We start from the raw sequence: 230,686 nt of genomic DNA, 5'->3' as shown, positions 1-230,686 counted from the left end.
ATACCGACAACGATGTCCTTCGCGGCAAGAGAGATGTTTTCCAAATCTGTTTGGCCCTGCTGCTTGTCATCCTCGACACCTTCAATCGCTTCGGTCATCGCTTCTTTTCCACCGGCGATGATTCCAACAACAAGGCCCGGGTCAGTTCCGAAAGTCGGAGGGCATTCGGAAGCATCGATGATTCCGAGACGTCCGGAAGTGCCAGCGCCGATATAAATCAGCCGGCCATCCTGTTTGAAGGCGGTGACAATCTCATCGACAACCTCTGAAATCATCGGAACCTGCCTTGCGATTACATTCGGAACGAGTGTGTCCTCCTGGTTGATTACGGTGATGATATCTTCTGTTGACATCTGGTCGATATTCATTGTTTTTAGATTTTGCTGTTCTGTATTAAGCTTAGCTATGTTCATGTCAATCCCTCACAATAAACTGAAATTTTTGGCCCGCTTTTACGTGCGAAAGCAGGGGAAGGTCTTGTTCGATTACTTTACCAATGCAATTAACTTTTTCATCCCTCGGGAGGTTATTTATGGTGATTTGCAATTCACCTGCATAGCGTCCATACAGGTGGTTGTCCATCGTTACTGTACCCCGCGTTCTTTCGAGTTGGTTTTCCGCAAAGAGGTGCTTGTCTCCTTTTAAAGCATAGGAACGAGATTCAACGGACCGAATGACATCGCGGGCGGGGTCCATCCGGTTTGTCAGCGGCCTGCCCAATAATTCGGGCTGCGGCCAATTCCTCGCTTCAATCCGAAGCGGTACGATTTTTTCTGCAAGGAACGCAAACAATTTCAATTCTTCATCAGATGCAGAATGATCGCCAATCAATATTTTATCGGTAAAACAGGAAAACATCAGCTCTGCGGCAGCGATGAGTGGCTTTTCCCCGCGGTGCTCCTCAAGCGTAGGAAGTCCGGCAAACACGGGGCCGCGCAAATCCTTGTCACCCGGAACAAAAGCCATCGTTGTAATGCCCATCGAGCGGAACATCTTGTTTCTTTCAATAAGGAAGGCCTTGTCCAAACCAGTTTCTGGCCGAGGGTAAAAGTTATGCCATGCTTCCACGTTTTCCGCTTTTAATCCCGCGCCAATCCATGACAAAAGCTCATCTTTTGTTACTGTACTAGCGTTAATCCCTATCTTCATTTTATGCGAAAGCTCAACGACCTGCCCTGCTGTAAAACCATAATCCGCTCTGATCCCCGCTAATCCCCAGTCCACGAGTTTATCGTATCGCTCCCATTCAAGACCCAGGTATTCTAATGAGCGAGGGGAAACATCGGCCATCAGCTCCATCTTATGCTTTATTGCCAGTTTTCCGAGCTCCTGTAAAAGCTCTTTATAATCAGCAGGATTATCTTCGGGAATATGCAGGGAGGTGAAAATAGACTTTAGTCCATAACCTGCTGCTTTTTCAATCCAAGCAGCATTTTGTTCCATCCTGCCTTTGTTTAAATAAACAGAAATGCCGAGCATGGCCAGCCCTCCAATAGCTTTGAATTTTTCGTAACGATCATTGCTATTCTAATAAACTCTCCATTATATTTTCTTGGTTCAAGCTCTCTTGTAGGATCAATTTTGATGAATTTTCTTCCGAATTTAACGAAAAACGCCTTGATAGAATAGAAGAAAGGAGGAAAGCAACTCTCCTCCTTTTTCGTTATTGGTATGGCTGCAGTACCCGTCGTTGCTGGACAGGGAACCAGAGCTATAAAATTAAATATCCTTAGCCATTTCATCCTTGAAGCCGAACGTCCATGTAAAGATGAATCCAAATACATAAGCGACTAATAGGCCAAGGAGATAAAGAACAATCTGGTTTGTATGGACAAGAAAAGCAAGTGGTATACCAGAAACTCCAATTGCAATTGTGGCGATTTTAAAGAATGCCTGGAAGGCTCCGCCGACTGCAGCGCCAAGACATGCTGTCACGAATGGACGGCCAAGCGGAAGGGTAACCCCGAAAATCAGCGGTTCGCCAATGCCAAGCATACCGACCGGAAGTCCGCCTTTAATTACTTTTTTCAATCGTTCGTTCTTTGTCTTGAAGTAAATCGCGAATGCCGCACCGACCTGACCGGCTCCACCCATTGCAAGGATCGGCAGTAGCGGGTCATCGCCAATTGTATTGATCAATTCCATATGCACTGGAGTCAATCCCTGATGCAATCCAGTAACAACAAGCGGAAGGAATGTTCCGGCAAGGATCAGACCTGCAAAAATGCCGCCCATATCGATGAGGCCAAGCAAGCCCTTTGTGATCAGGTCAGAAACAAGACCTCCGACAGGCTGAAGCACGAATAATGTAGCAATACCAGTAATCAATAATGATAGAGTAGGAGTAACGATAATATCCAATGAAGACGGAACGAATTTCCTGATGCGTTTTTCAAGCATTGCGATGAAAACAGCGGCAAGCATAACACCTATCAATCCGCCGCGTCCAGGTACTAATGCTTCACCAAATAGAGTTATGTTCGCAAGACCTGGATTGATGATCAGGATACCAGCGGCACCGCCCAGGGCAGGTGAGCCTCCGAATTCACGTGCGGTATTAATACCGACGAATACACCAAGATAACCGAAGATACCCCAGCCAATAAGGTTAAGAACCTGGACAATTGTTGATTCAGGGTCAGCACCGGAGCGGACGATAACGTTTGTGATTCCGGCAATCAAGCCTGATGCGACAATCGCAGGAATCAGCGGAATGAAGATACTTGCGATTCTTCTTAAGAATAATTTGAAAGGAGTTGCATTTTTCTTATTTAGATCATCCTTCGTGCGGCCAGCAAGCCCTTCAAAAGGATTTGGGTCGTCTTCGTCAACGACTCTGGAAGACATTCCGGTAATCTCAGAAACTTCATTCGCGACTTTGGTGACAATTCCAGGCCCGAGGATAATTTGCAATGTTTCTTCTTCAACGATACCGAGCACGCCATCAATTTTCTTGATCCCAGCTACATTCACTTTGCTGTAATCTGCCGGCTTGACGCGAAGGCGGGTCATGCACGAAGCAACATCAGCAATATTGCCCGCGCCGCCAAGCTGCTCAAGTATCTCTCTTGCCAGGCGTTCTTCATTACGCATGGTGTTTCCTCCTCAATTATTAAAATATAAAAATAGTACGAAAAATGAATTCGCTTACAATTTGATAATAACAAGGGCACGTATAGTTGTCTATACCTATTTTAATTATATTTACCAGCTGGTAATAGTATTAACTGAGTGGTTATACGAGGAAATAAAAGCCAGGACCCTATATAGCTGGATTCGAGGTGTTTTCGACTCCTTATATTTGGTTATTACTGAAAAAGTGCTAAAATAATAAGTATTGTGATCATGTGGGAATTTTACAAACCATTAAACGTTGTTATATAAGGAGGAACTTCTTTGGCAAAAGTCCGGACTAAAGACATCATCAAGAAATTTGACATGGAACTGGTGAGTGGAGAAGAAGGCATCAACAGGCCGATTACGACTACCGACATTTCAAGGCCAGGACTCGAAATTGCGGGTTATTTTGAATATTACCCAGCAGAACGCTTGCAGCTTCTGGGAAAAACAGAGCTCACATTCTTTGAAAAACTGGATTCTCGTGTCAGGGCATCACGGATGGAACAATTATGTACCGATATTACACCTGGCATCATTGTCACTCGGGACATGGAAGTGCCGGCCGAGCTGATTGAGGCAGCAGAACGGGAATCAGTGCCGGTTATGCGTTCGAAGCAAAAAACAACAAGGCTTTCCAGCCACTTGACAAACTATCTTGAAAGCAAGCTCGCTCCGACAACTGCTGTCCACGGGGTTTTAGTCGACATTTACGGGATCGGCGTCCTAATCACGGGAAAAAGCGGTGTCGGTAAAAGTGAAACCGCCCTTGAATTGGTGAAAAGGGGACACCGTCTTGTAGCTGATGATTGCGTCGAAATCCGCCAGGAAGACATTGGCACGCTTGTCGGGAATTCGCCTGATCTGATTGAGCATCTCCTGGAAATCCGCGGCGTTGGCATCATTAATGTGATGACGCTGTTCGGCGCTGGTGCAGTCCGTTCTCATAAACGGATTTCCCTGATCATCGACCTTGAGATTTGGGACCAGAAAAAGTCGTATGACAGACTTGGCCTCGATGAAGAGAAAATGAAAATCCTCGATACCGATGTAACGAAACTGACTGTTCCGGTCCGTCCAGGCCGAAACCTTGCAGTCATCATCGAGGTAGCCTCCATGAACTTCAGGCTGAAGCGCATGGGTGTGAATGCAGCAGAACAATTCACCAATAGGCTCTCAGACGTAATCGAAGAGGGAGAGCATGATGAAAATTAAGCTCTTGGAGCAAAAAAATAGTGTACTAATGGCAAGGGAACTTTGTTAATGGCTGTTTTCACATGGATTGTTGCTTTTCGGACGAAAACAGCCTTATTAATCAAACGTTTGATTAAAACAGACCAAAGTGTTGGTACATAAGATTTCTATACAGAAAAAGGGGAAATGACATGGAAAACAATATTCAGCCAATCGATCCGATTGCCTTTTCACTTGGGCCGATCCAGGTGCATTGGTATGGCGTCATCATTGGCGTTGGAATTGCGCTTGCCCTTTGGCTAGCAATGCGTGAAGGCGAAAGACGAGGCTTGCCAAAAGATATTTTTGCAGACTTGATGCTTTGGGCGATTCCAATTGCGATCATATCTGCAAGGCTCTACTATGTAATCTTTCAATGGGACTATTACAGCCAGTATCCTGCAGAGATTCCGCAGATATGGAATGGAGGGATTGCGATTCACGGCGCCTTGATCGGTGCGGTTGCCACGACATATTTCTTTACTCGCGCAAGAAACGTTTCTTTCTGGAAGCTTGCGGATATCGCAGCCCCCAGCTTGATTCTTGGCCAGGCCATCGGCCGCTGGGGAAACTTCATGAATCAGGAAGCGCACGGCGGGGAAGTAAGCAGAGCATTCTTAGAAAACCTGCACCTGCCAGAATTCATTATCAACCAAATGTACATTAACGGAACGTATTATCATCCGACATTTTTATATGAATCAATCTGGAACTTGCTCGGATTCATCCTGCTTATGTCATTGCGCAAGGTAAACCTTGGCCGCGGTGAAATTTTCCTAAGCTATGTCATCTGGTATTCAATCGGTCGTTTCTTTGTCGAAGGAATGCGCACAGACAGCTTGATGCTGACAGATACACTGCGAATCGCCCAGACTATTTCGATTGCGCTGGTCGCTGTGGCTATCGGATTATGGATTTACCGAAGAGTCAAGGGTTACTCCAAAGTAAGATATTTGGAAAAGGCAAACTAGAAGAATTTAGGGTTACTAAAAAAGTCCATATGTAAATAAATATCTAAAGAGAAAAAGGCTTATTAAATAGGGAGAGATGCTTCGATGGGTTCATCATTGAAAAGAGGGTTGATGGTAGGGTTGAAGACGACGTGGGCGCTAGGAAAAGTCATTTTTCCGGTAACCTTGATCGTTTCGATCCTTCAATATACTCCTGTCCTGCCGTGGGTGATTGAGCTGATCACACCGATGATGGCCTTGATCGGTCTGTCGGGCGATGCGGCAATTCCGCTTGTCATCGGGAATTTCCTTAATCTCTATGCTGCCATCGGAGCCATTTTGACACTCGATTTGACGGTAAAAGAAGTATTCATCATTGCGGTGATGCTGAGCTTTTCGCATAACATGCTCGTTGAATCAAGCGTTGCTGTCAAGGTTGGCGTCAAGCTATGGGTGATCGTCCTTGTCCGGCTTGGTCTTGCGTTCATTTCCGCTGTTGTGATCAACCTGGTTTGGAATGGCGGCGCCGAAATCGCCAAGTATGGGATGATTCCTGCTAAAAGTGAAACCGTATCAGGCTGGGGTCCAATCCTCCTTGAGAGCATTACAAAGGCAGGGATCGGCATTTTGCAGCTGGCAATTATCGTCATTCCGTTAATGGTGGCTGTTCAAATCATGAAGGATAAACAATGGCTTGCCGTGTTTTCAAGATGGATGGCGCCAATGACAAGAGCGCTTGGCATGAAGGAAAACACTTCAACCACACTGGCAGCCGGCCTGCTGATCGGGCTTGCCTATGGTGCTGGTGTCATGATCCAGGCGGTACAGGAAGACGGCGTCAGTAAAAAAGATGTGACGATCGCTTTCATTTTCCTTGTCGCCTGCCATGCCGTCGTCGAAGATACATTGATTTTCGTTCCGCTTGGCATTCCTGTGCTGCCGCTGCTATTGATCCGTCTTGGCGTGGCCATACTATTGACAGTAACTGTAGCATTCATCTGGAACCGCGCGGATCTCGCAAAAAGAAAGGAAGCAGTATATGAGCAATAAAATAGACACCGTCCTGTTCGATCTTGACGGGACATTGATTGATACAAATGAACTGATTATTTCATCCTTCCTCCATACGATGGAGCATTATTACCCTGGCCAATACAAGCGGGACGATGTCCTTCCGTTTTTAGGGCCTTCTCTCCAGGAAACATTCGAACCAATGAATCCTGAGGGCTATGAAGAAATGATTACAACATACCGTACTTACAATTTGGCAAATCACGATTTGCTTGTTAAGGGATTCGAAGGTGTGTACGAAACGGTAAGGACTCTCAAAGAAAATGGCTTCCACATGGGGATCGTCACGACGAAGCGCTCGGACGTTGTCCAGATGGGTATGAAGCTGACAGGACTTGATGAGTTTTTTGAAGTGGTCGTTGCTCTTGATCATGTCGAAAAGCCAAAACCGGATCCTGAGCCGTTATTAAAAGCGCTCGAAATGCTTGGCTCATCGCCAGACCGCGCGATCATGGTCGGCGATAACCACCATGACATCCTTGGCGGCAAGAACGCAGGCACGAAAACTGCAGGTGTCGCCTGGTCCATCAAGGGAAGAGAGCACCTCGAGGAATATAAGCCTGATTATATATTAGAAAAAATGGCTGATATCCTGCCGATTCTAGGAGTGTAAAATGAGAAGGACGACGCGTTATCGTGTTGAAGGCGCAAACTCACTCTGGCATGTTTATAAAACCGTTCCTTTTTGGAAGGTCGTCAAAAATTTTGCAGTGATCCAGATTGCTCGCTACACGCCATTTCTTGGAATGAAAAATTGGCTGTACCGCACATTTTTGCGGATGGAGGTCGGCGAGCAGACTTCATTCGCGCTGATGGTCATGCTCGACGTCATGTTTCCCGAAAAAATTTCCGTCGGCCGCAATACGGTGATCGGCTACAATACGACGATTCTGGCCCACGAGTATTTGATCAAGGAATACCGCCTCGGCGACGTTGAGATTGGCAGCGAGGTCATGATCGGCGCCAATTCAACGATTATGCCCGGCATCAAAATCGGCGATGGAGCGATCGTCTCCGCCGGAACACTTGTCCATAAGGATGTCCCGGAAGGAGCCTTCGTCGGCGGCAACCCGATGCGGGTGATCTATACGAAGGAAGAACTAGCCGAACGCTGGGCTGATGATGAAATTTATGGTACTCCAGTTAAATAGACAAAAGCGAAGCGGATGGATGTATTCCGCTTCGCTTTTTTTTATGAAATTCTTGCTCTCGCTATAAAATCCTGCAGTGGATTTCCATGTAATTGGAAAAAGTAGTGATTATAGCTTAAATCGTAGTGATTATCACGAAAAACGTAGTGATTTAGGCTCTAAACGTAGTGATTATCACGAAAAACGTAGTGATTTAGGCTCTAAACGTAGTGATTATCACGAAAAACGTAGTGATTTAGGCTCTAAACGTAGTGATTAGCACGAAAAACGTGGTGATTTTGGCTCCAAACGCAGTGATTATCACGAAAAACGTAGTGATCTTGGCTCTAAACGCAGTGAATATCAAAATAAACGTGGTGGTTCAAGCTCGAATCCTAGTGATTCTTGCTTAAAGTGCAGTCATTATTATCTATTCAGTAGTTTAGCCTGGCAGAATGCAAAAATGCAGCAGGGGTCTCCATTTTATTCCCCGTCAACGAACTTCCCATGCTCAGGCACCGCGATTCTCTCAAACTCCCGAACAAGTAAATCAAGATTCTTCTCTATTTCCTCACCTTCCATCGGCCTTCCGTGACCGGTAATGGCTCTTGCTGGATGGAGTGCATATAAGTCTTCAACCGATTTTCGCGCTGCTGGCCAATCTGGCGTCAAATAGCGCGGCGGACCGCTGATTTCTTTTTTCTGCATGACAACCTTATACAATGATTCCTGTTTGACCGTAACAAACGCATCCCCGGCTATCAACGTCCGGTCAGATTCCCGGAACAGCGACACATGGCCTGGTGTATGCCCGGGCGTGTGGACCCAGCGCCAGTCGTCCATCTCAGGAACAGTACCGTCATGTGGAAGAGCTTTGACTCTGCTGCCTAGCTTGATCGCTTCATTCGGATAAAGCTTTGACACCTTGGCGAGCAAGCCGCCATCTACCGTCGGATCTGGTTCAGGATAGTTTTTTACCCCTGATAGGTAAGGCATCTCGAGTTCGTGGGCATAGACATTTACTTTCCAGCGCTCAATCAGCTCCACCAGCGCGCCGACATGGTCGAAATGGCCATGGGTGAGGATGATTGCTTTTGGCGGGTTGTTAGCGCCGAAAAGCTTTTCAGCTTCCTGTAAAATTTTCTCCGCGGACCTGGGCATTCCAGCATCAATCAATACCCAATCACTCTGCTCGCCTGGCCTGCCATAGAAGCAGACATTGACAATCTGGATATTCAAATAATGCAGATCATCCGTTATGGCTTCCAAATCCCCGCTGTCAATCGAAGTAACGGGAATGATTTTGTCTTCCGCATTATTCTCCATTTTCATTCCTCCTTTTTTCTATTGAATATTTACCCCTCGTCCCTAAATGGAAACAGAAAAAAGCGAAACGGGAATCGGACACGTTTCGCTCTTTACGTATTGCTTTTATATATGGAAGTTTAAGCAAAACTTGCAATGAGTTCAAATTCCAAGATGAAAAATGAAGTTAAAGTTTCATTAAAAAGCGGCGATTAAAGCGGAAACAAACCTTTACTTATATGGAAATTCCGAGTAGCAGTATATCGTATTGTCCGCAAATTCGCTTTGTTCACGGAAGGAGCATGTCTTCAATCCGATTTTTTTAGCGGGAATCAAGTCTGTCTTCTGGTCGCCGACCGCCAAATCCAAACTATAACGGTCGTGAAGATATTGGTACGCGTGGATATCCGGCTTCAGTGAATAACCGTCGTCAGCGGGGCAGATGACTTCCTCGAAATAATTGCTGAGGTCCCAGTGATCGAGAAGTTCTTCCGTCGATCGTCGGTTTCTGTGTGTCACCAGAACATTTGCATCAGCGCTCGTAAGAACATCTTTTACAAATGGAAAAAGCGGTTTGCGTTCATTCGGCAATGTCCGTTCGATTTCCCTGAACTCCGTTACCTTGTGTTTATCGACACCATAAAAATCATAGGCAGTACCGTATTTTAAATGCGGCAGGACCTCTTCGTATCGCAAGTCTTTTTTGGCAATGATCGTGAATGCCTCCACCAATGTTGGCCATGAATCAAGAATCGTTCCATCCAAATCCCAGAGAATTTTCATGCGGGCAATCCCCCTTTATACTTGCACCCCATTTTAAACACCGCAATTTTAAAAATCAAACACCGCGATTATAAAAAAATCAAACATCGCGATTATAAAAAAATCAAACATGATGAGGTTATTGTTGACGGATACTAGAATGAAATGTAAACTACATATAACTTCATCTTGTTACCATATTAGCGAACTAAAGGATTTAGATTATTTTTAACCATTAAACTAAAACATTGCCCATTTGGGTAGAGATATAAATACACCAGCAACGAAGAGGGTGAAAGTGATGAGCAGATTGTTCATGTTTGAAAAGCCGCTTGGCATGAGGGATACACTTCCGGAATTGCACGAAGCGAAGGACAAGGTACGAAGCTCAATTGAAAAAGAAATGAAAAGTTGGGGTTTTCAATTCATTGAAACTCCGACGCTGGAATATTACGAAACCATCGGGAATGCTTCGGCAATCCTTGACCAGCAGCTATTCAAACTCCTGGATCAGCAAGGGCACACGCTCGTCCTGAGGCCTGATATGACTGCACCGATTGCCAGGGTGGCGGCGTCAAAGTTATTTAAGGACCAAGTACCATTAAGGCTTGCCTATTCGGCGAATGTTTTTCGTGCGCAGCAGCGTGAAGGCGGCAGGCCAGCGGAGTTTGAGCAGATTGGCGGCGAATGCATTGGTGATAATTCTGTCAGCGCAGATGGCGAAATGATTGCGTTGGCCATCTCCTCGCTGAAAAAAGCAGGACTCGAACAATTCCAGCTCTCGGTAGGTCATGTAGGATTCGTTAACGAACTGTTTGTCCAGATTCTTGGAAATGAAGAACGGGCAAGGGAATTAACAAAGTTTTTATATGAAAAAAATTATGTCGGCTATCGTGAGCACGTAAAATCATTGCCATTGTCCTCGATTGATTCACAGAGGCTGCTTGCATTCCTCGACCTCCGCGGCGGTCCTGAAGTGATTGGAAAAGCTTCTGAGCTTGTTGAGAACGGAAAAGGAAGGGCAGCACTGGATGAAATGAAACTTCTCTGGGATGTCATTGAAGATTTCGGCGCAAGCGACCGGATTAAATTCGACTTAACAATTGTCAGCCATATGAGCTACTATACAGGGATTTTATTTGAGGTATATGCAGGAATGGTGGGATTCCCAATCGGTAATGGGGGCCGCTATGACAAGCTGCTTGAGAAGTTCGGAAAATCGACTGGAGCGACCGGGTTCGCAATCAGGCTGGACCGCCTGCTTGAAAGCCTCGGCGACTTAGGGGAACCAGAACCGGTCACTTGTATTCTTTTCAGCCCTGAACGGAGAAAGGAAGCGTACCAGCTGGCGGCACAGCGTCGTAAGGACGGGGAACATGTCGTGTTGCAGGACATCAGTGCCGTTCGCAATCTTGATGCTTGTTCCGATACTTTCTCGGATGTTGTCTTCCTAGTCGGAAAAGCAGATAAGGAGGGAACTCGATGAGCGGCCAATTAACAATCGCAATGCCTAAAGGCAGGATTTTTAATGAAGCAGCGGACCTTCTCCGCCGGGCAGGATTCGATTTGCCTCCAGAATTCGATGATTCACGAAAATTGATTATCGATGTTGAAGAAGAAAAATTCCGCTTCATTTTGGCAAAGCCGATGGATGTCGCGACCTATGTTGAACACGGGGTCGCGGACCTTGGCATAGCAGGAAAAGACGTCCTACTTGAGGAAGAGCGGGACGTGTACGAGCTGCTTGATTTGAAAATCAGCGGCTGCTACCTGGCAGTTGCCGGTCTTCCGGATACAAAAATGAATGATGTCGCTCCGAAAATCGCGACGAAATATCCGAACATCGCAGCTGCCTATTTCCGGGAACAAGGTGAGCAGGTCGAAATCATCAAACTGAATGGCTCGATCGAGCTTGCACCGCTGATCGGTCTCGCCGACAGGATTGTCGATATCGTATCGACAGGAAGAACCCTAAAGGAAAACGGGCTTGTCGAGTACGAGACTATCACAACCGTGACTTCAAGGTTGATTGTCAACCCGGTCAGCTACCGGATCAAGGATGAGCGGATCAGCGAACTGATCAAAAGATTAAACGACGTGATCTGAGAGAAATGATTGTGAATCTGAAAGGATTTGATTCTCGATGGAAATTTTACAAATAGATGGTGGTGTCTCGCTGAAACGCTCGGTTGATGGCGGGACGGAGGAGCAGCGAAAGGCTGTGCAGGCGATTATCATGGAGGTCCGTAATAATGGTGATCAGGCTGTCAGGTCTTTTACGGAAAAATTTGATTCAGTGACGCTTGCCGATTTTCGTGTGGCTCAGCACGAAATTACCGAAGCTTATAAAATGGTGAGTGAAAACCTTGTTGAAATCATTACTGAAGCAGCCGCCAACATCCGCAAGTACCATGAAAAGCAGCTGCGGCCCTCATGGATGACGACGGAGGAAAATGGCACAATGCTTGGCCAGAAGGTGACACCGCTCGATTCTGTTGGTGTTTATGTGCCAGGCGGAACAGCTGCGTATCCATCTTCCGTTTTGATGAATGTCATTCCCGCAAAAACCGCTGGAGTCGATCGCATCGTTATGGTATCGCCTCCTGACCGTAACGGCAAGCTGCCGGCAGGAGTTCTTATTGCCGCTGATATTGCAGGGGTTAAAGAGATCTATAAAGTCGGCGGAGCCCAGGCGATCGCCGCTCTGGCATACGGCACCGAATCGATCAAGCCTGTTGATAAAATCACCGGTCCGGGAAATATCTATGTGGCTCTCGCGAAACGGGAAGTTTTCGGCGATGTGGCGATCGATATGATTGCCGGACCAAGCGAAATTGGCATACTTGCGGACGATACCGCCCGAGCCAACGAGATTGCCGCTGATCTGCTTTCCCAGGCGGAGCATGACCCGCGTGCCTGTGCGATTTTAGTGACAACATCACAAGCACTAGCTGAGGACGTACAAAATGAAGTGTATAAACAGCTCTCCCTATTGCCGAGAAAAGAAATCGCCTCTAAAGCAATCGAAGACTTTGGCGCTATTTATGTTGCCGCTGATATCGATGAAGCAATCGCAGCGATCAACCAGCTTGCGCCTGAGCATCTCGAAATCGTTACCGAAAACGCTATTGAATTGCTCGGTAAAATAAAGCACGCCGGCGCGATTTTTCTCGGGCGATACAGTTCTGAACCAGTGGGAGATTACTTTGCCGGTCCAAACCATGTCCTGCCGACAAATGGGACTGCTCGATTTTCAAGCCCACTGAGTGTCGAGGATTTCCAAAAGAAATCAAGCATCATTTTTTACAGCGAAAAAGCCATGAATGACAACGGTGCAAAAATCGCTGAGTTCGCAAGGCTAGAAGGACTTGAAGCCCATGCAAGAGCGGTAGAAACCAGGCTGAAATAAGGCCCATATTTTTGGAGGTAATAAGAATGGAACGAACCTCAACGGTGAATAGATATACGAATGAAACGAAGATCGATTTGACTTTTGGAGTCGATGGCGAAGGGCAAACTTCGCTTGAAACAGGTGTGCCTTTCCTGTCCCATATGCTTGATTTATTTGCGAAGCATGGACAGTTTGACCTTTCAGTCGATGCAAAAGGCGATATCGACGTGGACGGCCACCATACAACAGAAGACATCGGCATCTGCATTGGACAGGCGCTTCGAGAAGCACTTGGCGACAAGAAAGGGATCAAGCGCTACGGAAACGCTTTTGTGCCGATGGATGAAGCGCTGGCTCAGGTTGTCATCGATTTGAGCAACCGTCCACACCTCGAAATGCGTGCCGAATTCCCTGCCCAGCAGGTCGGCACTTTTGACGTCGAACTCATACATGAATTTCTATGGAAGCTGGCGCTTGAAGCAAGAATGAACCTCCACGTCATCGTCCATTACGGAAAAAATACTCATCATATGATCGAAGCAGTCTTTAAAGCACTCGGCCGCGCACTTGATGAAGCTACAACCATCGACCCGAGGGTTAAAGGAGTTCCTTCTACGAAGGGGATGCTGTAGAATAGGCAGCTGGTTTTAAAAGGAACCTGGTTTCCATAAGCAAGAACCAAACAAGAAAGGGAGTTTAACCATGATTGGCATCGTTGATTACGGCATGGGCAATCTATTCAGCGTCAGCAAAGCGCTGGAACGCCTGGATACGCCATACTTCATATCACAATATAAGGACGGATTAATGGAGGCAGATGCATTGCTCGTCCCTGGCGTGGGTTCATTCCGTGATGCGATGGAAGCGTTGATTCGCACTGGTCTGGCGGAAATGATCCGCGAGTTCGCAGCAACCGGCAAACCTGTCCTTGGGATCTGCCTCGGCATGCAGCTGTTATTTGAGGAGAGCACAGAGAATGGCAAGACCAAGGGGTTGAGCTTGCTGCCTGGAAAAGTCGAACGTTTCGCCGGCCAGACAGCTGATGGCAATGCCTATAAAGTTCCGCATATGGGCTGGAACAAGCTTCGCTTTACGGGAGAATCACCCTTGCTGGCTTCTCTTGAGGAAGACTATGTTTATTTCGTCCATTCTTATTATGTAAAAACGGCTGACGCAGATGTGCTGGTAGCAGTTGGAGACTACTATGACGTTGAAGTCCCTGCGATTGTCGGCAGAGGAAATATATTCGGCATGCAATTCCATCCGGAAAAAAGCAGCGAGATGGGGATGGGACTGTTGCGTAATTTCACGGAACTTGCGTCGGAAAGGAAGGCTAATCAATGAAATTTGTGATTTATCCAGCTATAGATATGCGCGGCGGAAAGTGTGTAAGGCTGCTGCAAGGCGATTACGATCAGGAAACGATATACGGCGACTCGCCCTTCGAAATGGCAAAAAAGTTCGCCAGTGAAGGTGCCGAATGGATTCATATGGTTGACCTGGACGGAGCAAGGGACGGTAAAAGAGTGAATGATGAATTTGTCATTAAAGCTGCACAGGAACTCGGAGTTAATGTGCAAATTGGCGGCGGCATCCGCAGTGAAGCAGATATCAACCACTATCTCGAAAATGGGGTCACTCGAGTCATCATCGGCAGCATCGCCGTATCCAATCCTGAGTTTGCAGAAGAGATGGTGAAGAAGTACGGAGCGAAAATTGCCATTGGTCTTGACGCGAAAAAAGGACTAGTTGCTACACACGGCTGGCTGAACACTTCAGAAGTAACGGCTGTCGAGCTTGGTAAAAGATTCGCCGAAGCTGGAGCGTCGACGTTTATTTTTACCGATATTGCTACTGATGGCACGCTTGCAGGACCAAACGTGGAAGCGACTCGACAGCTTGCGCTGGAAACGGGCAAAAACGTGATTGCTTCTGGAGGTGTCAGCTCGCTTGATGATTTGGAAGCTCTTAAACAGCTGCGAGTTGATGGAGTCAGCGGAGCGATTGTCGGCAAAGCGATTTACGAAGGGCGTTTTTCGGTAAAATCAGCATTGGAAACGGGGAATGCCTGATGTTAAGCAAACGAATCATTCCTTGCCTTGATGTAAAGGATGGCCGCGTCGTCAAGGGAGTCCAGTTTGTCCAGCTTCGCGATGCTGGGGATCCGGTTGAGCTTGCACGATTTTATGATGAGCAAGGTGCCGACGAACTCGTGTTTCTTGATATATCCGCCTCTGTTGAAGGCAGGAAAACGATGGTCGAGGTTGTAAAGGAAGTGGCCTCGGAGTTGGCAATCCCATTCACTGTCGGCGGCGGAATCAACACGCTTGAAGATATGAAAAGAATGCTGCGTTCCGGCGCTGACAAAGTATCATTGAATACCGCTGCGGTGAACGATCCGATGTTGATTGCAGAAGGATCTGCCTTTTTCGGCTCACAGTGTATCGTCGTAGCGATTGATGCAAAGTACGATTCCGAACTGGGATCATGGCGTGTTTACACACATGGAGGCCGCAAACCTGCCAATTTGGAAGTGATCGAATGGGCAAGGGAAGCAGTCAGGCTTGGAGCCGGCGAGATTTTGCTGACCAGCATGGACAGCGATGGCGAAAAGAAGGGCTTTGACCTGTCGCTGACAAGAGCTGTAAGCGAAGCGGTGACTGTTCCAGTTATTGCCTCAGGCGGCGCCGGAAATGCCGACCATTTTGCAGAAGCTTTTATAGAAGGAAAAGCAGATGCCGCACTCGCAGCATCCATCTTCCACTATCGTGAAACATCCGTAAAGGAAGTAAAATCCTATCTCCACGAAAAAGGAGTGACCGTAAGATGAATATTGAAGAATTGAAGTTCGATGCCAGTGGCCTGATTCCTGCAGTCGTCCAGGATGCCACTACACGGGAAGTATTGACTGTTGCATACATGAACAAAGAATCCCTCGGCAAGTCGCTGGAAACTCGTGAAACCTGGTTCTACAGCCGCTCACGCCAGGAACTCTGGCATAAAGGAGCTACAAGCGGAAACACGCAGAAAATCGTTGAAATCAAATACGACTGCGATGGCGACGCACTCGTCGTACTCGTTGAACCAGCCGGTCCTGCATGCCATACGGGTGCGGTCAGCTGCTTTTCGGAAAGCCTTGTGGATGATTCGGATTCCGCTTCAACATCTTTGAGAGATTTCGAAGTCGTGCTCGAGCTAGAAAAAACCATCCGCAAGCGTGAACAGGAAATGCCAGAAGGCGCCTACACTACGTACTTATTTGAAAAAGGCGTCGATAAAATCTTGAAAAAAGTCGGCGAAGAAGCAGCGGAAGTCATCATCGCCGCCAAAAACCGCGACTCAGAAGAACTCAAATGGGAAGCAGCCGATCTGCTGTACCACCTGATGGTCCTCCTGCAGGAGCAGAAGCTGCCTCTGAAGGAAGTACTAGGAGTATTGAATAAGAGGAAGAAACCCAGCGCTGGAGAATAAATTGCGCTGGGGTTTCTTTTTGTTCAAGGCTCTTTTCGGAAGACTTTGTTGCTTTTCCAAACAATTGGTTTTTCACGAGTTTTACTGCATTCGCTATCAGAAACCTTCTCGAAAAGAGCGCCAATTCAAAAAAATGCGGGATGTAAACTTGGTTCGAATATCAACAATCTATGCGAAAATAGCCTTATTCGAAAAAGTTTTTTGGTGGAGAGTAAATTCTATCTTTGGTCGAGCCGGTAGTGAGTAATTCAAGGGCTTGGAGAATACGATTTCCTGTATATACAGAGTTAATTAACAGGAAGCGGCGAAGTTGTTTGTTCGAAATCTGGAAGCCATATAGGAGGAAAAAGTCCTTAATTGCAGGAATGTGAGCCTCCTTGGAGACATGTCCGCAATGTTTACAAATCCAGGAACCGTGTATTCTATCCATATGAAATTTATTGCATTGAAGGCATTGAACTCCTTGAATCATATCTTCAAGTGGAAGATTCATCGAAGCTAGATCGGGGATAAAAGGTGTATGGCTATTCAACAGTAATTTAACGATTTTTTTAATTTCTTTTTTAGAAAGAGTTGGATTCTTATATTCTTCTTCAAGAGGTTTAATCCTGAATGCAATACTACTCGTTCTGCAAACTTTTTGACTAACCTCTTTATTATTAGTGGGGTTTTTTATAATTGCTTGTGAATTGCTCATTGCAACGAGGAATTTAATAGGTGGTAAGGTAAACTGATGGTTTTTAGAAAGAAAGGACTTAAGCTGTGAAGCTTGTATTTTTGTCTGGATAATTGGATCCGGAAAAGCTTCTTGGACTCCATTGAGAGTACGAATGAGTTGGTTGAATTCCGGATAAAACTCAAGTATTCCTGCATAGTTTTTGGATTCGATAATTAAGATGAAGGTTGAAGAAATCAAGAGGGTATCTATTTGAAAGTGTGTTCCATTATGAGGAATTCTTAAATCCTGGAGAATCATAAAATTGGAGTGGTCAATTTGGGACATGTAGTAATCGAGTGTAAATTCTCCTTTGTAACCGGCTCTTTTCCGCATGAGTTTTTCCTTAAACTCATCTTTTCTTGGATTATGAGGGGGAAAACGCCTGACAATTGCTTCTAACATCATAATTTCAATGGGGTATGAGCGTGTTTTAACAATCATAACTTCACTCCTATCATTTTTTTGAAATAAATTCGATATTTGTGGTGAAAATTCCTTCATTAAGGTTAAAAATAACACCCTTTATAAAGCTGGCAGAATTTATTTTGCGAAAAGTGACTGGAATCTTGCGAAATACATACTTAATTTTGCGAAAAATGGAAGGAATCTTGCGAAATTCCGAAAGAATTTTGCGAACTGGAAATTTCACTCGTTTTTTTCCAATTTTTATTGTCATGGATCCAAACCCATTTACCTGTTTTACAAGAATTCATCTCCAAAATGTAACTGGTATCCCCTCCTAAGTGAAGACAACAAATATCGCAATTTAAATCCTAAACATCTCCATACTGCCAAATCCACCTGAGTCACAAACCATACTCCATCTCCTGATCGACCCAATTTTATCCAGACTGCCCACTACATTTTAAAATCCACACCTTCTCGAAATCTCTGTCCGTATGTTATACTACATTAGTTAAAGCTGCTCCTTTAAGGCTATTGATTTCGGATGTTTGTAATCTCAGACGAATCGGGCACTTTTTGTTGTTAAATCAATTAGTTTTTCACTTTAAAATTATTGATTGATGCAACCAAGATATAAGGCATATGAATAGAGCCTTTTTTAAAAACACTTACGGAGGATCACATGGGAAAAGACTCTAAAGCAATGAAGCAAAAGGGACAATTGCTGTCATTCGTTCCTACTGGTGAATATTACTTCACCAAAGGGGTCAAGGCTTTCCATAGGCGGGATCTTAAGAAGGCTGAGAAGTACTTCCAGCGCGCGATGCAGCTTGAACCCGGCGAACCGATGATCGTTTGCCAGCTGGCAATCGTGCAGTCGGAGTTGGGGGAATACCAGCAGTCTAACCGTCTTTTGCACTTGATCCTCGAAGAACTTGATGAAAACATGGCGGAGAGCCATTATTTCTTAGCGAATAACTACGCTCATTTGGGCTTATTTAGAGATGCGTTCAGGCATGCGAACTTATACTTAGAATTGAATGAGGATGGGGAGTTTGCGGAAGATGCCAATGATCTCCTTGAACTGCTTACACTCGAAGCGGAAGAAATGGATGAGGACTATTATGAAGAGGATGACTTGATCATCAAGCAGGAGGAAGCTCGAAATCACCTTGAATCGGGTGAGTTTCCAAAAGCGATCGAGATTTTCCACGAGGTGATTGAAGAGTATCCAGAATACTGGTCGGCTTACAACAATCTTGCGCTTGCGTATTTTTACCTTGGGGAAACGGTCAAGGCACGCGACATCCTTAACGATGTATTGGAGCAGAATCCTGGCAACCTGCACGCATTGTGCAACGGGCTGGTTTTTGCCCATTACCAGAACCAGGAGGAGGAAGTCCAGAACCTCAAAGACTCTCTGGGAAAAATCCATCCGATCCACGTCGAGCACCAGTTCAAGCTGGGCGCTACTTTCGCCCTGGTTGGTGAATATGAACTTTCTTACCGATGGCTGAAAAAGCTGCAAAAATCAGGGTTCGAAGGCGATGGAGCTTTCTATTACTGGCTGGCGCATGCTTCCTATTTTATCGGCAAGGAAGATTCTGCAAGGGTTATTTGGAAAAAGGTTCTCGAATTCAGTCCTGAAAAAGAAGGAATGGAACCCTGGGCAGAAAATCCAGGCGGGAAGTTCGAATCACAAGTAGCCGCAATCTTGAACCAGCTCAACAGCGATTATCCGGAAGAAAGGCTATTTGCCTTATTCCTGACATCTGTTTCCACGAAAAAGAAGGAAATCCTTGCAGCTGAAAAGTCGACAGAGAAAATGACTGATATGGAAAAATCCTACCTCGCATATGTTTCTTCCGGGAAGCTGAACAGCAGTAAAGAGGAAGTAAAAGGTGCGCATGAAACAGCGAAGCTATTGTATGACCATCATCAGCCGATCGGGAAAAATGAAGCTGGTATCTATATTATGTGGTTTTCAGTATTTGAGCAGGCAGCAAAAGCTGGCTATGACTTTAAAAACAAGAAAGCATGGGCGGCCGCTGTTGATTATCTCTGGGATAAGCTAAGAAATATCAAGACATCAAAACAGGCAGTCGCAAATAAATACGGCTTGTCTGTCTCAACACTTGCCAAATATATTAATTTGGCAAATGAATTTCTTCAGGAAGAAGACAGCATTTAAAAGGGTAAACTGAGTCTGTTATGGCAGATAAGGTTTACCCTTTTCTTTTTAAGCCTGGAAGGGCAAAACCAATCCTTGAAAATAAATCAGTGAATCTTGTCAATTCCGTGAACAGCCGCTTTTGCTAAGCATATTTTTGGACTATATGCCTCTGGTTTTATAGGATATGGTTAGGCAGGAAATACTATTTTCGAATGAAAACAGAAAATAATGCGGATTATGATATTCAAAGGAGTTGTACACCATGTCAGAAGAGAAAATTTATGACGTCATTATTATCGGAGCGGGCCCGGCAGGCATGACGGCTGCTGTTTACACATCACGCGCGAACTTATCTACGCTGATGCTTGAACGCGGCGTTCCTGGCGGACAGATGGCTAACACGGAAGAAGTTGAAAACTATCCTGGATTTGACCACATTCTTGGGCCAGATCTTTCAACTAAAATGTTTGACCACGCGAAAAAATTCGGTGCGGAATATGCTTACGGTGACGTAAAAGAAGTCATCGACGGCAAAGAATATAAAACAATCAAAGCTGGCAGCAAGGAATATAAAGCACGCTCAATCATCATTTCTGCTGGAGCTGAGTATAAAAAGATCGGCGTGCCAGGCGAACAGGAATTGGGCGGCCGCGGTGTTTCTTACTGTGCCGTTTGTGATGGTGCATTCTTTAAAGGCAAAGAGCTTCTTGTTGTAGGCGGCGGTGATTCTGCGGTTGAAGAGGGCGTTTACTTAACTCGCTTTGCTTCAAAGGTAACAATCGTCCACCGACGCGACGAGCTTCGCGCGCAAAAAATCCTTCAGGATCGCGCATTCGCAAACGAGAAAATCGACTTCATCTGGAACCACACGGTTAAGCAAATCAATGATAAAGACGGCAAGGTTGGCAGCGTAACACTTGTTTCTACTAAAGACGGTGAAGAAATGGAGTTCCCGGCTGATGGTGTATTCATCTACATCGGCATGGTTCCGCTGACTAAGCCATTCGAAAGCCTTGGTATCACAAACAGCAACGGTTACATCGAAACGAACGAGCAGATGGAAACGAAAGTTCCCGGGATCTTCGCAGCCGGTGATATCCGTGAAAAAACGCTTCGCCAAATCGTTACGGCAACGGGCGATGGCAGTATCGCAGCGCAAAACGCCCAGCATTATGTTGAGGAATTAGTTGAGGAATTGAAAGCTAAAGCTTAATTGAATTCCGGCCCACACACCAGTGGGTCTTTTATTTAGGTTAAATATTCCTTAAAACTGGTAAAAACAGTTCATCTCGGCATAAATTAACAAAAAGTAATTAGATATTAACTCTTCTGTAACAGTAGTGAAACAATCATGGGGTATTATAGGAATAGAAATTGACCCCCTTTTAAAAATATAATCCTTTGACGGCACAGGTTATCCTGTGCTCTTTTTTTTACATAACAGTAATACAGGCTATTCCACAGGATTATAACACCCCCCTAGAGAACCCATAAAATTGACCAGTACAATAAAACCAATTTACAAAAATATCATTTTTGTATTCATTGTGGCGAATTTCTAAAAATAGTATAATGGAAAGAATAAAAGTTCGGCCATGCAAGCTTGGGCACCAATATAATTGCCTGGCAAGAACGCCTACCCGGTTAAAATACGTGGAGAGGTTCCTGGTAACTGGCTGCATTAGCTATCACGCATTTCAAGGATCCTTTTTAAGTAGGCGCTTATGCATATGTGAAGAGGTGGAATCAATGCAGCGCGTTACGAATTGTGTTTTGGTAAAAGATAATAAAATTTTGCTGCTGCAAAAGCCGCGCCGCAATTGGTGGGTGGCTCCCGGCGGAAAGATGGAACCAGGGGAAACCGTGAAGGATTCCTGTGTAAGGGAATTCCGTGAAGAAACAGGAATATACCTTAAGAACCCGCAAATCAAAGGGATTTTTACATTTGTCATTAAAGAAGATGAGCAAGTCGTGTCTGAGTGGATGATGTTTACCTTCTACGCAACTGAGGCAGATGGCATCAATCTTGATGAATCTGAAGAGGGAAGGATTTCCTGGCATGAGCTTGATGGCATCAAAGATCTTCCGATGGCTGCAGGGGATTATCATATCCTGGATTATATGGTCCATGGACAAGGCATTATCTATGGAGCGTTTACTTATACACCGGATTTCGAGTTGATCAAATACAGACTTGATCCAAGTTAAAAGCTTTTAAAAAAGGCTGTTTTCTTTTCTTGCTTCGATTTTCTTGTTTTACCAGAATGAGGATTAAGAATAAAAGCAACAAAGTTAACGAAAAGAGCCATAAATATCGACTTCACTTTCAGGGGGAAAGAGAAATGAGTTCAGGATCGACTACAGATACCCAATTGGTGATCATTACAGGGATGTCTGGCGCGGGTAAAACCGTCGCCATCCAGAGTTTTGAGGATCTAGGGTTTTTCTGCGTAGATAACCTTCCGCCTACATTGCTTCCTAAGTTTCTTGAACTAATGAAGGAATCAGGCACGAAAATGAATAAAGTGGCTCTTGGCATGGATTTGCGCGGCCGTGAGTTTTTTGACTCGCTTTTTAAAGCGCTTGATGAATTGGCTGAAACATCATGGGTTGCGCCACAGGTATTATTCCTCGATGCTGATGATTCAACGCTTGTGCGCCGATATAAAGAGACGAGGCGTTCCCATCCGCTTGCTCCGTCCGGATTGCCGCTGGAAGGAATCCAGCTCGAACGCGAGCTATTGGAAGAGCTGAAGGGCAGGGCCCAACTTATCTACAAAACAACGGACATGAAACCGAAGGAGCTAAGGGAGAAAATCCTCGAAGAGTTTTCGGTTAACAAGAAAACGATTTTTACTGTTAACGTGATGTCATTCGGGTTTAAGCATGGGATTCCAATCGATGCAGATTTAGTATTCGACGTCCGCTTTTTGCCAAACCCTCATTATATTGACCATATGCGCCCGAAAACGGGTCTTGATGAAGATGTATCGACATATGTTCTGAAATGGAACGAAACGACTAAGTTCTTGGAAAAAGTAACCGACCTGCTCAGCTTCATGCTTCCGCATTACAAGCGCGAAGGGAAAGCGCAGCTCGTCATTGCGATTGGCTGCACAGGCGGCCAGCACAGGTCTGTTGCCCTGGCAGAGCATATCGCCAAGTTTTTCGAGAAGGACTATCATACCCGCGTGACTCACCGGGATATTGATAAAAGGAAGGGACATACGACATGATGACAGAGGGACAGCCAAGAATCGTCATCATCGGGGGTGGAACCGGCCTGCCAGTCCTTCTTCGGGGATTGAAAAAGTACCCTGTTGATATCACTGCGATTGTGACGGTTGCCGATGATGGCGGAAGCTCCGGCCGGCTGAGGGAGGATATGCAAATACCTCCTCCTGGAGATATCCGGAATGTCCTGGCTGCACTGTCAGATGTGGAGCCATTGATCGAAGAGATGTTCCAGCACCGATTCAGAACATCCAATGAATTATCGGGGCATTCGCTCGGAAACCTGATTCTTGCGGCGATGACATCGATTACCGGAAACTTCGTCCATGCAATCCAGGAGATGAGCAAGGTCCTTAATGTTCGCGGGAAAGTACTGCCGGCAGCAAATCGGAGTGTCATGCTGAATGCCTTGATGGAAGATGACAGCATTGTGAGGGGGGAATCTAAAATCCCTTACTCTGGCAAGCGGATCAAAAGGGTATTCCTGAATCCTGAAGGAGTTAAACCATTGCCGGAAACGCTCCAGGCGATAAGGGAAGCGGATTTGATTGTCATTGGACCAGGAAGCTTATATACGAGCATCCTGCCGAATCTTTTAGTAAAAAGGCTTGGAAAAGAAGTGTGCAAGGCACAAGCACGCAAAGTATACATCTGCAACTTAATGACCCAGGCAGGGGAAACGCATGATTTTACTGCCAGTGACCATATAAAAGCAATCTATGACCATATGGATTGTGCTTTTATTGATACGATTCTTGTGAATAGCGAAACCATTCCGCCTGATGTAGAGCTTCGCTACAAAGAGGAGCTTGCCCAGCCAGTCCATTTTGATTTAGATATGCTGAATGTGCTAGGTGTCGAAGTGGTGCAAGAGGAAATCGCAGAGCTTGATGGCAATGTCATCAGGCATGATACAAAAAAAGTATCAGAAATTTTATATTCTATGATAATTGATGAAACCAAAAAGAGATATAACGCGTAAATATAGGATGCAAGCGTTTGTCTGCTTTTACACCAGGTTGATCTTTTAACCTATAAAACCAGAAATAGCGCCTGGCGAGAAGAAAAGTGCCGGTGCTGCAAAACCAGGGGGGTGAGAAGGTGTCGTTCGCTTCGGAAACTAAAAAGGAACTCACTAACATTGAAGTAAAGGGCTGCTGCGCCAAAGCGGAACTGTCCGCCCTGATCCGGATGAATGGTTCCCTTTCCTTCTCAAATCGCAAACTCATCGTAGACATACAGACTGAAAATGCCGCGATCGCACGGCGCATCTATACTTTGATTAAAAAAAGCTATCAAATCCAAGTAGAACTGCTCGTTCGGAAAAAGATGCGGCTGAAAAAGAATAATGTTTATATTGTCCGCTTGAAGGAATCAGCCAGAGAAATACTGGAGGATTTAAAGATTATAGGAGAAGGCTTTGAAATTATCCATGAAATTTCACCAGAGCTCATCAAAAAGAAATGTTGTAAGCGTTCTTATCTAAGAGGTGCATTTTTGGCAGGAGGTTCCGTGAACAACCCGGAAACATCCTCCTATCACTTAGAGATCGCCTCCATGTATCAGGAGCACAACGAGTCCTTGTGTGAATTGATGAATACCTTTGGATTGAACAGTAAAACGTTAGAGCGAAAAAAAGGGTTCATCACGTATTTGAAGGAAGCTGAAAAAATAACCGAGTTTTTAAACATTGTGGGCGGACATAATGCGCTTATGCGGTTCGAAGATATCCGAATCGTCAGGGATATGAGAAATTCGGTCAACCGACTTGTGAATTGTGAAACAGCAAACTTGAACAAGACGATTGGTGCCGCACTTCGCCAGGTCGAAAATATCCGTTTCATCCGTGATACAGTCGGCCTTCATATTTTACCGGATAAGCTGAGGGAAATCGCCCAGCTCCGCGTGGATTATCAGGATGTCACCCTAAAAGAGTTAGGCGAGATGGTGACAGGCGGCTCAATCAGTAAATCAGGAATAAATCACCGGCTGCGGAAGATAGATGAAATCGCAGAAAAACTGCGTGCCGGCCAGATCATGAATAAATAGAGGGTAAGAGGAGGAAAACAGAAATGGTAGAAAAACAGGTTGAAGTAAAATTGAAAACTGGTTTACAGGCTCGTCCCGCTGCTTTGTTCGTGCAAGAAGCAAACCGGTTCTCGTCCGACATTTTTCTTGAGAAGGACGGAAAAAAGGTAAATGCGAAGAGCATCATGGGATTAATGAGCCTTGCAGTAAGCGCAGGAGCATCAGTTAACCTGATCGCTGACGGCAATGACGAAGAAGAGGCATTGGAAAAGCTTTCTGAATATATCCAGAAAGAAAACTAAAAAATAAAACTCGCTCCTGAAATAGGGAGCGAGTTTTTTTGAAGATATAAGAAAGCATAAAATTTCACTTCGAGAAATGTCCAGCTCCAGCGCCTAGCCCCTCGAGTCGCTTCGGTCCGCCCAATGAAGTCAAAGAACGACTTCACCGGTCGGCCCTCCAGCGCTTGTCGGGGCTGACCAAGGCGCTTTCGCTTTTCTTAATTATTTATTTTTCTTTTCTTCAAGCACGTTGCGAGTGATGATCTGGTCAACAAGACCATATTCTTTCGCGCGTTCAGCTGTCATGAAATTATCGCGGTCAGTATCCTTAGCGATAACATCAAGCGGCTGGCCAGTGCGCTCCGAAAGGATTGTATTCAGCTTATCACGAAGGAATAGAATGCGCTTAGCAGCGATTTCGATTTCCGTCGCCTGTCCTTGAGCACCGCCTAGTGGCTGGTGGATCATGACTTCACTGTTAGGAAGCGCGAAACGCTTTCCCTTCGTACCCGCAGCAAGCAGGAATGCACCCATTGATGCAGCCATCCCAATACAGATTGTCTGGACATCTGGCCTGATGAACTGCATTGTATCGTAGATAGCCATACCGGCAGTGATGCTGCCGCCTGGGCTGTTGATATAGATGGATATGTCTTTTTCAGGGTTTTCTGCTTCCAGGAATAATAGCTGGGCTACGATTGAATTGGAAACATGGTCATCAATCCCGCTTCCTAGCATAATGATGCGATCCTTTAAAAGGCGGGAATAAATGTCATATGCCCGTTCGCCACGATTCGTTTGTTCAATAACTGTAGGAATCAAGTTCATGTGTGTTTTCCTCCTTTAACTTAAAGATCATTCATTGCCCATGTAGGCAGTAAGCAAGCTGGCATTAAATGGTTCGTTTGCCAGAATGGCTATGTATTTTTATGATACACGCATGGTCAATAAAGGTCAAACGAATCGCTTACAAAGCCTTCAGAAACTGTTCGACAATTATTTTTCTTATATACGACCAATCTACTGTACCGTATCCATCTTACCCAAGATTGTAATTTTTAAACAATTAGGAGAGGTTCACTTATTAAGGAAATATTCCTGATGAATGCCTGATGAACTAGCTTGCTTCCCGCTCCTCCCCAAAATCATTCTTGCAATGACGTTGAACATACCTTATAATAGGTAAGCGTAACGCTAATTAACGTTGGCGGAATGCCAATCAAATATGCCCTCGTGGTGCAACGGATAGCACGTAAGATTCCGGTTCTTGAGATGTGGGTTCGATTCCTGCCGAGGGCGCTAAAACATTGATAAATAAGGGTTTTTTGAGTATTCAAGGATTAACTGTCCGAGTTTTGTCCGAGTACTTCGAAAAACCCTTATTTTATTTCATTTTATTTTCTCAAGCCAGGTGCTCATAAATTTATTTACTTTTTCGTTGCTGAGCTGTTCAGAGCGTTTGGACATGTGGCCATATGTGTTTAGTAAAATTGATTTATCGGTGTCTCCCAGGCGCGCTCCAATATAATTTATATCAGCAATCCCTGACTCCCATAAAATTGTTTCATGGGTATGCCTGAACATGTGAGGGGTAACATGCATTAATTCATGACGTCTGCATAGGGTCCTGAGCATATCGGCGTAATTTGGCATCTTAATCAGTTCGCCTAGCGGATTAATAAATAAAAATTCAGGTCGGTTCCTTAATTTCATTACCCATTCAGATCGAATGCGAGTCCATTCTCGTAACTTATCTAGTGTGAAATCATCTAACCCTATAATCCTCTCTCCACTTTCTCCGGTTTTAGTCGTCGGTTTAACAACATATTTGTCTTTTTCTCTGACTAACGTCTTGTCGATATTTAAGCTTTTTTTATCTAAGTCGATGTCAGACAACCCTAAAGCGCAAATCTCCCCTATACGGGCTCCTGTGGCCACTAAAAGATGAGTGATATACAGATAGTGAGGATATAGCATTCCCCAGTCTTCCTGGGCATGCTGGATAAGTATTAAGTAATCCTCCATCTCCAGGAACTTTTTTTTGATTTTGGTTCTCTCTATTTTAGGGTAATTCACCCGAGAAGCAGGATTTTTGTGCATGAGGTCCAAATCCATTGCTTCTTTAAATGCTTCACTGATCGTGGCGTTCATGCGCTGGGTGGTACTCTTGGCATAATCCTTTGCAATTTCATTGATGAATTTTTGATAAGTAGGCCGAGCAATCTCGTTAAGATCCATATATCCGATTCTGTCAGTCAGCATTTTGATGTGTTTTTTAATATTGTTTTCGGTACCGTGAGTAGTTGTTCCTTTTTTGTAAGTTTCAAACCACCAATCCAGATAATCGGAAAGAGTTTGATTAGCGGATCCAGGATCAAACCCACGTTTGATTTTCCGTTCCATCTCTGCGGCTGCATGCTTAGCCTCAGTTTTCGTAGTGAAACCACTGGCGACTGCCTCTTTCTTGTCTCCAGTACGCCTGTCTACATAATGAACACGATATTGCCATGAGTTCCCTCTCTTCCTGAAGCTGGCCATTAGATCATCTCCTTATAGTTTTTTTCAGCTACCAATGTAGAACTATTGATACGATTCCAGTACAAATTCAAGCGATACTCGGCGAATTCCAAGGTCACAAAGAATGTATTGGAAATGAAATAGATTGCTTGTTTTGTATTCTCCGGGAGTTGTAGACGTAAAAGCATAAAAGTTGGGACGCAGAAATGATAAGCAAATAGGTTTGCTTGAAATTCTTGAAGTTCAAGAAAAGATTTAGGCATTACTAATTGATTACCAGCATGTCTTTCAGCATGGCATAATTCATGGGCGAATTCTTGCCATTGTTCTTGTGGACTAATTCGTTCATCAATTATTATTTCGGTTTCGTAAAATCGGCTGGAAATATTCCTATAGGTAACAGAATATCCAAGACGATAGGCGATAGAATGTAAGTCAATTTGATGAGGATGAAAAATTCCTAGATTGATATAAAAATTTTCAATCCAATCCTCAAGCAATGTTGTGTTATAGTTCATTAGATCCTCCACAAAGGGAATGTATGTTCGTGTTTTACTTTGAAAGAAAAGCCCACTTGGGCTTCCTAAATTACTTTTAATTGATCTACCCAATTATTTCGATTAGACCAAGCTAATATTTCAACATTGTAATTTTTTAGTGAGCTTGCAAATTTATCAGCAATTGGAACATTGAAGTCGTTAGCCACAACAATAAAGTCAGCTTTTGGTCGTACCTCCTGGACATCTATAAAAGAAAAAAGAGGACTAGTATAATTCTCAGCAGAGGGAGTGTTAACAGCTTTTATTAACTTTTCCCTTTTCTTTTTTGAGTGAGGTATGACAAAATCAAATGTTTGTTGATTTCCCGTTTTACCGATAAATCCCATATCAGGTGAAAAGAAAACATTATTGTCTTCGAAAAACTTGGATATTTCTTCTGAAAAAATACTAGCTACTGTATTTTTAGATGTCAACAGCATATCGGTAACCCTGGTTAAACACTGTAGTAAATTATGTTGCTTTTTAGGGTAATCTTCCAAGGTTTCAAAGGTAACATAAAGTTCTTCAGTGTGACTATCAAAACTAACTCCAAAAACTTTAAGAGTAGTATTAAAGAACTGTTTTCTTTTTTTTGCACTAGTGACATCTACTCCTAATATTGAGAGTTCGCCAATAATGTGCCCATCATCTGTTAACTTGTACTTTCCATTCTTTTCTTTTGTGAAGAACAGTTGTATAAAATCATGATGCATATCGACAAAAGGGGTGGTAATCTCAATAAAGTCATTGTAATCCTCTAATCTGAGTTGCTTGCTATTCCATTTATCGTATAATGTTTTTAAATCATTTATCATTGAGATCACCACCTCTTTTAAATAAGTTCTATTTGATACTCATATTGTATATCTTCAATATTCCCCACATTACAAAATTTTAAAAAAGTCTTTAGTATCTCAACTAAATCTTCTAGTTGAGTCTTTGTTAAATATATATTAGCATATTCATTATTTAATGGGTATGCAATGGAGTCTCCATACTCAGGGTGAGCTATGTGTAAATGAGGACATGGAATTACTTCACCAGAAAAAGGAAAGTCACCTTCAGGATTTGGATGATCCGGTCCCAGAATATCTAATCTTAATAAAGAATAATCCTTATTGCTCTTGCTACGCAGTTGAAGAGTGAACTTTGGCTTTTTCCTTCCTTTACGATTCACATCTACAATAAATTGATACTCACTACTCTTTAAGTCTAATTTTTCATAGAAGCCTTTTTCAGGCAAATGAAAGGTTGGAGTTTCGTGCACTATTCTTTTTAAACAATTAATTAATTCGGTTATTAATTTTATTTCCAAATAGATCACGCCCATCTTAATTGCATATTTAGTAAGATATCATTACTATTTAACGTCGATGTTCCACATAGCCTTTGTGTCCGTTGCAAAGTCGGTGTAATACACCTCGTATGGTCCTTTACCGGATACTCCATATGCACCACGGCCGGTAATGTTTTTACCCGGTTGTAATGTCTCCGTTAAGTAATCTATTGGATAAGATTCCATTTTTGTTCCTTCAGAATCATAAATTTCAAGTTCATAAGCATCAAAGAAGAGCTCTTCTTGAGTAGCATTTTGTACTGCTAGATCCAATATTAGAACTTTTTCAGGTTGTTTTTCTTCAAATTCATTGCGTTCGTCAGTATAACTTGCACCTGTAATTGTAATAACGGTGCCCGCAATATCCACTTTATCCCCAACCTTAAATGTCCCTAAATCCTGACCTTCTGCTTCACCCGATTCACCGAAATCAACTGGTTCGGTAATTTCAGCAATTTTAAACCCAGTCAAATCTGTAAAAATAATTTTTGGTTCATCCTTTTTATAATAAGCAGAGTGCTTATATATTTCTCTAATTAACGCATCTAGGATAGGAGCAGTCATGCTGTTTTCAAGAGTGTCGCCATCGGAGTTATTCAACTTAATTTCAATTGTGTTATCATCGGTAATTTCAGCCTTATTAATCATTATTTGTCCAGACTCATCAGGCTTTTCCATTTCAGCTAACCAATTTTTAAATTGCTTTTTTGATAGATTAATTTTTTTCCAGTCTTCAGCAGTAATCTCCTCAAAATCTTTTCCTTCAAATGCTTCTAATCCTGTGCCTTCATCTTTTTCAGAAGCAGAATTTGCTTCTTTTTTAGGCTCATCTACTTTACTTGCAGATTCTTCAGAACCACATGCTCCAAGAAATAAACTAAGCGAAATAACTGCAGTTCCTAATAATAACTTCTTTTTCATATTTAGGACCCCTTTTATAAAATTATGTATTTATGGGCAATAAACCCATTAGTTCCCGAAAGAAAAACACGCAAGGCGTGCTAATTCTTTTTATCGCGCTCTTTAATAAATTCCCAGAACCTAATTAACTCAGCGATCTTTTCATCTGGAGCATCCATCAAATCTTTAAAGAACATTTGCTTTTGTGGATCCAAGATTTCCTTCCACATTTCATCACTAGAGCCTTGCTGGTCTTCTCCAGTTAATAAGAAGTCAATTGTAACTTCATAGAAATCAGAAAGTTTTTTTAGAGAGTCGTAATCAGGTTGGCGATTCCCGTTTTCGTAATGACCGTACGCTTGACGGGTAATTCCTAAAAACTTCGCTATATCTTCTTGTTTTTTCTTCCTACTGAGTCTTAATTTCTTTAATCTATCAGCCAGCATAATAATACCCCTTAATTTGTATATACCTTAATTATACAGCAACATATAGTTGCGTAAATGTGAGTAAACAAAATGTTGCTTTTATTATTGACAGAAACAAAATGTTGCGTATAATTATGAATATAAAGCAACGAAATGTTTCTTTAGGAGGTGTTACTTTGAGAGCATGGTTATCAAATGCAAGAAAAGAACTTGAGTTGACCCAACAAGAAGTAGCTGATAAAGCTAAGATTAAACGCCAGTATTATGGCATGATTGAAAATGGCGATAGAACACCTAGTGTATCAACAGCTAAAAAAGTCTCCCAAGTTCTAGAAATCGATTGGACACTTTTTTTTGAAGATAAAGGCAACAAATCGTTACCTAAAAGCAGCTAGGCTAGTGGAGGCTAGACATGAGTCCAAAACAAAAAGAACACATCGTCAATGAAATTATCTCACTTCTATCAGAGAAAAACATCCTATGCAGATACCCCGACAATCATCATAGATGTTCAGCTGGAACTCGGGGAAAGTACCTGGAACAAGTCATCAAAATCAATTAGGGGGTGTCAACTTTGCTAAGTGTTCATATCGATCAGGATGATATTGAACAAAAATTCCATGAAGAACTCCGTAAGCACTTGGATGAAATTCAGAACCGTACGGTTTTTTGGGATATGAAAGAACTTTGCCGGCAAACCTGCATGAGCGAGCCATTTGTTAAGGAACAATTCTTCTTCGATCAGCGATTTCCAAAGTTTCGAGTAGGGCGAAAGTGGGTGTTTCCTGCTAAAGAAACAGAACAATTCCTAGTCACATGGTTAAAAGAGCAACCAACCACTTATATTAAATAGCTTATCAGCTTAAAAAGTCACATTCCTAGTAAGTGTTAGGTACAAAGGGAGGAAGAGATTATGGCCATTGGGGAGAAGCTGGCCAATGCGAGAAAAAGACAGGGGTACTCACAAGAAGAACTATCATTGGACCTTCCAATATCGCGGGAGAGCTTAGCAAAGTATGAGACAGGATCCAGGAGGGTGCCCAATGATATGCGCCGTCCGATCGCGGAAGCACTGGATGATGTGGAATTTTATTTTAACACCTGGCAGGATGCCGCCGGAGAAGTAGCCATTCCATATTTCAATGGAGATTATGTGGATCAGCATCCTGCAAGCATGGTGTTCCTAGTCAAGACCGAGACGGTTGAAGCACTTCAACAACTAGACATGGTTTCCTGGGCGAAGCCAATACATACAAGAACAGATGCTGAAAGAGAAGACATGAAGCGGGTTCTAGGAGAGTTACTGGATGCAGCTGCAAGCATAATCAACCTGGTCGGGGTGCTTTGCCGCGAATACGGATTCTCAATGAAGGATGTTTTTAAGGCCTGGAAGCTTAGCTTGAAGGTCAGAAAATTAAATAAATAGATTGGAGGGATAACAAGTGATTGATTTTGAAGATTTGGATTTAAAGGATGTCCTTGAAAGTGTCAGGGAAGAATTAAACCTTTTATATACAAAACATGAATGGCTGCATGGAATGATGCGTGAGTTTTATGACAGTAAAGATTTCGAGTCGGAAACGGCTATATATTTGCGAAGAAAAATAGTTGACTTAAATGTTCGTATCGATGCTCTCCGGCCTGTACGAGACTATCTGGCAAACATGATTGAAGGAATTCCTTTTCAAGTGAACAGGAGAGTTGGTCGATACATGGTTCACTTTGGACTGACCGAAGAGCAGGCCAAATTATTAGTGGACACATATAGGGAACACAGGAAGTCAATGAGTCCAGAAGATAAAAACAATCGCAAATACTTACTAGCTGCTGCCACTAATGTGGAATGGGTCGAAGAAGAGAAATGTCTGCATGTTCATTTTGTGGACGAATGGTGGCATTACAGTACGGATGGGGCCTGGTATTGAAGGAATTGAAAATAAATCTAAGAGGTGGAAATCGATAAAACAAAGATTATATTTATTGACCGTCCAAAGAGAAATGTTGAAAAACTCTATGAGGAACCACCGTAAATCATTGTCCGGAATGGGGCAGAAACTGTTTGATGTCGTCTTTATAAAAGTCGAAGGGATGAACAGGACAGTGGAGCTCGATGGCATGGAGATGATCTACATCTCACAGTCTCTTAATTCCTACGCAAAAAAATTGAGTAACGCGGGTAAAATCGCAGATTCACACCATTATAGAATGCTTGCTATGGAGATTGAGCAGATTCGTATCTGGTTCCAGCAGACAAACGGTCCAAAGGTCCACATAAAAAAGCAAGCAGCAAGTGCTCCTACACTCACTGCTTGAATATATGTTCAAGAAATCCACATCCACTATATCACTATAAACCTTTCTACGGCAAGAATCTTCAATTCTTGCCGTAATGGCCAGGAGTGCATCTAACTGACCCCTTTAGATGTTCCCCCTTTACAAATCTCCTGGTCATTACGGTGCGCGTTGAAAAAGAGAGGAGGGAAGATATGAATCGCACTGAAAAGCGAAGGATAAGACAAAAGATACACAATCTATTAGATACTGAATGCAAAGGTTGTGAGTTCAATGGCAAAAACCAAAACAGAATTTGCAACACTCAATGTCCAGTTGGCGCAAAAATGAGATCCTTGTCTGGGGTTCTTTTCCAAAACACTGAAAAGCAGCCTTCAATGTTTAACGAATCATTAGTGCTTGAGGGGTATACCAGAAAACCCTGGACTTTTGAAGAAGACTTTTATCTGCTGAATCACTTTCATCTTGTTTCATGTGAGCACCTTTCAAAAAAATTCGACCGTACCTCAGTTGCTGTGAAGCACAGATATAACACGCTCATTAGGAAACAGAAAAAAGAAGCAGCACGTTAAATTTTATTCAGAAGGAGGACAACTTATGCTATTTGAAGTTGATTTCGCAATCAAGATAAACAACTGCTTCCAAACTGTTCATAAGGCTTTCATTGATGCTGAAAGTGTTTCGGATTGTATGTATCAGGCTGAGGAAGAAATAGAACAGCTGCCTGTAAACAAAAGTAATCAAATTCATATTTTCATAGAGGCATGACGCCTTGTTAACTTCAAAGACAACCAAGGTATTGCTCCCCAGATGGCTGTTAGATCAGCAATCAGATTTATCGGAGCAAAATTTTTTAGCCGTAGTACGGAATTATTTAACTCATTATCCAGATTATCGGTTGGAACATGTCAGAAATGACTTCGCCGTATGTTCAGTTTTAGTAGAAACCAAAACAAAAAAGAGGAGGAGGAAGGCTTGAGCAAACTTTTATTGGATGACAAACCCATCATTGTGCTGCCTTCTCTTGCAGAAAAAGTAGGACTGAATGAAGCTATATTCTTGCAGCAACTGAATTATTGGCTACAAGAAAGCAAGCATAGCTATGAAGAGAAGAAGTGGGTCTATAACACCCAAGAAGATTGGCAAGAGCAGTTTCCTTTCTGGTCCATAAGCACGATCAGGAGAACCATTTCTAAATTGGAAAGTATCGGATTATTGATTAGTGGGAATTTCAACAAAAAGAAGTTTGATAGGACCAAATGGTTCACAATTAACTACAAAAAATTGGAGGGGTTGAGCAAACCATCTGTTCAAAATGAACAAATGCATAACGACGCGGTTGTTGAAGATGAAGATTCGCAAGGTGACGCTTTTGTTCAAAATGGAGAAATGCATAATGACGCATCTGTTCAAAATGAGCAAACCATCTGTTCAAAATGGACAGACCATGTGTTCAATTTGAACAGACCTATACCAGAGATTACTTCAGAGAGTACTTCAGAGATTTTAAAAGAAGTTGAAGAAGAAGAAGAAGAAGAAGAAGAAGAAGAACCTGCACAAGAGCCAAAGGAAAATCCGTTTCGCTTTTTTGAGGAAAATGGCTTTGGCATGATTGGAGGCTATATGTCTCAAAAAATAGCAAACTGGTGTGATGACCTTTCAGATGATGTTGTTTTGGAAGCCTTAAAGCTTGCTGTCGAGAACGGATCTAAAAAATGGAACTATGTTGAAAGCATCCTAAGGTCATGGGCCGAAAAGAAGGTTAAAACAGTGGAGGATGCCAAGGCTCTTCAAAAGGCATTCAGGGATCAAATGTCAAGGCGAAGAGATAGGTCAAATAGTGGCAGGAAGCCTGTGAGGAAGGAACAACCCCCTGAATGGTTTGCAGCTCATCTGCAACAATCAGCTGCCAAACAACCTGAACCAGAACAACTAGAAGACTTTGATTATGAAGAAGAGAAAAAGGCTCTGGAACAAGAATTAAAAAAATTTAAAAAGTGAGGGATTTAGATGGGCGTCCTACTTGAAGCAGTGCAAAAGAGGAGAATGTTTCTTGAGTATCAACTTTGGAAATCTGGCGTGAATAAAGAAAACCTTAATCAACTGCCTTTATCCGAACTGGAGCGTCTATACATAAGCCATAGATGCAAGCAAACGAGGAGTGTCTAGTCATCATGATTACTTTAGTTCACATTTACGAATGTGGTGGATGTGTTGTCACTTTTTCAGTCGAGCAAGCCTTTGAAGAACAGCATCTGATTCAATGTCCGGTATGCTGCCAAGACGCTTTATTACGGGATGTCGGTGAAGGAGAGATTGTCAGAAAAGGGGAGTAGGAGTATGCCCGGATTATACAGTCAGTGTTCAAATTGTGGCACCACTTATACTGTCCAAGCGCAGCAGGTTCTTTTTTGCACTGGATCTTGTGAAAGGCAGCATGATTTATTTAAAAATCAAAAAGAATGGAGCGCTAATGAAGATAGAAAACTGCAAACTATGTCGCTGTTTCGGTTAAACACAGAGTGTCTTTCTGGTAATAAGGCAGCATTAGAAGAATGGGAGCAACGGTGGAAAGAAAAGTTCCCGAAAATAAAAAAACTGCCAGACGGGCGGTCTGGCAATCAAAAGATATCGACACCTTAATTATACCATAGGGCAGGGGTGTCAGAATGCAAAAAAGATTAACAGAAATAGAAATCAATAATCAAGATATGTCCATCAATCAACATATAGAACCAGGAAAGGTGATTGTCCTTGTTCTTGATGGCAACAAAGGAAAGGCCTTCAAATGTGAGGCGGTCTTACACGGTCTAACCATTGTTGAAACAACAAGCGGTAAATCTAAAAGAGTTAGATTTGAGGAAAGTGTACTCTGCTAAAAAATCAACCAAATGATTTATACCCCCATAATAGATTAATAAACCGTACCAAAGGAATAACTCCTTTGGTACATAAATCTAAAAGAGGAGGGGGTAGTGTGATGGAAAAGGTTAAGTCAAAATTAAAAGCTGAAATGACATGCAACAAAAATAAAATCCATATTTTCAAGTAGTGGGGAATTTCCTTCTGCAGCATATGAAAATCAACCAAATGGTCATTGGGGTTAATGAACATTTCGATGAAACACTTAATTGATGTTATGGTTTCTTCTTTTCTTTTAAAGACACTAGTACAAAAACAGCAATACCAGAAAATAGAGTAGCAAATATAATACTCATTACAAACCATACAGTATTAATAATATGATCGTACATCCAGTTAAACATAAGCCCAACTCAATGGAATAGGGCAAGGCCTCTGCGAGTGTGTGAACCTTGCCCCTAAGATCCATTAATCCGTTCTAGGGGGACGAATTAATATGTCTTTATATGTAGAATGCCCGTTTTAAGTGATTTCAAAATTTTATTTTTGTCTTTGAAGAAATTTTAAAATCAATTGATCTAACTTTTTACTGCATTTTAATGTTTCAGGATCTGTTAATCCTTTTGAATTACCGAGGTAAATCATTTTATTTCGTAAAAGCTGAATCTTATGAAATAAAAGTTTTGAATCAAAGTCTGGATTATTCATACTAAAGAGTTTCGCTCCTAGTCTTAGAAATTTTATTTATAACCATGTTTCATATCGCCAAAAAAATAGGTTGATAAACCAGTTCGACAATAGCTGTCAAAATAAGACAAAGTTATTTAAATAGAGAAGAAATTGAACAAAAAGCGGAGGAATATATAAATGAAAAAACTATTTAAGAAAACCCGAAAAAAAGGTACTGGTATCAAGAAGTTAGGTAAAAAAACTGAATCGTTTCTTAAAGTTCAAACTAAAGGTTTCCATAAAGGTTGGTAAGCACTAGCAAATTAATCATAATTACCCTATAATGGACTTATGAGTAACTGAATAAGTCCGAGATCGGGAATAGAACGTGAGGGCACTGATTAATTTGCATTCAACAATGCTATTAATTGGTGCCCTCTTTTTATTTAAAGGAGGGGAAACAAGTGAGTCAACTACAGAAAATTTTCGATTATGAACAACATCAAGTGAGGACAATAATTAAGGACAATGAGGTTTGGTTTGTAGCAAAAGATGTGTGTGATGTGTTAGAAATCGCCAATCCTTCGGATGCACTAAAAAGGTTAGATGAAGATGAACGGGCTAGATTTAATCTAGGTCGTCAAGGTGAAGCTAATATTGTTAATGAGCCAGGCCTTTACTCTTTAGTAATGGGAAGCAAAAAAACCGAAGCCAAACAATTTAAACGCTGGGTGACTCATGAGGTCCTTCCTTTAATCAGAAAGACTGGTGGTTATGTGTCGAATGAAGATATGTTCATTAAAACGTATCTTCCTCATACTGACCAGCAAACACAGCTAATGTTTAGAGCAACCCTTGAAACGGTAAGGAAGCAAAATGAAAGCATAACGATTATGCAGCCAAAGGCTGATTATTTCGATGCATTGGTGGATAGGAACTTGCTTACAAACTTTAGAGATACAGCAAAGGAGCTTGAAATTGGCCAGAGGACATTCATTAATTGGTTGCTGGAAAAAGGGTTCATTTACAGGGACCAGATAGGCAAATTAAAGCCTTATGGCAAGTATGTTCCTGAATTGTTTAAGCTTAAAGAATTTGAACGGAACGGAAAAGCAGGTATCCAACCATTGATTACGCCAAAAGGGAAGGAAACATTCAGGTTATTGATGCAAAAATCAGCTTAATAATGTCCGAGATCGAGAATAAAGCGTGAGGGCACTGATTAACTAGAGTATTTCTCTAGTTTAATCGGTGTCCTCTTTTTTCATAAGGAGGGTTATATGTGAGAACCATTCAGGGTGAGCTTACTAAATGGGCAAGCAAGAATAAGGTGCCTTTAAAGAAACAAAGAGATAAAAAGGTCAAAGCTAAGCCGATGGTTATGACAACGAGAGAAGTCCAGGAATTAATGGGCATTTATAAGCCCACTTATCGTCGCTCAAAAGGTGGAGCCATTAGACAAAAATAAAAAAGATTGGGGTAGAGAAAATGGGAAATCTTTCAGATTTTAACTTACCGTCCATTGATCGAAACGCCACCAGGAAGGCTGTTGAATCAGCACTAGAGAAATACAGGATACTTTTGCTAAGACAATTCGATAACCAACCCCAAATTACACAGACGTATTCGATAATTCCACCATCTAATACAAATAAGTTTCATTCATCAACAGAAGATGCTGCCATTAAGAATGCTGATTTGGAAAGAGAGATGCAGCAATACCTTAATCGAATGATACATGCAGTTAATCGACTTACTCATTGGGAAAGAGCAATCATCATCAAAAGGTACATGGATGTTGAGGATGTTTTTGATTACGAAATCTACAATGATATTGGGATGAGTGAGCGAAAATATTACCGGGTAAAGGCACGGGCATTTTATAAGCTGGCATTTCTACTTAAGATTGAAGTCTATGAAGAACAGGGTGTGACAGCATGAACTTTGTACAGCCAATTAGAGATCCTGAGATCATAGGTGAAATAAAAAAGCACTTAAGGGAGGAAAGTGAACGGAACTATATGTTGTTTGTCACCGGCATTAACTCAGGTCTGCGAATTTCAGATATTCTTCCTTTGAAGGTGAAGGATGCAAAGAAAAGTCATTTTAGCCTAAGGGAAACCAAGACTGGGAAGCAGAAACGTATTCAGATAACCCCGGCTTTAAGGAGAGAGCTTAAACACTACCTGGAAGGCAAGGATGACGAGGAATACCTATTTAAGAGCAGGGAAGGTCGGAATAAGCCGATTGGCAGAAGTATGGCCTACAAGATATTAAGGAAGGCAGCTGAGCATTTCGGACTCGAGGAGATAGGCACACATACACTAAGAAAAACCTTCGGTTATCATTTCTACAATCAAACCAAAGACGTGGCCATGCTGCAGGAAATCTTCAACCATAGTTCACCACAGATTACATTGCGTTATATTGGTGTCAACCAGGATAGTATGGATAGAGCCATGAATAAATTTAAAATATAAACCCTATGTTAATGACAATATTGATTAAAGGTTTTAAATTTTTTTGTAAAATAATGAAAAAAAGGCTGGAGAAACCGATATATAATAAAGCTATAAAAAAGTTATAGTGGAGTACAAAGTAACGTTATATAAATTTTATTGATAAAATACATAAGAAAAAGAGGGATTCGCGTATGGATAAAATACAACTTTTGGAGGTTATATCTGTCTCTAAGCAGCAAATTAAAAGTTTAGCTAAGATACGTAAGGAGTATAGGGAATATCATATACCAAATTATAATGTGGCAAAATTACCGTTAATAGTAAAGTTGATTTTAGGCTATTTCTTGTTTACTTTAGTAGCCACCCCAATACCATTTTTGGCTGCTTTAGGTGGATACTTCGTGATTGTAGTTTTTGGTTTGATTGCTATATTTGCAACAATCTATTTATATATTACTTTAGAAGAAAAAATTAACCTATATCAAATTAAGAAGAAAACAATAAAGCATGCCGATAGAATTAAAGAAATTATTGAGGAAGAAAAGAGTCTTATGGAATTCCTAGAAAGTTTAAATTTACCTTTGGATTATTGCTATCCAAGTGCAGTAGGACAGTTTGAAAGCTACTTACTCAACCAACGGGCAGACTCATTGAAGGAATGCATAAACTTATATGAGCAAGAAAAGCAACACCAAAATCAAATCAATGAGTTGCGAACAATTCAGCAAATACAAGAATTGACCCTAGAGGAAGCAAGAACCGCTAAGAATATTGCTATTTTTAGCTTATTTGCAAGACGCTAAAAACATATTAAGAGCTCCTTTTTAAAAAGGGAGCTTTTTTAGTTTCGTTGGTATGGCTTAAGGAAGTAAAAGTTTGTGTTGATTAGAATCAATACATGAAAAAAAGGAATAAAAAGCACAATTAGGATTTAATTCTTTGAATAGAGATTTAATAAATTTCCTATAAAAAGAGGACTTTTTAGTAAGTCCTCTTTTTCATAATTCTATTGATTATAAAGCTCTTTGTAAGCAATTAATTTTAATGCGGTAATTTCCTCATCCGTCAATTTATCTTGAAATTCTTGTAAAATTTCTTCCTTTGAAATGCTACCTTCTTCAACCCTTGATTGTATAGCTTGAAGTTCGGTTATTCCTACGTTTTGTACTAAAACTTTAATTGCTTCTTCTTTAGTTGTAAATGGTAAAGTACTCTGATTAATTGATTTAGTATTTTCTAAGAGAGCTTTTAGTTCCGGGTCACTTTCAATTGTTTGTTTAATGTTCTCTATTTCTCCGCTATTCACCAATTCCGATGAAACAACATCCATTAACTTTTCTGAAGCCAAATTCGTTCCGATATAATAAACGCCATAAAATAATGCGCATGAGATAATGATTGCTATAATTACTACTCTGATGATTCTCATATACTTCTCTCCATGTTCGTATGTAATTTAATAAAATTGAGGACTACATGGTAAGTATAACATTACAATTGTTCACTAACACTCAGGGCTTTTGAAATTTATAAGCGAGTGAGCTTTTAATCTTAACTTGGCTTCTTGATAGATCCCATACCTTCTAATATTATCTTGGCATCAGCATTTATATATGCAGAAATGTCACTCCTTAAAAACAACTGGGAGTTATCCCTCACCAAGACCTTTAATCCTCTTAAATCAAACTTAGAAGCATACGAATTTGTAGCGTTGATTATTGACATGTCCTTTCTTGTAAGAGGTTGAACCCCTTCTTGCTGCCTATCTGAAATGAATTCAAGCAGAGCTCTTGCATTGCTGTTCAGCTTGTTTTTATTTTCATTTAGAACAGTCAAATTTTCTTCCAGGTATACTCGCGCAGTACCAAAATCAAGATCCTCAACATATTTGTTAATCGTGGCTGTAAGTTCTTTCAGATTCACTAATTACATCTCCTTATATGGTTGCAATTTCATAAACCTACTATCGGTTGTTCCGCATAAAAGTTTTAATGCGTTACGGTTACACATAAAAAATAAATGTGTAATTCATTTCCAGTAAGTTATACAATGATATATATACCAAGGCTTCCAGACTTTAGGTGAATTCAACAAAATATAAGATATGAGTAATTAAAAGTGAAAAGTAAAGTTCAATGTATTATACTTATGACAATAATGTACCGGAGGTATGTTTTTTGCAAAGCATAAAAAATCGGGTTCTAAAGCTTAGAAGACTGGATGAGTATAGAACTAGAAAAGTTTTAAAATATAGAAGGTTTTTCCGGGAAGAAAAAAGAAGAAATAGGAAGGCCAAAATTCGATTAATTAAAGCTGAAAATGGTAAGAATTGGAATGAAAAAGCTTTTTTTTCTTTTCTTAAAAGTACAAAATTTGTAGAGAATGACAAGACAAGATTAAAATACATAGATAATAAAGTTCTTGTTTCTGTACCACCAGTATTTTCTTTGATGAAGAATCCCGAAGAAGTTCTGAGGGTATATCACTTACTGTATCAACTTTCATCAAAAAAGGACCTGAAAGGTATTTATTTTGACCACTCTAATTGCATAGAATTAGATATTGGTGCTTCGACTATAATGGATGTTTTAGTGATGAACTTAGACAACTTATTTAAAAGAAGGCGAAATAGAGGTCTGGATTATAGTGGGATACTTCCTGCTGATAATTCAATTAAAGTACTTCTTTTTGTAAGTGGTTTGTTGAATCACTTGAATGTAGATCCAGAGATAAAGCAAAAAATTAAAGAATCCATTAAAGTTGAACTTTTAGAACTTATTAATGGAGGGAAACATACTAATACTTATAGGGTATCAAATGCAGAAACATCTGCTACAACTAGTACCAAAATAACAGAGTATTTTAACAACTGTCTAAATACTCAAGGTATCGAGTTAACCACAGATGGACTAATACTTATCTCAAGTATAGTTGCCGAAGTAATTGACAATTGTAGAATCCATTCTGGAGAATTCAAACAGTGGTTTACACTCGGGCACTATATTATTAAACCAGGTGAAGAACATGGAGAATGTAATTTAGTAATATTTAATTTCGGTCAAACTATTTATGAGGGATTAAAACGCCATATGGACAATATTCCTGAAGATTCCACAGACTCGATTAGTTTAGATTTGAAAAATTCTTTGTATAAACTAACTAGCTTGCATTCAAAAAAGAAATTTTTTGGACCAAGTTGGAATGAAGAAGTATTATGGACACTTTACGCATTACAGGATGGAGTAAGTAGGTTTAGAACCGATAAAACTTCAGACAGGGGAACTGGTACAGTTGAATTCATAAATGCCTTTCAACAGATAGGCGACACTATTCATGGAAAACAATCTGAAATGTGTTTGATTTCAGGCAATGCTATGATCAACTTTACAAATAAATACAGAATATCTGACGTTATTAAAGATGGGGAACCTAGACAAATCATTGCATTTAATAAAGAGAACGATTTGAACTTACCACCTGATAAGAATAATGTAAGATTACTTAAAAACTATTTTCCCGGCACTATTCTCAATATCAAATTTTATATTGACGGTGAATTTATTTCTCAAAAATTAGAGGGGGTGCAAGATGTTGACAATTAAAATGGAAAACCACAGAGTTAAAAATTCAAAAGTATATTCAGGCAGAGAAGAAGGCTATGAATTAAGAGAAAAATTAAATTTAGAAGCTATTGATAAAACAAAAGAACCAATCTTATTTGAATTTCCAGTTGATACACTCTCGCTAACTCCTTCATTTTTCTTAGGTTTATTTGGGGCGAGTATAAGGAAATTAGGGGCAGCAGAATTCAGGCAAGTTTATCACTTTAGAGGGACAGATGTTATAAATAGATCAATTGAAAATGGAATCATAAGAGCGTTAAAACGTTCAAACCCATTAGGATAATAATGAACACAATTATTTCATTAATTTTTCTGTTTTTCCTAAGTGTTATTTTTTTCATTAATATGATTTTTTCAGACGGACGTGAAATATTAAGTTTCATGAGTAATGGCTTTAATGAGGGAAATGCAAGGACTATAAACAGTATAATTACATCATTTACAAGTCTCGCTACTGCTTTAATTGCCCTAATAAATTTAGCAGTGGTGGTGTTAATTTTTAGAAAAAATAAAAAAGATGATAATGAGGAGAAAGAAAAAAAGAAGTTTTCCTTTTGGTACCAAGACATTATAATTAAAAATTATATACCAAAAGTAGAAACCTTTTATAAGGAAATTGATAAACTGGCAAAAGAAATATTGAAGGATCCTGCTGAAAAGCAAGAGCTATTATTAAAAATCAGTGAGCAATTTACAGATTTCAATTTGGAATTTGTGGAACTCATAAAGATTTTGAACGAAGATTTTGCAAGTTATTTGTCAAATCACTTAGAGGGTTTAGAAGATTATCTGCATGAAACTTTGGGAGCAAATAATGTTCTCGGTTTTTCTCATACTGAAATTGTTGATAACAAAAGAATGCTTATTATTTCTCTATTCAATTTTGATAAACACAATTATGACTTTAGTAATTCTTAATTTAATAAAATGGCAGACAATAGGCAGAAAAATGAACGAAGATTTTATTTTAAAGATGTTATTATGATATTGGGTTAAAGGATTTATTAAGCTTCTTTCAATTGAGAGGAGCTTTTTTTGTTCCTTACTTAATTAAAATAATCTACTTTTGTTTCCGAATAGATCAATTGTAATAAAGAACAGCGCACATACCATAGAGTTCTTCAATTTACCCGTAAAACTTGAATCCAATCGACTACTTGAGTGTATTGAGACGGCTTGCCTGCCTGAGATGGGAAAGTTTTTCGCAGGAACTAATTGATTGGCACAGATAAAGGAAAAAACAAGTTCTTAAGAGGGTGGAAAACTTTTAATAGTTACTATTAAAAAGCAGCCTTACGAGGGTACTTTTGGATTTTTATGCAGGAAAATATCTCCTTTTGTCGAAATCAGTAGATGAAGGGAGGGCTGAAATATGAAAAAGTTTAGAGTTACATTCCATTTCGGCAAAGAGAATACAGTATCTTTTTTTACTGAAGGAGAGAATAAGGAAAGTATTTTAGAATCAGTTAAATATGAAGAAAAAGGTTTTGACTTTAATCAAAACAGCGCTTTATTTAGAGTTAATCTGGCTAATGTTAACTATGTTTCAGTTGTTGAAATCAAAAAAAGATAAAGGCGAAGCATCCTTTTAAGGATGCTTTTTATATAGGATTCCCACTCAACTACCCGAGGGGTCAAAAGAAAGAAAAAGAAAATATAAATGAAATAGACTTTCAAATGTATTAAACTATCGAAAAAAAGGGGTTAACGGAGTACATGAATTTGCAAAACATATTTAAAATCCTAAATTCCAAAAAAATTAATAAGAAAAAAACTATTATTAATAAAAAAGATAACGAGATTAAGTTAGAGAAAATTAGAAAATATAAGGAGCAACTTAATCCACCATTTCCAGTAGGTAAAAGTATAGTGTATACAAAATTTGGTGAACCTGTTCTATTAATAAAACCTGAAGATTTAAGTGAGGATCTTTTAATATATAGAATGTATATAAACGATGATAAGTCGTTTATTTGTTTTCAAATAAACCTTATCGTCGATAATGAAGTTCTTCAGATAGCTGACATACAAGTCTTAGATAAAAAGCATTTTAGAAAGGGATATGGAACCTTGTTGTTGGAAGAGGCAATAAAACTTGCAAAGTATCGTGGCCTAAATAAAGTAACCGGCTGGATGGCATACGATAATCAAGAACATCATGAAAGGCAACTTGCTTTTTATAAAAATAATGGTTTTACAATTTTAGAGGATAATTTACATTTTGAAATGCTAATAAACTAATATACAAACGACGAAAAATTAATAATAAGTAATTCACCGTTTTTAAAAGTCCTTTGAAACAATAAAACAATTGTTTAAAAGAAAGAGCAACCTTTGGAGGGTGCTTTTTTAAGTTGTATGAAAGAGCGAATGGAGCTGTGAGAGGAAGAAGAAGGAGATAGTTTCTGAAGATGCCAAGTAAACCATTAAAACCATGTAACAAAATGGGGTGTCCAAAGTTAACAAGAGATCGATATTGTGATGACCATAAACAATAAAATATAGTTACGATTTAAACCGAGGCAAGTATTACGAAAGAGGATACGGACACCAGTGGAGGAAGGCGAGAGTGGGTTTCCTAGCACAAAATCTTTTCTGTGTTAGGTGTGGAGATATTGCAACAGTAGTGGACCATATCAAACCACATAAAGGGGATATGATTCTGTTTTGGAATGTTCATAACTGGCAAAGTCTATGTGCCAGTTGTCACTCAAGTAAGACTGTGAAGGAAGATGGTGGATTCGGAAGATAAAATAGCCAGGGTAGGGGGGATCTTAAAAGTTTGGGTAAATTTCCTATGTACCGCCCCCCAGGTTTCTGCAGAAAAAATTCCCCACTGAAAATTTTGGAAAGGAGGTAAACGGATGGCAGGAAAGAGGCAGCCGGTTGAATTGTTATTGTTGAAAGGAAAAAAACACTTAACAAAGAAAGAAATTGCAGAAAGGAAGGCTACCGAAGTTAAAGCGCCAGCTGATAAAGTAAGGGCTCCGGCTTACCTTCCGAAAGATTTGAAAAGGGAATTTAAAAAAATAGCAGACGAGCTTGTGAGGATTGAGATTATGACAAATCTTGATGTAGACGCATTAGCTCGTTTTTTATTTGCTAAAAAAATGTATCTAGAAGTTACGGAATCACTTATGGAAATTTGTCCTACGGAGGAAGTTGAATATGTAAAGAAGGACCAACAAGGAAATGTAATTGAAGAAGGTTTAAAAACAGTTTCAAACGCTTCTTACTCCGACCTTCTTATCAACCAGGACAAGTTGTTTAAACAGTGCCGATCTGCAGCAAGTGATTTGGGATTAACTATTTCCTCACGGGTGAGACTAATCATTCCAAAGCAAGAGGAAAAGCCTCCACAAAATGAGGCTGAAAAGCGGTTCGGTGATCGTGTATGAACCTGGGCGAAAGGGTCCTCAACTATGTAAATGATATATTGGATGGTACGATTCCAGCCGGTCAAAAACATATTTGGGCCTGCCAGAGATTCTTAAATGATTTAGAGCACACTCAAGAGGATGATTGCTGGTTTTATTTTGATATTGAGCAACTATACGATTTTTACGAGTGGGCTAAACAATTCAAGCACTTTAAAGGAGTGCTGGCTGGACAGTATATTGAACTAACAGATTTTCAGTTATTCGTTGCGGCCAATATCTTCGGCTTCCTCCATAAGAAGACACATAAAAGACGGTTCTTAAGAGCGTTTATTGAGCTGGCGAGAAAGAACGCGAAATCTCAATTTTTAGCCATTGTTGCTTCATATATCACCTTTCTTTCTGATCAGTTGGAAGAATGTTATATAGCAGGTTGGAACCGACAACAATCCAGTCTGGTATACAACGATATTGTTAAGCAACTCAGTGCATGTGACATGCTGCATGGCAAATACAAAGAAGCTTACGGGAAAATCACTCATTTTAGAAGCGGATCCATTATAGTCCCACTCTCAAAAGAGGCGAAAAAAACAGGTGAAGGTACGAACCCGAGCTTAGGGATTGTTGATGAATATAAGGACCATGAAACTTCCGAGATTCACGATGTAATTGATTCTGGTATGGGTGCCAGGGAAAACACGCTCATGTTCATCATTACTACAGCTGGGACCAATTTGAATGGCCCTTGCTTTAAAGAATATAAATATTGCTCTCAGGTGCTAGATCCTGAAAATCCAGTTGAAAACGATGAGTATTTTATCATTATTTGTGAACTTGATAAAGATGACGACATAAAAGACGAAAAAAACTGGATTAAAGCAAACCCAATCGTTGCGACTTATGAAGCTGGCATCAAGAAACTTCGTAGTGATTTGAAGCTTGCAGTAGATAATCCAGAAAAGATGCGTACATTTTTAACCAAAAGGATGAACATATGGGTGGACCAAAAAGAAAATGGTTATATGGATATGACCAGATGGAATGCTTGTGGCAGGGATCTTGATTGGGAAGAGTTACGCGGTTGCGAAGTTGTTGTAGGAATTGACTTATCAGCTAAGATTGACTTAACTAGCGTAAATTTTGAAGCTAAGAAAGATAAAAAATATCTAATTAAGAATCATAGTTTTATGCCTGAAGAGACAATAGCGTTACGGGCCAAAACAGACCGTGCTCATTACCAATTATGGGCAAAGGATGGATGGATTACACCAACCCCAGGCGCAGTTGTGGATTATAGTTTTATCAAGCGGTACATCAAGGATAAGGAAGAAAAATACGGTTTAATTATTAAAGAGATTCCAGCGGATCCTTGGAATGCGACTCAATTCACGCAAGATATGGAGAGCGAAGGATATACTGTGGTCGAAATGAGGCAGGGTATAAAAACATTGGGTGAAGCAACGAAAGATTTCCGTGAGCAAGTTTATCAAGGAAATGTGGTGCATGACAATAGCCCAGTACTGGCATTTGCGATGGCAAACGCTGTGACAAAAAGTGATTCGAACGACAACATTATGCTAGATAAATCAAAATCAACAGAACGCATTGACCCGGCAGCTGCCACGATAAACTCCCATGCCAGGGCTATGCATGGTGACTTTAAGCCAGATATCAATGAACTAACTGATGATTACCTAACAATGATGGGATGGTGAGAGATTTTGGCTAAATTACTAAAAAGAAATATAGCTGTATTATTGAAAAGTCTTTTGACCACTTGGTTGGAAGATTTTTTTATATTCTTAGGAATTGCAATTGTTTTATTTACAACATATCAGATGTTCGGGGTGAATATCGGAAACTATTCACTTGGTTTCGTTTTAATGGTTCTGGGTTTTGTACTAGCTAAAAAGTGATTGAACTGGGGTGAAGGGAGGTGACTATGTGATTTTTAAAAACTTGCTAAACTCCGGATTTAAAAACCAGACTGTTGATTTGAAAAGTCCAACTCTATTGAAATGGCTAGGAATTGATCCAGATACTCCGAAGGATAAGCTTTCTGAAGCTACTTATTTTGCATGTATGAAAATCCTTGCTGAAAGTATTGGGAAATTACCTTTGAAAATGTACCAAACAACGGAAAAAGGAATTGTGAAAAGTGATAAAAGTGACCTTTATCAGGTCTTTAAATTACGTCCAAATCCTTATATGACATCCACCGTTTTTTGGTCAACAGTCGAAATGAATAGAAATCATCATGGCAATGCATTTGTATGGCAGCGATTCGATGGCCCAAAACTAAAAGATTTATGGATTATGCCTAGCGAGGATGTATCCGTCATTATTGATGACGCTGGTATTTTGGCGACTAAAGATAAGATGTGGTACAAATACCAGGACAAACAATCCAAGAAAACCTATATTTTCGGAAATGAAGAGGTTTTACATTTTAAAACTTCCATTACTTTCAATGGCATTACAGGAATGGCAGTAAAGGATATCCTAAAGAGTACGGTCGAAGGAAGCCTTGAAAGTCAAAAGTTCATGAACAATCTTTATAAGACGGGACTGACAGGAAAGGCCGTACTTGAATACACCGGCGATTTAGATAAGGATGCCAAGGACCGTTTAGTTAAGGGATTCGAGGATTTTGCTAATGGTTCAAAGAATGCTGGAAAGATTATTCCGGTTCCATTAGGGATGAAGTTGGTACCTTTAGACATAAAGCTGACAGACAGCCAATTTTTTGAGCTTAAAAAATATACAGCCTTGCAGATCGCAGCTGCCTTTGGAATTAAGCCGAATCAAATCAATGATTACGAAAAGTCGAGTTATGCGAGCGCTGAAGCGCAGAACCTTTCTTTTTACGTTGATACGTTGTTATATCCATTAAAGCAATATGAAGAGGAAATTACGTTTAAAAGTTTAAGTAGCCAGCTGATAAATGCAGGCTACTTTTTTAAATTCAATGTAAATGTAATTTTACGTGCAGATATCAAGAGTCAAATTGAAGCCTTGTCTAAAGGGGTAAACAATGCGATTTACACTCCAAATGAAGCTAGAGGTTATCTTGACCTACCAGCTGAAGAAGGTGGAGATATTCTGATGACAAACGGAAACTACATTCCAATTAACCTAGTTGGAACGCAATACCAGAAAGGAGGTGACAGCTAGTGCCGTTTTGGGAATTTATTAAGAACCAAGCTACAGCCGATAATCCGGAAAGCGTGGAACTGAGGATTGAAGGCGATATCATCGATGACGGTGATTTATGGATCTATGAGTGGTTCGGTGAACCTGCCACTGCTCCCAATGCATTTAAGGAAGAGTTGAAGGAATTCTCTGGCCAAGATTTAACGGTGTGGATTGACAGCTACGGAGGAAGCGTCTTTGCTGGCGCAAGTATTTACAATGCCCTGAAAGAGCATAAAGGGAAGGTCATTGTTAAAGTAGACAGCAAAGCAATGAGTGCTGCTTCAGTGATTGCAATGGCTGGGGATGAGATACATATGTCTCCTGTCGCCGTCATGATGATTCACAACCCTCTTATTGGGACATATGGAGATATGCACGAATTACGAAGGGTGGCAGACATTCTTGATACGATTAAGGATTCCATTATCAATGCTTATGTTACCAAGACTGGTAAGACGCCAGAGGAGATTTCCTCCATGATGGATGATGAAACTTGGATGTCTGCGAATGTAGCAGTGAAAAATGGATTCGCGGATAGCGTTTTATACCAGGATGAGCCCTTTGATGTCCAAAACATGAAGGGTATTTCCTTTAACCGACTGGAAGTGTTGAATAGCGCAAATCAATCTATCGAGGATGCTATTAAACTCTTTGATAAACCAAATCCAGTCAATGAAAATCTAGAAACGAAAAAAGAAATGCTGCTTATGGAATTAGAATTGATCTAATTCTTTTTTTATACCTAAAAACGAAGGAGTGTTCACTCAATGAACAAAGAATTACGCGAAATGTTGGAGAAAATCAGCAATAAGAAAGCAGAAGCAAAACGCCTTCTTGCTGAAAATAAAATCGAAGAAGCAAAAGCAGCACGTGACGAAGCGCAGGAGCTGCAGAATAAATTTGATATCGCCAAAGATCTATATGACGATGAGAAAACCAACGCTCAGAACCTGGCTCCGGTACCGTTTGTGACCAACGATGCGCCTACTTACAAGGATGTGTTCATGAAGGCAATTCGTGGGTACAATCTTTCTGGAGAGGAAAGGGATTTACTCGCAGCAAATTACGTACGGCCTGAAAATAAACTATCATCTGCGAGTGGTCCAGATGGTGGTTATGTAATCCCTGAAGATATCACGACAGACATCAATGAACTAAAGAAAACAGTGGATAACCTGGAACAATACGTAACAGTCGAGCCGGTTACAACTGACAAGGGTGCACGCACCCTGGAAAAGCGAGCTGACTCAACGCCGTTCACATTGCTATCAGAATACGGCAATCCTAATACAATGTCTGAAATGGATTCTCCTCAATTTGACCGTCTTTCTTATGAAATTGAGGACTATGCAGGCTTCCTTCCTGTACCAAATAATCTACTGAATGACAGTGACCAAGCATTGGAAGCTTATTTGAAAAAGTGGATCGCAAAGAAATCAAAAGCTACTCGTAACAGCTTGATTCTTGCAGCATTAAACACGTTAGTAAAGACTACAATTTCAGGAAATCTTGTTGACGGAATCAAAAAAATCCTAAACGTCACCCTTGATCCAGCATTCTCAGTTGGCGGTAAAATCTATACAAACCAAGACGGATTCAACAAGCTGGATACTCTGAAAACTTCTGATGGCAAGTATCTTCTAGAGGATGATATCACTAGCCCTTCAGGTAAAGCGATTTCTGGTCGCCAGGTGGTAGTCCTGTCTAACAAAACCATTGCTACAGTGGAGGACGGAGCGGCTGGAACAGCTATGGCACCATTCATTGTTGGTGACTTGAAAGAAGCAGTTGTTCTTTGGGATCGTGAACAACTATTAATCGATATGACCAAGGAAGGCGGCAATGCTTGGAGGTCAAATACTACTGAATTCCGTGCTATCGAGCGTGAAGACGTGACACTTTGGGATGATGAAGCTGTCGTGTATGCTCAATTCGATATCACGCCAGTGGCGTAAGGGGTGATAGTTGGTGAAAGGTACAGTAATTCAGAGGTTTCGCGATAAGGAATCTAATAAGGCGTTTGAAGTCGGAGCAACTTACGAGCATCAAAACAAAGAAAGATTCGCTGAGTTGAGCCGGAATGGATTTATTACAGTGGATGAGAACCAGGATTCAGACTCGAATCAGGATTCTCTTTTAAATGGAAATGCGCAAGATGTGATTGCTGCTTTGACAAATGACATTGACCCTGAAAAACTCCAGGCATTCCTAGAGGAAGAATCGAAGGGCAAAGACCGAAAGACAGTAAAAGAGCATATTGAGGCTCTTTTGGCTAAAGAGTAGGAAAGCAAGGAGAGGCTGCTAGTTAGCCTCTCCTTTTATGATTTTTATGAAAGGGGTTTGGTTATGCCTCTTAAATCCAACGCATTAACTTCCCTTGCTGCTGCAAAAGCTTACTTAAAGGCACAGGGTGACATTGATAATACTACCATCGAAGAGTTAATCAATGCCTCCTCTTCTGCCATAGAAAATTATTGCAAGCGGAAGTTTAAAGAACAGGCTTACCTGGAAGAAGAATACGATGGGACTGGTAAGAATCATATCTTGCTAGATCAATATCCAGTGAAGTCCATAGAGTCAGTTTCAATAGATGGGACTCTATTATCTACTGGACAGTACAAGGTGAAGAAAAGAAATGGCGTTCTTCTCAACAATGGCGGAATTTGGCCAAGAGGAGAAATTAATGTAACAGTTTCCTATACTGCTGGATATGTGGAGATTCCTGCAGACCTTGAACTTGCATGTAAACATCTGGTGAAGTCGTATTTTAGTACTGATATCGCAAATTTCTCAACTACTTTCCAAGAAGGTTTTGTATTTAGGCCGGAAGCTTTACCGGCTCAGGTTAAAGTATTGCTTGCACCTTATAAGAAGGTGATGTAATGGCACAGGAAATCAATGCAAGGGTTGAAATCAGTCATGAACTGAAACGTTTAATCGATCATAACAATGAAATTGCTCCTAAAGCCATCAAATCAGGTATGAAACTGATTACCAGGAACGTGCCTAAGCAGGTAAGGAAAAAAGTACGCTCCCTCGGATTGATTAAAACAGGAAGACTGGTTAAATCCATTCGAGGAAAAACAGGAAAAGATAAGTCTGTCATTGGATCGCAGCACTTTGTTGGTCATATTCTTGAAGGTGGAGCGAAATCACACGTAATTAAAGCAAAAAAAGGGAAGTATTTAAGAATTCCCATTGGCGGAAGATCACTATTTGTTAGACAAGTTCGTCACCCTGGTCATAAAGCATACAAGTTTCTTGAGGGTACAGTTGAACAGATGCAATCCTCTGGTGAAATCCAGAGTCTATTCTCACAAGGTGTGCAGCAAGCAATTGAGGAGTTGTCTTCAGGATGACAGATTTAAATATTATGGCCACAAAAATAAAGGATATTATCGTTACTGTGGAAGGAATCGCAGCTGCATATGATCATGAACCACAAAGCATGACTCAGTTACCTGCAGCTACACTGTATTTCGATGGATTTTCACAGTCGGATTCAGCGACAAGACGAAAATCAGTAAATTGGCGTTGGGTCATCAGGCTATATATCCCCTTGAATTCCAGTGATGTTACAAAGCCACAAATGGACATTCGGTATCTGCTTGTTAATACCATAAAACAATTACGTACGGATCCTTCTTTAGGAGGTTCCTGCTTATATCATACAGTTTCAGATGGGGATGTATTTGTAAATTTAGATCAACCAACTGCAATGATGCTCGCTGAGCTCTCATTGCTCGCAACTACGGAAGAAGATTTTTAAGGAGTGATTCCTTACATGGCGAATAATAAGAAAATCATATATATCGGGAACGAAGAACGGATTTTTCCGGGATTCGGTCAATTCAAGCCTGGTGATGAAGTGGAGCATGACGAAACACTTTTATCTACCGGGCTTTTTCGTGTGAAAAAACAAAAAGAAAAGAAAGATGGTGACGAATAATGCCATTTGGTGCTTTAGCACATATCGGGTTAGGTAAGGAAGTAACGTATGGAACACCTGTAGCGGCTGCGGACTATTTAAGGTTCGCCTCTGAGGGTTTGAATGAGGAAATTGAACAGGTCATTTCTGAAAACATCAGCGGAGTCGTGGATGAAGGAGCTTCCTATGAAGGAATGCGCAATATTTCAGGGGATATTTCATTTGATGTCTATCCAAATGTAGTTGGACATATGCTGAGAGCTGCTTTTGGTGCACCCGTTTCGACTGAAGTGGTTGCTGGCGTTTATCAGCATGTTTTCACACCTGTCCAAGCGAATTTCTCTAATGTCTGCGCTTTGCCTCCTTATACTTTAGAGGTTCACAGGGATATGGAACAAGCCTTTCAATACTCAGGAGCCGTGGTCAACGATCTCACATTCAGTTTCGGAACTGACAATAAACTGATGCAGGGATCTGCAGCAATCATCGCCAAAGCTTTGGCCCTAATTGCCAAAACAGCACCAAGTTTTGAAGCGACTAATCCATTTAGGTGGTTTCAAGCATCGGTGACTTTAGATGGAACACTGAATAAAGACATTTCCACAGTCGAATTCGGCATTCAAAACAACTTGGAGGGACGGGCTTCCCTGGATGGAACCAAGGTCATTTCTCGGGTCCTTCGCAATGGATTCCGAACTTTCCCGGTCAAATTCTCTTTAGATTTAAAAGATATGGCAGAGTACAACAAATTCCGTGCGCAAAATGAAGTTCCATTAAAAATCGAACTTACTGGCGATGTAATTAGTGGGACTAACAATTATAAAATGACCATCGATGTTCCTAAATTTAGGTTTTCTGCATTCCCAATCAACGTGGACGGCGCAGGGGCGATTGCTACTCAAGTAGACGGGTCTGCAAAGTATGATCCAGCTGCGTTACATGCAATGAAAATAACTTTGATCAACAGTACGGCTTCGTATTAAGGAGGAGTTTTAATTGGCTATGTTTTCAAAGGATAAACCGACAAAAAGAATTGAATTGGAGGGCGGTTGGGTAGATTTGCAACACCTATCCAAAGGTGTTAAAGACCAGATAGCAAGCAGATTGTCTGCTTCACTTGAAGGAATAGATCCTAAAGAACTACAGAATTTAGACAAGAACAGCAATGAGATGCCAACTGGCATGATCGGTATGGTTGGAAAAGTACAGCAAGTTGAATACTACAAACTTTCCAAAGCAATCAAGGCCTGGAGTGCTCAAGAAGTTGTGACTGAAGAAACGGTCCAGGGTCTTGATGAGGAAATCTTCAATAAAATTTCCGAAGAAATCAACAAAATGAATGAACTATCAAAAGAAGAAGTAAAAAACTAGAAGTCGCCGTTTCCCGATCGATGGGGAACGGCGACTTTTCTAATGATTATCTAAAAATATTTTTGATGTGCAAGGAGTTTCATTGTTTGCCCTATGAGGGCGGATATTTAGACCAACCAGCAATTTATGTTCAAGCTTTCGAAATCATCCAGCAAATGATTAATAAATACCAAGCAAATCGAAAGGAGGGCAAACATGGCAGGTAAAAATACGGTAGAGATTATCCTCTCTGCAAGAGACCAGGCAAGCAAAGCTGTAAAGGTAGCAATGGGTTCTGTTCAATCTTCTGCATCAGCTGCAATGTCAACTATCAAAAATGGCGCTATGGTCGCAACGGCTGCCATGGTCACATTAACTGGTGCCATCAGTAAAGTCGGCGTTGGCTACAATGCCATGATGGAGCAATCAGCCATTGCATGGGAAACGATTTTAGGTAGCCAGGAAGAAGCAAAGAAAACGCTAAAAGAACTGGAAATCATGGGTGCCAAAACTCCTTTCGAATTTGAAGGATTAGACAAGGCTGCCAAGCTATTAAACATGGCAGGCTATGAAGGTGACAATCTATTTAAGACTCTGACTGCAGTAGGTGATGCCGTTTCTGCAATCGGTGGAGGGCAGGATGAGTTGCAGGGCGTTTCCATGGCCATTTTCCAGATGGCATCGAAGGGGAAAATTTCAGCTGAAGAAATGAACCAGTTGGCAGAACGCGGTATCCCTGCATGGAAGATTATCGCAGAAGCCCAGGGCAAAAGCGTTCAGGAACTGATGAAGATGTCTCAGGATGGGAAACTATTTGCTGAACAGGTACTACCTCAATTGACTGAGGGTCTTGGGAGAAGATTTGGTGGAGCCATGGAGAAACAATCCCAAACGTTCAACGGGATGCTGTCCACTATAAAAGACAATCTGAAAATGATTTCTGCTGAGATGTCGAAGGACCTTTTCGAAAAATTGAAAAGTAGCATGCAAGGTGCTATTCCATTATTAAATGGATACATGGAGCTGATCAAAGGTGACTCCATTCAGTTCATTGAAATCATCACCAAGGCGTTCGGACAGGAACAAGGACTGAAAATAATTAAATTCTTTCTGGGTGCAAGGGATGCAATTCAGCAGTTCAAAGGTTATGTGGATCTAGCAAAGGAAACCATTAACGGAATGTTTAATGCTTTCTCAGGAAATGAAGGGGCAGCCGTTTCCATACTTCATAGAGTTGGGCTATCGTCTGAACAGGTTCAATTGGTCCTGTCAGCTGTTGAAATAGTTAAGACCTATATCACTGGATTACTGGCTTACTGGAAGATGGTTTTCTCAGGATGGATGGCAGCTGCAATTGCATTATGGAACTTCTTGCTTCCTTTAATAATCCCGGCACTGACAGCGGTGGTATCTTTTGTTAAGGAAAAACTAGATTTAATTAAACAATTTTGGGACGAGAATGGAGCCCAAATAGTCCTAGCTGCGAAAAATGCCTTTAAATTTTTGCTCAATATCATAAAGTTCATCATGCCAGCAGTACTTTTTATCGTTCAAATGGTATGGGAAAACATCAAAGGAGTAATAGACGGGGCCCTAAACATCATTATCGGATTAATCAAGATTTTCGCTGGTATTTTCACAGGCGATTTTTCAAAAATGTGGGAAGGAATTAAGCAACTCTTTTTTGGCGCAGTGGAATTCCTTTGGAATCTCATTAACTTGATGATGTTAGGAAGAATCCTCGGCGGAATCAAAGCCTTTATTACAAAAGGGGTTTCATCGTTTGCAGGCTTCTGGTCTAAAACGGTGGAAATTTTTAAAAACCTCGACGTTCATGTGGTTAATATCGTTAATGGATTCGTAGAGCGTGTAGTGGGATTCCTTAAAGGTTTGTATACACAAGGAGCACAAATCTTCGGAACCCTTCGAACCTTCGGTGTATCAATTTTCCAAGCTTTAGGTTCTGCCATCCGTACAGTAGTTAGTACACTTGTTCAAATTGTCATCGGACGATTCCAAAGCATGTACACCGGAGCGAAATTCGCATTCCAAGGATTGTTCAATGCAGCAAAGAGTATCTTTAGCAGCATCGGGAATGCCATAACCAATCCGATTAAAACAGCGAAGGACTTGATCCTTGGTTTTATCGGAAAGATTAAAAGCGCCTTTGCCAATATGGGCACGAAAATCCCGTTGCCACACTTTGCGGTTAGTAACTTTTCACTTAATCCAAAGGATTGGGTGAAAAATGGGCTCCCTAAACTATCAGTCGATTGGTATGACACAGGAGGTATCTTCTATGGACCTCAAATCATTGGTGTTGGTGAGAAACGCCCTGAATTCGTGGGTGCCCTTGACGACCTTAAGGACATCGTAAGAAGTGTTATCCGGGAGGAACAGCCAAGGCAGGAAACGGCTAGTGGACAAGTTCCGAAATATGCGATTATCAACATCGATGGCAAGCCATTTATGATGGCAGTTATGGATATATTCATAGATGAATATGAAAGAAGAATAGAAAGCAAGTTGGCGTTCTAGGAGGTAAGGACTTGTTAAAATTTAATGGACAGGACTTCAGTGGTCTGATAACGGTAACGAAGATAGAGGGAAGGGGACCATTCACTCAGGAAGTAAATCGTTTCTCCGTCTATGGTCGACCTGGATCTTATTATCAGGACCGTAGAACGCCAGAACGCCCTATAAAAGTCAGATTTGAATTGACTGGCAATTCCCTCTCAGATATAAGAAAAAAAGTAGACCAATTAAATCAATATCTGGATGTTAATGAACCAAAATCTATTGTCTTTTCCGATGAACCCGACAAAGAATATTTCGGGATGCCAGAGGGGCAACAAGACTGGGATGAATATATCTTCATAGGAAAAGGAGCAATCACTTTCCTATGCCCTGATCCTTTCAAATACGGACCATTACAATTCATCCAACCAGTCACAGATGCAACTGCACTGATAGTTTTAAACAACGAAGGTGCAGTTGGTGCTCCACCTAATATTAAGGTGACTTTGAAACAGTCCACCACTTATTTAGATATTATTGGGGACAAGGATTATATGAGGATTGGACGGCCAATGGATATTGATAAGGCTGCTGTGGCAGAAAAAGAAGCGATCCTGCATGATACGATGTCTACTCTAACAGGATGGGGAGATGCAGCCAATACGGACATCGATGGCGGGGAAGTAGTTGGAACGATGGCCAGTGATGGTGCAAAATTCTACGCTTCATCATTCGGAACTGGATCCAGCTGGCACGGACCGGCTAAAATTAAATCCCTTGGCCAAGAACTTACAGATTTTGAGGTCTCTTTACAGCCTATCCTGGATAATGATGACCTTTCAAAGATTGGGCGTATTGAGCTATATTTGCTCGATGTCAATAAAAACGCTGTAGGTAAATTGGCTATCAAAGACATTTCGAAAGGTCAAGGCGGTAACATCGTTGAAATTAGGATTGGAGATAGCGTAGTTAGCACTTTCTTAATAAACGAATATGGAACCAACTGGGATACTTGGCACAATTTTAACGGCTTGCTGCAACTGACGAAGAAAGGCAATAAATGGACTGCATATGTCTGCAAATTCATTGATGGACAAGCTGATCAGAGGACAGCCAGAAAACTAGTGGAATGGATAGACCTTGAGAATCAATTCACTCGAAAAGTAGCGCATGTCGTTGTCCATATTGGTGCCAACGGAACATCTATTCCTTCTCAAATGAGTATTCAAGATTTAAAGATTGATAAGATAAACCTGCTGACAGAAAGTCAGATCCCGTACATTGGTACAAGTGGAGACGTATTTGAATTTGATATGAAAACAGAGAAAATCCTAAAAAATGGAGATTTCTTTTATCGGAAAGATTTTGGAGCTCGCTTCTTTTACCTTAAACCAGGAGATAATCCTTTAGTGTTTAGCCCTCCTGAAGTAATTGGAAAGATTGAAGCAGAATGGAGGCCTCCGTATCGATGATTCATATACTGCACCATCAAACAGATAAAATTACCGGGTGGATCAGTATAGTCAAAGATGATAGCCACCAAAATTCCATAAAAAATGAAGAAGTATACAAATTTAAATTACTGGTTAACGAAAGCGGAGCTTCAGAAATAGCAGCGCGTTCTAGAATATTGATTCCTGATGAAGAGGCTGATTATCGAGAATTTGTGGTCTCCTATATAAACGAAACTACTTTTTCGATGGAAAAAGAGGTCGAAGCAAAAGGATCATTCGTCGATATTCGTAAAGCGAAAATCATTTCACCTCAAGTTCTTGATGCACAGACAATACAAACAGCTGCAGGACTGGTACTCAGTGACCAAGAATGGCAGGTAGGAATCGTCGATTACAGTGGCATTCGAAAGTGGACCATAGATCGACATCTTGACGCGTATGAAGCACTTAAGGCAATTGCTTCGCTGTTTGAGTGTGAAATAAGATTTAGGGTGACTGTGGACGGTGACCAGGTAACTGGACGCTATGTCGATTTCATCAAGAAACAAGGATTGAATCGTGGTAAGGAAATTGTGTTCGGCAAAGACTTAATCGGTATCAATCGAAAAGTTTACTCTGATCGTATTGTAACAGCATTACATTGTTTGGGGCCTGAAAGGCAAGATGGAACCAGGCTTGAGGTTGTCGTAACCGATGATGCAGCATTCCAGAACTGGAATCTTAAAGGAAAGCATTTGATTGAGTTGTATGAACCTGAATCAACAGATCAGGACATGACACTCGAGCGGCTAACTCAGTTAGGCGAGACAGAGCTGAAGAAACGAATTGCAGCTGCCATTGAATACGAAGTGGAAGCTGCAAGTCTTGAACACATCTTTGGATATGAGCATGAGATAACCAGGCTAGGAGATACAGTCAAAATTAAAGATGAGCATTTCAACCCTCCGATGTATTTAGAATCGAGGGTTATTTTTGTTGACCGTTCTATCTTCAATAAAGCGAAGAAGACCTTTAAGCTAGGTGAAGTGATCGAGTACAAAAAAGAAGATGTCATGAAGACCTGGAGGGAGCTGCAGGCCCTTTATGCGACAAAGGTAATAAAGTCACCTACTGCGCCACCAGGAAAGCCGAATATCATCTGGATCAAGACAGGTGGTTCTTCAGAAGTAGCACACAGCTGGGATGTTGGCTTACAACAATGGGTTCCGTTAAGCGGCAGCTATACATGGGTTATGTATGCCGATGATGCGAATGGACTGAAGATAAGTGCAGACCCTACAGGTAAATGTTATATTGGGCTTTCATATAACCAGACTGAGGAAACTCCTTCAATGGATCCTGCAGATTATACTTGGTCTCTATTCCAAGGACCTCAGGGTGTTCAAGGTCCTACTGGTGAGAATGGGCAACCAACGTACACCTGGATTAAATACGCAGATGATATTAATGGTACCAACATGTCGGATAGCCCCACAGGGAAAAAATATATTGGTTTGGCTCATAACAAAACGACAGCTGCAGAGAGCAATAATGTTGCAGATTATTCCTGGGCTCTTTTTCAAGGGCCCAAGGGCGAAAAGGGAGACCAGGGTGCACAGGGTCCTCAGGGATTGCAGGGGATTCAGGGCCAAAAAGGCGACCAGGGAATACAGGGACCAGTAGGGGCAGATGGTACATCATCTTACACTCACATAGCCTATGCGAACAGCGCTGATGGTTCCAGTGGCTTTTCTGTCAGTGATTCAACTAACAAACTCTATATAGGAATTTATGTAGATAGTAATCCAAATGACTCCACGAATCCCTCAGCTTATAATTGGACGTTGATAAAGGGTGCCGATGGTGCTCAAGGGCTACCGGGGCCAAAGGGAGATAACGGCTTAACACCTTATTTTCATACAGCCTGGGCGACGAACTCAACTGGGACAACTGGTTTTTCTACCACAGATTCAACCGGTCGAACATATATAGGTACCTACACAGATTATACGTCAGCAGATTCAACCGACCCTTCAAAATACTCCTGGCAACTGGTCATGGGTCCCAAAGGAGACACAGGCGCTACTGGACCAGTAGGACCTCAGGGGCCTCAAGGACCACAAGGACAAACAGGAAGCCAAGGACCAAAAGGAGATTCTGGACCAAGAGGGCCAGAGGCAGATGAAGCAATGCTTTTCGGTATAAATTCTTCTTTCTATGATTGGTCAGGAACCTATCCGGACGGTTATGCCTTAGGAGCGGGAAGTGCTCCAACAAAGGTGGCTTCTGATAATAAAGCTAATGGGAACGCTGTACAATATGTTGTTCCAGCTAATTCCAACACGTACATCTATAAATCTGTAACAAATGTAGGGTACAGCCAATATCTGACGTTGGAAGTCACCTTCAAACTTACAGCAGGAACCATAGACGGTGCTGGTGTTTTGATAAGAATGGAAGGGACAACCGATGTAGATACCATGATAAGATTTGCAGATTATGTTTCGAATCCTGTGTTGAATAAATGGTACACGATTACTGAGGTAATTAAACTTCCATCTGCAGCTATACCAGCTGGTTACACCGGTTTTACGATTTGGCCCATGGGTGGATGGACTGGATTGGGAGCAATTACATCTAAGACCATCCAGTTTGATTCTGTAAAGGTGCGAGCTGCCACAGATGCAGAACAGTATGGATTCGAAAATGGGTTATTGGTAAACGGTTGGGTTGCGAATGGCACAACGGAAATCGATGGAGGGAAAATCAAAGCTGATTCAGTTACATCTAGAGAGATCCTTGTGATGTACCTTTCAGCACTTTCAGCGAACCTCGGGTCGATAACTGCCGGTGATATCACAGGGGTCACCATGAATCTTGGTAACGGGAAATTTATTGTTGATGTGAATGGGAATGTCACGTTCAAAGGAGTATTATCTGGGGCCACAGGCTTATTCTCAGGGAAACTCTCAGTGACATCTACCAGTAATGGAACTGTTACCATTGAAAATGGGTTAATCCAATCCGTTAAAGACTCATGGATCACGAATGTTTATGCGGGTTTCCTAGAAGCAAAAATCGGAACTAGTAATACAGCAAAAGTCAATGGCAATGGCTTGTTTGTGGAAGGCTCTGGAGGAGATGGGGTCAGTGTTTATACCGGAAACTGGAATGGAGAGATACACGGAAACATTTGGGCTGACAGATTCTTAATGCTTTCAGCATATGGGGCTGAGAAAGCCCGAGTTATTGGAACAGGAATCAGTATTTCAGGAGCTAACAACGTTACAACTGCCGATCGTGGATGGATTGCACCAACCCTGTTGAATGGAATGGCGAACTACGGAAGCATTTATATGACTGCTGGTTACTATAAAGATGCTATGGGTTTTGTACATCTACGCGGGTTCTTAACAGGGGGTGCCGATGGAAAGACATTATTCACCTTACCAGTTGGGTATAGACCCTCACTCAGGCAGTTATTTTCATGCTGGTCCAATAACTCTGCCGGAAACGGCAGGATTGATGTCGACACTAGTGGAAATGTCATTGCAGTATCAGCAGGTAACTGGCTGGCGTTGGATGGCATTTACTTCTTAGGGGGGTGATTCGAATGATGATTCAGGTCAATAAAATTAATGAGGATGGTTACATCTTGGAACCAGTTGTGGTGAATGAAATGGATGTTCTCCAAGCTGATCTCATTTCACTCCCTGTCCCAGATGGTCTTTATATCCCTAAGTGGCAAAACAGGGCATGGGTTGAAGGAGCTACTGAAGAATATAAGTTTTCGGTGGACAACCCCAAGAAAGAACCGTCAGAATTAGAGACACTAAGGAAAGTGAATGCGGAATTAAAATCAAGACTGGAATCAACTGAGTTAGCAGTTGTCACATTAATGGACTTTATGTAAAAGGAGAAAGGAATGACTAATAATATGTATCAATTTGTCCTCAATATGTGGGTGTTTGGCAAGGTAACGGAAACTCAGGTTAATAGTTATGCAGCAAAAGGATTTATCACCGAGCAGGAAGCACAGCAGATATTAGCAACGCCACAGGAAGCCCAATAGGCTTTTTTATTTTGGCCAATAGAGATAATCGTTAGGGGGGAAGTGAGCATTGGAGGAGAATAGCGTGGATATTTGGAAACAGACCATACAAAAAGACATCGAAGAGATGAAAGGCGACATCCGACGACTCCAGGATAAAACACTTCTGCAGGATCAGACCATTCAGGGTATAAAGGATGCTCTGAAGGAAATCAAAGATGACACCAAATGGTTAAAACGCACGATAACTACTGCGCTTATCACTGCCACAATTGTTGCGGTTGTGGGTGGATCGATAACAATCGTTTTTGAAGTTTTTAAAGGATAAGGAGGAAAAGAAAATGTACGAACAACCGAAAACTTGGAAAGACTGGGCCATCCTATTATCAGGGTGGCTTTCATTATTTGCATTGGGATTAAAGGGGATCTTTAACGTGGATATTACTCCGTTTGCCGGTGACATCGCTGATTTTATTATCATGAGTATTTTTATAGCGGTCAATGCCTGGACTGTGTGGAAGAACACATATGTGAGTAAGAAGGCGCAGCTGCAGAAGAAGGCGCTTATAGCACAAGGAAAAATGAAGAAATAAAGCTGTCCTCTCGGGCAGCTTTTAATTTTGAAAGGAGTGAAATGTTATGGCTATTCCAGTGAAGCAAAACCTTGTACTTGTATCAAAGTATCATATTAAATGCCCTAATAGCATGACGCCTACCAGCATCACGGTCCACAACACTTACAACGATGCTAGTGCGGAAGCAGAAATTAATTATATGATCAGCAACGATAAAGAGGTGTCCTTCCACATAGCGGTTGATGGTGAAGAAGCTATTCTTGGCATTCCACTAAATCGGAATGCCTGGGCAGCAGGAGACGGTGGGAAAGGTCCCGGAAACCGATCATCTATCCATATCGAGATTTGTTACAGCAAGTCTGGCGGGCCTCGATACAGAGCTGCAGAATCCAAGACAATAAAACTAATCGCTCAGATGCTGAAAGAAAGAGGATGGGGAGTTGAGCGAGTCAAAAAGCATCAGGATTGGAGCGGTAAGTATTGTCCCCATAGAATTTTAAGCGAAGGAAGATGGGGGGACTTTAGAGCAGCTGTCGCTAAAGAGTTGGCTCGTTTGAACCAACCTGCTACCAAACCTGCAGCAAAGCCAGTAACAAAACCAAAGGAGGAAGAGGATATGTTAGAAAAAGCAGTAGTCATTAATGGATTCGAAGATTTCCCTGCAGCGGAGAGGCTGGCGATAAAGTTGGGGGCACCGATTTATCTACGGTCTGTAGCAAAAGGAAAGAAAGTGGCCAAGGAGCTTTATGTAGTTGGTGGATCCAAGGAGGGGATTGTTGCGGATAAAGTCACGCTTCTCTCTGGTCCTGACAGGTTTGCTACTGCCCAGGCGGTTGGAGGATTTTTGAAAAAATGAAGGACCTTGTTCTTCCCTGTCGAAATATAGATTTTGGCAGGGGGGAGGTGATAACAATGAAAATCCGATACATTTTTAAAGACGGAAGGTACTTTGAACAAGAGTTACCAAATGACGAAAAAACAGTAAGTGAACTATTTGGTCTAATTGTACGTGGAAAAAATAACAATGCTGAAATTAAAACAGACTCAGAAACTCTAAAATATGAGAAAGTAAATTCAGTCGAATTGATTTTCAGTTAAAAAGGTAGCCAGCTAATAGCATAATGCTTTAGCTGGTTTTTTAATAGAGGTGATTAATATGAGAATTGGGAATATAACCATCGACGAACATGGTAACATTGTATTTGCAGGAGAACTACAAAGCAAATAAAAATCAAGCCCTTCTCATTCGAGAGGGGCTTGATCATATTTATTCAATAATAAAAATTACAGTTTTATAATAACATATAACTTGCGCATTAAAAGTGTTATAATCATATTTACATCAAGATATATGCATTTGAAAATATCGCATATTGAAAGGGTATGTATAAAATGGGTGACAGGTTGATTTTAAATTTTGATGAGTCTGGTAATCTAGGAAAAAAAGGTAGATATTTTACTATTGCTTGCATTGAGATGCCTTATACAAAGCCATTGACTAATGTTATGAAAAAAGCAGTTTTAAAAACGAAGCAAAATTTTTCTGATTTTCAAAACATAGATGAAATTAAAGCAAGCGATTCTAACCCAATAATCAAAGATTATTTTCTTAGGAAAATCGCTTCTAAGGATTTAACTATCAGATATATTGTTGCCGACCTTCATCACGTAAAACCAAAATTACTTGAGGATGAGAACCTGCTTTATAATTTTATGCTTAAATTCATTATAGAACCCGTTGCAATGAAAAAAGGTCTTAAACACCTAGTGATTAACTTGGATAAGAGAACCATTAAAGTAGAATCAACAAACTCCTTTGAAAATTACATAAAAATTAGATTGAATTATGATTTGAATCTGGACCTCGATATAGAAGTTAATTATATTGAATCTCAAAATTCATACCCAATTCAGGCAGCAGATTTTGTAGCAAATGCTATTAATTCTAAATATGAATACGGTCATTGCTACAATTATGATTTAATTTCAGATAAAATTGTTCAAAAAGAACAATTTCCTCGGAGATTTTTCGGTCAACAAAAAGTGGTTAGTTTTTAAGTAACTTTTTTGTTTGCAAGTGAAAACAAATAATGTTAATATTAACTCATCAAATACGGCGCAAGTAAACCCTTTAAAATCGTGTGAAAATATCTTACACATAAACTGCCTGTGTGGTAGTCGATTTATTGGTTTTGCGCCATGTCACCCAAATTTTTAAAATTGACCAGGTATATTTGGCCTTTTTTTGAGCATATATAATAGCAAGATAGAGTAAGCCCTATAAAACGTGTGACAACTCTAACACATAAGCGGTCTGTATTGGCAGCCGTTTTATAGGCATCTATCATAAGAAAAAACCTTTCTCTCTTGAGAAGGTTTTTTTTATTTATTTTTAGCAGCAGGAGGTTTACGGCTGGTTTAAATGCAACAATATTGTGAACGACAAGGAAAAGTCCTTTCGTGTATTGAATTTTGATTACAAGGAGGGAATTAACTTGGGAAGAAGAGTACTGGAGAAGGTGCAGCCGATCTGCGTAGTCTGCCGGCAACCAATGCGAAAAGATGAAATGGTACAGGTGGATAAATTGTTTGATCATTTCACGCATTTTCATTGCTACGGTTTAAACAAGCTGGATATCAAAGAAGTTGGCAAGTTCGGTGAGATTGTCAAGGCAAACAAGAAATACAAAAAGTTATACCTGATTCAATAAAAAGAAGCCTCACTCAGAGTGGGGCTTATATCAGTTTGTTGACTTCCTCAGATTGCTCCCATGCCTTGAAGAATAATTTTGGCATCAGCGTTCAGATATGCTGGTGTATCTTTTCTTAATAGTAGGTTCGGATTATCCTTAACGAGCATCTTGATTCCTCTAACATCGAATTTATGGGCGTATGTATTTATTGCATTAATGATTGCCATATCCTTTTTTGTCAATGGTTGTCCACCTTCAGCTTGCAATTCCAGAAGGAAATCCAATAACTCTCTTGCATTCTTATTTAACATATTTTTATGATTATTTAAGATTTCAATATTTTCTTCAATATAAACCCTAGCGGTAGCAAATTCCATTTCTTCTACATATCTGTTAATCTTTGCTGTCAGTGCATCTAAGCTCAATCTATCCATCTCCTTGTTGTGGCTTCACTGATATATCGGAGTAAAAACATTTAATTTAAGGCTTTATAATTAGAAGCCACCTCAAAGAGTGGGTTATTCCACTTCTTCAGGATCTATACCATAGAAATCTGTTAACTTTTTTAATGTGGATTGACGGTGTTTTCCCTTGTCATTTTCAATTTGGCCTAGAGTCCTAGTCGTCATATGTAACCTTTCGCAAACTTCTTCTTGAGACATGTTTCTTTTAAATCTTTCGAGTCTTACCCGAGTGCCTAAGCTTTCGTTATTCATCTGTTAACCTCCCGATAGTATACAGAAGATTATATCACTGCAAAAAAAAAAATTAACCCATCTCATTCGAGAGGGGCTTTTTGAATTAATATCATTATAAAAAACGGCTATTAGAATACGGGCCTATCGTAAACATCCCAATCAATCCTATAAATGCCCCAATTGTGTAGGCTCCATTTCTCTTGAGTAGAATTTGGGTTACTAAGCCAGGTAACATAATCCATAATAATATTGGAACTAAAACTGAATTCATCACAGGTATAAAAACCTCAAAAAACTTGTCAAAAATAACTTCGTAAGATCCTAACATGTTATTACCTCCAAGGTAACTTAAGTTGTGATATGTAAAAAGTTCGATGTTCTAATAAATATCTTCTTATTCAATCGGGAAGGGATTTCCGTTCTGTAATTCGTAAAAATCGATTAACCTTTTGATGGTCTTTCCATTGACGCTTTTATCGTTTTCAATCCTACTAAGTGTTTTTATATTCATTTGAAGTGCTTCACAAACTTGTTCCTGGGTTAGGTTTCTTTTAAACCTTTCCATTCTCAATATCTCTCCTAAACTTTCAGGGTGCATATTAAAACTACAACTCCTTTCCATTTGTCTAAAGTTATTTCTTAATTTATATCGGATTGATCATCCATAACTTTTAAATCAAAAAAAGAAGCCCTAATCATCAAGATGGGCTTTTAACAGTTTAATGACTTTCACGGTTATATCCTCTTTTCCATCCACAATGACAGAAAGTAATCCTTCAACATCCATTTCCTTTTTTATCTCTTGGATACAGTCAATAGCAACTCGCTCTGGAGTTCTTCCTCTCTTATTAAATGACCCACTACGTTGTACTCTTATACCTCGAGATATAAATGTAATTGCTAAAACAATATTCATTGTGATCACCCTAAACTTCATTTTCCCAAGCGCTTAGGAATTTACATATCCCAAAAGTCACTCATTTTAGCTTCTGGATCAACTTTCCTGATGGCTCCTAATATTTTTTTCATAATATCTTGTCTCGGTATGTATTCCGGGTTGTTGCACACTTTTGTCAATGTGTTTTTACTGATCTTCGCTTCCCTTCCCAAATCCTGTTGGTTAAGACCTTTAGTGTCAAGCCATTTCCCCAATTTACTTCTAGGCTTCCCTACTCCCCACATGTAGTTTCACTCCTTTAATTATATATTCCAACTAGTGTCTCTATTTCCTTCATAAAAATGGAGTTTTACCATAGTTCCCAAAAACTCACGCCTTAATAAAATACAAATGGGAATAGAGGACAAGCGGTATCAAATATCCTTTACTAACGACGTCATAAGACGTCAAAGAAGGAGGCTATGGCATGAGAGGAACAGAACATGATAAACAAGAGAGATTGGTTCAAAACTCGAAAGACGAATCTGATATGGAATGGATCCTTGCATGCCCACTAATTTTGTTGATTGCGGCTGTATTTATATTTGAGGGAGGGACGTCATATGTATATACCCACTGTACGTTATGCAGATTGTTATCAACAGTATGTGGATAAGTTGTTCCAATCCACACACCTGGACAGGAATCAAATCATCAGGGCAGCGTTATTCACAGCTGCACACTCGGAGGAATTCTTAAAGTTGATGCGCGATAATCAAATAGCTGACGTCTCTCTGCCCTCCCCTTTATGGCAGCTGGATCAGATGGAACTAGGAGGGAGCAGGAACCGAAAACAACAGGAGAGAGGAAGGACGTCAATAATCATGATGACCGAGAGAGAAAAATTGTGATTAATAGCCGAGCTTCTACACCTGAATCAAGAGTTGCCCGAATCGAAAGACGTCAGTCATAGATCCAGGGACCAGATGGGAAGGTTCAAGAAAGAATCCAGACGTCAGGAGGCATCCATATACGAATCGGTTAGAAGAATTAAATTGAAGAAGGTGAAGGGAAGCTATGGGACATACGTCGTGAAAAAGAGGATTTTGTCAGAAGAGGATATGGCATGCATGTACGGAATAATCGTTGTGGTTATGCTTGCTATTGTTTTTTAAAATGTCCGTTTTTTGACCGACTGTTTGTTTAATTTAATTTTGTCTTATTATCGAAGTGAGGTGAAAAGTAAATGAAAATATACCTTGGTTGTTATCATTTTTTTCTATTATATAGACTTAGATTGTGGGTTCGATTCCTGCCGAGGGCGCTGCCAAAACCTCTTGTCTGATTTCAGGCGAGGGGTTTTCTTTTTTGTCCTTAGGTTAAAAGTCCTGATGCCAAATTCTTTCCATACACCAAACCCTATTTATCATGTAAAATGGGTGCAGGGGTGATTTGGATGGATCTTAAAGCTGGATTGTGGCAAAAGCAGACGTTAAAATTGGCGATGACTCAAGAGCTTTCCCAGGCGATTGCACTTTTGCAATACTCTGCCCAGGAGCTTGCTGCATTTCTTGAAGCTAAATCAATGGAAAATCCCCTGATTCAAGTGGACTATAAGAATATCAAAAATTTCGATACGAACATGGACCGCACGAAAAAGACGCAGAAGCGGACATTTGAGCGCGACCAGAAAAACTTAATTGAACAGATTGGTTCGAATGAGAGTGAGACTCTTGAAGACCATCTACTCTCACAATTGAACTTATTAACTGTCACACCTAACGAGAAACAAATTTTACATGCATTGATTGAAAGCATAGATGAAAACGGTTACCTGGATAACGGCCGTGTTGATGTCGCTAGGAGGTTTAATCTGACTGACGAGATGGTTGAATCCGCAATTTCAAAGCTTCACGGCCTGGACCCTGCGGGAATCGCTGCCAGGAACCTGCAGGAATGTTTGATTCTCCAGCTGGAGCGGACGCGCACTACGCCCGAAATTGATCTTTCAATAAAAATCATCTCCGAGCATTTCCTCCTTTTTGCCGAAAAAAAGTGGAAAGCGCTGGCGAAAATAATGGACATCGACATTAAAGACATCCAAAAAGTATTCGATTATGTCCAGCAGCTAAATCCAAAGCCAGGTGCTGCTTTCCAGCGGGAAAAGCCAGCGTACATCGTTCCCGATGTCGTAGTAAGGCGCGAGGGTGATGAGCTTTCGGTAAGCGTGTTTGATGCGCTCATTCCAAAGATTTCTTTTAATGAAGGCTATTACCGGGAGCTTTCAGGTCATAAGGACCCAGATGTGAATAAATTCCTACAGGAAAAGCAGGGAGATTACCAGTGGATCCAGCGCAGCCTCATGCAGCGGAAGGAAACGCTGCTAAAAGTATCGATGAAAATCATTGAAAAGCAGCCGGATTTTTTCATGAAAGGACCTGCTCATTTAAATCCGATGACCATGAGGGAAGTAGCTGAGGAGCTTGATATCCATGAATCAACGGTAAGCCGGACCGTCCGGGAAAAATATATGCAGACACCTGCAGGGACTTATGAGCTGAAATCATTTTTTACAAGTGCTTTGCAGACAACTGAGAATGATCAGGCGTCTTCGCAGAAAGTAAAAGCGGCGATTGAGCTCTTTATAAAAGAAGAGAATAAACAAAAACCGATTTCAGACCAGGATATAGTCGAAATGCTAAAAAACCGGGAGGGAATGGTTGTATCCCGCAGAACGGTGGCGAAATATCGTGACCAGCTCGGCATACCGTCGTCATCAAAGCGAAAACGGTTTGACGAATGAATGGCACTCGCCGAAGTTAGAAATATAATCATTTTTTAGGAATGAATCATTTTCTATAGCCCATATTGGTGAAACTACGGTTTGAAACCAGCTAAAAAAGGAGTTTCATTATGAAAACAGTCACACTCTACTCACGCCCGCGCTGCCATTTATGCGAAACAGCCAGAGAGATACTCAAGGAACTGCAGCAGCAATGGAATTTTTCAATAGAAGAAATCAACATCGACCTGGATGATGATCTGGTTGAAAAGTATGGGATCATGATTCCGGTCGTGGAACTGGACGGGGAAGAGCTTCAATACGGGATTATTAACAAAAAGTTCATAAGTGAAGCGTTTTCAAGAAAAAACCTTGAGTTTATCAGTTGAATAAGGTTTTCACTCCTGTTAGAATGAAATCTGTAGCAGGGGTGATTTTTTTTACCGCAGGTGGGACATAATATGTCTTGGCGGGACATTTTATGACCAACAAGTAAAAAGGAGAATATCATTATGCACAAACCGCTCATTGATATTCAAAAAAGAATATTGCCCGATTTAATGCAAGTTATGCAAAAACGATACCTCATCCTGCAGTACATAAACGTGATGCAGCCTGTAGGCAGGAGAAACCTTTCCGTTAGCTTGAACCTGACAGAACGGGTTTTGCGTTCAGAGGTTGAATTTTTGAAGGACCAGAATCTGATCTCGATGTCCGTTCAGGGAATGACCCTGACTGAAGAGGGAAAAGATATACTGGAAAGTCTTGATAGTGTAATGCGCGATATAATGGGTATAAATTCTTTAGAACGCCAACTAAAGGAGCGCATGGGCATCAGGAAAGTAATCGTTGTCCCTGGCGACAGCGACCGATCGCCATGGGTTAAAAGTGAGCTGGGGCGTGCGACAGCCATTTGCATGAAAGATCTTCTCCAAAGCAACAATATAATTGCTGTGACTGGAGGATCGACAATGGCGGCTGTGGCGGATATGCTGACGCCCGACTTTGGCGAGAAGGATTTGCTGTTTGTACCGGCACGGGGCGGAATTGGTGAAGACGTCAAGAATCAGGCAAACACGATTTGCGCAATCATGGCGGACAACACGAAATCGCGCCATCGCGTTTTTTATGTACCCGACCAGGTCAGCAGCGAGATTTACGAATCCTTCATTAAGGAGCCGCTGATTTACGAAGTATGGAATTTAGTGAAATCAGCTAGCATGGTTTTACATGGTATTGGAGACGCTATTACAATGGCGGAACGTCGTAATACCAGCCCTGAGGATTTACAGAAAATCCTCGATGGAAATGCAGTTGGCGAGGCTTTCGGCTATTATTTTAACGAAGGCGGGGAAATCGTCCACAAAGTGCTGACGATTGGACTTCAGTTGAACGATCTCGCGAATATTGGCGATGTCATTGCGGTTGCCGGCGGCGAATCAAAGGCAAAGGCGATCAGAGCCTATATGAAACAGGCCCCTTCCTCAACCATCCTGATCACAGATGAGGGAGCCGCCAAAACATTGTTACAAGGGTAACACCTTTATATAAACAACATTCTTTAAGGAATCAAAGGAGGAAATACTCATGGCAGTAAAAGTTGGTATTAACGGATTTGGACGTATTGGACGCGTAGTTTTCCGCGCAGCATTGAACAACCCTAACGTAGAAGTAGTGGCAGTTAACGATTTAACGGATGCAAACATGCTTGCTCATCTTTTAAAATATGACACTGTACACGGTACTTTAAATAAAGAAATTACAGTTGACGGCGACTATCTTGTAGTTGACGGCCACAAAGTAAAAGTTCTTGCTGAAAGAGATCCAGCTCAACTTGGCTGGGGCGACCTAGGCGTAGAAGTAGTTGTAGAATCTACTGGACGTTTCACTAAGCGCGCAGACGCAGCGAAACACCTTGAAGCAGGCGCTAAGAAAGTTATCATTTCTGCTCCAGCATCTGACGAAGATATCACAATCGTTATGGGTGTTAACGACGACAAGTACGATGCAGCTAACCACCATGTAATCTCTAATGCATCTTGTACGACAAACTGCTTGGCTCCATTTGCAAAAGTATTGAACGACAACTTCGGCATCAAGCGCGGTATGATGACAACTGTTCACTCATACACAAATGACCAGCAAATTCTTGACCTTCCGCACAAAGACTACCGTCGTGCACGCGCAGCTGCGGAAAACATCATTCCTACAACTACTGGTGCTGCAAAAGCAGTTTCTCTAGTATTGCCTGAGCTTAAAGGCAAATTGAATGGTGGAGCTATGCGTGTTCCAACTCCAAACGTATCATTGGTTGACCTTGTTGCTGAGCTTGACAAAGATGTAACTGTTGAAGAAATCAACGCTGCATTCAAGAAAGCTTCTGAAGGCGAACTTAAAGGAATCCTTGGCTACAGCGAAGAGCCGCTTGTATCAAGCGACTACAACGGCAACGCTTACTCTTCTACAATCGATGCACTTTCAACAATGGTTATGGAAGGCAGCATGGTAAAAGTAATTTCTTGGTATGACAACGAGTCTGGTTACTCTAACCGTGTAGTTGACCTTGTAGATTTCATCGCTAAAAAAGGTCTGTAAGCTATCATTGGATAAACTATCCATTAACGACTATAATGTAGTGGAATGAAAAAAGGGGAGCGGGGAAAAGTCCCTCTCCTCTTTTTCTGCTTAAACGCGCATTAGCGCGATTTTAAAGGAGGTCTCTAGCCTTGAATAAAAAGACAGTTAAAGATGTGGATGTAAAAGGAAAACGAGTTTTTTGCCGCGTTGATTTTAACGTGCCGATGAAGGATGGACAAGTAACGGACGATACAAGGATCCGTGCTGCACTTCCAACAATCCAGTATCTAGTTGAGCAGGGAGCGAAAGTCCTTCTTGCAAGCCACCTTGGCCGTCCAAAAGGGCAGGCTGTTGAGGATTTGCGTTTAACTCCGGTAGCAAAGCGTTTGTCTGAGCTGCTTGGCAAGGATGTAAAGAAAACAGATGAAGCTCATGGCGATTCTGTGAAATCTGAAATCGACAGCATGAACGAGGGCGATGTCCTGCTTCTTGAGAATGTCCGCTTCTATCCTGGCGAAGAGAAGAATGATCCTGAACTTGCAAAGGCATTTGCAGAGCTTGCAGATGTATATGTAAACGATGCTTTTGGAGCTGCACACCGTGCACATGCTTCAACAGAAGGCATCGCAAAGTACATTCCAGCTGTATCAGGCTTCCTGATGGAAAAAGAACTTGAGGTCCTTGGAAAAGCTTTATCAAACCCTGAACGTCCGTTTACAGCAATTATTGGCGGCGCGAAGGTTAAGGACAAGATTGGTGTCATAGACAACCTATTAGAAAAAGTAGACAACCTGATTATCGGCGGCGGACTTGCTTATACATTCATAAAGGCACAGGGCCACGAAGTAGGCAAATCTCTTTTAGAAGAAGATAAAATTGAATTGGCTAAGACGTTCATGGAAAAAGCAAAGGCAAAGGGCGTTAACTTCTATATGCCAGTTGATGCAATCGTTGCTGATGATTTTTCTGCTGATGCAAATACAAAGGTCGTTGCGATTGAAGAAATTCCTGCAGACTGGGAAGCTCTTGATATCGGACCTAAAACAGCTGAAACATACCGCGAAGTGATTCAAAAGTCTAAATTGGTCATCTGGAATGGACCAATGGGCGTATTTGAAATCGACAAATTCGCTGAAGGAACAAAAGCTGTAGCACAAGCGTTAGCCGATGCAAGCGATACATATTCTGTCATCGGCGGAGGAGACTCTGCAGCAGCTGTTGAAAAGTTCAACCTGGCTGACAAAATGAGCCACATCTCAACGGGCGGCGGAGCTTCCCTTGAATTCATGGAAGGCAAAGAGCTTCCAGGCGTTGTAGCATTGAACGATAAATAAGCTTTGATTCAATAAGTTAATAGTAGCGGCAGCTGGAGGGTGCGGATCCTGCGAGCTGCTGCACTACTGATTTTTTAAAAACAACAGCCCAACATCCAGTGGGGAATTATAAAAAGCTTTTACACATGTATATTAAGCTTAAATGAACCAATACTGCATAAACAAAGCAGGAAACTCGAAAGGAAGTGTCAGCATGCGAAAACCTATTATTGCTGGTAACTGGAAAATGCATAAAACGCTGCCTGAAGCTAAGAAATTCATTGAAGAAGTAACCGGCCTTGTCCCTTCAAAGGATAAAGTCGAATCCGTTGTTTGCGCTCCGGCATTGTTCCTTGGACAATTGGTTGAGCTAACAAAGGAATCCGACCTTGAAATCGGGGCACAAAATATGCATTTTGAAGAAAACGGTGCTTTTACAGGCGAAATCAGCCCGGCTGCACTAGAAGAAATCGGTGCAAAATATGTTGTCATCGGACACTCTGAACGCCGTGAGATGTTCAATGAAACGGATGAAACGGTAAACAAAAAGACTTTGTCAGCATTTAAATACAATTTGACTCCAATTGTTTGCTGTGGTGAAACACTGGAGCAGCGTGAAAATGGCGAAACAAATGAATTTGTTGGCGGACAGATCAAAGCAGCGCTTAACGGTCTTTCTGATGAGCAGGTTAAGCAAACTGTCATCGCTTACGAGCCAATCTGGGCGATTGGAACAGGCAAATCTTCTACTGCTGAAGATGCAAACGAAACTTGCGCGCATATCCGCAAGGTCATCGCAGAGCAATTCTCACAGGAAGTGGCTGAAGCAGTCCGCATTCAATATGGCGGAAGCGTAAAGCCAGGAAACATCCAGGAATATATGTCCCAGCCTGATATCGACGGCGCATTAGTCGGCGGAGCAAGCTTAGAGACGGATTCCTTCTTGCAATTATTGGAGGCAGGTACTCATGAGTAAACAGTCACCAACAGCTTTAATCATTCTGGACGGCTTCGCACTTCGCGGCGAACGGATGGGAAATGCCGTTGCCCAAGCTAAGAAGCCAAATTTCGACCGTTACTGGAACAACTTTCCGCATGCACAGCTGATCGCAAGCGGTGAAGCGGTTGGCCTGCCAGAGGGCCAAATGGGAAACTCTGAGGTTGGCCACTTGAACATTGGTGCCGGCCGAATCGTTTACCAGAGTCTTACACGCGTGAACATTTCAATTCGTGAAGGCGAATTTGAAAAGAACGAAACCTTCCTTGCGGCGATCAAGCATGCGAAGGAAAAGGGTACAGCGCTGCATTTGATGGGCTTGCTTTCCGACGGTGGCGTGCACAGCCATATTGAGCATATGTTTGCTCTTTTAAAGCTTGCTGCAGACGAAGGCCTTGAAAAGGTGTATGTACACGGATTCCTTGATGGCCGTGATGTTGGCCCGCAAACAGGACCAGGATATATTAAACAAACATTAGAAAAAATGAGTGAAATCGGAGTCGGTGAATTTGCGACGATTTCTGGGCGATACTATTCTATGGACCGCGACAAGCGCTGGGAGCGAGTGGAGAAATCCTACCGTTCAATGGTGTACGGTGATGGACCTACGTATTCAAACCCAATGGAACTGATCGAAGATAACTACAACAATGGAATCTTTGATGAATTCGTTGTCCCATCTGTCCTTGTTCAGCCAGATGGTTCACCAGTTGCGACAGTCAAGAACGACGATGCTGTCATTTTTTACAACTTCCGTCCAGACCGTGCAATCCAGATTTCCAACACTTTTACAAATAAAGACTTCCGTTCATTTGAACGTGGCGAAACTCACCCTGAGAACCTGCACTTTGTTTGTTTAACGCATTTCAGCGAAACGGTTGATGGCTTTGTTGCATTTGAACCGTCAAACCTGGATAATACGGTTGGTGAAGTAATTTCACAGGCTGGCATGACACAGCTGCGCATCGCTGAAACGGAAAAGTATCCACACGTAACGTTCTTCATGAGCGGCGGCCGTGAAAGTGAGTTTCCAGGAGAAACGAGATTATTGATCAACTCTCCGAAGGTTGCAACCTATGATTTGCAGCCGGAAATGAGCGCTTATGAACTGACGGACGCACTGGTAAAAGAAATCGAAGCAGATAAGTTCGATGCCATTCTTTTAAACTTTGCAAATCCGGACATGGTTGGACACTCAGGTATGCTTGAGCCAACAATCAAAGCGGTTGAAACAGTTGATGAATGCCTTGGCCGTATCGTTGACCTGATCGTTTCAAAGGGTGGTACAGCAATCATCACCGCTGACCACGGCAATGCTGATGAAGTTGTTACCCTTGAAGGTTCACCAATGACAGCACATACGACAAACCCGGTGCCTGTTATTGTAACGAAGCCCGGTGTTGAACTCCGTGAAGGGGGAAAGCTTGGCGACCTTGCACCAACAATGCTTGAACTTTTAGGTCTTGAAAAGCCAGCAGAAATGACTGGAACATCTTTGGTTAAAAAATAACTTTAAAAATAAGGAGAGATTACTATGCCATTCATTACAGACGTATACGCACGCGAAGTATTAGATTCCCGCGGTAACCCAACAGTTGAGGTAGAAGTTTTCACAGAATCAGGCGCGTTCGGACGCGCACTAGTTCCAAGCGGTGCTTCAACTGGTGAATACGAAGCAGTTGAACTTCGTGACGGCGACAAAGGCCGCTACCTTGGAAAAGGTGTTTTAAAAGCAGTTGAAAACGTGAACGAAATCATCGCACCATTCTTGGTAGGCGAAGAGTTCAACGTTCTTGACCAAAATGGGATCGACATGGCTCTAATCGAATTAGATGGAACTGAAAACAAAGGCAAGCTCGGCGCTAACGCAATCCTTGGCGTTTCCATGGCTGTTGCACACGCTGCTGCAGACTACCTTGACCTACCTTTATACCAATACCTTGGCGGATTCAACTCCAAGCAGCTTCCAGTTCCAATGATGAACATCGTTAACGGTGGCGAGCACGCTGACAACAACGTGGACATCCAGGAATTCATGGTTATGCCTGTTGGAGCAGAAAACTTCCGTGAAGCACTTCGCATGGGAACTGAAATCTTCCACAGCTTGAAAGCAGTTTTAAAAGAAAAAGGCTTGAACACAGCTGTAGGTGACGAAGGTGGATTCGCTCCAAACCTAGGTTCAAACGAAGAAGCTCTTCAAACAATTGTTACAGCAATCGAAAAAGCAGGCTACAAGCCAGGCGAGCAAGTAATGCTGGCTATGGATGCTGCATCTTCTGAGTTCTACAACAAAGAAGACGGCAAGTACCACCTTTCTGGTGAAGGCGTAGTGAAAACTTCTGCTGAAATGGTTGACTGGTACGAAGAAATGGCTTCTAAATACCCAATCATCTCAATCGAAGACGGTTTGGATGAAAACGACTGGGAAGGCCACAAGCTATTGACTGAGCGCCTTGGCGGAAAAGTTCAGCTTGTTGGAGATGACCTGTTCGTTACGAACACGAAGAAGCTTGCTCAAGGTATCGAGCAAGGCGTTGGCAACTCAATCCTGATCAAAGTTAACCAAATCGGTACTTTGACAGAAACTTTCGACGCAATCGAAATGGCGCAGCGCGCAGGCTACACAGCTGTAATCTCTCACCGTTCTGGTGAAACAGAAGATTCAACAATCGCTGACATCGCAGTTGCAACAAACGCTGGCCAGATCAAAACTGGTGCACCATCACGTACAGACCGCGTAGCGAAATACAACCAGCTTCTTCGCATCGAAGACCAGCTTGGCGAAACAGCTCGCTTCAACGGAATCAAATCTTTCTACAACCTTAAGAAGTAATTTAATGGGTGTTCGCTCCAGTAGCGACATTAACCCCGTATAACAAAACGCCGGTGGCATGACGATGCTGCCGGTGTTTTTTGTTGTTCGCTCGATAATTTTGGGTAGAGGAATCTCCTAAGAACTTGAATAAACTTATCAAATTATGAAGCTGAAAGTGATTTCTTAGACATTTCCGGAGGAGCATCAGGTCAAATGTCTAAGAAAGGTGATTTAATGAATATTTCCGGAGGAGCATCAGGTCAAAATGTCTAAGAAAGGTGATTTAATGGACATTTCCGGAGGAGCATCAGGTCAAAATGTCTAAGAAAGGTGATTTAATGGACATTTCCGGAGGAGCATCAGGTCAAAATGTCTAAGAAAGGTGATTTAATGGACATTCCCGGGGGTGTATCGGGTCAAAGTGTCTAAGAAAGGTGAATTTATGGACATTCTGAAAAAATGAGCTATTTAATATGAGAGCTTGTCCTTTAAAATAGACAAAAAGGTAAAACGATGTGGGCAAAAAAAGAGGCAAATCCAAAATTCTTCCCGTCATCTAAAACAAGTACACGTAAAACACACCCCCGCTCTTAAATGGTAAAAATAGGCATCCCTCAATACATGAAATAAACTTGCTCATAATCCATAATACTATAGCTAAACTCACCTAAGATGGGAGCTGGTTTAATATGAAAAAGTTCCTGCTTGTTACAATCTTGATTTTCTTTTCACTACCATCATTCGTTTCGGGGATTGTGATAGCCACAGCTGATCAAAAACCTGCCGAGACAGGTTCATCGACTAAAAAGTCCAAGAAAAAAGAACCATCCTCAATCAAACGAGCAAAATATGAAAAAACGGGGCATGTGTTCTGGGATATCCCCGTGGAGGAGAAGCTTGTAGCTTTTACCTTTGATGATGGCCCGGATCCTACATTTACCCCGCAAATCCTGGATGCATTAAAGAAATATGATGCCAAGGCTACATTTTTCGTGATTGGCGAAGAGGCAGAAAGATACCCGGATATCATAAAAAGGCAGGCGAAAGAAGGGCATGAAATCGGTAATCACACCTATCGGCATCATTTCCGTGATGGCTACTCACCTGCTATGCTGAAAAAAGAACTCGAGAAAAATGCTGAGGTAATTAAAGGCTACACTGGTCTCACACCATCCCTTTTCCGGCCGATTGCCGGCTATTATGATAAGGAAATTGTGGATACCGCCATCGAGGGCGGCTACAATGTGATCCTCTGGTCATGGCACCAGGAAACAAGGGATTGGAGCAGACCGGGCGCCGCAAAAATCACCAAAAATGTAATCTCCGACACACGTCCGGGAGATGTCATCATTTTTCATGATGCAGGGGGAGATCGGTCACAAACGGTTAAGGCAGTAGAGGATATACTCGAGATTTTATATAAAAACGGCTATAAATGCACAACGGTTTCGGATATGCTCTACAGGTCAAATTCGATCCTGCCGGCTCCGTTACGCTAAATACAGGTAAAACTCATAGAAAGACTTAAGAGAAACACAATTTGTGTTTCTTTTAATTTGATTATTAAATTCGTAACTATTCGGACAAGTATTGTTTAGTTCCTGAAAATGTGATAAATTTAAAATACTGTTAAGCAGTTTTATCGGGAGGTACGTCATGCATACATTTTTAACTATTCTTTTAGTGATCGTGAGCCTGGGACTTATCTTAGTTGTCCTTCTTCAGTCAGGAAAGAGTGCTGGTCTTTCAGGTGCGATTTCCGGCGGCGCTGAGCAATTGTTCGGTAAGCAAAAGGCACGAGGTCTTGATCTTGTCCTTCACCGCGTCACTGTTGTTCTTTCTGTTTTATTCTTTGTTCTGACTATGGCCGTTACTTATTTCAAGCTATAATACACACAATGACCCGGCTTCAATAGAGGCCGGGTTTTGTTGTGTTTATGGAGCAGCAAAACATCACATATTTCTATAAATTATGGGTATTTACATATATAAAGGGCTTTTAATTGGAATGTTAACAGCAGGTTTGTTAAAACTAAGGAAGATATTTAATTCATTTTTGATTAGTAATATAGAGGGAGTAGGAAAATGAGAAAGTTAGTACCAAGACCTTTTACATTTAAAGCTGGAAAAAGAGCAGTATTGCTGCTGCATGGATTTACTGGTAATTCTGCAGATGTCAGGATGCTGGGCCGATTTTTAGAAGGGAAGGGATACACATCACATGCCCCGATTTTCAAAGGACATGGTGTGCCGCCTGAAGAGCTGATACATACTGGTCCAGAAGACTGGTGGCAGGACGCGCTGACTGGCTATGAGTACCTCAAAAGTGAAGGCTACGAGGAAATTGCTGTTGCTGGACTGTCGCTTGGAGGTGTCCTTTCACTAAAACTCGGGTATACAATGCCATTAAAGGGAATTGTCCCAATGTGCGCCCCGATGCACCTTAAGACAGAAGAATTGATGTACCGCGGCGTTCTGGAATATGCGAAGGAATACAAGAAGATGGAAGGCAAGACTGAGGAACAGATTGAAGCTGAAGTTAAGGACCTTGAGAAAAAATCGATGGCTACCTTAAAGGATCTTCAGGAGCTGATAAAAGAGGTTAGAGGCAGTATCGACCTGATTTACACTCCAACCTTCGTTGTCCAGGCACGCAATGATATTATTATTGATCCGGATAGTGCAAATATAATTTTTGACAACATCGAAGCCGAACATAAAAAACTCAAGTGGTATGAGGAATCCGGGCATGTCATCACGCTTGATAAAGAACGTGACCAGCTGCATGAGGATGTTTATGCGTTTCTAGAATCATTAAATTGGAAAGAATAATAAGATAGAACTCTAAACAGGAATATCTTCGTATTGGATGTTGCTTTCTGTATATCCGTATTCAGCAGGGCATCGAGATCTTTTCGAGGAAGTTTCTGAACCAGGATGAAAGAAAAACCGTAAAAATCCGGTAGCTGATTTTTACTTACAGTCGAGTGAAAGCACATTAGTTTACGAAAAGAGCGTTAATAAAGGAGGGATTTTATATGGAAGAAAATATTAAAAGCCATATAGACAGGCTTTTACATTATATGAAGGATGAGGCTTATAAGCCGCTTACCGTCCAGGAGCTTGAGAGTGCTTTTGGAATCCAGGATTCATCGACATTCAAGGATTTTGTAAAGGCGCTTGTTGTCATGGAGGAAAAGGGGCTTGTCGTCAGGACACGCAGCGACAGGTACGGACTTCCTGAGAAGATGAATCTAGTTCGAGGCCGTTTGAGTGCCCATGCGAAAGGGTTCGCTTTTGTAATCACGGAGGAGCCTGGCATGGATGATATTTTCATCCCGCCGAATGAAACGAACAATGCCATGAACGGGGATACCGTTTTAGTGCGTGTTTCTTCGGATAGCTCCGGCCAGCGCCGTGAAGGTACTGTCGTGCGCATTTTGGAGCGAGGCGTTTCACAAATCGTCGGTACTTATACCGAGAGCAAGCATTTCGGGTTTGTGCTGCCGGATGATAAGAAGTTTGCGAGTGATATTTTCATTCCGAAAGAAGCAGGAATGGGTGCAGTTGAAGGACATAAGGTCGTTGTGAAATTGACTGCCTATCCCGAAGGGCGCAAGAGTGCCGAGGGTGAGGTCGTTGCAATCCTTGGCCATAAAAATGACCCGGGAGTAGACATTCTTTCGGTTATCCATAAGCAGGGATTGCCGACTGAGTTCCCTACAGAAGTACTTCAGCAGGCAATTGAAGCACCTGACCAAATCAATGAGAGCGAGATTGCCAATCGCCGTGACCTTCGTAACGAGGTAATTGTTACGATTGACGGCGCTGATGCAAAGGACCTTGATGACGCTGTCCAGGTGACAAGGCTTGAGAACGGCAACTATAAGCTTGGAGTCCATATTGCCGATGTTACTTATTATGTAACCGAGGATTCACCGATTGACCGCGAAGCAGAGGACCGTGCGACGAGTGTGTACTTGGTTGACAGGGTTATCCCGATGATTCCTCATCGTCTATCAAACGGGATTTGCTCGTTGAATCCGAAGGTAGACCGCCTGACCCTGTCATGTAATATGGAAATCTCTCCTGATGGCCAGGTCGTTAACCATGAAATCTATCAGAGTGTCATCAAAACAACGGAGCGGATGACGTATTTTGATGTGAATAGAATTCTAGTCGATAAAGACGAAGAAACGCGTTCCCGCTATGAATCCCTTGTTCCGATGTTTGAAATGATGGAAGAACTTGCGGCCATCCTTCGCAAAAAGCGAATGGAAAGAGGAGCAATCGATTTTGATTTCAAGGAATCTAAGGTTCTTGTCGATGAAGAAGGTCATCCTACAGATGTTGTCCTAAGGGAAAGATCTGTTGCTGAAAAGCTGATTGAGGAATTCATGCTAGCAGCGAACGAAACAATTGCAGAGCATTTTCACTGGCTTGATGTTCCCTTCATCTACCGTATCCACGAGGATCCGAAAGAGGATAAGCTAAGGAAATTCTTTGATTTCATCACAAACTTTGGCTATCTAGTCAGAGGTTCGGCGAATGGCGTACACCCACGGGCACTCCAGGAAATCATCGAGGAAGTCCAAGGGAAGCCGGAGGAAATGGTTGTTTCAACTGTGATGCTCCGTTCGATGCAGCAGGCAAAATATTATCCGGAAAGTCTGGGCCATTTCGGGTTATCAACTGAATTCTACACCCACTTCACATCGCCGATCCGCCGTTACCCGGATTTGATTGTCCACCGATTGATCAGGACTTATTTAATCGAAGGCAAACTGGATCAGGCCACAAAGGAAAAATGGAACGCGATGCTTCCGGATATCGCTGAACATTCATCCAACATGGAACGCCGCGCAGTTGAAGCAGAACGTGAAACCGACGAGCTGAAAAAAGCGGAATACATGGAAGACAAAGTTGGCACTGAATACGATGGCATCATCAGTTCGGTAACGAATTTTGGAATGTTCGTCGAGCTCCCGAATACCATCGAAGGACTAGTCCATGTCAGCTACATGACGGACGATTATTACCGATACGAAGAACGCCAGTTGGCGATGATTGGCGAGCGTACCGGAAACGTCTTCCGCATCGGTGATGAAATCACTGTGCGCGTCATCAACGTCAACAAAGATGAGCGTTCGATTGACTTTGAGATCGTTGGCATGAAGGGAACTCCGAGACGTGAGCGCCCAGCTGCTCCAAAGATATTCAAGACTGGCAGCAACCTGAAGAAGCCGCGCAGTGGTAAAGAAGAAGAAGGCAAGCAAAGAGGCGGACGTGGCGGATCAGGAGGCGGCAGCAGAAATGGTGCCGGATCCGGTTCAAAGCCGAAGAGCAAAAAGAAAAAGTTCTTTGAGAATGCTCCAGCCGCTAAACGCAAATCTAAAAAGAGAAAATAAGCAACTTGGAAATTGAGAGCTCCTGCCTACAAGGGGCTCTCTCTTGTCCTGTAAGCCAACGTGTTTGCGCTTTTCGTTGTGGGAGCAGGGGTTATTTGCTAAAATGATAAACAAAAGAAGGGGGAAGTTTTATGCCAAAAGGTGAAGGGAAAGTCGTCGCGCAAAACAAAAAGGCGAACCACGATTATTTTATTGAAGACACATATGAAGCAGGGATTGTCCTCCAGGGTACTGAGATTAAAGCAATCCGTGGCGGTCGTGTCCAACTGAAGGATTCATACGCGAGGGTCCATAACGGTGAAATGTATCTATACAATATGCATATCAGTCCTTATGAACAAGGAAACCGTTATAACCATGAACCGTTAAGGACGAGGAAGCTGCTGCTGCACAAACGCCAGATCGCCCAGTTGATCGGTGAAACGAAGGAAGCAGGATTTACACTAGTGCCCCTGAAGCTTTATCTGAAGAATGGATTCGCAAAGGTTTTAATCGGTCTTGGTAAGGGTAAAAAGAACTATGACAAGCGTGAAACTCTGAAGAAGAAGGAAGCAGGCCGTGATATCGAGCGTGCATTCCGCGAACGCCAGAAAATGTAACCATGTCAGCTGAGGAAGAGTGTACCAGTTGAAAAAAACACTCAATGTGATATAATGAGAACTGTCACCAGCGAGTGACAACATAACTTATGCTCGGCTTTCCGAGTTCTCCTAACGTCTGTATCACAGATACAGCAACCTTTTATATGGGGACGTTACGGATTCGACAGGGGTAGTTTGAGCTTAGGTGGCGAGTCGAGGGGATCGGCCTCGTTAAAACGTCAACGCCTATAACTGGCAAACAAAACAACAACTTCGCTTTCGCAGCTTAATACTGCATAGCGGTTCGCCCCTCCATCGCCCATGTGGTAGGGTAGCGGACTCACTCTAAGTGGGCTACGCCGGATTCCACCGCCTGAGGATGAAGGAAGAGAACAACCAGGCTAGCTGGCCGGCCGCCTGTCGGTAGGCAAAAGGACCAGCGAAGCGCCAATATGCCGACTACACTCGTAGAAGCTTAAGTGCCAATATCTTTGGACGTGGGTTCGATTAGTAATTAGTCGCCTTGTGTGGCAACATGCAAGTGAAAATCCGGCTTTATCGGTGAAACCTAAGTCGCTTAGCGCGATAAGGCAATGCCGAGTGGTATGTGGAGCAATCCAACAGCCATGTATCGACTTATAGGCTGCCAACCTGGCAGTACTAGGATGCGTGATCTGCCCGGGAGTCCGGGTAAAACTAAATCTCGCATAAGACGCCGGAGGACCTGGTCAAACAGGTTCATGATATAGTCAGTGCCATGACGAAAGCATGGAATAGCACGTCCCACCGTCTCCACCAATACATATATTGGTGGATTTTTATTTTTTGTGTGACCTAAAGCATAAGTTTGCCAAATGGCAGGCTTATGCTTTCTTTTATTATATAAGTTAACTATAAAACCATAGTCTTTTTAAATCCTAAAGAAAAAGTCTTCAAATTCTATTTTTGCTTTTAACATTTCGGGTTTATATTTGCCATTGCGTGGAGTAACTAACTCGTAATGATTTAATATCCACAATGCCCGTATTCGCTTTCGATCGATTCTTAAAAAAGGGTGTATTTGTTTTAATGTGGATAGTACCTCAAATTTGTTTTTAATACTTAAAGTATAAGAGGATTTGTGAACTTCTGGTCTATAATTCTTCTTATTATTTATTACTCCTCCAATTAGTGACTGGATATACATCAAAAGTTCCTTATCTGTTGAAGCAATAGTAATGGTTGGTCGACGGTGTTCCTTTTCATGCATCCTTGTTAGAGTAATGGTGCCTTCTCCATCTATAATACCTGCAATATAGCTTGCTTCCCACGCTTCCACTTAATCTTCCTCCCTTCCTCCCTTTCTTACTTAAAATAAAACATATGTTCTTATATTTATTTTATCTGAAGTATAACTTGTTGAAAAGATACTTCACTTTTCATAGTTTATTCATCTCCAAAGGAGTCAGTTTCTCTCCATTCGACAAATACAAATAGTCCCATAACCAAGGAAAATGGACTCAACTATAATAAAATCAGCTTGGGTTAAAAGCACTCTTTCGTTTTAAAGGAGCAAACAACCGACAAAAAATTGTATAACCCTGTCGAATGCTCTCCATGGAAGTGATGAATCCCTGCTTCCGAAAGGGGGTGAGATAGTGCGCATCCGGCATTTTATTTTGATGGGTGTTTTTTTAGGGGGGGCCGCTTTCTTTCCGAATAATGCATTGGCAGAGAAAAATGGTTCATCCGGTCAGCCGGTACCTCATAATTCTGAAGTACATAATCAAATTTTACCTAAAGCCGTTACTCCAGAGGCCTCGAATAAAGCAGTCCCCGTTAATCCTGATAACGTGAATAAGAAGCCAGACCTGGTGACTCAAAAACCAGAACAGAAAAATGATATCCAGAAAACCCAATTAATTAAACCTGTTCAAAAGTTACCAGACAAGACGAATAGGAGCAATGAAAAGGTCATTCCTTCTATTAAAAAGAAGATGAAGGCTGGGAAACCTCCTGAACCTGCTGTAAAGGAGAAAGGCCGGGCACCGACTCAAGCAGTGCCAAAAGCTGTCACTGCTAAGTTTACAAAGGCCACCAAGATACTTTCTCCAATTCAAAGGAATTACGAGGAACATCAACCCAGCCACTCTCCTGGCGGAAATGCCAAGCCAGATGTTTTTATAGAAAATGATAAGCTTTCAGTATCAAAAAAGAAAAGCAGTTCCCTGAATTTGGTGGAGAAATCCTTAATGGAGGACAAACAGAAAACTCCATTTGACAATAGGAAGAAACCTAGAGTTATTGACATCATGAGTAACCCTCCACAACGAACGCAATCTCCTGGAGGGCAAACAAATGAACAGATCAGCGCAGGGGCAGGCTCAATAAGCTTTATTACAAATTGGATTGACTGGGATGAAAATTTTGGTTGGAACTTTGGCCAAATTTATACTTCCCGCCAGGCTAAGTACTGTCATCAATGGATCAATGCCCCACCTTCACCACCGCCAAAAGAAGCTCCTTTTTTCTTAACGTTTATTGCTTAGTTAGCTAAATAAAAACGATAATTTAAAGGGAGTAAAATGAGAATGAAAAACTTAAAGAAACTTGTAAAATCTTTCGTCGCAACCACAGTATTGTCTTTTGGCGTCATTTCAGGAGGCCATTTCACTGAAGCCGCTTCACTTGATAAAGCAAAAACGGAACCTGTTAAAGCTGTTCAAGTAAACAGTCAGCAAAATTTACATGCTAGCGAAAAAACAACTCCTGCTGAGGTACCTGCTCAGCACGAAGCACGAGTGAAGCCTGAGGTTCCTGCTCAGCCAAAAGCAGAAGTAAAGCCAGAAGTTTCCGCTCAGCCTAAAGCAGTAGCGAAAGCTGAGATCCAACAAAAGAAAGAAGATAGAAGCGTAAAATCTCAGGCAAGTGTACATGCCAGTGAAACAGCAAGAATCCATGCTTCCCAAAACTCGGCGATTTTTGCGAATAGCTCATCGGAAGAAGAAAAGACCGAAGATGAAGTCCTAACGGAATATTTTTTTGGGACTGATTCAGCTACGGCTATACCGAATCCAGCGGGGAATGATTTTTACCTCGGCAAGTTGGGATATGGAAGCGTGGTTCAATTTGACGCAGGCACAGGCAGCGGAAAATTTTTCAGCAGTGCAAGAGCAGAGGAAGCTGCATATGTTTATGGTTATTGGTTTTTAACAGGTATGCAACAGGCGCCCGCAGGAACTTCTGCAAGTGAGTGGGGGGCACAGCAGGCAAAATTGGCACTAGAAACCTATGAAGCTATGAAAAGTGTCTATGGTTCGAAAGCAAGACCTGTTATCTTTATTGATGTAGAACCGGCTTTAACAGGTACGAAAGAGTATGACTATGCAAACAATCAAGCGATATATACCGCTTTTGTCAATTATCTGAATCAATATGGTGAAGGCGTTAAGCCTGGTACCTATTCCTCACAATGGAGCTGGGAAGTTTCAATGGGAGAATTTTCGCCAAGCACTCCGGGAGCTTACTGGGTGGCCTATTACCCTGGTGACATTCCTGAAGATTTAACAATCAGCAATCCAGACTGGGGCAATTTCCCGGGAACAACCGAAAAAGCACAAATTTGGCAGTACTATGGCGGATACAATGACTATAATGTTGCTTGGCAACTTCCGTAACGTAACAGAGAGTCGGTAAGTTTAGCGAAAACAGCCTTTAGATAAAACAAAGCAGTTTCCTATTAGAAAGGAAACTGCTTTCTTTCGTTCCAATTTAAGGACTGCCTGTTTGTCGGGGCTGACCAAGGCGCTTGCGCTACTCTTAATGCCCAGCTGTTGCACTTCCGTCATCCTTCCCATCCTTTGTTACCTTAATCATTCCAACAGCGCCCTTGGTGACATGGTTAAATTGATGAGTGACGATTGGATAGTTACCTTCTTTTGTTACCGTAAACTCGACTACTGCACCACCACTCGCAGGTAACATGACTGTTTGTATTCCTTTCATATGATTAAACGGATTTCCATCGATATAGACATCATCAAATATCGTTCCAACAACATGGAAACTACTGACTTCATTTGGACCGACATTGTTTACGTAAAGACGAATTCGGTCACCAACTTTTGCTAAAAGAGGAGTATCTACTAAACCTCCTACCACGCCATTAGTGTTAAGTTGTCCTTCCTTTAATGCCTTGGTTGAAAAAACAACGTTGCTTGGCACTCCATTAGTAAAATCCTCTAGATCGTTATACTTATACCATTCATTTTGGATAATTAAAAATTCGCGATTGATTTTACCATCATTTGGATAGCCATCCTTTGGCATCACAATCATTGTTCCGTGCATTCCATTTGCAATATGTGATAAAACCGGCTTTGTACCACAATGATACATAAATACACCAGGTTTATTTGCTTGGTACGTAAAGAAACCGCTTTCATTTGGCATAACATCAATAAAATCCTTAGAAGGAGCTGCATGTACTGCATGAAAGTCCATACTATGAGGTATAGAAGGGTCCATATTGATTAATTTAAAATTAATGATGTCACCTTCCTTCACGACCACTACAGGACCAGGAGCTTCACCGTTAAATGTCCAAGCTTTATACATATTTCCTTTAGAGATCTCGATATCCGTGATTTGTGCCGTCATTTCTACATTCACTTCATTTTCGCTAACTCGTTCAATTTTTAAAGGTACCGGCGGTTGATTTACATTTTCATGTGGGCCAAAGTTGTTAGAGGTGGCAGCAGAAGCGGTTATTTTTGAATCATTTGTTTGTTGTGGGTTTTCTGAAGACGAAATTGTACTGCAAGCGGTTATGAAAAAAATCATAACTGAAAAAAATGTGTAACTTAATAGTTTTAACCTCATTTTCCTTCCTCCTATTTACTAATATTTACTTAAAGACATTTCTTGAAATAATTTTATCCTTTTGAAAATTCTAATATCGTGATTGGCATCACTGTTTTTATGGCGTAAAACGAACGATGTGTGAACTGTTTTCTAGTCTCTGAGACCTTTGTCACTCTGTTGTACTATAGATAATATACATACATTAATTACGCTAAATAAAGTTATATCAAAAAAGCATTGATGTTTTGAAAAATATCTAAGTTAACATTTTGTGAGAATTCTTATATAAAAAAAATTAATATCTCTTATTCACGTTGGTGGAGGGGCTTGGCTTTCGGAAACAGGCAATCATCGTACTCTGCCAATTCCAACAAGCAGCTATACTTGATAGATGAGGTGAGTGGAAAATTCATATATTAACTTCTTTTTATTGTTAGGAATAAACGATAGGGAGGGGGTTTTTCATATTTATTTTGAAAAGAGCTGCTCTCGCAATGAAAATCTCATGAACCTACATACTTATTGAATTTAAAAGAATTAAGAGAATAAAAAAGATTTTAAATAAAGGCTGTTTTCGCATATGGAAAAAAGTTGCTCTCTTGCGTTGTTTCTGAACCAAGAAAACTTTAAAATCCAGAAGCCACTTCTTACTTTTTTGTTCAACAATCTTAAGGATCACAGAGTAATACGGAATATAAAGTATAAGCGTAAGCAATAATCAAGGTGATAACAGCCATAAAGAAAGAGCATTACCTCGAATCAGAAGGCAATGCTCTTTTACTTTCCATTTTGGATATTACCCAAAACGGCAAATACAAAATCAAAAAGGTAATGAACGCAATTCCTTCCAATGAAAGGATATACCATGGCCATGGTCCTAAGTAATCAATGAGGGAGGGGTTTACAGGCTTTTCGGAAATGTACATATAATTACCTTCAATCAGATAGTTAACTATGAAAATAATTACTGTATAAGCGTTTAACCATAAAAACGCCCTCCAAATTGACCTTCCAGTTGGCTTGTACCCTTCGACGAAAACCATGAACAGATTGGCTATCACCGTTCCTCCGTGAGAGATGAAGAAATGGATATAGCGGTAATGGGGAAATGTATACAGGCTGATGTCAGGTGTAAGCATTGCTTGCAGCGCACTGCCGACGCCTACAAAATAAGTGAATTCAAATAATGCATACCTTTTTGTGAGAAGCAAAATGGCGGAAAGAATGAGCGAGATACTGCTGAGATGTAGAGGCAAGGAATATTGGTATCCCCAATACCCACTCCACCACAGCCATGCTTGAAGGCTTAATTCTGAGATGATCAAGATCAGAAATAACCCAACGCGTGAAACTCGATTTATTTTAGTTGTCCTTAATGGCTTACGAAACAAGAACAATAAGATAATGGTAATTAGAAAAGCAGCCAGCGTTAAAAGATGAGCATTTGAAAACAACTGGAATACACTTTCCTTGCCAGGTTCAAAAAATTGTCGCATAGTCCGTTCCCCATTCGTGTAAAAGAGTATTTTTTCCAAATGGCTTTCCCTTACTTTAACATATTCCAAATAAGCATATGTAAGGAATTAAAGACATACATTTCATACGATTAGAATTTGAGGGGGGAGATAATGCAGTTTTACTATGGACATCAAATGCCCTTGCGAATTTTGGATGAAGCGGAATTCTGGAAGCATCAGGAGGAGGAACACACCGTTGTCATCCGCGAGCTGACGCCGGATTTAGAACAAAAGTATGTTGATTCGCTAAAACAGTGGGAAAAGGTATTAGGGAAGACGAGGCATCAAGTATTGAGGTTTATTGAAACGGTGACAAGGTCAGGCAATTACATACCTGCCCAGCTCCATCAGCACGTCCTGAAGTTAACCTCCTATTATCTTCAGCAAAGCCTGGATTTTATCAAACTTTGTGAGCAAATTAAAACAGAAAGCGAAGCTGTGAAAAACAACCCGACAGCAAAGGTTGTATTGGATCATATCATCCGGGAATCCGAATATTTTGTTGGTATTGCACAGGCTTTGTTGTATCAGCAGCAGACGAATTAATAATGTTAAGGAAGGTCGGCTGGATACTACGGTCGCCATTTTTGATGGATTCGTGGATAAAAGTAGAATAGTACCGCTACTTAAGCAGGAGGACTGCGATGTGTCAGGCTCATCCAACAGGGTGAGCTTTTTTGCGATAAAACTCCTAGTTTTAAAATATTCGCTTACAGAAAGAAATCTGATATGATTATATTGCAATAAATAAAAGGAGGGATTTTCCTATGTATGATGTAGCAATTATCGGAGCAGGCCCGGCGGGCGGAAGCGCAGCTATTTTTGCAGCAAAGGCTGGCAAGAAGACAGTTGTTCTAGACAGCAACAAAAGTGTAACGAAGCGTGCATGGATGGAGAACCACTATGGTGCTCCTGCAATCGCTGGCCCTGATTTAGTTGAAACAGGAATCAGCCAGGCGAAAAAGTTCGGTGCGGAATTTGTGGTAACGACCGTAACTGCTGTGAATAAAACAGAAAATGGTGTTAAGATTGTAACGGAAAACGGAGAATATGAAGCGAAGCATGTCATTCTTGCAACAGGCATGATGACAGATGTTGCGGAAGCATCCGGCCTAAAAACGAAGGACGGCACCGAACCTAGAATCAAGACGATTTTCGACGTCGATGCTGCTGGAAAGACGAATGTGGAAGGCGTATGGGCAGCAGGCACTTGCGCGGGTGTAAGCATGCATACAATCATTACAGCAGGCGATGGTGCCAAGGTTGCGATTAACGTTATCAGTGAATTGAATGGCGAACGCTATGTGGATCATGATGTATTGAAAGCGTAAATTGAACAAGCCTTGCAGTAGTACTGCAAGGCTTGTTAGATTTAGTTGTTATAAGTAAATTGGCTTCTCTTCAAACTTCCCATCTTCATCGTATATCCTCAGTTGCTGTATAACTTTTGAAAAACATTTTAAATTCACCCTTACATAACTTTAGGAAACAAAAATTTTTCTGCTTTATCACCAGTTTCATCCAGAAGTTTTTTGCTGATCCCGATCGCCTGGATAACGGACCCAGCAGCCTGGATCCAGCTTCCGGCTGTATTGATTTTTTCGCCCTCGCCTCCGCTCAGCTCAATGATGCCGGCTATGGCTTGCATGGAATTTCCGATGACCTGAAGTATGTTTCCATAAAAAGCATAGAATATCTCTGTAGATGGGGGTTCTCCCAGAGTCTCCGAGAGTGCGGCACTGCCGCCGGCTGCCTGCATAAGGTTGCCTTTAATATCCAGGTTTTGTGCCGTAACTTCATCCAAATCAAGAACGATCCCGGCAACAACTGTCACATTTCCAAGCGCCTGAATTTGATTGCCGATTTTATTCAATGTGTAATGTTCTTCGCTGTCGGCCATAATTGAATTCCCGGTTGCCTGCAGGACGTTTCCCCAAAGGTTGAAGCTTGTCAGCTGGCTCTCAGTAAAATGTTTAAATGGAGTACTTCCAACCGCCGCAAGTATTGTTCCGCTCGCCTGGACCCAGGCACCAAAGAGCTCTTTCTGTTCGTTTTCCATAAAAGATCGCCGTCCTTTGATTCCACTAACATCTTATACAAAAACGGGAGTATTCGTTAAAGTGGGCAGGGTTTAAACAGACGGAAAGGAACCCAAAATAAATCCGTATAGCCCGAGCCATCAGAAAATATGATTAGTAATGAAGGAGTGTAGCCTCATCGTAATGGGGAAGCTTATTTTCAATTTTTATGAAAAAGCTAAAAAAATGGTGGAGGTTATGCCATGGCAGTAGTAAAGCATACAGAAGCGGACTTGAATTTGCTGGCGAGACTGTTAAGAGCGGAAGCTGAGGGTGAAGGCCTGCAGGGGATGCTGATGGTGGGCAATGTTGGAATCAATCGGATCAGGGCGAATTGTTCTGATTTTAAAAACTTGCGGACCATTCCGCAAATGGTCTATCAGGAGCATGCTTTTGAGGCAGTGCAAAAAGGGTACTTTTATCAGCGGGCAAGGGAATCAGAAAAGAGACTGGCAAGACGGGCTATCAAAGGAGAAAGGATATGGCCGTCCAAATTCGCCTTGTGGTATTTCAGGCCGCCAGGTGACTGTCCTCCTACGTGGTATAACCAGCCGCTTGTCGGGCGCTTCAAGCTTCACTGTTTTTATGAACCAACAGGTGCCGAGTGCGAAAACATTTATAATACGTTTTAAGATTGTGGCTGCCTCAGATTGTTGACGGATAGTCTCATTTTTTGCATTCTACCACTCTAACTTATTAAATCCTGTTGATTGGAGTGGAAAGCGAAGCGCCTGGAATGGAAATCAACAGACTAGTTTCTAAGACTGTCCATAAAAGGGCAGTCTTTTCTTTTCGTAAAAAATATTGACATCAAAAACCAAGAGTATTAAAGTTAAAAAGGTTAATAGTTAAATAGTTGAACAGTTAAACGAATGAATAAGTTTTTCGAGAGGTGAATATATAAATATGTGTGAAAAATCGATCAAGGAATTGGTGGATCATTACATCAATGTGTCTTTTTCAGTTAACAAAATCGCCGAGGGTCTTGTAAAAGAGCAGATTGGATCGGATTTGACGAACGACCAGCATTACACATTAAGGTATATCAACAAGGTTGGCACATGTACCTCTTCTGAGCTTGCTGAAGTATTTGATGTAAAGAAAAGTGCGATTACCGCAATCATTACCCGTATGTGGGAAAAAGGGCTGATTCAGCGGACTCGCGATGAAAACGACCGCCGTGTCGTCTACTTAACCTTGACTGACAAAGGAAATGAATTGTTCCTGAAGACGGAGGAACGGATCCAGGCACTGGTAGAATCTTTTATTACAAGATTTGATCAGAGTGAAGTCGTCCAGTTCCTGAAGACGTTCGACAAGCTGAATGAAATTTTAACAGAAAGAAAGAGTAAGGTGGAATAGCCATGTACTTCATAATTAAACAGAAATGGTTTGTCATCCTCGCATGGATATTGATTGCTGCAGGATTGTTTTTGGCTGCGCCGAATATGGCGGAATTAGTTCGGGAAAAAGGTCAGATTACCGTTCCGGATGAATACTCGTCCACTTTAGCTGGGAAAATCATGGACGACGTCCGGAAGCAGGAAGGCGGCGGGGATGAAACCCAGGTTGCGCTTGTCTTCCATGATGAGAAGAAACTGACCCAGGCTGAAATCAAGGAAGCGGAGAAAGCGATCCGCGAGCTTGAAGATAATAGTGAGAAAATCGGAATTACGGACATCCTCACTCACTTCAATGAAGAGAGCCTGGAGGAACAACTCGTATCCGAAGATGGGAAATCGATTTTAGCATCGGTAACGGTCAGCTGGAATGAGCGCGAACCGAGTGAAGTCAGCAAACTTCTCTATGAAACGATTGAGGATGTTGATGTAGATTATTACTACACAAGCCAGTGGCTCATCAACGAAGATTTGATGAACAGCTCTGAGGAAGGGTTGAAGAAAACAGAGGGCATCACGGTTGTGTTTATCCTTGTCGTGCTGCTTCTCGTATTCAGGTCAGTGATCGCGCCAGTGATTCCGCTTTTGACAGTAGGATTCTCCTACCTTGTCTCTCAATCTATCGTCGCGATGCTAGTGGATAAAGTCGATTTTCCGATTTCCAACTACACGCAGATTTTCCTTGTTGCCGTACTTTTCGGTATTGGAACAGATTATTGTATTTTATTGCTCAGCCGCTTTAAGGAAGAGCTTGCTCACAATGAAAGTGTAGCTGCGGCCATTATCGCAACCTACAAAAACGCAGGGCGTACAGTGTTCTTCAGCGGCGTAGCAGTGATGATCGGCTTTGCTGCAATTGGATTCTCACAGTTCATCCTGTATCAGTCGGCTGCTGCCGTAGCGATTGGAGTCGCGATGCTGCTGGTCGGATTATTCACGATCGTGCCATTCTTCATGGCAGTGTTAGGCCAAAAGATATTCTGGCCTTCGAAGAGAAGTGCAGAGCATGGCGAAAGCAAACTCTGGGGGACTGTCGGCAGCTTTTCACTGGCACGCCCGTTCCTTAGTTTGTTGATTGTTGCTGCTGTGTGCGTTCCATTCCTGATTGCCTATGACGGAAAGCTAAGCTATAACTCATTGGATGAAATCGGCGGCGATGTGAACTCAATCAGGGCCTTCAATGCGATTGCAGACAGCTTTGGGCCAGGGGAATCCATGCCAACGCAAGTCATTTTGAAAAATGACGAAAGAATGGATTCAACTGAATATATCGAAATAGCCGAGAAAATCAGCCAGGAATTAGAGAAGGTAGATTTGGTCGATACAGTCCGTTCCGTCACAAGGCCGACAGGTGAACCAATAGAAGACTTCTTCGTTTCGAAGCAAGCGGAAACACTCGGATCTGGTCTTGGAGAAGGAAAAGATGGCCTCAACAAAATCAGCGAAGGCTTGCAGGAAGCCGAGAGCGAGCTTTCAAAATCAGCTCCTGAATTAGAGGGTGCAGCCGATGGCATCAACGCGCTCATCAATGGAACAGGAGAAATCAAATCGGGCCTTGGTGAAATCCAGACTAACCTTGCGAAAATCGAGAATGGCATCCGCCAGGGTTCTGCCGGATCTGACCAGCTGAAAGCAGGACTTGCAGAGGCGAAAGCAGGTGCGGAAGAGTTGCTTGCTGGCTATAAACAGCTTCAAGATGGGTATGAAGGAATGCAAGGCAATTTGGCCCAACTTGAGGCGGGATATAAAAAAGCTGGTGATGGATTAGCGCAGCTGTCAGGCGGAATCTCACAAACCAATGAAAAGCTCTTTGGTTATTTGGAAAATAGAGATGAAAGTCTAAAAGCAGATCAAAACTATCAGCAGTTGAAAGGCACACTTGCTGTTTTGCAACAAAAACTGACTGAAACATCGGCTGGGATCAACCAATTAAACCAAGGCCTAACCCAGCTTAACGGCGGCATGGCCCAGGCAAACACAGGATTTGCAACTGCCCTTTCCGAACAGGAAAAATTCGGTCCAGGGCTCCAGCAGCTGATCGATGGTATTGAACAACAGCAGCAGGGCTTGGACCAGCTGGCGAATGGCCAGGGTCAGATAGTTGCTAACTTCCCTAAATTGACGAATGGTCTGACTGGGATCAATGCAGGACAGCAGCAGCTGCTTGCAGGCTTTGGAGGTCTCGGCGGCCAGCTTGGCCAGCTGACAGATGGACTGAGCAAAAGTGCGGAAGGTTTAAACCAGGTTTCAGAAGGACTGGGATCTGCACAGGAATACTTGTCAGGGCTGGCAGGATCTAATTCTAACAGCTTTTATCTCCCTGCCGACGTCCTGGAAAATGAAGAATTCGCACAGGTTTTCGATGTCTATATGTCAGAGGACCGCAAAGTGATGACAATGGACGTTATTTTCGAAGCGAATCCATATTCAAATGAAGCAATGGCACAGGTTGATGAAATCAAGGCTGCTGTGGACCGGGCAACGAAAGGAACGAAGCTCGAGAACGCGGACGTTGCGGTTGGAGGAATTACGAGCACGAACGCTGACCTTGATACCATGTCTGGGCAGGATTATTCCCGTACAGTCGTGCTGATGCTGTTAGGAATCGGCATCATCCTTGTGTTCTTATTCCGCTCACTCATCATGCCAATCTATATGATCGGATCATTGATTTTGACGTACTACACTTCAATGGCGATTAACGAGGTAATCTTCGTGGATATCCTCGGGTACTCAGGCATTAGCTGGGCCGTTCCGTTCTTTGCCTTTGTCATCCTTGTTGCTCTTGGCGTTGACTATAGCATCTTCTTGATGGACCGATTCAATGAATACAAAGAGCTATCCATTGCAGATGCAATGCTGCTGTCAATGAAGAAGATGGGGACAGTTATCATTTCTGCGGCAATCATCCTGGGCGGTACATTCGCAGCAATGATGCCATCAGGAATGATGTCACTGCTCCAGATCGCATCGATCATTCTTGTCGGCTTGTTCTTATATGCGTTTGTCATGCTGCCGCTGTTCATTCCGGTATTGGTAAAGAACTTCGGCCAGGCAAACTGGTGGCCATTTAAAAGAGCATAGATTTAAATTGCAAAAGGCTGTCCGAGAGGGCGGTCTTTTGAATTTGGCCTGTTAAATAAGGCAGTTGATTTTCGTTCCAGGCGCTTCGCTTTCCGCGGGGCTGGCGCTGAGCCTCCTCGGCGGGGTCTCACCTGACCAGCTAAGCCCGCAGGACACTGATTGAGCTTCCTCGAACCAGCCCACGCACGAAGGAAATGCGTTAGCATTTTCTGAGGAGTCTTCGCGCCTTCCACTACAATCAACAGGTTTTAAAAACAACATTGGGCTTTAACAGAGCCTTGAATTTAGATAAGGTAGCGGTTTTGCAGGATTTTTATCAGTAAGCATATTTAGAAAATATTCAAAGTAATGGTCTGAAGGCATTACAAGAACTGAACCTGATTATGAGTGAACAAGGATAACCTATGTCGAGAAAGAATAGAATAAAAGAGTAAGGAGGAGAATCAGGATGGGGATTGTACAGCTTCAAAAAGAAGAGATCAAAGAAGCACTGGATCTAGTGTGGGCCGTATTCCAGAAATTCGACGCTCCGGATTACTCTGAACAAGGCATTGAAGAATTCCAAAAATTTTTATTTTTTCATTCTAACATTGAGCAATATAAAGATGGAAAAGTATCATTTTGGGGCTGGAAAGAGGATGAGGAACTGGCAGGAGTCATCGCGACGAAGGGAAAGAACCATATTAGCATGCTTTTTGTTAAAAAAGAATATCATCGGCAGGGTATTGCCAGAAGTTTGTTTAATGCAGTTGAGGAAGCATGTAAAAGTATCGATGGGATCAGTGAGATTACCGTTAATTCATCGCCATATGCAGTTGCTGTATATAACCGACTTGGTTTTATTCAAACAGACAATGAGCAAATTGTGAATGGCATTAGGTTTACGCCTATGTCCTATGTAATGAAATAAAAGCTATTTTAATATGCTTATAAAAAATCAGGCCCAGAGCAATTAACTCTGGGCGTTATTTAAAAGGAGAAAGGTATAAAATTAACTTCGGGAATTATCCAGCTCAACGCCTACCGGTCGGTTGCTTTGGTCCTGCCAATGAAGTCATGAAGCGACTACTGTCAGAACAGAAGCGATTGTCTGATCTGTCCAAGGTGCTTGCGCTTTTCTTAATTTGTTAAGATCTAGCTCTCATTCTTACTCAATGACCACCATATTCCAATACGTGAGGGAAGGAAGGGTGAAGCTAATTTCTCCTCCTTTTTGGTCAATATCCAGCGATACAGGTCTTCCGGATTGGATGTCTGGTGAAGCGAGCCAGACTGCTTTGACTGTCTGGGCTTCTTTATAGGTGAAGCGGAGGTCCTCTCTTGTGGCTGGTTTTGACTGTTTTCCCTCTGTGTCGCGCCATTCCATCGAATTTTCATCAAGGAAATTGATAGAGTGAAGGATTTTTTTATGATCTTTCTCTTTTGGTAGAACCCACAACTTGTTTTGCTGTGCCATATTAAATGACAAAGGGATGCCCTCTATTGAAGCTGCGCTGACATTCGATTCTTTTACCTGATCTCTTAAGAGGTTTTCGTAGGCGGTAAGAAAATCGTAGTAAGAAATCAGCTTTTTTTCCAGAGTCCCGGGCACATTCAATTGGTTATGCGGAAAATATTCCTTCGACAGCATGTGCTCGCCCAGCTCAAGGTGGGCACCGCCATTTGCAAAGATAACCGAATTCGCCAAGAGGATGCCAGGTTCGTTGAATTTTCCTGGCTTTTCGGAATGCCGATAATTCATATAGGCGGCAAGAACAGAGCTGCCACCGTCTGACAAAGAGGCATTCTCATCCAATATTCTTTTCAGGTCATTGTAAAATTTGTATTCATCCCACACCTCTGTATAAAGGAAAGCAGGAGAGGCTTGCGAAATGGATTTTTGACCGTATTGATTGACGGCATTCATGATGATTTCTTGATCAGGAAGATTGTCTTTTATTTTTGTCAAAAAAGGAGCAAAGCTATCGGCGATTGAGATGCGGTCTCCCCATTCATTAAAAACTTCGCCACGGTCACCCAATTGGTCAATATGCCAGCCATCAAACGGTAGATTTTTATAAACTGTCCGCTGCTGGTCAATGATATGATCCTGCCACCACGGATTAGTGAGATTCATGATATTAATATTGCTTTTCCATTGCTCAGGAAGGGGATGCTGGTCGATTTCCTTCAGTTCCCGGTCTTTGAAGAGATGCCATTCATGCGGCAATCCTCGGCTTTCAAAAGAACCATACAATAAATTATAGGCCATTGCTTCCATGTTCCGGTCGTGTGCCAAATCGATATATTGCTGGATGGTTTGAAGAGAAATATCCCGATTCGCTACATCCTGCCAGTCCGTGGCAGGGGTATCGCCGTCCATTTTCAAAGGCTGATGATGTTCAAAATGCCAATCGTAAAATTGCAAGCCATTAAGATGATATCGATTCAAAGAGGCAATGATATTTTCCACCTTTTCAGATGATTTCTCATTGAACTCCGACAGGAACCCATAACGAGGGAACCTGCTCCAATCACTTGAAACATCCACGGCGATTGTCTCGGTTTGGACTTTATTTCCGTCAGTCATTTTCACTTCAACCAGATATCCCTTAAAATCATCATCAGGCGGCTGCCAGGACCAGGAGTGTTTGTTTGTGATTGTTTCTGTTTTCAGTTTCTTATTTAAATGAAAATAGCTGACCTTAATTTTAGTAGGTTCAGCGTCTGTACTCAGGCTGAAAATAACTTTTTCACCAGGATTGTATCGGGATTTGTCTGACTGCAAATCGTTAAACAGACCAGCAACATTCCGCATGTCTTTCGCAGGGGACTGGTTCTGTGGAGCCGGCCGGTCGATCATCAGGAGTAATCCCCCGATCATAAGGAGGAAAAGAAGAGCCCATATACTCTTTAGATTCATAATAGGTTCACCAGCCTTTTTGAATAGCTAATCGTTGCCATAAAAGCAATAGAAGGGACTAATCAAACGTTTGATTAGTCCCTTTTTCTTATCTATTAAAATTTAACTTGAACTTTTTGACGTTCTTCCACTGGAATGTTTACGTAAAGAGTTTTCTTGCCAGCATCATAGAAGTAAGAACGCTTTGTTGCTGTCATGGCCTCCAAGGAAGCAGCCGCCTTATAAATGTTGTTAGCTGCCTGAACTTTCTTCGGTGCCTTTTCATTATTTAGCTTAAGTGTGAATTGCTTGATTGCTGAATCGAAGTTATCTGTTGACATAGATTTAGAGAATTCGATTTTGTTATGCTTTTTCGTGATATGGAAGTCCGTAACATCGAATTCGCCTTTCGTATGATCAAGGGATTTACCATCATCTTCATAGAAGCTATATGTTGCTTCATTTTTAAGGTAAGTGTCCAGTACTAGATTCGTAAGATCTTTTTCACCAGTATACTGCTGTACTTCACGAGTAGGAATGACAGAGTCCTTCTTCACAAAGATTGGCAGATGAGCAAGTGGAGCATCCACCTTGATTGTCTGACCGCCGTTATATTCTTTGCTTGTCCAGAAATCAACCCATGTTTCACCCTTAGGAAGGTAAACATTACGGCTAGTCTGCCCTTGAGTGACAACAGGTGCAAGCATCATTGAATCACCAAACATGAATTGATCGTTGATATTGTATGTGTTCTCATCTTCCTGGTAGTGGTAGACAAGCGGCTGCTGAACCGGCTTACCTGTTTCAGAAGAATCCTGGAACGCATTATATAGGTAAGGCAATAACTGATAACGCATTTCGATATATTTCTTAGAGATTTCTTCAACTTCTGGACCAAATGCCCAAGGCTCCTGGCCTTGTTTGATCTCAGATTTTGCATCACTATCATAATGGATACGTGAGAATGGCAGGAATGCACCAACTTGCATCCAGCGAGCGAATAATTCAGCGTCTGGGCGCTTAGCGAAACCGCCGATATCATTCCCTACGAATGAAACACCTGAAAGACCAATATTGGTGTTCATTGGGATCGACATTTGCAGGTGTTCCCAGTTGCTTACGCTGTCGCCAGTCCATAGAGCAGCATAGCGCTGTGTTCCGGCAAACATGTCACGAGTTAAAACAAATGGACGTTCATTTTGCTTATGCATAGCCCAAGCGTTGTAAGTTGCTTCAGCTTCATCATGTCCATATAGATTGTGGTACTCAGTATGCAATTTCTTATCATTTTCATAGCCGAAATAAGAATTCAAAGGCATTGTATGGTTGTATTCAGGGCCATCTAGGAATACAGCTGGCTCATTCATGTCATTCCATACGCCATCAATTCCAGCATCGAATAGTACGTCGTGATTTTTTGCCCACCAGTCGCGAACCTCTTTTTTAGAGAAGTCAGGGAAAGCGGAATCTCCAGGCCAAACTGGACCGATGAATGGAGTTCCATCAGCATTTTTCGCCCAGTAATCATTTTTTGTGCCTTCCTGGTACAGGCGGTAGTTTTCATCTTTTTTAACAGCTGGATCATTAATCGCTATTGCGTGGAATCCAGGCATTGATTTCAATTGTTTTAAAGCTTGCTTATACTTTTCGCTCCATGTAAAGACACGATAGCCATCCATATAGTCAATATCAAAGTGCATTGTATCTAAAGGGATTTTCTTTTCACGGTATGTTTTCGCAACATTCACGATTTCGTCTGCTTGATATTCCCATTTACTTTGGTGCAGACCCAGTGTCCATTCTGCTGGCAGGTCCATTTTACCTGTTAACTCTGTATAAATATCTAATACATCAGAAATCTCAGGTCCGTTCATAAAGTAGTATGTCAGCGGGCCGCCATTTGCATAGAAGTAATAGTAATCATCTGACTCGCTCGCCATTTCATAGTATGAGCGGTATGAGTTATCAAAAAGAATTCCGTAAGCTTTTTTATCCTTCAATCCCATGAAGAAAGGAATAGAAGTGTAAACATACTTTGTATCTTTGTTATATGAATAAGCGTCCGTGTTCCACATTCCGATGCTTTCGCCGCGCTGGTTAAAGTTCAAGCCAGCCTGCTCGCCGAAACCATAGAAGTTTTCGCCTTTTTCCGTTTTCTTGAAAACATAAGGCTTGCCGTTTTCATAACCGGAACCAGCTCCGTTTTGCAGGTAATCTTCGTTAATCACGTTGCCTTGCTTGTCTAAAAACTTAACACCAAATGGTGCTTTGCTGATTTTGATTGTTAGTTCATCAGTAGAAATAGTGTATTCCTTTTTACCATCCTGTGTACTGAATCTAGGAGTCTTCCAATCTTGCCTTTTGATGGCTGGGGAATACTCTTCCTTCTGTCCATCTTTCTGTCCATCTTTTAAGATCGATACTTTTACTAGGTCCTTTGAAAAAATACGGATAAATGCATTGTAATCTCCTAAATCAAATTGAACACCGTTGTCCAATTTTTTGATGCTTTGAGCTGAAAGCTTTTGCAGATTGTCCTTATTTAAAGGAGTATCTGCTTCTGGCTGTGTAACAGCTGCAAAGGCAGACGTTAAGTTAGCTGAAAGTGCAAGCATTATAACTGTGCTTATAATGACGAACACTCTGAGCGTGCTATTCATAGGTCTCATGTTAACAACTCTCCATTCAATTTTTTTCACCTCTCTGACTTTAGTGACTTAGCGTAGCGTCAACACCTGTATATACTAGTTAAGGCATACAGTCAAAAGTCCCAGATGTCTTATGCTTACAACAATGGAAACGATACCTCCGATTAATGGAAGCGATTGACATAGAAATCAAAATTGGTTCTTAAGTAATCGGTTGTAAAAAAAGAAATTTAAACTAAGACTTTTGAATTAGTTATTGTAATATAGTGAAAAGTTTTCGTGGTTAAATGTGTATTAACTGGGTAAAATTCGTTTTGAATTGAATTTATATGGAAATTTACCGGGTAACTGAGATGGATGAAATGCAGGAGAAATGATTTTGTAATATATCAATATGTTTTATCCTATTGTTCAAGTAATAAATTTCACGTGATGCAATATTGCCAAAATTAAAACAGCAACTTAAGATAGAGATATCAAACATAAAGGGGATAGAATATTGCGTACATATAACTTGGCTTTTTCAGATGTAGAGGTGAATTTAATAATAGAATAGGAGATTAATAAAATGACAGTAAATCTTTTTCGCGGAAAATTATTGAAGCTTACAGCAAAAAGGGACGGAGATACCGAAATCATCGCTGCGTGGGATGAGGATCCTGATTACCTTCGGAATGTAGATACAGACATTGCTCGGCCAAGACCGCAGCAGAGTTTTGAAGATGAGGGTGAACCAAGTCCGAATAGCTTCTATTTCCGCTTAAGGACGATTGAGGATGACAGGCTGATCGGCTTTGTCGTCATCCACAGCATCGAGTGGAACAACAGGGCTGGAATGCTGGCCATCGGGATTGGCGAAGCGAAAGACAGGGGCAAGGGATATGGGTCGGATGCCCTGAAGCTAATTCTGCGTTATGCTTTCCATGAACTAAATTTAAACCGGGTAGGACTTGACGTTATTGAATATAATGAAGGAGCCATCCGGGCTTATCAAAAAGCAGGCTTCCAGATCGAAGGAAGGATGAGGCAGGCCGTGCACCGGGATGGGAAAATCCATGACCGGATCGCAATGGGCATCTTGCGTCCAGAATGGGAAGCGTTGAATAATCAATAACCTCACCATTAAAAAAAGCTGTGCAGAGAATTTCTCCGCACAGCTTTTTCATTGTATAGGAATTTCTAAAATTGTTTAGTTGTGGTTAACTACATGTAATATTCTTAATCCAGCTCCAGCGCCTAGCCCCTCGAGTCGCTTGTCTAGCTGCGGCTCCTAACTCCTCGAGACGCTTCGGTCCTGCCAATGAAGTCAAAGAACGACTTCACTGTCAGGCCCTCCAGCGCTTGTCGGAGTTGGACAGTCGCCTATACTTTTCGATTTCGGTTCGCTCAGGTGAAGTCAAAGAACGACTTCACCGGTCGGCCCTCCAGCGCTTGTCGGGGCTGAACGAGGCGCTTGCGCTTTTTGTTTTTATTCTGAAGCCGGCTTTAGATTTTTTTTGCCATCTTTCGATAAAATCAGCTTATCAAATGCCCATCCGGCCAGACCGCCAACCAAAGCAGGCAGGACCCAGCCAAGTCCTTCAGCGGAGAGCGGAAGCGATTTTAGTAAAGAAGCAAGGGCATCCGATTCAATTCCAAATGTCTTCAATCCGTCTATCACACTGACCATCGCTGCTGCAAAGACAGCCCCGACATATACCCCGCGTGATCCATTGAAGAAACGGTCAAGGAAGGATAAGACGACAAGAACGATGGTGATGGGATACAGAACGATCAATACCGGTACTGAAATAGAGATGATCTGGTTAAGGCCCAGGTTTGCAATCAACAAGCTCACCAATGTAACTGCCAGTGTAAAGGTTTTATAGGAAACCTTAGGCATCATTTTTGCAAAGAACTGGCTCGTGGCAGCTACAAGACCGACTGCCGTTGTAAAGCATGCCAACGTTACAATAAGTCCGAGCAGCAGCATTCCCAGATCACCAAACATCATTTTCGCAGCTTCCGTCAAAATAGTTCCGCCATTATCATATGTGCCGTATGAAGCCATTTTAGCTCCAAGCAGCCCTACAGTAATATAAACAAAAGCCAGGCCAATACCAGCGATCAAGCCGGCTTTCAATGTTTCCCTGACAACCTGCTTGCGTTCAAGCGTTTTTTTCTGCTGGACTGCTCCAACTACGATGATTCCAAATGCCAAGGCTGCAATTGTATCCATTGTCAGATATCCTTCTAGGAATCCGGAGGCGAATGGAGCAACGGCATACTTTTCTGAGACCTCTCCAAACGATCCGTCAAGCTTGAAAATACTTCCCAGAACCAGCAGGACGATGGCAACAAGCAAAACAGGCGTCAAGATGCTGCCAATCCGTTCAACCATTTTTGAAGGATTTAATGTAACCCAATATACAAGTGCGAAAAATACGACTGTAAAAATCAGAAGGGCCATTGGATGAGACCCTGACTCAGCCATGAATGGCTTGACTGACATTTCAAAAGCGACATTGGCACTTCTCGGGATCCCGAAGAATGGCCCTATCGATAAATAGACAGCTGCGCTGAAAACAACTGCAAACAAAGGATGAACCCGTGAGCCGATTTCCTGGATGCCATCCTTAGCCATCGAAATGACAACCACGGTCAACAGAGGCAGCCCTACACCTGTCACTACGAAACCAAGCATTGCCGGCCAAAAATTAGCTCCAGCTTCTTGTCCTAAAAAAGGAGGGAAAATTAAATTTCCTGCCCCAAAAAATAATGCAAATAACATTAGACCGATTGTCAGTGTTTCTTTTCCTCTTAAGCTTCCCATCCTTTTCTCCTCCTAATATAATGTTTTGGCACTGAGAGTATAGGAAATTCGGAACGGAATGTTATGGCTTGAAAAATAAAAAAACTCGTCCCTATAAGTAGGGACGAGTTATGCTCGCGTTACCACCCTGATTCCGCAAAAACATGCGGCTCTCATCAACGTACCATCATACGTGTTCCATTTAACGGCGGACAAGCCGGCAAAAGCTTACTGGATTCAGCTTTGCATCTCGGAGATGATGTTCTTCTACAACCTGAACACCGGCTTGCAGCATAGCACCGGCTCTCTGTGGATCAGTTTTATAAAAGACGTGTTCTCTTCATCGATTTTATTATTCTGAAATCATTTACAAGAACTATATTAATATTCAGATAATAATATGTCAATACTAATTAACCTGTTAATTTTTACTTTATTAAATATCTTTCCCCAAAAAGGATATTCCGTATTAAAATTGAAATAGATAAGTCGGAACTAAGATGGAGTCATTACTATGAATCTTAAGAAGCTCGAAGCGTTCATAATGGTTGTTGAAAAAAATAGTTTCTCTGAAGCAGCAGCTGCGCTGAAAAGTTCTCAGCCAACAGTCAGCCTCAAGATCAAGAGCCTTGAAGAAGACCTCGGATTCGAGCTGCTTGACAGAGGCGTGTCAGGAATCCGTCCCACACCCGCGGGCATGCTTGTGTATACGGCTGCGAAGGACATAGCAAACCGATGGAGAATACTCGAAGACGAACTTGGGGAATTCCAGGGCACCTTGACTGGTACTTTGACAATCGGAGCCAGCACGATTCCCGGGACCTATCTGCTTCCAGGGTGGGTCAAGAAATTCCGCAGCCTCTATCCGAAGGTAGAAGTCAGGATTGAAATAGGTGATTCAAAGAAAGTGCTGAATAAACTGCAGAACCACCAGGTGGATGTAGGCATCATTGGAATGGAAATCGAATCGAAGCAAATCAAATGCAAGCCAATCGCCTCGGACTCTCTCGTTTTGATTGCGCCAAACGGCCACCCATTGCTCCATGCGCCACGACCGGATTTTGCCCAGGTGCAACAGTTTGAATTTGTGCTGAGGGAAGAGGGATCTGGGACTAGAAAGATGATGGAGGACTATCTCACTGAAAAAGGATTTTCGGTTGAAGATTTGAAAACAGCTGTTTCAATCGGAAGCACTGAATCAGTGATTGCTGCAGTTGAGGCAGGACTTGGTATTAGCTTTATTTCAAAACTAGCCGCATTGCCGGCAGCTAAGGCAGGCCGCGTCCAGATCATTGATAGTTTTGAACCGTATCAAAGAGACTTTTATTTGGCTGTTCTAGCCGATGCCGAAAATCGATCCATCATAAAGCAGTTTGCTGGAATAATGACTTCGTGATGTAGTCCAGCTGGTGCACATTTTCAAAGTGATTATGATAGAAAGAGCTAATGACATTTTTCAATTTTCATTTTATTATTAAGTTAAGAAGAAAGGGGCGGTATGGATGCAAGTTAAGGTGTTTGCCAACCTCAGGCAAATTTGCGGAGGCGTGACGGTCGAAGTCAAGCCTGATGGTGATCGGGTAGTCGATGTGCTCGACAAAATGATCGAAATGTTCCCGGACTTGGACGAGGAGATTTTTACAGAAGAAAAGCAGCTAAAGCCGTTTGTCCATGTTTATATAAATGGCCGGAACATCGTCCATGATCAAGACCTTGAAACTTTTGTAAAAGAAAGCGACCAGTTTGCGCTGTTCCCTCCGGTTGCCGGTGGCTGATATGGTTGATAGTATACTGGAATTTCGCGGGATCAACAGGGAACATCTTGGCATGTATTTTGAAGAACTGGGCGGCAGGCTCGTTTCCGACTCCTTCCCGTTTGTGTATGAAGCAGACAGCTGGAGAGCAGAAATTTTAAGCGAGGATGAACTGGCTTTTACGAAAACGTTCATCGTTAATGCCGTACATATACGGTTTGCCGCGGAAAGCCTGGAAGATCTCGAGCAGCTGATTAAGAATTACCGTTATAAAACAACCCGGGTCGGCGGGTAGCGGAGGTTTCGGCAGCTGATTGCCGGGACCTTTATTTTTTGCTGAAGACCGATTATTTTCAGGTGAAAACCGAGGATGCTGCTGCTGGGTATCGCTTATTGAGTGCTTATCACTCTAATAGGAATGCAGATTTACACCTCAAAGGAGACCACTTTCGAAGATATCGACCACATTTTGATTTTATTGGCGAATTTTAAAATTTATCGACCACATTTTAAGATTTATCGACCACATTTTGAATTATATCAGCGGATTTTTAAATATATCGACCACATTTCCGATTATATCGACCAAGTCGATTTTTCCACATGAAAAACCAGGCTGAAATCAGCCTGGTCTCCTGCGAAAATATTAAACTTCTTCAGTAGCTGGAGTTGTTGCTTCGCCAATGATGCCTAGTTCGCGAAGTTTTTCTTCTGTAACAACGCCGTCTTTCCAGCCTCGGACATTATAGTAGTCTTCAAGCATGATATCCATGCGGCTTACCATGCCAGCGCTGTTTCCAGATGCTGCTTCTTCAGTGAAGCGTTTAGGGAGGAAATCATCCTCACGCTTGTTGAAGCCAGCTAGGTTGTTGTAGTAGCGCTCAAGGTTGTAGATTCTTTCACCTGCAAGCATGACATCCTCAGCCGTCATCGGAATGCCAGTCATTGTGCTGTATTGCTCAGCATAGTGCTCTGCATTCTCAGAGAAAGAAGAGAACTTACAGATATTCATAGAGTCAGAGAAAGAAAGCAGGTTCTGGAATACATTCAGAAGCTCAGCTTTGCCCTCTGCTACTGTACGGTCAGTTGGTTCAGGAATTCCAGCGATCTCAGATGCGATTGTGTAGCCGCGTAGGTGGCAGGCACCACGGTTACTTGTCGCATAGCCAAGGCCGATCCCCTGGATTCCGCGTGGGTCATAAGCCGGGATGGACTGGCCTTTAACTGACATTGAAAGTTCAGGAACGCCCCATGCAGCAGTTGCGCGTGCAGGACCTTCAGCAAGGATGCCGCCGAAGCCTTCACGGAACGCGATTTTGCGAGCGATTTCGATCATGCCGTCAGCGTCGCCCCAGTCAAGCTTCTCGTCAACGATGCCTTTTTCATAGGCTTCCATTGTGACGGAGATTGCGTGTCCAAGCTCGATTGTATCCATACCGTACTCGTTACAGATATCGATTAAGTATGCGATTGCTTCAGAGTCGCTCAATCCGCTGTTCGCACCAAGTGCCCATGCTGATTCAAACTCAAAGCTCTCAACGCGAGTCTTATATTTTCCTTCTTTAACTTCAACTTCAATCTTACAGCCAACCGGGCAAGCGTGGCATGTATTGTTCGCAACAAGCAAATGCTCGTTTACATACTCGCCGGAGTGCTTTTCAGCCTCATCCCAGTGTGTTAATTGAGAGTTCCTCGTTGGAAGCGCTCCCACTTCATTGATCAAGTTAGTAAGGACGTTTGTTCCGTATACGGATAATCCGCCTTTGTTAGGAGCAGTCAAACCGCCTTCAAGAATGGCTTTAACGGCCTTTTTGTTAGCTTGAGTGTACTCATCCTTCTGTGCAGGTTCAGGCATATTGCCCTTTTGCGCAGCTTTGATGACGATTGCCTTCAGCTTTTTGTAGCCAGCGACCGCACCAGTACCCCCGCGTCCAGCAGCACGGTCATGCTCGTTCATGAAACCAGCAAAACGTACGCCGTTTTCGCCTGCCTGGCCGATTGTCATAACGCTAAGGTTATCTTCGCCATGAGCATCTTTCAATGCCAGGACAGTCGCGCGTGTGCTCAATCCCCATAAAGCAGAAGCATCACGAAGCTCGGCTTGGCCATTTTCGATGTAAAGGTAAACAGGCTTGTCGCTCTTACCTTTGAAAATGACATTGTCGATGCCAGCCCATTTTAAACGAGCAGCAGTCCAGCCGCCCATGTGAGAGTCAGTAACCGTCCCAGTCAATGGAGACTTTGTTACGACTGCAAGACGTCCGCTCATAGAAGAACGTGATCCTGTAACAGGCCCTGTCATGATACATAGGATGTTTTCTTCAGATAGAGGCTCAACCTCTGGTCCGTTATCCAAAACGTATTTAACACCAAGACCGCGTCCGCCGACATACTTTCTTACATCATCTTCGTTGATGCCGCGGTAATCAACCGAACCATTCGTCAAATCAACTAAAACTTCCTTGTTTTTAAATCCCCCAAGATTCATCTTAACTAATCCACCTCTTTCAAACTTTATTATTAATATATAATTAGCCAAGAGGGTATAGAATTCCTCTTAATATTAAGTATAGTGAAAATATTTTATAAAAAAAAGCTTTATTTATAGATATAATCGATTTAGAAGCGAGGGGATTTTCATGACAGAAATGGAGCGTTATTCGCGGCAAATATTATTTCAGCAGATTGGCAGTGAAGGTCAGGAGAAACTTTTAAAAAGTTCTGCGGTTATTGTCGGAATGGGAGCACTCGGTACGGTAATATCAAACCATTTGGTCCGTTCAGGCGTGGGACATGTTCGGATCATTGACAGGGACTTGGTAGAATTGTCCAATCTGCAGCGCCAGACTCTTTATGATGAAGACGATGCTCGTGAAGGTCTGCCAAAGGTGATTGCTGCAGAAAAAAAACTGAAGAAAATCAATTCCGGGGTAAAAGTAGAACCGATCATTGCCGATCTGACTCTGGATAATGCGGAAGATTTACTATCAGGGTTTGACGTAATCGTCGACGGAACAGATAATTTCATGGCCCGCTATTTAATCAATGATGTCGCAGTCAAACACGGCATTCCGTGGGTTTATGGCGGTGCGGTCAGCTCGAGGGGAATGTTCGCTGTGATCAAGCCAGGTGAGACCCCGTGCTATCGCTGTCTGTTCCCGTCAGTGCCAGCAGGCTTGGGAGATACGTGCGACAGCATAGGCGTCCTTTCTCCGATTACGGATATTATCGGGTCCTTCGAGGCTGTCGAAGCACTCAAGCTTCTTGTTGGAGCAGAGTCGAATCCGAATCTTGAACAAATGGATATTTGGTACAATTCATTTTTGCAAATGGATGTAAGCCAGGGCCGCAATCCTGAATGCCCAGCCTGTGTCCAGCACCATTACGAGTTTTTGGACAGGTCATCAGACCAGCAAATAAACTATGCATCATTATGCGGCAGGAATACAATCCAAATCAACCCGCGTCAAAAATCAAAAACGGATTTGGAGAAACTCGCCGGCCGATTGAAAAATAACGGCCAGGTGAAGGGCAATCCATTTTTGCTGCGCTTCATGCCTGACGAAGAAATTACGATGGTAATCTTCCATGACGGAAGGGTTTTGGTCCACGGCACGAATGATACCGTGAAGGCGAAATCCTATTATGCGAAGTACCTTGGTTCCTGAACAAATGGGATCCACTTACAATATACAAAACTGACAACGTGTTACGCGTTGCTGACCATCGATCATTCCATAAAAAAGGGGAGAGGGAATTGGCAGACTATATTAAGGAGTTAATGAACATCATTGGCGACGACCTTGTTACAGTAAATGAAACGATACTTGAGCTTCACGGCAGGGATGAATCCTATCATGAACCAAAGCTGCCTGACGCCGTTGTGTTTCCGCAGAATAAAGAGGATGTCAGCAAGGTGCTTGAATTTGCGAATGAACGGAAGATTCCTGTCATTCCATTCGGATTGGGAACGAGCCTTGAAGGCCATGTCATTCCTGTAAATGGCGGAATTTCCATGGACCTTTCACAGATGAATGCGATTTTGGAAGTGAAGGAAAGTGATTTTCTTGTAAAGGTCCAGCCAGGCGTCACAAGGTCGGTGCTGAACAAGGAACTGAAGAAATATGGTTTGTTTTTTACCGTCGACCCTGGAGCCGATGCGACTCTTGGCGGGATGGCCGCCACGAATGCGAGCGGCACGACCTCTGTCAGGTACGGCATCATGCGTGATCAGGTAAGAGATCTCGAAGTCGTCCTCGCTGGCGGTGACATCATCCATACAGGAAGCCTGGCTGCCAAGTCTTCATCAGGCATCCACCTGAACGGCATGTTTGTCGGATCGGAAGGGACGCTTGGCGTCATTACCGAACTCACCTTGAAGGTGTACGGCATTCCTGAAGCGATTACCGCTGCAAGAGCTGTTTTTCCTACTGTAAAAAATGCAGTCGATGCGGTGGTTGCAATTTTAGCAGGCGGTATTCCCGTAGCGCGGATTGAGTTTGTTGATGCTGAATCGGTTAAAAAAGTGAATGAATATATGGAAACACAGTACGAAGAAAGCACGACGCTTTTCATGGAATTCCACGGAAATGAAGCGGGCCTTGCCCAGGATATTGAGTTTGCCAGTGAAATTGTCGGGGACCATGGCTGTACCAACTTTCAATTTGAAGCTGATTCCAAAGCGCGCAACCAGCTTTGGGAGGCAAGGCATAATCTTTTGTATGCCTATAAACACACCGCCGGCAAGAAAAGCATTATGCTGACAGATGTCAGCGTGCCCGTTTCTGAATTGACCGGCGCCATTCTGCACACCCGTGAATTAATTGATGCATCATCCATTGAGGGCTCGATTGTAGGACATGTCGGTGACGGCAACTATCACGTCTTGCTGCTGATGGATATGCAAAACCCAGATGAAGTAAAAGATGGCGAATGTATTAATGAAGAAATCGTCCACTATGCCCTTAAAAGAGGCGGAACCTGTACCGGCGAGCATGGAGTGGGCCTCGGGAAAGCGAAATATCAGCGCCTGGAGCATGGTGCAGCCTACGATGTCATGAAAAGCATCAAGAAAACACTCGATCCGAACGGAATCCTGAACCCAGGAAAGATTTTCATAGACTAATAGAGGTAAAGCGGCCATGTGCCGCTTTATTTTTTTGTATTTGGAGTATACCAGTTTAAAAATCAACGGAATAACCATTTTTCACAACGAAACCTACTACAATCACACCGTCTTTCGCTGTAATCACTCTGTCTTTCGTCTAATCACTACGATTTTTACAATAATCACTACGATTTAAACAATAATCACTACGATTTAAACAATAATCACTACGTTTTTGACAATAATCACTACGATTTAAGCCGTAATCACTACTTTTTCCAATTCAGAACCATTTTTACTAATTCAGTACCATGTGGATATATTTATTCATTTCTAGTTTAAAACGTTATAATTGAGTCAATTTAATAGAGTGACAGTTTGTTAGCGAGGAGCATGTGAAATGAATGATGAATTGATCTTGCATGATTTGGCGGAGCAGCAGCAATTCATGTCGGTCCGGAATAAAATCGAAAATGATACTTATACGGACGAGGACTTTATTCTATTGCTTGATTTGCTTAAAGAGCATACGGATAAAATGGACTTCATCCAAACGAAGAAGCTTTGCGAATTTGTTCAGTATTTATATAAAATCGAACGGGAAGAGCGTCTTCCGAATGATCTTGTGGAGATCGTCAATGGTATGTTCTATAAGCAGCATTAAAACAGTAAAAGCAGCCGACTCTGGTTGCTTTTACTGTTTTCGCACAGTTTAAGATACAAAAAGAGCTTTTATAAAAGAACAATAACCAACATATAGCCAAATATTGCAAGGAGCACAGATCCCGCCAGCCCTGCTGACAGCGCCTTGCCGCCCATTTGCCTGAATGATTTAAAATCGACACTCATCCCGAGTCCGGCCATGGCCATGCCGATCAGCAAGTAGGCGAGACTGACAATTGTGGTTGCAGCTGATCCGCTTACAATCCCGGTCGTATTGAATGCGCTGACCGCAAGGAAGCCGAGGATGAACCACGGGATAGGGAGCGTGGAAAAAGTCAGTTTTTCCCCGGCGGATCCAGTTTCTTTCCGCTTAAGGTAAAAGCCAATCAGAATGGCTACCGGAACAAGTAAAGCGACCCTGGTCAATTTTACGATGATGGCCAAGTCCAGGGCAGCCTGCCCGGCCGGATCGGCAGCAGCGACCACATGGGCGATTTCATGTAAAGTGCCGCCCGATAAAACGCCATATTCGAGCGCATTCAACCCAAGATAAGAGAATATCAGCGTATAAACGATTGTGAAAATCGTGCCGAGCACAGCTACGTTGGCAGCGCCGACTGCTGTTTCTTTTTCATCTGCCTTGATTACCGGTGCGATCGCGACGACTGCGGCTGCACCGCAAATCGCTGTCCCGCAAGCTGTCAGGATGCCAAGCCTTTTCTCCACTTTGAAAACCCTGCTTAGTCCATACACAACCAATAAGGCAAATGTCAAATTAGCGAAGGCAATCAAGAATACGGTCGACCCTGCATTGTAAATGTCATATAGATTCAGCCTGAACCCGAGCAGAATGATGCCGAGCCGCAGCAATTTTTTGCTGGAATATGAAGCTCCCTCCATCAGACCGCTGTTCACTCCGGCAATTGCCCGCCAAACCATACCCAGCATGATGGCGATGACGAGCTGGCCCATGATCGAAAAAAATGGCAGGCCTGCTATGAATCTAGCGGCAAGGGCCAAGGCCAATGTCAATAAAATGCCTTTCATGACAGGAAGGGTAAAACGGGGCAGAAAGTCATTCATTTTCATTACTACACGTCCTTTTAATCTAGCTAACTACCACTTTACCGAATAAAAGAAAAATAGCAAAACCCCAATTAGTATTCCTGCCAAATTGTCAATTTTCACAAAACTGATATATGTACCTTACGCTGCAGCCCTGCTGCGTGCTTATAATTTAAAGTAACCATATCTTTCAGAAGCAGGTGAGCAAAATGGAGAAGAGCATGTCTGAGAGAAGATTTCTTGTGTACATTGTATCGGCAGTATTGCTGCTAATGCTGATTCATCTCTATCATTCAAACCTTTCAACTTATCTCAATCCAGAAAACTATATCGCAATCCATACGATTCTTGAGTTTTTCAGCATAGCTGTTTCATTTTCGATTTTTTCATACGGGTGGAAATCGTTTAATTTTTCGAGGTCGCGCAAAATTCTCTTGCTGTCATTTTTATTTTTCATCGTCGGGATGCTGGATTTATTGCATACTCTGTCTTTTAAGGGAATGCCATTTTTCATAACCGAAAGTTCAATTGCCAAAGCTACATGGTTCTGGATTTCCGCGCGCATCATTGAGTCTTTGATGATGGTGATTGTCCTTATAATTCCAGACAGGCAACTGAAGCTGGATCCAAGGCGGGCATGCCTTGTTTTATGCGCTGTGGTCATCGGGTCTATTTCGTTTATCGTATTTAAGTATGAACAAAGCTTGCCGCTTCTCGTAATTGAAGGGGAAGGTACGACAATTTTAAAAAATCTCTTTGAGTACAGTGTAAGCTTCCTGCATTTTATCTCCATTGTCATCTCGCTTTATTTTTATAATGAAGGCAAAAATGGGCAGCATCTATACATCGCCCTGGCATTTACATTTTTATTTTTGTCCGGGCTCATTTTTACCATATATCAAAGCGTTTATGACATCGACAATTTCACCGGGCATATTTTCAAAGCGCTTGGGTACTTTTTCATCATGAAAGGTTTTTATTTCTCGACGATTGCAGATGACAGCTTCCTGAAGGACCCGCAAGAAAAAATCTGGCGCCAGACAGAGGAGATGATCCAGACGCACTATGGAATCATCTTTAAACTGACTAAACAGGGGAATGATTTTATCCATCAGATCATTGGAGGTGCGCTGCTGGACGACCTGGGCTTCACGCCGAATGAAGTGAATGGCAAAACTCTCGTAGAATTTCTGCCGGGAAAAGCTGCGAGAATTGAAAAATATTATGAATGTGTCTGGAACAATAATGAAAAAATTGTCTTCGACATTGAGATTGGCGGTAATACGTATGCCATTTCACTTATGCCAGTCATGAACAATGGCGAGGTGGTTGAAATCGCCGGCGCGGTGATGGGAATTGTAAAATCTTCACGTTTGGACCGGTGTTCAAGGAATGCAAAGGCAAGCGCCCAATAGAACTACGACAGAACCTGCGGTTGCCGCAGGTTTTTTATATTACGGTGACTGTATTCATTTTGAAGAGGCTCAAAGGAATTTTATATAAAGAATCGAATAAGCTATAGGTATAAGCCCATGTCCCATTTCTCTGGGTGATGACACTCATGAAGGGAGCGCTCCATCTTCTGAAGTCAAAATATTATAAATAGTCTTTTTATAGGGTGTTCTTTAGGGAGTCGAAGTGTTAAACTAGGTATAATGTTTACAAATTTCTACAATGCACTCGAAAAATGTAAGCATTTACAATCTTATCGAAAGAGGTGTTGAGTGTGCTAGGATTTTTACAAAAAATCGGTAAAGCGTTGATGCTTCCAATCGCTGTTTTACCTGCAGCTGCGCTATTGCTGCGCCTCGGGCAACCGGACTTATTGAATATTCCTTTTATTTCTGCAGCAGGTGACGCGATTTTTGCAAACCTTGCGCTATTGTTCGCGATCGGAGTGGCTGTCGGAATTGCCAAGGATGGGAACGGCGCTGCTGGTCTCGCCGGTGCGATCGGTTACTTCGTTTTGACAAAAGGTGCAGGTGCAGTAAATGAAAGCATCAACATGGCGGTGCTAGGCGGTATTTTATCAGGGGTAATCGCTGGCTTGCTTTACAACCGCTATCATGATATTAAGCTGCCAGACTGGCTAGGATTCTTCGGCGGCAAACGCTTCGTCCCGATCATTACTTCATTGGTGATGATCGTTTTAGCCGGAGTCTTCGGTTATGTATGGCCGCCAATCCAGGCTGGCATCAACAATATCGGCGAATGGATCGTTGGTGCTGGTGCACTTGGTGTAGGTGTATTCGGATTCTTGAACCGTTTATTGATTCCGATGGGTCTTCACCACGTTCTGAACACACTTGTATGGTTTGAATTTGGTGAATTCACAAATGCAGCTGGCGATGTAGTAAAAGGTGACCTGAACCGTTTCTTCGCTGGTGACCCGAAAGCCGGAATCTTCATGAATGGTTTCTTCCCGGTGATGATGTTCGGCCTTCCAGCCGCAGCTTTCGCAATGATTGCCGCAGCTAAAAAAGAACGTAAAAAGGCAGTTACAGGTGCCCTTGCCGGTGTGGCCTTCACGTCATTCCTAACTGGTATCACAGAACCAATCGAATTCTTGTTCATGTTCCTATCTCCATTCTTATATGGAATCCACGCTGTATTGACTGGCCTAGCGATGTCGATTACTTATATGCTGGATATCCACCATGGTTTTGGGTTCTCGGCCGGTGCGATTGACTATGTCCTGAACTACGGAATTGCCCAAAAACCATTGCTGCTATTGGGAGTTGGTTTGGTTTATGCAGCCCTGTACTTCTTGATATTCTACTTCCTGATCATCAAGCTTGACCTGAAGACACCAGGCCGTGAAGACGAAGTAGAGGGTGAATTCACTGAAAGTGGCTCTGGAAAAGGAAATTACGCTGAACTTGGTGACCAGTATCTTGCAGCCCTTGGAGGCAAAGACAACCTGAAGGAGCTCGACAACTGTGTTACCCGCCTTCGGTTAAAAGTTGCTGATATGGATAAAGTAAATGAAGCAGAGCTTAAGAGACTCGGCGCAAAAGGTGTGCTTAAACTTAATAAGACAGACCTTCAAGTTATTGTTGGTACCGATGTTGAGTTTCTAGCCAATGAAATGAAGCGTAAATAAGCATTAAGCTCAGACGACTTGGCGGTTTCTACCGCCAAGTTTTTTTATAGGAAAGTATATAAATTCAATTTGAGAATTGCCCAGTTCCAGCGCTTGCGCTTTTCTTATTACATAGAATGGAGGGATTAATTTATGAAACGTCTATTGGATTGCACAGCGTCAGATTTCGAGCTAATGACGGGGCAGGATTTGAAAAAAGCAATTATCGCTTCGGAAGGGAGAACAATTTTGTCCGAGGTGATTGGAGCGTTCTCGCCGCTTTATCCCGCGGTTACAAATGCAGAGATAGCCGCAGCGTTTGGAGCGGATCTCATTCTATTGAACTTTTTCGATGTAATGAATCCTTCAATCGAAAGTCTGGTTGAGACGGAACCCGAAGAGGTAGTCCGCAAGTTGAAACAGCACGTCGGGCGCCCGATTGGCCTCAATCTTGAACCGGTCGATCTTCAGGCGGACAAGCTCGAGTCGCTCCAGCAGCTGCCAGAAGGAAGGATTGCTAGCGATGCAGCTCTCAAGAGGGCGAGGGAACTGGGTTTTGACTTTGTCTGTCTAACGGGGAATCCAAAAACAGGTGTCACAAATGCAGAAATTACAAAAGCGATTGAGAAAGCCCGGGCAGCGTTCGGTCCAGAAGGCTTGATCATCGCCGGAAAAATGCACGGCGCAGGGGTAGCGGGAGAGACAGGCAGCTCAATGATGACAGAGGAAACTTTACATGCTTTCGTAGAAGCGGGAGCGGATATCATTTTGATTCCTTCACCTGGAACCGTGCCAGGCTTTACTGTAGAGAAGACTTCTAAGCTAGTGGATCTGGTCCACCAAAAAGGAGCTTTGGCTATCCTTACGACTGGCACAAGCCAGGAGGGGGCAGATGAGGATACGGTAAAACAAATCGCGTTAAACAGCAAAATGGCAGGAGCCGATCTGTATCATATCGGTGATGCAGGAGCAGCAGGCATTGCTTCACCGGAAAATATCATTGCCTATTCAATAGTCGTCCGCGGAAAGCGTCATACCTATGTGAGAATGGCAGCATCCGTTCTTAGATAATCCATTTTTTGCAGGATAGTATAGGCTGATTTTTGGGTAAAAGAATAACCTAATGCTGATACTAACTTACAGGAGGGATTAGTAATGAAAAAAGATAAGTTTGTAAATATAGATCCGAATTCCAAACAAGTCAAATCAGGTTCCGAAGAAGAACAAATCGAGACAGCTGAAGCAAACATGAAGCTCCAGGAAGCATTTTACGATGAAAATGAAAGCAATGGAGTCGACCCTGCGAACCTGAATAACCAATCTGCCATTCTTACGGATATGGACTAAAAGCCGGCGATCGCCGGCTTTTTCATGCGTTTAGGGGATCAGATGAAATTCATTAGGGGCCAGTTTGATTCCGGCCTAGTGATGCCGATCCGTCTTATCGCTCTGGTCTTTGTTACGTTTATTGCCTTTGCTGTTGTCCCCGCTGGTCAGCTCGCCGGAAAACTCGGCCATTTGGTTCCCCAGTTTAGGCGAATTTTGATTCTTGCTGCCTTTATTGTTCTTTTTCGTCATTGGAAATCCTCCTTTTAGTGTGTACATGTTAGTTTTCCCAGTGAAAGGGCTGAATTATGTAAAAAATCTTACTGTGGCTGACATATATTCACTGGATTTTACAGAATAAGAGGGTAAATAACGAGGTTTCTATTAACAGAAATAACATCAAAAAAGGCAGCTGAAATGTCAGCCGCCTCAATCAGTATCAATATATTATTACACCTTCACTGCGTCCTGGATTTCAGCTTCGCTTACCAATTCCACCTGTGCAAGATCTTTCAGCTCTTTAATCATCTTGCTGGCCTCTTCGTAAAGCGTGTCATCCATGAATTCCTCAGAGTAGTAGAGGGAATCGTTCAACACAACCTTCACGCGCAGCCTCGTGCCGGATTCAGTGTCCTCGTCGCCCAATGTTACGGCAGAGCGGGAGGTTTCATGCTGGCTGACCAAAACTTTATTGCCATTGCTTTCTTTTTTCGCAGCATCAATTATTTCCTGCAAACGCTCAACTTGTCTCAATGACATCACCCCTTTAATTATGTATTCCATATTTCCGGGTTTTAAAACCAATTGCGGGACAATCCATGTAAAAAAATAATAACCTGCGAATGCCAGTGATGCGAAGAAGTGTTCTAAAGAATGATATCGAAAGTTGAACCTTTATTTAATTCGCTTGTTAGCGTGACTTTTCCTCCATGGGCTTCGACAAGCTCTTTTACAATCGCGAGTCCGAGGCCAGAACCGCCTAATGCTTTGGACCGTGACTTGTCGACTCGGTAAAATCGGTCAAAAATCCACTGCTGGTCCTCTTTCGGGATGCCTTTTCCTTCATCTTGAATAGAAATGTGCAGTTTTCCGTCCTTTTTAAAGACCTGTATCTTTGAAGTGGTGCCTTCTTCTGAGTACTTTCTCGCATTATCCAGCAGGTTGATGATGATCTGTTCAAGGCGGACAGGATCAGCCTCGATATATACTTCCCCAGAACAGATATATTTAAGCTTGATTTTTTTCTCAATGAACGACGGCTCGATTTTCGAATGGATCGTTCGCAAAAAGCCGCAAAGTTCAAGCGGCTCTTTTTTAATTGTAAAAGTATTTTCGTCCATCTTGGCAAGGTCAAATAATCCTTTGATCAAAGCGGATAGCTTCGTAGCCTCCTCCAAAATGATCTGCAAATATTTGCTTCTGTCCTCAGGTGCCGTATTTTCTTTCCCGGCAATGTCAGCATACCCTTTGATATAGGTAAGAGGGGTTCTTAGCTCATGGGAAATGCTCGCGAGAAATTCATTCCGTTGCTTTTTGATATGGTTCAGGTCATTGGCAAGCACCTGGATCGACTCACCCAGTTCGCCTAATTCATCCTTCCCGAGCCGGGGCAGAGTCACGGAATAGTCGCCCTTCCGGATTTTAAGAGTCGCTTCATTCATCTTGATAACAGGCTTTGTGATGAATCTTGAAAGGAAAAGAGTGATGATGGCCATGGAAGTCATCAGCAGTATTCCAGCCAGCCAGAAATGCTTGTTCAGCTTAGTAATCAGTCCCTGGACACGTTCGGTATTTTTAAACATATAAACCGCACCGTCACCATTAAGAGGGCTGACAGAGGCAATGTATTTCTTTTTTTTCCAATCATCCTCAAGAATCAAACCGGCCCGCTTCACGTCCTCGGGTGCCTCTGCAATGATTTCGTTCATGGCAATGTCCACCGGAGTCGATGACGAAACGATTTCTCCATTATGATCAGTAATCAGTACATGAGTATCTGTCCGGGATTCCATTGATGAAATATGATGAATGGTCTCATCGAGATAAGAGCTTTCAAGGATATCGCGGTGGTTGTTGCCGCGGGTTTGCAGTGCGGCAAGCTCCTCGTCGATCCGTGAGTGGATGATGGAAGAATGCAGGTAATAAAATAAGATTCCTTCTACTAATAAAATTGTTACAAAGAAAACTGCTCCTATTTTTAATGAAATACGATCCATATCCGCCACTCCCCAGGTAATCTTAAGACAATCATACTAAAAAAGTATCGAGAAACAGAGGAGAATATAGTTTTTCAAAACAAAATAGATTTGTTTATTGCAAAAAAAAGAGGCTGGCACTTGGCCAGCTTTTGAATTAGGGAGGTTTTGAATTCAAAACCATTTATTGATAAAAAGGGAAGTTTGCAAAACGTTTAAAGCCAGAGCACTCAGAAGATCTAACGGAATGGGATTTTCCGCAGAGTCGCTAAGCGGGATGAAAATCGAGATCCTTAGAGTTTTCGATTTTCGGGTTAGGGTTTTTCCGAACCCTGTTATTCAAAAAGGATTGCGTTCGAGTCGCGAGGATGAGAATGTCGTTAATTTTTCCTTTTTCGCCAACTCCTTGGTGATTTCTTATCTTTATAATAATAAGTAGGTATGTAGAACTTATGGGGAAGTTATGTGGAAGTTGTGAAGATGAAGATTATTTAGGAGGGTATGGGGATGTGCCGGACAATTTTGCTTGTGGACGATGAAACGATGATCAGCGAGGTCCTGGAGGCTTATTTAGTTAAGGAAGGCTATCAGGTTTTTAAATCGGAAAATGGACTTGACGCTCTAAGGAAGGCTGGCACCATACAACCTGATTTGATTGTTCTCGATCTGATGCTGCCGGACATTTCCGGGGAGGAGATATGCAGGCTGCTCCGCAAGGAATCAGATGTGCCCATCCTTATGCTCACCGCTAAGTCAGGTGAAGATGAAAAAATTAACGGAATCGTCATCGGTGCTGATGATTATGTGACGAAACCTTTCAGTCCGCGCGAAGTTGTAGTGCGGATCCAGGCAATTTTACGGCGGGTACACAAACCCAAGCCTGCTGGTGATCAAATATCATTTAACCAGCAAGAGCTGATCATCGATGATATAAAAAAAGAAATTCTACTTCATAAAGCAAACATAAGTGTTACCCCGATTGAATACCGGCTTCTTTCAAACATGGCAAAGTATCCTGGACGGGTATACAGCAGGCTGGACCTTCTTGAAAAAATCCAGGAGGACGGATTTTCTTATGAGGGATATGAGCGAAGCATCGATACGCATATCAAGAATCTCCGCAAAAAAATTGAAATCGATGCACGTGATCCAAAATATATCCTGACTGTTTTTGGAATGGGCTATAAATTTGGAGGAGTTCCTGATGCTAAAAACGCTGCGTTCTAAAATCCTGTTCTATTTCCTGCTGGTGTCGCTGACAGGAATTCTTGTCGTCAGCTTCAGCCTGCAGTGGGGGTTCGAGGCGAGTTTCAATCATTATATCAACGAGAATCGCACGGAGCGGATCGAACAGCTGATCAATGCGTTGAGATTGGAATACAAAGAGCATGGAACCTTTACTGGCGAGCGGGTCTCACAGCTGCTGCATGAACAGGCCATGACTGACAGCCTATACTATAAGCTGTATACGCCAAATGAAATACTGCTTATGGACTCGACCACCCTGCTCGGCATTTTGGAGGGGATCGGATTTGAAAACAATCCATATCAAGAAGATAATTGGCTGACGTCAACAGAAACGATCAAGATTGAGGGTAAAGCAGTTGGGAAGTTGAAGGTTTATTATCCTAAGGGTTTTATAGACAGCGAGTATGTATTTTTACAAAAAATCCAGAAGTACCTTGTGATTGCCGTAGCATTGACGATCATTCTCGCGCTGTTTTTCAGTATGCTTTTTTCGAAGAGGCTGACTTCAGGACTCAAGAGCCTGGCCGCAGCAGTTGAAGAGCTGACCCATCATAAACAGAATGTCCGGGTGCCATTGGATAATTTATCGCTGGAAATGAAACAGCTTGGCATTGCCTTCAATGATTTAGCGATGTCACTTGAAAAGGAAGAACGTCTGCGAAAAGAGTTCACCGGGGACCTGGCACATGAATTGCGAACGCCCCTGGCGACATTGCGCAGCCAGATCGAGGCCTTCCAGGATGGGATATGGCAGCCAACGCCCGAAAGGCTGAAGCAAAGCCATAATGAACTGATGAGGCTCGTCCGCCTCGTGAATGAACTGGAAAAATTGCTGGCAGCAGAGAATCCGCAAATCCGTCTTGAGAAGACCGAAATAGAAGCAGGGGCACTCTTACAGGCAATGCAAGAGTTAGTCATTCCAGCGTTCAGGCAAAAAGAGGTTGGATTAAATGTTATTCTCCCCGGGAAGAGCCTTTGGTTCCTCGGTGATCGTGATAAAGTGGTCCAGATTCTTACGAATATCGTTAATAATGCTTTGAAATATACTCCGGAAAAGGGTGAGGTTACAATCTCAGCTGTAGAAGAGGAGCAGATGGCCGGTTTTCGGATTCAAGATAAAGGAATGGGCATATCCAGCCAGGATTTGCCCCATATATTTGAACGCTTTTACCGAGGTGATAAGTCCCGCGACAGGAAAACTGGCGGAGTGGGCATCGGGCTTTCGATTGTTAAAGCCCTCGTAGAAGCCCATAAAGGTAAAATAAGCGTGGAAAGTGAACTTGAAAACGGAAGTAGCTTCACGATCCTTTTTCCAAAACATGAAATATAAAAAAGCGAAGGATCTCCTTCGCTTATTACATTTATAACAGATCATTAACCTTATAAATCTTCCCGTTTTCGAGATTGGTGCCCAAAATTAATTTTACAAGCGCTCCAGCCACAGTGTCAGGACTGCGGAGGCTGCCGCCTTCTTTATATTTCTTGAAGGTCTCCAGTTCGGCGAAGGCCTCCTCGTTTGAAGAACGAATCGTTGCCTGCATGTCGGTATCCATGATTCCGGGGCTGAAGGCGATGATTTTGCTGCTGCTTCCATTACCGGCAAGTTCGAGGCCTGCAGTCATTGTGAACATATTGACAGCGGCCTTCGTGCTGCAATAAATGCTCCAGCCGTGGATCGGACGTTCAGCAGCACCTGAAGTCACGTTGGCGATGATTGCTTTTAAGCCGGTTTCCCTCGCTTTTTGTAAAAATAGATTGCTGATGATAACTGGTGCAGATAAATTGACCTGCACATTGTTTTGAACCAAAGCAGGATCAATTTCGCCAGCTACCTCGATCGGCTCGATCACCCCAGCATTATTGATGACATACACAAGCTCTGCATCCTTGGAGACGGCCTCAGCAATTTCGGTGAAAACACTCTGGACCTGCTCTGCTGATGCAAGGTCGCAGCTGAAATGCATATAGCCGCTTCCAGCCTTGTCAGCTGCTTGTTTTAAATCACTGTTTTCATTTCTCGCAACAGAAATGACATGGATTCCTTCAGAAATCAATCGTTTTGCGGCAGATGCCCCGAGTCCCCTCGAAGCGCCGGTTATTACTGCATATTTCATCGTCACACCCCTATGTACAGTAGTAGTTCAGCAAAAAAAAGAGTTTAGACTGGGATCACACCAGTGCTGGCAGCCTTAATATTCTTCAAAAGCCAGTTTTTATTTTCTTCATTATCCACTTTTTCAGCTGTCTGTAACGCCAATTCCAGATATCGGTCCTGTTCGGCGGCATCGCCTGCCACTGCGTAAGCCCGCGCCATCGCTTCATAGGCGAATCCGAGGTCGAAAGCGCCAAGGTCCTGTTCGAGGCATAATTGTATTGATTTATTTGCGTGATGCAAGGCTGGTTCAGCTCTGCCCACTATCGCATATACTCTGGAAATCTGCCATTCTCCTCTGGCAAAATTCAACGGCGTGCCGACTACTCCCCAATGGTAACGCGACGCGTTCGCTGCGTAGACCATCGTATCGTCTTCACTCTCTGTCCGGTCTTTCTTTTCAATCAAATCCCAAGTAAGGTTGAACAAATCGATCGCCATTTGCTTATGTGTCGTAAAATCCATATCAATTGCCATCTAAGAGGACTCCTTTTTTTGGTGGGCTATCTTCGAATTTTTTGTTGTTTTTCAAAACAAGCTTTTACGCGCACCTATCTTGCTTCGAGCTCTTATCAAGCAGTTTCTGAACCAAGAATAGGATAAAAATTTTGTTTTTGAGTGGAAAAGCAACAAATTTACGAAAAGAGCCTAATGGTTTTATAGAATAACATTTGACAAAACATGTAAATATCCTTTTTCTGAGCATAAAAAAAACAGCATGGAGCTTTTCATCCATGCTGTGAAAAACTAATTTAAAAGTGTTTTCCAATCATTAATAAATGCGGTAGTGGAAGGGTTTGGGGATGACAGCACTTCTTCTGCAGGACCGCTTTGTTTCAGTTCGCCATCCATCAAAATCGCCAGGTTTTCAGCTAGATATTTTAGCTCCATAAGATCGTGGCTGACAAAAACAGTCGTCGTTTTTGTCTGTTGGATGATCGATTTGATATCCTTCAATAATTGTATCTTGGTGGGAAAATCCAGGGCAGAGAAGGGTTCATCAAGGAAAAGAATTTCGGGTTCCAGCACCATCGCCCTCGCTAGATTCACGCGCTGGGCCTCTCCGCCTGATAGATGATAAGCATGCTTTTTTGCGAGATGGCTGATCTGGAATTTTTCGAGCCAATAAGAAACCTTGCTTTTGATTTCCTGGCGGGGAAGCTTACGCAGCTTCAAGCCGACTGCGATATTTTGATAGACTGATGTATCAAGGAGAAGCGGCTGCTGCATCGCGACAGCGAACTTTCTCCTCATCTCCAGCGTCATTTCTTTCGTAATATCTTTATCTTTTAAAATAATAGTACCGTGAGCAGGATGCTCCAACAGTGCCAGTGCTTTTATTAAAGTGCTTTTTCCAGCGCCATTCGGACCCATGATGCCAAGCACTTCACCCTCTTGAATTTCAAAATGAGGAATCGAGAGAAGCACTTTTTTTCCGGCCCTCACTTCTAAATTTTTAACAGTGATCAGAGGGGTCATATGCTCCGCTTCCTTTGCTGTAAGTAAGTTAAGCTAAAAGTGATGACGAACGCCAATGCCATCAGGATGAACGATAGGGCAAGCGCCACATCAAAATTGCCTTTCGAAACCTCCATAACAATCGAGGTGGTCAAGATTCTTGTGTCGCCGCTGATATTGCCGCCGACCATCATGGCAGCACCAACCTCGGCGATGATCCTGCCGAAGCCGGCAATTACAGCCGCAAGGAGAGCAAGCTTGACCTCTTTCATTAGAATCCAGTATAACTGGAACTTCGTCGCCCCTAACGCCTTCACCTGCAATATCATTTTAGGATTGATCTGCTGAAAAGCCGTGCTTGTCAAAGCAGTGACGATCGGCAGCGATACTAGAACCTGTGCCATGATAATGGCTGTTGGGGTATAGAGCCAGGAAAATTCGCCAAGCGGGCCTGACCGCCAGAGGAAAAGAGTGATCCAAAGCCCGGCGACAACAGGAGGGAGACCCATGCCAATATTGATTAGTGCAAGAATGAATTTCCTTCCGGGAAACTTGGAGAGCCCGAGCAGCATTCCAGCAGGGACACCAATAAATGTGCTGATCAAGACTGCTGTGATCGATACCCGCAGAGTCAGCAAGGTGATTTCCAGAATCTCCCGGTCACCCGACAAAATCATCTCTATCGCTTTTTTAAATCCTTCTAGTAAAAGTTCCATGGCAATCAGACTTTCTTTCTAATTTTTTACTTAGTAAAATTATAACCTAGCGAAGCAAAGATTGAAGCGACCTTTTTTCGAGCTGCTCCTTTGCCGAGCAGCTTTTAAAGAGATTGTAAAAGCAACAACGCTTACAAATAGGGCCTTACTCAAAAAGGAAGAAGAGAGGCTCGCCGTACTCATCCACGCCGAATTCTTTGACCATCTTCATTGTATCTTCTGAAATCATGAATTCAACAAATGCTTTCGCACCTTCTGCATTCACTTTTTCATGTTTTTCGTTGTTAACCTGCATTACGTGATAAATATTCAGCAGGCTTTCGTCTCCTTCAACTGCGATTTCAGTGTCAGGCATGTTCTTCTTCTGCGCAAGGAAAGTAGCGCGGTCTGTCAACGTATAGCCTTTTTTCTCTGAAGCAATCTGAAGTGTCGCGCCCATTCCTTGTCCTGCTTCGATATAAGCATCGCCAAGAGTTTTTGGGTCCAGAGAAGATCTCTTCCAAAGCTCAAGCTCTTTTTTATGTGTACCGGAATCATCACCGCGTGATACGAAGGAAGCTTTTGATTCCGTGATTTTCTTCAATGCCTCTGGTACGGATAAGCCTTTCACTTTTGCCAGGTCTTCAGCTGGACCGACAAGGATGAAGTCATTGTACATGACCTTCTGGCGGTTGATGGCATCTCCGCTTTTAACAAGTTCTTCTTCAGCCGCAGGGGCGTGCACCAGCAGGACATCCGCTTCGCCGCGGGTTCCCATTTCAAGCGCCTGGCCTGTTCCAACGGCAATGATTTTCAGATTATAATTGTGCTTCTTTTCAAATTCAGGACGCAAGACATCAAGCAGGCCGCTGTCCTGTGTGCTCGTAGTTGTAGCAAGAATCAAGTCGGGTCTTTCCGCTTTAGGGGCAGGCTGTTTTTCTGCTTCCGATGTAGATGAATCAGAACACCCTGTTACAAAGACGAACATAAGTACAAGCAAGAGGGAGATCAAATGCTTAAGCTTCATGTTTTATACCTCCGATAATTGGTGTCCATAAATGATTTTTCCGAAATCTTCAGCATCATAGCCCTCAAGGTCTGCAATGCTTTCCTTAAAATTAGTAAGCTGGATCAAGTCGATCAAGTGCTCCAATGCTGCTTTGTTTTCCGGTGTCCAGCGGAAAACAAGGTCAAATTGCTCTTTAGTGAGCGGAATGAAATCCAGGCCGAGCTGGCTTGCCGCGCACCTGATCCCGAAAGCAGCATCGGCAGTTCCCCGGCTGATATGTGCTGCTGCACCCAAATGATTCCATTCTTCTTTTTCATAGCCTTTTACAGTTGAGGGTTCCAGGTTTTCATTCGCAAGAAAGGAATCGAGCAAGAATCGGGTCCCCGCACCCTTTTGGCGATTGACTATCGTCACATCATTCCTGATAAAGTCTTTGACTCCTGTAATCCTTTTTGGATTCCCTTTGGCTACAATCAAGCCCTGCTCCCTTGAAGCGAGCCTCATGACCGTGATTGGCTCATGGACAAACAGCTGGCGGATGAAGGGAAGATTGTACTGCTGAGATGCAGGGTCGAGCAAGTGAACGGCGGCAATGTCTGCGCTGCCGCGATAAAGCATCATCAACCCTTCCAGGCTTCCGATGTAGGAAGGAGTGATCGAAAACCCGGTTCCCTCTGAAGCTATGTACTTAACAAGCTGCTCGACAAGAAAGTCATGGCTTCCCGCAAGCTGCAAGGTATTTAGTGTGTTAGTCTGTGAACCATCCTGCGCTTTTGCTGGCGATGCTGACATACTCGTTTTGTATCTTTCAAACTCGCTTTCTTCAATCCGCATTTTATTGCCAACTTTAAAAGCAGCAAGGTCGCCGCGCTTGATCATTTCATAGACTGTATGTTTTGAAATCTTCAGCATGGAGGCGATTTCATCCGGCGTATATATTTGCAAAAAGATTCCCTCCTTTTCTTCATAAATTAAATATATTAGAATATTTGGTAGAAAGATATAATGTTTGTGTGGTTTTGTTTAGTTTTGTTTAGTTTTATCATATTTTTATCAGGATTCGTTCACAATTCGTACGGGAAAAGGAAGGATTTTCTTAATTACGGAAATTCATTTCCAAATTAAACCTTCACAAAATACTCCGGGCAGTATTGTGTATTTCTTTTTCATACCATGGTAAACTAAGCAATAGACAGATTTAATTCAGAAAGGAAACGAGAGAATGCAAATTTCAGATAAAGCGCGCGACATTCTTAAAGAAATCCTCGCAGAGCGCAACGCAAATGGTATTCGTGTCTACTTCGGCGGCTTTGGCTGAGGAGGCCCGCAGATTGGTCTGGCTCTGGAGGAGCCGGAAGAAGATGATCATGTAACGGTAATCAATGAAATCCAGGTTGCGATTGAATCCAATATCGTCGACTATACTGAAGGCATGGCGCTTGAATACGACGAGTACCGTGAAGGCTTAGTCCTCATGGGCGGAGACGGCGGCTGCTAATATTCATGAAAAAATGCACACCTTAGTTGGTGTGCATTTTTTGGTTAAGAAACTGGAAAAAACACGGTCGAATTTCCAGTTCGCTATAAAATCTTCATTTTCGCTATAAAAAATAATTTTTCGCTATAAAAATGGGATTTTCGCTATAAAAAGTAAAATTTCGCTATAAAAAGTAAAATTTCGCTATAAAAATTTTATTAACGCTATCAAATTCATCTTTTCACTATAAACGCGATTCAGAACTGTCCAGTGTACTGAAAATACAGGACAACGATCCCCATCAACCACACATAAATCGCAAATGGCTTCAAAGAATTGCTTTTCAGGTAACCAATCATCCATTTTACAGCGAAATAACCGAAAATCGCTGAGGAAATGATGCCGATCATTAGTGCCTGGAGCGAAACGGTTTCGCTTCCGCCGCTGAAAAGGTCTTTTGACTGGAGAACGATCGCACCCAAAATGGCTGGCGTAGATAATAGGAACGAAAAATAGGCAGCTGTCTCGCGGTCCAGCTTTCTCCAAAGGGCCGCGACAATCGTTAAGCCTGAACGGGAAATTGCCGGAAAAATCGCCGCCGCCTGGAAGGTCCCGATAATCAGCGCATCCTTATAGCTGATATCATCCATCTTTTTGCGGCCATTCTTGATCGTGTCCGCAAACCACAAGAATGTGCCGGTAATCAGGAATTCCCAGCCAATCGTCACTCCCGTTTTTGATATCTCGTCAAAATAATCCTCAAACAGCAGCCCTACTACAACAGCCGGCAGTGTACCCACGATAAGAAGGAAGGTCAATTTCCCAAAAGGATTTTTCAAAATCTTGATGAATTCATTTTTATAAAAAACAAATACAGCAAGCAGCGTACCGACATGGAGCATTGTGTCCAGCAGCAAGCCTGCTTCCTCAAGACCAAACAAGTTCCGGCCAAGGTAAAGGTGCCCCGTGCTGCTGATAGGCAAAAACTCTGTCAGCCCCTGAATCAGCCCCAGTATAAACGCTTCAAGTTTAGATAGCATAATCAATCCCCGCTTCTTCGAAAGACTTTGTCCACTACAAAGCTATGAAGCAGGTCCCGGGGGTATGCATGCTTATTACAGATGTTTCCGAAGAACGAAAACAGTCCTTTAAAATGATATTTGACGTAATTTCTAATACAATATTAGAAAACAATCTGATAAGCAGGTGGGGGAAATGAATCAAACACATTTATTTTTTAATACGTCGATCGGTGTGCAGAAGCCTGAGAATATCCGCAATAAAAATCAGAGCTGTCCTTTTTGCGCACGTGAGGAACTTACCGGGATCATTGATGAGGAAGGTCCGATCCTTTTGCTGAAGAATAAATATCCTGTCTTGGAGAATGCTTATCAGACAGTGCTGGTTGAAACCGATGTGTGCGAGGAGGAGTTTTCGCAGTTTTCAACTGCACATCTTAACAGACTTCTAGACTTTGCCATCGGCCATTGGATCCGGATGGAGGAGTCAGGGGAGTATCGGTCAGTTGTTTTATTTAAAAATCATGGACCACTTTCCGGAGGCACGATTGCTCATTCGCATATGCAGATCATCGGGCTGTATGACCTAGATTACCATGAAAAAATTGCCGAAGCGGATTTCCAGGGATTGTCCATCCATGAAGAAGACGGGGTCCAGCTCAATTTATCCGACAAGCCTAAGGTGGGCTTTTATGAATTTAACATTACGATGGGTCATGGAAGGGCTTCTGCCCCCTTTGCTTCATTGATCCAGACGGCTGTCCATTACATCATGAATTCCTTCCCGTTTAAATGCAGCAGCTACAATCTGTTCTTTTACAGCTTTAAAGGAAAAATAATTTGCAAGGTCGTGCCAAGATTCGTAACTACGCCGCTCTTCATTGGTTACCAGCTTCCACAGGCCCCTGATAATCTAGAATGGATGAAGAATGATGTACAGAGCCTTTATTTTCAGGGAACGATTGAAAAGGAAGCATAAATCCATTTGCCTGTGTAAAATTGCCTGAATACCTTAATTGGCGACTATGTAATAATAACCAATTAACGCTCAGAAGTTGTGATTTATTGTCGAAAAAAATATAATGAAGTATTGTACAGTCCTTCATTAAGGATTCAGAAACAGTTCGAAAAGAACTTTAAACCAAATAGAAAATGAGCTGTATTCTACATGCAGCAAGCCGCAATTAATCTGACAAAAGCCTCCATTTAAAGGGGAATAAACATGACTTCAAACCAAAAAAGTAATTCCCGGCTCGATTACGGGCTGGTCACTATACTGCTATTATTGTTTTTATCAAGCTGTGTAGCCATTTACAGCGCACAGACGACGGGGCAGTACGGCTCTGAGAACTTTTTGTTCAAACAAATCATCTGGTATATTATTGGCGCAGGTATCATTACGGCTGTGATCACGCTCGACTCTGACCAGCTGCAGAAGCTGAGCTGGTATGCGTATGGCTTCGGGCTTGTGCTGCTGGCAGGATTGATTGCAGCTCCTGCTAGCATTGCTCCTGTCATCAATGGAGCGAAGAGCTGGTATAAGGTTCCGGCAATGGGGACGCTGCAGCCTTCTGAGTTAGTGAAGGTGTTTATCATCCTCGCGCTAGCAAGGGTCATCGTCGACCATCATCAAAAATATCGCTTGAAGACGATCCAGTCTGACTTTTGGCTTTTACTTAAAATAGGCATTGTGACCATGGTTCCGCTGATGCTTGTCATGCAGCAGCCCGACCTTGGGACATCGCTAGTATATATTGCAATAATGCTAGGGATGATCTTCATCTCAGGCATAACTTGGAAACTGCTTGTGCCGATTTTCGGTACAGGTGCAACGCTCATTTCGATTATTTTTTATTTTGTCATCTGGAAACCTGAGATTCTTGAAAAGTATCTTGGAGTGAAGGAATACCAATTCGGGCGAATTTATTCCTGGATCGACCCTTATAATTACCAGAGCACAACCGGATTCCAGCTGACGAGGTCGTTGCTTGCAATCGGGTCCGGTGAAACGGTAGGGAAGGGCTACGGCACAAGGGAAGTATACTTGCCTGAAAGCCACACTGACTTTATTTTCAGTATCATCGGAGAAGAATTTGGATTCGTAGGCGCCAGCATATTAGTCAGCTTATTTTTCCTCCTGATTTACCAAATTACTAAAATCGGCATGGAAACGAAAAACGATTTCTACACGTACATTTGTGTAGGGGTCATAAGCATGATCACCTTCCACGTGTTCCAAAACATTGGCATGACCATAGGATTGCTGCCAATCACAGGTATTCCATTGCCCTTCATCAGCTACGGAGGAAGCTCGCTGATGGGGAATATGCTTGCCGTCAGCTTGATTTTCTCAATCCGGTACCACTATAAGAAATATATGTTTTCGACAAACACATAAAAGAGCAGGGATCCCAGGATTCCTGCTCTTCCTTTATGCGCTTTTCTTATTCAACGATGCCTACCTCCGTTATTTTTGCATCAGTTTTTACATGTACCGTCAAATTTTTGTAGTCATCTTCCCATTTTTTAAAATCAAAGCCTCTTGTTTTGCTCTTGATAAAATGGCCGAAACCGATGGGGTCTACGCCATGCCCCTGAAAGTCGGCAATCAATGTGGAGCATTCTTCGTTCACCGTGTTTTCGAGTTCTTTTTCAATCTTTTTGATCATTGCGGGAGTCAGCATTTGCCCTGTGTATTCTCGGATGATACCTTCAATTTTAATCTCAACCGTAATGCTGTATGGGTCTCTTTTTGTTAGTTTGAATTTGTTTTTTGAATCAAGATCCCTGATTGCGGCTTGCTCTTCTTCTTCTCTTACTTTTATTTTAAAACTACCTTGGCTGAATTTATCCGTAAGCAGCTTAAAGAAAAACATCTTATCAGCCGGGATAGTATGTACCATCTTATCACCTTTAAAAAGAGCAACACCGACAATGTCTATGATTTCTGCCTCTAATTTTTTTAAAATAGGCATGTAAGGGTCTTTCCCTTTTTGGTAATGATCAAATAAAAATAAATGGAGGTTTGTTTTTGGCAAATTACGCTTGTCCGTATTCTGCTTGATCAAATCAGATAAATGGATTGCGTTCCCCCTGTTTCCATAAGTGCCCGACAATATATCCTTGGCATTCCCTTCGCCGACAGCAAGGTAAACTCTCGCACCAATACTAGCATCCCGTTCGAATGAATCAATTAACTCAATAACTCCCTTTTTGGCCATTTCCTCTCCAAAGAGAGCAATCTCAAGAGAGCCGGTTACGACCGGCTGGGCGGATTTACGCTGGATTTCCTGAAGTAAATCCCTGGCGCTGGTGGCTGTTGCCGAAAAGGTGAAATTGCCAATTCTTTTGTCAGGGTTGAAAACTGGAATCATGACTGTACCTTCAATCTTATCGTCTTCCTTAAGATCATATCCAAGGCCCATTTCAATATTAACATCATCAATGATTTCTTTTTCCACACATCCGGCCATTAGCAAAGAAACAACGATGAAAAGAATGAATTTTTTAGCAATCATTTATTTTTCACCTTCTTGACAATCATAGTGGCTATGAACAAAAAAGGAATATATAGATACGTGACTCCAAAACCAATTTTTCCTGTCCAGTCATTCAAAAAGTTTATTTTTGCCCGCGTATCGAAAAAGTTAATTGCTATTAAACAAAAGAGAGCCAGGATAATAACACCTTTTTTTTGTCGAAGCTTAAAAGCTCTTTTTAAAATCATGCTCGAACCCCATAGAGCGATACAGATATTTGGGAGAATAATTAAGTTCCAGTTGGCGATTCCAATATATTCAAACCTTTCGACAAATGGCATGCTTACAATCTTCCACATCTCGAGCGTGGCCCAGATCGATTTAGCCAGCTGATCTTCTGAAAAATAGGTGAAAGTTACAATTGCCAATATTGTATAGATAATCGTTGTTAAGAAGACGCCTAGGTGAGCCCATTTTTGGGACTTTGGGGCGTCTTTTATAAATGGGTAGAAAAAGAGTGGAATTTCAAACCCAATATAGGTAAGGGACATTTTGTAAGCACTGGTGATAAGGTCTTTTGCCGAATGATCAAAAATGGGAAGCAGGTTTCTAAAATCAGCATATTTCAATGCGAAACTGAACGTCAGCAACAGGTAGCTGGGAAGTACAATACAGAAAAAGGCGATCCCGGTTACAGTCCGAAAACCACCAAAAACAATGTAAACAGCTAAAATCAAAAATACTAAGCTGAACCAGAAGATGCTTAATTCAGGAAACATCCATACTTGAATCACTTCAATGAATGTCCTCAAAACTGCTAAAGCAAAAATCAGCAAATAGATAATGAAAAAGGAACTGACCAGATTGCCGATTTTTTTTCCGAATACATAGGCATTTGCAGCTACAATGTCGCCATCAACTGTTCCGCAAATTTTATAAATCATCCATATGATAATATGAATACTAAGACCTGCTCCGAGAACTGAAATCCAGGCATCATAACCAGCAGCCTCAGCAATTATGCGCTGGTAGCCTAAGACACCAATCCCAATTTGCATTGACATAATTAAGTAAAGTACAAGAAATGGTGATATTTGCAATCTTTCAGGAACCGGCTGCTGAGACATGCTTCATGACACCTCCAATACTCATTCATCAATATCCTTTTTTTCTTTCGCTTTTTCTTTACTGAAACGGACAGGGTTTTCTGTCCTTAAATATTGTGGCCGCAAAGACTGTTTTTTAAATGGAAGCCGTATAATGGCATCCTTGAAATCTGTAATCCGGGGCGGATATAAAGGTTCCAGGAATGGACGCCCAAGTGATGTAAGCCGAATTAAATGGGTTAACAGAAAAGAAAAGGAAATGACAATTCCTAACAATCCCCATAGTTCCGCAAAGAATAGAAAAGGAAAACGCAATAGCCTGATGGTATTGCCCATACGGTATACCGGTGTGGTAAAGGATGCGAGCGCAGCCAAAGCGACTATGATCAATAATACGTTACTCGTCAGGCCTGCTTCAACTGACGCCGTTCCGATTACAATCCCGCCCACGATACCGATCGTCTGGCCGACTTTTGTAGGCAAGCGAGCACCCGCCTCACGCAGCAGCTCAATCGTAAGCTCCAGGAACAATGCTTCTAAAATAGGAGGGAGCGGAATTTCTCTCCTTGATGTAATGAGCGTGCTCAGAAGATCCTTTGGGATCAATTCGTAATGATAGGAAAGGGCCGCTACATAAATAGGTGTTATTAAAATCGAGAAGGCAACCGCAAACAAACGGACCAATCGGAAAAATGATGACAGTAAATAGTTCAAAAAATAGTCTTCGAATGAACCAAAGAACTCCACCAGTGTTGTTGGACCAATCAATGCATGCGGTGAGCCATCAACAAGTATCGCCACTTTACCTTCCGCAAGAATTGCAGCTACTCGGTCAGGCCTTTCCGTATCCAGCAACTGTGGGAACGGGGAGTTTTCATTATCTGAAATCAACTGGACGATATAAGAGCTATCAGTGATTTCATCAAATTCTATTTCTTTGATTCTTTGTCTTACGGTATCAACATTGTCGGTGTTTGTAATGCCATCAATATAGAGAATTGCTACACCGCTGTGCGATAGTGTCCCAACAGTATAGTTTTCAATAATCAGCTCTTTTACTGGAACTCTCTTGCGGATAAGATTAAGGTTTTGATCCATCGACTCCACAAAGGATTCTTTTGGTCCAATTACGCTGAACTCAACCTCTGGCTGGGCAACATTTCTGACTATTTCTTTTTGTGCGGCGATGAAAGCAAAACACTTTTCTTCACCTTCCAACGTAAGGAGGACATACCCGTTAAAAAGCTTTTTCTCGATATCCTCGTTTCTCTCGGAAATTTGGACATCCGCAATTGGTATTAGCTTTTTAACATCTTCAATATATTTAAAGTCTCTCTCAAGAAGGTAGGGAAGGGCGTTGTTTTGCAAAATGCTTTCATCTATTAAAGTAGTTATAAATGAAAAACAAAACTTTTTTCCTGTTTTTTGGTTCACGTAAAAGGTCTTCTTAAAGTCGTGAGATTTTTTGAAAAGAATTTCCCATCCGTGATCATTCAGGTAATTGTCTTGTTCTTGACCAGTATTGCCCTGAGTATCTTGTTTGGCAGCTTCTTTCTCAAGTTCTTTCATCATTTTTTTCTTAAATAACTGTTTCATAAAAATCTCCGCCAATCTGGATTTAAACTTATTCTTTCCGAAATTGGGATGTTTATGAAAAAATTAATTCTAAGCTGTAATAATTATTGGTTAGGCCAACATCCACGAGGAAATAATCTCGCTTTATCGTATTGAGGATGTTATTTTGGGTATAGAAAATGTTGAAAGGATGCATGCATAAAATGAATAAAAATATTACTGAACAAATCGATGGACTGATGGAAAAGTATACAGAACTTCTAGTGGGGGAAGCCTCCGCTGAAAATATTGATAAAGTGAGAACGTGGATCCTATACAGCCATATCGCCAAATCAATGCCTCCGCTTGCGAAGCATTGGAATGCTGAATACCCTGACGCGAAAGAACAAATTAAAAACGTGATCTCCGAAGTTAAAGAACTAAACGAAAAGAACCGCCAGAAATAAGCAATAACCATCCCGATAGCGGGATGGTTATTTTTTACGAGAGTGTAATTTTCACTTCGAGAATTGTCCAGCTCCAGCGCCTAGCCAGTTTTCATCCCCGACGCTTGCGCTTTTCTTATTGCAGCTGGCTGCCATATGGGAACTGTGCAGAGTAACCCTGGAATTGCTGATGAGATTGTTGCAGTTTTTGTGAGTCGGCAGCCTCGATTGCGTACCAGCCTTTCTTGAACATCAGGTTGTATATGCTGCGCTGGGCATTGGCAGTTTCAGTATAGATCGCCAGTACATCCTGATAAAGTTGATCATGGCTGGCTTCATGAAGAGCCTGAGTATATGCATCTGTCATATATTTTTCTGTCGTCAAAATATCGTTGATGAAATCACGGTCATTCATTTGCGGTGTCTTTTGGATCTTTGTTTCTGGATTTTGGATTTTTTGCTGGTTCTGGTTCTGATTCATCTGCTATTCCTCCTATTATTAGTCAGTTACAGCCCTGAAATAGCACTATTGCAAGGCGCTTGCGCTATTCTTATTGCATTCCAGTATAAGCTTGGTTCTGCGGGCTGTTCAGGTGCGTCAGGATTTTTTCATAATGTCTCTGGTGCATTTGGCCGCATTTTTCAATTTCAGCCTTCAATTCAGGGTCCTGGCATTGTCCAGCGAAGAAATGAGCCTTTTTCATCGCGAGTAAGTTCCAGGAAAGCATATCGGTCAAATACAAAGAATCCTTTGTCGAAACAACTGAAGGGGGAGTTTGCATAATTCCTTGCTGCTGGCTTTGAAAATTCATGTTTTGCTGCTGCATATTTTTACCTCCTGTATAATGTTTATTTCATCGAATATTATCCTTCCCGTGCGAAAATAAAGTATGCAGGAGATGATTTATCAAAAAAGAACATTTTCGTACAAAAGTAATATTCAAAGACCTGAAAAAGTGATAAAATGATTTTGCAAAATATATATAAGATGAAGCAACTTTTTTTAAGGGGTATTGTAATCGTTTTCATCACAGGGGAGGAAAAGCTATGGAACAATTAATGAGGGACTTCTTTCTATTTTTATCGAAAAATAAATTTTTTACCCAAATGGCCAAGAAATACGGTCTGCGCTTAGGGGCGAAACGCTTCGTTTCTGGAGAGAAAGTGGATCAGGCTGTTGAGGTCATCAAGGGTCTGAATCAGAAAAATTTGGCTGTGACAGTCGATTACTTAGGTGAGTTCGTTGACAATGAAAAGGAAGCGAATGAGAGAGCAGACAATACAATTGAAGCAATCAAGGCAATCGGCCGTGAAAAACTGAATGCACAGGTAAGTGTCAAGATGACCTCAATGGGATTTGATATCTCAGATAAGGTGATCATGAACAATATGCGCCGAATCATGGATGCCGCAACAGAGAATAACGTTTTCGTAACCATCGACATGGAAGACTATGAACGCTGCCAGAAGACACTCGATATCTTCAAACAGCTTAAATCCGAGTACGAGAACATCGGAACCGTTATTCAGGCCTATCTATACAGGACTGAAAAGGACATTGAAGATCTGAATCAATATTCTCCAAATCTCCGCCTTGTAAAAGGTGCTTATAAGGAGTCACCTGAAGTGGCGTTCCCTGAGAAAAAGGATGTTGATGAAAACTTTAAGAAAATCATCAAAATGCACTTGCTGAATGGAAATTACACAGCAGTTGCTTCACATGATGACAATATCATCAATTTCACAAAAGAATTCGCAAAAGCGAATAACATTCCAAAAAGCCAGTTCGAATTCCAGATGCTTTATGGCATCATGCCGGAAAGACAGCTCCAGCTTGCGAATGAAGGATATACAATGCGTGTTTATGTCCCTTATGGCACAGACTGGTATGGCTATTTCATGCGCCGCCTTGCTGAGCGCCCGGCAAACGTTGCATTTGTCCTTAAAGGAATGTTCAAGAAATAAAATGAGTCAGGCTGACAAAAGTCAGCCTGTTTTTTTATTTTTTATATTGGCTGTTCTGGCTGTTGACTTTTCCTTCGCCGCCCTGGCCCATTGAAGGCCCTGCATTTCCTTTCACGCTCGCTGCGCTGACACCAGCCTTCGACGGATGCTTCTTCATTCTTGCCATGATCGTACCTCCATCTTTTTATAGAAATCAGCGACCTTATGACCGCTTTTTTAGGTTGCCCAATCGCAGGAGATATAATAGCGATTGTAAAATTCAAAAAATTTTCTTTTTTCCGCACCTTATTATTGCGGAAATTTTTTAAATATTTTATAGTAGTAATTAACAGAACTCATTTATATGCCTATTTTTTTTGAAGCAAAAATGAATGAGTATTCATTCAAAAAGAGTCAAAGGGGGAGACAAATTTGATGCGACAAATTCAAAAAGCGGCAGTTCTTGGATCTGGAGTCATGGGATCAGGGATTGCAGCACATCTGGCCAACATCGGTATACCGACATTGCTGATGGATATCGTACCTCGGGAATTAACAGAACAGGAAAAAGCAAAGGGTTTGACACTTGAAGACAAGCAGGTTCGCAACCGGATTAGTGCAGGCGCGCTGCAAAAGCTGTTAAAGCAAAAACCGGCACCTTTGGCCTCCAAGAAAAATCTTGCTCTAATTGAAGCGGGTAACTTTGAAGACGATATGGAAAAGCTGAAAGATGTTGACTGGGTAATCGAAGTAGTTGTTGAAAATCTTGATATAAAGAAAAAAGTATTCACTGATGTAGATAAATACCGCAAACAGGGAAGCATCATCAGCTCCAATACTTCCGGTATTTCAGTTGAGGCAATGGCGGAAGGGCGTACGGATGATTTCAGGAAACATTTCCTTGGAACACATTTCTTCAACCCGCCGCGCTATTTGAAGCTGCTTGAAGTGATTCCTACTAAAGATACGGACCCTGAGGTTCTTTCCTTCATGAAGAAGTTTGGCGAAGATAAGCTTGGCAAGGGTGTGGTAGAAGCAAAGGATACACCTAACTTCATCGCGAACAGGATTGGAACTTATGGATTGCTTGTTACTGTTCGAGAAATGATCAAAGGCGGCTACAGTGTTGGAGAAGTTGACTCAGTGACGGGCCCGACGATTGGACGCCCTAAGAGCGCAACATTCCGCACGCTGGACGTTGTTGGCCTCGATACTTTCGCCCATGTTGCGAAGAACGTGTATGACCAGGTCGACGGCGAAGAGAAGGAAGTATTTGAAGTACCTGAATTCATGAAGAAGATGCTTGAAAACGGCTGGCTTGGAAGCAAGTCAGGTCAAGGATTCTTCCTGAAGCAGGGCAAAGAAATCCTTGAATTGGACCCGCAAACATTAGAATACGGGCCTCGCAAAAAGTTAAAGACTGCTTCTACCGAAATGAGCAAGCAGGAAAAAGGCCTGGCAAATAAAATGAAAGCGCTTGTTTATGCGCATGATCGCGCAGGTGAACTGCTATGGAATATTTTCAGTCCTGTACTGGTTTACTCAGCTGAGTTATTAGGAACGATTGCCGATGATGTCGTCGCTATCGACCGTGCAATGAAATGGGGCTTCGGCTGGGAAATGGGACCGTTTGAAGCTTGGGATGCATTAGGGGTAGAAAAGGCAATCAGCAAAATGGAAGCTGAAGGCAAGACTGTTCCTGCTTGGGTGAAAGAAATGGTCGAGAAAGGCTTCAATTCCTTTTATAAAGAAGAGGACGGGGTGCTTAGCTATTACCACAATGGCGAATATGCAGCTGTTGAAGAGAATCAAAAGGTCATCAACCTGAAGCTGCTTAAAAAGCAAAATGGGGTCATCAAGAAGAATGGCGGAGCAAGCCTGATCGACCTTGGCGATGGGATCGCTCTTCTAGAATTCCATTCACACAGTAACTCAATCGGCCCGGATATCCTCCAGATGATCAACTTCGCAATTGACGAGGTTGAAAAGAATTATAAGGGACTTGTCATCGGCAACCAGGGCAAGAACTTCTCGGTAGGAGCCAACCTGGCGATGATCTTGATGGAGGCCCAGGATGATAACATTTGGGATCTTGATATGGTCGTACGCCAATTCCAGCAGACGACTTTGAAACTCAAATACTGCTCTAAACCAGTCGTTGCTGCACCATTTGGCATGACTCTTGGCGGAGGAGCAGAAATGTGCTTGCCGGCAGCCCATATCCAGGCATCAATGGAAACCTACATGGGTCTTGTTGAAGCAGGTGTCGGCCTGATTCCTGGCGGCGGCGGAAACAAGGAGCTTTACATCAAGCATCTGGAAGGACTGCCAAAAGGCGTGGAATTCGACCTTCAAAAGGTTGCCAACAAAGTATTCGAAACAATTGCGATGGCAAAAGTATCAACTTCAGGCGAGGAAGCACGTGAGAATAACTTCTTAAATGAAGCAGATGGCATCAGCGTGAACAGCGATCATCTGTTGTATGATGCAAAACAAGCTGCTTTGAATCTTTATGAAAGCGGTTATAAGGCTCCAGTGAGAAGGAAAGTTCCTGTAACGGGAGAACCAGGATATGCAACATTGCTTCTTGGTGCACAGACAATGCATCTTTCAGGCTATATTTCCGAACATGATCTGAAAATCGCGAAAAAGCTTGCGTATGTCATCGCCGGCGGAAAAGTACCATACGGAACCGAAGTCGATGAGCAATACTTGCTTGATCTTGAAAGAGAAGCATTCCTAAGCCTTGTGGCTGAACCTAAATCACAGCAGCGCATGCAGCATATGCTCGTAAAAGGCAAGCCATTGCGCAATTAATAGATTCATATTTTACCTGTTAAATCGACTAGGAATAAATTGAACATCCAAGGAAAGAGAGGGAATGAGATGAGAGAAGCGGTAATCGTAGCCGGAGCCCGGACACCGGTAGGAAGAGCAAAGAAAGGAACGCTTGCTAATGTGCGTCCAGATGATCTAGGGGCTCTCGTTGTAAGAGAAACTCTAAAGCGCGCAGGCAATTATGAAGGGAATATCGATGATCTTATCATCGGCTGTGCAATGCCTGAGGCAGAGCAGGGATTGAATATGGCGCGCAATATCGGCGCTCTTGCAGGACTTTCGCATGAAGTGCCAGCCATCACAATCAACCGCTATTGTTCTTCAGGTTTACAGGCAATTGCCAATGCATCTGAAAGAATCATGCTAGGCCATGCAGACACAATCATCGCTGGAGGCGCAGAATCCATGAGCCTTGTGCCGATGATGGGCCATGTTGTCCGTCCGAATGCGAAGCTTGCAGAAACTGCCCCGCAATATTATATGGGGATGGGCCATACAGCAGAAGAAGTAGCAAAAAAATACGGCATTTCCCGTGAGGACCAGGATGCGTTCGCAGTAAGAAGCCATCAGCGTGCAGCAAAAGCGATCCAGGAAGGGAAGTTCGAGGAAGAAATTGTTCCTGTCGATGTAACTGTACGGACAGTAGGAAAAGACAATAAGCTTGCAGAAAAGACTTTCCAATTCAAACAGGATGAAGGCGTCCGCCCTGACACGAATATGGAAACTCTTGCAAAGCTTCGCCCGGCGTTCTCGATCAATGGCACGGTAACTGCAGGGAACTCTTCTCAGACAAGCGACGGAGCAGCCGCCGTCATGGTGATGGACCGGGAAAAAGCCGAGTCCCTTGGATTGAAGCCATTGGCGAAGTTCAGATCGTTCGCACTTGGCGGAGTGCCGCCTGAAATCATGGGGATCGGGCCAGTCGTGGCAATCCCAAGAGCATTGAAATTAGCAGGACTGCAAGTATCTGATATTGGTGTATTCGAATTGAACGAAGCATTTGCATCACAATCCATCCAGGTAATCCGTGAGCTTGGACTGGATGAGGATAAAGTCAATGTCAATGGCGGAGCAATCGCCCTGGGACATCCGCTTGGAACTACTGGTGCTAAGCTGACTCTTTCCATCATCCATGAAATGAAGCGCCGCAACGAGCAATTCGGCGTCGTGACAATGTGTATCGGCGGCGGTATGGGCGCAGCTGGAGTATTCGAATTATTATAAAACTCTATTTAACTATAAAATGGAGGGGCTAAGCTCCTCCCCAAAATAGACAGGAGGAATATTCAATGGAAAACCAAACAGAAAAGCTGGTAAAAGGCGGGAGCTTCTTAATCGAAGACGTAACGTATGATCAGGTTTTTACTCCAGAGGATTACACTGATGAGCACAAAATGATCGCAAAAACGACTGAGGACTTCGTTACGAACGAAGTATTGCCTCAGGTTGAATATATTGAACAGCATGAATTTGACCGCACGGTGAAACTATTGAAGGAAGCCGGGGAGCTTGGGCTTCTTGGTGCAGATGTTCCTGAAGAATACGGCGGTTTAAGCCTTGATAAAATCAGTTCAGCCCTGATCGCGGAAAAAATGGCTGTAGCCGGCGGTTTCTCTATTTCCCACGGAGCGCATGTAGGAATCGGTTCACTTCCAATCGTGCTTTTCGGCAATGAAGATCAAAAGCAAAAGTACTTGCCAGTTCTGGCAACAGGAGAAAAGCTTGCTGCATACGCACTTACAGAGCCAGGTTCAGGATCAGACGCTTTGGGTGCAAAGACAACAGCCAAGTTGAATGCAGAAGGCACTCACTACGTACTGAATGGTGAAAAGCAATGGATCACCAATGCCGGTTTTGCTGATGTATTCGTTGTTTACGCTAAAATCGATGGCGAACAATTCACAGCTTTCATTGTTGAAAGAGAATACCCAGGAGTATCAGTAGGTGCTGAAGAAAAGAAAATGGGTATCAAGAGCTCATCGACACGTACATTGATTCTTGAGGATGCACAAGTTCCGGTTGAAAATCTTCTAGGAGAAGCTGGTAAAGGGCACCTCATCGCCTTTAACATCCTTAACATCGGCCGTTATAAGTTAGGTGTAGGCGCTACTGGTGGTGCTAAGCAGGCATTTGGCCTGACAGTCAAATATGCAAACCAGCGCCAGCAATTCAAAACGCCGATTTCCCAGTTCAACCTGACAAAGGAAAAGCTTGCAACGATGGCTTCCAAAATATATGCTACTGAAAGCTCAGTATACCGTACAGTAGGATTGTTCGAAGATAGAATGAACCAGCTGACAGACGAAGAAATCAACAATGGTAAAGCTGTTGCTGATTCAATCGCCGAATACGCAATTGAGTGCTCAATGAACAAGGTCTTCGCTACAGAAACACTTGACTATGTCGTAGATGAAGGCGTCCAGATCCACGGCGGATACGGTTTCATGCAGGAATATGAAATCGAAAGAGCGTACCGTGATTCAAGGATCAACCGTATTTTTGAAGGAACAAATGAAATCAACCGCCTGTTAGTGCCTGGAACATTCCTGCGCAAAGCTATGAAGGGCGAGCTTCCTTTATTGCAAAAAGCCCAGCAGCTTCAGGAAGAACTGATGATGCTTATGCCTGAAGAGCCAGGCGATGAGCCGCTTGCACAAGAAAAGTACCTCGTGAAGAATGCGAAAAAGATTGGTTTGCTAGCTGCAGGATTGGCAGCCCAGAAGTTTGGCAAGGCATTAGAAAGAGAACAGGAAATCCTGGTAAATATCGCGGATATTATTTCTAACGCTTATTCAATGGAATCAGCTGTCCTCCGTACTGAAAAGGCGATCGCAAAAGATGGACTGGAGAAGAGCAAGCAAAAGCTTCTTTACACACAGATCTTCTGCCAGGAAGCATTCAATGATATCGAACGCGATGCTAAAGAAACGCTTGTTGCGACTGAAGAAGGCGATGCGCTGCGCATGCTGACTTCCGCTTTGCGCAAGTTCACTAGACACACACCAATCAACGTAATCGCTAAAAAGCGTGAAGCAGCTGAAAAGCTGACCGAAGCAGAACGCTTTGTAGTATAATTTACATTAGGACGCTCCTCTCGTTTGCGGGAGGGGTGTTTTATATTTCTTTAGGAAATAAAAAAGTATTAGTTGTGGATAACCTCATGTAGTATTCTTAATCCAGCTCCAGCGCCTAGCCCCTCGAGACGCTTCGGTCCTGCCAATGAAGTCAAAGAACGACTTCACTGTCAGGCCCTCCAGCGCTTGTCGGAGTTGAACAGTCGCCTCCGCTTTTCGAATTGTCTAGTGTCGCCTCCTAGAAACTCCGAAACTTCAACTTCCCCGGCAGAAGCAAAAAGCGCTTCTTTGGTGGAGTCTCCAGTTTCTGCGTTTCTGGGCAGTCGGCTATACATTTCGATTTCGGTCCTGCCAATGAAGTCAAAGAACGACTTCTCTGTCAGACCCTCCAGCGATTGTCGGGGCTGAACGAGGTGCTTGCGCTTTTTGTTCTTAGGGCATCAACGGGTTTAATTTTAGATGAAGAAGGATTTTTGCAGCTTTTGTTGAAATAAGTAATGGATGCCAAAAATATTGTGGGAAATTAAACACGGAATGTTAGAATTTTGCCACCATAGTATGTTACTATCCGTTTAGAGGGAATAAATAATGGGATACTAGCAAGGGTGGTGAAAAAATGGCAAAATCGTTTTATTGGTACCCTAAATGCGGCACCTGCAGAAATGCTAAGAAATGGTTAGACCAGCATGATGCAGACTATAATGAAATACATATTGTCGAAAATCCTCCTTCCCGATCTGAGCTTGAAGAAATGCTAGATAAAAGCGGCCTTGATATTAAAAAGTTTTTTAATACGAGCGGCCAGAAATACCGGGACCTGGGAATGAAGGACAAAATCAAGACAGCATCCAGGAGCGAGCTGTTAGAATTGCTTGCATCTGACGGAATGCTAATCAAGCGCCCGCTGTTGACAGACGGGGAAAAAGTAACTGTGGGCTTTAAAGAGGAAGAATACGAAAAAGCCTGGCTTTAAGTTTGGTCCCATCGATATTAATCGATAGAGATATACAAATGGAGGGATAGTAAATGAATACACCAAATGAGTTGCGTTATTCTGAAGAACATGAGTGGGTAAAAGTTGAAGGAGAAAAGGTTCGCGTCGGCATCACTGATTTTGCTCAATCTGAACTAGGTGACATCGTATTCGTAGAACTTCCTGAAGTAGGAGACGAAATCACTGCTGATGAGCCATTCGGAAGTGTTGAGTCTGTAAAAACTGTTTCTGAGCTTTATGCTCCGGTAAGCGGTAAAGTAGTAGAAGTAAACGAAGACCTAAACGACAGCCCTGAGTTTGTAAACGAATCTCCATATGAAAAAGCATGGATGATCGTTGTGGAACTGTCTGACAGCAGCGAAGTAGACAAGCTAATGACAGCTGAACAATACGAAGAAATGACAAAAGAATAATTATCCAATAAGACGCCTTGATGCTTTCAAGGCGTCTTTGCTTTTTATTAGGACAAAACACCTTTTTTACTCCAACATTTTTCCATCACTTCAAATGCTGTTTTCGGACAGACTATGAGTACCGACTAACGTAAAAAGGGAGAACAGCGATGACACTTAACCAACAAAAATTAGACATCACTGACAGGGTAACAGGGAAGATAGAGAACGGAAGAATTCAGCTGTATCTGGAAAATGAACCAATCGGAAAGATTAATCTGCCTGAAGGGGTCCAGCTTGAGCTAGGGCATCACTTTGTATCAGAACAGAATAGGATTTACCAGCATGTATCAGTGCCGGATCAGTCAGAACCTCGGTACACTGATTGTGATGAAGGCGGCTGGTGTTAAGCGGAAAGCAGCGGCCAGCCAAGCCGCTGTTTTTTTATTAGGAATAATTCATATGAATTTCTGTCATCTCGAAGGAAAAATAGGCTAGTCTAAATTTTTGCATTCTAATTCAAAAACAGTGACAATAGAAATAAGTACTTAACAGCACAAATTTTTCAATAATGTTTATAATAATGTAAAGCAATTATCTTCTGGTGCATAGGTGGTTATGGCGATGGACGAAAATCACAAGGTGATCATAGTGGAAGGCTCGTCAGACAAAAGGAAAGTACAGACCGTGCTGAAGGAACCGGTTGAAATTATATGTACAAATGGAACGATAGGTGTTTCAAAGCTAGATGAGCTGATTGATTCACTTTTTGATAAAGATGTTTATATTCTTGTGGATGCTGATGCATCCGGTGAGAAGCTAAGGAAACAATTCAAGCGGGAATTTCCCGAAGCGAACCATTTGTACATTGATAAGATGTACAGAGAGGTGGCAACGGCACCGGAAAACCATCTTGCTACAGTTTTGATTGGAGCAAATATCGACGTTCATGCAGAGTATTTAGAAAAAGGATGACTGTAGATGAAAGAGTGGACTAAGGAAGACGTGGAAGCTTTTTTTGCGGAAAAGAAGACGGGATACCTTTATTTTTATACGCCTATGTGCGGAACATGCCTAGTTGCTGGGAAAATGCTGACGGTTATTGAGCAACTCCTTCCTGAAATTAATTCCGGCAAAGCGGATTTAAATTACCTGCCTGAAATGGCAGAGCGCTTTGAAATCGAAAGTGTTCCTTGTCTGATTGTCGTAAATAAGGGAGAGGTTCAAGAGAAGATATATGCCTTTCAATCTGTCCCTTATTTATTTGAGAAGCTGAAAAATCTAGAGAATGTTAAGACAAGCGGCTAAGCCGTTTTTTTTTGCCCAAAAACAGGAAGAAAAAAATTTAAAAATTCATTATAACGTGTTGAAATGATTTACATATCGTTCCAAAGATATTATTATATTTAGAGTACCGAAATAATCGAGAGGCGAAATTTAAATGGCTCTTTATAATGAATGGGCAGAACAAATCAAAGGCTACAATCGAAATATAAAATTAACCTTTTTCGCGAATATTTTAACGCAAATTGGACTTGGAATTTTCATGGTCATTTATAATTTCTATATTCGGGAGCTGGGCTTTAATGAGCTTGTTAATGGCAAGGTCATCTCGATGACATCTCTGGCAACTGCACTCGTGTTGATTCCGGCAGGGATAATGAGTGACAAGGTTGGCAGAAAGAAGCTAATGCTTTATGGAGCCATGTCGACAGGGGTTATTTTATTCGCAAGAAGTATGGTCGAAGCACAATCTTTACTGGTTTTATTTGCATTTGGAACGGGCCTGGCATCAGCCTTCATCCAGGTTTCAATCATTCCGTGGCTTGCAGAGAATTCTAGGTCAGAACAGCGCGTACATTTGTTCAGCATCCATTTTGCGACAATGACAGCTGCCAATGTTATCGGCAGCCTTTTCGGCGGTATAATGACAGATTTATTTGCAATGATTGTCCCTGATCTGGATAGCATCAGGTATACATTGTTCATCGGGGCTTTCCTGTTCTTATCAGCGCTTTTGCCGATTATGAAGCTTGTGGAAAAACGTCCTATAACACAAGGACAGCCTAAGTCCAAGGGAACAAGTTGGGCAATTACTCATAAAGGCAGCATTAAAATTATCCTTCTATTTGCTGTTGCTCAATTAATGATTGGTTTTGGTGCAGGCTTGGTTATTCCCTATTTGAATCTTTATTTTGCAGACAGGTTCATGGCCTCTAATTCATTAATTGGACTGGTCATCTCGCTCGGACAAGGGGCTACAGCCCTGGCGATGATCATTGGACCCATGGTGGTGCGCAGGCTCGGTGAAGTGAAAGCTGTAGTGATTTTACAGCTTATGTCTCTTCCATTTCTGCTTCTGACTGCCTATACTCAGCAATTTTGGCTGGCTGCGCTAGGATTTTTATTCCGTCAGGCCCTCATGAATGCAGGAAATCCGATTCAAATGTCATTGATGATGTCAAAAGTAGATGATTCGATGAAAGGCCTTGCCAATTCAGTTAACCAGATGGTTTTTAATTTAGGCTGGGCAATTATGGGACCAGTTTCCACTGGAATTGTGCTTAAGTACGGTTCCTACTGGGGCTATGCGACCGTATTTACAATTACCGCTGGTTTGTATCTAATTGGTTCAACATACTTTTTCATCGTATTCAAAAGCATGAATAAAACAAAAACCGCCATAGTAAAAACAAAACCTGCTTAATTCATGTGATTGTTTAGACATATTTCTCGGGAAATGAAAGACATTGCCGAAATATCATTTGGCTTTGTCTTTTTTTGCTTTTTTCATGGTGTAAAGCCGGAAAAACTACAAAATAACTCCATTATTTAACGTAATATTTGTCGAAGGATTTATACAGGTTTTTTCCTGGTGACAAGGAATATGTTATACAGGGGAGTTGAGCGGGATGCAAGAACGATTCATAAAGTTTGTGAATGAAATCAGCGCCAAAAATCATATATTTCAATTAGTAAAAAATCTTGACCTTTGCCTCACGATTGAAACGGAAGAATATCGTTTTTATTTGTACTTTAAGGATAATAAAGTGATATTGCGAGAGCAGAATGATTTGTCTTCAGGTTACCAGGCTAAGTTAGCTGGAGAAAATCAATTCATGATCGAGTTGCTTGACGGGGGAATTAAACTCAGAAATGGGATTAATTCAGGATATTTTAGAATGGATTGTCCCTACCGGATTCAATTGGCACTGGAATCAATCTTCTTCCTTTCAAGGCCGCTGACTGCATAATATTTATCTGAAAAGTTAAAAAATATTTGACCAGATACTTACTGCATGATATTATCACTTTAACGTAAAAAACTAGCATTGAAACTTAATATTCTTATCCAGAGAGGCGGAGGGACTGGCCCAATGAAGCCCGGCAACCGGTTATTAAACACGGTGCTAATTCCAGCAGAGCGAATGCTCTGAAAAGATAAGGAGAGATGATAACAACCCTCTTCTTAGGAAGAGGGTTTTTTCGTATCTTCTTTCTGAATTACAATTTTATGAATGGAGAGATGGAAATGACGAATGAACAACGGAACTACAAAATTGAAACATTAGGCATTCATGGAGGGCAGTCTCCAGATCCCGTAACTGGGGCTAGAGCGGTACCAATTTATTCGAGTAACGCTTTTCAGTTTGAGAATACAGGCCATGCTGCGGATCTTTTTGCGCTTAAGGAGTCAGGATATATTTACTCTAGAATCCATAACCCAACTGTGACTGTGCTTGAGGAAAAAGTAGCGTTGCTAGAGGGAGGAGTTGGTGCACTGGCTGTAGCGAGCGGCATGGCTGCCATCATGATGTCCATTCTGAATATCGCACATGCCGGAGATGAAATAGTGGCAGCATCGAACCTTTACGGCGGGACTTACAATCTATTTGCTGTGACACTGCCGAAGTATGGCATTAAGGTTCATCTTGTCGATCCGGAAAATCCGGATAATTTCAGAAGAGCAATCACTCCGAAAACAAAAGCTGTTTTTGCAGAGACAATAGGAAATCCAAGCTTGCGTGTCCTGGATATCGAGACAGTTTCAGGTATAGCGCATGAGGCAGGTATTCCACTGATCATCGATAACACTTTTGCAACTCCATATTTATGCCGTCCGATCGAGCATGGAGCAGACATTGTTGTCCACTCCGCCACTAAATGGCTGTTGGGAAATGGAACAGTTCTAGGGGGAATCATCGTTGACGGAGGCAAATTTGGTTGGAAATCTCCCAAGTTCCCAGGATTCAATGAACCGGATTCCAGCTACCATGACCTTGTGTACAGCGAAGCAATCGGTGCCGCTGCTTATATCATCAAGGCAAGAGTCCAGCTCTTGCGTGACTTAGGACCGTCGATAAGCCCCCACAGTGCTTTCCAGTTCAACCTTGGAATAGAAACATTGCATGTCCGTATCAAGGAGCATATTGCGAACACCCGAAAGATCGTGGAATTCCTTGAAGCACATCCAGCAGTTACATGGGTAGCATACCCGGGGCATGACTCGCATCCGGATAAAACACTTGCGGATCGCTATCTTCCTAAAGGTGCCGGCGCAGTTGTCGTATTTGGTATTGAAGGCGGAAGGGATGCGGGAGCAAAACTGATCAATTCAGTGAAACTATGGTCTCACGTGGCAAATGTAGGAGATGCGAAAAGCTTGATCATTCATCCGGCAAGCACGACTCATCAGCAGCTGGATGCAGAAGGACTCAAGGCAGCGGGGGTGTCTGAAGACTTGATCCGCATCTCTGTCGGTATAGAAAATATCGATGATATCCTTGAAGACCTTGAACAGGCGATTGAAAAAGCGACTGGCGTACCGTCAGTATCAGCATAAGTTTAACTGCCAATACATTCCAAAAGATATTTAAAAATAATTTTATTGACACCCTTTTTTATTCCGTGATAAAATCACACTCGTAACTTAAAACCGATTAAATAATTAAATAGCGTGCTCTTATCAAGAGTGGTGGAGGGAAGTGCCCTATGAAGCCCGGCAACCGTCAATAAGCTTGCTTATTGAAATGGTGCCAATTCACTCAAAGCGGATGGCTTTGACAGATGAGAGAAAGGATACAGCCTACAATTATGCCTTTCTGCTCACTTGCAGAAAGGCTTTTATTTTGCTCTTTTCTTGAATATAGGATGTCCTTATTCGTAAACATCCCTTATGAAAAAGCAATATTTATTATTTTAGAAGCTTAATTTGGTCTCCATGTCCTGTTTATTGTTTGAATTATTTCGGCAAGGGAATGGAAAACTAGATTGATAACCTTCTGAATTAGTTCGAGATTTTAACGGTTTTAATTGGTGAAGAATATTCGGTTGTAAAGAGGGTGAGTCAATTGATCACGATAAACAAGGCGAAAAAGATTTATTCTTCTAAAAAAGGAGAAGTCAGAGCGGTAGATGATGTGAATCTTGAAGTTAAAGAGGGCGAGATTTTTGGAGTCATCGGATACAGCGGCGCAGGGAAAAGTACGTTGATTCGCATGCTGAATGGACTCGAAATCCCAACCTCAGGTTCTGTAGTCGTTGCCGGCAGGGAAGTTTCCAGAATTAAAGGAGCGGAGCTGCGAAAAGCACGCCAGGAAATAAGCATGATTTTTCAGCATTTCAATCTGCTTTGGTCAAGAACAGTTGCGGAAAATATCGCTTTCCCGCTTGAAATTGCCGGTGTGTCAAAGGCTGAAAGGGAAAAACGGGTAAAAGAGCTTATCACGCTCGTAGGGCTCGAAGGCAGGGGAGATGCATATCCGTCCCAGCTGAGCGGTGGTCAAAAACAGAGGGTTGGCATCGCCAGGGCATTAGCGAATAACCCCAAAGTTCTTCTTGGTGATGAGGCAACCTCAGCACTTGATCCACAGACTACTGATCAAATTTTGGATCTGCTTGTGGATATCAATAAGAGATTGGGTCTCACTATTGTCTTGATTACCCACGAAATGCATGTCATCCGCAAAATCTGCCACCGTGTAGCGGTTATGGAAGGTGGAAAAATCGTTGAAACAGGGCCGGTGCTAGAAGTATTCAAAAATCCGCAGCAGCCAATCACGAAAAGGTTTGTCCAGCAAGTAACGGAACCGGAAGAAACGAAAGAGACAGTCGACCATTTGCTGTCACGATACCCACATGGACGCGTTGTCCAGCTGACATTTGTTGGCGAGGGTGCGGAACAGCCGCTCATCTCCAACTTGATTCGAGAATTCCCGATTATGGTCAATATCGTGCAGGGGAAAATTTCGCAGACGCAAAATGGCTCCTATGGGACGCTGTTCATCCACTTGGATGGAGAAGAAAGCGATTTGAACCGTGCCATCGCCTTTATTGGTCAGCATGAAGTCGGTGTGGAGGTGATTTCAAATGGCTGAATTGTTCCCTAATGTGAAATGGGACCGAATGTGGGAAGCAACTGGTGAAACACTATATATGAGTGCGATTTCTGTTGTTGCGACCTTCATCCTCGGGGCGATATTAGGCCTTTTGCTTTTCCTGACCTCCAAGGGTAATATTTGGGAAAATAAACCGGTGAATGTAGTGCTGAGCGCATTCGTGAATATTTTCAGGTCGATTCCATTCATCATCCTGATCGTCCTGCTGATTCCTTTTACAAAATTAATCCTTAATACAATGATTGGTGAAAATGCGGCATTGCCTGCATTGATCATCGGATCAGCTCCATTCTATGCAAGAATGGTGGAAATAGGGCTGCGGGAGATTGATAAAGGTGTCATTGAGGCTGCTAAATCGATGGGAGCCAAGACGACTACGATCATATGGAAGGTTCTTCTTCCGGAATCCATGCCTGCGCTTGTCTCCGGTATCACGGTTACAGCCATCGCACTTGTCAGCTACACAGCGATGGCAGGAGTAATTGGAGCAGGCGGTCTTGGTAACCTTGCCTACATGGAGGGATTCCAGCGCAGTAGAAATGATGTCACATTAATGGCGACCATTATAATCTTAGTCATCGTGTTTGTGATTCAATTCATTGGTGATTTAGTAACAAGAAAATTAGATAAAAGATAGAGGAGAGATTTACATTGAAAAAATGGCTACTAGCTTTATTAACATTAATTTTAACAGCAGGACTTGCAGCTTGTGGTACTTCTGAAGAAAAAACAGAAGGCGGCAAGGAAGAAAGCAAAAAGATCATAGTTGGTGCTTCAAATGTGCCGCACGCAGAAATCCTGGAAGAAGCAAAAGCTCTTTTAGAAGAAAAGGGCTATGAGATGGAAATCAAAACGTTCAACGACTATATTGTTCCTAACCAGGCTTTGGATTCAAAAGAGCTTGACGCTAACTATTTCCAGCATATTCCTTACCTTGAATCACAAATGGCAGATAATGGCTATAAATTTGAAATTGCCGGCGGCATCCATATCGAGCCAATCGGTGTTTATTCTAAAGAACATACAACATTAGAAGACCTTCCAGAAGGAGCACACATCATCATGAGCAGCTCAGTTGCTGACCATGGCCGCATTTTGACAATGCTTGAAAAAGAAGGCCTTATCACTCTTAAAGACGGTGTTGAAAAAGTAAAAGCTACAATTGACGACATCGCTGAGAACCCTAAAAAGCTGAAATTTGATACAGAATACGAAGCAGCATTGCTTCCGCAAATCTTTAACAACGGCGAAGGCGACGCAGTCCTGATCAACTCTAACTATGCAATCGACGCTGGATTGAATCCATTAAAAGATTCTATCGCGATCGAAGAAAGTGATTCACCATACGTAAACGTAATTGCAGTCCGTGAAGGCGACAAAGACAAGCCAGCGATTAAAGCTCTTGTCGAAGTCCTTCATTCAAAAGAAATCCAGGATTTCATCCTTGAAAAATACGAAGGTGCTGTAGTACCGGTAAAAGAATAGTAATAGATAAGATGAAGCAGGCGGGCAGCCTGCTTCTTTTTTTTTACAAAAAAATAGCTAAACAACTCGTTTGAATAACCCGCTCTGAAATCTAACATACTAACCGAGAAAAAATCAGATTGGAGTGAACACGATGGAGCATCATTACGAACCCCGCAATTCAACGGAAGCTGCCTTGCATGAATATAAACAAGGTCTTGGTCTTTTTACACAAAGAATGCCGGAGCTGGCGAGACATTATAATGCATTTACGGAAGTATGCTTTCAAGAAGGAACGCTGACACAAAAAGAAAAACAGCTTATTGCCTTAGGGATTTCCCTTTATTCTCAGGATGAATACTGCATCATCTATCACTTAAAAGGCTGCCTGGATCAGGGAGCGACTGAAGAGCAAATTTTAGAAGCGGTTGGAGTGACGGCTGCATTCGGCGGCGGTGCTGCAATGAGCCAGGCGGTAACGCTTGTCCAGGAAGCGATGTCAGAGCTGAATCATTTAAAACAGTAAATCCATCGCTTGACGTAAAGCCCAATTTTTCTCGCGAATTTAGCAGGCAAGTAACAGGATAGGCTCCTATTGGGAGGATTACGCACGAATTGTAAGAATACAAGAGCTGAGAACCTCATAAGCCTCTATATTCCATCACATCCAAATATTAACGGTTTTAACCGCTTTGATAGTGGTAAACAAAAGGTGATACCATTACAATGACAAAAAAATCGCTTATCAAAGCGAAAACCGAAGGGATGATTCACTATTAGTCAGCTCAAACTGAACTACACAAGTGAAATGGAAAAGGCGATGCATGGAGCCCATGGAATTAGTTATGAGGTTTACAGCATGAACCACGATGCAAGAATGAAAGTTGAGAAAAAGCGTGAAAAAGATTATATCCAAAGCCAACGGATGGTTGCAGACCTGGACAGAAAAGTCCACTCGTGAGACAAGGGATATATATAATAGAAGAAACGATTGAAACCAGTGTGATGGATGCACTGGTTTCTTTGTTAATATGAAAGAAAAAAGGGTCTGTGATTAGGAATGAGTCCATGGGGATTGATCTTTTTCCTATTTGACCTTTTCGTTTCAGCATGCGAGTACATTTTTTTCTTTTTCATGGAAAAAATAAAATGATAGACAAGGCTGAGCGCTAAAACCAACTTGGAGAGAATTTCTCTGTTAAAATAAAGATATTGAGTGTTGTCGCCTTTCAGCTATTGCTGAAAGCGGCGGGGGAGAGTGGAAAGGGATTCACGGGTAGAAAAGATTTTTGGCTCATCTTTTGAAGCTGACGCTTCAAAAGCTTTTCAGCAAGCTGAAAAGCTGCCGAGTGAAATGAGCCAAAAATCAAATGAAGGTTACTCTACATCATGACAGAATCCTTTTGTTTTCGATGAATTTCTTTCCACTCTTAAAGTGTTGCTAACACTTTCTATTTGTTATAAGATTGTAATGAGAATAAAATGAGAATAGAGCTATAGACGGCAAAAGTCGGCTTAAAATCTTTTCTATATTGACGGAGGTATTATTATGGCAGGATCTGTATTATCAATTAAGGACCTTCATGTTGAGATTGAAGGTAAAGAGATATTAAAAGGTGTGAACCTTGAAGTCAAGGGTGGAGAGATCCATGCGATCATGGGACCGAATGGTACTGGTAAATCAACTTTGTCTTCTTCAATCATGGGACACCCTAAATATGAAGTAACAAGTGGATCAGTTTCACTTGATGGCGAAAACGTCCTGGATATGGCAGTTGATGAAAGAGCACGTGCTGGATTGTTCCTTGCTATGCAATACCCAAGCGAAATCAGCGGGGTTACAAATGCTGACTTCTTGCGTTCTGCTTTGAACAGCCGTCTTGGCGAAGGAAATGAAATTTCATTAATGAAATTCATCCGCAAGATGGATAAGCAAATGGAATTCCTTGAAATGGACCTTGATATGGCACAGCGTTACCTTAACGAAGGTTTCTCAGGCGGAGAGAAGAAGCGTAACGAAATTCTTCAGTTAATGATGCTTGAACCGAAAATCGCGATTCTTGATGAGATTGACTCAGGACTTGATATCGACGCATTGAAGGTTGTTTCTAAAGGTATCAACGAAATGCGCGGCGAAGATTTCGGCTGCTTGATCATCACTCACTACCAGCGCCTTCTTGACTACATCACTCCTGACCATGTTCACGTTATGATGCAGGGCCGCATTGTGAAGTCCGGCGGACCGGAGCTTGCACAGCGCTTAGAAGCAGAAGGATACGACTGGATTAAGAAAGAACTAGGCATCGAAGACGAAACAGTTGGGCAAGAAGCGTAAGCGTTGGGGGGATTTATAATGACGACGGAAACGAAATGGCCTTTTGACCAGGAATACATTACTTCCTTCTCAAAAGAAATGAGCGAACCGGCATGGCTAACGGAACTTCGCGTTCAGTCTCTTGAAAAAGCTGAAGATCTTCCAATGCCAAAACCGGATAAGACGAAGATTAATAAATGGAATTTCACACAATTCGAAAAGCTGCTCGTTAAGAGTGATGTTTTCTCATCAATCGACGAGCTTCCTGAAGAGGTAAAAGCACTTGTTGACCAGGAAGCGAAGGAAAACAGCTTGTACGTTCAGCGTAATAACAAGCCTGCATACCTGCAGCTTTCAAAAGAAATGCAAGAGCAGGGCGTCGTGTTCACAGATATTTTTACAGCGGCTCGCGAATACAGCGATTTACTGAAGAAATACTTCATGACTGCCGTTAAAACAGATGAGAATCGTTTGACTGCACTTCACGCAGCATTTGTTAATGGAGGAGCATTCCTTTACGTTCCTAAAAATGTACAAATCAAGAACCCAATCCAGGCGATTTTCTTGCATGATGATGCAGAAGCGAACCTGTTCAACCATGTTCTTGTAGTTGCTGAAGACAACAGCTCTTTAACATACGTTGAAAACTATATCTCAACAACTGGTGCCGCTAACGGATTAGTTAATATCGTAACCGAAGCGATTGCAGGGGCAAACGCGAAAATCCAGTATGGCGCAGTTGATACGCTAGCTGCTGGACTTACGACTTATGTAAACCGCCGCGGTCATGCTGGAAGAGATGCTCGCATTGAGTGGGCTCTTGGATTGATGAACGATGGCAACACAATTTCAGAAAACGTGACGAACCTTGTTGGTGATGGTTCATACGGCGACACTAAAATGGTTATGGTCGGACGTGGAGAGCAGACTCAGAACTTCACAACAAGCATTATTCACTTCGGCAAGAACTCTGAGGGCTACATCCTTAAGCACGGTGTTGTTAAAGATAGTGCAACATCAATCTTCAATGGTATCGGTAAAATTGAGCACGGTGCTTCTAAATCTAACGCAGAACAAGAATCTCGCGTTCTAATGCTTAGTGAAAAAGCACGCGGTGACGCAAACCCAATTCTCCTTATCGACGAAGATGATGTAACAGCTGGACACGCGGCTTCTGTTGGACGCGTTGATCCGTTGCAGCTTTACTACTTGATGAGCCGCGGTATTCCAAAGACTGAGGCAGAGCGCCTTGTCATTCACGGCTTCCTTGCACCAGTAGTTAACGAACTTCCAATCGAAGGAGTTAAAAAACAATTGGTTGAGGTTATCGAAAGGAAAGTAAAATAATGAACGCCCGCGAAATTCGTGAATTATTTCCGATTTTAAATCAGGAAGTCAATGGCAGCCCGCTTGTCTACCTTGACAGCGCGGCAACATCACAAAAGCCAGTGCAAGTAATTGAAGCACTGGACAAATATTATCGCGAATACAACTCCAACGTTCACCGCGGTGTCCATACTCTTGGAACAAGAGCTACGGATGGATACGAAGGAGCAAGGGAAAAGGTACGAAAGTTCATTAATGCAAAATCAATTGAAGAAATTATTTTCACTCGTGGAACAACCACTGCTATTAACACAGTTGCTGCAAGCTATGGCCGTGATAACCTTAAAGAAGGGGATGAAATTGTCATCTCTTACATGGAGCATCACAGCAACATCATCCCTTGGCAGCAGGTGGCAAAGCAGACGGGTGCAACATTGAAATATATCGACCTTCAGGAAGATGGCACGATCTCACTTGATACTGTAAGAGAAACTGTTACAGAGAATACGAAAATCGTTTCCATCATGCAGGTTTCCAACGTACTTGGTGTCATGAACCCGATCAAGGAGATTGCCGAGATTGCTCATCAGAATGGTGCAATCATGGTTGTCGATGGCGCTCAAAGCGCTCCGCATATGAAGATTGATGTTCAGGACCTCAACTGTGATTTTCTCGCTTTTTCCGGACATAAGATGTGCGGGCCTACAGGAATCGGCGTTCTGTATGGCAAGAAGGCACTTCTTAAAAAAATGGAGCCAGTAGAGTTTGGCGGGGAGATGATTGACTTCGTAGGCCTTTACGAGTCAACATGGAAGGAGCTGCCTTGGAAATTCGAAGGCGGCACACCGATCATTGCTGGTGCAATCGGCCTTGGTGCAGCTATTGATTTCCTTAATGAAATCGGTCTTGATAATATCGAGAAGCATGAGCATGCATTGGCAGCTTATGCAATGGATAAAATGTCTGCTATCGATGGCATGACAATTTACGGACCGAAGGAAGCTGGGAAACGTGCAGGACTTGTTACCTTCAACCTTGAAGATGTACATCCTCACGATGTGGCAACTGTCCTTGATGCTGAAGGAATCGCCGTTCGCGCGGGCCACCATTGTGCACAGCCGTTGATGAAATGGCTGAAAGCGTCCGCGACAGCACGTGCAAGCTTCTACCTGTATAACACGGAAGAAGATATTGACAAGCTGGTAGCAGGCCTTGTCAAAACAAAGGAGTATTTCAGCGATGTCTTTTAATAATTTAGATAACCTTTATCGGCAAGTTATTATGGATCACTATAAGAACCCTCGCAATAAAGGTGTTTTGGACGAAGGCAGCCTTACAGTCAACATGAACAACCCGACATGCGGAGACCGCATCCAGCTGACGATGAAAGTCGAAGATGGCAAGGTTACGGATTCCAAATTTGAAGGGGAAGGCTGTTCAATCTCAATGTCATCTGCTTCAATGATGACACAGGCAATCAAAGGAAGAAGCGTCGAGGAAGCACTTAAGCTTTCGCAGATTTTTTCCGACATCATGCAGGGCAATGACTATGATGAGGATGAGCTTGACCTCGGAGATATTGAAGCTCTTCAGGGCGTTGCAAAATTCCCTGCCAGAATCAAGTGTGCGACTCTTGCATGGAAGGCAATGGAGAAAGGCCTGAAGGAAGAGGAAGACAACCAATAAAAAAATCATCATACGATGATTTTTACGAAAGAGCCGCAGGGGATTGGCCTGCAGCTGGACAACAACAAAGCAGGAACTCCGCTTCCTCGCTTTAAGAATGGAGGAATTCGACGATGGCTAAAAAAATGCCAGAGATCGGTGATTATAAATACGGTTTTGCCGACAAAGACGTTTCCATCTTCCGGTCTAAACGCGGTTTGACGCGTGAAATCGTTGAAGAAATTTCAAAACTTAAGGAAGAACCGCAATGGATGCTGGACTTCCGCTTAAAGTCTCTTGAGCACTTTTACAACATGCCAATGCCTCAATGGGGCGGAGACATGGCTTCATTGAACTTTGATGAAATCACTTACTATGTCAAGCCTTCTGAACGCTCTGAAAAATCTTGGGATGAAGTTCCTGAAGAAATCAAGGCGACGTTTGATAAGCTTGGTATCCCTGAAGCGGAGCAAAAATACCTTGCAGGTGTTTCTGCACAGTATGAGTCAGAGGTTGTATACCACAACATGAAGCAAGAGCTTGAAGATCTCGGAATTGTCTTCAAGGATACTGATTCTGCATTGAAAGAAAATGAGGACATTTTCCGTGAGCATTTCGGAAAAACCATTCCTCCAACAGATAATAAGTTCTCAGCTCTGAACTCAGCTGTCTGGTCTGGCGGATCTTTCATCTATGTTCCTAAGGGAGTGAAAGTGGAAACGCCTTTACAAGCGTACTTCCGCATTAACTCTGAAAACATGGGTCAGTTCGAGCGTACATTGATCATCGTTGATGAAGGCGCGCACGTACACTATGTAGAAGGATGTACAGCTCCTGTTTACACAACGAATTCACTTCACAGTGCAGTCGTTGAAATCATCATCAAGAAAGACGCATATTGCCGTTATACAACGATCCAGAACTGGGCAAACAACGTCTTCAACCTTGTTACAAAGCGTGCGGTTTGTGAAGCGAACGCTACTATGGAATGGATTGATGGCAACATCGGTTCTAAACTGACTATGAAGTACCCTGCTGTCATCCTTAAGGGTGAAGGCGCTCGCGGTATGACATTGTCAATTGCCATTGCCGGCAAAGGCCAGCACCAGGATGCAGGTGCGAAAATGATCCACCTTGCACCAAATACGTCTTCAACCATTGTATCTAAGTCAATCTCAAAGCACGGCGGAAAAGTAACATACCGCGGTATCGTCCACTTCGGACGCAAAGCCGATGGCGCCCGCTCTAACATTGAGTGCGATACGCTGATTATGGATAACAAGTCTACATCAGACACAATTCCATACAACGAAATCCTGAACGACAACATTTCTCTTGAACACGAAGCGAAGGTTTCCAAAGTATCAGAAGAGCAGTTGTTCTACCTGATGAGCCGCGGAATCTCGCAAGAAGAAGCAACAGAAATGATCGTAATGGGCTTCATCGAGCCATTCACAAAAGAATTGCCAATGGAATACGCAGTCGAAATGAACCGCCTGATCAAGTTCGAGATGGAAGGTTCAATCGGTTAATGATAGTTACGGGAATCCACCTGCCTCGGCAGGTGGATTTTTTCTATTTTTTGTAAAAAGTAGTGATTATCCGGTATTTCGTAGTGATTATCTTAAATTTCGTAGTGATTCTCCTGAAATTCGTAGTGATTATTCATTATTTCGTAGTGATTCTCCTGAAAATCGTAGTGATTAATCAGATTTCATAGTGATAATTTAATATTCGTAGTGATTCTCCTTAATGAAGCAGCGATGACACTAAAAAGTGTAGTGATTATCATCAAAATCGTGGTGATTTCACTTAAAAACGTATGGATTAACCGGGAATAATCCCAAAGGCTGCTTCTAACGATGGGCCAAATAGTCAAAACAAGGCCATAATCAATAAAATTAGTGTTTTTTCTTTTTATTAAAGGGGAATCATTGTTAAACGATGTCTTAGTTCTTATTCAGCGCTTAATTGTGCTATCATGAAGGAAAAATGGAGGTGCACAGATGATTATTGTTGGCTTAACGGGTTGGGGGGACCATGATCGTTTATATGTTGGCAAGGTTTCGCCACGAGATAAACTTAAGGAATACTCCAGTCACTTTCCTGCAGTTGAGGTTGATGCCTCTTTTTACGCTGTGCAGCCTGTGAAGAATGCTGCGAAATGGGTGGATGAGACACCTGATAATTTCCAATTCATTGTAAAAGCATACCAGGGTATGACCGGCCATCAGCGAGGTGAAATTCCTTTTAAAGATAAGAACGAGATGTTCAATGCCTATAAAGAATCGCTTCATCCTTATTTGGAAGCGAATAAGCATGGTATGACCCTTTTCCAGTTCCCGCCGTGGTTTGACTTGCGCAGTGAGAATGTTGAATATCTGCGCTGGTGCAGGGAACAGATGGGTGATATCGACTGCGCGCTTGAATTCCGCCATCGATCCTGGTTTGAAGGAGGAATGCGCGAGAAGACCTTGGATTTTATGAAAAAAGAAAAGTGGATTCACAGCATCTGTGACGAACCGCAGGCTGGAGAAGGATCGATTCCAACTGTGCTTGAATCTACGTCTTCTGAAAAGGTTCTAGTCCGGTTCCACGGCCGCAATGTCCATGGCTGGAACAAGAAGGGCAGAGGCCAGGATTGGCGCGAGGTCAGGTACTTATATCGCTACAATCAGGAAGAACTGAAGGAATGGGCAGATAACTTAAAACAGCTTGATTCGACTACAAAACAGGTATTCGCCTTGTTCAATAATAATTCAGGAGGCGATGCGGCTGACAATGCCCAGCAGATGCTTGAGCTCCTGGATATTGAATATGCTGGCTTGAACCCTCGGCAGCTTGATTTATTTTAAGTCAGGCCATTAGATTAGAAGTGCAATCAAGCCAGCAGAATGTGTTTGAAAGGCAATTCGATGGATTTAAATAAGGATTTACCAGACCCCTTCTGAACAATCAGGCAGGGGCACTTCATTTTAAAAGAGGATTGATGGGTGATGGAAGAGGTAATTCACATATACCACACGAATGATTTGCATAGCCATTTGGAGCATTGGCCAAGTATCCATAAGCTTCTGGCTGAGCGGAGGCGCTGGCATGAGGATGCGGGTGACGAGGTGTTCGTTTTTGATATTGGCGACCATATGGACCGCTGGCATCCATTGTCTGATGGGACAAGAGGCAAGGCGAACTGCCGCTTGCTGAATGAGGCTGGTTATGATGCAGCAACCATTGGAAATAACGAGGGCATCACCCTGCCGTTCGAGGACCTTGATTCCATGTATCTTGAAAAAAAATTCAAAATGCTTGTCGCCAATCTTTATAAGCCAGATGGAAGCAGGCCGTCATGGGCTCAGCCATATCATATTTACATAAGCAAAAAGGGTACGAGAGTCGGAGTCATTGGTATAACGGTTAATTTTGCCCGTTTTTATGAACAACTCGGCTGGAAGCTGCAAGATCCGATGGACGAATTGAAGAAATGCGTGGAGGAACTGAAGGGGCACACAGATATTATTATTCTTCTGTCCCATCTGGGAATTCACGATGATGAGCTGATTGCCGGGATGTTCCCGGAGATCGATGTGATTATCGGCGGGCATACCCATCATATTTTACATGAGGGAAAAGAAGTGGGTTTCACCTTGCTCGCAGGGGCGGGTAAATATGGATATTATACTGGCCATGTCACCTTGAAGATCGACGAGCTTTCCAAGCGGATTTTACATAAAAGAGCGGTTCTTTATGATATGAATGAGGCGGACAAAGCTGAGAATGAGCAGGAAATTTCAGAGGGTTATTATCGTGCCGGGAAACAGCTGATGGCAAAGACAGTTGCTTTCCTGCCAGATGAGCTGAAGGCTGACCCGCTGCAGCATTCTTCCCTGTCAAAAATGCTTACGGAGGCATTAAGAGAATGGTGTGATGCCGATTGCGCCTTCATGAACGCCGGGATGCTGCTTGGCGGATTGAAAAGCGGTGAAGTCACTCAATTCGACTTGCTTGAAATCTGCCCTCATCCAATTAATCCGTGTACCATCAGGCTTTCAGGTGCAGAACTAAAAGAAGTACTCCTCCAGATCAGGGACGAAAAGTGGCCGCATATGCAGATTAAAGGGCTTGGCTTCCGTGGGACAGTAATGGGTGTCATGGAGTACGCTGGAATTGAGTTCGAAATGAAAAGCAACATTCAGCAGATTTTACTTAATGGTATGCCGATCGATTCGAAAAAACATTATGTGTTGGCGATACCGGATATGTTTACATTTGGCCGCTTTTTTCCGGAAATTCAACGTGCAGAAAATAAGGAATATTGGCTGCCGGAGTTCCTGCGGAATTTGCTCGAGTGGAAGATCTCCTCTATTTATAAATAAGGCTGTTTTAGCATAGATTGTTGTTTTTAGCCAAGTATTTGAACAGGATTTGCATTAAAACTCGTTATACTTTCGGTTGTAAAAGCAATAACGTTTACGAAAACAGCCATAAATAAACATCATAAAACATCGTTGCGAGATTTTATCAAAATATCACGCTTTTCCTTTTTCCTTCATAAAGTGTTAATGGGATTGAAGGAAGGAGAGTGTGTTCATGATCGAAATGTCACCGATCGAGATCGAAGGCAGAACATTTTTATGCATTTCGGTAAAATTGCCAAAAACAAATCTGCTTGTTGTAACGGGGGATAAAGGATATATTATGTGCGGCGCTCTTGATGTCGCGCTTCTCAATGAAAAGCTGAAAGGCAGGAAGGTCATAGCCGGCAGGGCAGTTGGCGTTAAAACGATCGAAGAATTGCTCGAAGCCCCACTTGAATCAGTGACTTACGAAGCTGAGAATCTTGGTGCAACAAAGGGTATGGTCGGCAAAGATGCTTTGCTGTTCATGAATTAAAGACAGCCTTGCAGGGCTGTCTTTTTCGTGTTTTCACGGTAAATGTTAAAAGGAAAACAAGGGAATGCCTTAAAACTCGTAAATCCAGCTGCCGATATTTACTTATGGCTGAGAAAACAAGAAAGTTTACGAAAAGAACGTAACCATTTAACCTGGGCTTATCCCGAATCATGGTAAAAGAACCATGATTCCTGCCGATATTAAAAGAGAGCGTAAGAATAGCATAAAAATCTTCTATTTTCCCAACATAAAATTCTTAATGGTATAACCAATATTTAATGGATTATGATAGAATATAAGAAAATATTGTCGTATTTTGTAAAATTTTCTTGTTAATATCACTGTAATGTTCAAAATCTATAAGGCGATAACTGCTAAAAACAAACAGATAAAGTGGGAATTCACATGAGACTGGTAGCGACCACTTCAGTAGATGAAGGTGCTTTACTCGGGAAAGCCATCTATAATGACCAGGGCCTAATTCTATTAAATGCAGGGGCAAGGCTTGAAGGGAGAATCCTCAACCGGCTCTTGGATTTTGGGATTGATTATATTTATATCAAAGACCCTGATACGGATGATATCATTCTGACAAACTCTATTTCGGATGAACTTCGCGTCAATGCCATCATGACGATTGGAGAGACCTTTAAGCAAATACAGCTTGATACAAAGATATCTCATTCTTTCGTGCTGGAAAAATCGGCAAGGAAGTTCAAGAAATTGATTAGTGTGCTGCTGGATGAGCTTCAAAGGAGTAAGGAACTGCTTAATCTGTTATCGGATGTCTTCATCCATGACCATTATATTTTTTCCCATTCTTTAAATGTAACGCTGTATGCGCTGGCGATTGGCATCGAAATGAAACTGCCTCCCAAGGAGCTCGAGCAGCTGGGATTAGGTGCCATTTTGCATGACGTCGGCAAGATGAAGGTTCCGGAAGACATCTTAGCAAAACCCGGTAAGCTGACTGCGGAGGAATTTAAGATCATCAAGGCGCATGCGGAGGATGGATTCCAGATTTTACGGAATATCCCGACTGTACCTTTGATCGTAGCCCACTGCGCGTATCAGCATCATGAACGTTTGAATGGTTCTGGCTATCCACGCGGGTTGAAAGGCGATGAAATCCACTTGTTCGGGAGGATACTCGGGGTTGCGGATGTATTTGATGCTGTCACATCTAACCGAGTCTACAGGCCAGCAATGCTGCCTCACGAAGGCTTGGAAATCCTTTATTCAGGTTCTGGCAATCTGTTCGATCCGATGGTGGTTGATGCCTTCCGCCGTGCGGTTGCCATCTATCCAATTGGATTGACTGTCATTTTAAGCGATGGCCGAAAAGGTGTTGTATCCGCGCAAAATCCTGGGTTGAGCGAGCGGCCGATTGTCCGGATTCTCGAGGAAGATGGACGAAGAGTGGTACCCTATGAGCTTGATTTAAAAGTGTATTTATCTTTAATGATCGTTAACTGTGACACTATCATAAAATATGAGTACGCCAATAATTATTAATAGCTATTTTCGAAAAGATGTTGATTTTCAACCAAGTTTTCATCCCGCTCTTTTCGGAGGTTCTGAACAAGGAATGCCTTAAAACTCGTAAAAACCCAAATGCCGATATTTATTTTTGGTATTGAAAGCAACAAAGTTTATGAAAAGTGCCTTCTTTTTTAGGCTAGTTCCCCCCTTTAAAGCATACATATAGCTTTAGAGGGGGGATTTGTTTTGGCAAAATTCGGCCGGCGGCTGCCTCGAAAAGGGCCCTTGCCTTTCAGGTATGTATTCCTGCTGACATTCGTCTTTTTTTCCTTTTCAACGGCAGCGGGACTGTGGATCATAGATAAAGGGCTGGAGCCTACGCTTATGAGTTATGCAGAATCACAGACGAGGAAGATTGCAACGCTTGTAATCAACAAAGCGATCAATAAAAAGATTGCAAGCGGCATGGATATTGATAAAGTGATTGAATTTGTACCCGTGGACGGCGGAACAACGACGGTGGTGAAATTCAATACAGAGATCATCAACCGTGTAAAAGCGGAGACGACCAACATCGTCCAAATGAATTTAAAGGAAGCGGAAAGAGGGAATCTCACCTCGCTTGAGATGTTATCGGATGTGGAAATTGTCACGGACGGTGAAGAAGCGGAGGAAGGAATTATTTATTATGTACCACTTGGGCAGGCGACCAACAATGCACTACTTGGTAACATGGGCCCAAGGATTCCGGTGAAATTTAACGCAATCGGTGATGTCACTGCCGATATCGTCTGGGAAACAGAAGAGCATGGCATCAACAATACCTTGATCAATGTGTCTGTCAGGGTGAAGGTTAATGTCCAAATCATTATTCCTTTTGCAACAGAAATTGCAACTGTACAGGAGGACATTCCGATTGGAAGCTTCTACTACCCTGGCAAAGTTCCGCAATTTTACAATGGCGGCGGAGATTCTCCACCTGCAATCCAGCTTCCCGGAGAATAAAAACAGTTGTCAAGTTAGCGATATTGTTATATTATGAAATCAATTGAATAAACAAACCTTATCATTCCGGTGGGGTAGAGGCGCAGGATTCAAGAGTAAGCTATGTGAGGATGACAACGTTGATCACAGCTGAAAGGGAATTTTGCCGAAGCAACCTAAATGAGTCACATTTATTTTGCTGGGGATACTTTGAATAAGAGTATCACTGTCATTATGGAGGTATATCCATAATGGGGAGCTACAGATCGTGATGGAGAAACTAGTTGCTTATTAAGGGCGACGATAGGATTTTCTCTATCGTTGCCCTTTTTTATTTTTTTTTAAGAAAGTAACTAAGCTCTTTTCATGAAACAGTTTCCCCCTGTCAAAAACAAGGAGGAGAAAGAATAAATGGAGAACACAATTTTTTCATTGCTGCCGCCATTATTGGCTATTCTAATGGTAGTGATCACAAGACGAGTGCTGTTGTCTTTAGGGACAGGCATCGTCGCAGCGGCATTTTTGCTTGCTGAGTTCAACATTGGCGAGACCTTTTCAATCATGGGCGATGCCATCAAGGGAATTTTCGTCGCAGATGGCGAATTGAACACTTATAGCCTGTTCATTATCTTATTCTTATTATTATTAGGTATCATCACGGCATTCATTTCGATTTCAGGCGGAAGCCGTGCCTTTGGCGAATGGGCGATGAAACGGGTCAAAACAAGAGCTGGAGCACAGCTGGTTGGTGCATTTTTAGGTATTATCATTTTTATTGATGATTATTTCAATGCTTTGGCTGTCGGTCAGATCACCCGTCCAATCACAGACCGTCAGAAGGTTTCCCGTGCTAAACTTGCATATATTATCGATTCTACTTCCGCACCAATGTGTGTCATTTCCCCGATTTCCAGCTGGGGAGCATATATCATTGCGTTAATCGCGACAATCCTGGCAGCGCATGGTGTAAAAGAATACAGTGCATTTTCTGCGTTCATGCAGATTGTTCCAATGAATTTCTATGCGCTGGCAGCATTGGCAATGGTCTTTATCGTTGCTCTTCGCAATGTTGAAATTGGAGCAATGAAAACGCATGAAGAGCGCGCGATTACAGAAGGGATTGTCGTCGATCAGGATAAGCCTGTTCCGGGCGAATTGAAAGATGACCTTCCTACGAGCACAAAAGGAACAGTTGGAGATCTTGTCTGGCCAATCGTTGCCCTTGTTGTTGGTACGGTTGGTGCAATGCTTTGGACTGGTGCAAGCGCTGTTGAAGGCGAAGTGACGATTTTTTCTATCTTTGAAAACACAGATGTAACAAAATCACTTGTAACAGGCGGTCTGCTTGGACTTGCTGTTGCGCTGATTCTTTTCGTAAGACAGGCAGTGGTTTTAAAGGGCGTCAACGCTAATGTTTTTGGAAAAGGACTTGTAGAAGGAATCAAGTCTATGCTTCCAGCTATTTATATTCTGTTTTTTGCCTGGGTGATTGTTGACTTGATCGGTAGGCTTGAAACTGGAAAATATCTTGCCGGCCTAGTTGAAAGCTCTAATATGAATGTATCATTCCTGCCCTTCCTGCTATTCCTCGTAGCTGGAATCATGGCTTTCTCGACTGGTACATCATGGGGGTCATTCGGGATCCTGCTTCCAATCGCAGGGGATATCGCTGCTGCTTCTGATATCAGCATCCTGCTCCCAGCATTAGCTGCTGTTTTAGCCGGAGCCGTTTTTGGAGACCATTGTTCACCAATCTCAGATACGACGATCCTTTCATCTACGGGTGCAGGTTCTAACCATATGGACCATGTCATGACGCAATTGCCTTACGCACTGATTTCTGCTGCAATTTCAGCTGTTGGATTCCTGATCCTCGGATTCACTGGAAGCACAATCGCTGCTCTTGCTGTAGTGGCAATCCTGTTAGTTGCATTTGCCTTCATCTTTGGAAGCAAAACTACTCAGGAAGAAGTCTTAAAAGAAAATCTAGCAGAATAACTTTAAAGCTGTCTGAATTTCAGACAGCTTTTTTCATATTGTTAAATAAAAGGGAATAGAATCCTATTAATAGGAGTACTGGTATAGTTGGGAAATATTTTTTTAAAAAATTTTATTATGAGCAAAATAATATTTTGACAAGCAAATAAAAACTAGCTATACTATTCCTAGACTAAATAATCTGAAAATATAAAACTTTCTAATTCGTCAATATTTTCCAGAGGGTTAGAAGGGCAAGGGGGATTCATAATGGAAAATCGTCCACAATGGGGAACACGGGCGGGATTTATTCTTGCAGCAGTGGGATCGGCAGTAGGGTTGGGAAATATTTGGCGCTTTCCGGGTGTAGCTTATGAAAATGGAGGCGGAGCTTTCTTCCTTCCATATCTATTCGCATTACTGACAGCAGGTATTCCACTATTAATCATGGAATTCACTATCGGGCATAAGTATCGTGGTTCATCACCATTGAGCTTTGCAAGACTTAAGAAAGGTTCAGAATGGCTTGGCTGGTGGCAATTGGCTATATCGTTTGTCATTTCCACTTACTATGCGGTCATCATTGCCTGGGCTATGTCTTACGCCTATTTTTCTTTAAGCAAGCAGTGGGGCGACGACCCTCTGACTTTCCTAGTCGGAGATTACTTGCAGGTAGTTGATGCAGGAAAAGTTGGAAGCCTTGTTCCTGGAGTATTTGTTCCATTGATTATTGTATGGGTAATCACACTTGGCATCCTTTTCAAAGGTGTTAAGAAGGGTATTGAAGCAGCAAATAAAGTATTTATTCCAGCACTTGTTATTTTATTCTTAATTATTGTTGTTCGTGCTTTAACTCTTGAGGGAGCTGTTGATGGTATCAATGCATTCTTCAAACCTGACTGGGGACAAATCTTGAACGGTAAGGTTTGGGTTGCCGCATATGGCCAGATTTTCTTCAGTTTATCAATCGCTTTTGCAATCATGATCACTTATTCAAGTTATCTGCCTAAAAAATCTGATATTACCAATAATGCGTTCATTACTGGTTTCGCTAACTCATCATTTGAAGTGTTAGCAGGTATAGGTGTATTCGCAGCACTAGGTTTCATGGCAAATCAGCAGGGAGTAGCAGTTGACGAAGTGGTCAGCAAAGGTGTAATTTTGGCGTTTGCTGTTTTCCCGCAGATTATTAATGAACTTCCTGCATTCAGCGCTGCATTTGGTGTATTGTTCTTCGTAAGTTTAACGCTTGCTGGATTAACATCACTGATCTCTATTGTCGAAACATATGTAGCTGGTATCCAGGATAAGTTTAAAGTTTCCCGTAATAAAGCAGTTGCAATTGGTGGCGGTATTTCAGCTCTGATTTCAATCCTTTTTGCTACTCAAGGCGGCCTGAATTTCCTTGATACAGTGGATGCCTTTATCAATAATTATGGTGTTGTTGCAGCTGGATTTGTTGAAATCATCCTGGTTGCTTGGGTTGCTAAGGAATTGAATAACTTAAGAAGCCATGCAGATGCAATTTCCGATATTCAGCTTGGCAGCTGGTGGAATATTTGCTTAAAGTACGTCACACCTGTCGTTCTTGGCGTCATGATGGTAATGAATATCCTTACAGATTTGAAAACGAGCTATGGCGGTTATCCAGAATCGTTCAACTTCTATTATGGATGGCTTGTGGCTTTGGGTGCACTTTTAGTAGGTTTTGTATTCAAGTACGTAAAGAAATGGGATAACACTCTATATGAAGTTCCACAAGACAAGGGGGTCTCTAAATAATGGATGCTAGTTCAATCGTTATGATGGTACTGGGAATTGGAATCATTTGGGGCGGCCTAATTGTCAGCGTGCTGCATGCAGCAAAAAAATCCCGCTCTTCTTAATAATCTAGGCCAACCTGATCAGGATCAGGTTGGCCTTTTTACATGGATTTATTTCTTTTTTAGCCTCGCTCGTTCCTGTCTTGACCACATCTTCAAATGTGGGTAGGGGTCAAACGACCATTCAGTATAACCGTTATCCTTGTACATGCCATAATGGAGATGGGGAGGGAATTTCCCGCTTGTTCCTGGAGGTCCATACCCTGAGCTCCCCACGCCGCCGATGACCGTTCCAGGTTCAACAATTTGTCCTACCTTAAGCTCCTTTGCGAATCCGCTTAAATGGGCAAAATAGTGATAGGTGTTGTTGATATCACGGATACCAACCCGCCAGCCACCGTATTTATTCCAGCCCTTCATCTCAACAATTCCGTAGCCTGTAGCGCGGACTGGTACTCCATAGCCGGCAAAAATATCGGTTCCCTCATGGATTCTTCTTCCGCCCCAGCCGCGTGCATCGCCCCATGTGTTATTGTAGCTATGGTTGCTCCTTAGTGGCAGGGGGAAGGAATGCATATCAAGGTCCAATCTCCCGAAGTGCTTATAGATCAGGGCTTTGCCAACGATTATTCCAACTGTTTTATCACGCTTATAGTAATTCCAAAGACCAATTTTGATATTTTCGTGGTCTGTCCCGTAGGAAAGGAGGTACTGAGCAAAGGCTTGCAGAACGTCTTCGTCGTCCTTAAGGCTAGCTTTGCCGTCGCCATTTCCATCAAAACCAATCCCGTTAAAAAATTGAATAGAAACGGGATTGTCATCTTCAAGGTTGGGGTTCAGCAATCCAGCCCATTCTTCTGGCTTAAAATAGATCCCCGCTATTCCTTCTGCCTTAGGCAAATCCTTTCTTGACTGGCGGACATTCCGTTCATATTGGTCTATAGCTGCAATATAGTACCAGGGAATTTGGGTAACAGCTTCTACACGGCTATATAGTTCCATTCTTTTTTTGTACACGTCTGTTTCTTGTTCGGCTGCAGCTGCCTTCTCAACTGAAAGGGCAGGGCATAGTAAAAAAAGAACGATAACTGCTTTTAGGATTTTCACCGTAATCCTCCCTTCATGATTTGGCTCCTTGAATGTTCAGCTTAAACGCCTGTCTGGGTGCCTGTTAACCCCTCTTGCGCTTGTCGGGGCTGACCAAGGCGCTTGCGCTTTTCTTGTTATAGTTTGTGATGAAGGGGGTTTTTCATAAATATTAAATAATGGAAATCGGAAAGTTATCGTACTTGTCGTGTCATTTTCATTATGTTAAAGTGACATCAGAAGCTGTATACCGGCCTTGATTTTTTCGTGGTGTTCTTGATGTAATGCAGCAGGAATGGAGTGAAAATTATGAGCAAAAAAGAGGTACAGAGAAAGCCTGAGTGGCTGAAAATAAAGTTGAATACGAATGAAAATTATACTGGCTTAAAAAAGATGATGCGGGAAAAAAGCCTACATACTGTTTGTGAAGAAGCGAAATGCCCTAATATCCATGAATGCTGGGCGGTAAGAAGAACTGCGACATTCATGATCCTTGGTGATGTCTGCACGCGGGCATGCCGTTTTTGTGCGGTTAAAACTGGTCTTCCAACTGAGCTTGACTGGCAGGAGCCGGAGAGAGTTGCTGATTCCGTCACGCTTATGAACTTAAAGCATGTCGTTGTTACCGCAGTTGCCAGAGATGATCTGAAGGACGGAGGAGCTGCTGTTTTTGCTGAAACTGTAAGGGCAATTCGCAGGAAAAATCCATTTACTTCAATCGAAGTATTGCCTTCTGACATGGGTGGTGTATTGGAAAACCTACAGGCATTGATGGACGCACGTCCTGATATCCTGAACCATAATATCGAAACCGTCAAACGCTTGACTCCAAGAATCAGGGCGCGTGCTACATATGATCGTTCGCTTGAATTCTTGCGCCGGGCAAAGGAGCTTCAGCCAGATATCCCGACAAAATCAAGCATCATGGTAGGGCTTGGTGAGACAAAGGAAGAGCTGATCGAAGCGATGGATGATTTGCGCGCGAACAATGTGGAAATCCTGACGCTTGGACAATACTTGCAGCCGTCCAAAAAACATCTGGAGGTCGTTAAATATTACCACCCAGATGAGTTCGCTGAACTGAAGGAAATTGCCCTGCAAAAAGGCTTCAGCCACTGTGAAGCAGGCCCACTTGTCCGTTCTTCTTACCATGCGGACGAGCAGGTTAATTCTGCAGCAAAACATAAGCAGCAGCTTGCAGAGCAGGAAGCTCAACAGGCATAATACTGCTGACGATGTAGTTCGATCCCATAAATAAAGAGTTCAGCGTATGCTGAACTCTTTTGTACATTATTTACCATTATTCATTTGATTAGAGATGTCGTCTTTATCCATTTTTTCGTTCAATTCACCCTTGGCTTCGCCATTTGCGTTTTCGCCAGTGCTCATGTCCCGCCCTTGAGGGGATTTAAGCATTTGTTTAACGACGCCGTCAATCAGCTCATCAACATCTCGGCTGTCAGTGTCAAGAGTTGCGAAGTTTTCAACATCATTACGCAGGCTAGTATCGTCTGATACATACACATGGAACCAGCGTGGCACCACGGACATGGCCATCCTTTTTACCTGGTCAGCGGTTTCGGAACGATTTCCTGAGTCAGTCTGGTAGACAATCAGCACTTCTTCATCCGTCACAAGGGTTGATACATCATCAACATTTGGAACCATCGTGCTGAACTTTCCAATCATATCCGCAATATTTTCTCGGTCAAGTGCCTGGTACGCATTCGTATTATTTTCCGCACCCATCACACCTGATCTTTGATGGCGCACATAGCCAAAGTCTTCACTCTTATCTTTAAAGCCTTTGCGTCCGTCTTCGTTATACAGATCAGGTCGCTGGTCGTTAACATTCAAGGTATTGCCGCTCTGCTGGTAAATGCCGGTGCTGCCATCGCGATCGCCAGGTGAAGCACTGTCATTCGCACAGCCTGTCAACGCAGCTGCACCGCATATGCCAAGAGTAATGATTGCTTTTTTCAATTAAAACACCCCCTATTGATTAGAATGGCTTTCATTTTATTTTTTTTACTTAGTAATTAGTGGGGAATCAGTTATAATTTAAATAAACCTAACTGCGGATAAGAAATAGTTACAGAAAAATTAGCAAGGAAAAAGAGGTGTAACAATGATTTGCATCAATAATCTGTGCTACGAAATAGTTGATGAAGCACGGGACGGCTTCAACGAAGAGGCGTTTCGCGCGAGATACAGCGATATTTTAACGAAATACGACTATATAGTGGGCGACTGGGGATACGGGCAGCTCAGGCTCAGGGGATTCTTCGATGACCAGAACCAGAAATCAACATTCGATACGAAGATCAGTACGGTAAGTGAGTATCTGTATGAGTATTGCAACTTTGGCTGTGCTTATTTCGTTGCGAAAAAGGTTGCAAAGCAAGGTTAAGGTTTAGCCAAACTATGTGATGGACAAGCAAAGAGGACCTGAATCATGAACATTCACCCAACTTTGGGGCCTGTTCATACCGGGTCCTCTTTCTAATTTTATTCACTGTAAGGCGGCTGTTCGCTTTCATCGGGATCGTCATGCGTAGGATGTGCCCCTGCTTCCTGGCGCGGCATTCCTTGATGAAGTGACTTGAATTCATAATTGAAGTTGCTGTATGAACGCTGTCCCTCATGCCATGGTGTGCTTTTGCCCTCTACCGGTTCATCCTTGCGGAATGGAGAGCCATAAGGTCCATCAGGCAAGTCCTCCGCCGTTACATAATTTCGTTGCTTTTCAACATTAGAAAAATCCGAGTATTTCTCACGATCTTCCTCGCTCATGAACTCACCTTCTTTTGCAGGTTGTCTTTTTAGTATTTCAAAGAAAAGACAAAACAAACAAAAAAAATAATTCCAGACTTAAACGATCTGGCGCAAGAACGAGCGCAGTTCTTCTGCATCTTCTTCTGATAGGTTGTAGGCATATTCAAGATAGCCTTCTTCATCCAGGTCGTCCTGGCCGATGATCGCGAATCGGCTTCCCTGAATATCGAGAACGATGCTTTTGCCATAATAGCGGCTTGTCTGCATGATTGCCAGGTCAAAACGCTGGTTTTCACCCATGAAGCTTACGTAGCGTGTTTTTGTTTCTTCAGTATCATCATAAAGAAAAAATCGATCAGACATAGTAGTTATCCTCCTAATAGCTGTTAAAAGTTATGTAAAGGTTAAAATCCTGCCATATTATAAAGGCAATTTGATCTTCACTCATCATATTACCAGAAAATCAATAATTTCTGAAAAAAAAGCGAGATATTTCGAAATACTATATAGGAAAAAAGCTCTATTTTAGCGAAATATGGTACAATTAAGAAAAAGTTCCTGGCATCTCTGAGAGGATTGAAACCTATGGCCCGCCGCATAACTAGCATATTAGACAACCTGCTTGGTTGGGGAAAAATAATGTTGCCGCACTCATCAATTTGCTATTACCCTCCTCAGTTCATTTTGCGTAACCCTGTCGTTTCAGGGGTGAAGAAAGCTTTCAGTGACGGCTGCGAGGTCGCCGCAATCGCTTTTACAATCAAGAACCACCGTGAACTTGCATCACAGCTTGGCGAAGAGAGCTGGAAATATCTTAAGGCTTTGAAAGGGCATTTCAAAACGGTAATTGAACAAGAGGTGGATAAGCAGGATATGATTGTCCTGCATGACTATTATAGTGACAGTCTCAGCCTGTTTATGAGAATCGACCATAACAGGCACTGTATTTCAGAGATAGATACGAAAATGAAAAAGATCCTCAGGGAAGCGGAAAGCAAGCTTTTTCATCAGTATCCTACTGTCCAGCCAATATTTGATACTGGGTACATTTTTATCGATAAATCAGTGGGTTCTGTCCATGAAGCTGTATTAAAGGCGCATCAGCAGGCGTTTGCGATGGCAGAGAAAAGAATTCAATCCGAATTTAACGAAATGGTCTATGAGATGAATAAAATTATTGCCCAGAAAGACATTAAGCTGCTTGCACAGCCAATCATCGACGTTGCTACAAAGGAAATCCGGGCATGGGAAATGCTGACGCGCGGTCCTGAGGGAACGGCACTCGAAAGTCCATTGCAGCTTTTTTCAGTCGCAAGGCAGACAAGCATGCTTTACGATTTGGAAATGATCGTGCTTGGCAAAACGCTTGAGCAGATCACTTCAACTGGATGCAAGCAGGATATTTTCATTAATTTCACGCCAATCACCCTTGGCAATTCCAGGTTTGTCCGGGATTTGAAGATAGTGATGCAATCCTATAAAAACATCAAGCCAAGCCAGATTACATTTGAAATTACCGAGAGGGACTCGATTGAGGGAATCGATAATTTTATCTATAATATAAAGGTACTAAGAGGGATGGGCATTAAAATTGCGGTTGACGATACTGGAGCGGGCTATGCAAGCTTGAATACGATCAGTGAAATCATGCCGGATGTCATCAAGATTGATCGGTCTGTCATCCAGAACATCGATAAGAATTCGGTGAAGGAATCGATGCTGAAAGGGCTGCTGCTCGTTGCCAAGGAAGCAGGTTCCATCGTCGTTGCCGAAGGTATTGAAAATGAGGAAGAGGCATCTGTCCTTTCCCGGAACAAGGTTGAACTGGCACAAGGTTACTTTTATGCCCGTCCTGGATTACTGAAAACCGTCTAGCATCTTTATGAGGTGATAAGAATGTATTTTGTCGACAGAGAACAAATCGAAGCAACATTGCAATTTCTGGAGAATCAAATTGATTTTTTTGAGAGACAGGAATCATGGAAAACACCGATGGAGAAATCCGCACTTGAGCGCGTGGCTCACATAATGATTGAAGCTGTGCTTGATGTAGGCAATGCGATGATCGATGGGTTCATCATGCGCGATCCGGGAAGCTATGAAGACATCATTGATATTTTGGATGATGAAAAAGTGGTAACCGCAGAAATGAGCGCAAGCTTGAAAAAGATTGTCCTGTTCAGGAAGATGCTTGTTCAGCAGTATACTGCTATCGACCATGCCAGGTTGAAAAAGTCATATCTGGCAGAGCTTCCCCAGCTAAAACTTTTTCCAGCTAAGGTCCGTGAATATTTAACAAATGAACTTGGGCCTGTTTCCGCTTTTAAAAAGTAAATATTTTGCAGAGAGACCGTTTATTGCGGTCTCTTTTGTGTTTGGGTGGTAAAATAAAAACGATTTATTTAACCCTAGGAGCATATAGAGATTCACATTTAAATAGTGAGCTTTGTCCTTTGCACTTGTGGCTTCACTTATATAAAATGGGAGTATTCGTTTTTGCAGCTCACAATGAAAAAGCGAAATCTGGGTACGATAATGTTAGGAGTGATCACCATGAAAAAATACCAAGGTTATTTGATTGATTTGGATGGTACGATGTACAGAGGTTCAGAGCGGATTGAAGCGGCTTCTGATTTCATAAAGAGATTGATTGATGCGGGGATACCCTATTTATTTGTTACGAATAATTCCTCGCGTACACCAGCGCAGGTAGCGGAAAAACTTAGCAGTTTTGAAATCCCTGCGACTGAGGAGCAGGTTTTTACAACAAGCCAGGCAACTGCCAATTACATTTTTGAACAAAAACCAGATGCTGCTGTCTATGTGATCGGCGAGGAAGGCATCCAAACGGCAATCAGTGAAAAAGGTCTTCAATTTGCCGGAGAAGATGCTGATTTCGTCGTTTCCGGAATCGACCGCGGTATTACATATGAAAAGCTGGCCGTAGGCTGCCTCGCTGTCCGTAACGGGGCTACGTTCATTTCAACGAATGGTGATATTGCGATCCCGACAGAACGCGGCTTGCTGCCTGGAAACGGTTCATTGACTTCAGTGATTGCTGTTTCAACACAGACAGAGCCCATTTTTATCGGTAAGCCTGAATCCGTCATCATGGAGCAAGCTCTCAAGGTTCTTGGTACAAACAAAGAAGAAACCCTGATGGTCGGGGATTATTACGATACCGATATCCTTGCGGGAATGAGGGCAGGCATGGATACGCTTCTCGTTCATACAGGAGTGACAACGAAGGAGCTGCTTAAAGGCTATCGTGAAATGCCGACGTATACAGTGGATTCTCTTGATGAATGGGAAGTGTAAGATAAAAGAGGGACCGCGCCTTTTTGGCGTCGGTCCCTCTTTTATTTAATGGCTGTTTTCATAGATTGTTGTTTACAAAAGAAGGCTTTTCCTGCGATCTATTCCATCTTTTGTTGACGGTTTCACGCAGAAAAAAGCATCATTTACGAAAAGAGCCTGATTATTCTATATTTGCAGCCCTGTGGGCAAGGCGGCTTGATGCGGCCGCAGCGACAGCACCAACTATGTCATCCAGGAATGTATGGCACTTGCCTGTAGCTTCTTTGTCATTCAATTTCCCTAAGATTCCCGGCTTTTGCTTATCAATGAATCCGTAATTGGTAAAACCAATCGAACCATATATATTCACGATCGAGAATGCGAGGATCTCATCCACTCCGTAAAGGCTTTCATCCGTCTCAATGATGGATTGGAGCGGTTCGCCAAGCTTCTTTTCTTCAGCAAGTATATCAAGCTGTATTCCAGTCAGGATGGCATTCTGGACCTCACGCTTTGAAAGAACACGTTCAACGTTTTCAATACAGTCCTCCATTTGAAGATTAGGATGATATTTTTCTTGCAGGTAAAATACCAGCTCAGCAATATCCTGTATTTCCACACCGCGTTCATGCAGCCATTTTCGAGCTGTTTCCTCTGTCATATGGATCGCGCGTTTCTTTTCTAACATCTGCATCACCTTTCTGTTTTTGATTGCAGCTTCTCATATCCTATTTATCCTAAATTATTCTGCTTAATCCGTTTTAGTGCTACATATTCGCTCCTTTAAATCATTTCCAGAATGGTCCCGCTTATTCATCTCAATGTTCAACACAAGTTTTTGAATGACCAACATATATTTGTTAGAGAACGGTCTTGAAATGAGGTGAAGAAGATGTTTCAAAGGATGTTAAAAGAAGTATATGGAATTTCTGCAGATTCAGAAGTATCTCTTGGAAGATTTCACGGATATAAGCATAATGAAGGGCTTTATTTAATTATGGATGCTAATGGGATAAAAGAGCAAGAAATAAGCGAGCTGGCAAGGATTGCTGAGCATATGCAAAATTTTGGCGACCGCAATGTGTCAAAGCTGCTGACAGACAGGGAAGGCAGACAAATCTGTGATTGGCAGGAAAATAAATATTGTGTACTGCAGAACCGTGCCTCACCGATTCCTGAGAAGATGAAGACAGGCAGGAAGTTAGCGAAGTTCCATGCCAGGGGCAGGCAGATCCCTTTCAAGGTTGAGAGCTTGAACAGGGTTGGACAATGGAAGCAGCTTTGGGAAAAAAGGCTTGATCAAATGGAAAAGGTCTGGAGCAGCAAGCTATACACAGAACCTGAAAATGATTTTGAGCGAATGTTCATCGAGTCTTTTCCCTATTACATGGGACTGGCGGAAAATGCAATCCAATACCTTGCTGATACCGAAATAGATGACAAGCCGACAAAGATTGACCATGGCACTGTGTGTCATGAGCGGTTTACCAATACACTCTGGAGGGGCACTTATTTTGTCAAAAACCCCTTTGACTGGGTATTTGACCATGCAAGCCGTGATTTAGCGGAATGGGTCAGGGAGCGCTATTTTGCCAATATCCAGACGAGCCAGCCTGAAATAAAAAACTTTCTTGCGGAATACCAAAGCTTGACAGTGCTGTCGCCATTTTCGTGGAGGCTGCTGTACGCAAGGCTGCTGTTTCCGCTCCATTATTTCGAGGCAGTAGAAAATTATTATATTACACAATCAGAACAGGCAAGGCACCAGCTTGAGGACCGGCTGCGGAAGTACTTGAACCAGAGCAGCGACCATGAACGGTTTTTAAGCAATTTCTATCACCTTAGCGAGGCGCCGGTAAAGGCAGCAAAACTTCCGGGTGTTGAATGGCTATTACGGTAATCGAAACTTTTTTGCCTGTAATGGAAGCGGTTTGTGATAGAATAAAATTATTCTATTATATAAACGCTTACATGAAGGAGAATGAAAATGAAGCCATATGTTTATATCACACGGAAACTGCCTGAAGACACGATTGTTGAACTTACCGAGCATTTTGAAGTGAAAATGTGGAATCATGAAGATATCCCTGTACCTAGAGAAACTCTATTAGAAGAAGCGAAAAATGCCGATGCCTTGATTACGATGCTTTCAGACAAAGTGGACAAAGAAGTGCTTACGGCCGGTGAAAATTTGAAAGTCGTCTCCAATCTGGCTGTTGGGTTTGACAATATCGACCTGGAGATCGCAACAAAGCAGGGAATCATTGTAACTAATACCCCAGATGTTCTGACTGAGACAACGGCTGACCTGGCTTTCGCATTGCTGATGGCAGCTGCGAGGCGTATTGTCGAAGCCGCGGAATATGTGAAGGGTGGTAAATGGGAAGGCTGGAGCCCGTACCTGCTTGCAGGGCATGACGTCTATGCAAAGACAATCGGAATTGTCGGCATGGGTAAAATCGGTGAAGCAGTAGCTCGCCGTGCAAAAGGATTTGGCATGGAAATCCTTTACCATAACCGTACACGGAAACTGGACGCTGAAAAAGAACTTGGCGCAGTTTATAGTTCGTTCGAAGATCTCGTATCCAAAGCTGATTATGTTGTTTCGCTGGCACCGCTAACTGAAGAGACGAGAAACTTGTTTACGGCCGATATTTTTTCCAAGATGAAAAATAGTGCTATTTTCATCAATGTCGGGCGTGGGCCAGTTGTGGACGAGCAGGCCTTGTATGAGGCGCTTAAAAATGGCGAAATCGCTGCCGCCGGCCTTGATGTATTTGAAAAAGAACCAATTTCTGCTGACCATCAGCTGCTTCAGCTGCCGAATGTGACTGCGTTGCCGCACATTGGCAGTGCAAGCACGGAAACAAGAACGACGATGATCAAGCTTTGCGGTGCGAACGTTAAAGCTGTTTTAAGTGGAGACGGCCCGAAGACAATTGTAAATAAAGAAGTCTTAAAATAAACAATAAAGATCCTTCCCTCAAAATGGGGGAGGGATTTTTTTTGTGAAATTTTTATGCTTAGAGCCGCATATGATAAAGCGTTTACATGGCAATAAGCTGCCTGATTTTCCCTTGTAAAAACAAATTCATGTATTTATAATGTCTACTATATATAAACAATTGTATTTTCAAGAAAGACATAAAGAGAGGGGAAGAGAAAATGCAGGCAATCTCGATTGGGCTTTTAGGTTTAGGAACAGTAGGAACAGGGGTGGTGAAAATCATTGAGAACCACCAGGACAAACTAATGCACCAAGTCGGGTGCCCGGTAAACGTGAAAAAAATCCTTGTACAGGATCTGGTAAAAGAAAGAACTGTAAAAGTTGATTCTTCTCTTCTCACAGTCAATCCCGCGGATATCATTGATGACCCTGAAATTGATGTGGTGATCGAGGTCATGGGCGGAATTGAGAATACTCGTGAACACCTGCTGAATGCTTTAAAAATGAAAAAGCATGTCGTAACGGCAAATAAAGACTTAATGGCCGTCCACGGTTCAGAACTTATGACGGTTGCCCATGAAAATGGATGTGACCTGTTTTATGAAGCCAGTGTCGCCGGCGGTATTCCGATATTGCGAAGCCTTGCCGATGGCCTTGCTTCTGACCGGATCACCAAAATGATGGGAATCGTCAATGGAACAACGAATTATATTTTAACGAAGATGAGCCAGGAAGGACTTGCATATGAGGCGGTGTTAAAGGATGCCCAACGGCTGGGATATGCGGAAGCAAATCCTGCGTCCGATGTCGGAGGGCTGGATGCGGCCAGAAAAATGGCGATCATGGCTTCACTTGGATTTTCGATGAAGATTGACCTCGATGATGTAAAAGTAAAGGGAATTACCGAAGTTACCGAGGAAGACCTGCAATATGGAAAGCAGCTGGGCTATACAATGAAGCTGCTTGGAATCGCAGACCGGGAGGGAGATAAAGTAGAGGTAAGCGTCCAGCCGGCGTTATTGCCTTCATCCCATCCATTGGCCTCGGTCCATAATGAATATAACGCTGTTTATGTTTATGGTGAGGCGGTCGGTGAGACAATGTTTTATGGTCCTGGTGCAGGAAGTCTGCCAACTGCGACAGCGGTGGTATCAGACCTTGTAGGTGTGGTTAAGAACATGCGCCTCGGGGTCAACGGCAGCACATCGATCACACCGCAATACGAAAAGCAGCTGAAGGATGACGGCGAGGTGAATTCAAAGTACTTCCTGCGTCTTCATGTCCATGATGAAGTGGGGGTATTCGCGGAAATTACATCATTATTTTCAAATCACGATGTCAGCTTCGAAAAAATCCTGCAAATGCCTTTGAAGGAAAAGGGGCTTGCTGAAATCGTTGTTATTACCCATCAAGCGTCGCTATCAAACTATGAAAATATACTTATGGAGCTCCGTGACCTTCCTGTTGTGAAAGAAGTGAAAAGCTCCTACCGAGTAGAGGGGAGTGTCAGTGTATGAGGTGGGGTGGCCTGTTGAGTGAATATCGCGAGTTTTTACCGGTAAATGAGAATACACCAATGCTCACTCTCCACGAAGGGAATACACCTTTAATCAGGCTCGACCAGCTGTCACATGAGTGGGGAGTTGACCTTCACGTAAAAATTGAAGGAGCAAACCCAACAGGCTCCTTTAAAGATCGAGGCATGGTCATGGCTGTTGCCAAAGCAAAGGAGGCTGGCAGTGACACGGTCATTTGCGCCTCCACTGGAAATACTTCAGCCGCCGCAGCTGCTTATGCGGCCAGGGCCGGAATGCGATGCATCATTGTTATACCCGAAGGCAAGATTGCAATGGGGAAGCTTGCACAGGCAGTGATGTATGGAGCCAGCATCGTATCGATCGAAGGCAATTTTGATGAGGCGTTAAAAATGGTGCGGAGTATCAGTGAAACAGAACCAGTAACTCTTGTAAATTCAGTGAATCCCTATCGTCTGGAAGGGCAGAAAACCGCCGCCTTTGAAATTTGCGACCAGCTGGGCGGGGCTCCTGATATCCTGGCGATTCCGGTTGGCAATGCCGGTAATATCAGCGCTTATTGGAAGGGTTTCAAAGAATATCATTCTAGTAAAGGAACAGGCCTGCCGCGCATGTTCGGCTTCGAGGCAGAAGGGGCAGCGGCCATCGTCCAGGGCAAACCAATCGAGCAGCCTGAAACAATCGCTACCGCCATCCGGATCGGCAACCCGGCGAGCTGGGATTTGGCGGTTGCCGCACAGCAGGAATCGGAAGGGAAGATTGATTTCGTCTCAGATGAAGAAATATTACAGGCATACGGAAAGCTGGCCTCTGCCGAAGGGATTTTTGCAGAGCCAGGCTCTTGCGCTTCGCTGGCTGGAATTTGTAAGCTTTTACAACAAGGAGAAATACCTCGCGGGTCTCGGATAGTTGCTGTGTTGACGGGCAATGGATTGAAGGACCCGGCTACTGCCATTGAAATCAGCACGATTTCCCCAGTGCTGCTTCCTAATGATGAGCGAATCGTCAGCGAGCATATCAGGGGAGTGGTCCGTCAATGAATGGACTGGAAGAGCCCAATGCAGTAAACAAAACAAGGAATCAAGTATTCTCGATAAAAGTTCCGGCAAGCTCAGCGAATCTGGGTCCTGGCTTCGATTCGCTTGGTGTCGCCTTGAACCTTTATTTGGTTTTACAAGCTGAAAGAAGCGACAAATGGGAGGTTGAGCCATTATCTGATTCGTTAAGACCTTTCCCTTTTGACGAAAAGAACTTCATTTGCCAAGTGGCCATCAAAACAGCATGGATGTACAAGCAGGAAATGCCGGCGCTTAAGGTTTCGATAAAAAGTGATATTCCGCTTGCGAGAGGGCTAGGGTCAAGTGCCGCGGCGATCGTGGCGGGAATCGAGCTGGCAGATTTATTTTGCGGACTGCAATTGAGCCGCCGGGAAAAATTGCAGATTGCCTCAAAGCTGGAAGGACACCCGGATAATGTTGGTGCGTGCCTATATGGCGGTTTTGTTGTCGGCAGCCAGATTGGAGACGAAGTAAACCTTACCGTCCTGGATCGAGTTCGGTTTGATCCGGTTCTCGTCGTTCCTCATGAGGAATTGCTGACCGAAACATCAAGAGATGTCCTCCCGGCTGTGATTGATTTTCCAAGAGCGACCCAGGCAAGTGCCGTCTCTAACCAGCTGCTTGCAGCATTGATGACTCAGCAGTGGGAGCTAGCGGGGAGGATGATGTCAGCTGACTTATTCCATCAGCCTTACCGGAAACCCCTCGTTCCTTTTTTTGACGAAGTACAGGAAAAGGCAATCCAGTCTGGAGCCTTTGGCACAGCGTTAAGCGGAGCTGGTCCGTCGGTTCTTTGCCTTGTTGAACCCGGAAAGGGAGAGGCAGTTGCAGAAGATTTGCGGCACAAGCTGGCTGGAATGGGAGTGTACAGCCTGAAAATTGATCAGGAGGGCTGCGTGTCATCTAAGTTATAAAAAATAAGATTGATACTTTCGAACCTAGCTTTCTGCCGTATCATGCTTTCGGATCCTTACGAGAATGCTCCTGGATCAAAATAAACTTCATTATTACCTCATGAAAATGCCTTAAAAAAAGCGGTTTTGCCTGAAGTGGCAAAACCGCTTTGTTATTTTATTTAATTAGAATACCTGTTCAACCTCAACAACGCCAGGTACTTCTTCTAAAAGTGCGCGTTCAATTCCAGCTTTAAGCGTGATTGTGGAGCTCGGGCAGCTACCGCATGCACCTAGCAGGCGAAGTTTCACAACGCCATCCTCGATATCAACTAGTTCACAGTCTCCTCCGTCACGAAGTAGGAATGGGCGCAATTTATCTAATACTTCCTGTACTTGCTCAAACATTTGCTGTTCAGTCATGCAAATCGACTCCTTTCATAATACTTATTATAATCACATCAGCCGGAAAAATCTATTGAATAAACTGAAAAACCAATAAACTACAGTTTTTTCCTTATGCATCCTTACCCCTGTGTAGTAAAATAAAAGAAAATACCTGGGGGTAATTGATAATGGAACGTAAAGAGGTAGAGATTGTCGTCTACGGTGCAGAAGTACTTTGCCCAAGCTGTGTGAACCTGCCATCATCGAAAGAAACATACGAATGGCTCGAAGCAGCAATTGGCCGAAAATACACAGACCAGCCTTTCAAAATTTCCTATGTTGATATATATAATCCTCCCGCAGAGGAAGATAAAAAGGAATTTGCCGAAAAAGTAATTGAAGAAGATATGTTTTACCCCGTCGTCTTGCTTGAAGGCAAAATCGTCGGCGAAGGCAACCCGAAATTGAAGACCATTTACGCTGAATTAGAGAAATATGGGTACGTTTCAGCTTCATAATTACAAAAAGCATCCTGATTTTGGGATGCCTTTTTTTTTTCCAGGAGGATTTTCCCCCGGATGTTGAATCGTTAAGACTTTTATAGCGAAAAAATGATTTTTATAGCGAAAATCGAGTTTTTATAGCGAAAATTTCTTTTTTATAGCGAAAATCCAAATATTATAGCGAAAAACAAATTATTATAGCGAACTGGAAATTTTCACTGATTTTTTCCAGTTGAGAAATTAAAAAACCGGGCATCGCCCGGTTTTTTAGCAAATCACCCATTATGATATTTGTACATCCACAGAGTTCGGGTTTTCATCATCACCCATTATGATACTTGTACATCCACAAAATACCTGATTTCAGCAAGCGTGCGACACGTCCTGTGATCGGGCGTTCTGCTACAAGACCGAAGCCATGTTTTTTTCCGAGTGACCCGATGACGCCTTTAAGCTTGATGGCCGGGAATGATTCTGGCGGCTGTTCGCCTTTCCAGCGCTTTTGCAGGACCTGGACAATCTGTTCTGCTTGTCCTTCAGCAAGCTGTGCGCTTGGTGCGTGGGGCAGGCTTGCGCAATCGCCGACTACATACACGTTTTCATTACCAGGGAGATTGTGCTGAGGGGTCAGCAGCGCTCTGCCCATGCTGTCTTTTTCAACATTCATTTCTCGTACTAGTTTATTAGCCTGAATTCCAGCTGTCCATACAATCGCATCACAGACGATCGGTTCGTCATGATTGTATAGCACATTTTTCTGAACCTCAGTAATATTTGCGTTGTTGATGATCTCAACATTGTGATTATCGAACCAGTTTTCTACATATGTGCTTAACCTTTCAGAGAAGGCAGATAGAATGTGGTTGCCGCGGTCGAAAAGTTTGATTTTCAAGTCCTTGCGGCTTTCGCTCAATTCACTTGCCAGCTCGACGCCGCTTAGTCCTGCTCCGACAATCGCTACAGTGGATCCTGCCGGCAGATTGTTAAGGGATTGGTAAGTTGCCCGCGACTTTTCAATCGATTGGATGCTGTAAGTGAAAGTATCTGCTCCGGGAACATTGTGGTATTTATCTTCACAGCCCAACCCAATGATGAGGTCATCAAATTCTACCGCCTCGCCATCTTTCAGCTCCACTTTTTTATCATCGATGTTAATCGCTGTAACCTCGGCATATTTCACCTGAAGGCGGGGATGCTCAGGAAATGCCACTCTAATGTGCTGGTCTGAAATCGTCCCGGCAGCTAGAGCGTAATATTCTGTTTTTAAGCAATGGTAAGGAACGCGGTCGATCAGTGTGATGGATACATCTTCGGGCAGATCATTCGGCAGCAACTTTTGAAGGACGCGCATGCCGCCATAGCCGCCGCCTAGTATAACGAGATTTTTCATGTGAATTTCCCCTTTTAAACTCTGACAGTTTATGAAGTTTTTCCAACTCGTCTTATAAATCCGTAAACGGATACATTTATAAAATTATTTCACTATATTTAATTGGTTCGTTCAAACACCATAAAAAGTATAACGAAATTGTGACAAAATAACAACAATTTTATCAAAGCTCGAAGGCAAGTAAATTGACGATTTTTCGTAAAAAGGGTACGATTAAAAATTAGTAGAGAGGTGAAAGACATGATAAAGCCAATCATTGAATTTTGCATCAGCAACCTTGCGAGCGGTGCGCAAAAAGCAAGGGAGGAGCTGGAGAGAGACCCTGATCTTGATGTAATCGAATATGGCTGTCTTGGTTATTGCGGAAAATGCGCCCAGTCAATGTTTGCGCTAGTAAACGGGGATCCAGTTGTAGGAGAAACCCCACAGGAACTTGTTGAAAATATCTATCAATATTTGGACGAAAACCCAATGTTTTAATATAGAGAAGGCTGGCAGGGAAATCCCACTGCCAGCCTTTTTGCTTTTATACTTTTTGTTTGTCGCGCATCTCCTGCCAGCGGTCCTTGGCCATCAGGATGATTTGCGGTTCAACCGACATGCGCTGCTTTTCAATTACTTTCGAAAAGAAACGGACTGCATCCTGGGTGTTACCGATTATTCTGGAAAGATCGGCAATCAGGTACATCAGCCGCAGCTCAGAGACTTGTGTTCCTTTATAGTCTCCGGTGCTGTATGACTCAGTGTATTCTTTCAATGCTAATTTTAAGAATCGCATCTCCTGGTCATGATTGTCCAGGGAGCGATACAGCCACGCAAGCCTTATATATAATCCGGCGGAGACAATATGTTTCTCTTTTTTCAGGATGGAGCAATAGATGCCGAGTTTGTAAGTGTCCAATGCCTCCTGGACGGAGCGCTCCAAGCTATAATCACGCGGAACCCACTGGCTGCTGATTTTATCATTAATAATTTGTTTTGCACCTGGCGGAAAATAAGAGCTGTATTCATCCGTGAAGGAATAGCCGCAATTAGGGCAGACGTTCACATAATATAGATTTGGGTTTTCGAATCCTTCGGCATAATTGGGGGCAAAGTCAGTGTCAAAGCTGAGTACTTTTACAAAGCGAGAACGCACTTTCTTTGTTGTAAAGAGATGTTCGCACATTACGCATTTGCATTTTTTGTCATAAAGAGGTTCTATTTGAGCCATTATCATCACCTGCGGATTTGCCTATTTTTTTCGTGTGGAGCTTAGGTATATTATACCAGTTAAACATCGTGAACGTCTGAAAAATATAATATATTTCTTTTTCAGACGGATTGGTTGAGGATTGGAAAAACAGTGAGTATACTATAAGAAAAGCGTAAGCGCCCTAGTCAGCGCCGACAGGCAAAAGATGGACGGCGAGGAGCCACCTCAGCCGGCCGGCATATGACCCGAAGAGCTGGACGCTGAAGCTAGACATTAATCTAGGTAAAAAAATATCCTTTTAAGAAAGTAATGGGGATCTAGGAGGTTTTATTGTGGAAAACGTTGTGATTCTTACAGAAGATGCTGCATTGCAGGTTAAAGATATGATGAAGCAAAATGAAACGGAAGACGCGTTCTTGCGTGTTTCTGTAAAGGGTGGCGGCTGCAGCGGTCTTTCTTATGGCATGGGTTTCGCCCATGAAGTAGAAGAAGGGGATATTAAATTGGAGCAGCACGGTATCCGCATCCTGGTCGATAAGGAAAGCGCACCTGTTTTGATGGGTACAAAAATCAGCTACAAACAATCTTTAATGGGCGGCGGTTTCACTATCGACAACCCTAACGCGATCGCATCATGCGGCTGCGGTTCCAGCTTCAAAACAGCATCTCGTGAAGGAACACCTGAAGAGTGTTAAACATAAAAAGGCAAGGTCCGCGGACCTTGCCTTTTTGTTTACAAAATAAGAAAGTATAAAATTCACTTCGAGAATTGTCCAGCTCCAGCGCCTAGCCCCTCGAGTCGCTTCGGTCCGCCCAATGAAGTCAAAGAACGACTTCATCGGTCGGCCCTCCAGCGCTTATCGGGGCTGACCAAGGCGCTTGCGCTTTCTTATCGTTATTTTTAATTAAACATGGATGAGCTGTGAAGCGGCTGTGTTTTCGCCTTTGGATCCATAAAGGATTTTGCGTTGTTTACAGCTGTCGGTGCTTCCCCGAATCCAGTCGCGATCAGCTTAACTTTTCCTTCGTACGTGCAGATGTCGCCTGCAGCGTAAACACCAGGAATATTTGTTTCCATTTTCGAGTTAACGACGATTGAGTTCTTTTCGATTTCCAGGCCCCATTCCTTAATTGGTCCAAGAGATGAAACGAAACCGAAGTTGCAGATAACTGAATCAACGTCAACATTTACAGTGTCATCGCCATTTGTATCCTTAAGAACAATCTGGCTGATTGTATTGCCATCACCAATAAGCTCAGTTGGAACATAAGGAGTCTTGATGTCTACCTTAGAGTTTTGAAGGTTTTCCACACTATGTTCATGCGCGCGGAATTTATCCCTGCGGTGAACAATCGTTACTTGCTCAGCGATTGGCTCAAGCATCAATGCCCAGTCAACTGCTGAATCCCCTCCGCCTAAAACGGCAACCTTTTGGCCGGCGAATTGATTTAAGTCGTCGATAAAATAGTGCAGGTTTTTCCCTTCGTATTGGGCAGCGCTTTCAAGTTCTAGCCTGCGAGGCTGGAACGCACCGTTTCCTGCTGTGATGATGACTGTTTTTGTATAGTGAACTTCTTTATCAGTAGTTAGCTTAATTGTTCCGTCTTCCAGTTTTTCCAGCTTTTCAACTGATTGCTCAAGAGCAGTAGCTGGCTCGAATTTCGCCATTTGCTCTTTCAGGTTGTTGATCAGCTCCTGGGCACGAACCTTTGGAAAACCGGCAACATCATATATGTACTTTTCTGGATAAAGTGCTGATAATTGCCCGCCTAACTGTGGCAAACTTTCAATAATCTTAACAGATGCTTGTCTCATTCCGCCGTAGAAAGCAGTGAACAGACCAGCAGGCCCCCCGCCGATAATCGTGATGTCATAAACTTTTTGATCTTCTTTCACTCCATATCCCCCTCACTATGTAGTAAAATTGCTCCAATTTTTATAATACCATAAATAGAAAAAATAAACTCACAATCATAATAGAAGATTGCTTGTGGAACAATATAATTTATAAAAAATTAACTTAAAAGAAGGATAAAACAGTGAATTCGGCCTATTTTCTGAATATTTCCAAGTTTAGTCTATGGCTTGAAAATAAGGCGCAAAAAGAATATTATGAATGGTAGGCAAGAATGTTAAGATTTTGTGACATTTTTAGGACGTTTTTATGAACATTTTAGTGAATAATATCACAAACTAATACGAAAAAAGATGGCGGCAAATAGAGATGAGCCATTCGACCAAAAATATAATAAAAAAGGTGGAAGTGATCACTTTGAGAAAGCCAAAGATCGTAATTTTAGGAGCAGGATACGGGGGATTAATGACAGCTACCCGTTTACAAAAAGCTGTTGGAGTAAACGAGGCTGACATTGTCCTTGTTAATAAAAATGATTACCACTATGAAACTACATGGCTGCACGAAGCATCAGCAGGAACTTTGCACCATGACAAAGTACGCTACGATGTACGTGATGTTATTGATCGCCATAAAGTTGAATTCGTTCAGGGAACTGTAGAAGAAATCAAGATGGACGAAAAGCGTGTAATCCTTGAAAACGGCGACATCATTTATGATTACCTTGTAATCGCCCTCGGTGCTGAGCCTGAAACTTTCGGTATCAAAGGCTTGAAAGAGTATGCATTCTCCATCATCAACGTAAACTCTGCTAGACAAATTCGTGAGCATATTGAATATCAATTTGCGACTTACAATACTGAAGCGGAAAAGAAAGACGAGCGCCTGACAATTGTTGTTGGCGGTGCCGGTTTCACAGGAATCGAGTTCCTTGGCGAACTGACTAATCGTGTTCCTGAGCTTTGCCGTGAATACGATGTTGATTACCATAAAGTGAAAATCGTCTGTGTAGAAGCGGCTCCAATGGTTCTTCCAGGCTTCGATCCTGAACTTGTAAACTATGCTGTTTCACATCTCGAGAAAAAAGGTGTGGAATTCCGCATCGGTACAGCGATCAAAGAAGCGACTCCAGAAGGCATCATCGTCGCTAAAGGCGAAGATGAAGTGGAAGAAATCAAAGCAGGCACTGTTGTTTGGGCAGCAGGCGTGCGCGGAAGCTCTGTAATTGAAAAGTCAGGTATCGAAGCTATGCGCGGACGTGTCAAGGTTCAGCCAGATCTAAGAATTCCTGGAGCAGACAATGTCTTTATTGTTGGTGACTGCTCATTGATCATCAACGAAGAAATCAACCGTCCATACCCGCCAACTGCACAGATCGCTATGCAGCAAGGTGAAGTTTGTGCAAGAAATATTGCAGCTCTAGTTCGCGGCAAGTCTGAAATGGAAACTTTTACTCCAGATATCAAAGGAACAGTATGTTCACTTGGTGAAGACGACGCTATTGGCGTTGCATTCGGCAAGAAGATGGTCGGAGCAAAAGCTTCATTCATGAAGAAAATGATCGACAACCGTGCTCTATATATGATTGGCGGTCCATCATTAGTGCTTAAAAAAGGAAAATTCAACGTTCTTTAATATAGACAGGGAAACAGGCTCTTAGCGGAGCCTGTTTTTTTTGCTGGAGAATCCAATAGGTGAGATTATAATATTGGTCAAAACTCTTAAGCCCCAAAATCAAACAGGGTAATTGTCTGTAAAGGAGTTCTTACAATTAATATCAGAAATAGCAGTGCTCTGTGATTCTGTTAAACCACTCCTGCTTCGGGACGACGGGGAGGACGGAAGCTGTATCATTAAGTTACAATTAGCGTTAGAAACTGATTTGGTGATTGGCGGGGAAAAGCATGAGCAAACGTGAAAATGTCTGGCTTGGTGTTGCAGGAGTTGTCGTTTCTGAAGACGGAAGCTGGCTGGTCGTAAAAAAACGTTATGGCGGTCTGAAAGGAAGCTGGTCGCTTCCGGCAGGTTTTGTGAATGAAGGAGAAACTGCTGATGAGGCTGTGATAAGGGAAGTGTATGAAGAAACTGGTGTGGAATGCACAGTAAAGGGATTGCTTGGTGTGAGGACGGGTGTCATCAGGGATTCGATAAGCGACAATATGCTTGTTTTCCTGCTGAGTCCATTGCCCGGACTACAGCAACAGATAGTTGTACAGGAAAGCGAATTATATGAGGCAAGATTTTTGGCAACAGAGGATTTGAAAAATGATGCTGATTCATCTGTTCTTCTTCACGTTCTTTTAAACGATTCGAAACTTGAAGCTATACAGGGAATGGAAGGTCTTGACCCTGGCAAGCAGTTTAATTACACGGCATATAAATTATTTTTATAATTTTCTGAAATTTAACGAAAGTGACAGAAAAACGAAGAAAAAACATCATGTATCCGTTTTCAATACGGTTTTTTGGTCATTTTTGAACCTTTCCAAAGTTAATGGATGTCTGGTATATTATCAGAAAATTCAATAATATAAAGGAGAGGTTAATCAATGAAATTGCATACACATGATTCAAAAGAATGTCCATATTGCTCAGGTAAAGGATATTTCCAATTGCTTCTTGGCGGATCCGAAACATGCTCATGCTGCAGCGGGTCAGGAGAATCAAAAAAATAAAGCAGTGCATCTTGGACCTTCGCGAAATGCGGGGTTTTTTCTTTTGATTTAGGCTGTGTCAAAGATCATTGTTGATTTTAAGCTCTGTTGATTGCAGTGGATGGCGCTTCACTCCTGCGGTCCGCCCGCGGAAAGCGAAGCGACTGTAACGGAAATCAACAGCCAAGTTTAACACAGCCTTGATTTTAAAAAGGTAAGCCCAATTTGACCCTAAGCCCATCATTGACTCGAAATCGGACAAACAGTAAACTAGAAATGATGTGTAATGGGGGGATTTAGATGCTGACGGTAGTAACACTGATTATTTCGATGTTATTGTTTTTCGTCCTGTTTTTTGGGATTGGTTTCTTATTAAATATGCTGCTGAGGATGTCATGGATCATGGCAGTGATTTATCCATTAATCGCGATTCTTATTATTGATAAATATCGGTTTATCGAGTATTTCACAAATAGCGGTGAAGCATTTGGCGATCTTGGGCAGCGAGTCTCAAAGCTTGCCATCGCGGATGTACTGATTTTAAGCAGCGGAATGGCTGGTGCGGTCCTCGCAGGAATCGTTATCAAGCTTCTCCGCAAAAAAGGATATCAAATGTTTTAGGACCTTCAAATTATTGAAGGTTTTTTTTGTGCATAAAAAATCATTAACGGTAGAAACTATATAAGAATTTACTTTTAATGGAAGTGTAAATAGGACTTTAGGCACTTTTTTGCTCCTTTTGGAATATTTCTTGTTTCTTTGGGAAATTAATAGATTTGGGAGGAGTGAAAAATTATATGAATATTTTAAAAAAATGGGCCAGACGCTCGGCGATGGCAGTTTTGTTTTTTGCTGCCATAACATCTACTTTCCATTCGATTTCTGGAGTAGAAGCCTCAACGGTAGCTACATATGCATTTGACAACGAGGGAAGCAAACAAGAAGGAAATTCTCAATTTGACCATAAAAAGAAATCAGTAGGACTTGCATTTAAGTTTTTGAAAAAGGTTACCGATTTTACAACCAAGATCTCATCAAGTGAAAAGGTTGCGGGAAAGCAGCCAACACTCGAGGAATCACTGAACTGGTCACAGTACCCAAAGCAAACAATCATCGCAACAGGCTATACAGCCGGGATTGAATCGACAGGCAAAAACCCGGGTCATCCGGAATATGGAATTACATACTCAGGTGTAAAAGTAAAACGTGATTTATATTCAACTGTCGCAGCTGATTTAAACGTATTCCCAATCGGGACAATCCTTTTCATCCCAGGCTACGGTTTTGGCGTAGTTGCCGATAAAGGTGGCGCAATTAAAGGGAATAAGGTAGATCTTTACTATGACACTGTTAAAGATGTTTACGAACAGTGGGGCAAAAAAACGGTTGATGTTTATGTAATTGAAAAGGGCAATGGCAAATTGACCGAGGAAGATCTTAAAGCGCTTAATGAAAACGAATCGATGCAAGTTTTCCGCCAGCAATATATTAGCGGCAAAAAATCATAATTGAAATTACGCCAGGCACTTTCCATAAGGAGAGTGCCTTTTCTGATTGAATTTTTCCCGATTAGTTATGGATGAGTCCATACAGCTTTTCCAGTCCGTCGAGAAGTCTGGGCGAGGGGCGGCAATAAAGCTCTTCTTCGAGAATCAGGATACGGTCATTTTTGACGGCCTCGAGTTCATTCCAGCCGGGCCGGTTTGTGATTAAATCCTTCTTCACTTTTTGCTTCCGGACACCGACCCATGCAATGCATAAGTAATCAGGGTTGCGGGACTTTACGTCATCCCAGTCGGTCTGTACACTGGCCAGCTCAACGTCCTTGAACGCATTCTCAGCGCCTGCAGCCTCTGATATTTCTGTAAGCCAATTAATGCTGCCAGGAGTAAAAACGGGCTTCGGCCACCATTCCCAATAAAGCTTTGGCTTTGTGACTGCTTTGGCTCCTTTTCGCTTTATAGTTTCAAGCCTGTTCCTGAATTGACCTGCCGCCTCTTTCCCGCATTCCGGCCTGTTTAATGCATTGGCTGTTATGATCAAATCATTCTCAATGTCAGTAAGGGATTGTGGATTCAATATAATATGAGGAATTCCACGTTTCTTCAAACCTTCAATATTTTTCTCCATTCCCGGTACACTAAGAGATGCGAGAACAAGGTCTGGTTTTAATTCCTCGACGAGATCTAAATCAATTGAAAGATCTGGACCGAGCTGCGGCAATGATTTTACCGAAACTGGCCAATCAGAAAAATCATCGACACCAACAAGCAGATCAGTCAGGCCTAAAAATTCCATGATTTCAGTATTGCTGGGGCATATCGAAATTACCCTCAAAAAATTTCACCTGCCTTATAATAAATAATGCAGCAGCAAGGTCAGGGCAATGCCGCTCATTCCTCCGAAGAATACTTCAATTGGTTTGTGGCCGAGCAATTCTTTCAGTTCCTTTTGTTTTTCCTGCTCAGGCTTATCCTGCCACCCCTTTGCTTCCTCTGCAAATCTGCTGAAGTCAGCGACAAGCTGGTTCAAGACAATTGCTTGCTCGCCTGCCTGGCGTCGTACGCCGGAAGCATCAAACATCGTGATGATTGCGAAAACTGCTGAAACGGCAAATACTGCAGAATCCATTCCAGTTTCGAGAGCGACACCGGTGGATAAAGCTGTCACGGCTGCCGAGTGGGAGCTTGGCATTCCGCCTGTGCTCGTCAGCAGGGACCAGTCAAGCCTTCTCGTAGCGATATATTGAATCGGGACTTTCACAAACTGCGCGAAAAAAATGGCAGCAAGCGAAGCCCATAATGGAAAATTTGTTAATAATTCCATAGCCGTTCCCCCTAAGATTTATAAAGTGCCATTATTAAGTAATACCCAAGATATATTGAATCATTACAGCAAATTCTTCAGTTTTGATAATATAATTCTAACCGGCCTGAATGGGGTGAAGAAATTGACGGATTACCCGGATGAATATTACGAGTTCTTTATTAAATTCAACGAAGGTGATTACTATACCTGCCATGACTTGCTTGAAGGTATGTGGATGACCGACAAAGGCAATCTTTTTTTAAAAGGGCTGCTGCAAATGAGTGTGGCGATCTACCATTATAGTTACGGAAATGTGAAGGGAGCACGTCTCATGATGCAAGCGGCTAACGATTATCTGGAATCATACCGTCCCGTCCACTGGGGACTTGATTTGGAAAAAGTATATCCGTTCATTGAAGACTGCCTGCGCGTCTTTCCGCCAAATATAGACTTGGTTCCATTTGAAGAAATAGAGCTGCTTCCCGAGCTTCCGGTATTATATTTGTATCTTGAAGATGATGTGTAAAACTTCATGCAAAATCAGCTTATGTGTAATTGTGTCCTGCAAACTCAATTAGGAAGTCGAAATATATTTACGAATTCGTTATAATGAAACTATCATTACGGAGGTGAAGGAATTTGTTTAAAGTAAATGATCAATTTAATTTATCAAACAGCCATGACTGCCTGGTAATCGGTTTATTCAACAAACCATCAGGATTGGAGGGTGTCGTTGGCGAAGCAGACCAGCTTTTTGATGGCCACCTGACTTACCTGGTAAAAAATGGAGAAATTTCAACAAAGAAAAAAGCAGTTTCAAAGATACATACTTTCGGTAAAACCGGCGCTAAAAAAATATATTTTGTCGGCCTGGGTCATGAAAAAGAGTTTGATTTTGAAGTTTTGAGGGACGCATTCGGACGGTTATTCAAGACTGCCAAGAAGGAAAAGTGGACAGAGGCAGCAGTGCTTCTAGATACTTTTACAAGTGAGAATGTGGAGCTTAACGATGCTGCTCATGCATTAAGTGAAGCATTTCCAATGGCTACATATGAATTTGAAGGCTACAAGCAGAAATCAAACGAGCCGGAAAAACGAATTGAGAGCCTGACAGTTTACAGTGCAGATGAAGAGGGCGAGCTTGAAGCAGCACTTGAGGTTGGATACGTGTATGGAAAGGGAACAAACTCCGCACGTACGCTTGTGAATACGCCAGGCAACCTTTTGACTGCCACAAATATGGCTGAGTATGCAAAAAAACTTGCAGAGAAATACTCGTTTGAAGCAGAAATTTTAGAAAAAGAAGAAATGGAAAAGCTCGGCATGGGCGCCTTGCTTGCAGTAAACCAAGGATCCGCTGAGCCGCCAAAAATGATTGTCCTGAAATATCAGGGGAAAGAAGAATGGACGGACGTAATTGGCCTTGTCGGCAAAGGCATCACCTTCGACACAGGCGGCTATTCGATCAAGACGAAGGCCGGGATCGTCGGGATGAAATCGGATATGGGCGGCGCGGCAGCAGTTCTCGGAGCAATGGAAATCATCGGGGAGCTTAAACCGGAACAGAACGTTTTAGCCGTCATTCCTTCGACAGACAATATGATCAGCTGCACGGCATTCAAGCCGGATGATGTAATCACTTCAATGAGCGGCAAAACTATCGAAGTGTTGAATACAGATGCGGAAGGCCGTCTCGTGCTTGCTGACGCGATGACGTATGCGAAACACCATGGCGCCAACTATCTCGTGGACATTGCTACCCTGACAGGCGGAGTTATCACTGCGTTGGGTCTTCACACTTCAGGGGCTTTGACAAATGACGAGGACTTGTTCGAACAAGTGCTGGAAGCTTCTTATGAATCAGGTGAGCCAATCTGGCGCCTGCCATTGTTCGAACGGGACATTGAGCGTGTCAGAAACAGCAAAATTGCTGATTTGAACAACTCCCCAGGCGCTGAAGGCCATGCCATCATGGGCGGAGCATTCGTCGGTGAATTTGCGGAAGGAACCCCTTGGGTACATCTTGATATAGCCGGAACGGCAACAACCGGCAAAGAACACGACCTCGGACCAGCAGGGGCAACCGGCGTAATGGCGCGCACACTTGCATTGCTAGTCGAAAGATTTGAGCCAGCGAATAAGTAATAATTGACGACCCCAAAGCCCAGGCGGCTTTGGGGTTTTATTATGGATTGGCACAACTGGAGAATTAACTCCTGCAACTGGTATTTTTCCTTATATCCGCGCAGAACTCTTTTTTATGTACATTCCTGTAAAAACCAATTGACATAAAAAACAAATCTATGATATTTTAATACTTGTCATTTTAATTCTCTACCAATTTACCAAACTAAAGGATTTTTCAAAATTATCATCGAGAGGGGAACCTATAATGAATGCAGTTGTAATTGCTGTCCTGGCGATGCTTGTGCTGAGCTTGCTTCGTGTCAATGTTGTGTTGGCATTGATTGCTGGAGCGCTGATCGGCGGTTTGACAGGCGGCTTAAGCATAGAAAAGACAATAGAAGTATTTTCAGGTGGACTTGGAGGCAGTGCTGAGGTTGCGCTAAGCTATGCGCTGCTTGGTGGATTTGCTGTTGCTATTTCTAAGACTGGTCTTCCGAATTTGATTGTGGACTGGATGATTGGACTGATCAGCAGGAAAGGCGAATCTAAAGCTAAAACATATTCAAAAGCTATCATTATTTTTCTAATTTTGATCATGTCGATTTTTTCCCAAAACCTGATTCCGATTCACATTGCTTTTATCCCGATTTTAATTCCGCCATTATTGATCATTTTCAATAAGCTCAATATTGACAGACGTTTGATAGCATCGGTGATCACGTTCGGTCTTACAGCACCATATATTCTGTTGCCTGTAGGCTTTGGTAAGATTTTTCATGAAATCCTGGCAACGAACATGGCTGATAGCGGCTTGAAGGTTGATATGGCTGATATTCCTGCAGCTATGATCCTGCCAGTTGCAGGTATGGTCATTGGATTGGCTGTCGCAATCTTTGTTTACCGTAAACCAAGAAGTTATCAGGACTTTGAAATTGTTAAGGTTGAAAAGAATCAATACTCCAAAGCTGGTATTATTTTTTCATTCATAGCAATTGTCGCTGCCCTCGCTGCGCAAATCATTTTTGATTCAATGATCATCGGTGCCTTAGCTGGTATCCTTGTTGTATATATTAGCGGAGCAATCAAGTGGCGCGAAGCGGATGATCTTTTGACTGAAGGCATGAAGATGATGGCCTTTATCGGCTTTGTCATGCTTGCTGCCTTCGGTTTTGCTGAAGTTCTAAAAGAAACTGGCGATGTAGAATCACTTGTTAAACAGGCTGCTGATGCTATCGGCAATAATAAGGGCCTTGGCGCAATGATGATGCTGATTGTCGGTTTGCTGGTAACAATGGGTATCGGTTCATCATTCTCGACTATTCCGATCATCGCAACGATTTTCGTTCCGCTCAGCCTTCAATTAGGCTTCAGCCCGATGGCTACGATTGCGATTGTAGGAACGGCCGCAGCGCTTGGTGACGCAGGATCACCTGCATCTGACAGCACACTAGGACCTACAGCTGGCCTGAATGCAGATACACAGCACAACCACATCTGGGACACTGTTGTACCGACGTTCCTGCACTACAATATTCCATTAATCATTTTCGGCTGGATTGCCGCTATGGTATTATAATCTTTTAAAAATGAGCCGTCTTGAAATGAGCAAGACGGCTCAAGCTGTAGACAAACTCAGAAAATCAAGTTTGTCTATAGTTTTTTTATTTAGTTAATCTATAAAACGAGTCTGTTGATTTCCGTTCCAGGCGCTTCGCTTTCCTTGGGGCTGTCGCTGAGCCTCCTCGTCGCTTCGCTCCTGCGGGGTCTCACCTGTCCAGCTGAGCCCACAGGACATTGATTGGCTTCCTCGAACCTGCCCACGCACGATGGAAATGCGTTAGCATTTTCGGAGGAGTCTTCGCGCCTTCCACTCCAATCAACAGGGTTTCAATAACTGAACGGTGAACTGTATCTTTGTCGACAAAAAAATGAGCCGTCTTGCAATGAGCAAGGAGGCTTTTAAATTTCTTTCCGTAAACTTTGTTACTCTTACAACCATATTACGAGTTTTCATGCATTCCCTGTTCAGAAACCTCCTCGAAAATCTCGATGTGAAGATATATGAGTATGAAACCTTAGTTCGAAAAATAAAAATCTATGCGAAAAACAGCCATTTTAAATTTGCTCTCGATTGCTTCTCGCGATTTTACAAACCAGCTTCAATTTAGGTAGGATAAGCAATAAAGCCACTAAAAGAGGTGATCAATATGTATTTCGGAAAACCGCGGAAAAATGGTCCATCTGGCAGGGTGCCGCCAAACCAAAATGTCACGACTTCATTTCCGGTGCTGCATTATGGAAATGTCCCGTTCTATAAAAATCTCGATGAATGGACTTTCAGGATATTCGGAATGGTAGAGCAGGAAATTATTTTTACCTATGATGAATTGATAAGCTGCCGCAAGTATCATTGGGGAATGATATCCATTGTGTAACAGGCTGGTCGAAGCTTGATAATGTATGGGAAGGAATTCGGGCTCAGGAACTGGTCAACCTAGCGAGGCCGAATGAATCGGCCAAATTTGTTATCCTCCATGCTGAGGAAGGATGGACCACGAATCTCCCGATTGAGGATTTCCTAAAGGAAATGAGCATGCTTGCTCATTCTCATAATGGAGCCCCATTAACTCCGGAACATGGCTATCCCCTAAGAGCTGTAATACCTCATCTGTATTTTTGGAAGAGCGCCAAATGGCTCAGGGGCATTGAATTCACTTCTGATAACAAGCCTGGATTCTGGGAGAAAAACGGCTATCATATGTATGGTGACCCGTGGAAGGAACAGCGCCTATCCTGGGACTAGGCTTTTTTTCCAGACTGATGGACAAACGCCCACTCATACGCCCTTATTTTTGCATATGCAGTAGTGTAGGCAAGAAAAATGAGGGAGGCAGCTTGATGAATAATATGAGAAGACCTTACTACGGCGGCAGAATTGGCAGGCGCCCGTTCGGTTTTGGATTTGGTGGTCCATTTTTAGGAGGAGTGGTTGGTGGCCTGTTAGGCAGTGCGTTATTATATCCTCGCCCATACTATTATCCACCGGTTTATTATCCTTATGGATATTCTCCATATGGCCCATATGGAAACTACTATTAAAAAGTAAAAAGCAGGTTAAGCCGCCGTTCGGAAACGGCGGCTTTTTGCGGTTCAATCACACCCACCTTAACTGCAGAATGATATGGCAGCATTCTCTGTCACCGACATAATCCTGGAAGTTCATCGTTATTCCATCAGGATTGTAGGTAATCTTGGGCTTTTTCTTAATACCTGCTGACTGGATCAGTTTTTCGACCTCTGCTTGATTTGATTGCTGCGCTGCAGTCATCAGTTCGTTTGAAAATGAGTTGGAGGCAGTTATTTTCTTCATCACAAGGTTTGCATCATCCATGAGTGTGATCGCTTTTGCCGCGGATGTCTTGAATAATGTTGTATTTACTTCAGGGTAGGGGCGGGAGGCAGCTGGAAGGCTCGATGCAACGAGTCCATTTCTACAATAAAATAAATAATGCATGTAGCTCCCCTTCCTTTTCAGGGTGGTTTCCGAATCTTCTTCAATGTATGAAAATAAAACTTGGAGTATGATGAAGGAAAAGCTAAAAGTGCTTGATTAGTTAAAAAGAAGGGAATGTATGAAGAAGAGCGAAATGTAATATATATATACTTCTATAAGGGAACCTGAGTGTATTGAATGGAGGGGTACATCATGGATTTAGATCTCGTTATCAATATTATCGAAGAAAATGGCTATTTAGGCTTATTTCTTTGGCTTTGGTTCGGAATTTTCGTGATTCCCGTTCCGAATGAAGTCCTCCTGATGACAGTTGGACTTGCTTCGTCCATGAATGCACTCAATCCACTTCTCGCATTTATTGTTACATACTTCGGGATTGTGACGGCATTTACTACTACCTATCTCATTGGCAGGGTTGTAGGCAGAAGGCTCCTAAGATTTCTTGAAAAAAGGAAGCGATTTGCCAATACGATTGAATCCTCAATGAAGATGATGGATAAGTACCATGCTTTTTCATTGACACTGAGCTGTTTTGTTCCTGGAGCGCGGAATTTGGTTCCTTTACTATACGGCTTTAGCAGGCTTCCGTTCAGGACGTTTGCTCTCTTTGCGTATAGCGGAGCGTTTGTGTGGGTTTTAATTGTTTTCCTTCTTGGTTATTTATTTGGGGATAAAATGGAGACAATCATGAAATATAACAAGGAGATGTGGTTGATCGCCCTGGTCATTGCTGTAGCAGCAGGTTTTATCATTGTACGAAGGAGGAAATTGAAGCCTGCAGGCTCGAGCGAGGTTCTTGGTACGGAAAATGCGGTTTATCAGGAAAGGCAGCAAAAATAGCCGCCTTTCATTGAACATGCTAGTGCCAATGGTGCCATCAATCGCAATGTTTCTGGAGTAACAACAGCTTTAATTGATGAACATGCAACTCTGTTAGCTGTCACCAAGGTTGAGGCCCCGGGAGTAAACACTTTCCATGCTAAAATTCATTGCGGTGTTCGACTAAATCGATCGCCCCGAGTACAATATGGGCCAACCCAAATCCGAATACGGTGTTTGAAATCATTTTATCGATTTTGCGGTTTTGCTTCATCGCGAAACCAGCGGCTGTAACTGCTGTTCCAAGCACCGTCGGAATCATGCCTTCTCTAATACGATTCATCTCGATTCACCTCATCATGCAAAAATTCGTCCGTAAGTGGACAGTCTTAGTTTCCCCAGCGTTCAGCTCAAATTATTTGCCAAATCAAGGAGGTAGAGAAAATGGATCTTAATAACACACTTCTCGGTTCACTTGGAATCGAAATTACTGACCTGCAAAAAGGAAAAGTCACGGCAACGATGCCTGTTGACGAACGGACAAGGCAGCCTTTTGGACTGCTCCATGGAGGAGCATCCGTAGCCCTGGCGGAAACGGTCGCCAGTGTGGGTGCATTTGAGTTAGTCGACAAGGAGAATGAAGTCGTTGTTGGGCTTGAAATAAATGCAAATCATATCAGGGCGAAGAAAGATGGTATGGTAACCGCAGTGGGCACAGTGATGCACCAGGGAAGGACAACAATGGTCTGGGATATCAAAATTACCGATGAAGAGGATCAACTGATTTGCATATCAAGATGCACCATGGCAGTCATAAAACGCAGAAAATAAAATCAGCCTTTTCGGCTGATTTTTTTTTGATGTAAATCATTGGCTGGACCTGCCAAATGTATCGTTCTGGAATTCACCATCAATCTCAATCACTTTCCGCAGCTTCTCATTATGATACGAAGCAGGTGCCATCTGCAGCAATTTATTGCGGATCGAGCATAGTATCGGGAAATCGATCTGTGCGGCCATCCCATACATTTTCATTTCATTTTTAACACGCTTCGTCCTTTCATGCCTGTGTCGTTCATACATTTTAAACGCATTTGGGATTGTATCCTCTGTACTGAACCATTTTGCCAGGAAGACGGCATCCTCGGCTGCCTGTGAAGCCCCTTGGCCGATGTTTGGTATGGAAGCATGTGCTGAATCGCCAATGAGCAGGATATTCCCTAAATGAAAATGTTCCAGTGGTTTGAGTTCATACAGCTCATCGTAAATGAGGTTTTCAGGGGTGGTGTTCTCAAGAATTTCCTGGATTGGATCGTGATAATAGAAAAAGTTGAACAATAAATCGATTGGAGTCCAATTAGACAGATCACTTTTACCTTGTTCGGCTTTTTTGAACGCATACCAATATAATTGATTGCCAGGCATAGGCGCGATCCCGAAACGTCCTCGTGGCCCCCAAGTTTCGGTATATGTGGTGGAGTTGACAGGCGGATCTTTTATCAAGCCTCGCCAGCATACAAATCCAGAAAAGTCCAGCTTGCTATCTGGCATCAGGATAGACCTTATTTTTGATGCTGCACCATCACAGCCAATAAGGTAATCAGCTTCTGTGCATGTTCCATCCTTGAAATATAATTTTTGAATGGGGGATTCCCATTTAATATCAACCAGATGTTTATCAAAGTGGAGAGTACCGGGAAGGAGGGCATCAGTTAAAATCCTGTAAAGAGCGGAGCGCTGGATAAACAAGTAATTTGGGATATGGGAGGGAGCTTGGTAATCAAATTCTGCAATGACAGCACCAGAGTCCGATTTCAGCAAGCAACGGTCGGTTGCCAATCCCTTTTCAAGCAATTGAGCTCCTAATCCCATAATATAATAGGCTCTAACAGCATTTCCGCTCAAAACAAGGCCAGTGTCAGGGCCGATGAACTCTTTGTCCTTCTCAAAAACTTCAGCATGGATTCCTTTTCGCTGCAGGGCGATTGCTGAGCTCATTCCGCTTATTCCGCCGCCGATTATTGCGATTCTTGCTTCTGCCATAAAAATATCCCTCCTTCTCGAATAAGATTGCGCGGCTTTATATTCCTGATTACTCTTAATATACTTCACGTCCCTTTAGAAGGGTATGGATAAAGATTGAACTTTCTGGAAAAAAAGCAAAGCCACCAGGTGGTTAAACCTGATGGCAAAAAAATGCAGTGATTATTTTGATTGATCAGCTGCTGGCATCTCTTTTCTTGCTTCTGCCAAGTCATCCTGAACGGTCCGATCCGAGAGTTTCACACCGGAATTATATGCTGCGCGGGCGATTAAATGCCCTGCAACCGGTGAGGTTAAAAAGATAAAAGCGACCCCAAGCAATAATCTCGAATTAAAATGGTGTTCAATTAACCAAAAATATAGGAAGGTACCTAGCAGCAAAAGCATAACTCCCATTGTGGCGCTTTTCGAGGCAGCGTGGTTTCTCGTATAAACATCCGGAAGCCTGATCAGGCCGAAAGCGGTCACCAGGCTCAAAAAAGCTCCTATCAGGATGAACATCCCTGCAAAAAATTTAGCTATTTCCATTTCTGTCATATTCCATGATTACTCCCTTCTCAAGGTACTTTGAAAAGGCTACGGTCCCAATGAACGCCAGGATTCCGATCAGCAGGATGATGTCCAAAAAGGCGCTAGTCTCAAGTAATATGGATACCAGTGCGACTACAGATACAAGGCTGATCCCAATCGCGTCGAGAGCTACTACCCGGTCTGCTATTGTTGGTCCTTTTATTACGCGATAAATTAGGCCAATCATTGCAAGTGATATGAATGTCACTGAAATCCACATGACCATGTCAAACATTATCTGCTCACCTCCATGATCGATTTTTCAAACGTTTCTCGGATCCCTTTTATTGAATCCGCCGCATCATCTATATCCATAGCGTGAACATACAGGATTTTATTATCAGGAGAAACATCGACAACCAGGGTTCCTGGAGTTAACGTAATCAGATTTGCGAGTACTGTGATCTCCCAATCTTGTTTCAATTCCGTTGGGTATGCAAAAATTCCAGGCTTTATATCGAGCTTAGGTTTCAGAATCACCTTAAGTACGGCAATATTTGAAAGGATCAATTCCCTCGTAAAAATATAAATAAGGTTTACTACTGCCACGACCCTTAACAAATAAAACCGCGATGTGAAAAAACGGCGAAACATATAAATGATGAGCAGGCCGAAGAAATACCCGACGAAAAAGGAGGCCGGGGAGTAGGATGTCTTAAGGAACATCCATACAAATGCCAGAATGAAGTTCAGCAAAATTTGAAAAGCCATAGCTCATCACTCCTTTAAGACTGCATTGATGTAGATTTCCGGATTAGCAAGTGTTTCTGCAGCCATTGAAATTACCGGATAGATTGCTTCAGTACCCACTCCGTACAGGACAGCGAACGCCGTTAACAGCGCTGGACCGAAAAGGAGCCATTTCACAGGAGCGTCTTCTTCTCCTTTATAAGCCCTCGGAGCCCCCCAGAAGCCTTTAATGAAGATTTTCATTACTGAAAACAATACAAGCAGGCTGGACATAAGGACGATTCCAGCGCCAACATAACTTTCTACTTCGAATCCAGCGCGTACGATCATCAGCTTTCCAGCGAAACCGCTGAGCGGCGGTATGCCGGCAAGTGCAAGAGCGGCGATGAAAAATGTCCAGCCAAGGCCGGGATATCTGTGCAGCAGGCCGCTGATTTTATCAAGGTCGCTAGTCCCAGTAATCCTGATGATAATTCCAACCAGCAAGAACAGCGCAGCTTTGATGTTCATGTCATGGATCAGGTAAAAGATTGAACCAGTAAGTGATTCCTGCGTTAATACGGAAACTCCAAATAAAATGACACCGACCGCTACAATGATGTTATAAATAATGATTTTCTTAATGTCTAAATACGCAATAGCACCAATCACACCCGCAATGATCGTCATGATCGCAAGGATTTGCAGCAATTGATGCGTATAGCCTGCATCATGGTAAAAGAAAAGTGTGTACGTCCTGGTGATTGAATAAACACCCACCTTGGTCAGCAGCGCGCCAAACAGTGCCATTATCGGAGCCGGTGGAGCATAGTAAGAACCGGGCAGCCAGAAATAAAGCGGGAAGATCGCCCCTTTCAGGCCAAACACAATCAAGAACAGTACAGCAATGATGGTGATGATCCCTGCATTCCCGATCTCGCTTATCCTTACTGAAATATGCGCCATATTCAGCGTGCCGACTACTGAATAAAGATAAGCGACAGCAATGACGAATAAAGCAGATGAGATTACATTCACCAGTATGTATTTAATCGATTCTCGAAGCTGAATCTTGGTTCCTCCCAGTACCATCAATACATAGGATGACATGAGCATCACTTCAAAAAATACAAACAGGTTAAAGATGTCACCAGTTGTGAATGCCCCGTTCACGCCAACGAGAAGAAAGTTCACTACTGGGTAATAATAAAATTTCTCCCGCTCTATGCCGATAGACTTAAAAGAGTAAAACAAGGCTGCTAAAGCAATAACGCTTGTAGTAAGGACAAGCAGAGCGGAAAGCATGTCGGAAACAAGTGTGATACCGTACGGTGCTTCCCAGTTGCTGACATCCATCGTTTGGATGCCATTTTTATAGACATGGTTGACAAGAAGCACAGCTGCAATGATGGTCAAGATTGAGCTTATTGCAGATATCCAGCGCTGTGCCAGTATTTTTTTAGAAAAAAAGATAAGTATAACCCCAGTTATCAGCGGGATTAGAATTGGTAAGATAATTAGATTATTCATGTCCTTCCTTTCCTCTCAAGCGATCCATATTATCCGTTCCCAGCTCCTGGTATGCACGGTAAGCCAAAACCAAAAAGAAAGCTGTAACGCCGAAGCTAATGACGATCGCTGTCAAGATCAATGCCTGTGGAAGCGGATCAACATATGCTTCTGCATGTTCTCCAAGAAGCGGTGCTGCTCCTCTTTTCAAACTGCCCATTGTTAAAAGCAGCAGGTGGGCACCATGACTCAACAGCCCTGTCCCGATAATGATCCTGAGCAAGCTTTTAGAAAGCATGAGATAGGTGGCTGTCATAAATAAGATGCCAATTAGAATAGCCATTAAGATTTCCATTATTCGCTCTCTCCAATCGTTTGAATAATGGTCATTGTCACACCAATGACGACGAGAAAAACACCTGTATCGAACAATACTGCCGTATGCAGCGAAGTTTTTCCGAGTAGAGGCAGGTCAACATAAGTAAATGCGTGTGTCAGGAACGGCATGTCCAAAATAAGGGCTCCTGCGCCAGTTCCGATTGAAAAAAGCAATCCAATCGCTATAACCTTAATATAATCAATTGGCAAAATTGCTTTTACTGTTTTGATATCGAAGGCAAGCAGCAACAGCACAATCGCTCCTGAAGTCATCAATCCGCCGATGAACCCGCCGCCAGGATAATAATGGCCGGCAAAAAACAAGTGGATGGAAAACAGGATGATGACAAACAGGGTGAACTTGGTAACGGTTTGAAGGATTACATCATTCGTTTTCATTCCTGTTCTTTCCCCCTTGTCATCCGAAGTTTAATCATGGCGAAGATGCCAAGTGCGGCTATCCCAAGTACTGTGATCTCAAACATCGTATCAAATCCGCGGAAGTCAACGAGAATAACGTTGACCATGTTTTCACCGCCGGCCTTTTTATACGTGTTTTCCACATAATACTGAGAGATTGAGTCAAACATCTTATTGCTATGGGAAGATAAAGCGATAAGAGTTACGATCGCCCCGACACCAATTGAAATTAACGCATTGGTCAGCTTGAATCGAATTCTCTCTTCGTTTCTCCTGATTTGTGGCAAATGGTAAAAGGCCAGCAGGAAGAGAGCAACCGAAACGGTTTCAATCACAAGTTGTGTAAGTGCTAAGTCAGGAGCGCGGAAAATGACAAAGAATAGCGCAACTGTGTAACCGACTGCTCCAAGCAGGATGATGGAGGTCAGCCTAGATTTAGCAAACAGGATGGTAATAGCTGAAACCGCCATGATTAATACAAGTACTACCTCAAAAAATCTTATTGGGGCAACATTGCTAAAATCAAGCTTAAAAGCATCTTTATAAATCATCGTCGTAGCCAGGATAAAGATCAGGAATGAAAAAATGTAGACGAGATAGGTCCGGATGAATCCGTTCATATATGTCTTTGTTATATTGCGTGACGCAACCTCGATCATTTCCAGACCGCCGTCATAAAGATGGTTAAGTGATAGCCGCTCCGGAAAAATCCGGTAGATTCCTGTCCATTTAGACAGCGTTTTGAAAAGCAGGAGACCTAAAACGATAACTCCTAATGTCATGAACAATTCTGGTGAAAAGCCATGCCAGTGTGAAATATGGACATCAAATGATTCGCCATCTGCTAATAATGAAGGCAGTATCGAGCCCATAGCAGGTGAGATGATGTTATGGGAAAGTACATTTGGAAAAATCCCGAAAATAATCACAAGCGAAGCCAGTATCACTGGTGATACCAGCATTCCAATTGGCGCTTCATGAGGTTTCTTTTCCAGCTTTTCTGGCTGGTACTTGCCTGTGAAGGTCTTGAATACATAAATCATGCTGTATAAGAAAGTGAACACACTTGCTGACCAGGCGATGACCGGGAAGAGAATGCCCCAAGTTTCCAGGCTGAAAATGTCCATTTCCGCGACACGCAGCATGCCTGTGAAAAACATTTCTTTACTCAAAAATCCATTGAATGGCGGAACCCCTGCCATCGAGAAAGTCCCGATAATCGCAAGGGTAAAGGTGATCGGCATAAAATTCATTAAACCGCCAAGCTTGCGGATATCCCTTGTCCCAGTTTCATGGTCGATGATTCCTGTAACCATGAACAGGCTGCCTTTAAAAGTAGCATGGTTGATCAAATGGAAAACGGCTGCAGTTACTGCAACAATATAATAGCCATCTTTAATCGTGCCGTAGTGTAACGCGGCTGCCCCTATACCAAGCAAAGACATGATCATGCCAAGCTGGCTGACTGTTGAAAATGCAAGGATCGCTTTCAAATCTGTTTGCTTAACAGCTGAAAAAGAACCCCAGAACAACGTGATTACTCCAATTCCGGCAACAAGCCAGACCCATGTGCCTGAATGAGCGAATACAGGCGTCATGCGGGCTACAAGATAAATTCCCGCCTTGACCATCGTGGCTGAATGCAGGTATGCACTAACAGGTGTTGGTGCTTCCATCGCATCCGGAAGCCAGATATGGAATGGAAACTGAGCAGACTTAGTGAATGCTCCTAACAGGAACAAAATTAAAGTTGCTGTGAATAATGGATGATTGACAACTTCATTTGACATCGCGATTGTTTCGGAGATGCTGAAGGTGCCTGTGATGATGTAGAGCAGAAGGATACCGCCAAGCATCGACAAGCCGCCAAAGACAGTGATCAGCATCGATTTTTGCGCACCATACCGTGAACGTTCCTTATGGTTCCAGTAGCCAATCAGGAGGAATGATGAAAAGCTTGTCAGCTCCCAAAATGAATAGAGGACAATCAGGTTATCCGATAAAACCACGCCGAGCATTGCACCCATGAACAAAAGCAAATATATGTAGAAAGTATTCAGCTTTTCTTTTTCTGGTGACAGGTAGTAAATCGAGTACAAAACAACCAAAGCGCCTATTCCAGTAATAAGAAGGGCAAACAACAACCCTAATCCATCGATTTTAAGGGAGAAGTCAATCCCCAACGATGAAATCCACGGTAAAGATTCCATAACAGTATCTCCATGCCTGGTGACGCTGATAAATTGCAGGAAATAGCCAAAAAGCACTGCGGGCAGCGGCAAAAGGAACCACCCAGTATGTATGTTACGGAAGTGCTTATGTAAAAATGGAATTAATAGCGCGAGTAAAAGCGGTGATAAAACTGCAAGGTGAAGTAAAGACAAAAGATAATACCTCCTTTTAATTCCAATAAATAATTACTTCTTCTTGGTCCATTAACATTATATTTTTTGCCAATTAAACCAAGTTCATGCCTCCTACTCTCTGATGTGAAAATTATATCGTAAAAAAGTTGAAGATGCATGTCATCGACCTTGATAAATCAAGGATTTACAAATATAGCTGTATAAAATTGCCGCTCTTTTTGCATACTATCAGTGAATGGGGGGATAAGCCATGGCCCGAAAGCTTGTAGTATGCGTTGGGATATTCCTTAGTTTGTTCACGGGATTCATGATCCTGGATAATAGGGAAGACAAGGAGTTGTCAAAACAAGGTACAGGCGTGGAACCTGGAGTGCTGCGCGTTCAGCAATCTGAATTGGACGAGGTTGAAACAGCCAAAACATATATACCATTTGGTTCAAGAGAATACGTCCGTATCGTGCCTCAATAGCATCAGTATGTCTATACGGATTAAAATCGAAAAAGTTTCAATAAAGTTTTAAGTTCCTTCACAAAAAGGGGCTTTTTCTTTTTATTGCGAGGAGCATTCTTTTCTTTCATAATATCTAGTAGGAATACGAAAGAATTGAGTGAACTGCTATCATGAAAAATCCATATTTAACAAGCTATTTTCCGCTGCTATCCATCATTATGTTCAGTTTGTCGCTCTCTGTCCGTACGGAGATTGAACTTATCAGTATCCTGAAAAACACCGGGATTTATGAAGGAATGCTGGAATTCTTCTCTGAGACAGGCATCAAGCTGTCGCTGCTGGCCTTGCTAATGGTGCTGTTTTTCATGGTATTCGCTGCCATGAAGCTTATTGCGGATACGATTAACGAGTTGAGCCTGCTATTTTTCTCGAAGGACCATGAAGGGGAGAGCCTGAAGCTGATCCGTAATGGAGCGTCGATTTATTTTGCAGGTGGTGTCGTATCGCTTTTTAGTATCTACAGCTTTATTGGAATTGGCGCCATATTTGCCTTCGCAACATTGGTCTATTTTATCTATTTTGTTTATAGAATCAGCCCCAACTTAACGATGGCAGGGGTATTTGGAACTGTTTTCTTTCAGGTAATCCTTTGGTGTACATTAGTATTAGGAATCATTTATCTCGCAGTGAAGGTTTATAACAGCATAATGGCAAGCTTGCCGATTTAGTGGACCGATTCTCAACAAGGAATCGGTTTTTTTTATACTGTTATTTTGCGAATGGGTACCTAATTGAAAATGGGAGGAATCTTGCGAAATACTTCATTATTATTGCGAAAAGGTTCTTTAATCTTGCGAAAATCCCTATAATTTTGCGAACTGGAAAAAAAGATCGCGAATTTCCAATTTTTACTCGCGAAAAAACCGGGCAAGGTGCCCGGTTTGTGGATTAATATTGCCTGCAAATGCTTTATCCTTACCCCCGCAAAATTCTAGCCAAATCCTCTAATTCATAATATCCCGCCAAATTAGGAGATGGGGCGACTGGCCATTAATGTTTTCCATGCTTTGCGGCAGGTCTTTGCCGACCCAGACGCCGGCGGTCAGTGGTCCATTAAAGCCAATGAACCAGAAATCCTTGAAATCATTCGTCGTACCTGTTTTGCCGCCAGCACTCTGCCCGACAATGGCCGCTTTTTTCGCAGTTCCCGAGGATACTGTCTTTTGCATTAACTCTCTAACTTTGCCAGCGGTGCTCGGACTCCAAACCTGAACGGGCTTATCATTCCATTTGAAAAGAAGCTGACCGCTTCTGTCCGTCACTTTCACGATCGACCTGGGCTTCTGATAGAATCCAGTATTACTGAAAACAGTATAGGCATTGGTCATTTCCAGCGGACTCATTCCGGTTGTGAAACCGCCAGCTGCTGCTGCTAGTACATGGTCCTGCGATGATACTTTTTCAAATTGGAATGGTGCGAGATCACTGAACGCCTTGTCAACGCCAACTTGCTGCAAGATTCTGACTGCCGGAGTGTTATAGGAATGGGTGAATGCCCTCTCAAGTGTGACGGTTCCATAATTTGAACCCCCGTAGTTCTTCGGGCAATACCCTTTAACGCAAATTGATCCTGCGTTAATTTTCGAATTAGTGCTTGACCCGGTTCTTTCCAGGTAGGGAGCATAAACAAGCAATGGCTTAATTGAGGAACCCGGCTGGCGAAAGGCTTGATATGCCCGGTTAAAGTCGCCGCTGTGATAATTCTTACCACCGGCCAATGCCACGATCAAACCAGTTTCATGGTTAACCACAGCTGCAGCGCCCTGGATATCCTGATAAGGAAGGTGCTCAGCCACTGCACTAGCCGTTCTCTTTTGAAGCTCGACATCCAGGCCAGTGTGTATGGTGATTCCCGATTTTAACAATTCATCAATCCTCATAGTAATTTTGGCAGGATCATTTATGTTCTCCTGCTTAGTCACCAATTCCCGAAGCTCGCTTAAAACAAAGGCTGTGTAATCCGGATAAAAATTCTTCCTCGGTTTTACTTTCAGCACAATAGGCTCAGTTTTCAGCTTTTCAGCATCTCCCAATTGTATTCTCTTTTGCTCAACAAGCTGGTCAAGCAGCCGCTCCTGCCGTTTCTTCGTGCGCTCAAAATGGTTAAGCGGGTCGTAATATGATGGGTTGTTTGGGATTGCGGCGAGAAAGGCCTGTTCGGCTCGCGACAGTTCTGCCGGTTTCTTTTGGAAGTATACATCGGCCGCAGCCTGGATGCCATAGGCGTTGTTCTGAAAAAAAATCGCATTCAAGTACTGTTCCAGGATTTCAGCTTTAGAAAATGTTCTTTCAAGCTGATAGGCATACAGCACCTCACTTAACTTCCGATTATAAGACTGATGATGATTCAAATATTGATTCCGGGCAAGCTGTTGGGTGATTGTGCTTGCACCCTGCTCAATTCCCTTTGCATGAATGTTGATCGCGAGCGCCCGGCTAATCGCAGGCAAATCAAACCCTGGGTGTTTTTCGAAATTCTGGTCTTCAGAAGTAATGAATACTTCTTTTATGAAGTCAGGTATTTCACTTTCAGAAACATAACTCCTGTTCATCGGATGGAAAATCTCGTTTACGATCTCTCCGTTGCTGGCAGCAATCCGGCTTGTCTCTGAAAGCATTGTTCTATTCAGATGGATTTTTTTATCGAGAATGTCATTAAAGCTCTCGGCTTTTCCAACTTCATTAAATGTTAAAGTGACGACCGCGATAAACGCGGGAATTAATAGCAATGTCAGTAAAAAACCTGTTAAAATCCGCACGGTAATTCCTTTCTAGAGATGATCCCTATATATCATGAAGTACGATTAATATCGGAATATATAAAGGAAAATTAACAGCTTTGGATTATTTTGAAAAATTGACAAGTTTAAAATGCAGAAAATTAAAAAATTTTTAATAAAACGTGCTATAATAGAAAAAATAATCGACAGAAAAGCATATACTGGTTACATACAACTACTGGCTTTTCAGAAAGTTGGGGAAGCATGAGCGAAAATGGAAGGACATTATTTATCGACTTTGAATTTACGATGCCTGACCGAAACAGCAGGAGGCGGGGGTTTTACCAGGAAATCATAGAAGCTGGTGCTGTCCTCGTTGAAAACAGCAAGGTAGTTGAACAATTTTCCTCATATGTAAGGCCGATGCGTTTCCCGGTCCTAACAGACCGCTGCAGGTCGTTCCTGAACATTTCCCAGGAACAGGTGAATTCAGGTATTTCGTTTAAGGATTTGGCGGATCGGCTAAAATCATTAGGGGGAAGCAAGAATTGCCAGGTGGTCACATGGGGCAATATGGACATGAAGGTTTTGCAGCATAATTGCCAACAGGCGTCGGTTCCATTTCCGCTGCCCGGAAAGCAGATTGATCTGTCGATGGAATATAAACGGTTCTTCGGCGACCAAAACCAGACGGGGCTTTGGAAGGCTGTCTAGGAGTACGGCAGGGAGGGTACCGGAAAACACCACCGGGCGCTAGATGACGCCTTGACTACCTACCATATTTACAAACTTGTAGAGAAAGACAAACAGTATCTGCAGAGGCCAGAACCTACTACGATCGGAGACATGGTCGATTTCTCGAAGCTGCTCAATAAATTCGCATAAAAAAGCCAGATTGGAAAAGACAATCTGGCTTTTGGCATTGCTGTTCTTTTCAAGCAGTTCCTAATAAGGACGAAGTTTTCTTATAGGTTTTTAAAATAATCCTTCTCCAGTGAATCCAGATTTCTCAAGCTTTGCTGGGCCCATGTCGAATTGTCGGCTTCAAGCTCAGTGCGCAGTTTGCTTGTCGCATCTCTAAGTGAATCCACATAATCAGGAATCTCGCCATCGAAAGGCTTGACCATTTTTTCCGGTATGTTGGCCTGCTCCCTGAATGACAGAGCCTTCCTTTCGTGGAAAAAGCCAACTTCTGCATCCTTTGGATTATGGAGGTCGCCCTGCATGGGATGTTTAGCTACAGCCAAAACACGGACAAGATAGTGCTGCGGGCGACGTTCGGTAATCTCGCCTATGTATTTGCCTGTCTTGTAAATCGCCGTTACTTTATCACCAATGTTCAATTCAGACATTTGAAAATCTCCTTTCAGTAGGGGGAGTTTTTCTTTCATTATGCTATGGAAAAAAACAAAGTGCAAAACTTTTCGCAATCCATTAAAGTGTTTATAGGAGGGATACATACAATGAATAAAAAAATAGTAGCAGTTTTGATTGCAATCATGTTTGTTCTTGCTGGCTGCGGCACTGCTGGCGACAAGCAGGAAGCAGAGAAGGCGAAGGAAGAAACGAAGGATAATGGCGGACAAGCTGATCAGGGAAAGGTTGAGGAGGACCTCAATTATCCTCAGCTGACGGCGGAAGTCCAGGAAAATGAAAGGCTAGTTGAAATGGTCACTTCAATGGGAAGCATTAAAATCAAGCTTTTCCCTGAGCAGGCACCAAAGGCTGTAGAAAATTTCATCAAGCATAGTGAAGAAGGCTACTATGAAGGCGTAATCTTCCACCGCGTCATCGAGGGGTTCATGATCCAGGGCGGCGATCCTGATGGAACCGGAATGGGCGGCGAAAGTATTTATGGTGCACCGTTTGAGGATGAGTTTTCAAGAGAGTTATTTAATATCCGCGGCGCATTGTCAATGGCCAATGCCGGACCAGGTACAAACGGCAGCCAATTTTTCATCGTCCAGAATAAAGAGCTGGACCCTAGTCTGCCAGAGCAAATGAAAAATGCAGGCTACCCGGAAAAAGTAATCAAGGCATATGAAAATGGCGGAACACCACATCTTGATGGCAAGCATACCGTTTTCGGCCAGGTTGTCGAAGGAATGGATGTCGTCGATAAGATTGCCGCCACTCCAAAAGGCGCGCAGGACAAGCCTGAAAAGGACGTCGTCATTGAAAAAATCAACGTGCTGAAATAGGCAGCTTCTTCATGTTGGACGAAATGCTAAAGCTTGCTATAATGTTTGAAGAAGTGTTTCCCAGCTGAAGAAAGGAAGATGAGAATGAGTAAGTGGTTTGTCATCTCATTGTTTTTATATTTTCCAGAAGATAAAACCGAATATATTCCCGCAGCTATTACTTCATTCGTTTTCCTGATCGGCGCTGTCCTGACCATGAGATTTATCATCAAAGTCTCAAAAAAGGAAGCTCAGAAAGCGAAAGAGTACGAGCAGGCAATTTTTAAAAAAATGGAAGATACCAAGGAGAACAGCTGATAGAGGCTGTTCTTTTTTTGCAGCTGGAATTGGAAAAAATCGCACGAAATTTCCAGTTCGCTATATAAATTAGATTTTCGCTGTAAAAAATAATTTTTCGCTATAAAAATCAGATTTTCGCTATAAAAACTATTTTTTCGCTATAAAATCAGGATTTTCGCTATAAAAGCATATCTCAGGTCAATATCTTTGGTTTGGAAACTAGAAAAACAGCGTAACATTACCTGTTAGCCAATATATAGTGCATCTCCGCCAATGGAAATTCACCAATATATTTTTATTTTTGCCAATAAAAAATGTTTTTCGCCAATATCCATCGCTTTTTCGCTAATAAAACTTCTGCTTCAAATTTTGAAAAGTATTTTGCATGCAAAATAGGTTTACCTTGCTCAAAATCGGGGTAAAAGTCATGTTTTCTTTATTTTAGTAAAGCGTTATAATACAATTTATATTCTAAAACAATGAGTAGGGGTATAAATTGAAGGATTTACAGATAGAGAATATTGTCGACCAGATTCTTAGCCAATCGGGAAGCCGTGTTGAGGTAGAGCTTGAGTCTTTTTTTTCTGGTGACCGATTCGCGGGCGGAAAATACAATCTCGGAACTCATACAATCACTTTATATATCGAAGAAATCAAGGCACAGTGCCTGCAAATCTTTTCTACCTTAGATAGCTTTGAAGAGTATCTGGCAGTGGTATTTGCCCACGAAATTGGGCATGCAGAGGACAGCCATCTTGTCGGATTAATCGAGCAGATGGATGCATGCAATAATGAGCACGATCGTAAGGGGATCGCGCTGAAAATTGAGGAAAATGCATGGGAATATGCCAGAAAGCTGATTCCGCAAAAACTGCACCCATTAATGGATACCATCATCCACTATTCTCTCCAGCCATATTACGAAGCACTCGAAATCAGTGCCTAATTAAAGATGAGCCAGCCCCTGCAAAAGGGTCTGGCTCATTTATTTTCAAAGTAGCTGATCGCTCTTCAAGTTCATTTGATAGAAAAGTAGCTGAATTCTCTCTTTTATATCTAAATTAGCTGAATGCTCTCTTCAGCCTCTCGAGGCCTTCATTCAACGTTTCCCGCGGGCAGGCTAGGTTCATCCTGACAAAGCCTTCCCCGCCTTCCCCGTATTTCGTGCCAGGTTCAAGGCCGAGTTTGCCTTTGTACAGCAGCTTTTCCTTGATTTCCTCATCACTCAGCCCGAGCTCTCTGCAGTCAATCCACAACAGATACGTTGCGTCAGCTTTCATCGGCTTCAGCGCAGGCAAATTTTCCTCAATAAAATTAGTGGCAGTTTCCATATTTTCATTTAAATAGGGCAGCAGCTGTTCAAGCCATGGCTCGCCTTCTCGATATGCCGCTTCCATTCCAGCTATGGCGAATGCGTTGAGGGTGAAAAAACCTTGCTGCTGCTGGACTTCCTTGAACTTCGCTTTCAATTCCTTGTTCGGGATGATCGCAGCTGATGCCTGAAGACCAGCAAGGTTGAACGTCTTGCTTGGCGCGACAAATGTAACCGTAACTTCCTTGAAAGCATCCTTAATCGAAGCAATTGGAATATGGACATGGGGCTCGAATACCAGGTCAGAATGAATTTCATCGGAAACAATCAGGCAATCATGCTCCACACAGAGGTCCCCAAGTTTTTCGAGTTCTTCTTTTGTCCAGACCCTGCCGCCTGGATTATGAGGGTTGCAGAGTATGAACATCTTCACGCCCTCTTTTAACTTCGCTGCAAAATCCGCAAAATCGAGTTCATACCGGTTATTTTCATAAATCAAGCTGGAAGTGACGAGCGTCCTGCCATTGTTTTTCACCATATTGAAAAATGGCGTGTATACAGGTGAATGCACCAGCACCTTGTCGCCTTTTTCTGTGAAGGCGCGGATCGCAGTACTAATCGAAGGGACAACACCTTCACTGAAAACAATCGATGACTTCTCAAACTCACAGTCGTGGCGCTTTTTCATCCAGTCCTGGATAGCTTCAGTAACTGAAAATGGGACAAATGTATAACCAAAAACACCATGGTCAATCCGGTCTTTTAATGCCTTGATTACCGGCTCCGGAGGATGAAAATCCATATCCGCTACCCACATCGGCAGAACATCCTCTGTTCCAAAAACATTCTTCGTAAAATCCCATTTCACAGAATGGGAGTTGCTGCGGTCAACCACTTTATCAAAATCAATTCGATCCACTATGTACGCACCGCCTTTTCCTGAAAATTTATCTCTCACTATCTTTATGATAAAATATTTTTAAAAAAATATCAGGTGATTGGATTGGAATCTAAAGAACTCAGCTATAAATTAATCGATGTTTTGAATAAATGGGATCCTTTTAACATGGGAGAAGGTGAATTTGACCCGGAAATCGCGGATATCCTCCAGGCTGTGCACGACTATGATGATGCAGAAAAAATCGCAGGGAGGATCCAGTCAGTATTTGAATTTTCATTTGAACAGGTTTTGCCCTATAAAGAATGTCTTTCAGTCGCGAATATCCTGCTTGCGATTAAAAACGAAGATGTTTGCTCCTTATAAGTAAACGGCAGCCATTAGCGGCTGCCGTTTGCAGTTGCTTCCACTTTTTCTTCAGTACCAATGATGAACCTGTTGATCAGCTGATGAACTTCCTCAGGCCTTTCTTCCGGTACGAGATGGCCCGTTTCCTTAAGTACAACCAGTTCGGAATTCCTCAAATCCTTTTTCAGGCGTCTGCCAACACTTACTGGCACGACCTTATCATGCTCACCCCAAATCATCAGGCAAGGCGCTTCCACTTTTTTCAGCTCATCTGAAGTAAGGTCGCCCTCGCGATGCCTGATCATCATCGTCAATGCTTTGAAAATATCATCCTCAAGGAAGGGGGACAGATAGCCATACAGCATTTCATCATTGATCATCGAATGGTTATAAACGACGTTTTGCAGGTTTTGCTTCACACCAGACTTTGCGAGATGGAATTTAACGTACAGATGGAAATAAGGAATATAACTTGAGAGAACTAGAGGCAATTTTGCCTTTTTTAAATAGCCTGAGCTGCACAGCAATATGCCCTTTTTAGCATATTCGGGATAATGCAAAAGAATGTTCAAGGCGATCTGGCCGCCCATTGAATGACCTACGACATTGAACTCCTGGATTCCCAGCGATTTCATCAATTCTACAACTGTCGTCGCCAGATTGTGATACGAATATTTAAAACTGGACACCTTGCCGCTTTTCCCAAAAGGCGGGAGGTCCACGGATATGACGTTATAGTCCTCTTTCAGCAGCGGAATCAAATGCCTGAAGCTGAAAGTAGAGGAAAGAAAACCGTGGAGAAGGACCAGAGTTTCTTTTGATTCTGGATGGACATAGTGTTCGTAATATAAATCGATTCCTTTTACGGTTTTATTCCTGGCAAATTCCATGCGGCTTTCACTCCTGACATTATTTGTGGAATATGTAAGGTATGACTTTTATTTTCCCCGTGAATCAGAACTTCACACGCATAAAATCGTTTATTCATTGCTTTTATTACTATTAGCTCACTTGATATAGGTTTTTCAAGACGGAAAATAGTATTCATATTACGGTACGATGTAAGCAACAGGGAGAATACAAAAAAAGATGGACACCTAATACAGGTGTCCATTAAAAAGGGGGGGAATACTAGAAAGCCTTATGCTATAAGGATAACCAGTTTGCCAGAATGATATACATCTTCCTAAATAAAATTTTTATATGTAAAAGAGCGGGCAGATTTTATCTGCCCGCTCCGTCAGCCGTTTTCCTATATCATGTCCGTCCGGTTACAGGCTGCTTGGCTTTTGATCAAGTTCTGGCTGTGAAGAATAATAGAATTGTCCCATTAACTCGGAAGCTGGGACATCAAGGGCAGTTGAGATTTTTAAAATCGTCTGGGAATTAGGTGTCTGTTCGCCGCTTTCGTACCGTCTGATGGTTTGCGTACCGACTCTGATTTTTAAAGCGAGCTCCTCCTGGGATATTCCCATACGTTCACGGCAGCTCTTGATATTATGGCCAATTGAATTCATCGCTCTTCACCTCCATAAAATATCTCCTACTATTATTTTATCAGAAGTTTTTTGAAAATAACGACAATATTATGAACGTTTTTTTAACTTTGGGTTTCGTGGCTTTCGCTCCAACCAGAGAGGTGCATAAATCAACACAGCCACATTTTAAAGAATGCCAATGGACTGTAAAAAGACAATGCCGATCCCAACAGGTACGATGTAGCGGATGGAAAAATACCAGATTTTAAATAGGAGTGGATTTCCCCCTGTCCCTGCTTCCAGCTCCTGCCTGACGATTTTTCTTGGCAATGCGTAGCCAACAAAAATCGCGATGAAAAACGCGCCAAGCGGCAGGGCAATATTGCTTGTCAGGAAATCGGCAAGGTCAAAGAAAGTCTTACCGAAAAACTTCACCTCTGATAAAACACCAAAGGAAAGTGCATTGGGAATGCCAGCTGCAAATACGAGCAGTCCGGCAATCCAGGAATATTTTTTTCTTTTTTGCTGATCGCCCTTTGCAAGTACGGCTACGATAATTTCCAATATTGAAAAAGCAGAAGTCAGGGTAGCGAACAGCAGCAGAACTAAAAAGATTGTTAAGAAAAGTCCCCCGAATGCGAGCTGATCAAAAACGGCAGGCAGCACGACAAAAACCAATCCTGGCCCTGCTTCCGGCTCAAATCCGAGCGCAAACACTGCAGGAAAAATAACCAGACCAGCGAGAAGCGAAATGAAGATGTTCAAGCCGACAACCGAGAACGCTGACTTTGCCAGGCTCTCTCCCTTGGATAGATATGAAGCGTACGTAACCATAACAGACAGGCCCACGCTCAATGCGAAAAAGGACTGTCCGAGCGCCAGCAGGATGGTTTCGCCAGTGACGGCAGACCAATCAGGCTTCAGGAAGAATTCAACGCCTGCCATTGCTCCTTCTAGCGTGAGGGAACGGATGACAAGTATGATAAACAGGACAAAAAGCGCAGGCATCATATATTTACTGGCTTTTTCAATGCCCTTCTGTACGCCGCCCTGGACAACCCAGATCGTAAGCAGCATAAAAAGAAATTGAACAGCAACAGCCTCATAGGGGCTGGAGATTATCCTATCAAAAGTGGCTCCGTACTCAGCTTGCGTCAAGCCGGATAAAGAGCCAGTGAAGCTTCTGGTTAAATAAGAAAGAATCCAGCCGCCGACGACACTGTAGAATGAAAGGATAAGAAAAGAAGCAATGACGCCGCCATAGCCAAGCATAGGCCATGCACTTTTTGGTGCCAGGTGCTTGTATGACATGACTGCATCCTTTTGTGTGTTACGGCCAATAATGAATTCGGCCAATAAAATCGGTGCCCCGATAAAAATCGTCATAAGCAGGAAGAAAATAAGGAAGATCCCGCCCCCATTTGTACCTGCCATATAGGGGAACTTCCAGATTGCCCCGAGACCAATGGCAGATCCCGCCGCCGCCAGGATGAACCCCAGCTTTGATGTCCATTGTTCGTGCTTCTCCATTTAGAAAACTCCTTTTACAAAATCTAATTATTCCAAAAACAACTTTCTGATAAGACAGAAAATTCATTTCTCCATGTTACTATTTTTTAAGGGAAAAGCATAGCGATAACAGGTTATCACCAGTAATTTAGTTTTTTGCTATTTTTTTGAAACAAATGCACAAAAGACTTCGTTTTATTGTTGAAGTTGTTTTACAAGAGCGCTTTTGCAGCGACATCACGACTGATGCGATCGGCCGTACTGCGCCTAGCATAAAAAAAACAATTAGTTTGCCGACATTAACAACGAAGGTAATCAGTTTGGGGGCTTCGAATGAATGATGAGGAATTAGTTTTCCGGGCACGGAACGGCAATATGCAGGCTTTTGCGGAGCTTATTGATATTCATACTCCAACAGTCAAACGCTTCGCCTTCCAGCTCGGGAACAAATATGACGACATAGACGATATCACGCAGGAAGTGTTTGTCAGGGTGTTTCGTTTCCTTGACCAGTTTTCACATGCGAAATTCACGACATGGCTGTATAAAATAACATTAAACGTAACAAGGGATTTTGCCCGGAATAAACAAAGACAGATCAAGAAGGTTTTGAAATTTGGCAAAGAGAGGACATACAACGGCAAAACCGCAGAAGAAAATATCCTTCGCTTTGAGGAAGACAAGACGTTGCATGATTGCATTCAAAAACTAGATGAAAAATACAGGATTCCAATCGTCCTCTTTTATTTCCATGATAAAAGCTACGATGAGATAGCGGACATTACTGGCATATCACTGGCAAATGTTAAAACACGCCTTTTAAGAGGGAAGGACCATTTGAAAAAACTGCTCGCCCTGGCAGAGAAAAGGGAAGGTGAAAACCATGGATGATCAGTTATTGGAAAAACGTCTCGATAGCCTGAAAAAAGCGTACAACGATATCCCAGAAGAAGAGAACCGTTCTGCAATTCTCGCTGCCATAAAAAAGGATCAGAAGAGAAAGAACCACAATAAATGGTTTCACTTGCCGTATGCGGCCAGTTTTATCGGTGTTGGGTTGATTGCCGGGATTTTGATGATGCAGTATATTTCAAATCATAGCCTAAATCCAGGGGAACATCGGTCAGGAGAGAATAGTATAACCGGAGAAGTAAAGGCAGCACATGTGGAAGAGCAATTTGAAATGATTGAGAAATATTTTTACAGTAAACAAGCTGAAGTTGAAGAAAAGCTGGGACTTTCATATAGAACAGTTGAAATTCCTTTAGCTCCTCAACTCCTAAATGAAATCGATGACACAAAAGCAAACGCACTTGATAACTTAGAAAACTACAATCAGGATGAACTAATGGAAATGAAACAACACATTAAAGAAAGGATTGATAAGACATTTACCCTGCCTTCGGAGGTAATAGAAAAGTTTCACGGTGATGATCGCGATCGTTACGGGGATATGGAACTTGAGCAACAGCTGTTACTTCAGCTTGAGTATTATCAGTCCGTTTATTGGCATTCAGATATAACTAGTTTGTTTGAAAAAGAGCTGAAGGAAGAAAGTGCAGCAAGACTTGCTGCAAAACTAAATAGTGGTGGAAAAGGAATTAAAAATGACCAATTAAGATCACTTGCTGCAGGGGCCAAAGAGAATGGCTATTACTTTAAGGGAAATGAAGCAGGTGCAATCCACTCGGAAATCAATTATTCATGGGTAGCAGACCAATTGAAACCAAACGTACATGAAGATTTTATAACCTATTTGGAGTTAAGGGACGAAAAAATTCATGACCATCAAGGTAGAGTCCTTTCTTATCAAAAACTCGGAGAGCTGCTGGTGAAATATGAAAAGGTGATCCATACCTTTACACACGAAATGATTAAAGAATGGATAATTGGCGATGTAAAGTCCTATTATGCGGAATTTGTGCATGGACCAAATCCCAGCGCTATTTTTGATGAACATAATGTATTGAAGGATGAGGTTAAGGAAGCATTTAAAAGTATCATGAGTGTGTATCCAGAGACAGACACTGGGAAATCAATAAAGAGATTTTATGAAGAACTTGAAAGAAATAAATTTCAAAAGCCAACTGATTTTGACAATCAAATGGTAAGTTTTCCAATATATATGGTCGCTCCCAATAATCTTAAAAATGAAGACGTCTTTTCAGACATCCTTCCATTATCAAATGAACTCTTGGCCAGCTATAATGAATTTTCATCCCAAAAGGATTTGAATATACTAAAACAATATAATCCTTTTGAAATCATGAGTTTATATTTCCACGCGAATGAACAAGGTGATTATGAAACAATGTATGCCTTGTACAGCCAAAATGATGCAATGCCCAATTTAGAACAATTCTTAAAGGAACAGGGCAATGGATCAAGCTTGGGCAATGTACTTAGAGGATATCAGTTTGCCACATTGTTTTATGCTGAAGATGACCTTGGAAAACCAGTTGGCGTCCAACTTCACTACTCAGATGATGCCGATTCACTTATTTTCCAAATGACTCAGGAAGATGGCATTTGGAAAGTAAGATATATGCCTTTCCAATATCCTGGATAAAATTTGGAAACACCTAAATAAGAATTATCTTATTCCTTTTGATTAAACCTATAATATGTGATATAATTTTTAATTGCGTATTAATGGGATAAAATAAAAGAAAATTTAGGAGTGTTTCGATGTCAGAGAAAATTGAAGTAGGCAGTGTTTTAACAGGAAAAGTTACAGGAATCCAGCCATATGGCGCTTTCGTTGCATTAGATGAAAATACACAAGGTCTAGTGCACATTTCAGAAATCACGCACGGTTACGTTAAGGATATTAACGAGCGCCTGTCAGTTGGCGACGAAGTGAAAGTGAAAGTTTTGTCAATTGATGAAGCTGCTGGAAAAATTGGATTATCAATCCGTGCAACTGAAGAAGCACCTGAGCAAGTTCAACGTGCTCCAAAGAAGCCACGCGCTAAGCGTCCAGCTGCAGTTGTTCAATACCAGGATGATTCAGCTCAAGGCTTCAACACTTTGAAGGATAAGCTTCAAGAGTGGATCGACCAGTCAGATATGGCTAAGAAATAAGTATCATTGCGAAACCGGACATCTAGTCCGGTTTTTTTTATACCCAGCTGCACCTTAGGAGAAAAGAAAAAATATACAGTGCTTGCTTGTCGACTTTTAAGTGAATTCGAGTAAAAGAAAGGCCGTTGCAACACCAGTTTCATTATGGAGCGAAGTTGGTATGCAGGTCCTTCAAACCATTATAGCTCGATAAACCAGCTCTCAATGCCCACCCTTGATTACGAAAAACGGGTTAAATGCCGTTTTTTCTTTTTAAGGGGGTTAAAATGAAAGTGTTTACAGGTTACAATATGATTGTCTAACCAATTTTTTTCATTGGAACGGAGGAAGTATCATGACAACTATAACAAGTTCTCTGATTGAGCAGACAGAAAAGTATGGTGCGCACAACTATCATCCGCTGCCAATCGTTATTTCAAAGGCAGAGGGAGTCTGGGTGGAGGATCCTGAGGGCAACAAATATATGGACATGCTGAGCGCGTACTCTGCAGTTAACCAGGGGCACCGCCATCCAAAAATTATCCAGGCGCTTAAAGATCAGGCTGATCGTGTGACGCTGACTTCTAGAGCGTTCCATAATGACCAGCTCGGTCCATGGTACGAAAAAATCTGTAAGTTAACGAATAAAGATATGGCTTTGCCTATGAACACGGGAGCTGAGGCAGTAGAAACTGCAATTAAAGCAGCTCGCCGCTGGGCATATGATGTAAAGGGCGTAGCTGATAACCAGGCCGAGGTCATCGCTTGCGTCGGCAATTTCCATGGCCGGACAATGACAGCGGTTTCGCTATCATCAGAAGCAGAATATAAGCGCGGCTTTGGCCCGATGCTTCCTGGAATCAAGTTGATTCCTTACGGAGATCTTGAAGCTTTGAAGGAAGCTATCACTCCTGATACAGCGGCCTTTTTAATTGAGCCTATCCAGGGTGAAGCGGGGATCGTCATCCCGCCGGAAGGCTTCATGAAAGCTGCATATGACCTTTGTAAAGAAAACAATGTTTTGTTTGTCGCTGATGAAATCCAGGCTGGTCTTGCAAGGTCTGGAAAAATGTTCGCTTGTGAATGGGAAGGTATCGAGCCGGATATGTACATTCTTGGCAAGGCGCTCGGCGGCGGGGTATTCCCGATTTCCTGCGTCGTTGCGGACAATGATGTGCTTGGCGTTTTCAATCCAGGTTCACACGGTTCAACATTCGGCGGAAACCCGATGGCGTGTGCTGTTTCGATCGCATCCCTTGATGTATTGATTGATGAAAAGCTCGCAGACCGTTCATTGGAGCTTGGAGAATATTTTATCAGCAAGCTTCGCGAAATTGATAATCCAAAAATTAAAGATATCCGCGGGCGCGGTTTGTTCATTGGTGTAGAACTAACTGAACCTGCACGCAAATATTGCGAGGAGCTTAAGGAAGAAGGGCTGCTCTGCAAGGAGACTCATGACACTGTCATCCGTTTTGCGCCTCCGCTAGTGATCAGCCAGGAAGAATTGGACTGGGCAATCGAACGAATCGAAAAAGTTCTATCATAATCCTAAACATGAAAAGACCCGCCTCATCCAAGGCGGGTCTTTTCATGTATTTATCGAGTTGCCCGTGGTTCAGCAGCTCTTTCTTCTCTCTCGCTTGGTGCGAAAAGAAGTCCGATGTTAATTAAACCAGCAAGTCCAACCAAGCCGTATACGATTCTGGCCAATGCTGAATCCTGGCCGCCGAAAATTGCTGCAACAAGATCAAATTGGAAGAATCCGACTAGGCCCCAGTTGATGGCCCCGATAATTGTTAGAACCAATGCTATTCGTTGAATACCGCTCATGGGTGTTGCCTCCTTAAAAAATATAGTGGTTCGTGTATAGGTTGATTCAGCGGCGAAATATTTATGCATTACCGCTATGCTTTTCGTTTACCCTGGTAAAAAATGTGCTAACATTTTACAGCACATTGGAGCATATTAAGAAGTGTTATTTTTTGCATTGGTTTTTAAAAAGGAACATAATGAGCGGTAAGGAAGGTGAATTTACATGGATAACTTTACATTTTATAATCCAACTAAATTGATTTTTGGAAAAGGGCAGCTTGAAGAACTTAAGAATGAGGTGCCTCAATACGGCAAAAGAGTTCTTCTTGTCTACGGTGGCGGCAGCATCAAGCGCAATGGGCTTTATGATTCCGTCATGAGCTTGTTGAAAGAAATCGGCGCGGAGGTTTTCGAACTTCCTGGTGTTGAACCAAACCCTCGCCTGTCGACAGTCCATAAAGGTGTTAAAATCTGCAAGGAAGAAGGGATTGAGTTCCTGCTAGCGGTTGGCGGCGGCAGTGTCATCGACTGCACAAAGGCAATCGCGGCTGGTGCGAAATATGACGGGGATGCCTGGGATCTTGTTACTAAAAAGGCTTTTGCCACAGAAGCACTTCCATTCGGAACTGTTCTTACCCTGGCGGCAACTGGTTCGGAAATGAATGCCGGCTCTGTCATAACGAATTGGGAGACGAACGAAAAGTACGGCTGGGGCAGTCCTGTGACATTCCCTCGTTTCTCGATTCTTGACCCTGTAAATACTTTTACCGTTCCAAAAGACCAGACAATCTATGGAATCGTCGATATGATGTCGCACGTGTTTGAACACTATTTCCATTTGACTGAGAACACAGAATTCCAGGATCGCATGTGCGAATCGCTGCTGCTGACAGTTATGGAAACTGGACCTAAGCTTCTAGAAGATCTCGAAAATTACGAGTATCGAGCAACAATCCTATATGCGGGTACGATGGCGCTGAATGGCATGCTTTCAATGGGTTACCGCGGCGACTGGGCTACTCATAATATCGAGCATGCCGTATCGGCTGTCTATGACATCCCCCATGGAGGCGGGCTGGCCATCTTGTTCCCGAACTGGATGAAGCATAATCTTAAGGTGAAACCAGAGAGATTCAAGAAAATGGCAGTCCGCGTCTTTGACGTGAATCCTGAAGGCAAAACAGACGAAGAGGCTGGTCTTGAAGGAATCGAGAAGCTGCGTGAATTCTGGAAGAGCATTGGCGCTCCGTCAAGGCTTGCAGACTACGATATTGATGACAGCAAGATTGAATTAATGGCTGATAAGGCGATGGCCAACGGAGAATTTGGCAATTTCGCTAAATTAAATCGTGAAAACGTCCTTGAGATTTATCGTATGTCACTATAACAAACTTATCTTAAAGAAGGACCCGGGATAACCTGGGTCCTTTGTATTTGTGATAGGTCAAAAATCCTTTGGAAAGCACTTGAATTGCTCGGGAAACAACTGATTTTGTCACATATTCCTGTTAAAAGATGAGATTTAAGAAAAAATTACCAATAATTTTCATAGTCCTTTATGTTTAAGTGGATGGTTAAGTGTGGTAATTCTCTTACTGTAAGACAATGGAGCCTAAGGAATAGTTTACATGAGAAAAGTCATCATTCATGATAATAGCAAACCTGCTGAAAGGCAGGGACGCAAAGCCAGGAGTCTAAGGCTGCGAATAGGCAGCTATGATCGTCCAGCCGCCATGGAAACAGAATTATTCCTGGCGGCTTTTTTTGTCCAGAGAAACTAGTGATTTTCGAAAAAAGGAGGATAAATTTAAAATAAAATGACTGAATATTCAGTATATTTGTCATGCGCTAATTTAAGTAAATTAATTATGAAAAGGGGTCAGGTCACTTGAAAGCTTTAAAACAGTTATCAATTTTGTTAGCATTTATGCTTATACTTTTCAGCAGTCTGCCTGCAACAGGGGCATTTGCAGCAAGCAATAATGGAGAATCTTCTAATCATCAGCAAACATTTTTAGATGAGAATGGAAATGATAAAGAAAAAACTAAGGATTTAAATGAGAATTTCGAAAAAGAAAAAGCGGATCAAACGAACAACAACGTAACCAAAAAGGATGAACAAAATAACAATTCCGGAAAAGAACAAGCTAAACAGGATAAAACAGAAAAGGAAGCAGCAAAAAACGAAAAAAAACAAAAAGAGGAAAAGAAAGAAGAAGTAGCTGAAAGCACAAAGGATGATTCTGCTCCACCTGCAAAAAAAAATGAGTCTGATAGCAACGAGACAGATACGAAAGCAAAAGAAGTGTCAACAAATGAAAATGCAAATAAAAGCACGCAGATCCATTTGCACCTAAATAAGTGTACTAACCCTGTATCAAACGTTTCCGTACAGCTCAATGGCGAATGGAAGGAAATGTCCAACCCCGGTAATTCCCCGCTTTATAAATTGCTGGATGGCGGCGAGTTTGTAAAAGATGATGTTACAGCCTTTAAACTAGTTTTTATTTCAGGAGAAGAATTCGTCGTTCCTGTTAGTGATGTCAAGGTTGGAGTCGAGGCAAACGGTACAATCAATTACTGGTTAGAAAATTGTGAAATACCTGAAAAGGGAGAAACAGATCCTGATAAAGAGGAAACAGACACTGAACAGGAACAACCAGCGGCAAGAAATACACAAATACATTTACATCTGAAAGACTGTTTGAGCCCAGTTTCGCAAGTTTTTGTCGAACTTAATGGTGAATGGAAAGAGATGTCTAACCCTGGTAACTCTCCACTCTACAAATTGCTGGATGGCGGCGAATTCGTGAAAGATGATGTTACAGCATTCAAGCTGGTTTTTACCTCTGAAAAAGAACTTGTAGTCCCAGTAAGTGATGTTAAGGTTGGCGTCGAGGCTGAAGGAACGATTAACTATTGGCTCGAGAATTGCGATTTGCTTGAAGAAAAGGTAACCTTCTTCACGCTGAATTTAATGGTTGATGACAGCCAAGGGCAGATTAATCGTGCTGCATTATTGATGATGAATGGCAAGCGCATTGAGTTCAAGTATATAAAAAATGTTTGGACGATCACTTTAACTGAAGAGACACTTTTAGAACAGGTGCGTGGCATCGAACTTACTAGCAATGGAAAGACAAAATTATTCCTACTATCACAATTATCCAATGATTTGGTTGACATAAAGGAAGGCATCTTGACCCTCAATTTGAATTGGAGCATGCAGGGTGAAATGGTCGAAGAAGAAAATGATGAGGATACTTCCCCGGCACCGGTCAACAATTCCGGCTCTGGAGATACTCACGGGGGAACTTCGAATATGACTGAGTGGAGCGTGCTTCCACAGACAGGGGAAAGCAGCAGGATGATGTTCTATTTGCTCGGCTTCCTGATTGCTGCAGGAGGAGTCATCCTTAGGTTCAGAAATCCTCTAAAGAATTAGCCGAAAGCGGAAACAGCCATATTCAAAGCCTAGTTGCCGAACAGCAATATCGAGAGAGGAAGAAATTCCTCTCTTTATTTATATCTGAGGTGAATGAAAATGAAAAAAATATTGTCTCTTTTGTTGATTTTAAGTGGAATTTCAATCTTCTTTTATCCTGCGATGAAAGATTTTTATACTTCCTACAACCAGAAAAAAATAATCGAAAACTGGGAAGACAGCAGCACAGGCAGAAGTGATGCAGCCAGCAGCCTGGGGGAATTAGAGAAAGTGTTCAGCGGTGAAACACATGCTGAAACAATCGATCCTGAAAAAGAGGATGAGGAAATTGCAGCAGTTAAAACAGTAGATAATCCTAAATTGAGTTCAGGCATGGTGGGTGTCATTGAAATTGACAAGATCAAATTGAAAATGCCTATATTTAATGGAGCATCGATGAAGAACTTGGATCTTGGTTCAGGTTTATTGGAAGGTACAGCGCTTCCGGGTATGCCGGGAAACAGCGCGATTGCTGCCCATCGCAGCCGCGCATTTGGCCAAATGTTCAACCGGCTCAATGAAATAGGTCCCGGCGATACTGTGACTTTAAAAGATAAAAATCAGACATATCAATATGAAGTCTTTGAAACACTGGTTGTGGAACCAAATGACGTTTCTGTTCTAGAGGGCGATGATGATGAAAAAATACTGACCTTGATAACTTGCACACCAGTTGATACTGCGACGCACAGGCTGATCGTCAAGGCAAGAATACCATAATAAATAGGTCCGGACGTTCCGGACCTTTCTGTTTTTCCGAGGTTTAAAAATTGGAATCGAGGAAAAAAATAACGTAGTCGTTAACTTTAGAAAATATTTCACAATTGGTCACGCTTACACTTATGTGTGATTCTTGATTCTTGGCTGGGCTTTGGTTAAAGTGAGAGAGAATATAAAATATTGGAGGATCAGACATGACACATGTTCGTTTTGATTACTCAAAGGCGTTAAGCTTTTTTGGTGAACACGAAGTTACATACTTAAGGGATTTTGTAAAAGTAGCCCATCATTCATTACATGAAAAGACAGGTGCAGGCAGTGATTTTCTAGGCTGGATCGACCTGCCTGTGGACTATGATAAAGAAGAATTTTCCCGCATCCAGAAGTCCGCTGAAAAAATCAAGAGCGATTCCGATGTCTTGCTTGTTGTTGGAATTGGCGGGTCTTACTTGGGAGCCAGGGCTGCATTGGAGTTTTTACAACACAGCTTCTATAACGCTCTTCCAAAAGAAAAACGCAAGACTCCGCAAGTTATTTTCATCGGAAACAATATCAGTTCAAGCTATATGACAGATGTGATGGATCTGTTAGAAGGAAAGGATTTCTCAGTCAACGTCATTTCGAAATCTGGTACTACTACAGAGCCTGCAATCGCATTCCGAATCTTCCGCAAGCTTCTTGAAGAGAAATACGGAGTGGAAGAAGCGCGTAAACGGATCTACGCGACAACTGACAAGGCACGCGGTGCACTGAAGACCCTTGCTGACGAAGAAGGCTATGAATCATTCGTGATTCCTGATGACGTTGGCGGCCGTTATTCCGTTTTGACTGCAGTAGGCTTGCTGCCAATCGCTGTCAGCGGTTCAGACATCGAAGCAATGATGAAGGGTGCTGCACAGGCGCGTGAAGACTTCAGCAATTCCGAGCTTGAAGACAACGCTGCATACCAGTATGCTGCTGTCCGCAACGCGCTTTACAATAAAGGCAAAACAATTGAAATGCTGATCAACTATGAGCCATCCCTTCAGTACTTCTCTGAATGGTGGAAGCAATTGTTCGGCGAAAGTGAAGGAAAAGACCAGAAGGGCATCTATCCTTCGTCTGCAAACTTCTCAACTGACCTTCACTCTCTAGGACAGTATGTGCAGGAAGGTCGCCGCGATTTATTCGAAACAATCATCAAGGTGGAAAAACCTCGTCATGAAATGGTGATTGAAGAGGCTTCAAGTGATCTTGACGGCTTGAACTACCTTGCTGGAAAAACAGTTGATTTCGTCAACAACAAAGCATTCGAAGGAACAATGCTTGCCCACACAGATGGCGGTGTTCCAAACCTTGTGTTGACGATCCCGCAGCTTGACGAATACACATTCGGCTATCTTGTCTATTTCTTTGAAAAAGCTTGCGCAATGAGCGGCTACCTGCTTGGTGTCAACCCATTTGACCAGCCAGGTGTTGAAGCTTACAAAGTGAACATGTTCGCATTGCTTGGCAAACCAGGCTTCGAAGAAAAGAAAGCAGAACTTGAAAAGCGTCTTAAATAATACGCAAAAAGGAGTACCCGTCACATGAGCGGGTGCTCCTTTTTATGAGTCAATGATTGAATGATTCTTAGTTTTATGTGCAAACTGGAAAAATCACGCAGAATTTCCAGTTCGCCCATAAATTTGGCTTTTCGCCAATAAAGTTGTGAAAATCGCTAATAAAAATTTATTTTCGATGGTTTATAAATGTATGTGTAAGGCCTTTTTCTAGACAAAGAAAAAAGGACAAAGTACTCTCTGAGTTATCACCACAATAACCTTTTGAGAGGAGTACTTTATCCATGTCCAATTTTAACACAG

Annotated in this window: 245 protein-coding genes, 1 tRNA gene, 1 other RNA gene, 2 pseudogenes, 4 riboswitches and 1 other annotated feature (1 of these 254 cut by a window edge); of the genes and pseudogenes, 174 read left to right on the top strand and 75 right to left on the bottom strand. The window is 42.6% G+C overall.

The window, feature by feature from the left end:
* The 3 genes from murQ to M3204_RS03775 form a co-directional block, all read right to left on the bottom strand.
* On the bottom strand, positions 1 to 413 hold the beginning of the coding sequence (gene murQ, locus M3204_RS03785) for an N-acetylmuramic acid 6-phosphate etherase (protein ID WP_251478703.1). The gene continues 490 nt to the left of window position 1, outside the view; 413 of the gene's 903 nt are visible here — the first part of the coding sequence; the start codon lies at positions 411 to 413; its stop codon lies off the left edge, out of view.
* A gap of 1 nt (position 414) precedes the next feature.
* The gene (locus M3204_RS03780) at positions 415 to 1,479 is read right to left on the bottom strand and encodes a DUF871 domain-containing protein (protein ID WP_251478701.1); all 1,065 of its coding nucleotides are present in this window, start codon (positions 1,477 to 1,479) and stop codon (positions 415 to 417) included.
* Positions 1,480 to 1,719: 240 nt separating this feature from the next.
* On the bottom strand, positions 1,720 to 3,093 hold the full coding sequence (locus M3204_RS03775) for a PTS transporter subunit EIIC (protein ID WP_251478699.1): 1,374 nt from the start codon (positions 3,091 to 3,093) through the stop codon (positions 1,720 to 1,722).
* 303 nt (positions 3,094 to 3,396) lie between these two features.
* Here M3204_RS03775 and hprK point away from each other — a divergent pair, with 303 nt between their 5' ends.
* The 5 genes from hprK to M3204_RS03750 all read left to right on the top strand — a co-directional run bounded on the left by hprK (position 3,397) and on the right by M3204_RS03750 (position 7,522).
* Positions 3,397 to 4,332 carry an HPr(Ser) kinase/phosphatase gene (hprK, locus tag M3204_RS03770; RefSeq protein ID WP_251478697.1) on the top strand — a complete coding sequence of 312 codons (936 nt, stop codon included), beginning with the start codon at positions 3,397 to 3,399 and terminating at the stop codon, positions 4,330 to 4,332.
* 170 nt (positions 4,333 to 4,502) lie between these two features.
* Positions 4,503 to 5,321, top strand: a complete 819-nt coding sequence (gene lgt, locus M3204_RS03765) for a prolipoprotein diacylglyceryl transferase (RefSeq protein ID WP_251478695.1) — start codon at positions 4,503 to 4,505, stop codon at positions 5,319 to 5,321.
* Between the two features lie 84 nt (positions 5,322 to 5,405).
* Positions 5,406 to 6,350 (top strand): nucleoside recognition domain-containing protein, encoded by a 945-nt coding sequence (locus tag M3204_RS03760; protein WP_251478693.1) that lies wholly within the window; start codon positions 5,406 to 5,408, stop codon positions 6,348 to 6,350.
* Complete coding sequence (ppaX, locus tag M3204_RS03755; RefSeq protein WP_251478691.1) at positions 6,340 to 6,984, top strand: pyrophosphatase PpaX; 645 nt, start codon at positions 6,340 to 6,342, stop codon at positions 6,982 to 6,984. Before M3204_RS03760 ends, ppaX begins: the two co-directional genes overlap by 11 nt.
* 1 nt (position 6,985) lies before the next feature.
* Complete coding sequence (locus M3204_RS03750) at positions 6,986 to 7,522, top strand: acyltransferase (RefSeq protein WP_251478689.1); 537 nt, start codon at positions 6,986 to 6,988, stop codon at positions 7,520 to 7,522.
* Positions 7,523 to 7,984: 462 nt separating this feature from the next.
* Here M3204_RS03750 and M3204_RS03745 read toward each other — a convergent pair whose 3' ends face one another.
* Together M3204_RS03745 and M3204_RS03740 are read right to left on the bottom strand one after the other, a co-directional pair.
* Positions 7,985 to 8,827 (bottom strand): MBL fold metallo-hydrolase, encoded by an 843-nt coding sequence (locus M3204_RS03745; protein WP_251478687.1) that lies wholly within the window; start codon positions 8,825 to 8,827, stop codon positions 7,985 to 7,987.
* A 210-nt stretch (positions 8,828 to 9,037) separates the two neighbouring features.
* The gene (locus M3204_RS03740; protein ID WP_251478685.1) at positions 9,038 to 9,589 is read right to left on the bottom strand and encodes an HAD hydrolase-like protein; all 552 of its coding nucleotides are present in this window, start codon (positions 9,587 to 9,589) and stop codon (positions 9,038 to 9,040) included.
* Between the two features lie 280 nt (positions 9,590 to 9,869).
* Between M3204_RS03740 and M3204_RS03735 the strand changes: the two genes are divergently transcribed.
* The 8 genes from M3204_RS03735 to hisIE all read left to right on the top strand — a co-directional run bounded on the left by M3204_RS03735 (position 9,870) and on the right by hisIE (position 16,430).
* Entirely contained in the window at positions 9,870 to 11,054 is a 1,185-nt protein-coding gene (locus M3204_RS03735; RefSeq protein ID WP_251478684.1) for an ATP phosphoribosyltransferase regulatory subunit, read from the top strand.
* The gene (hisG, locus tag M3204_RS03730) at positions 11,051 to 11,674 is read left to right on the top strand and encodes an ATP phosphoribosyltransferase (RefSeq protein ID WP_251478682.1); all 624 of its coding nucleotides are present in this window, start codon (positions 11,051 to 11,053) and stop codon (positions 11,672 to 11,674) included. The genes M3204_RS03735 and hisG overlap by 4 nt, the downstream gene beginning before the upstream one ends.
* A gap of 37 nt (positions 11,675 to 11,711) precedes the next feature.
* On the top strand, positions 11,712 to 12,977 hold the full coding sequence (gene hisD / locus M3204_RS03725) for a histidinol dehydrogenase (RefSeq protein WP_251478680.1): 1,266 nt from the start codon (positions 11,712 to 11,714) through the stop codon (positions 12,975 to 12,977).
* Positions 12,978 to 13,003: 26 nt separating this feature from the next.
* Entirely contained in the window at positions 13,004 to 13,591 is a 588-nt protein-coding gene (hisB, locus tag M3204_RS03720) for an imidazoleglycerol-phosphate dehydratase HisB (RefSeq protein ID WP_251478678.1), read from the top strand.
* 70 nt (positions 13,592 to 13,661) lie between these two features.
* On the top strand, positions 13,662 to 14,303 hold the full coding sequence (gene hisH / locus M3204_RS03715; protein ID WP_251478676.1) for an imidazole glycerol phosphate synthase subunit HisH: 642 nt from the start codon (positions 13,662 to 13,664) through the stop codon (positions 14,301 to 14,303).
* Entirely contained in the window at positions 14,300 to 15,031 is a 732-nt protein-coding gene (gene hisA / locus M3204_RS03710) for a 1-(5-phosphoribosyl)-5-[(5-phosphoribosylamino)methylideneamino]imidazole-4-carboxamide isomerase (RefSeq protein ID WP_251478674.1), read from the top strand. Before hisH ends, hisA begins: the two co-directional genes overlap by 4 nt.
* Positions 15,031 to 15,789 (top strand): imidazole glycerol phosphate synthase subunit HisF, encoded by a 759-nt coding sequence (gene hisF / locus M3204_RS03705; RefSeq protein WP_251478672.1) that lies wholly within the window; start codon positions 15,031 to 15,033, stop codon positions 15,787 to 15,789. The genes hisA and hisF overlap by 1 nt, the downstream gene beginning before the upstream one ends.
* Positions 15,786 to 16,430, top strand: a complete 645-nt coding sequence (gene hisIE / locus M3204_RS03700) for a bifunctional phosphoribosyl-AMP cyclohydrolase/phosphoribosyl-ATP diphosphatase HisIE (protein WP_251478670.1) — start codon at positions 15,786 to 15,788, stop codon at positions 16,428 to 16,430. The genes hisF and hisIE overlap by 4 nt, the downstream gene beginning before the upstream one ends.
* A gap of 184 nt (positions 16,431 to 16,614) precedes the next feature.
* Here hisIE and M3204_RS03695 read toward each other — a convergent pair whose 3' ends face one another.
* A complete protein-coding gene (locus M3204_RS03695; RefSeq protein ID WP_251478668.1) occupies positions 16,615 to 17,589 on the bottom strand; it encodes a nuclease-related domain-containing protein in 975 nt (324 codons plus the stop codon).
* Positions 17,590 to 18,235: 646 nt separating this feature from the next.
* On the opposite strand from M3204_RS03695, the gene M3204_RS03690 reads away from it, so the two are divergent.
* The 7 genes from M3204_RS03690 (at position 18,236) to M3204_RS03660 (ending at position 25,290) form a co-directional block, all read left to right on the top strand.
* Entirely contained in the window at positions 18,236 to 19,744 is a 1,509-nt protein-coding gene (locus M3204_RS03690) for a tetratricopeptide repeat protein (protein ID WP_251478666.1), read from the top strand.
* Between the two features lie 244 nt (positions 19,745 to 19,988).
* A complete protein-coding gene (gene trxB, locus M3204_RS03685; protein ID WP_251478664.1) occupies positions 19,989 to 20,939 on the top strand; it encodes a thioredoxin-disulfide reductase in 951 nt (316 codons plus the stop codon).
* 536 nt (positions 20,940 to 21,475) lie between these two features.
* Complete coding sequence (locus M3204_RS03680; RefSeq protein WP_251478662.1) at positions 21,476 to 21,934, top strand: NUDIX hydrolase; 459 nt, start codon at positions 21,476 to 21,478, stop codon at positions 21,932 to 21,934.
* A gap of 134 nt (positions 21,935 to 22,068) precedes the next feature.
* Positions 22,069 to 22,962, top strand: a complete 894-nt coding sequence (gene rapZ / locus M3204_RS03675; RefSeq protein ID WP_251478660.1) for an RNase adapter RapZ — start codon at positions 22,069 to 22,071, stop codon at positions 22,960 to 22,962.
* Positions 22,959 to 23,942: a gluconeogenesis factor YvcK family protein gene (locus M3204_RS03670; RefSeq protein ID WP_251478658.1), complete on the top strand. Its 984-nt coding sequence runs from the start codon at positions 22,959 to 22,961 to the stop codon at positions 23,940 to 23,942. Before rapZ ends, M3204_RS03670 begins: the two co-directional genes overlap by 4 nt.
* A gap of 119 nt (positions 23,943 to 24,061) precedes the next feature.
* Positions 24,062 to 25,009 (top strand): DNA-binding protein WhiA, encoded by a 948-nt coding sequence (whiA, locus tag M3204_RS03665; protein ID WP_251478656.1) that lies wholly within the window; start codon positions 24,062 to 24,064, stop codon positions 25,007 to 25,009.
* A gap of 23 nt (positions 25,010 to 25,032) precedes the next feature.
* Entirely contained in the window at positions 25,033 to 25,290 is a 258-nt protein-coding gene (locus tag M3204_RS03660) for an HPr family phosphocarrier protein (RefSeq protein WP_251478654.1), read from the top strand.
* A 201-nt stretch (positions 25,291 to 25,491) separates the two neighbouring features.
* Here M3204_RS03660 and clpP read toward each other — a convergent pair whose 3' ends face one another.
* Positions 25,492 to 26,097, bottom strand: a complete 606-nt coding sequence (clpP, locus tag M3204_RS03655) for an ATP-dependent Clp endopeptidase proteolytic subunit ClpP (protein WP_251478651.1) — start codon at positions 26,095 to 26,097, stop codon at positions 25,492 to 25,494.
* A gap of 399 nt (positions 26,098 to 26,496) precedes the next feature.
* Here clpP and M3204_RS03650 point away from each other — a divergent pair.
* Positions 26,497 to 26,568 (top strand) — tRNA-Arg (locus M3204_RS03650).
* 90 nt (positions 26,569 to 26,658) lie between these two features.
* Here the strand turns inward: M3204_RS03650 and M3204_RS03645 are convergent.
* The 6 genes from M3204_RS03645 to M3204_RS03620 all read right to left on the bottom strand — a co-directional run bounded on the left by M3204_RS03645 (position 26,659) and on the right by M3204_RS03620 (position 31,007).
* The gene (locus M3204_RS03645; protein ID WP_251478649.1) at positions 26,659 to 27,807 is read right to left on the bottom strand and encodes a tyrosine-type recombinase/integrase; all 1,149 of its coding nucleotides are present in this window, start codon (positions 27,805 to 27,807) and stop codon (positions 26,659 to 26,661) included.
* A complete protein-coding gene (locus M3204_RS03640; RefSeq protein WP_251478647.1) occupies positions 27,807 to 28,304 on the bottom strand; it encodes an ImmA/IrrE family metallo-endopeptidase in 498 nt (165 codons plus the stop codon). The genes M3204_RS03645 and M3204_RS03640 overlap by 1 nt, the downstream gene beginning before the upstream one ends.
* Positions 28,305 to 28,369: 65 nt before the next feature.
* Positions 28,370 to 29,140, bottom strand: a complete 771-nt coding sequence (locus M3204_RS03635; protein ID WP_251478645.1) for a DUF1829 domain-containing protein — start codon at positions 29,138 to 29,140, stop codon at positions 28,370 to 28,372.
* Between the two features lie 17 nt (positions 29,141 to 29,157).
* The gene (locus tag M3204_RS03630) at positions 29,158 to 29,640 is read right to left on the bottom strand and encodes a DUF6978 family protein (RefSeq protein ID WP_251478643.1); all 483 of its coding nucleotides are present in this window, start codon (positions 29,638 to 29,640) and stop codon (positions 29,158 to 29,160) included.
* Between the two features lie 45 nt (positions 29,641 to 29,685).
* A complete protein-coding gene (locus tag M3204_RS03625) occupies positions 29,686 to 30,582 on the bottom strand; it encodes a DUF4352 domain-containing protein (protein ID WP_251478641.1) in 897 nt (298 codons plus the stop codon).
* Between the two features lie 80 nt (positions 30,583 to 30,662).
* Positions 30,663 to 31,007, bottom strand: a complete 345-nt coding sequence (locus tag M3204_RS03620; RefSeq protein WP_251478639.1) for a helix-turn-helix domain-containing protein — start codon at positions 31,005 to 31,007, stop codon at positions 30,663 to 30,665.
* A 158-nt stretch (positions 31,008 to 31,165) separates the two neighbouring features.
* On the opposite strand from M3204_RS03620, the gene M3204_RS03615 reads away from it, so the two are divergent.
* The 11 genes from M3204_RS03615 to M3204_RS03565 all read left to right on the top strand — a co-directional run bounded on the left by M3204_RS03615 (position 31,166) and on the right by M3204_RS03565 (position 36,160).
* Positions 31,166 to 31,384, top strand: a complete 219-nt coding sequence (locus tag M3204_RS03615) for a helix-turn-helix transcriptional regulator (protein ID WP_251478637.1) — start codon at positions 31,166 to 31,168, stop codon at positions 31,382 to 31,384.
* Positions 31,385 to 31,401: 17 nt separating this feature from the next.
* A complete protein-coding gene (locus M3204_RS03610) occupies positions 31,402 to 31,551 on the top strand; it encodes a hypothetical protein (protein WP_251478635.1) in 150 nt (49 codons plus the stop codon).
* 12 nt (positions 31,552 to 31,563) lie between these two features.
* Entirely contained in the window at positions 31,564 to 31,842 is a 279-nt protein-coding gene (locus M3204_RS03605) for a group-specific protein (protein ID WP_251478633.1), read from the top strand.
* 60 nt (positions 31,843 to 31,902) lie between these two features.
* Entirely contained in the window at positions 31,903 to 32,415 is a 513-nt protein-coding gene (locus tag M3204_RS03600; protein ID WP_251478631.1) for a helix-turn-helix domain-containing protein, read from the top strand.
* A 16-nt stretch (positions 32,416 to 32,431) separates the two neighbouring features.
* The gene (locus M3204_RS03595; RefSeq protein ID WP_251478629.1) at positions 32,432 to 32,914 is read left to right on the top strand and encodes a hypothetical protein; all 483 of its coding nucleotides are present in this window, start codon (positions 32,432 to 32,434) and stop codon (positions 32,912 to 32,914) included.
* The gene (locus M3204_RS03590; protein ID WP_251478627.1) at positions 32,859 to 33,302 is read left to right on the top strand and encodes a hypothetical protein; all 444 of its coding nucleotides are present in this window, start codon (positions 32,859 to 32,861) and stop codon (positions 33,300 to 33,302) included. Before M3204_RS03595 ends, M3204_RS03590 begins: the two co-directional genes overlap by 56 nt.
* Positions 33,303 to 33,475: 173 nt before the next feature.
* A complete protein-coding gene (locus M3204_RS03585) occupies positions 33,476 to 33,853 on the top strand; it encodes a zinc-finger domain-containing protein (RefSeq protein WP_251478625.1) in 378 nt (125 codons plus the stop codon).
* A gap of 25 nt (positions 33,854 to 33,878) precedes the next feature.
* A complete protein-coding gene (locus M3204_RS03580) occupies positions 33,879 to 34,049 on the top strand; it encodes a hypothetical protein (protein ID WP_251478623.1) in 171 nt (56 codons plus the stop codon).
* Positions 34,050 to 34,256: 207 nt separating this feature from the next.
* On the top strand, positions 34,257 to 35,282 hold the full coding sequence (locus tag M3204_RS03575; RefSeq protein WP_251478621.1) for a DnaD domain-containing protein: 1,026 nt from the start codon (positions 34,257 to 34,259) through the stop codon (positions 35,280 to 35,282).
* Positions 35,283 to 35,621: 339 nt separating this feature from the next.
* Positions 35,622 to 35,924 carry a hypothetical protein gene (locus M3204_RS03570; protein ID WP_251478619.1) on the top strand — a complete coding sequence of 101 codons (303 nt, stop codon included), beginning with the start codon at positions 35,622 to 35,624 and terminating at the stop codon, positions 35,922 to 35,924.
* A gap of 26 nt (positions 35,925 to 35,950) precedes the next feature.
* Complete coding sequence (locus M3204_RS03565; RefSeq protein ID WP_251478617.1) at positions 35,951 to 36,160, top strand: XtrA/YqaO family protein; 210 nt, start codon at positions 35,951 to 35,953, stop codon at positions 36,158 to 36,160.
* Between the two features lie 523 nt (positions 36,161 to 36,683).
* Here the strand turns inward: M3204_RS03565 and M3204_RS23630 are convergent.
* The gene (locus M3204_RS23630; RefSeq protein WP_285856891.1) at positions 36,684 to 36,851 is read right to left on the bottom strand and encodes an aspartyl-phosphate phosphatase Spo0E family protein; all 168 of its coding nucleotides are present in this window, start codon (positions 36,849 to 36,851) and stop codon (positions 36,684 to 36,686) included.
* A gap of 425 nt (positions 36,852 to 37,276) precedes the next feature.
* On the opposite strand from M3204_RS23630, the gene M3204_RS03555 reads away from it, so the two are divergent.
* The 5 genes from M3204_RS03555 (at position 37,277) to M3204_RS03535 (ending at position 40,077) form a co-directional block, all read left to right on the top strand.
* Positions 37,277 to 37,996 carry a BRO family protein gene (locus M3204_RS03555; protein WP_251478615.1) on the top strand — a complete coding sequence of 240 codons (720 nt, stop codon included), beginning with the start codon at positions 37,277 to 37,279 and terminating at the stop codon, positions 37,994 to 37,996.
* 98 nt (positions 37,997 to 38,094) lie between these two features.
* Complete coding sequence (locus M3204_RS03550) at positions 38,095 to 38,280, top strand: hypothetical protein (RefSeq protein ID WP_251478613.1); 186 nt, start codon at positions 38,095 to 38,097, stop codon at positions 38,278 to 38,280.
* Between the two features lie 20 nt (positions 38,281 to 38,300).
* Positions 38,301 to 38,753 (top strand): ArpU family phage packaging/lysis transcriptional regulator, encoded by a 453-nt coding sequence (locus M3204_RS03545; protein WP_251478611.1) that lies wholly within the window; start codon positions 38,301 to 38,303, stop codon positions 38,751 to 38,753.
* Positions 38,750 to 39,292 carry a site-specific integrase gene (locus tag M3204_RS03540; protein ID WP_251478609.1) on the top strand — a complete coding sequence of 181 codons (543 nt, stop codon included), beginning with the start codon at positions 38,750 to 38,752 and terminating at the stop codon, positions 39,290 to 39,292. Before M3204_RS03545 ends, M3204_RS03540 begins: the two co-directional genes overlap by 4 nt.
* A 173-nt stretch (positions 39,293 to 39,465) precedes the next feature.
* On the top strand, positions 39,466 to 40,077 hold the full coding sequence (locus tag M3204_RS03535) for a hypothetical protein (protein ID WP_251478607.1): 612 nt from the start codon (positions 39,466 to 39,468) through the stop codon (positions 40,075 to 40,077).
* Between the two features lie 203 nt (positions 40,078 to 40,280).
* Here the strand turns inward: M3204_RS03535 and M3204_RS03530 are convergent, their stop codons facing one another.
* Entirely contained in the window at positions 40,281 to 40,703 is a 423-nt protein-coding gene (locus M3204_RS03530) for a hypothetical protein (protein ID WP_251478606.1), read from the bottom strand.
* Positions 40,704 to 40,825: 122 nt separating this feature from the next.
* Positions 40,826 to 41,197, bottom strand: a complete 372-nt coding sequence (locus M3204_RS03525; protein WP_251478604.1) for a hypothetical protein — start codon at positions 41,195 to 41,197, stop codon at positions 40,826 to 40,828.
* Positions 41,198 to 41,451: 254 nt separating this feature from the next.
* On the opposite strand from M3204_RS03525, the gene M3204_RS03520 reads away from it, so the two are divergent.
* From M3204_RS03520 to M3204_RS03375, 29 genes are all read left to right on the top strand, one after another.
* Entirely contained in the window at positions 41,452 to 42,876 is a 1,425-nt protein-coding gene (locus tag M3204_RS03520) for a hypothetical protein (protein ID WP_251478602.1), read from the top strand.
* Positions 42,863 to 43,180, top strand: coding sequence for a hypothetical protein (locus M3204_RS03515; protein ID WP_251478600.1), 318 nt, complete (start codon positions 42,863 to 42,865; stop codon positions 43,178 to 43,180). The genes M3204_RS03520 and M3204_RS03515 overlap by 14 nt, the downstream gene beginning before the upstream one ends.
* 2 nt (positions 43,181 to 43,182) lie before the next feature.
* Positions 43,183 to 43,815 carry a hypothetical protein gene (locus M3204_RS03510; RefSeq protein WP_251478598.1) on the top strand — a complete coding sequence of 211 codons (633 nt, stop codon included), beginning with the start codon at positions 43,183 to 43,185 and terminating at the stop codon, positions 43,813 to 43,815.
* Between the two features lie 454 nt (positions 43,816 to 44,269).
* The gene (locus M3204_RS03505; RefSeq protein ID WP_251478596.1) at positions 44,270 to 44,470 is read left to right on the top strand and encodes a hypothetical protein; all 201 of its coding nucleotides are present in this window, start codon (positions 44,270 to 44,272) and stop codon (positions 44,468 to 44,470) included.
* A gap of 143 nt (positions 44,471 to 44,613) precedes the next feature.
* Positions 44,614 to 45,138 carry a GNAT family N-acetyltransferase gene (locus tag M3204_RS03500; protein ID WP_251478594.1) on the top strand — a complete coding sequence of 175 codons (525 nt, stop codon included), beginning with the start codon at positions 44,614 to 44,616 and terminating at the stop codon, positions 45,136 to 45,138.
* 415 nt (positions 45,139 to 45,553) lie between these two features.
* Positions 45,554 to 45,649: a hypothetical protein gene (locus M3204_RS23840; RefSeq protein WP_353056028.1), complete on the top strand. Its 96-nt coding sequence runs from the start codon at positions 45,554 to 45,556 to the stop codon at positions 45,647 to 45,649.
* A 112-nt stretch (positions 45,650 to 45,761) separates the two neighbouring features.
* Positions 45,762 to 46,295 (top strand): phage terminase small subunit P27 family, encoded by a 534-nt coding sequence (locus M3204_RS03490; protein WP_251478592.1) that lies wholly within the window; start codon positions 45,762 to 45,764, stop codon positions 46,293 to 46,295.
* Positions 46,292 to 47,989 carry a terminase large subunit gene (locus M3204_RS03485; protein WP_251478590.1) on the top strand — a complete coding sequence of 566 codons (1,698 nt, stop codon included), beginning with the start codon at positions 46,292 to 46,294 and terminating at the stop codon, positions 47,987 to 47,989. Before M3204_RS03490 ends, M3204_RS03485 begins: the two co-directional genes overlap by 4 nt.
* 229 nt (positions 47,990 to 48,218) lie before the next feature.
* Positions 48,219 to 49,448: a phage portal protein gene (locus M3204_RS03480; protein WP_251478588.1), complete on the top strand. Its 1,230-nt coding sequence runs from the start codon at positions 48,219 to 48,221 to the stop codon at positions 49,446 to 49,448.
* The gene (locus M3204_RS03475) at positions 49,448 to 50,197 is read left to right on the top strand and encodes a head maturation protease, ClpP-related (RefSeq protein ID WP_251478586.1); all 750 of its coding nucleotides are present in this window, start codon (positions 49,448 to 49,450) and stop codon (positions 50,195 to 50,197) included. The genes M3204_RS03480 and M3204_RS03475 overlap by 1 nt, the downstream gene beginning before the upstream one ends.
* Before the next feature lie 39 nt (positions 50,198 to 50,236).
* Positions 50,237 to 51,424 (top strand): phage major capsid protein, encoded by a 1,188-nt coding sequence (locus tag M3204_RS03470; RefSeq protein ID WP_251478584.1) that lies wholly within the window; start codon positions 50,237 to 50,239, stop codon positions 51,422 to 51,424.
* Between the two features lie 13 nt (positions 51,425 to 51,437).
* Positions 51,438 to 51,752, top strand: coding sequence for a hypothetical protein (locus M3204_RS03465; RefSeq protein ID WP_251478582.1), 315 nt, complete (start codon positions 51,438 to 51,440; stop codon positions 51,750 to 51,752).
* Between the two features lie 63 nt (positions 51,753 to 51,815).
* The gene (locus M3204_RS03460; RefSeq protein WP_251478580.1) at positions 51,816 to 52,352 is read left to right on the top strand and encodes a head-tail connector protein; all 537 of its coding nucleotides are present in this window, start codon (positions 51,816 to 51,818) and stop codon (positions 52,350 to 52,352) included.
* Positions 52,352 to 52,828, top strand: coding sequence for a hypothetical protein (locus tag M3204_RS03455; protein WP_251478578.1), 477 nt, complete (start codon positions 52,352 to 52,354; stop codon positions 52,826 to 52,828). The genes M3204_RS03460 and M3204_RS03455 overlap by 1 nt, the downstream gene beginning before the upstream one ends.
* Complete coding sequence (locus M3204_RS03450; RefSeq protein ID WP_251478576.1) at positions 52,825 to 53,238, top strand: hypothetical protein; 414 nt, start codon at positions 52,825 to 52,827, stop codon at positions 53,236 to 53,238. The genes M3204_RS03455 and M3204_RS03450 overlap by 4 nt, the downstream gene beginning before the upstream one ends.
* 15 nt (positions 53,239 to 53,253) lie before the next feature.
* On the top strand, positions 53,254 to 53,418 hold the full coding sequence (locus M3204_RS03445) for a hypothetical protein (protein WP_251478574.1): 165 nt from the start codon (positions 53,254 to 53,256) through the stop codon (positions 53,416 to 53,418).
* Positions 53,418 to 54,380: a phage tail tube protein gene (locus M3204_RS03440; protein ID WP_251478572.1), complete on the top strand. Its 963-nt coding sequence runs from the start codon at positions 53,418 to 53,420 to the stop codon at positions 54,378 to 54,380. Before M3204_RS03445 ends, M3204_RS03440 begins: the two co-directional genes overlap by 1 nt.
* A 13-nt stretch (positions 54,381 to 54,393) precedes the next feature.
* On the top strand, positions 54,394 to 54,768 hold the full coding sequence (locus M3204_RS03435) for a hypothetical protein (RefSeq protein ID WP_251478570.1): 375 nt from the start codon (positions 54,394 to 54,396) through the stop codon (positions 54,766 to 54,768).
* A gap of 195 nt (positions 54,769 to 54,963) precedes the next feature.
* Positions 54,964 to 57,285 (top strand): tape measure protein, encoded by a 2,322-nt coding sequence (locus M3204_RS03430; protein ID WP_251478568.1) that lies wholly within the window; start codon positions 54,964 to 54,966, stop codon positions 57,283 to 57,285.
* A gap of 11 nt (positions 57,286 to 57,296) precedes the next feature.
* Positions 57,297 to 58,736 (top strand): distal tail protein Dit, encoded by a 1,440-nt coding sequence (locus tag M3204_RS03425; RefSeq protein WP_251478566.1) that lies wholly within the window; start codon positions 57,297 to 57,299, stop codon positions 58,734 to 58,736.
* Positions 58,733 to 62,305, top strand: a complete 3,573-nt coding sequence (locus tag M3204_RS23625) for a phage tail spike protein (protein WP_285856889.1) — start codon at positions 58,733 to 58,735, stop codon at positions 62,303 to 62,305. The genes M3204_RS03425 and M3204_RS23625 overlap by 4 nt, the downstream gene beginning before the upstream one ends.
* Before the next feature lie 5 nt (positions 62,306 to 62,310).
* Positions 62,311 to 62,610, top strand: a complete 300-nt coding sequence (locus M3204_RS03410) for a hypothetical protein (RefSeq protein WP_251478564.1) — start codon at positions 62,311 to 62,313, stop codon at positions 62,608 to 62,610.
* Between the two features lie 12 nt (positions 62,611 to 62,622).
* Positions 62,623 to 62,769: a hypothetical protein gene (locus M3204_RS03405; protein WP_251478562.1), complete on the top strand. Its 147-nt coding sequence runs from the start codon at positions 62,623 to 62,625 to the stop codon at positions 62,767 to 62,769.
* A 64-nt stretch (positions 62,770 to 62,833) separates the two neighbouring features.
* Positions 62,834 to 63,076 (top strand): hemolysin XhlA family protein, encoded by a 243-nt coding sequence (locus tag M3204_RS03400; protein WP_251478560.1) that lies wholly within the window; start codon positions 62,834 to 62,836, stop codon positions 63,074 to 63,076.
* Between the two features lie 13 nt (positions 63,077 to 63,089).
* Positions 63,090 to 63,341, top strand: coding sequence for a phage holin (locus M3204_RS03395; protein WP_251478558.1), 252 nt, complete (start codon positions 63,090 to 63,092; stop codon positions 63,339 to 63,341).
* Between the two features lie 46 nt (positions 63,342 to 63,387).
* Positions 63,388 to 64,179, top strand: coding sequence for a peptidoglycan recognition protein family protein (locus M3204_RS23620; protein WP_285856887.1), 792 nt, complete (start codon positions 63,388 to 63,390; stop codon positions 64,177 to 64,179).
* A gap of 56 nt (positions 64,180 to 64,235) precedes the next feature.
* Positions 64,236 to 64,421 carry a hypothetical protein gene (locus M3204_RS03385; RefSeq protein ID WP_251478555.1) on the top strand — a complete coding sequence of 62 codons (186 nt, stop codon included), beginning with the start codon at positions 64,236 to 64,238 and terminating at the stop codon, positions 64,419 to 64,421.
* Positions 64,422 to 64,715: 294 nt separating this feature from the next.
* On the top strand, positions 64,716 to 65,381 hold the full coding sequence (locus M3204_RS03380) for a DUF3800 domain-containing protein (RefSeq protein ID WP_251478553.1): 666 nt from the start codon (positions 64,716 to 64,718) through the stop codon (positions 65,379 to 65,381).
* A 437-nt stretch (positions 65,382 to 65,818) separates the two neighbouring features.
* Positions 65,819 to 66,034, top strand: a complete 216-nt coding sequence (locus M3204_RS03375; protein ID WP_251478551.1) for a hypothetical protein — start codon at positions 65,819 to 65,821, stop codon at positions 66,032 to 66,034.
* 47 nt (positions 66,035 to 66,081) lie between these two features.
* On the opposite strand, the gene M3204_RS03370 is transcribed toward M3204_RS03375, so the two are convergent.
* The 6 genes from M3204_RS03370 to M3204_RS03345 form a co-directional block, all read right to left on the bottom strand.
* Positions 66,082 to 66,441 (bottom strand): hypothetical protein, encoded by a 360-nt coding sequence (locus M3204_RS03370; protein ID WP_251478549.1) that lies wholly within the window; start codon positions 66,439 to 66,441, stop codon positions 66,082 to 66,084.
* Positions 66,442 to 66,534: 93 nt separating this feature from the next.
* Positions 66,535 to 66,732: a helix-turn-helix domain-containing protein gene (locus tag M3204_RS03365; protein WP_251478547.1), complete on the bottom strand. Its 198-nt coding sequence runs from the start codon at positions 66,730 to 66,732 to the stop codon at positions 66,535 to 66,537.
* A gap of 94 nt (positions 66,733 to 66,826) precedes the next feature.
* Complete coding sequence (locus tag M3204_RS03360; protein WP_251478545.1) at positions 66,827 to 67,042, bottom strand: hypothetical protein; 216 nt, start codon at positions 67,040 to 67,042, stop codon at positions 66,827 to 66,829.
* A gap of 66 nt (positions 67,043 to 67,108) precedes the next feature.
* Complete coding sequence (locus tag M3204_RS03355) at positions 67,109 to 67,312, bottom strand: helix-turn-helix domain-containing protein (protein WP_285856886.1); 204 nt, start codon at positions 67,310 to 67,312, stop codon at positions 67,109 to 67,111.
* Between the two features lie 93 nt (positions 67,313 to 67,405).
* On the bottom strand, positions 67,406 to 67,630 hold the full coding sequence (locus M3204_RS03350) for a hypothetical protein (protein WP_251478541.1): 225 nt from the start codon (positions 67,628 to 67,630) through the stop codon (positions 67,406 to 67,408).
* A 41-nt stretch (positions 67,631 to 67,671) separates the two neighbouring features.
* Positions 67,672 to 67,896 carry a helix-turn-helix domain-containing protein gene (locus M3204_RS03345; protein ID WP_251478539.1) on the bottom strand — a complete coding sequence of 75 codons (225 nt, stop codon included), beginning with the start codon at positions 67,894 to 67,896 and terminating at the stop codon, positions 67,672 to 67,674.
* Positions 67,897 to 68,214: 318 nt separating this feature from the next.
* On the opposite strand from M3204_RS03345, the gene M3204_RS03340 reads away from it, so the two are divergent.
* The 15 genes from M3204_RS03340 (at position 68,215) to ssrA (ending at position 84,574) form a co-directional block, all read left to right on the top strand.
* The gene (locus M3204_RS03340) at positions 68,215 to 68,502 is read left to right on the top strand and encodes a hypothetical protein (RefSeq protein ID WP_251478537.1); all 288 of its coding nucleotides are present in this window, start codon (positions 68,215 to 68,217) and stop codon (positions 68,500 to 68,502) included.
* A gap of 545 nt (positions 68,503 to 69,047) precedes the next feature.
* A complete protein-coding gene (gene rpoN, locus M3204_RS03335) occupies positions 69,048 to 70,394 on the top strand; it encodes an RNA polymerase factor sigma-54 (protein WP_251478535.1) in 1,347 nt (448 codons plus the stop codon).
* Positions 70,395 to 70,504: 110 nt separating this feature from the next.
* On the top strand, positions 70,505 to 70,762 hold the full coding sequence (locus M3204_RS03330; RefSeq protein WP_251478532.1) for a glutaredoxin family protein: 258 nt from the start codon (positions 70,505 to 70,507) through the stop codon (positions 70,760 to 70,762).
* Positions 70,763 to 70,885: 123 nt separating this feature from the next.
* Positions 70,886 to 71,911, top strand: a complete 1,026-nt coding sequence (locus M3204_RS03325; RefSeq protein WP_251478530.1) for a sugar-binding transcriptional regulator — start codon at positions 70,886 to 70,888, stop codon at positions 71,909 to 71,911.
* Between the two features lie 49 nt (positions 71,912 to 71,960).
* Entirely contained in the window at positions 71,961 to 72,968 is a 1,008-nt protein-coding gene (gene gap, locus M3204_RS03320; protein ID WP_213370605.1) for a type I glyceraldehyde-3-phosphate dehydrogenase, read from the top strand.
* A 131-nt stretch (positions 72,969 to 73,099) separates the two neighbouring features.
* Entirely contained in the window at positions 73,100 to 74,284 is a 1,185-nt protein-coding gene (locus M3204_RS03315) for a phosphoglycerate kinase (RefSeq protein WP_251478528.1), read from the top strand.
* Positions 74,285 to 74,477: 193 nt separating this feature from the next.
* The gene (gene tpiA / locus M3204_RS03310) at positions 74,478 to 75,239 is read left to right on the top strand and encodes a triose-phosphate isomerase (RefSeq protein ID WP_251478526.1); all 762 of its coding nucleotides are present in this window, start codon (positions 74,478 to 74,480) and stop codon (positions 75,237 to 75,239) included.
* Positions 75,232 to 76,770 carry a 2,3-bisphosphoglycerate-independent phosphoglycerate mutase gene (gpmI, locus tag M3204_RS03305; RefSeq protein ID WP_251478524.1) on the top strand — a complete coding sequence of 513 codons (1,539 nt, stop codon included), beginning with the start codon at positions 75,232 to 75,234 and terminating at the stop codon, positions 76,768 to 76,770. The genes tpiA and gpmI overlap by 8 nt, the downstream gene beginning before the upstream one ends.
* Positions 76,771 to 76,794: 24 nt before the next feature.
* Complete coding sequence (gene eno, locus M3204_RS03300; RefSeq protein WP_251478522.1) at positions 76,795 to 78,093, top strand: phosphopyruvate hydratase; 1,299 nt, start codon at positions 76,795 to 76,797, stop codon at positions 78,091 to 78,093.
* A 671-nt stretch (positions 78,094 to 78,764) separates the two neighbouring features.
* The gene (locus tag M3204_RS03295; protein ID WP_251478520.1) at positions 78,765 to 79,574 is read left to right on the top strand and encodes a polysaccharide deacetylase family protein; all 810 of its coding nucleotides are present in this window, start codon (positions 78,765 to 78,767) and stop codon (positions 79,572 to 79,574) included.
* A 157-nt stretch (positions 79,575 to 79,731) separates the two neighbouring features.
* A complete protein-coding gene (secG, locus tag M3204_RS03290) occupies positions 79,732 to 79,965 on the top strand; it encodes a preprotein translocase subunit SecG (protein WP_251478517.1) in 234 nt (77 codons plus the stop codon).
* A 195-nt stretch (positions 79,966 to 80,160) separates the two neighbouring features.
* Positions 80,161 to 80,907 (top strand): alpha/beta hydrolase, encoded by a 747-nt coding sequence (locus M3204_RS03285; RefSeq protein ID WP_251478515.1) that lies wholly within the window; start codon positions 80,161 to 80,163, stop codon positions 80,905 to 80,907.
* 206 nt (positions 80,908 to 81,113) lie between these two features.
* The gene (gene rnr / locus M3204_RS03280; protein WP_251478513.1) at positions 81,114 to 83,483 is read left to right on the top strand and encodes a ribonuclease R; all 2,370 of its coding nucleotides are present in this window, start codon (positions 81,114 to 81,116) and stop codon (positions 83,481 to 83,483) included.
* Positions 83,484 to 83,614: 131 nt separating this feature from the next.
* A complete protein-coding gene (gene smpB, locus M3204_RS03275) occupies positions 83,615 to 84,082 on the top strand; it encodes an SsrA-binding protein SmpB (RefSeq protein ID WP_251478511.1) in 468 nt (155 codons plus the stop codon).
* A gap of 156 nt (positions 84,083 to 84,238) precedes the next feature.
* Positions 84,239 to 84,574, top strand: a transfer-messenger RNA (tmRNA) gene (gene ssrA, locus M3204_RS03270).
* A gap of 400 nt (positions 84,575 to 84,974) precedes the next feature.
* Here the strand turns inward: ssrA and M3204_RS03265 are convergent.
* The gene (locus tag M3204_RS03265) at positions 84,975 to 85,382 is read right to left on the bottom strand and encodes an LAGLIDADG family homing endonuclease (protein WP_251478509.1); all 408 of its coding nucleotides are present in this window, start codon (positions 85,380 to 85,382) and stop codon (positions 84,975 to 84,977) included.
* A gap of 319 nt (positions 85,383 to 85,701) precedes the next feature.
* On the opposite strand from M3204_RS03265, the gene M3204_RS03260 reads away from it, so the two are divergent.
* Complete coding sequence (locus tag M3204_RS03260; RefSeq protein ID WP_251478507.1) at positions 85,702 to 86,592, top strand: hypothetical protein; 891 nt, start codon at positions 85,702 to 85,704, stop codon at positions 86,590 to 86,592.
* A gap of 42 nt (positions 86,593 to 86,634) precedes the next feature.
* The gene (locus M3204_RS03255) at positions 86,635 to 87,720 is read left to right on the top strand and encodes a hypothetical protein (RefSeq protein ID WP_251478505.1); all 1,086 of its coding nucleotides are present in this window, start codon (positions 86,635 to 86,637) and stop codon (positions 87,718 to 87,720) included.
* 142 nt (positions 87,721 to 87,862) lie between these two features.
* Here M3204_RS03255 and M3204_RS03250 read toward each other — a convergent pair whose 3' ends face one another.
* Both M3204_RS03250 and M3204_RS03245 read right to left on the bottom strand, forming a co-directional pair.
* Complete coding sequence (locus M3204_RS03250) at positions 87,863 to 88,924, bottom strand: multicopper oxidase domain-containing protein (protein ID WP_251478502.1); 1,062 nt, start codon at positions 88,922 to 88,924, stop codon at positions 87,863 to 87,865.
* 731 nt (positions 88,925 to 89,655) lie between these two features.
* Positions 89,656 to 90,402 carry a YwaF family protein gene (locus M3204_RS03245; RefSeq protein WP_251478500.1) on the bottom strand — a complete coding sequence of 249 codons (747 nt, stop codon included), beginning with the start codon at positions 90,400 to 90,402 and terminating at the stop codon, positions 89,656 to 89,658.
* A gap of 132 nt (positions 90,403 to 90,534) precedes the next feature.
* On the opposite strand from M3204_RS03245, the gene M3204_RS03240 reads away from it, so the two are divergent.
* Entirely contained in the window at positions 90,535 to 90,969 is a 435-nt protein-coding gene (locus M3204_RS03240) for a DUF2935 domain-containing protein (protein WP_251478498.1), read from the top strand.
* A 221-nt stretch (positions 90,970 to 91,190) separates the two neighbouring features.
* Positions 91,191 to 91,754, top strand: coding sequence for an FAD-dependent oxidoreductase (locus M3204_RS03235; protein ID WP_251478496.1), 564 nt, complete (start codon positions 91,191 to 91,193; stop codon positions 91,752 to 91,754).
* Between the two features lie 140 nt (positions 91,755 to 91,894).
* Here the strand turns inward: M3204_RS03235 and M3204_RS03230 are convergent, their stop codons facing one another.
* Entirely contained in the window at positions 91,895 to 92,482 is a 588-nt protein-coding gene (locus tag M3204_RS03230; protein ID WP_251478494.1) for a DUF6944 family repetitive protein, read from the bottom strand.
* Positions 92,483 to 92,704: 222 nt separating this feature from the next.
* Between M3204_RS03230 and M3204_RS03225 the strand changes: the two genes are divergently transcribed.
* The 4 genes from M3204_RS03225 to M3204_RS03210 all read left to right on the top strand — a co-directional run bounded on the left by M3204_RS03225 (position 92,705) and on the right by M3204_RS03210 (position 97,895).
* Entirely contained in the window at positions 92,705 to 93,133 is a 429-nt protein-coding gene (locus tag M3204_RS03225) for a cell wall hydrolase (RefSeq protein ID WP_251478491.1), read from the top strand.
* 274 nt (positions 93,134 to 93,407) lie between these two features.
* Positions 93,408 to 93,863 (top strand): MarR family winged helix-turn-helix transcriptional regulator, encoded by a 456-nt coding sequence (locus M3204_RS03220; protein WP_251478489.1) that lies wholly within the window; start codon positions 93,408 to 93,410, stop codon positions 93,861 to 93,863.
* Between the two features lie 2 nt (positions 93,864 to 93,865).
* Positions 93,866 to 96,985: an MMPL family transporter gene (locus M3204_RS03215; RefSeq protein ID WP_251478487.1), complete on the top strand. Its 3,120-nt coding sequence runs from the start codon at positions 93,866 to 93,868 to the stop codon at positions 96,983 to 96,985.
* Positions 96,986 to 97,433: 448 nt separating this feature from the next.
* Positions 97,434 to 97,895 (top strand): GNAT family N-acetyltransferase, encoded by a 462-nt coding sequence (locus tag M3204_RS03210; RefSeq protein WP_251478485.1) that lies wholly within the window; start codon positions 97,434 to 97,436, stop codon positions 97,893 to 97,895.
* A gap of 237 nt (positions 97,896 to 98,132) precedes the next feature.
* Here M3204_RS03210 and M3204_RS03205 read toward each other — a convergent pair whose 3' ends face one another.
* Together M3204_RS03205 and M3204_RS03200 are read right to left on the bottom strand one after the other, a co-directional pair.
* Positions 98,133 to 99,887: a glycoside hydrolase family 66 protein gene (locus tag M3204_RS03205; RefSeq protein ID WP_251478483.1), complete on the bottom strand. Its 1,755-nt coding sequence runs from the start codon at positions 99,885 to 99,887 to the stop codon at positions 98,133 to 98,135.
* Positions 99,888 to 99,982: 95 nt separating this feature from the next.
* Positions 99,983 to 102,535: a glycoside hydrolase family 31 protein gene (locus tag M3204_RS03200; protein WP_251478481.1), complete on the bottom strand. Its 2,553-nt coding sequence runs from the start codon at positions 102,533 to 102,535 to the stop codon at positions 99,983 to 99,985.
* A gap of 547 nt (positions 102,536 to 103,082) precedes the next feature.
* On the opposite strand from M3204_RS03200, the gene M3204_RS03195 reads away from it, so the two are divergent.
* Positions 103,083 to 103,628, top strand: coding sequence for a GNAT family N-acetyltransferase (locus M3204_RS03195; protein WP_251478479.1), 546 nt, complete (start codon positions 103,083 to 103,085; stop codon positions 103,626 to 103,628).
* A 354-nt stretch (positions 103,629 to 103,982) separates the two neighbouring features.
* Here the strand turns inward: M3204_RS03195 and brnQ are convergent, their stop codons facing one another.
* Entirely contained in the window at positions 103,983 to 105,326 is a 1,344-nt protein-coding gene (gene brnQ / locus M3204_RS03190) for a branched-chain amino acid transport system II carrier protein (RefSeq protein ID WP_251478477.1), read from the bottom strand.
* A 96-nt stretch (positions 105,327 to 105,422) separates the two neighbouring features.
* Positions 105,423 to 105,658 (bottom strand) — a binding site (T-box leader).
* A 161-nt stretch (positions 105,659 to 105,819) separates the two neighbouring features.
* Between brnQ and M3204_RS03185 the strand changes: the two genes are divergently transcribed.
* The 3 genes from M3204_RS03185 to M3204_RS03175 all read left to right on the top strand — a co-directional run bounded on the left by M3204_RS03185 (position 105,820) and on the right by M3204_RS03175 (position 107,354).
* Positions 105,820 to 106,701, top strand: coding sequence for a selenium metabolism-associated LysR family transcriptional regulator (locus tag M3204_RS03185; protein WP_251478474.1), 882 nt, complete (start codon positions 105,820 to 105,822; stop codon positions 106,699 to 106,701).
* A 106-nt stretch (positions 106,702 to 106,807) separates the two neighbouring features.
* The gene (locus M3204_RS03180) at positions 106,808 to 107,080 is read left to right on the top strand and encodes a ubiquitin-like small modifier protein 1 (protein ID WP_251478472.1); all 273 of its coding nucleotides are present in this window, start codon (positions 106,808 to 106,810) and stop codon (positions 107,078 to 107,080) included.
* A 1-nt stretch (position 107,081) separates the two neighbouring features.
* Complete coding sequence (locus M3204_RS03175; RefSeq protein WP_251478470.1) at positions 107,082 to 107,354, top strand: hypothetical protein; 273 nt, start codon at positions 107,082 to 107,084, stop codon at positions 107,352 to 107,354.
* Between the two features lie 351 nt (positions 107,355 to 107,705).
* Here M3204_RS03175 and M3204_RS03170 read toward each other — a convergent pair whose 3' ends face one another.
* Positions 107,706 to 109,547: an aldehyde ferredoxin oxidoreductase family protein gene (locus tag M3204_RS03170; protein ID WP_251478468.1), complete on the bottom strand. Its 1,842-nt coding sequence runs from the start codon at positions 109,545 to 109,547 to the stop codon at positions 107,706 to 107,708.
* Between the two features lie 151 nt (positions 109,548 to 109,698).
* Here M3204_RS03170 and M3204_RS03165 point away from each other — a divergent pair, with 151 nt between their 5' ends.
* The 3 genes from M3204_RS03165 (at position 109,699) to M3204_RS03155 (ending at position 112,830) form a co-directional block, all read left to right on the top strand.
* Positions 109,699 to 110,727, top strand: a complete 1,029-nt coding sequence (locus M3204_RS03165) for a ThiF family adenylyltransferase (protein ID WP_251478465.1) — start codon at positions 109,699 to 109,701, stop codon at positions 110,725 to 110,727.
* A gap of 113 nt (positions 110,728 to 110,840) precedes the next feature.
* Positions 110,841 to 112,184 carry an FAD-binding oxidoreductase gene (locus M3204_RS03160; protein ID WP_251479062.1) on the top strand — a complete coding sequence of 448 codons (1,344 nt, stop codon included), beginning with the start codon at positions 110,841 to 110,843 and terminating at the stop codon, positions 112,182 to 112,184.
* 382 nt (positions 112,185 to 112,566) lie between these two features.
* On the top strand, positions 112,567 to 112,830 hold the full coding sequence (locus tag M3204_RS03155) for a hypothetical protein (protein WP_251478463.1): 264 nt from the start codon (positions 112,567 to 112,569) through the stop codon (positions 112,828 to 112,830).
* A 68-nt stretch (positions 112,831 to 112,898) separates the two neighbouring features.
* On the opposite strand, the gene M3204_RS03150 is transcribed toward M3204_RS03155, so the two are convergent.
* Positions 112,899 to 113,918, bottom strand: coding sequence for a YeiH family protein (locus M3204_RS03150; RefSeq protein WP_251478461.1), 1,020 nt, complete (start codon positions 113,916 to 113,918; stop codon positions 112,899 to 112,901).
* Between the two features lie 185 nt (positions 113,919 to 114,103).
* On the opposite strand from M3204_RS03150, the gene M3204_RS03145 reads away from it, so the two are divergent.
* The 4 genes from M3204_RS03145 (at position 114,104) to M3204_RS03130 (ending at position 118,323) form a co-directional block, all read left to right on the top strand.
* Positions 114,104 to 115,309 (top strand): MASE3 domain-containing protein, encoded by a 1,206-nt coding sequence (locus M3204_RS03145; RefSeq protein ID WP_251478458.1) that lies wholly within the window; start codon positions 114,104 to 114,106, stop codon positions 115,307 to 115,309.
* Positions 115,310 to 115,620: 311 nt separating this feature from the next.
* Entirely contained in the window at positions 115,621 to 116,997 is a 1,377-nt protein-coding gene (gene nagE, locus M3204_RS03140; protein WP_251478456.1) for an N-acetylglucosamine-specific PTS transporter subunit IIBC, read from the top strand.
* Between the two features lie 132 nt (positions 116,998 to 117,129).
* The gene (locus tag M3204_RS03135; RefSeq protein ID WP_251478454.1) at positions 117,130 to 118,047 is read left to right on the top strand and encodes a haloacid dehalogenase-like hydrolase; all 918 of its coding nucleotides are present in this window, start codon (positions 117,130 to 117,132) and stop codon (positions 118,045 to 118,047) included.
* Positions 118,048 to 118,131: 84 nt separating this feature from the next.
* Entirely contained in the window at positions 118,132 to 118,323 is a 192-nt protein-coding gene (locus tag M3204_RS03130) for a hypothetical protein (protein ID WP_251478452.1), read from the top strand.
* A 75-nt stretch (positions 118,324 to 118,398) separates the two neighbouring features.
* On the opposite strand, the gene M3204_RS03125 is transcribed toward M3204_RS03130, so the two are convergent.
* From M3204_RS03125 to M3204_RS03115, 3 genes are all read right to left on the bottom strand, one after another.
* Complete coding sequence (locus M3204_RS03125) at positions 118,399 to 118,554, bottom strand: hypothetical protein (protein ID WP_251478450.1); 156 nt, start codon at positions 118,552 to 118,554, stop codon at positions 118,399 to 118,401.
* 198 nt (positions 118,555 to 118,752) lie between these two features.
* Positions 118,753 to 119,055 (bottom strand): hypothetical protein, encoded by a 303-nt coding sequence (locus M3204_RS03120; RefSeq protein WP_251478449.1) that lies wholly within the window; start codon positions 119,053 to 119,055, stop codon positions 118,753 to 118,755.
* Between the two features lie 113 nt (positions 119,056 to 119,168).
* Entirely contained in the window at positions 119,169 to 120,518 is a 1,350-nt protein-coding gene (locus M3204_RS03115; protein ID WP_251478447.1) for a HAMP domain-containing sensor histidine kinase, read from the bottom strand.
* A 486-nt stretch (positions 120,519 to 121,004) separates the two neighbouring features.
* On the opposite strand from M3204_RS03115, the gene M3204_RS03110 reads away from it, so the two are divergent.
* Together M3204_RS03110 and M3204_RS03105 are read left to right on the top strand one after the other, a co-directional pair.
* Positions 121,005 to 121,724, top strand: coding sequence for a response regulator (locus M3204_RS03110; RefSeq protein WP_251478445.1), 720 nt, complete (start codon positions 121,005 to 121,007; stop codon positions 121,722 to 121,724).
* Positions 121,702 to 123,075 carry a sensor histidine kinase gene (locus M3204_RS03105; RefSeq protein ID WP_251478443.1) on the top strand — a complete coding sequence of 458 codons (1,374 nt, stop codon included), beginning with the start codon at positions 121,702 to 121,704 and terminating at the stop codon, positions 123,073 to 123,075. Before M3204_RS03110 ends, M3204_RS03105 begins: the two co-directional genes overlap by 23 nt.
* 31 nt (positions 123,076 to 123,106) lie before the next feature.
* Here M3204_RS03105 and M3204_RS03100 read toward each other — a convergent pair whose 3' ends face one another.
* The 7 genes from M3204_RS03100 to M3204_RS03070 form a co-directional block, all read right to left on the bottom strand.
* Complete coding sequence (locus tag M3204_RS03100; protein ID WP_251478440.1) at positions 123,107 to 123,859, bottom strand: (S)-benzoin forming benzil reductase; 753 nt, start codon at positions 123,857 to 123,859, stop codon at positions 123,107 to 123,109.
* Positions 123,860 to 123,903: 44 nt separating this feature from the next.
* The gene (locus M3204_RS03095) at positions 123,904 to 124,374 is read right to left on the bottom strand and encodes a hypothetical protein (RefSeq protein ID WP_251478437.1); all 471 of its coding nucleotides are present in this window, start codon (positions 124,372 to 124,374) and stop codon (positions 123,904 to 123,906) included.
* A gap of 270 nt (positions 124,375 to 124,644) precedes the next feature.
* Positions 124,645 to 125,376, bottom strand: coding sequence for an ABC transporter ATP-binding protein (locus M3204_RS03090; RefSeq protein WP_251478434.1), 732 nt, complete (start codon positions 125,374 to 125,376; stop codon positions 124,645 to 124,647).
* Positions 125,373 to 126,071: an ABC transporter permease gene (locus tag M3204_RS03085; protein ID WP_251478432.1), complete on the bottom strand. Its 699-nt coding sequence runs from the start codon at positions 126,069 to 126,071 to the stop codon at positions 125,373 to 125,375. Before M3204_RS03085 ends, M3204_RS03090 begins: the two co-directional genes overlap by 4 nt.
* Positions 126,072 to 126,216: 145 nt before the next feature.
* Positions 126,217 to 127,077, bottom strand: coding sequence for an extracellular solute-binding protein (locus M3204_RS03080; RefSeq protein ID WP_251478428.1), 861 nt, complete (start codon positions 127,075 to 127,077; stop codon positions 126,217 to 126,219).
* Between the two features lie 3 nt (positions 127,078 to 127,080).
* The gene (locus M3204_RS03075) at positions 127,081 to 128,004 is read right to left on the bottom strand and encodes a substrate-binding domain-containing protein (RefSeq protein ID WP_251478424.1); all 924 of its coding nucleotides are present in this window, start codon (positions 128,002 to 128,004) and stop codon (positions 127,081 to 127,083) included.
* A gap of 789 nt (positions 128,005 to 128,793) precedes the next feature.
* On the bottom strand, positions 128,794 to 129,576 hold the full coding sequence (locus tag M3204_RS03070) for an undecaprenyl-diphosphate phosphatase (protein WP_251478420.1): 783 nt from the start codon (positions 129,574 to 129,576) through the stop codon (positions 128,794 to 128,796).
* A 175-nt stretch (positions 129,577 to 129,751) separates the two neighbouring features.
* On the opposite strand from M3204_RS03070, the gene M3204_RS03065 reads away from it, so the two are divergent.
* Complete coding sequence (locus tag M3204_RS03065; protein WP_251478418.1) at positions 129,752 to 130,534, top strand: DUF4931 domain-containing protein; 783 nt, start codon at positions 129,752 to 129,754, stop codon at positions 130,532 to 130,534.
* A 243-nt stretch (positions 130,535 to 130,777) separates the two neighbouring features.
* Entirely contained in the window at positions 130,778 to 131,953 is a 1,176-nt protein-coding gene (locus tag M3204_RS03060) for an FtsW/RodA/SpoVE family cell cycle protein (RefSeq protein ID WP_251478415.1), read from the top strand.
* Positions 131,954 to 131,999: 46 nt separating this feature from the next.
* Here the strand turns inward: M3204_RS03060 and M3204_RS03055 are convergent, their stop codons facing one another.
* Genes M3204_RS03055 through M3204_RS03045 form a run of 3 tightly spaced genes read right to left on the bottom strand, consistent with a single transcriptional unit; the run spans position 132,000 to position 135,736 of the window.
* Positions 132,000 to 133,073, bottom strand: coding sequence for a Ger(x)C family spore germination protein (locus M3204_RS03055; RefSeq protein ID WP_251478412.1), 1,074 nt, complete (start codon positions 133,071 to 133,073; stop codon positions 132,000 to 132,002).
* Positions 133,070 to 134,161, bottom strand: coding sequence for a GerAB/ArcD/ProY family transporter (locus M3204_RS03050; protein ID WP_251478410.1), 1,092 nt, complete (start codon positions 134,159 to 134,161; stop codon positions 133,070 to 133,072). The genes M3204_RS03055 and M3204_RS03050 overlap by 4 nt, the downstream gene beginning before the upstream one ends.
* Before the next feature lie 21 nt (positions 134,162 to 134,182).
* Positions 134,183 to 135,736: a spore germination protein gene (locus M3204_RS03045; protein WP_251478407.1), complete on the bottom strand. Its 1,554-nt coding sequence runs from the start codon at positions 135,734 to 135,736 to the stop codon at positions 134,183 to 134,185.
* A gap of 182 nt (positions 135,737 to 135,918) precedes the next feature.
* Between M3204_RS03045 and M3204_RS03040 the strand changes: the two genes are divergently transcribed.
* On the top strand, positions 135,919 to 136,161 hold the full coding sequence (locus M3204_RS03040; RefSeq protein ID WP_251478404.1) for a YusU family protein: 243 nt from the start codon (positions 135,919 to 135,921) through the stop codon (positions 136,159 to 136,161).
* A gap of 115 nt (positions 136,162 to 136,276) precedes the next feature.
* Here M3204_RS03040 and M3204_RS03035 read toward each other — a convergent pair whose 3' ends face one another.
* On the bottom strand, positions 136,277 to 136,621 hold the full coding sequence (locus M3204_RS03035; RefSeq protein WP_251478402.1) for a spore coat protein: 345 nt from the start codon (positions 136,619 to 136,621) through the stop codon (positions 136,277 to 136,279).
* A gap of 70 nt (positions 136,622 to 136,691) precedes the next feature.
* Positions 136,692 to 136,967, bottom strand: a complete 276-nt coding sequence (locus M3204_RS03030; protein ID WP_251478400.1) for a hypothetical protein — start codon at positions 136,965 to 136,967, stop codon at positions 136,692 to 136,694.
* Between the two features lie 220 nt (positions 136,968 to 137,187).
* Here M3204_RS03030 and M3204_RS03025 point away from each other — a divergent pair, with 220 nt between their 5' ends.
* Entirely contained in the window at positions 137,188 to 138,105 is a 918-nt protein-coding gene (locus tag M3204_RS03025) for a proline dehydrogenase family protein (RefSeq protein WP_251478398.1), read from the top strand.
* A 34-nt stretch (positions 138,106 to 138,139) separates the two neighbouring features.
* Here M3204_RS03025 and M3204_RS03020 read toward each other — a convergent pair whose 3' ends face one another.
* Entirely contained in the window at positions 138,140 to 138,271 is a 132-nt protein-coding gene (locus M3204_RS03020; protein WP_207502060.1) for a YuzL family protein, read from the bottom strand.
* A gap of 248 nt (positions 138,272 to 138,519) precedes the next feature.
* On the opposite strand from M3204_RS03020, the gene M3204_RS03015 reads away from it, so the two are divergent.
* The 28 genes from M3204_RS03015 to M3204_RS02880 all read left to right on the top strand — a co-directional run bounded on the left by M3204_RS03015 (position 138,520) and on the right by M3204_RS02880 (position 169,768).
* Positions 138,520 to 140,901, top strand: a complete 2,382-nt coding sequence (locus M3204_RS03015) for a 3-hydroxyacyl-CoA dehydrogenase/enoyl-CoA hydratase family protein (RefSeq protein ID WP_251479060.1) — start codon at positions 138,520 to 138,522, stop codon at positions 140,899 to 140,901.
* 69 nt (positions 140,902 to 140,970) lie between these two features.
* Positions 140,971 to 142,146 carry an acetyl-CoA C-acetyltransferase gene (locus tag M3204_RS03010; RefSeq protein ID WP_251478397.1) on the top strand — a complete coding sequence of 392 codons (1,176 nt, stop codon included), beginning with the start codon at positions 140,971 to 140,973 and terminating at the stop codon, positions 142,144 to 142,146.
* Between the two features lie 65 nt (positions 142,147 to 142,211).
* Positions 142,212 to 143,996 (top strand): acyl-CoA dehydrogenase family protein, encoded by a 1,785-nt coding sequence (locus M3204_RS03005; protein WP_251478395.1) that lies wholly within the window; start codon positions 142,212 to 142,214, stop codon positions 143,994 to 143,996.
* A gap of 616 nt (positions 143,997 to 144,612) precedes the next feature.
* On the top strand, positions 144,613 to 144,969 hold the full coding sequence (locus tag M3204_RS03000) for an arsenate reductase family protein (protein WP_251478392.1): 357 nt from the start codon (positions 144,613 to 144,615) through the stop codon (positions 144,967 to 144,969).
* Between the two features lie 53 nt (positions 144,970 to 145,022).
* A complete protein-coding gene (gcvH, locus tag M3204_RS02995; protein ID WP_251478389.1) occupies positions 145,023 to 145,403 on the top strand; it encodes a glycine cleavage system protein GcvH in 381 nt (126 codons plus the stop codon).
* 149 nt (positions 145,404 to 145,552) lie between these two features.
* Entirely contained in the window at positions 145,553 to 145,792 is a 240-nt protein-coding gene (locus M3204_RS02990; protein WP_251478386.1) for a YusG family protein, read from the top strand.
* A 214-nt stretch (positions 145,793 to 146,006) separates the two neighbouring features.
* Positions 146,007 to 146,357: a toprim domain-containing protein gene (locus M3204_RS02985; protein WP_125479011.1), complete on the top strand. Its 351-nt coding sequence runs from the start codon at positions 146,007 to 146,009 to the stop codon at positions 146,355 to 146,357.
* A 6-nt stretch (positions 146,358 to 146,363) separates the two neighbouring features.
* Entirely contained in the window at positions 146,364 to 146,690 is a 327-nt protein-coding gene (locus M3204_RS02980) for a thioredoxin family protein (protein WP_251478383.1), read from the top strand.
* A 133-nt stretch (positions 146,691 to 146,823) separates the two neighbouring features.
* Positions 146,824 to 148,089, top strand: a complete 1,266-nt coding sequence (locus M3204_RS02975; RefSeq protein ID WP_251478380.1) for an MFS transporter — start codon at positions 146,824 to 146,826, stop codon at positions 148,087 to 148,089.
* 205 nt (positions 148,090 to 148,294) lie between these two features.
* Positions 148,295 to 148,636 (top strand): hypothetical protein, encoded by a 342-nt coding sequence (locus M3204_RS02970; protein ID WP_251478376.1) that lies wholly within the window; start codon positions 148,295 to 148,297, stop codon positions 148,634 to 148,636.
* Between the two features lie 91 nt (positions 148,637 to 148,727).
* Positions 148,728 to 148,830, top strand: a riboswitch (SAM riboswitch).
* Between the two features lie 84 nt (positions 148,831 to 148,914).
* On the top strand, positions 148,915 to 150,225 hold the full coding sequence (locus M3204_RS02965) for an O-acetylhomoserine aminocarboxypropyltransferase/cysteine synthase family protein (RefSeq protein ID WP_251478373.1): 1,311 nt from the start codon (positions 148,915 to 148,917) through the stop codon (positions 150,223 to 150,225).
* Positions 150,226 to 150,342: 117 nt separating this feature from the next.
* A riboswitch (SAM riboswitch) is annotated at positions 150,343 to 150,456 on the top strand.
* 277 nt (positions 150,457 to 150,733) lie between these two features.
* Positions 150,734 to 151,759, top strand: a complete 1,026-nt coding sequence (locus M3204_RS02960) for a methionine ABC transporter ATP-binding protein (RefSeq protein ID WP_251478370.1) — start codon at positions 150,734 to 150,736, stop codon at positions 151,757 to 151,759.
* Positions 151,752 to 152,417, top strand: a complete 666-nt coding sequence (locus M3204_RS02955; RefSeq protein WP_251478367.1) for a methionine ABC transporter permease — start codon at positions 151,752 to 151,754, stop codon at positions 152,415 to 152,417. The genes M3204_RS02960 and M3204_RS02955 overlap by 8 nt, the downstream gene beginning before the upstream one ends.
* A 14-nt stretch (positions 152,418 to 152,431) precedes the next feature.
* Positions 152,432 to 153,265: a MetQ/NlpA family ABC transporter substrate-binding protein gene (locus tag M3204_RS02950; protein ID WP_251478365.1), complete on the top strand. Its 834-nt coding sequence runs from the start codon at positions 152,432 to 152,434 to the stop codon at positions 153,263 to 153,265.
* Positions 153,266 to 153,398: 133 nt separating this feature from the next.
* The gene (locus tag M3204_RS02945) at positions 153,399 to 153,770 is read left to right on the top strand and encodes a carboxymuconolactone decarboxylase family protein (protein ID WP_251478362.1); all 372 of its coding nucleotides are present in this window, start codon (positions 153,399 to 153,401) and stop codon (positions 153,768 to 153,770) included.
* Between the two features lie 1,023 nt (positions 153,771 to 154,793).
* Positions 154,794 to 155,579 carry a Fe-S cluster assembly ATPase SufC gene (gene sufC / locus M3204_RS02940; RefSeq protein WP_251478359.1) on the top strand — a complete coding sequence of 262 codons (786 nt, stop codon included), beginning with the start codon at positions 154,794 to 154,796 and terminating at the stop codon, positions 155,577 to 155,579.
* An 18-nt stretch (positions 155,580 to 155,597) separates the two neighbouring features.
* On the top strand, positions 155,598 to 156,905 hold the full coding sequence (gene sufD / locus M3204_RS02935) for a Fe-S cluster assembly protein SufD (RefSeq protein WP_251478357.1): 1,308 nt from the start codon (positions 155,598 to 155,600) through the stop codon (positions 156,903 to 156,905).
* Positions 156,905 to 158,134: a cysteine desulfurase gene (locus M3204_RS02930; protein WP_251478353.1), complete on the top strand. Its 1,230-nt coding sequence runs from the start codon at positions 156,905 to 156,907 to the stop codon at positions 158,132 to 158,134. The genes sufD and M3204_RS02930 overlap by 1 nt, the downstream gene beginning before the upstream one ends.
* Positions 158,124 to 158,570, top strand: a complete 447-nt coding sequence (gene sufU / locus M3204_RS02925; protein WP_251478349.1) for a Fe-S cluster assembly sulfur transfer protein SufU — start codon at positions 158,124 to 158,126, stop codon at positions 158,568 to 158,570. Before M3204_RS02930 ends, sufU begins: the two co-directional genes overlap by 11 nt.
* A gap of 113 nt (positions 158,571 to 158,683) precedes the next feature.
* Positions 158,684 to 160,081, top strand: a complete 1,398-nt coding sequence (gene sufB, locus M3204_RS02920; RefSeq protein ID WP_251478346.1) for a Fe-S cluster assembly protein SufB — start codon at positions 158,684 to 158,686, stop codon at positions 160,079 to 160,081.
* A 474-nt stretch (positions 160,082 to 160,555) separates the two neighbouring features.
* Positions 160,556 to 161,404 (top strand): DUF72 domain-containing protein, encoded by an 849-nt coding sequence (locus M3204_RS02915; RefSeq protein ID WP_251478343.1) that lies wholly within the window; start codon positions 160,556 to 160,558, stop codon positions 161,402 to 161,404.
* A gap of 141 nt (positions 161,405 to 161,545) precedes the next feature.
* Complete coding sequence (locus M3204_RS02910; RefSeq protein ID WP_251479058.1) at positions 161,546 to 162,922, top strand: bifunctional metallophosphatase/5'-nucleotidase; 1,377 nt, start codon at positions 161,546 to 161,548, stop codon at positions 162,920 to 162,922.
* Between the two features lie 214 nt (positions 162,923 to 163,136).
* A complete protein-coding gene (locus M3204_RS02905; protein WP_251478340.1) occupies positions 163,137 to 163,439 on the top strand; it encodes a YunC family protein in 303 nt (100 codons plus the stop codon).
* A gap of 405 nt (positions 163,440 to 163,844) precedes the next feature.
* Positions 163,845 to 164,954, top strand: a complete 1,110-nt coding sequence (locus tag M3204_RS02900; RefSeq protein WP_251478337.1) for an HD-GYP domain-containing protein — start codon at positions 163,845 to 163,847, stop codon at positions 164,952 to 164,954.
* Between the two features lie 213 nt (positions 164,955 to 165,167).
* The gene (gene yunB / locus M3204_RS02895; RefSeq protein WP_251478334.1) at positions 165,168 to 165,926 is read left to right on the top strand and encodes a sporulation protein YunB; all 759 of its coding nucleotides are present in this window, start codon (positions 165,168 to 165,170) and stop codon (positions 165,924 to 165,926) included.
* A gap of 67 nt (positions 165,927 to 165,993) precedes the next feature.
* A riboswitch (Lysine riboswitch) is annotated at positions 165,994 to 166,175 on the top strand.
* 141 nt (positions 166,176 to 166,316) lie between these two features.
* On the top strand, positions 166,317 to 167,903 hold the full coding sequence (locus tag M3204_RS02890; RefSeq protein WP_251478331.1) for a Na+/H+ antiporter NhaC family protein: 1,587 nt from the start codon (positions 166,317 to 166,319) through the stop codon (positions 167,901 to 167,903).
* A gap of 249 nt (positions 167,904 to 168,152) precedes the next feature.
* Positions 168,153 to 169,664, top strand: a complete 1,512-nt coding sequence (locus M3204_RS02885; RefSeq protein WP_251478328.1) for a sodium-dependent transporter — start codon at positions 168,153 to 168,155, stop codon at positions 169,662 to 169,664.
* A complete protein-coding gene (locus M3204_RS02880) occupies positions 169,664 to 169,768 on the top strand; it encodes a methionine/alanine import family NSS transporter small subunit (RefSeq protein WP_251478325.1) in 105 nt (34 codons plus the stop codon). Before M3204_RS02885 ends, M3204_RS02880 begins: the two co-directional genes overlap by 1 nt.
* Before the next feature lie 48 nt (positions 169,769 to 169,816).
* On the opposite strand, the gene M3204_RS02875 is transcribed toward M3204_RS02880, so the two are convergent.
* Positions 169,817 to 170,806 (bottom strand): M23 family metallopeptidase, encoded by a 990-nt coding sequence (locus tag M3204_RS02875; protein ID WP_353056027.1) that lies wholly within the window; start codon positions 170,804 to 170,806, stop codon positions 169,817 to 169,819.
* A 294-nt stretch (positions 170,807 to 171,100) separates the two neighbouring features.
* Here M3204_RS02875 and lipA point away from each other — a divergent pair, with 294 nt between their 5' ends.
* Positions 171,101 to 172,015 (top strand): lipoyl synthase, encoded by a 915-nt coding sequence (lipA, locus tag M3204_RS02870; RefSeq protein ID WP_251478320.1) that lies wholly within the window; start codon positions 171,101 to 171,103, stop codon positions 172,013 to 172,015.
* Positions 172,016 to 172,081: 66 nt separating this feature from the next.
* Here lipA and M3204_RS02865 read toward each other — a convergent pair whose 3' ends face one another.
* Positions 172,082 to 172,774, bottom strand: a complete 693-nt coding sequence (locus M3204_RS02865; RefSeq protein ID WP_251478317.1) for a YhcN/YlaJ family sporulation lipoprotein — start codon at positions 172,772 to 172,774, stop codon at positions 172,082 to 172,084.
* A gap of 145 nt (positions 172,775 to 172,919) precedes the next feature.
* On the opposite strand from M3204_RS02865, the gene M3204_RS02860 reads away from it, so the two are divergent.
* Entirely contained in the window at positions 172,920 to 173,201 is a 282-nt protein-coding gene (locus tag M3204_RS02860) for a YutD family protein (RefSeq protein ID WP_251478313.1), read from the top strand.
* 98 nt (positions 173,202 to 173,299) lie between these two features.
* Here the strand turns inward: M3204_RS02860 and M3204_RS02855 are convergent, their stop codons facing one another.
* A complete protein-coding gene (locus M3204_RS02855; protein ID WP_251478310.1) occupies positions 173,300 to 173,584 on the bottom strand; it encodes a cytosolic protein in 285 nt (94 codons plus the stop codon).
* Positions 173,585 to 173,662: 78 nt separating this feature from the next.
* On the bottom strand, positions 173,663 to 173,929 hold the full coding sequence (locus tag M3204_RS02850; protein ID WP_251478307.1) for a DUF3055 domain-containing protein: 267 nt from the start codon (positions 173,927 to 173,929) through the stop codon (positions 173,663 to 173,665).
* A 222-nt stretch (positions 173,930 to 174,151) separates the two neighbouring features.
* On the opposite strand from M3204_RS02850, the gene M3204_RS02845 reads away from it, so the two are divergent.
* The 3 genes from M3204_RS02845 to M3204_RS02835 all read left to right on the top strand — a co-directional run bounded on the left by M3204_RS02845 (position 174,152) and on the right by M3204_RS02835 (position 176,884).
* A complete protein-coding gene (locus M3204_RS02845; RefSeq protein ID WP_251478304.1) occupies positions 174,152 to 175,441 on the top strand; it encodes an EAL domain-containing protein in 1,290 nt (429 codons plus the stop codon).
* Positions 175,442 to 175,462: 21 nt separating this feature from the next.
* The gene (locus M3204_RS02840) at positions 175,463 to 175,900 is read left to right on the top strand and encodes a DUF86 domain-containing protein (protein ID WP_251478301.1); all 438 of its coding nucleotides are present in this window, start codon (positions 175,463 to 175,465) and stop codon (positions 175,898 to 175,900) included.
* A 219-nt stretch (positions 175,901 to 176,119) separates the two neighbouring features.
* Positions 176,120 to 176,884 carry a TIGR01457 family HAD-type hydrolase gene (locus tag M3204_RS02835; RefSeq protein ID WP_251478299.1) on the top strand — a complete coding sequence of 255 codons (765 nt, stop codon included), beginning with the start codon at positions 176,120 to 176,122 and terminating at the stop codon, positions 176,882 to 176,884.
* A gap of 160 nt (positions 176,885 to 177,044) precedes the next feature.
* Here the strand turns inward: M3204_RS02835 and M3204_RS02830 are convergent, their stop codons facing one another.
* Entirely contained in the window at positions 177,045 to 177,551 is a 507-nt protein-coding gene (locus tag M3204_RS02830; protein WP_251478295.1) for a phosphatidylglycerophosphatase A family protein, read from the bottom strand.
* Positions 177,552 to 177,755: 204 nt separating this feature from the next.
* On the opposite strand from M3204_RS02830, the gene yutH reads away from it, so the two are divergent.
* The 5 genes from yutH to thrB all read left to right on the top strand — a co-directional run bounded on the left by yutH (position 177,756) and on the right by thrB (position 183,317).
* Complete coding sequence (yutH, locus tag M3204_RS02825) at positions 177,756 to 178,763, top strand: spore coat putative kinase YutH (protein ID WP_251478293.1); 1,008 nt, start codon at positions 177,756 to 177,758, stop codon at positions 178,761 to 178,763.
* A gap of 87 nt (positions 178,764 to 178,850) precedes the next feature.
* Positions 178,851 to 179,828, top strand: coding sequence for a 2-hydroxyacid dehydrogenase (locus M3204_RS02820; RefSeq protein ID WP_251478291.1), 978 nt, complete (start codon positions 178,851 to 178,853; stop codon positions 179,826 to 179,828).
* Positions 179,829 to 180,028: 200 nt separating this feature from the next.
* On the top strand, positions 180,029 to 181,327 hold the full coding sequence (locus M3204_RS02815) for a homoserine dehydrogenase (RefSeq protein ID WP_251478289.1): 1,299 nt from the start codon (positions 180,029 to 180,031) through the stop codon (positions 181,325 to 181,327).
* A complete protein-coding gene (thrC, locus tag M3204_RS02810) occupies positions 181,324 to 182,385 on the top strand; it encodes a threonine synthase (RefSeq protein ID WP_251478287.1) in 1,062 nt (353 codons plus the stop codon). Before M3204_RS02815 ends, thrC begins: the two co-directional genes overlap by 4 nt.
* The gene (thrB, locus tag M3204_RS02805) at positions 182,382 to 183,317 is read left to right on the top strand and encodes a homoserine kinase (RefSeq protein ID WP_251478285.1); all 936 of its coding nucleotides are present in this window, start codon (positions 182,382 to 182,384) and stop codon (positions 183,315 to 183,317) included. Before thrC ends, thrB begins: the two co-directional genes overlap by 4 nt.
* Before the next feature lie 165 nt (positions 183,318 to 183,482).
* Here thrB and M3204_RS02800 read toward each other — a convergent pair whose 3' ends face one another.
* Positions 183,483 to 183,719: a NifU family protein gene (locus tag M3204_RS02800; RefSeq protein WP_251478284.1), complete on the bottom strand. Its 237-nt coding sequence runs from the start codon at positions 183,717 to 183,719 to the stop codon at positions 183,483 to 183,485.
* A gap of 152 nt (positions 183,720 to 183,871) precedes the next feature.
* On the opposite strand from M3204_RS02800, the gene M3204_RS02795 reads away from it, so the two are divergent.
* Positions 183,872 to 184,201, top strand: coding sequence for a YuzD family protein (locus M3204_RS02795; RefSeq protein WP_251478282.1), 330 nt, complete (start codon positions 183,872 to 183,874; stop codon positions 184,199 to 184,201).
* Between the two features lie 307 nt (positions 184,202 to 184,508).
* On the opposite strand, the gene M3204_RS02790 is transcribed toward M3204_RS02795, so the two are convergent.
* Positions 184,509 to 185,576, bottom strand: a complete 1,068-nt coding sequence (locus M3204_RS02790) for an NAD(P)/FAD-dependent oxidoreductase (protein WP_251478280.1) — start codon at positions 185,574 to 185,576, stop codon at positions 184,509 to 184,511.
* Between the two features lie 240 nt (positions 185,577 to 185,816).
* On the opposite strand from M3204_RS02790, the gene M3204_RS02785 reads away from it, so the two are divergent.
* Positions 185,817 to 186,056, top strand: coding sequence for a YuzB family protein (locus M3204_RS02785; RefSeq protein ID WP_251478278.1), 240 nt, complete (start codon positions 185,817 to 185,819; stop codon positions 186,054 to 186,056).
* Between the two features lie 46 nt (positions 186,057 to 186,102).
* On the opposite strand, the gene M3204_RS02780 is transcribed toward M3204_RS02785, so the two are convergent.
* Positions 186,103 to 186,789 (bottom strand): DUF2225 domain-containing protein, encoded by a 687-nt coding sequence (locus tag M3204_RS02780; RefSeq protein ID WP_251478276.1) that lies wholly within the window; start codon positions 186,787 to 186,789, stop codon positions 186,103 to 186,105.
* 314 nt (positions 186,790 to 187,103) lie between these two features.
* Here M3204_RS02780 and M3204_RS02775 point away from each other — a divergent pair, with 314 nt between their 5' ends.
* Entirely contained in the window at positions 187,104 to 187,466 is a 363-nt protein-coding gene (locus M3204_RS02775) for a HesB/IscA family protein (protein WP_251478274.1), read from the top strand.
* Positions 187,467 to 187,672: 206 nt separating this feature from the next.
* On the opposite strand, the gene M3204_RS02770 is transcribed toward M3204_RS02775, so the two are convergent.
* A complete protein-coding gene (locus M3204_RS02770) occupies positions 187,673 to 188,668 on the bottom strand; it encodes an NAD(P)/FAD-dependent oxidoreductase (RefSeq protein ID WP_251478271.1) in 996 nt (331 codons plus the stop codon).
* Between the two features lie 376 nt (positions 188,669 to 189,044).
* On the opposite strand from M3204_RS02770, the gene M3204_RS02765 reads away from it, so the two are divergent.
* From M3204_RS02765 to M3204_RS02745, 5 genes are all read left to right on the top strand, one after another.
* Positions 189,045 to 190,262, top strand: a complete 1,218-nt coding sequence (locus tag M3204_RS02765; protein WP_251478268.1) for an NAD(P)/FAD-dependent oxidoreductase — start codon at positions 189,045 to 189,047, stop codon at positions 190,260 to 190,262.
* 269 nt (positions 190,263 to 190,531) lie between these two features.
* The gene (locus tag M3204_RS02760; protein WP_251478264.1) at positions 190,532 to 191,020 is read left to right on the top strand and encodes an NUDIX domain-containing protein; all 489 of its coding nucleotides are present in this window, start codon (positions 190,532 to 190,534) and stop codon (positions 191,018 to 191,020) included.
* A 156-nt stretch (positions 191,021 to 191,176) separates the two neighbouring features.
* Entirely contained in the window at positions 191,177 to 191,302 is a 126-nt protein-coding gene (locus tag M3204_RS02755; RefSeq protein ID WP_251478260.1) for a YuiA family protein, read from the top strand.
* A gap of 279 nt (positions 191,303 to 191,581) precedes the next feature.
* The gene (locus M3204_RS02750) at positions 191,582 to 191,902 is read left to right on the top strand and encodes a YuiB family protein (protein ID WP_251478257.1); all 321 of its coding nucleotides are present in this window, start codon (positions 191,582 to 191,584) and stop codon (positions 191,900 to 191,902) included.
* Between the two features lie 176 nt (positions 191,903 to 192,078).
* The gene (locus M3204_RS02745) at positions 192,079 to 192,789 is read left to right on the top strand and encodes a 3D domain-containing protein (RefSeq protein ID WP_285856884.1); all 711 of its coding nucleotides are present in this window, start codon (positions 192,079 to 192,081) and stop codon (positions 192,787 to 192,789) included.
* Between the two features lie 61 nt (positions 192,790 to 192,850).
* On the opposite strand, the gene M3204_RS02740 is transcribed toward M3204_RS02745, so the two are convergent.
* Both M3204_RS02740 and M3204_RS02735 read right to left on the bottom strand, forming a co-directional pair.
* Positions 192,851 to 193,618 carry a cobalamin-binding protein gene (locus M3204_RS02740; RefSeq protein WP_251478254.1) on the bottom strand — a complete coding sequence of 256 codons (768 nt, stop codon included), beginning with the start codon at positions 193,616 to 193,618 and terminating at the stop codon, positions 192,851 to 192,853.
* Between the two features lie 15 nt (positions 193,619 to 193,633).
* Positions 193,634 to 194,107: a divergent PAP2 family protein gene (locus M3204_RS02735; protein WP_251478251.1), complete on the bottom strand. Its 474-nt coding sequence runs from the start codon at positions 194,105 to 194,107 to the stop codon at positions 193,634 to 193,636.
* 124 nt (positions 194,108 to 194,231) lie between these two features.
* On the opposite strand from M3204_RS02735, the gene M3204_RS02730 reads away from it, so the two are divergent.
* From M3204_RS02730 to M3204_RS02710, 5 genes and pseudogenes are all read left to right on the top strand, one after another.
* Complete coding sequence (locus tag M3204_RS02730) at positions 194,232 to 194,615, top strand: DUF309 domain-containing protein (RefSeq protein WP_251478248.1); 384 nt, start codon at positions 194,232 to 194,234, stop codon at positions 194,613 to 194,615.
* A gap of 113 nt (positions 194,616 to 194,728) precedes the next feature.
* On the top strand, positions 194,729 to 196,234 hold the full coding sequence (locus M3204_RS02725) for a leucyl aminopeptidase (protein WP_285856883.1): 1,506 nt from the start codon (positions 194,729 to 194,731) through the stop codon (positions 196,232 to 196,234).
* A 247-nt stretch (positions 196,235 to 196,481) separates the two neighbouring features.
* A complete protein-coding gene (locus M3204_RS02720) occupies positions 196,482 to 197,792 on the top strand; it encodes a Na+/H+ antiporter family protein (RefSeq protein WP_251478245.1) in 1,311 nt (436 codons plus the stop codon).
* A 631-nt stretch (positions 197,793 to 198,423) separates the two neighbouring features.
* Positions 198,424 to 199,019: pseudogene (locus tag M3204_RS02715) on the top strand (sulfite oxidase-like oxidoreductase).
* Positions 199,020 to 199,114: 95 nt separating this feature from the next.
* Positions 199,115 to 199,315, top strand: a complete 201-nt coding sequence (locus tag M3204_RS02710; protein WP_251478242.1) for a hypothetical protein — start codon at positions 199,115 to 199,117, stop codon at positions 199,313 to 199,315.
* A gap of 55 nt (positions 199,316 to 199,370) precedes the next feature.
* Here M3204_RS02710 and M3204_RS02705 read toward each other — a convergent pair whose 3' ends face one another.
* Entirely contained in the window at positions 199,371 to 199,730 is a 360-nt protein-coding gene (locus tag M3204_RS02705; protein WP_251478239.1) for a hypothetical protein, read from the bottom strand.
* Positions 199,731 to 199,922: 192 nt separating this feature from the next.
* Between M3204_RS02705 and M3204_RS02700 the strand changes: the two genes are divergently transcribed.
* Positions 199,923 to 200,570, top strand: coding sequence for a DedA family protein (locus tag M3204_RS02700; RefSeq protein WP_251478236.1), 648 nt, complete (start codon positions 199,923 to 199,925; stop codon positions 200,568 to 200,570).
* 139 nt (positions 200,571 to 200,709) lie between these two features.
* Here M3204_RS02700 and M3204_RS02695 read toward each other — a convergent pair whose 3' ends face one another.
* Positions 200,710 to 200,892, bottom strand: coding sequence for an asparagine synthase (locus tag M3204_RS02695; RefSeq protein ID WP_251478234.1), 183 nt, complete (start codon positions 200,890 to 200,892; stop codon positions 200,710 to 200,712).
* A gap of 101 nt (positions 200,893 to 200,993) precedes the next feature.
* Here M3204_RS02695 and M3204_RS02690 point away from each other — a divergent pair, with 101 nt between their 5' ends.
* A complete protein-coding gene (locus tag M3204_RS02690) occupies positions 200,994 to 201,380 on the top strand; it encodes a hotdog fold thioesterase (RefSeq protein ID WP_251478230.1) in 387 nt (128 codons plus the stop codon).
* 36 nt (positions 201,381 to 201,416) lie between these two features.
* Here the strand turns inward: M3204_RS02690 and M3204_RS02685 are convergent, their stop codons facing one another.
* The 8 genes from M3204_RS02685 to M3204_RS02650 form a co-directional block, all read right to left on the bottom strand.
* Positions 201,417 to 202,592: an FAD-dependent monooxygenase gene (locus tag M3204_RS02685; RefSeq protein WP_251478227.1), complete on the bottom strand. Its 1,176-nt coding sequence runs from the start codon at positions 202,590 to 202,592 to the stop codon at positions 201,417 to 201,419.
* A gap of 162 nt (positions 202,593 to 202,754) precedes the next feature.
* A complete protein-coding gene (mnhG, locus tag M3204_RS02680) occupies positions 202,755 to 203,129 on the bottom strand; it encodes a monovalent cation/H(+) antiporter subunit G (RefSeq protein WP_251478224.1) in 375 nt (124 codons plus the stop codon).
* Complete coding sequence (locus M3204_RS02675) at positions 203,107 to 203,397, bottom strand: Na(+)/H(+) antiporter subunit F1 (protein WP_251478221.1); 291 nt, start codon at positions 203,395 to 203,397, stop codon at positions 203,107 to 203,109. Before M3204_RS02675 ends, mnhG begins: the two co-directional genes overlap by 23 nt.
* Positions 203,397 to 203,873: a Na+/H+ antiporter subunit E gene (locus tag M3204_RS02670; protein WP_251478218.1), complete on the bottom strand. Its 477-nt coding sequence runs from the start codon at positions 203,871 to 203,873 to the stop codon at positions 203,397 to 203,399. The genes M3204_RS02675 and M3204_RS02670 overlap by 1 nt, the downstream gene beginning before the upstream one ends.
* 6 nt (positions 203,874 to 203,879) lie before the next feature.
* Positions 203,880 to 205,361 (bottom strand): Na+/H+ antiporter subunit D, encoded by a 1,482-nt coding sequence (locus M3204_RS02665; RefSeq protein WP_251478215.1) that lies wholly within the window; start codon positions 205,359 to 205,361, stop codon positions 203,880 to 203,882.
* Positions 205,354 to 205,695, bottom strand: coding sequence for a Na(+)/H(+) antiporter subunit C (locus tag M3204_RS02660; RefSeq protein WP_251478212.1), 342 nt, complete (start codon positions 205,693 to 205,695; stop codon positions 205,354 to 205,356). Before M3204_RS02660 ends, M3204_RS02665 begins: the two co-directional genes overlap by 8 nt.
* Complete coding sequence (locus M3204_RS02655; RefSeq protein ID WP_251478209.1) at positions 205,695 to 206,117, bottom strand: Na(+)/H(+) antiporter subunit B; 423 nt, start codon at positions 206,115 to 206,117, stop codon at positions 205,695 to 205,697. Before M3204_RS02655 ends, M3204_RS02660 begins: the two co-directional genes overlap by 1 nt.
* Positions 206,114 to 208,522 carry a Na+/H+ antiporter subunit A gene (locus M3204_RS02650; protein ID WP_251478206.1) on the bottom strand — a complete coding sequence of 803 codons (2,409 nt, stop codon included), beginning with the start codon at positions 208,520 to 208,522 and terminating at the stop codon, positions 206,114 to 206,116. The genes M3204_RS02655 and M3204_RS02650 overlap by 4 nt, the downstream gene beginning before the upstream one ends.
* 232 nt (positions 208,523 to 208,754) lie before the next feature.
* Here M3204_RS02650 and M3204_RS02645 point away from each other — a divergent pair, with 232 nt between their 5' ends.
* A complete protein-coding gene (locus M3204_RS02645) occupies positions 208,755 to 208,973 on the top strand; it encodes a hypothetical protein (protein ID WP_251478204.1) in 219 nt (72 codons plus the stop codon).
* A 152-nt stretch (positions 208,974 to 209,125) separates the two neighbouring features.
* Positions 209,126 to 209,683: a YufK family protein gene (locus M3204_RS02640; protein WP_251478201.1), complete on the top strand. Its 558-nt coding sequence runs from the start codon at positions 209,126 to 209,128 to the stop codon at positions 209,681 to 209,683.
* Positions 209,684 to 209,959: 276 nt separating this feature from the next.
* Here the strand turns inward: M3204_RS02640 and M3204_RS02635 are convergent, their stop codons facing one another.
* The gene (locus tag M3204_RS02635; protein ID WP_251478198.1) at positions 209,960 to 211,774 is read right to left on the bottom strand and encodes a transglycosylase domain-containing protein; all 1,815 of its coding nucleotides are present in this window, start codon (positions 211,772 to 211,774) and stop codon (positions 209,960 to 209,962) included.
* A 225-nt stretch (positions 211,775 to 211,999) separates the two neighbouring features.
* On the opposite strand from M3204_RS02635, the pseudogene kapD reads away from it, so the two are divergent.
* A pseudogene (gene kapD / locus M3204_RS02630) lies at positions 212,000 to 212,620 on the top strand (3'-5' exonuclease KapD).
* Between the two features lie 80 nt (positions 212,621 to 212,700).
* On the opposite strand, the gene M3204_RS02625 reads toward kapD, so the two are convergent.
* Positions 212,701 to 213,087 (bottom strand): kinase-associated lipoprotein B, encoded by a 387-nt coding sequence (locus tag M3204_RS02625; protein WP_251478195.1) that lies wholly within the window; start codon positions 213,085 to 213,087, stop codon positions 212,701 to 212,703.
* A gap of 111 nt (positions 213,088 to 213,198) precedes the next feature.
* Here M3204_RS02625 and M3204_RS02620 point away from each other — a divergent pair, with 111 nt between their 5' ends.
* From M3204_RS02620 to M3204_RS02610, 3 genes are all read left to right on the top strand, one after another.
* Entirely contained in the window at positions 213,199 to 213,936 is a 738-nt protein-coding gene (locus M3204_RS02620) for a peptidylprolyl isomerase (RefSeq protein WP_251478191.1), read from the top strand.
* 84 nt (positions 213,937 to 214,020) lie between these two features.
* Complete coding sequence (locus M3204_RS02615) at positions 214,021 to 214,233, top strand: hypothetical protein (protein ID WP_251478188.1); 213 nt, start codon at positions 214,021 to 214,023, stop codon at positions 214,231 to 214,233.
* A gap of 478 nt (positions 214,234 to 214,711) precedes the next feature.
* Positions 214,712 to 215,161 carry a hypothetical protein gene (locus M3204_RS02610; protein ID WP_251478184.1) on the top strand — a complete coding sequence of 150 codons (450 nt, stop codon included), beginning with the start codon at positions 214,712 to 214,714 and terminating at the stop codon, positions 215,159 to 215,161.
* 115 nt (positions 215,162 to 215,276) lie between these two features.
* Here M3204_RS02610 and M3204_RS02605 read toward each other — a convergent pair whose 3' ends face one another.
* The gene (locus tag M3204_RS02605) at positions 215,277 to 216,446 is read right to left on the bottom strand and encodes a MalY/PatB family protein (protein WP_353056023.1); all 1,170 of its coding nucleotides are present in this window, start codon (positions 216,444 to 216,446) and stop codon (positions 215,277 to 215,279) included.
* A gap of 84 nt (positions 216,447 to 216,530) precedes the next feature.
* Between M3204_RS02605 and M3204_RS02600 the strand changes: the two genes are divergently transcribed.
* Complete coding sequence (locus M3204_RS02600; protein WP_251478182.1) at positions 216,531 to 216,791, top strand: DUF1871 family protein; 261 nt, start codon at positions 216,531 to 216,533, stop codon at positions 216,789 to 216,791.
* 14 nt (positions 216,792 to 216,805) lie between these two features.
* Here the strand turns inward: M3204_RS02600 and M3204_RS02595 are convergent, their stop codons facing one another.
* The 3 genes from M3204_RS02595 to M3204_RS02585 form a co-directional block, all read right to left on the bottom strand.
* The gene (locus tag M3204_RS02595; RefSeq protein ID WP_251478179.1) at positions 216,806 to 217,663 is read right to left on the bottom strand and encodes an alpha/beta fold hydrolase; all 858 of its coding nucleotides are present in this window, start codon (positions 217,661 to 217,663) and stop codon (positions 216,806 to 216,808) included.
* A 381-nt stretch (positions 217,664 to 218,044) separates the two neighbouring features.
* A complete protein-coding gene (locus M3204_RS02590; RefSeq protein WP_251478176.1) occupies positions 218,045 to 218,290 on the bottom strand; it encodes a helix-turn-helix domain-containing protein in 246 nt (81 codons plus the stop codon).
* 147 nt (positions 218,291 to 218,437) lie between these two features.
* A complete protein-coding gene (locus M3204_RS02585) occupies positions 218,438 to 219,781 on the bottom strand; it encodes a sodium-dependent transporter (RefSeq protein WP_251478172.1) in 1,344 nt (447 codons plus the stop codon).
* Positions 219,782 to 220,093: 312 nt separating this feature from the next.
* Here M3204_RS02585 and M3204_RS02580 point away from each other — a divergent pair, with 312 nt between their 5' ends.
* From M3204_RS02580 to M3204_RS02565, 4 genes are all read left to right on the top strand, one after another.
* Positions 220,094 to 220,651, top strand: a complete 558-nt coding sequence (locus M3204_RS02580) for an RNA polymerase sigma factor (RefSeq protein ID WP_251478170.1) — start codon at positions 220,094 to 220,096, stop codon at positions 220,649 to 220,651.
* Positions 220,644 to 222,329 (top strand): hypothetical protein, encoded by a 1,686-nt coding sequence (locus tag M3204_RS02575; RefSeq protein WP_251478167.1) that lies wholly within the window; start codon positions 220,644 to 220,646, stop codon positions 222,327 to 222,329. The genes M3204_RS02580 and M3204_RS02575 overlap by 8 nt, the downstream gene beginning before the upstream one ends.
* 119 nt (positions 222,330 to 222,448) lie before the next feature.
* Positions 222,449 to 222,844: a S1 domain-containing post-transcriptional regulator GSP13 gene (yugI, locus tag M3204_RS02570; protein WP_251478164.1), complete on the top strand. Its 396-nt coding sequence runs from the start codon at positions 222,449 to 222,451 to the stop codon at positions 222,842 to 222,844.
* A gap of 334 nt (positions 222,845 to 223,178) precedes the next feature.
* Positions 223,179 to 224,372, top strand: coding sequence for an ornithine--oxo-acid transaminase (locus M3204_RS02565; protein WP_251478161.1), 1,194 nt, complete (start codon positions 223,179 to 223,181; stop codon positions 224,370 to 224,372).
* A gap of 50 nt (positions 224,373 to 224,422) precedes the next feature.
* Here M3204_RS02565 and M3204_RS02560 read toward each other — a convergent pair whose 3' ends face one another.
* Positions 224,423 to 224,656 carry a DUF378 domain-containing protein gene (locus tag M3204_RS02560; RefSeq protein ID WP_251478158.1) on the bottom strand — a complete coding sequence of 78 codons (234 nt, stop codon included), beginning with the start codon at positions 224,654 to 224,656 and terminating at the stop codon, positions 224,423 to 224,425.
* A gap of 205 nt (positions 224,657 to 224,861) precedes the next feature.
* Here M3204_RS02560 and M3204_RS02555 point away from each other — a divergent pair, with 205 nt between their 5' ends.
* The 4 genes from M3204_RS02555 (at position 224,862) to M3204_RS02540 (ending at position 230,386) form a co-directional block, all read left to right on the top strand.
* The gene (locus tag M3204_RS02555; RefSeq protein WP_251478155.1) at positions 224,862 to 226,025 is read left to right on the top strand and encodes an iron-containing alcohol dehydrogenase; all 1,164 of its coding nucleotides are present in this window, start codon (positions 224,862 to 224,864) and stop codon (positions 226,023 to 226,025) included.
* Positions 226,026 to 226,283: 258 nt separating this feature from the next.
* A riboswitch (cyclic di-GMP riboswitch) is annotated at positions 226,284 to 226,374 on the top strand.
* Between the two features lie 152 nt (positions 226,375 to 226,526).
* Positions 226,527 to 228,083, top strand: coding sequence for an LPXTG cell wall anchor domain-containing protein (locus M3204_RS02550; RefSeq protein WP_251478152.1), 1,557 nt, complete (start codon positions 226,527 to 226,529; stop codon positions 228,081 to 228,083).
* Between the two features lie 99 nt (positions 228,084 to 228,182).
* Complete coding sequence (locus M3204_RS02545; protein WP_251478150.1) at positions 228,183 to 228,842, top strand: class D sortase; 660 nt, start codon at positions 228,183 to 228,185, stop codon at positions 228,840 to 228,842.
* A gap of 194 nt (positions 228,843 to 229,036) precedes the next feature.
* On the top strand, positions 229,037 to 230,386 hold the full coding sequence (locus tag M3204_RS02540) for a glucose-6-phosphate isomerase (RefSeq protein WP_251478147.1): 1,350 nt from the start codon (positions 229,037 to 229,039) through the stop codon (positions 230,384 to 230,386).
* Positions 230,387 to 230,686: the final 300 nt, after the last annotated feature.

The organism is Mesobacillus subterraneus (assembly GCF_023715485.1).
GTDB classification, from domain to species: domain Bacteria; phylum Bacillota; class Bacilli; order Bacillales; family Cytobacillaceae; genus Mesobacillus; species Mesobacillus subterraneus_B.
Note: the sequence above shows the minus strand (reverse complement) of the source record. Positions and strands in the feature narration are given on the sequence as shown.

Coding starts and splice junctions, on each gene's coding strand:
- M3204_RS03510 (WP_251478598.1), top strand. CDS start 43,183: ATGAACACAATTATTTCATTAATTTTTCTGTTTTTCCTAAGTGTTATT.
- M3204_RS23625 (WP_285856889.1), top strand. CDS start 58,733: ATGATTCATATACTGCACCATCAAACAGATAAAATTACCGGGTGGATC.
- M3204_RS03515 (WP_251478600.1), top strand. CDS start 42,863: ATGTTGACAATTAAAATGGAAAACCACAGAGTTAAAAATTCAAAAGTA.
- M3204_RS02590 (WP_251478176.1), bottom strand. CDS start 218,290: ATGAATTCAATTGGCCATAATATCAAGAGCTGCCGTGAACGTATGGGA.
- M3204_RS02665 (WP_251478215.1), bottom strand. CDS start 205,361: ATGAATAATCTAATTATCTTACCAATTCTAATCCCGCTGATAACTGGG.
- M3204_RS03330 (WP_251478532.1), top strand. CDS start 70,505: ATGAAAACAGTCACACTCTACTCACGCCCGCGCTGCCATTTATGCGAA.
- M3204_RS02735 (WP_251478251.1), bottom strand. CDS start 194,107: ATGGAATTATTAACAAATTTTCCATTATGGGCTTCGCTTGCTGCCATT.
- gpmI (WP_251478524.1), top strand. CDS start 75,232: ATGAGTAAACAGTCACCAACAGCTTTAATCATTCTGGACGGCTTCGCA.
- M3204_RS03440 (WP_251478572.1), top strand. CDS start 53,418: ATGCCATTTGGTGCTTTAGCACATATCGGGTTAGGTAAGGAAGTAACG.
- gap (WP_213370605.1), top strand. CDS start 71,961: ATGGCAGTAAAAGTTGGTATTAACGGATTTGGACGTATTGGACGCGTA.
- M3204_RS03215 (WP_251478487.1), top strand. CDS start 93,866: ATGTACTTCATAATTAAACAGAAATGGTTTGTCATCCTCGCATGGATA.
- sufU (WP_251478349.1), top strand. CDS start 158,124: ATGTCTTTTAATAATTTAGATAACCTTTATCGGCAAGTTATTATGGAT.
- M3204_RS03145 (WP_251478458.1), top strand. CDS start 114,104: ATGGAGAAGAGCATGTCTGAGAGAAGATTTCTTGTGTACATTGTATCG.
- M3204_RS03185 (WP_251478474.1), top strand. CDS start 105,820: ATGAATCTTAAGAAGCTCGAAGCGTTCATAATGGTTGTTGAAAAAAAT.
- M3204_RS03095 (WP_251478437.1), bottom strand. CDS start 124,374: ATGGCAATTGATATGGATTTTACGACACATAAGCAAATGGCGATCGAT.
- M3204_RS03170 (WP_251478468.1), bottom strand. CDS start 109,547: ATGAATCTTGGGGGATTTAAAAACAAGGAAGTTTTAGTTGATTTGACG.
- M3204_RS02705 (WP_251478239.1), bottom strand. CDS start 199,730: ATGCATTATTTATTTTATTGTAGAAATGGACTCGTTGCATCGAGCCTT.
- M3204_RS03380 (WP_251478553.1), top strand. CDS start 64,716: ATGGGTGACAGGTTGATTTTAAATTTTGATGAGTCTGGTAATCTAGGA.
- M3204_RS03580 (WP_251478623.1), top strand. CDS start 33,879: ATGCTATTTGAAGTTGATTTCGCAATCAAGATAAACAACTGCTTCCAA.
- M3204_RS03025 (WP_251478398.1), top strand. CDS start 137,188: ATGGAACAATTAATGAGGGACTTCTTTCTATTTTTATCGAAAAATAAA.
- M3204_RS03470 (WP_251478584.1), top strand. CDS start 50,237: ATGAACAAAGAATTACGCGAAATGTTGGAGAAAATCAGCAATAAGAAA.
- M3204_RS02565 (WP_251478161.1), top strand. CDS start 223,179: ATGACAACTATAACAAGTTCTCTGATTGAGCAGACAGAAAAGTATGGT.
- M3204_RS02795 (WP_251478282.1), top strand. CDS start 183,872: ATGGAACGTAAAGAGGTAGAGATTGTCGTCTACGGTGCAGAAGTACTT.
- M3204_RS03585 (WP_251478625.1), top strand. CDS start 33,476: ATGAATCGCACTGAAAAGCGAAGGATAAGACAAAAGATACACAATCTA.
- M3204_RS02555 (WP_251478155.1), top strand. CDS start 224,862: ATGGATAACTTTACATTTTATAATCCAACTAAATTGATTTTTGGAAAA.
- M3204_RS02905 (WP_251478340.1), top strand. CDS start 163,137: ATGATCGAAATGTCACCGATCGAGATCGAAGGCAGAACATTTTTATGC.
- M3204_RS02985 (WP_125479011.1), top strand. CDS start 146,007: ATGGACGAAAATCACAAGGTGATCATAGTGGAAGGCTCGTCAGACAAA.
- M3204_RS02660 (WP_251478212.1), bottom strand. CDS start 205,695: ATGGAAATCTTAATGGCTATTCTAATTGGCATCTTATTTATGACAGCC.
- mnhG (WP_251478224.1), bottom strand. CDS start 203,129: ATGACAGAAATGGAAATAGCTAAATTTTTTGCAGGGATGTTCATCCTG.
- M3204_RS03505 (WP_251478596.1), top strand. CDS start 44,270: ATGAAAAAGTTTAGAGTTACATTCCATTTCGGCAAAGAGAATACAGTA.
- M3204_RS03590 (WP_251478627.1), top strand. CDS start 32,859: ATGTTCATTTTGTGGACGAATGGTGGCATTACAGTACGGATGGGGCCT.
- M3204_RS02580 (WP_251478170.1), top strand. CDS start 220,094: ATGAATGATGAGGAATTAGTTTTCCGGGCACGGAACGGCAATATGCAG.
- M3204_RS02620 (WP_251478191.1), top strand. CDS start 213,199: ATGAATAAAAAAATAGTAGCAGTTTTGATTGCAATCATGTTTGTTCTT.
- M3204_RS02890 (WP_251478331.1), top strand. CDS start 166,317: ATGGAGAACACAATTTTTTCATTGCTGCCGCCATTATTGGCTATTCTA.
- M3204_RS03745 (WP_251478687.1), bottom strand. CDS start 8,827: ATGGAGAATAATGCGGAAGACAAAATCATTCCCGTTACTTCGATTGAC.
- M3204_RS03070 (WP_251478420.1), bottom strand. CDS start 129,576: ATGCTATCTAAACTTGAAGCGTTTATACTGGGGCTGATTCAGGGGCTG.
- M3204_RS02915 (WP_251478343.1), top strand. CDS start 160,556: ATGATTATTGTTGGCTTAACGGGTTGGGGGGACCATGATCGTTTATAT.
- M3204_RS03775 (WP_251478699.1), bottom strand. CDS start 3,093: ATGCGTAATGAAGAACGCCTGGCAAGAGAGATACTTGAGCAGCTTGGC.
- M3204_RS02910 (WP_251479058.1), top strand. CDS start 161,546: ATGGAAGAGGTAATTCACATATACCACACGAATGATTTGCATAGCCAT.
- M3204_RS03325 (WP_251478530.1), top strand. CDS start 70,886: ATGCACAAACCGCTCATTGATATTCAAAAAAGAATATTGCCCGATTTA.
- M3204_RS03360 (WP_251478545.1), bottom strand. CDS start 67,042: ATGTTAGGATCTTACGAAGTTATTTTTGACAAGTTTTTTGAGGTTTTT.
- M3204_RS02780 (WP_251478276.1), bottom strand. CDS start 186,789: ATGGCTCAAATAGAACCTCTTTATGACAAAAAATGCAAATGCGTAATG.
- M3204_RS03010 (WP_251478397.1), top strand. CDS start 140,971: ATGAGAGAAGCGGTAATCGTAGCCGGAGCCCGGACACCGGTAGGAAGA.
- sufC (WP_251478359.1), top strand. CDS start 154,794: ATGGCAGGATCTGTATTATCAATTAAGGACCTTCATGTTGAGATTGAA.
- M3204_RS03030 (WP_251478400.1), bottom strand. CDS start 136,967: ATGCAGCAGCAAAACATGAATTTTCAAAGCCAGCAGCAAGGAATTATG.
- M3204_RS03060 (WP_251478415.1), top strand. CDS start 130,778: ATGACTTCAAACCAAAAAAGTAATTCCCGGCTCGATTACGGGCTGGTC.
- M3204_RS03115 (WP_251478447.1), bottom strand. CDS start 120,518: ATGGATCGTATTTCATTAAAAATAGGAGCAGTTTTCTTTGTAACAATT.
- hisG (WP_251478682.1), top strand. CDS start 11,051: ATGAGCGGCCAATTAACAATCGCAATGCCTAAAGGCAGGATTTTTAAT.
- M3204_RS03395 (WP_251478558.1), top strand. CDS start 63,090: ATGTACGAACAACCGAAAACTTGGAAAGACTGGGCCATCCTATTATCA.
- yutH (WP_251478293.1), top strand. CDS start 177,756: ATGTTTCAAAGGATGTTAAAAGAAGTATATGGAATTTCTGCAGATTCA.
- gcvH (WP_251478389.1), top strand. CDS start 145,023: ATGAATACACCAAATGAGTTGCGTTATTCTGAAGAACATGAGTGGGTA.
- M3204_RS03045 (WP_251478407.1), bottom strand. CDS start 135,736: ATGAAACAGTTATTTAAGAAAAAAATGATGAAAGAACTTGAGAAAGAA.
- lipA (WP_251478320.1), top strand. CDS start 171,101: ATGAGCAAAAAAGAGGTACAGAGAAAGCCTGAGTGGCTGAAAATAAAG.
- trxB (WP_251478664.1), top strand. CDS start 19,989: ATGTCAGAAGAGAAAATTTATGACGTCATTATTATCGGAGCGGGCCCG.
- M3204_RS02980 (WP_251478383.1), top strand. CDS start 146,364: ATGAAAGAGTGGACTAAGGAAGACGTGGAAGCTTTTTTTGCGGAAAAG.
- M3204_RS03110 (WP_251478445.1), top strand. CDS start 121,005: ATGTGCCGGACAATTTTGCTTGTGGACGATGAAACGATGATCAGCGAG.
- brnQ (WP_251478477.1), bottom strand. CDS start 105,326: ATGGGAAGCTTAAGAGGAAAAGAAACACTGACAATCGGTCTAATGTTA.
- M3204_RS03100 (WP_251478440.1), bottom strand. CDS start 123,859: ATGAAATATGCAGTAATAACCGGCGCTTCGAGGGGACTCGGGGCATCT.
- M3204_RS03180 (WP_251478472.1), top strand. CDS start 106,808: ATGCAAGTTAAGGTGTTTGCCAACCTCAGGCAAATTTGCGGAGGCGTG.
- M3204_RS02885 (WP_251478328.1), top strand. CDS start 168,153: ATGGAAAATCGTCCACAATGGGGAACACGGGCGGGATTTATTCTTGCA.
- M3204_RS03530 (WP_251478606.1), bottom strand. CDS start 40,703: ATGAGAATCATCAGAGTAGTAATTATAGCAATCATTATCTCATGCGCA.
- M3204_RS03405 (WP_251478562.1), top strand. CDS start 62,623: ATGACTAATAATATGTATCAATTTGTCCTCAATATGTGGGTGTTTGGC.
- rnr (WP_251478513.1), top strand. CDS start 81,114: ATGGAAGAAAATATTAAAAGCCATATAGACAGGCTTTTACATTATATG.
- M3204_RS03340 (WP_251478537.1), top strand. CDS start 68,215: ATGTATATACCCACTGTACGTTATGCAGATTGTTATCAACAGTATGTG.
- M3204_RS03000 (WP_251478392.1), top strand. CDS start 144,613: ATGGCAAAATCGTTTTATTGGTACCCTAAATGCGGCACCTGCAGAAAT.
- M3204_RS02785 (WP_251478278.1), top strand. CDS start 185,817: ATGATAAAGCCAATCATTGAATTTTGCATCAGCAACCTTGCGAGCGGT.
- M3204_RS03125 (WP_251478450.1), bottom strand. CDS start 118,554: ATGACGAAAAAGAACAATAAAGGCAGCAAGAATCAAAATTCGCCTAAA.
- M3204_RS03235 (WP_251478496.1), top strand. CDS start 91,191: ATGTATGATGTAGCAATTATCGGAGCAGGCCCGGCGGGCGGAAGCGCA.
- M3204_RS03240 (WP_251478498.1), top strand. CDS start 90,535: ATGCAGTTTTACTATGGACATCAAATGCCCTTGCGAATTTTGGATGAA.
- M3204_RS23630 (WP_285856891.1), bottom strand. CDS start 36,851: ATGAATAATCCAGACTTTGATTCAAAACTTTTATTTCATAAGATTCAG.
- M3204_RS02990 (WP_251478386.1), top strand. CDS start 145,553: ATGACACTTAACCAACAAAAATTAGACATCACTGACAGGGTAACAGGG.
- M3204_RS02615 (WP_251478188.1), top strand. CDS start 214,021: ATGAGTAAGTGGTTTGTCATCTCATTGTTTTTATATTTTCCAGAAGAT.
- M3204_RS02545 (WP_251478150.1), top strand. CDS start 228,183: ATGAAAAAAATATTGTCTCTTTTGTTGATTTTAAGTGGAATTTCAATC.
- M3204_RS03545 (WP_251478611.1), top strand. CDS start 38,301: ATGGGAAATCTTTCAGATTTTAACTTACCGTCCATTGATCGAAACGCC.
- M3204_RS03230 (WP_251478494.1), bottom strand. CDS start 92,482: ATGGAAAACGAACAGAAAGAGCTCTTTGGTGCCTGGGTCCAGGCGAGC.
- M3204_RS03385 (WP_251478555.1), top strand. CDS start 64,236: ATGAAAATCCGATACATTTTTAAAGACGGAAGGTACTTTGAACAAGAG.
- M3204_RS03065 (WP_251478418.1), top strand. CDS start 129,752: ATGAATCAAACACATTTATTTTTTAATACGTCGATCGGTGTGCAGAAG.
- M3204_RS02575 (WP_251478167.1), top strand. CDS start 220,644: ATGGATGATCAGTTATTGGAAAAACGTCTCGATAGCCTGAAAAAAGCG.
- rpoN (WP_251478535.1), top strand. CDS start 69,048: ATGGATCTTAAAGCTGGATTGTGGCAAAAGCAGACGTTAAAATTGGCG.
- M3204_RS02625 (WP_251478195.1), bottom strand. CDS start 213,087: ATGTCTGAATTGAACATTGGTGATAAAGTAACGGCGATTTACAAGACA.
- M3204_RS03130 (WP_251478452.1), top strand. CDS start 118,132: ATGAAAAAAGATAAGTTTGTAAATATAGATCCGAATTCCAAACAAGTC.
- hisH (WP_251478676.1), top strand. CDS start 13,662: ATGATTGGCATCGTTGATTACGGCATGGGCAATCTATTCAGCGTCAGC.
- sufD (WP_251478357.1), top strand. CDS start 155,598: ATGACGACGGAAACGAAATGGCCTTTTGACCAGGAATACATTACTTCC.
- hisA (WP_251478674.1), top strand. CDS start 14,300: ATGAAATTTGTGATTTATCCAGCTATAGATATGCGCGGCGGAAAGTGT.
- M3204_RS02965 (WP_251478373.1), top strand. CDS start 148,915: ATGACGAATGAACAACGGAACTACAAAATTGAAACATTAGGCATTCAT.
- M3204_RS03750 (WP_251478689.1), top strand. CDS start 6,986: ATGAGAAGGACGACGCGTTATCGTGTTGAAGGCGCAAACTCACTCTGG.
- eno (WP_251478522.1), top strand. CDS start 76,795: ATGCCATTCATTACAGACGTATACGCACGCGAAGTATTAGATTCCCGC.
- M3204_RS02975 (WP_251478380.1), top strand. CDS start 146,824: ATGGCTCTTTATAATGAATGGGCAGAACAAATCAAAGGCTACAATCGA.
- M3204_RS02830 (WP_251478295.1), bottom strand. CDS start 177,551: ATGTTAGAAAAGAAACGCGCGATCCATATGACAGAGGAAACAGCTCGA.
- M3204_RS02900 (WP_251478337.1), top strand. CDS start 163,845: ATGAGACTGGTAGCGACCACTTCAGTAGATGAAGGTGCTTTACTCGGG.
- M3204_RS03690 (WP_251478666.1), top strand. CDS start 18,236: ATGGGAAAAGACTCTAAAGCAATGAAGCAAAAGGGACAATTGCTGTCA.
- M3204_RS03035 (WP_251478402.1), bottom strand. CDS start 136,621: ATGAATCAGAACCAGAACCAGCAAAAAATCCAAAATCCAGAAACAAAG.
- M3204_RS03535 (WP_251478607.1), top strand. CDS start 39,466: ATGGATAAAATACAACTTTTGGAGGTTATATCTGTCTCTAAGCAGCAA.
- M3204_RS03660 (WP_251478654.1), top strand. CDS start 25,033: ATGGTAGAAAAACAGGTTGAAGTAAAATTGAAAACTGGTTTACAGGCT.
- M3204_RS03760 (WP_251478693.1), top strand. CDS start 5,406: ATGGGTTCATCATTGAAAAGAGGGTTGATGGTAGGGTTGAAGACGACG.
- M3204_RS02710 (WP_251478242.1), top strand. CDS start 199,115: ATGAATAATATGAGAAGACCTTACTACGGCGGCAGAATTGGCAGGCGC.
- M3204_RS03645 (WP_251478649.1), bottom strand. CDS start 27,807: ATGGCCAGCTTCAGGAAGAGAGGGAACTCATGGCAATATCGTGTTCAT.
- hisIE (WP_251478670.1), top strand. CDS start 15,786: ATGAATATTGAAGAATTGAAGTTCGATGCCAGTGGCCTGATTCCTGCA.
- hisB (WP_251478678.1), top strand. CDS start 13,004: ATGGAACGAACCTCAACGGTGAATAGATATACGAATGAAACGAAGATC.
- M3204_RS03620 (WP_251478639.1), bottom strand. CDS start 31,007: ATGCTGGCTGATAGATTAAAGAAATTAAGACTCAGTAGGAAGAAAAAA.
- M3204_RS03080 (WP_251478428.1), bottom strand. CDS start 127,077: ATGAAGCTTAAGCATTTGATCTCCCTCTTGCTTGTACTTATGTTCGTC.
- M3204_RS03020 (WP_207502060.1), bottom strand. CDS start 138,271: ATGGCAAGAATGAAGAAGCATCCGTCGAAGGCTGGTGTCAGCGCAGCG.
- M3204_RS03155 (WP_251478463.1), top strand. CDS start 112,567: ATGAATGATGAATTGATCTTGCATGATTTGGCGGAGCAGCAGCAATTC.
- M3204_RS03430 (WP_251478568.1), top strand. CDS start 54,964: ATGGCAGGTAAAAATACGGTAGAGATTATCCTCTCTGCAAGAGACCAG.
- M3204_RS03250 (WP_251478502.1), bottom strand. CDS start 88,924: ATGAGGTTAAAACTATTAAGTTACACATTTTTTTCAGTTATGATTTTT.
- M3204_RS03640 (WP_251478647.1), bottom strand. CDS start 28,304: ATGAACTATAACACAACATTGCTTGAGGATTGGATTGAAAATTTTTAT.
- M3204_RS02850 (WP_251478307.1), bottom strand. CDS start 173,929: ATGTCTGATCGATTTTTTCTTTATGATGATACTGAAGAAACAAAAACA.
- M3204_RS03500 (WP_251478594.1), top strand. CDS start 44,614: ATGAATTTGCAAAACATATTTAAAATCCTAAATTCCAAAAAAATTAAT.
- M3204_RS02815 (WP_251478289.1), top strand. CDS start 180,029: ATGCAGGCAATCTCGATTGGGCTTTTAGGTTTAGGAACAGTAGGAACA.
- M3204_RS03165 (WP_251478465.1), top strand. CDS start 109,699: ATGACAGAAATGGAGCGTTATTCGCGGCAAATATTATTTCAGCAGATT.
- M3204_RS03625 (WP_251478641.1), bottom strand. CDS start 30,582: ATGAAAAAGAAGTTATTATTAGGAACTGCAGTTATTTCGCTTAGTTTA.
- M3204_RS03570 (WP_251478619.1), top strand. CDS start 35,622: ATGCCCGGATTATACAGTCAGTGTTCAAATTGTGGCACCACTTATACT.
- M3204_RS02855 (WP_251478310.1), bottom strand. CDS start 173,584: ATGAGCGAGGAAGATCGTGAGAAATACTCGGATTTTTCTAATGTTGAA.
- M3204_RS02845 (WP_251478304.1), top strand. CDS start 174,152: ATGGCCCGCCGCATAACTAGCATATTAGACAACCTGCTTGGTTGGGGA.
- M3204_RS03195 (WP_251478479.1), top strand. CDS start 103,083: ATGACAGTAAATCTTTTTCGCGGAAAATTATTGAAGCTTACAGCAAAA.
- M3204_RS03735 (WP_251478684.1), top strand. CDS start 9,870: ATGAGCAGATTGTTCATGTTTGAAAAGCCGCTTGGCATGAGGGATACA.
- M3204_RS03245 (WP_251478500.1), bottom strand. CDS start 90,402: ATGCGACAATTTTTTGAACCTGGCAAGGAAAGTGTATTCCAGTTGTTT.
- M3204_RS03565 (WP_251478617.1), top strand. CDS start 35,951: ATGCAAAAAAGATTAACAGAAATAGAAATCAATAATCAAGATATGTCC.
- M3204_RS02640 (WP_251478201.1), top strand. CDS start 209,126: ATGAAAAATCCATATTTAACAAGCTATTTTCCGCTGCTATCCATCATT.
- M3204_RS03085 (WP_251478432.1), bottom strand. CDS start 126,071: ATGGAACTTTTACTAGAAGGATTTAAAAAAGCGATAGAGATGATTTTG.
- M3204_RS03450 (WP_251478576.1), top strand. CDS start 52,825: ATGACAGATTTAAATATTATGGCCACAAAAATAAAGGATATTATCGTT.
- M3204_RS03695 (WP_251478668.1), bottom strand. CDS start 17,589: ATGATTGTTAAAACACGCTCATACCCCATTGAAATTATGATGTTAGAA.
- M3204_RS03680 (WP_251478662.1), top strand. CDS start 21,476: ATGCAGCGCGTTACGAATTGTGTTTTGGTAAAAGATAATAAAATTTTG.
- yugI (WP_251478164.1), top strand. CDS start 222,449: ATGTCAGAGAAAATTGAAGTAGGCAGTGTTTTAACAGGAAAAGTTACA.
- M3204_RS03635 (WP_251478645.1), bottom strand. CDS start 29,140: ATGATAAATGATTTAAAAACATTATACGATAAATGGAATAGCAAGCAA.
- tpiA (WP_251478526.1), top strand. CDS start 74,478: ATGCGAAAACCTATTATTGCTGGTAACTGGAAAATGCATAAAACGCTG.
- M3204_RS03160 (WP_251479062.1), top strand. CDS start 110,841: ATGAACATCATTGGCGACGACCTTGTTACAGTAAATGAAACGATACTT.
- M3204_RS03610 (WP_251478635.1), top strand. CDS start 31,402: ATGAGTCCAAAACAAAAAGAACACATCGTCAATGAAATTATCTCACTT.
- M3204_RS03670 (WP_251478658.1), top strand. CDS start 22,959: ATGATGACAGAGGGACAGCCAAGAATCGTCATCATCGGGGGTGGAACC.
- M3204_RS03005 (WP_251478395.1), top strand. CDS start 142,212: ATGGAAAACCAAACAGAAAAGCTGGTAAAAGGCGGGAGCTTCTTAATC.
- M3204_RS02955 (WP_251478367.1), top strand. CDS start 151,752: ATGGCTGAATTGTTCCCTAATGTGAAATGGGACCGAATGTGGGAAGCA.
- M3204_RS03540 (WP_251478609.1), top strand. CDS start 38,750: ATGAACTTTGTACAGCCAATTAGAGATCCTGAGATCATAGGTGAAATA.
- M3204_RS02560 (WP_251478158.1), bottom strand. CDS start 224,656: ATGAGCGGTATTCAACGAATAGCATTGGTTCTAACAATTATCGGGGCC.
- M3204_RS03485 (WP_251478590.1), top strand. CDS start 46,292: ATGAACCTGGGCGAAAGGGTCCTCAACTATGTAAATGATATATTGGAT.
- M3204_RS02790 (WP_251478280.1), bottom strand. CDS start 185,576: ATGAAAAATCTCGTTATACTAGGCGGCGGCTATGGCGGCATGCGCGTC.
- M3204_RS02800 (WP_251478284.1), bottom strand. CDS start 183,719: ATGACTGAACAGCAAATGTTTGAGCAAGTACAGGAAGTATTAGATAAA.
- M3204_RS02760 (WP_251478264.1), top strand. CDS start 190,532: ATGAGCAAACGTGAAAATGTCTGGCTTGGTGTTGCAGGAGTTGTCGTT.
- M3204_RS03295 (WP_251478520.1), top strand. CDS start 78,765: ATGAAAAAGTTCCTGCTTGTTACAATCTTGATTTTCTTTTCACTACCA.
- M3204_RS02745 (WP_285856884.1), top strand. CDS start 192,079: ATGAATATTTTAAAAAAATGGGCCAGACGCTCGGCGATGGCAGTTTTG.
- M3204_RS03255 (WP_251478505.1), top strand. CDS start 86,635: ATGAAAAACTTAAAGAAACTTGTAAAATCTTTCGTCGCAACCACAGTA.
- M3204_RS02880 (WP_251478325.1), top strand. CDS start 169,664: ATGGATGCTAGTTCAATCGTTATGATGGTACTGGGAATTGGAATCATT.
- M3204_RS03345 (WP_251478539.1), bottom strand. CDS start 67,896: ATGTGGGGAGTAGGGAAGCCTAGAAGTAAATTGGGGAAATGGCTTGAC.
- thrC (WP_251478287.1), top strand. CDS start 181,324: ATGAGGTGGGGTGGCCTGTTGAGTGAATATCGCGAGTTTTTACCGGTA.
- M3204_RS02835 (WP_251478299.1), top strand. CDS start 176,120: ATGAAAAAATACCAAGGTTATTTGATTGATTTGGATGGTACGATGTAC.
- thrB (WP_251478285.1), top strand. CDS start 182,382: ATGAATGGACTGGAAGAGCCCAATGCAGTAAACAAAACAAGGAATCAA.
- M3204_RS02690 (WP_251478230.1), top strand. CDS start 200,994: ATGGATCTTAATAACACACTTCTCGGTTCACTTGGAATCGAAATTACT.
- M3204_RS02595 (WP_251478179.1), bottom strand. CDS start 217,663: ATGGAATTTGCCAGGAATAAAACCGTAAAAGGAATCGATTTATATTAC.
- M3204_RS03490 (WP_251478592.1), top strand. CDS start 45,762: ATGGCAGGAAAGAGGCAGCCGGTTGAATTGTTATTGTTGAAAGGAAAA.
- M3204_RS03210 (WP_251478485.1), top strand. CDS start 97,434: ATGGGGATTGTACAGCTTCAAAAAGAAGAGATCAAAGAAGCACTGGAT.
- M3204_RS23620 (WP_285856887.1), top strand. CDS start 63,388: ATGGCTATTCCAGTGAAGCAAAACCTTGTACTTGTATCAAAGTATCAT.
- M3204_RS03350 (WP_251478541.1), bottom strand. CDS start 67,630: ATGAATATTGTTTTAGCAATTACATTTATATCTCGAGGTATAAGAGTA.
- M3204_RS03200 (WP_251478481.1), bottom strand. CDS start 102,535: ATGAGACCTATGAATAGCACGCTCAGAGTGTTCGTCATTATAAGCACA.
- M3204_RS02945 (WP_251478362.1), top strand. CDS start 153,399: ATGGAGCATCATTACGAACCCCGCAATTCAACGGAAGCTGCCTTGCAT.
- M3204_RS02970 (WP_251478376.1), top strand. CDS start 148,295: ATGCAAGAACGATTCATAAAGTTTGTGAATGAAATCAGCGCCAAAAAT.
- M3204_RS02720 (WP_251478245.1), top strand. CDS start 196,482: ATGAATGCAGTTGTAATTGCTGTCCTGGCGATGCTTGTGCTGAGCTTG.
- M3204_RS03285 (WP_251478515.1), top strand. CDS start 80,161: ATGAGAAAGTTAGTACCAAGACCTTTTACATTTAAAGCTGGAAAAAGA.
- M3204_RS02695 (WP_251478234.1), bottom strand. CDS start 200,892: ATGAATCGTATTAGAGAAGGCATGATTCCGACGGTGCTTGGAACAGCA.
- M3204_RS03150 (WP_251478461.1), bottom strand. CDS start 113,918: ATGAAAATGAATGACTTTCTGCCCCGTTTTACCCTTCCTGTCATGAAA.
- M3204_RS03105 (WP_251478443.1), top strand. CDS start 121,702: ATGCTAAAAACGCTGCGTTCTAAAATCCTGTTCTATTTCCTGCTGGTG.
- sufB (WP_251478346.1), top strand. CDS start 158,684: ATGGCTAAAAAAATGCCAGAGATCGGTGATTATAAATACGGTTTTGCC.
- M3204_RS02585 (WP_251478172.1), bottom strand. CDS start 219,781: ATGGAGAAGCACGAACAATGGACATCAAAGCTGGGGTTCATCCTGGCG.
- hisF (WP_251478672.1), top strand. CDS start 15,031: ATGTTAAGCAAACGAATCATTCCTTGCCTTGATGTAAAGGATGGCCGC.
- M3204_RS03175 (WP_251478470.1), top strand. CDS start 107,082: ATGGTTGATAGTATACTGGAATTTCGCGGGATCAACAGGGAACATCTT.
- lgt (WP_251478695.1), top strand. CDS start 4,503: ATGGAAAACAATATTCAGCCAATCGATCCGATTGCCTTTTCACTTGGG.
- M3204_RS03600 (WP_251478631.1), top strand. CDS start 31,903: ATGGCCATTGGGGAGAAGCTGGCCAATGCGAGAAAAAGACAGGGGTAC.
- smpB (WP_251478511.1), top strand. CDS start 83,615: ATGCCAAAAGGTGAAGGGAAAGTCGTCGCGCAAAACAAAAAGGCGAAC.
- M3204_RS03445 (WP_251478574.1), top strand. CDS start 53,254: ATGGCGAATAATAAGAAAATCATATATATCGGGAACGAAGAACGGATT.
- M3204_RS02860 (WP_251478313.1), top strand. CDS start 172,920: ATGATTTGCATCAATAATCTGTGCTACGAAATAGTTGATGAAGCACGG.
- M3204_RS03050 (WP_251478410.1), bottom strand. CDS start 134,161: ATGTCTCAGCAGCCGGTTCCTGAAAGATTGCAAATATCACCATTTCTT.
- M3204_RS03205 (WP_251478483.1), bottom strand. CDS start 99,887: ATGAATCTAAAGAGTATATGGGCTCTTCTTTTCCTCCTTATGATCGGG.
- M3204_RS02685 (WP_251478227.1), bottom strand. CDS start 202,592: ATGGCAGAAGCAAGAATCGCAATAATCGGCGGCGGAATAAGCGGAATG.
- M3204_RS03040 (WP_251478404.1), top strand. CDS start 135,919: ATGAATAAAAATATTACTGAACAAATCGATGGACTGATGGAAAAGTAT.
- M3204_RS03220 (WP_251478489.1), top strand. CDS start 93,408: ATGTGTGAAAAATCGATCAAGGAATTGGTGGATCATTACATCAATGTG.
- M3204_RS03460 (WP_251478580.1), top strand. CDS start 51,816: ATGCCTCTTAAATCCAACGCATTAACTTCCCTTGCTGCTGCAAAAGCT.
- M3204_RS03365 (WP_251478547.1), bottom strand. CDS start 66,732: ATGAATAACGAAAGCTTAGGCACTCGGGTAAGACTCGAAAGATTTAAA.
- M3204_RS02670 (WP_251478218.1), bottom strand. CDS start 203,873: ATGGCTTTTCAAATTTTGCTGAACTTCATTCTGGCATTTGTATGGATG.
- M3204_RS03780 (WP_251478701.1), bottom strand. CDS start 1,479: ATGCTCGGCATTTCTGTTTATTTAAACAAAGGCAGGATGGAACAAAAT.
- M3204_RS03225 (WP_251478491.1), top strand. CDS start 92,705: ATGGCAGTAGTAAAGCATACAGAAGCGGACTTGAATTTGCTGGCGAGA.
- M3204_RS03740 (WP_251478685.1), bottom strand. CDS start 9,589: ATGAAAATTCTCTGGGATTTGGATGGAACGATTCTTGATTCATGGCCA.
- M3204_RS03090 (WP_251478434.1), bottom strand. CDS start 125,376: ATGACCCCTCTGATCACTGTTAAAAATTTAGAAGTGAGGGCCGGAAAA.
- clpP (WP_251478651.1), bottom strand. CDS start 26,097: ATGAACTTGATTCCTACAGTTATTGAACAAACGAATCGTGGCGAACGG.
- M3204_RS02755 (WP_251478260.1), top strand. CDS start 191,177: ATGAAATTGCATACACATGATTCAAAAGAATGTCCATATTGCTCAGGT.
- M3204_RS02820 (WP_251478291.1), top strand. CDS start 178,851: ATGAAGCCATATGTTTATATCACACGGAAACTGCCTGAAGACACGATT.
- rapZ (WP_251478660.1), top strand. CDS start 22,069: ATGAGTTCAGGATCGACTACAGATACCCAATTGGTGATCATTACAGGG.
- M3204_RS23840 (WP_353056028.1), top strand. CDS start 45,554: ATGATTCTGTTTTGGAATGTTCATAACTGGCAAAGTCTATGTGCCAGT.
- M3204_RS03410 (WP_251478564.1), top strand. CDS start 62,311: ATGATGATTCAGGTCAATAAAATTAATGAGGATGGTTACATCTTGGAA.
- M3204_RS02750 (WP_251478257.1), top strand. CDS start 191,582: ATGCTGACGGTAGTAACACTGATTATTTCGATGTTATTGTTTTTCGTC.
- M3204_RS02930 (WP_251478353.1), top strand. CDS start 156,905: ATGAACGCCCGCGAAATTCGTGAATTATTTCCGATTTTAAATCAGGAA.
- M3204_RS02700 (WP_251478236.1), top strand. CDS start 199,923: ATGGATTTAGATCTCGTTATCAATATTATCGAAGAAAATGGCTATTTA.
- M3204_RS03015 (WP_251479060.1), top strand. CDS start 138,520: ATGCGACAAATTCAAAAAGCGGCAGTTCTTGGATCTGGAGTCATGGGA.
- M3204_RS02675 (WP_251478221.1), bottom strand. CDS start 203,397: ATGTTTGACATGGTCATGTGGATTTCAGTGACATTCATATCACTTGCA.
- hisD (WP_251478680.1), top strand. CDS start 11,712: ATGGAAATTTTACAAATAGATGGTGGTGTCTCGCTGAAACGCTCGGTT.
- M3204_RS02645 (WP_251478204.1), top strand. CDS start 208,755: ATGGCCCGAAAGCTTGTAGTATGCGTTGGGATATTCCTTAGTTTGTTC.
- M3204_RS02540 (WP_251478147.1), top strand. CDS start 229,037: ATGACACATGTTCGTTTTGATTACTCAAAGGCGTTAAGCTTTTTTGGT.
- M3204_RS03135 (WP_251478454.1), top strand. CDS start 117,130: ATGAAACGTCTATTGGATTGCACAGCGTCAGATTTCGAGCTAATGACG.
- M3204_RS03055 (WP_251478412.1), bottom strand. CDS start 133,073: ATGATTGCTAAAAAATTCATTCTTTTCATCGTTGTTTCTTTGCTAATG.
- M3204_RS02655 (WP_251478209.1), bottom strand. CDS start 206,117: ATGAAAACGAATGATGTAATCCTTCAAACCGTTACCAAGTTCACCCTG.
- secG (WP_251478517.1), top strand. CDS start 79,732: ATGCATACATTTTTAACTATTCTTTTAGTGATCGTGAGCCTGGGACTT.
- ppaX (WP_251478691.1), top strand. CDS start 6,340: ATGAGCAATAAAATAGACACCGTCCTGTTCGATCTTGACGGGACATTG.
- M3204_RS03355 (WP_285856886.1), bottom strand. CDS start 67,312: ATGCACCCTGAAAGTTTAGGAGAGATATTGAGAATGGAAAGGTTTAAA.
- M3204_RS02840 (WP_251478301.1), top strand. CDS start 175,463: ATGTATTTTGTCGACAGAGAACAAATCGAAGCAACATTGCAATTTCTG.
- M3204_RS03455 (WP_251478578.1), top strand. CDS start 52,352: ATGGCACAGGAAATCAATGCAAGGGTTGAAATCAGTCATGAACTGAAA.